General features: G+C 51.8%; 211 protein-coding genes, 2 tRNA genes and 33 pseudogenes (2 of these 246 running past the window's edge). 139 read left to right on the top strand and 107 right to left on the bottom strand.

Going from position 1 to position 230,221, the window contains the following annotated elements; translation table 11 throughout:
• Positions 1-470 carry the 3' portion of a bifunctional hydroxymethylpyrimidine kinase/phosphomethylpyrimidine kinase gene (thiD, locus tag SYMBAF_RS10945; RefSeq protein WP_040266684.1) on the top strand. 331 nt of this gene lie to the left of the window's left edge, so 470 of the gene's 801 nt are visible here — the last part of the coding sequence; its start codon lies off the left edge, out of view; it ends in the stop codon at positions 468-470.
• 706 nt (positions 471-1,176) lie between these two features.
• Here the strand turns inward: thiD and fbaB are convergent.
• The 3 genes and pseudogenes from fbaB to trhP all read right to left on the bottom strand — a co-directional run bounded on the left by fbaB (position 1,177) and on the right by trhP (position 5,147).
• The gene (gene fbaB / locus SYMBAF_RS10940; protein ID WP_040266515.1) at positions 1,177-2,226 is read right to left on the bottom strand and encodes a class I fructose-bisphosphate aldolase; all 1,050 of its coding nucleotides are present in this window, start codon (positions 2,224-2,226) and stop codon (positions 1,177-1,179) included.
• 223 nt (positions 2,227-2,449) lie between these two features.
• A pseudogene (gene yegS / locus SYMBAF_RS10935) lies at positions 2,450-3,222 on the bottom strand (lipid kinase YegS).
• A 572-nt stretch (positions 3,223-3,794) separates the two neighbouring features.
• Positions 3,795-5,147: a prephenate-dependent tRNA uridine(34) hydroxylase TrhP gene (gene trhP, locus SYMBAF_RS10930; protein WP_040266512.1), complete on the bottom strand. Its 1,353-nt coding sequence runs from the start codon at positions 5,145-5,147 to the stop codon at positions 3,795-3,797.
• 381 nt (positions 5,148-5,528) lie between these two features.
• Here trhP and SYMBAF_RS10925 point away from each other — a divergent pair.
• A protein-coding gene (locus SYMBAF_RS10925) for an IS3 family transposase (protein ID WP_152609001.1) occupies positions 5,529-6,697 on the top strand; the annotation gives its coding sequence in 2 pieces (ribosomal slippage) (positions 5,529-5,778 and positions 5,778-6,697; 1,170 coding nt in all).
• 9 nt (positions 6,698-6,706) lie between these two features.
• Here the strand turns inward: SYMBAF_RS10925 and SYMBAF_RS10920 are convergent.
• From SYMBAF_RS10920 to purM, 13 genes and pseudogenes are all read right to left on the bottom strand, one after another.
• A pseudogene (locus SYMBAF_RS10920) lies at positions 6,707-6,892 on the bottom strand (YegP family protein); the annotation flags it as partial.
• Between the two features lie 683 nt (positions 6,893-7,575).
• Positions 7,576-10,656 carry a multidrug efflux RND transporter permease subunit MdtC gene (gene mdtC, locus SYMBAF_RS10915; protein ID WP_040266510.1) on the bottom strand — a complete coding sequence of 1,027 codons (3,081 nt, stop codon included), beginning with the start codon at positions 10,654-10,656 and terminating at the stop codon, positions 7,576-7,578.
• On the bottom strand, positions 10,653-13,772 hold the full coding sequence (locus SYMBAF_RS10910; protein WP_040266508.1) for an MdtB/MuxB family multidrug efflux RND transporter permease subunit: 3,120 nt from the start codon (positions 13,770-13,772) through the stop codon (positions 10,653-10,655). Before SYMBAF_RS10910 ends, mdtC begins: the two co-directional genes overlap by 4 nt.
• Entirely contained in the window at positions 13,772-14,983 is a 1,212-nt protein-coding gene (locus tag SYMBAF_RS10905; RefSeq protein WP_040266507.1) for an MdtA/MuxA family multidrug efflux RND transporter periplasmic adaptor subunit, read from the bottom strand. Before SYMBAF_RS10905 ends, SYMBAF_RS10910 begins: the two co-directional genes overlap by 1 nt.
• Before the next feature lie 383 nt (positions 14,984-15,366).
• Entirely contained in the window at positions 15,367-16,800 is a 1,434-nt protein-coding gene (gene mgtE / locus SYMBAF_RS10900) for a magnesium transporter (protein ID WP_040266505.1), read from the bottom strand.
• Positions 16,801-16,883: 83 nt separating this feature from the next.
• Positions 16,884-17,063: a DUF2633 family protein gene (locus tag SYMBAF_RS10895; protein WP_040266504.1), complete on the bottom strand. Its 180-nt coding sequence runs from the start codon at positions 17,061-17,063 to the stop codon at positions 16,884-16,886.
• 140 nt (positions 17,064-17,203) lie between these two features.
• Positions 17,204-17,329: a hypothetical protein gene (locus SYMBAF_RS18105; RefSeq protein WP_267130287.1), complete on the bottom strand. Its 126-nt coding sequence runs from the start codon at positions 17,327-17,329 to the stop codon at positions 17,204-17,206.
• Between the two features lie 17 nt (positions 17,330-17,346).
• Positions 17,347-17,532, bottom strand: a complete 186-nt coding sequence (locus tag SYMBAF_RS10890; protein WP_040266503.1) for a DUF2633 family protein — start codon at positions 17,530-17,532, stop codon at positions 17,347-17,349.
• Positions 17,533-17,808: 276 nt separating this feature from the next.
• Positions 17,809-19,338, bottom strand: coding sequence for an exopolyphosphatase (gene ppx, locus SYMBAF_RS10885; protein WP_040266502.1), 1,530 nt, complete (start codon positions 19,336-19,338; stop codon positions 17,809-17,811).
• A 10-nt stretch (positions 19,339-19,348) separates the two neighbouring features.
• Entirely contained in the window at positions 19,349-21,412 is a 2,064-nt protein-coding gene (gene ppk1 / locus SYMBAF_RS10880; RefSeq protein ID WP_040266500.1) for a polyphosphate kinase 1, read from the bottom strand.
• Between the two features lie 202 nt (positions 21,413-21,614).
• Positions 21,615-22,166: a spermidine N1-acetyltransferase gene (speG, locus tag SYMBAF_RS10875; protein ID WP_040266499.1), complete on the bottom strand. Its 552-nt coding sequence runs from the start codon at positions 22,164-22,166 to the stop codon at positions 21,615-21,617.
• Positions 22,167-22,257: 91 nt separating this feature from the next.
• Positions 22,258-22,896 carry a phosphoribosylglycinamide formyltransferase gene (gene purN, locus SYMBAF_RS10870; RefSeq protein WP_040266497.1) on the bottom strand — a complete coding sequence of 213 codons (639 nt, stop codon included), beginning with the start codon at positions 22,894-22,896 and terminating at the stop codon, positions 22,258-22,260.
• Positions 22,893-23,933: a phosphoribosylformylglycinamidine cyclo-ligase gene (gene purM, locus SYMBAF_RS10865; RefSeq protein ID WP_040266495.1), complete on the bottom strand. Its 1,041-nt coding sequence runs from the start codon at positions 23,931-23,933 to the stop codon at positions 22,893-22,895. The genes purN and purM overlap by 4 nt, the downstream gene beginning before the upstream one ends.
• Positions 23,934-24,187: 254 nt before the next feature.
• Here purM and upp point away from each other — a divergent pair, with 254 nt between their 5' ends.
• The gene (gene upp / locus SYMBAF_RS10860) at positions 24,188-24,814 is read left to right on the top strand and encodes a uracil phosphoribosyltransferase (RefSeq protein WP_040266494.1); all 627 of its coding nucleotides are present in this window, start codon (positions 24,188-24,190) and stop codon (positions 24,812-24,814) included.
• Between the two features lie 147 nt (positions 24,815-24,961).
• On the opposite strand, the pseudogene SYMBAF_RS18705 reads toward upp, so the two are convergent.
• The 5 genes and pseudogenes from SYMBAF_RS18705 to SYMBAF_RS10835 all read right to left on the bottom strand — a co-directional run.
• Positions 24,962-25,123, bottom strand: a pseudogene (locus SYMBAF_RS18705) (IS1 family transposase); the annotation flags it as partial.
• A gap of 544 nt (positions 25,124-25,667) precedes the next feature.
• Positions 25,668-27,356 carry an aspartate:alanine antiporter gene (locus SYMBAF_RS10850; protein WP_040266493.1) on the bottom strand — a complete coding sequence of 563 codons (1,689 nt, stop codon included), beginning with the start codon at positions 27,354-27,356 and terminating at the stop codon, positions 25,668-25,670.
• A gap of 626 nt (positions 27,357-27,982) precedes the next feature.
• Positions 27,983-28,924 (bottom strand): annotated as a pseudogene (locus tag SYMBAF_RS10845) (IS4 family transposase).
• 198 nt (positions 28,925-29,122) lie between these two features.
• Positions 29,123-30,103: a phage integrase gene (locus SYMBAF_RS10840; protein WP_040266681.1), complete on the bottom strand. Its 981-nt coding sequence runs from the start codon at positions 30,101-30,103 to the stop codon at positions 29,123-29,125.
• Between the two features lie 66 nt (positions 30,104-30,169).
• Complete coding sequence (locus SYMBAF_RS10835; RefSeq protein WP_040266491.1) at positions 30,170-30,463, bottom strand: helix-turn-helix domain-containing protein; 294 nt, start codon at positions 30,461-30,463, stop codon at positions 30,170-30,172.
• Positions 30,464-30,599: 136 nt separating this feature from the next.
• On the opposite strand from SYMBAF_RS10835, the gene SYMBAF_RS10830 reads away from it, so the two are divergent.
• The 5 genes from SYMBAF_RS10830 (at position 30,600) to SYMBAF_RS10810 (ending at position 32,023) form a co-directional block, all read left to right on the top strand.
• Positions 30,600-30,881: a Cox family DNA-binding protein gene (locus SYMBAF_RS10830; RefSeq protein ID WP_004956616.1), complete on the top strand. Its 282-nt coding sequence runs from the start codon at positions 30,600-30,602 to the stop codon at positions 30,879-30,881.
• Positions 30,882-30,883: 2 nt separating this feature from the next.
• Complete coding sequence (locus SYMBAF_RS10825) at positions 30,884-31,144, top strand: DUF4761 family protein (RefSeq protein ID WP_052447685.1); 261 nt, start codon at positions 30,884-30,886, stop codon at positions 31,142-31,144.
• Positions 31,134-31,307, top strand: a complete 174-nt coding sequence (locus SYMBAF_RS10820) for a hypothetical protein (RefSeq protein WP_162835911.1) — start codon at positions 31,134-31,136, stop codon at positions 31,305-31,307. The genes SYMBAF_RS10825 and SYMBAF_RS10820 overlap by 11 nt, the downstream gene beginning before the upstream one ends.
• Before the next feature lie 12 nt (positions 31,308-31,319).
• On the top strand, positions 31,320-31,547 hold the full coding sequence (locus SYMBAF_RS10815; RefSeq protein WP_040266489.1) for a phage filamentation protein Fil family protein: 228 nt from the start codon (positions 31,320-31,322) through the stop codon (positions 31,545-31,547).
• 110 nt (positions 31,548-31,657) lie between these two features.
• Positions 31,658-32,023 carry a hypothetical protein gene (locus SYMBAF_RS10810; protein ID WP_040266488.1) on the top strand — a complete coding sequence of 122 codons (366 nt, stop codon included), beginning with the start codon at positions 31,658-31,660 and terminating at the stop codon, positions 32,021-32,023.
• Here SYMBAF_RS10810 and SYMBAF_RS10805 read toward each other — a convergent pair whose 3' ends face one another.
• Positions 32,024-32,200 (bottom strand): hypothetical protein, encoded by a 177-nt coding sequence (locus SYMBAF_RS10805; protein WP_160289784.1) that lies wholly within the window; start codon positions 32,198-32,200, stop codon positions 32,024-32,026.
• A 172-nt stretch (positions 32,201-32,372) separates the two neighbouring features.
• Here SYMBAF_RS10805 and SYMBAF_RS10800 point away from each other — a divergent pair, with 172 nt between their 5' ends.
• The 7 genes from SYMBAF_RS10800 to SYMBAF_RS10770 all read left to right on the top strand — a co-directional run bounded on the left by SYMBAF_RS10800 (position 32,373) and on the right by SYMBAF_RS10770 (position 39,059).
• On the top strand, positions 32,373-32,765 hold the full coding sequence (locus SYMBAF_RS10800) for a hypothetical protein (RefSeq protein WP_040266486.1): 393 nt from the start codon (positions 32,373-32,375) through the stop codon (positions 32,763-32,765).
• Positions 32,766-32,834: 69 nt separating this feature from the next.
• The gene (locus tag SYMBAF_RS10795; RefSeq protein ID WP_052447845.1) at positions 32,835-33,725 is read left to right on the top strand and encodes a DNA adenine methylase; all 891 of its coding nucleotides are present in this window, start codon (positions 32,835-32,837) and stop codon (positions 33,723-33,725) included.
• Between the two features lie 2 nt (positions 33,726-33,727).
• A complete protein-coding gene (locus tag SYMBAF_RS10790) occupies positions 33,728-34,750 on the top strand; it encodes a DNA cytosine methyltransferase (RefSeq protein ID WP_173424353.1) in 1,023 nt (340 codons plus the stop codon).
• Positions 34,747-37,137, top strand: coding sequence for a replication endonuclease (locus SYMBAF_RS10785; protein ID WP_040266482.1), 2,391 nt, complete (start codon positions 34,747-34,749; stop codon positions 37,135-37,137). The genes SYMBAF_RS10790 and SYMBAF_RS10785 overlap by 4 nt, the downstream gene beginning before the upstream one ends.
• Before the next feature lie 153 nt (positions 37,138-37,290).
• Positions 37,291-37,986, top strand: coding sequence for a DNA adenine methylase (locus tag SYMBAF_RS10780; RefSeq protein WP_040266480.1), 696 nt, complete (start codon positions 37,291-37,293; stop codon positions 37,984-37,986).
• A gap of 89 nt (positions 37,987-38,075) precedes the next feature.
• Complete coding sequence (locus tag SYMBAF_RS10775; RefSeq protein WP_040266478.1) at positions 38,076-38,669, top strand: hypothetical protein; 594 nt, start codon at positions 38,076-38,078, stop codon at positions 38,667-38,669.
• A 9-nt stretch (positions 38,670-38,678) separates the two neighbouring features.
• A complete protein-coding gene (locus SYMBAF_RS10770; protein ID WP_082027024.1) occupies positions 38,679-39,059 on the top strand; it encodes a type II toxin-antitoxin system YafO family toxin in 381 nt (126 codons plus the stop codon).
• A 485-nt stretch (positions 39,060-39,544) separates the two neighbouring features.
• Here SYMBAF_RS10770 and SYMBAF_RS10765 read toward each other — a convergent pair whose 3' ends face one another.
• On the bottom strand, positions 39,545-40,603 hold the full coding sequence (locus tag SYMBAF_RS10765) for a phage portal protein (RefSeq protein WP_040266476.1): 1,059 nt from the start codon (positions 40,601-40,603) through the stop codon (positions 39,545-39,547).
• The gene (locus tag SYMBAF_RS10760; protein WP_185899904.1) at positions 40,603-42,333 is read right to left on the bottom strand and encodes a terminase large subunit domain-containing protein; all 1,731 of its coding nucleotides are present in this window, start codon (positions 42,331-42,333) and stop codon (positions 40,603-40,605) included. Before SYMBAF_RS10760 ends, SYMBAF_RS10765 begins: the two co-directional genes overlap by 1 nt.
• Positions 42,334-42,492: 159 nt before the next feature.
• Here SYMBAF_RS10760 and SYMBAF_RS10755 point away from each other — a divergent pair, with 159 nt between their 5' ends.
• From SYMBAF_RS10755 to SYMBAF_RS10675, 17 genes are all read left to right on the top strand, one after another.
• A complete protein-coding gene (locus tag SYMBAF_RS10755) occupies positions 42,493-43,329 on the top strand; it encodes a GPO family capsid scaffolding protein (RefSeq protein ID WP_040264570.1) in 837 nt (278 codons plus the stop codon).
• A 23-nt stretch (positions 43,330-43,352) separates the two neighbouring features.
• Positions 43,353-44,402, top strand: a complete 1,050-nt coding sequence (locus SYMBAF_RS10750) for a phage major capsid protein, P2 family (RefSeq protein ID WP_040264571.1) — start codon at positions 43,353-43,355, stop codon at positions 44,400-44,402.
• 45 nt (positions 44,403-44,447) lie between these two features.
• Positions 44,448-45,305, top strand: a complete 858-nt coding sequence (gene gpM, locus SYMBAF_RS10745; protein ID WP_185899903.1) for a phage terminase small subunit — start codon at positions 44,448-44,450, stop codon at positions 45,303-45,305.
• Between the two features lie 98 nt (positions 45,306-45,403).
• On the top strand, positions 45,404-45,928 hold the full coding sequence (locus tag SYMBAF_RS10740; protein ID WP_160744430.1) for a head completion/stabilization protein: 525 nt from the start codon (positions 45,404-45,406) through the stop codon (positions 45,926-45,928).
• Entirely contained in the window at positions 45,928-46,128 is a 201-nt protein-coding gene (locus SYMBAF_RS10735; protein WP_160744429.1) for a tail protein X, read from the top strand. Before SYMBAF_RS10740 ends, SYMBAF_RS10735 begins: the two co-directional genes overlap by 1 nt.
• The gene (locus tag SYMBAF_RS10730) at positions 46,119-46,421 is read left to right on the top strand and encodes a hypothetical protein (RefSeq protein ID WP_040264575.1); all 303 of its coding nucleotides are present in this window, start codon (positions 46,119-46,121) and stop codon (positions 46,419-46,421) included. Before SYMBAF_RS10735 ends, SYMBAF_RS10730 begins: the two co-directional genes overlap by 10 nt.
• Positions 46,405-46,950 carry a lysozyme gene (locus SYMBAF_RS10725; RefSeq protein WP_185899902.1) on the top strand — a complete coding sequence of 182 codons (546 nt, stop codon included), beginning with the start codon at positions 46,405-46,407 and terminating at the stop codon, positions 46,948-46,950. Before SYMBAF_RS10730 ends, SYMBAF_RS10725 begins: the two co-directional genes overlap by 17 nt.
• Positions 46,947-47,384, top strand: a complete 438-nt coding sequence (locus tag SYMBAF_RS10720) for a DUF2570 domain-containing protein (RefSeq protein ID WP_185899901.1) — start codon at positions 46,947-46,949, stop codon at positions 47,382-47,384. The genes SYMBAF_RS10725 and SYMBAF_RS10720 overlap by 4 nt, the downstream gene beginning before the upstream one ends.
• The gene (gene lysC / locus SYMBAF_RS10715; protein WP_185899900.1) at positions 47,281-47,493 is read left to right on the top strand and encodes an Rz1-like lysis system protein LysC; all 213 of its coding nucleotides are present in this window, start codon (positions 47,281-47,283) and stop codon (positions 47,491-47,493) included. Before SYMBAF_RS10720 ends, lysC begins: the two co-directional genes overlap by 104 nt.
• Positions 47,494-47,594: 101 nt before the next feature.
• Entirely contained in the window at positions 47,595-48,065 is a 471-nt protein-coding gene (locus SYMBAF_RS10710) for a phage tail protein (protein WP_185899899.1), read from the top strand.
• Positions 48,058-48,696: a phage virion morphogenesis protein gene (locus SYMBAF_RS10705; RefSeq protein WP_040264579.1), complete on the top strand. Its 639-nt coding sequence runs from the start codon at positions 48,058-48,060 to the stop codon at positions 48,694-48,696. Before SYMBAF_RS10710 ends, SYMBAF_RS10705 begins: the two co-directional genes overlap by 8 nt.
• Positions 48,693-49,268 (top strand): phage baseplate assembly protein V, encoded by a 576-nt coding sequence (locus SYMBAF_RS10700; RefSeq protein WP_040264580.1) that lies wholly within the window; start codon positions 48,693-48,695, stop codon positions 49,266-49,268. Before SYMBAF_RS10705 ends, SYMBAF_RS10700 begins: the two co-directional genes overlap by 4 nt.
• Positions 49,265-49,633 (top strand): GPW/gp25 family protein, encoded by a 369-nt coding sequence (locus SYMBAF_RS10695; protein ID WP_040264581.1) that lies wholly within the window; start codon positions 49,265-49,267, stop codon positions 49,631-49,633. Before SYMBAF_RS10700 ends, SYMBAF_RS10695 begins: the two co-directional genes overlap by 4 nt.
• A complete protein-coding gene (locus SYMBAF_RS10690) occupies positions 49,620-50,516 on the top strand; it encodes a baseplate assembly protein (RefSeq protein ID WP_040264582.1) in 897 nt (298 codons plus the stop codon). The genes SYMBAF_RS10695 and SYMBAF_RS10690 overlap by 14 nt, the downstream gene beginning before the upstream one ends.
• Positions 50,509-51,123 (top strand): phage tail protein I, encoded by a 615-nt coding sequence (locus SYMBAF_RS10685; protein WP_185899898.1) that lies wholly within the window; start codon positions 50,509-50,511, stop codon positions 51,121-51,123. Before SYMBAF_RS10690 ends, SYMBAF_RS10685 begins: the two co-directional genes overlap by 8 nt.
• The gene (locus SYMBAF_RS10680) at positions 51,113-52,345 is read left to right on the top strand and encodes a phage tail protein (RefSeq protein WP_040264584.1); all 1,233 of its coding nucleotides are present in this window, start codon (positions 51,113-51,115) and stop codon (positions 52,343-52,345) included. Before SYMBAF_RS10685 ends, SYMBAF_RS10680 begins: the two co-directional genes overlap by 11 nt.
• Entirely contained in the window at positions 52,345-52,737 is a 393-nt protein-coding gene (locus SYMBAF_RS10675) for a tail fiber assembly protein (protein WP_040264585.1), read from the top strand. The genes SYMBAF_RS10680 and SYMBAF_RS10675 overlap by 1 nt, the downstream gene beginning before the upstream one ends.
• Positions 52,738-52,891: 154 nt before the next feature.
• Here SYMBAF_RS10675 and SYMBAF_RS10670 read toward each other — a convergent pair whose 3' ends face one another.
• The 6 genes and pseudogenes from SYMBAF_RS10670 to SYMBAF_RS10645 form a co-directional block, all read right to left on the bottom strand.
• Positions 52,892-53,380 carry a phage tail protein gene (locus tag SYMBAF_RS10670; protein ID WP_040264586.1) on the bottom strand — a complete coding sequence of 163 codons (489 nt, stop codon included), beginning with the start codon at positions 53,378-53,380 and terminating at the stop codon, positions 52,892-52,894.
• 14 nt (positions 53,381-53,394) lie between these two features.
• Complete coding sequence (locus tag SYMBAF_RS10665) at positions 53,395-56,361, bottom strand: phage tail tape measure protein (RefSeq protein WP_040264633.1); 2,967 nt, start codon at positions 56,359-56,361, stop codon at positions 53,395-53,397.
• Positions 56,348-56,503 carry a GpE family phage tail protein gene (locus SYMBAF_RS10660; RefSeq protein WP_032424037.1) on the bottom strand — a complete coding sequence of 52 codons (156 nt, stop codon included), beginning with the start codon at positions 56,501-56,503 and terminating at the stop codon, positions 56,348-56,350. The genes SYMBAF_RS10665 and SYMBAF_RS10660 overlap by 14 nt, the downstream gene beginning before the upstream one ends.
• Positions 56,504-56,508: 5 nt before the next feature.
• A complete protein-coding gene (locus SYMBAF_RS10655) occupies positions 56,509-56,802 on the bottom strand; it encodes a phage tail assembly protein (protein ID WP_185899935.1) in 294 nt (97 codons plus the stop codon).
• 72 nt (positions 56,803-56,874) lie between these two features.
• Positions 56,875-57,389, bottom strand: a pseudogene (locus tag SYMBAF_RS10650) (phage major tail tube protein).
• A complete protein-coding gene (locus SYMBAF_RS10645; RefSeq protein WP_040264092.1) occupies positions 57,390-58,571 on the bottom strand; it encodes a phage tail sheath subtilisin-like domain-containing protein in 1,182 nt (393 codons plus the stop codon).
• Between the two features lie 152 nt (positions 58,572-58,723).
• On the opposite strand from SYMBAF_RS10645, the gene SYMBAF_RS10640 reads away from it, so the two are divergent.
• On the top strand, positions 58,724-59,860 hold the full coding sequence (locus tag SYMBAF_RS10640; RefSeq protein ID WP_040264588.1) for a phage late control D family protein: 1,137 nt from the start codon (positions 58,724-58,726) through the stop codon (positions 59,858-59,860).
• A 39-nt stretch (positions 59,861-59,899) separates the two neighbouring features.
• Complete coding sequence (locus tag SYMBAF_RS10635) at positions 59,900-60,148, top strand: ogr/Delta-like zinc finger family protein (RefSeq protein ID WP_064767481.1); 249 nt, start codon at positions 59,900-59,902, stop codon at positions 60,146-60,148.
• Between the two features lie 255 nt (positions 60,149-60,403).
• Here SYMBAF_RS10635 and SYMBAF_RS10630 read toward each other — a convergent pair whose 3' ends face one another.
• Entirely contained in the window at positions 60,404-60,667 is a 264-nt protein-coding gene (locus SYMBAF_RS10630) for a GrxA family glutaredoxin (RefSeq protein ID WP_040264589.1), read from the bottom strand.
• 600 nt (positions 60,668-61,267) lie between these two features.
• Here SYMBAF_RS10630 and SYMBAF_RS10625 point away from each other — a divergent pair.
• Entirely contained in the window at positions 61,268-61,747 is a 480-nt protein-coding gene (locus tag SYMBAF_RS10625; RefSeq protein WP_040264590.1) for a type III secretion system chaperone family protein, read from the top strand.
• A gap of 107 nt (positions 61,748-61,854) precedes the next feature.
• Here the strand turns inward: SYMBAF_RS10625 and SYMBAF_RS10620 are convergent.
• The 7 genes and pseudogenes from SYMBAF_RS10620 to SYMBAF_RS10590 form a co-directional block, all read right to left on the bottom strand.
• Positions 61,855-62,376: pseudogene (locus tag SYMBAF_RS10620) on the bottom strand (transporter substrate-binding domain-containing protein); the annotation flags it as partial.
• Between the two features lie 80 nt (positions 62,377-62,456).
• Positions 62,457-63,125 carry an arginine ABC transporter permease ArtM gene (gene artM / locus SYMBAF_RS10615; RefSeq protein ID WP_040265285.1) on the bottom strand — a complete coding sequence of 223 codons (669 nt, stop codon included), beginning with the start codon at positions 63,123-63,125 and terminating at the stop codon, positions 62,457-62,459.
• Complete coding sequence (gene artQ, locus SYMBAF_RS10610; RefSeq protein WP_040265287.1) at positions 63,125-63,841, bottom strand: arginine ABC transporter permease ArtQ; 717 nt, start codon at positions 63,839-63,841, stop codon at positions 63,125-63,127. The genes artM and artQ overlap by 1 nt, the downstream gene beginning before the upstream one ends.
• 9 nt (positions 63,842-63,850) lie before the next feature.
• On the bottom strand, positions 63,851-64,582 hold the full coding sequence (gene artJ, locus SYMBAF_RS10605) for an arginine ABC transporter substrate-binding protein (protein WP_040265289.1): 732 nt from the start codon (positions 64,580-64,582) through the stop codon (positions 63,851-63,853).
• Positions 64,583-64,614: 32 nt separating this feature from the next.
• Positions 64,615-65,343, bottom strand: coding sequence for an arginine ABC transporter ATP-binding protein ArtP (gene artP / locus SYMBAF_RS10600; RefSeq protein ID WP_040265292.1), 729 nt, complete (start codon positions 65,341-65,343; stop codon positions 64,615-64,617).
• A gap of 281 nt (positions 65,344-65,624) precedes the next feature.
• Entirely contained in the window at positions 65,625-66,173 is a 549-nt protein-coding gene (locus SYMBAF_RS10595; RefSeq protein ID WP_040265294.1) for a lipoprotein, read from the bottom strand.
• Between the two features lie 439 nt (positions 66,174-66,612).
• Positions 66,613-66,939 (bottom strand): phage protein Gp27 family protein, encoded by a 327-nt coding sequence (locus SYMBAF_RS10590; RefSeq protein WP_040265296.1) that lies wholly within the window; start codon positions 66,937-66,939, stop codon positions 66,613-66,615.
• Positions 66,940-67,795: 856 nt separating this feature from the next.
• Between SYMBAF_RS10590 and SYMBAF_RS10585 the strand changes: the two genes are divergently transcribed.
• The 4 genes and pseudogenes from SYMBAF_RS10585 to SYMBAF_RS10570 all read left to right on the top strand — a co-directional run bounded on the left by SYMBAF_RS10585 (position 67,796) and on the right by SYMBAF_RS10570 (position 71,382).
• Positions 67,796-67,939: a hypothetical protein gene (locus tag SYMBAF_RS10585; protein WP_160289798.1), complete on the top strand. Its 144-nt coding sequence runs from the start codon at positions 67,796-67,798 to the stop codon at positions 67,937-67,939.
• Positions 67,940-67,948: 9 nt separating this feature from the next.
• The gene (locus SYMBAF_RS17785) at positions 67,949-68,275 is read left to right on the top strand and encodes a Mor transcription activator family protein (protein WP_226020193.1); all 327 of its coding nucleotides are present in this window, start codon (positions 67,949-67,951) and stop codon (positions 68,273-68,275) included.
• On the top strand, positions 68,272-68,865 hold the full coding sequence (locus SYMBAF_RS10575) for a hypothetical protein (protein WP_040265298.1): 594 nt from the start codon (positions 68,272-68,274) through the stop codon (positions 68,863-68,865). Before SYMBAF_RS17785 ends, SYMBAF_RS10575 begins: the two co-directional genes overlap by 4 nt.
• Before the next feature lie 33 nt (positions 68,866-68,898).
• Positions 68,899-71,382 (top strand): annotated as a pseudogene (locus SYMBAF_RS10570) (phage tail tape measure protein).
• A 24-nt stretch (positions 71,383-71,406) separates the two neighbouring features.
• On the opposite strand, the gene SYMBAF_RS10565 reads toward SYMBAF_RS10570, so the two are convergent.
• From SYMBAF_RS10565 to SYMBAF_RS10555, 3 genes are all read right to left on the bottom strand, one after another.
• Positions 71,407-71,658, bottom strand: coding sequence for a hypothetical protein (locus SYMBAF_RS10565; protein WP_152609120.1), 252 nt, complete (start codon positions 71,656-71,658; stop codon positions 71,407-71,409).
• Positions 71,659-71,867: 209 nt separating this feature from the next.
• On the bottom strand, positions 71,868-72,764 hold the full coding sequence (locus tag SYMBAF_RS10560; RefSeq protein ID WP_040265301.1) for a LysO family transporter: 897 nt from the start codon (positions 72,762-72,764) through the stop codon (positions 71,868-71,870).
• Positions 72,765-73,092: 328 nt separating this feature from the next.
• Positions 73,093-74,064 (bottom strand): VirK/YbjX family protein, encoded by a 972-nt coding sequence (locus tag SYMBAF_RS10555; RefSeq protein ID WP_040265303.1) that lies wholly within the window; start codon positions 74,062-74,064, stop codon positions 73,093-73,095.
• 430 nt (positions 74,065-74,494) lie between these two features.
• Here SYMBAF_RS10555 and macA point away from each other — a divergent pair, with 430 nt between their 5' ends.
• Both macA and macB read left to right on the top strand, forming a co-directional pair.
• A complete protein-coding gene (gene macA, locus SYMBAF_RS10550) occupies positions 74,495-75,607 on the top strand; it encodes a macrolide transporter subunit MacA (protein WP_040265304.1) in 1,113 nt (370 codons plus the stop codon).
• Positions 75,607-77,553, top strand: a complete 1,947-nt coding sequence (gene macB, locus SYMBAF_RS10545; protein ID WP_040265310.1) for a macrolide ABC transporter ATP-binding protein/permease MacB — start codon at positions 75,607-75,609, stop codon at positions 77,551-77,553. Before macA ends, macB begins: the two co-directional genes overlap by 1 nt.
• Positions 77,554-77,629: 76 nt before the next feature.
• Here the strand turns inward: macB and cspD are convergent, their stop codons facing one another.
• Positions 77,630-77,851, bottom strand: coding sequence for a cold shock-like protein CspD (cspD, locus tag SYMBAF_RS10540; protein WP_006708781.1), 222 nt, complete (start codon positions 77,849-77,851; stop codon positions 77,630-77,632).
• A gap of 321 nt (positions 77,852-78,172) precedes the next feature.
• On the opposite strand from cspD, the gene clpS reads away from it, so the two are divergent.
• Together clpS and clpA are read left to right on the top strand one after the other, a co-directional pair.
• Positions 78,173-78,493, top strand: a complete 321-nt coding sequence (gene clpS / locus SYMBAF_RS10535; RefSeq protein ID WP_040265312.1) for an ATP-dependent Clp protease adapter ClpS — start codon at positions 78,173-78,175, stop codon at positions 78,491-78,493.
• A gap of 27 nt (positions 78,494-78,520) precedes the next feature.
• The gene (gene clpA / locus SYMBAF_RS10530; RefSeq protein WP_040265314.1) at positions 78,521-80,800 is read left to right on the top strand and encodes an ATP-dependent Clp protease ATP-binding subunit ClpA; all 2,280 of its coding nucleotides are present in this window, start codon (positions 78,521-78,523) and stop codon (positions 80,798-80,800) included.
• Between the two features lie 203 nt (positions 80,801-81,003).
• Here clpA and infA read toward each other — a convergent pair whose 3' ends face one another.
• The 6 genes from infA to trxB all read right to left on the bottom strand — a co-directional run bounded on the left by infA (position 81,004) and on the right by trxB (position 86,912).
• Positions 81,004-81,222: a translation initiation factor IF-1 gene (gene infA, locus SYMBAF_RS10525; protein WP_002211347.1), complete on the bottom strand. Its 219-nt coding sequence runs from the start codon at positions 81,220-81,222 to the stop codon at positions 81,004-81,006.
• A 132-nt stretch (positions 81,223-81,354) separates the two neighbouring features.
• Complete coding sequence (gene aat / locus SYMBAF_RS10520; RefSeq protein WP_040265318.1) at positions 81,355-82,053, bottom strand: leucyl/phenylalanyl-tRNA--protein transferase; 699 nt, start codon at positions 82,051-82,053, stop codon at positions 81,355-81,357.
• 17 nt (positions 82,054-82,070) lie between these two features.
• Positions 82,071-83,816 (bottom strand): heme ABC transporter ATP-binding protein/permease CydC, encoded by a 1,746-nt coding sequence (cydC, locus tag SYMBAF_RS10515; RefSeq protein ID WP_040265320.1) that lies wholly within the window; start codon positions 83,814-83,816, stop codon positions 82,071-82,073.
• A 2-nt stretch (positions 83,817-83,818) separates the two neighbouring features.
• Complete coding sequence (gene cydD / locus SYMBAF_RS10510) at positions 83,819-85,585, bottom strand: heme ABC transporter permease/ATP-binding protein CydD (protein WP_040265322.1); 1,767 nt, start codon at positions 85,583-85,585, stop codon at positions 83,819-83,821.
• On the bottom strand, positions 85,585-85,779 hold the full coding sequence (locus tag SYMBAF_RS10505) for a hypothetical protein (protein ID WP_146226712.1): 195 nt from the start codon (positions 85,777-85,779) through the stop codon (positions 85,585-85,587). Before SYMBAF_RS10505 ends, cydD begins: the two co-directional genes overlap by 1 nt.
• 161 nt (positions 85,780-85,940) lie before the next feature.
• Entirely contained in the window at positions 85,941-86,912 is a 972-nt protein-coding gene (gene trxB / locus SYMBAF_RS10500; RefSeq protein ID WP_040265324.1) for a thioredoxin-disulfide reductase, read from the bottom strand.
• 555 nt (positions 86,913-87,467) lie between these two features.
• Between trxB and lrp the strand changes: the two genes are divergently transcribed.
• The 6 genes and pseudogenes from lrp to serS all read left to right on the top strand — a co-directional run bounded on the left by lrp (position 87,468) and on the right by serS (position 95,022).
• Positions 87,468-87,962 carry a leucine-responsive transcriptional regulator Lrp gene (lrp, locus tag SYMBAF_RS10495; protein WP_040265326.1) on the top strand — a complete coding sequence of 165 codons (495 nt, stop codon included), beginning with the start codon at positions 87,468-87,470 and terminating at the stop codon, positions 87,960-87,962.
• Between the two features lie 71 nt (positions 87,963-88,033).
• Positions 88,034-88,639, top strand: a pseudogene (locus SYMBAF_RS18465) (DNA translocase FtsK 4TM domain-containing protein); the annotation flags it as partial.
• Between the two features lie 621 nt (positions 88,640-89,260).
• Positions 89,261-91,276: pseudogene (locus SYMBAF_RS18460) on the top strand (DNA translocase FtsK); the annotation flags it as partial.
• Positions 91,277-91,462: 186 nt separating this feature from the next.
• Positions 91,463-92,074 carry an outer membrane lipoprotein periplasmic chaperone LolA gene (gene lolA / locus SYMBAF_RS10485; RefSeq protein WP_006708772.1) on the top strand — a complete coding sequence of 204 codons (612 nt, stop codon included), beginning with the start codon at positions 91,463-91,465 and terminating at the stop codon, positions 92,072-92,074.
• 7 nt (positions 92,075-92,081) lie between these two features.
• Positions 92,082-93,425: a replication-associated recombination protein A gene (locus tag SYMBAF_RS10480; protein WP_040265329.1), complete on the top strand. Its 1,344-nt coding sequence runs from the start codon at positions 92,082-92,084 to the stop codon at positions 93,423-93,425.
• Between the two features lie 304 nt (positions 93,426-93,729).
• A complete protein-coding gene (serS, locus tag SYMBAF_RS10475; protein ID WP_040265331.1) occupies positions 93,730-95,022 on the top strand; it encodes a serine--tRNA ligase in 1,293 nt (430 codons plus the stop codon).
• Between the two features lie 376 nt (positions 95,023-95,398).
• Here serS and SYMBAF_RS17780 read toward each other — a convergent pair whose 3' ends face one another.
• The 4 genes and pseudogenes from SYMBAF_RS17780 to SYMBAF_RS10455 form a co-directional block, all read right to left on the bottom strand.
• A complete protein-coding gene (locus SYMBAF_RS17780; protein WP_171840336.1) occupies positions 95,399-95,569 on the bottom strand; it encodes a hypothetical protein in 171 nt (56 codons plus the stop codon).
• Positions 95,570-95,823: 254 nt separating this feature from the next.
• Positions 95,824-96,069, bottom strand: a pseudogene (locus tag SYMBAF_RS10465) (IS1-like element transposase); the annotation flags it as partial.
• A gap of 385 nt (positions 96,070-96,454) precedes the next feature.
• Positions 96,455-97,624, bottom strand: coding sequence for an MFS transporter (locus SYMBAF_RS10460; RefSeq protein ID WP_052447770.1), 1,170 nt, complete (start codon positions 97,622-97,624; stop codon positions 96,455-96,457).
• Positions 97,609-98,694, bottom strand: a complete 1,086-nt coding sequence (locus SYMBAF_RS10455) for a HesA/MoeB/ThiF family protein (RefSeq protein ID WP_052447771.1) — start codon at positions 98,692-98,694, stop codon at positions 97,609-97,611. The genes SYMBAF_RS10460 and SYMBAF_RS10455 overlap by 16 nt, the downstream gene beginning before the upstream one ends.
• A gap of 936 nt (positions 98,695-99,630) precedes the next feature.
• Here SYMBAF_RS10455 and SYMBAF_RS10450 point away from each other — a divergent pair.
• Both SYMBAF_RS10450 and SYMBAF_RS10445 read left to right on the top strand, forming a co-directional pair.
• Positions 99,631-100,701, top strand: a complete 1,071-nt coding sequence (locus SYMBAF_RS10450) for an integrase catalytic domain-containing protein (protein ID WP_052447772.1) — start codon at positions 99,631-99,633, stop codon at positions 100,699-100,701.
• 131 nt (positions 100,702-100,832) lie between these two features.
• A complete protein-coding gene (locus SYMBAF_RS10445; protein WP_152609121.1) occupies positions 100,833-101,120 on the top strand; it encodes a hypothetical protein in 288 nt (95 codons plus the stop codon).
• Positions 101,121-101,168: 48 nt separating this feature from the next.
• Here the strand turns inward: SYMBAF_RS10445 and SYMBAF_RS10440 are convergent.
• A pseudogene (locus SYMBAF_RS10440) lies at positions 101,169-101,363 on the bottom strand (DDE-type integrase/transposase/recombinase); the annotation flags it as partial.
• 285 nt (positions 101,364-101,648) lie between these two features.
• On the opposite strand from SYMBAF_RS10440, the pseudogene SYMBAF_RS10435 reads away from it, so the two are divergent.
• The 7 genes and pseudogenes from SYMBAF_RS10435 (at position 101,649) to SYMBAF_RS10405 (ending at position 109,254) form a co-directional block, all read left to right on the top strand.
• Positions 101,649-102,463 (top strand): annotated as a pseudogene (locus SYMBAF_RS10435) (Gfo/Idh/MocA family oxidoreductase).
• A gap of 34 nt (positions 102,464-102,497) precedes the next feature.
• Positions 102,498-103,427: a substrate-binding domain-containing protein gene (locus tag SYMBAF_RS10430; RefSeq protein ID WP_040265333.1), complete on the top strand. Its 930-nt coding sequence runs from the start codon at positions 102,498-102,500 to the stop codon at positions 103,425-103,427.
• A gap of 47 nt (positions 103,428-103,474) precedes the next feature.
• Positions 103,475-105,019, top strand: coding sequence for a sugar ABC transporter ATP-binding protein (locus tag SYMBAF_RS10425; protein ID WP_040265335.1), 1,545 nt, complete (start codon positions 103,475-103,477; stop codon positions 105,017-105,019).
• Positions 105,020-105,039: 20 nt separating this feature from the next.
• Entirely contained in the window at positions 105,040-106,059 is a 1,020-nt protein-coding gene (locus SYMBAF_RS10420; RefSeq protein ID WP_149590809.1) for an ABC transporter permease, read from the top strand.
• Between the two features lie 98 nt (positions 106,060-106,157).
• Positions 106,158-107,291, top strand: a complete 1,134-nt coding sequence (locus SYMBAF_RS10415) for a Gfo/Idh/MocA family protein (RefSeq protein ID WP_040265339.1) — start codon at positions 106,158-106,160, stop codon at positions 107,289-107,291.
• 9 nt (positions 107,292-107,300) lie between these two features.
• Positions 107,301-108,976: pseudogene (gene iolC, locus SYMBAF_RS10410) on the top strand (5-dehydro-2-deoxygluconokinase).
• A 140-nt stretch (positions 108,977-109,116) separates the two neighbouring features.
• Positions 109,117-109,254: a hypothetical protein gene (locus SYMBAF_RS10405; RefSeq protein ID WP_160289799.1), complete on the top strand. Its 138-nt coding sequence runs from the start codon at positions 109,117-109,119 to the stop codon at positions 109,252-109,254.
• A gap of 232 nt (positions 109,255-109,486) precedes the next feature.
• Here the strand turns inward: SYMBAF_RS10405 and ycaO are convergent.
• Positions 109,487-111,186, bottom strand: a pseudogene (ycaO, locus tag SYMBAF_RS10400) (30S ribosomal protein S12 methylthiotransferase accessory factor YcaO).
• Between the two features lie 435 nt (positions 111,187-111,621).
• On the opposite strand from ycaO, the gene serC reads away from it, so the two are divergent.
• From serC to SYMBAF_RS10345, 11 genes and pseudogenes are all read left to right on the top strand, one after another.
• The gene (serC, locus tag SYMBAF_RS10395; RefSeq protein WP_040265340.1) at positions 111,622-112,707 is read left to right on the top strand and encodes a 3-phosphoserine/phosphohydroxythreonine transaminase; all 1,086 of its coding nucleotides are present in this window, start codon (positions 111,622-111,624) and stop codon (positions 112,705-112,707) included.
• 228 nt (positions 112,708-112,935) lie between these two features.
• Positions 112,936-114,222, top strand: a complete 1,287-nt coding sequence (aroA, locus tag SYMBAF_RS10390) for a 3-phosphoshikimate 1-carboxyvinyltransferase (protein ID WP_040265343.1) — start codon at positions 112,936-112,938, stop codon at positions 114,220-114,222.
• Between the two features lie 273 nt (positions 114,223-114,495).
• Positions 114,496-115,185 (top strand): (d)CMP kinase, encoded by a 690-nt coding sequence (gene cmk / locus SYMBAF_RS10385; protein WP_040265345.1) that lies wholly within the window; start codon positions 114,496-114,498, stop codon positions 115,183-115,185.
• Between the two features lie 183 nt (positions 115,186-115,368).
• On the top strand, positions 115,369-117,045 hold the full coding sequence (gene rpsA / locus SYMBAF_RS10380; protein ID WP_040265347.1) for a 30S ribosomal protein S1: 1,677 nt from the start codon (positions 115,369-115,371) through the stop codon (positions 117,043-117,045).
• Positions 117,046-117,106: 61 nt separating this feature from the next.
• A complete protein-coding gene (gene ihfB, locus SYMBAF_RS10375) occupies positions 117,107-117,391 on the top strand; it encodes an integration host factor subunit beta (protein ID WP_040265349.1) in 285 nt (94 codons plus the stop codon).
• A 140-nt stretch (positions 117,392-117,531) separates the two neighbouring features.
• Positions 117,532-118,851: an IS4 family transposase gene (locus SYMBAF_RS10370; RefSeq protein ID WP_040265351.1), complete on the top strand. Its 1,320-nt coding sequence runs from the start codon at positions 117,532-117,534 to the stop codon at positions 118,849-118,851.
• Positions 118,852-119,085: 234 nt separating this feature from the next.
• A complete protein-coding gene (locus SYMBAF_RS10365; protein WP_040265352.1) occupies positions 119,086-121,377 on the top strand; it encodes a ComEC family protein in 2,292 nt (763 codons plus the stop codon).
• A gap of 35 nt (positions 121,378-121,412) precedes the next feature.
• On the top strand, positions 121,413-123,164 hold the full coding sequence (msbA, locus tag SYMBAF_RS10360) for a lipid A ABC transporter ATP-binding protein/permease MsbA (protein ID WP_040265353.1): 1,752 nt from the start codon (positions 121,413-121,415) through the stop codon (positions 123,162-123,164).
• Positions 123,161-124,141, top strand: coding sequence for a tetraacyldisaccharide 4'-kinase (lpxK, locus tag SYMBAF_RS10355; RefSeq protein WP_040265354.1), 981 nt, complete (start codon positions 123,161-123,163; stop codon positions 124,139-124,141). The genes msbA and lpxK overlap by 4 nt, the downstream gene beginning before the upstream one ends.
• Positions 124,142-124,216: 75 nt before the next feature.
• Positions 124,217-124,432 (top strand): annotated as a pseudogene (locus tag SYMBAF_RS18455) (IS1-like element transposase); the annotation flags it as partial.
• Positions 124,433-125,162: 730 nt separating this feature from the next.
• Positions 125,163-125,728 (top strand): annotated as a pseudogene (locus tag SYMBAF_RS10345) (integrase core domain-containing protein); the annotation flags it as partial.
• A 259-nt stretch (positions 125,729-125,987) separates the two neighbouring features.
• On the opposite strand, the gene SYMBAF_RS10340 reads toward SYMBAF_RS10345, so the two are convergent.
• Positions 125,988-126,062, bottom strand: a tRNA-Arg gene (locus SYMBAF_RS10340).
• 251 nt (positions 126,063-126,313) lie between these two features.
• On the opposite strand from SYMBAF_RS10340, the pseudogene SYMBAF_RS17775 reads away from it, so the two are divergent.
• The 3 genes and pseudogenes from SYMBAF_RS17775 to SYMBAF_RS10330 form a co-directional block, all read left to right on the top strand.
• Positions 126,314-126,467: pseudogene (locus tag SYMBAF_RS17775) on the top strand (ATP-binding cassette domain-containing protein); the annotation flags it as partial.
• A 246-nt stretch (positions 126,468-126,713) separates the two neighbouring features.
• The gene (gene mlaA, locus SYMBAF_RS10335) at positions 126,714-127,475 is read left to right on the top strand and encodes a phospholipid-binding lipoprotein MlaA (protein ID WP_040265355.1); all 762 of its coding nucleotides are present in this window, start codon (positions 126,714-126,716) and stop codon (positions 127,473-127,475) included.
• Positions 127,476-127,727: 252 nt separating this feature from the next.
• Positions 127,728-128,411 (top strand): annotated as a pseudogene (locus SYMBAF_RS10330) (IS5 family transposase); the annotation flags it as partial.
• Here the strand turns inward: SYMBAF_RS10330 and SYMBAF_RS18700 are convergent.
• The 3 genes and pseudogenes from SYMBAF_RS18700 to fabB form a co-directional block, all read right to left on the bottom strand.
• Complete coding sequence (locus tag SYMBAF_RS18700; RefSeq protein WP_162483245.1) at positions 128,332-128,496, bottom strand: hypothetical protein; 165 nt, start codon at positions 128,494-128,496, stop codon at positions 128,332-128,334. The pseudogene SYMBAF_RS10330 and the gene SYMBAF_RS18700 sit on opposite strands and share 80 nt — an antisense overlap.
• A 321-nt stretch (positions 128,497-128,817) precedes the next feature.
• Positions 128,818-129,013: pseudogene (locus SYMBAF_RS10320) on the bottom strand (hypothetical protein).
• A 96-nt stretch (positions 129,014-129,109) separates the two neighbouring features.
• Entirely contained in the window at positions 129,110-130,324 is a 1,215-nt protein-coding gene (gene fabB / locus SYMBAF_RS10315) for a beta-ketoacyl-ACP synthase I (RefSeq protein WP_006709532.1), read from the bottom strand.
• 178 nt (positions 130,325-130,502) lie between these two features.
• On the opposite strand from fabB, the gene mnmC reads away from it, so the two are divergent.
• Positions 130,503-132,524 (top strand): bifunctional tRNA (5-methylaminomethyl-2-thiouridine)(34)-methyltransferase MnmC2/FAD-dependent 5-carboxymethylaminomethyl-2-thiouridine(34) oxidoreductase MnmC1, encoded by a 2,022-nt coding sequence (mnmC, locus tag SYMBAF_RS10310; protein ID WP_040265356.1) that lies wholly within the window; start codon positions 130,503-130,505, stop codon positions 132,522-132,524.
• A gap of 41 nt (positions 132,525-132,565) precedes the next feature.
• On the opposite strand, the gene SYMBAF_RS10305 is transcribed toward mnmC, so the two are convergent.
• From SYMBAF_RS10305 to prmB, 6 genes are all read right to left on the bottom strand, one after another.
• Positions 132,566-132,847, bottom strand: a complete 282-nt coding sequence (locus tag SYMBAF_RS10305) for a YfcL family protein (protein ID WP_006709530.1) — start codon at positions 132,845-132,847, stop codon at positions 132,566-132,568.
• Between the two features lie 225 nt (positions 132,848-133,072).
• A complete protein-coding gene (locus SYMBAF_RS10300) occupies positions 133,073-133,630 on the bottom strand; it encodes an elongation factor P hydroxylase (RefSeq protein ID WP_040265357.1) in 558 nt (185 codons plus the stop codon).
• A gap of 55 nt (positions 133,631-133,685) precedes the next feature.
• A complete protein-coding gene (locus tag SYMBAF_RS10295) occupies positions 133,686-134,486 on the bottom strand; it encodes a sulfite exporter TauE/SafE family protein (RefSeq protein WP_040265358.1) in 801 nt (266 codons plus the stop codon).
• A 7-nt stretch (positions 134,487-134,493) separates the two neighbouring features.
• A complete protein-coding gene (mepA, locus tag SYMBAF_RS10290) occupies positions 134,494-135,315 on the bottom strand; it encodes a penicillin-insensitive murein endopeptidase (protein ID WP_040265359.1) in 822 nt (273 codons plus the stop codon).
• Between the two features lie 6 nt (positions 135,316-135,321).
• Positions 135,322-136,407, bottom strand: a complete 1,086-nt coding sequence (gene aroC, locus SYMBAF_RS10285; protein ID WP_040265360.1) for a chorismate synthase — start codon at positions 136,405-136,407, stop codon at positions 135,322-135,324.
• Positions 136,408-136,450: 43 nt separating this feature from the next.
• On the bottom strand, positions 136,451-137,383 hold the full coding sequence (gene prmB, locus SYMBAF_RS10280) for a 50S ribosomal protein L3 N(5)-glutamine methyltransferase (RefSeq protein ID WP_040265361.1): 933 nt from the start codon (positions 137,381-137,383) through the stop codon (positions 136,451-136,453).
• A gap of 187 nt (positions 137,384-137,570) precedes the next feature.
• On the opposite strand from prmB, the gene SYMBAF_RS10275 reads away from it, so the two are divergent.
• Together SYMBAF_RS10275 and smrB are read left to right on the top strand one after the other, a co-directional pair.
• A protein-coding gene (locus SYMBAF_RS10275; RefSeq protein ID WP_152609001.1) for an IS3 family transposase occupies positions 137,571-138,739 on the top strand; the annotation gives its coding sequence in 2 pieces (ribosomal slippage) (positions 137,571-137,820 and positions 137,820-138,739; 1,170 coding nt in all).
• A 77-nt stretch (positions 138,740-138,816) separates the two neighbouring features.
• A complete protein-coding gene (smrB, locus tag SYMBAF_RS10270) occupies positions 138,817-139,347 on the top strand; it encodes an endonuclease SmrB (RefSeq protein WP_040265362.1) in 531 nt (176 codons plus the stop codon).
• Positions 139,348-139,395: 48 nt separating this feature from the next.
• On the opposite strand, the gene sixA is transcribed toward smrB, so the two are convergent.
• The gene (gene sixA, locus SYMBAF_RS10265) at positions 139,396-139,872 is read right to left on the bottom strand and encodes a phosphohistidine phosphatase SixA (RefSeq protein ID WP_040265363.1); all 477 of its coding nucleotides are present in this window, start codon (positions 139,870-139,872) and stop codon (positions 139,396-139,398) included.
• A 1,009-nt stretch (positions 139,873-140,881) separates the two neighbouring features.
• Between sixA and fadL the strand changes: the two genes are divergently transcribed.
• Positions 140,882-142,240, top strand: coding sequence for a long-chain fatty acid transporter FadL (gene fadL, locus SYMBAF_RS10260; RefSeq protein ID WP_052447775.1), 1,359 nt, complete (start codon positions 140,882-140,884; stop codon positions 142,238-142,240).
• A gap of 65 nt (positions 142,241-142,305) precedes the next feature.
• A pseudogene (locus tag SYMBAF_RS10255) lies at positions 142,306-142,547 on the top strand (IS1-like element transposase); the annotation flags it as partial.
• Here SYMBAF_RS10255 and SYMBAF_RS10250 read toward each other — a convergent pair.
• A pseudogene (locus tag SYMBAF_RS10250) lies at positions 142,548-142,655 on the bottom strand (IS481 family transposase); the annotation flags it as partial.
• 92 nt (positions 142,656-142,747) lie between these two features.
• Positions 142,748-143,203, bottom strand: coding sequence for a type II toxin-antitoxin system HicB family antitoxin (locus SYMBAF_RS10245; protein ID WP_052447776.1), 456 nt, complete (start codon positions 143,201-143,203; stop codon positions 142,748-142,750).
• A gap of 85 nt (positions 143,204-143,288) precedes the next feature.
• Between SYMBAF_RS10245 and SYMBAF_RS10240 the strand changes: the two are divergent.
• Positions 143,289-144,491: pseudogene (locus SYMBAF_RS10240) on the top strand (IS256 family transposase).
• 34 nt (positions 144,492-144,525) lie between these two features.
• Here the strand turns inward: SYMBAF_RS10240 and SYMBAF_RS10235 are convergent.
• Positions 144,526-146,736, bottom strand: a complete 2,211-nt coding sequence (locus tag SYMBAF_RS10235) for an autotransporter outer membrane beta-barrel domain-containing protein (protein ID WP_052447777.1) — start codon at positions 146,734-146,736, stop codon at positions 144,526-144,528.
• A gap of 684 nt (positions 146,737-147,420) precedes the next feature.
• Here SYMBAF_RS10235 and SYMBAF_RS10230 point away from each other — a divergent pair.
• Positions 147,421-147,588, top strand: a pseudogene (locus SYMBAF_RS10230) (IS5/IS1182 family transposase); the annotation flags it as partial.
• 71 nt (positions 147,589-147,659) lie between these two features.
• Here the strand turns inward: SYMBAF_RS10230 and SYMBAF_RS10225 are convergent.
• The 4 genes and pseudogenes from SYMBAF_RS10225 to SYMBAF_RS10210 all read right to left on the bottom strand — a co-directional run.
• Positions 147,660-147,929 (bottom strand): annotated as a pseudogene (locus tag SYMBAF_RS10225) (integrase core domain-containing protein); the annotation flags it as partial.
• Between the two features lie 102 nt (positions 147,930-148,031).
• Entirely contained in the window at positions 148,032-149,480 is a 1,449-nt protein-coding gene (locus tag SYMBAF_RS10220; RefSeq protein ID WP_040265367.1) for an ATP-dependent nuclease, read from the bottom strand.
• A gap of 159 nt (positions 149,481-149,639) precedes the next feature.
• Complete coding sequence (locus SYMBAF_RS10215; protein ID WP_040265368.1) at positions 149,640-150,290, bottom strand: Eco29kI family restriction endonuclease; 651 nt, start codon at positions 150,288-150,290, stop codon at positions 149,640-149,642.
• Positions 150,287-151,495 (bottom strand): DNA cytosine methyltransferase, encoded by a 1,209-nt coding sequence (locus tag SYMBAF_RS10210; protein ID WP_040265456.1) that lies wholly within the window; start codon positions 151,493-151,495, stop codon positions 150,287-150,289. The genes SYMBAF_RS10215 and SYMBAF_RS10210 overlap by 4 nt, the downstream gene beginning before the upstream one ends.
• Positions 151,496-151,643: 148 nt before the next feature.
• Here SYMBAF_RS10210 and SYMBAF_RS10205 point away from each other — a divergent pair.
• A pseudogene (locus SYMBAF_RS10205) lies at positions 151,644-151,805 on the top strand (transposase); the annotation flags it as partial.
• A 142-nt stretch (positions 151,806-151,947) separates the two neighbouring features.
• Here SYMBAF_RS10205 and SYMBAF_RS10200 read toward each other — a convergent pair.
• The 4 genes and pseudogenes from SYMBAF_RS10200 to SYMBAF_RS10185 all read right to left on the bottom strand — a co-directional run bounded on the left by SYMBAF_RS10200 (position 151,948) and on the right by SYMBAF_RS10185 (position 155,585).
• Positions 151,948-153,203, bottom strand: a pseudogene (locus tag SYMBAF_RS10200) (integrase domain-containing protein).
• Positions 153,204-153,408: 205 nt separating this feature from the next.
• Positions 153,409-153,485: transfer RNA gene (locus SYMBAF_RS10195), tRNA-Pro, on the bottom strand.
• Between the two features lie 78 nt (positions 153,486-153,563).
• A complete protein-coding gene (gene yejM / locus SYMBAF_RS10190; protein WP_040265369.1) occupies positions 153,564-155,342 on the bottom strand; it encodes an LPS biosynthesis-modulating metalloenzyme YejM in 1,779 nt (592 codons plus the stop codon).
• Positions 155,343-155,351: 9 nt separating this feature from the next.
• Positions 155,352-155,585 carry a YejL family protein gene (locus SYMBAF_RS10185; protein WP_040265371.1) on the bottom strand — a complete coding sequence of 78 codons (234 nt, stop codon included), beginning with the start codon at positions 155,583-155,585 and terminating at the stop codon, positions 155,352-155,354.
• A gap of 465 nt (positions 155,586-156,050) precedes the next feature.
• On the opposite strand from SYMBAF_RS10185, the gene yejK reads away from it, so the two are divergent.
• Positions 156,051-157,061 (top strand): nucleoid-associated protein YejK, encoded by a 1,011-nt coding sequence (yejK, locus tag SYMBAF_RS10180; protein ID WP_040265372.1) that lies wholly within the window; start codon positions 156,051-156,053, stop codon positions 157,059-157,061.
• A gap of 85 nt (positions 157,062-157,146) precedes the next feature.
• Here yejK and rplY read toward each other — a convergent pair whose 3' ends face one another.
• On the bottom strand, positions 157,147-157,431 hold the full coding sequence (gene rplY, locus SYMBAF_RS10175; RefSeq protein ID WP_006708557.1) for a 50S ribosomal protein L25: 285 nt from the start codon (positions 157,429-157,431) through the stop codon (positions 157,147-157,149).
• 161 nt (positions 157,432-157,592) lie between these two features.
• Positions 157,593-159,350 (bottom strand): DNA repair helicase RadD, encoded by a 1,758-nt coding sequence (gene radD / locus SYMBAF_RS10170; protein WP_040265373.1) that lies wholly within the window; start codon positions 159,348-159,350, stop codon positions 157,593-157,595.
• A gap of 297 nt (positions 159,351-159,647) precedes the next feature.
• Here radD and rsuA point away from each other — a divergent pair, with 297 nt between their 5' ends.
• From rsuA to SYMBAF_RS10155, 3 genes are all read left to right on the top strand, one after another.
• Positions 159,648-160,367, top strand: a complete 720-nt coding sequence (gene rsuA, locus SYMBAF_RS10165) for a 16S rRNA pseudouridine(516) synthase RsuA (protein ID WP_040265374.1) — start codon at positions 159,648-159,650, stop codon at positions 160,365-160,367.
• A gap of 17 nt (positions 160,368-160,384) precedes the next feature.
• Positions 160,385-161,581, top strand: a complete 1,197-nt coding sequence (locus SYMBAF_RS10160) for a Bcr/CflA family multidrug efflux MFS transporter (RefSeq protein WP_040265375.1) — start codon at positions 160,385-160,387, stop codon at positions 161,579-161,581.
• 658 nt (positions 161,582-162,239) lie between these two features.
• Positions 162,240-162,584: a YejG family protein gene (locus tag SYMBAF_RS10155; protein WP_040265377.1), complete on the top strand. Its 345-nt coding sequence runs from the start codon at positions 162,240-162,242 to the stop codon at positions 162,582-162,584.
• 178 nt (positions 162,585-162,762) lie between these two features.
• On the opposite strand, the pseudogene SYMBAF_RS10150 reads toward SYMBAF_RS10155, so the two are convergent.
• Positions 162,763-163,404 (bottom strand): annotated as a pseudogene (locus SYMBAF_RS10150) (EAL domain-containing protein); the annotation flags it as partial.
• 78 nt (positions 163,405-163,482) lie between these two features.
• Here SYMBAF_RS10150 and SYMBAF_RS10145 point away from each other — a divergent pair.
• A protein-coding gene (locus tag SYMBAF_RS10145) for an IS3 family transposase (protein WP_152609001.1) occupies positions 163,483-164,651 on the top strand; the annotation gives its coding sequence in 2 pieces (ribosomal slippage) (positions 163,483-163,732 and positions 163,732-164,651; 1,170 coding nt in all).
• Here SYMBAF_RS10145 and SYMBAF_RS10140 read toward each other — a convergent pair.
• Positions 164,644-165,459: a CSS-motif domain-containing protein gene (locus tag SYMBAF_RS10140; protein ID WP_052447778.1), complete on the bottom strand. Its 816-nt coding sequence runs from the start codon at positions 165,457-165,459 to the stop codon at positions 164,644-164,646. The two genes, SYMBAF_RS10145 and SYMBAF_RS10140, sit on opposite strands and share 8 nt — an antisense overlap.
• A gap of 445 nt (positions 165,460-165,904) precedes the next feature.
• Between SYMBAF_RS10140 and SYMBAF_RS10135 the strand changes: the two genes are divergently transcribed.
• From SYMBAF_RS10135 to SYMBAF_RS18695, 3 genes are all read left to right on the top strand, one after another.
• Positions 165,905-166,198: a hypothetical protein gene (locus SYMBAF_RS10135; RefSeq protein WP_052447779.1), complete on the top strand. Its 294-nt coding sequence runs from the start codon at positions 165,905-165,907 to the stop codon at positions 166,196-166,198.
• A gap of 134 nt (positions 166,199-166,332) precedes the next feature.
• Complete coding sequence (locus tag SYMBAF_RS10130) at positions 166,333-166,479, top strand: hypothetical protein (protein ID WP_160289800.1); 147 nt, start codon at positions 166,333-166,335, stop codon at positions 166,477-166,479.
• Between the two features lie 38 nt (positions 166,480-166,517).
• Entirely contained in the window at positions 166,518-166,634 is a 117-nt protein-coding gene (locus SYMBAF_RS18695; RefSeq protein ID WP_272899519.1) for an ATP-binding protein, read from the top strand.
• Positions 166,635-166,728: 94 nt separating this feature from the next.
• Here SYMBAF_RS18695 and mepS read toward each other — a convergent pair whose 3' ends face one another.
• Together mepS and SYMBAF_RS17760 are read right to left on the bottom strand one after the other, a co-directional pair.
• Positions 166,729-167,304 (bottom strand): bifunctional murein DD-endopeptidase/murein LD-carboxypeptidase, encoded by a 576-nt coding sequence (gene mepS, locus SYMBAF_RS10125; RefSeq protein ID WP_040265379.1) that lies wholly within the window; start codon positions 167,302-167,304, stop codon positions 166,729-166,731.
• A gap of 814 nt (positions 167,305-168,118) precedes the next feature.
• Positions 168,119-168,489 (bottom strand): annotated as a pseudogene (locus tag SYMBAF_RS17760) (CobW family GTP-binding protein); the annotation flags it as partial.
• A 519-nt stretch (positions 168,490-169,008) separates the two neighbouring features.
• Here SYMBAF_RS17760 and SYMBAF_RS10110 point away from each other — a divergent pair.
• Positions 169,009-169,317: a type 1 fimbrial protein gene (locus tag SYMBAF_RS10110; protein WP_040265381.1), complete on the top strand. Its 309-nt coding sequence runs from the start codon at positions 169,009-169,011 to the stop codon at positions 169,315-169,317.
• Between the two features lie 186 nt (positions 169,318-169,503).
• Here SYMBAF_RS10110 and yeiP read toward each other — a convergent pair whose 3' ends face one another.
• The gene (gene yeiP / locus SYMBAF_RS10105) at positions 169,504-170,076 is read right to left on the bottom strand and encodes an elongation factor P-like protein YeiP (RefSeq protein ID WP_040265382.1); all 573 of its coding nucleotides are present in this window, start codon (positions 170,074-170,076) and stop codon (positions 169,504-169,506) included.
• Positions 170,077-170,219: 143 nt separating this feature from the next.
• Positions 170,220-171,464 carry a tryptophan permease gene (mtr, locus tag SYMBAF_RS10100; RefSeq protein ID WP_040265385.1) on the bottom strand — a complete coding sequence of 415 codons (1,245 nt, stop codon included), beginning with the start codon at positions 171,462-171,464 and terminating at the stop codon, positions 170,220-170,222.
• Positions 171,465-171,978: 514 nt separating this feature from the next.
• Between mtr and fruB the strand changes: the two genes are divergently transcribed.
• The 3 genes and pseudogenes from fruB to fruA all read left to right on the top strand — a co-directional run bounded on the left by fruB (position 171,979) and on the right by fruA (position 175,734).
• Positions 171,979-173,100 carry a fused PTS fructose transporter subunit IIA/HPr protein gene (gene fruB / locus SYMBAF_RS10095; protein ID WP_040265387.1) on the top strand — a complete coding sequence of 374 codons (1,122 nt, stop codon included), beginning with the start codon at positions 171,979-171,981 and terminating at the stop codon, positions 173,098-173,100.
• Entirely contained in the window at positions 173,097-174,053 is a 957-nt protein-coding gene (fruK, locus tag SYMBAF_RS10090) for a 1-phosphofructokinase (RefSeq protein ID WP_040265389.1), read from the top strand. The genes fruB and fruK overlap by 4 nt, the downstream gene beginning before the upstream one ends.
• Positions 174,050-175,734: pseudogene (gene fruA, locus SYMBAF_RS10085) on the top strand (PTS fructose transporter subunit IIBC). Before fruK ends, fruA begins: the two are co-directional and overlap by 4 nt.
• 126 nt (positions 175,735-175,860) lie before the next feature.
• Here the strand turns inward: fruA and nfo are convergent.
• Both nfo and SYMBAF_RS10075 read right to left on the bottom strand, forming a co-directional pair.
• Positions 175,861-176,700, bottom strand: a complete 840-nt coding sequence (nfo, locus tag SYMBAF_RS10080; protein ID WP_040265393.1) for a deoxyribonuclease IV — start codon at positions 176,698-176,700, stop codon at positions 175,861-175,863.
• Between the two features lie 71 nt (positions 176,701-176,771).
• Positions 176,772-177,824 carry a YeiH family putative sulfate export transporter gene (locus tag SYMBAF_RS10075; protein WP_040265395.1) on the bottom strand — a complete coding sequence of 351 codons (1,053 nt, stop codon included), beginning with the start codon at positions 177,822-177,824 and terminating at the stop codon, positions 176,772-176,774.
• Between the two features lie 295 nt (positions 177,825-178,119).
• On the opposite strand from SYMBAF_RS10075, the gene yieE reads away from it, so the two are divergent.
• The 3 genes from yieE to SYMBAF_RS10060 all read left to right on the top strand — a co-directional run bounded on the left by yieE (position 178,120) and on the right by SYMBAF_RS10060 (position 182,939).
• Positions 178,120-178,986, top strand: a complete 867-nt coding sequence (yieE, locus tag SYMBAF_RS10070; RefSeq protein WP_040265396.1) for a DNA-binding transcriptional regulator YeiE — start codon at positions 178,120-178,122, stop codon at positions 178,984-178,986.
• A gap of 394 nt (positions 178,987-179,380) precedes the next feature.
• Positions 179,381-180,859 (top strand): amino acid permease, encoded by a 1,479-nt coding sequence (locus tag SYMBAF_RS10065; RefSeq protein WP_040265398.1) that lies wholly within the window; start codon positions 179,381-179,383, stop codon positions 180,857-180,859.
• A gap of 712 nt (positions 180,860-181,571) precedes the next feature.
• Complete coding sequence (locus tag SYMBAF_RS10060) at positions 181,572-182,939, top strand: APC family permease (RefSeq protein ID WP_040265399.1); 1,368 nt, start codon at positions 181,572-181,574, stop codon at positions 182,937-182,939.
• Positions 182,940-183,004: 65 nt separating this feature from the next.
• Here SYMBAF_RS10060 and sbcB read toward each other — a convergent pair whose 3' ends face one another.
• Positions 183,005-184,435 carry an exodeoxyribonuclease I gene (gene sbcB / locus SYMBAF_RS10055; RefSeq protein ID WP_040265401.1) on the bottom strand — a complete coding sequence of 477 codons (1,431 nt, stop codon included), beginning with the start codon at positions 184,433-184,435 and terminating at the stop codon, positions 183,005-183,007.
• Between the two features lie 180 nt (positions 184,436-184,615).
• On the opposite strand from sbcB, the pseudogene SYMBAF_RS17755 reads away from it, so the two are divergent.
• Positions 184,616-184,837: pseudogene (locus SYMBAF_RS17755) on the top strand (Arm DNA-binding domain-containing protein); the annotation flags it as partial.
• 11 nt (positions 184,838-184,848) lie between these two features.
• Here the strand turns inward: SYMBAF_RS17755 and SYMBAF_RS10045 are convergent.
• Positions 184,849-186,017 (bottom strand): IS3 family transposase gene (locus tag SYMBAF_RS10045; protein ID WP_152609001.1). Its coding sequence is split into 2 segments (ribosomal slippage): positions 184,849-185,768 and positions 185,768-186,017, totalling 1,170 coding nucleotides; the frame shifts between segments, so codons are not numbered across the junction.
• Between the two features lie 51 nt (positions 186,018-186,068).
• On the opposite strand from SYMBAF_RS10045, the pseudogene SYMBAF_RS10040 reads away from it, so the two are divergent.
• Positions 186,069-187,055 (top strand): annotated as a pseudogene (locus SYMBAF_RS10040) (tyrosine-type recombinase/integrase); the annotation flags it as partial.
• Here SYMBAF_RS10040 and SYMBAF_RS10035 read toward each other — a convergent pair.
• From SYMBAF_RS10035 to SYMBAF_RS09970, 14 genes and pseudogenes are all read right to left on the bottom strand, one after another.
• Entirely contained in the window at positions 187,033-187,227 is a 195-nt protein-coding gene (locus tag SYMBAF_RS10035) for a helix-turn-helix transcriptional regulator (RefSeq protein ID WP_082026947.1), read from the bottom strand. The pseudogene SYMBAF_RS10040 and the gene SYMBAF_RS10035 sit on opposite strands and share 23 nt — an antisense overlap.
• Positions 187,228-187,321: 94 nt before the next feature.
• Positions 187,322-187,504, bottom strand: a complete 183-nt coding sequence (locus SYMBAF_RS10030) for a hypothetical protein (RefSeq protein WP_040265403.1) — start codon at positions 187,502-187,504, stop codon at positions 187,322-187,324.
• Between the two features lie 85 nt (positions 187,505-187,589).
• A pseudogene (locus SYMBAF_RS10025) lies at positions 187,590-187,748 on the bottom strand (ead/Ea22-like family protein); the annotation flags it as partial.
• Between the two features lie 258 nt (positions 187,749-188,006).
• Positions 188,007-188,201 (bottom strand): hypothetical protein, encoded by a 195-nt coding sequence (locus tag SYMBAF_RS10020; RefSeq protein ID WP_040264734.1) that lies wholly within the window; start codon positions 188,199-188,201, stop codon positions 188,007-188,009.
• Positions 188,202-188,407: 206 nt separating this feature from the next.
• On the bottom strand, positions 188,408-189,451 hold the full coding sequence (locus SYMBAF_RS10015) for a leucine-rich repeat domain-containing protein (protein WP_040265407.1): 1,044 nt from the start codon (positions 189,449-189,451) through the stop codon (positions 188,408-188,410).
• Between the two features lie 11 nt (positions 189,452-189,462).
• A complete protein-coding gene (locus SYMBAF_RS10010) occupies positions 189,463-189,732 on the bottom strand; it encodes a hypothetical protein (RefSeq protein WP_040265465.1) in 270 nt (89 codons plus the stop codon).
• A gap of 11 nt (positions 189,733-189,743) precedes the next feature.
• Positions 189,744-191,036 carry a YadA-like family protein gene (locus SYMBAF_RS10005; RefSeq protein ID WP_052447780.1) on the bottom strand — a complete coding sequence of 431 codons (1,293 nt, stop codon included), beginning with the start codon at positions 191,034-191,036 and terminating at the stop codon, positions 189,744-189,746.
• Positions 191,037-191,524: 488 nt separating this feature from the next.
• On the bottom strand, positions 191,525-192,148 hold the full coding sequence (locus tag SYMBAF_RS10000; RefSeq protein ID WP_040265409.1) for a lambda exonuclease family protein: 624 nt from the start codon (positions 192,146-192,148) through the stop codon (positions 191,525-191,527).
• Complete coding sequence (bet, locus tag SYMBAF_RS09995; protein WP_040265410.1) at positions 192,148-192,912, bottom strand: phage recombination protein Bet; 765 nt, start codon at positions 192,910-192,912, stop codon at positions 192,148-192,150. Before bet ends, SYMBAF_RS10000 begins: the two co-directional genes overlap by 1 nt.
• Positions 192,912-193,265: a hypothetical protein gene (locus tag SYMBAF_RS09990; RefSeq protein ID WP_040265412.1), complete on the bottom strand. Its 354-nt coding sequence runs from the start codon at positions 193,263-193,265 to the stop codon at positions 192,912-192,914. The genes bet and SYMBAF_RS09990 overlap by 1 nt, the downstream gene beginning before the upstream one ends.
• 132 nt (positions 193,266-193,397) lie before the next feature.
• A complete protein-coding gene (locus SYMBAF_RS09985) occupies positions 193,398-194,315 on the bottom strand; it encodes a hypothetical protein (RefSeq protein WP_040265413.1) in 918 nt (305 codons plus the stop codon).
• Positions 194,308-195,186, bottom strand: a complete 879-nt coding sequence (locus SYMBAF_RS09980; RefSeq protein ID WP_040265415.1) for a YdhT family protein — start codon at positions 195,184-195,186, stop codon at positions 194,308-194,310. The genes SYMBAF_RS09985 and SYMBAF_RS09980 overlap by 8 nt, the downstream gene beginning before the upstream one ends.
• Positions 195,187-195,635: 449 nt before the next feature.
• Entirely contained in the window at positions 195,636-195,791 is a 156-nt protein-coding gene (locus SYMBAF_RS09975) for a hypothetical protein (RefSeq protein WP_160289764.1), read from the bottom strand.
• 12 nt (positions 195,792-195,803) lie between these two features.
• On the bottom strand, positions 195,804-196,106 hold the full coding sequence (locus tag SYMBAF_RS09970) for a hypothetical protein (protein ID WP_040265416.1): 303 nt from the start codon (positions 196,104-196,106) through the stop codon (positions 195,804-195,806).
• Here SYMBAF_RS09970 and SYMBAF_RS09965 point away from each other — a divergent pair.
• A complete protein-coding gene (locus SYMBAF_RS09965) occupies positions 196,093-196,587 on the top strand; it encodes a hypothetical protein (RefSeq protein WP_173424342.1) in 495 nt (164 codons plus the stop codon). The genes SYMBAF_RS09970 and SYMBAF_RS09965 overlap by 14 nt on opposite strands.
• On the opposite strand, the gene SYMBAF_RS09960 is transcribed toward SYMBAF_RS09965, so the two are convergent.
• From SYMBAF_RS09960 to SYMBAF_RS09945, 4 genes are all read right to left on the bottom strand, one after another.
• Positions 196,526-196,939: a hypothetical protein gene (locus tag SYMBAF_RS09960; protein WP_040265418.1), complete on the bottom strand. Its 414-nt coding sequence runs from the start codon at positions 196,937-196,939 to the stop codon at positions 196,526-196,528. The two genes, SYMBAF_RS09965 and SYMBAF_RS09960, sit on opposite strands and share 62 nt — an antisense overlap.
• 628 nt (positions 196,940-197,567) lie before the next feature.
• Complete coding sequence (locus tag SYMBAF_RS09955) at positions 197,568-197,750, bottom strand: hypothetical protein (RefSeq protein WP_040265420.1); 183 nt, start codon at positions 197,748-197,750, stop codon at positions 197,568-197,570.
• A 113-nt stretch (positions 197,751-197,863) separates the two neighbouring features.
• Positions 197,864-198,409 (bottom strand): hypothetical protein, encoded by a 546-nt coding sequence (locus SYMBAF_RS09950; RefSeq protein ID WP_175576944.1) that lies wholly within the window; start codon positions 198,407-198,409, stop codon positions 197,864-197,866.
• A 123-nt stretch (positions 198,410-198,532) separates the two neighbouring features.
• Entirely contained in the window at positions 198,533-199,234 is a 702-nt protein-coding gene (locus tag SYMBAF_RS09945; RefSeq protein WP_040265421.1) for a S24 family peptidase, read from the bottom strand.
• A gap of 116 nt (positions 199,235-199,350) precedes the next feature.
• Between SYMBAF_RS09945 and SYMBAF_RS09940 the strand changes: the two genes are divergently transcribed.
• The 17 genes from SYMBAF_RS09940 to SYMBAF_RS09860 all read left to right on the top strand — a co-directional run bounded on the left by SYMBAF_RS09940 (position 199,351) and on the right by SYMBAF_RS09860 (position 209,287).
• Positions 199,351-199,584, top strand: coding sequence for a transcriptional regulator (locus SYMBAF_RS09940; protein ID WP_082026949.1), 234 nt, complete (start codon positions 199,351-199,353; stop codon positions 199,582-199,584).
• Between the two features lie 124 nt (positions 199,585-199,708).
• Positions 199,709-200,053, top strand: a complete 345-nt coding sequence (locus SYMBAF_RS09935; RefSeq protein WP_040265422.1) for a hypothetical protein — start codon at positions 199,709-199,711, stop codon at positions 200,051-200,053.
• Positions 200,054-200,071: 18 nt separating this feature from the next.
• Positions 200,072-200,605 carry a beta clamp domain-containing protein gene (locus SYMBAF_RS09930; RefSeq protein ID WP_040265424.1) on the top strand — a complete coding sequence of 178 codons (534 nt, stop codon included), beginning with the start codon at positions 200,072-200,074 and terminating at the stop codon, positions 200,603-200,605.
• Positions 200,606-200,759: 154 nt separating this feature from the next.
• On the top strand, positions 200,760-200,924 hold the full coding sequence (locus tag SYMBAF_RS09925) for a hypothetical protein (protein WP_160289801.1): 165 nt from the start codon (positions 200,760-200,762) through the stop codon (positions 200,922-200,924).
• Positions 200,911-201,807, top strand: a complete 897-nt coding sequence (locus tag SYMBAF_RS09920) for a hypothetical protein (RefSeq protein ID WP_040265426.1) — start codon at positions 200,911-200,913, stop codon at positions 201,805-201,807. The genes SYMBAF_RS09925 and SYMBAF_RS09920 overlap by 14 nt, the downstream gene beginning before the upstream one ends.
• Entirely contained in the window at positions 201,797-203,200 is a 1,404-nt protein-coding gene (locus SYMBAF_RS09915) for a DnaB-like helicase C-terminal domain-containing protein (RefSeq protein WP_082026954.1), read from the top strand. Before SYMBAF_RS09920 ends, SYMBAF_RS09915 begins: the two co-directional genes overlap by 11 nt.
• A gap of 135 nt (positions 203,201-203,335) precedes the next feature.
• Positions 203,336-203,788, top strand: a complete 453-nt coding sequence (locus SYMBAF_RS09910) for a YbcN family protein (protein ID WP_082026950.1) — start codon at positions 203,336-203,338, stop codon at positions 203,786-203,788.
• Positions 203,788-204,318 (top strand): phage N-6-adenine-methyltransferase, encoded by a 531-nt coding sequence (locus tag SYMBAF_RS09905; protein ID WP_040265427.1) that lies wholly within the window; start codon positions 203,788-203,790, stop codon positions 204,316-204,318. Before SYMBAF_RS09910 ends, SYMBAF_RS09905 begins: the two co-directional genes overlap by 1 nt.
• A gap of 251 nt (positions 204,319-204,569) precedes the next feature.
• Positions 204,570-205,043, top strand: a complete 474-nt coding sequence (locus SYMBAF_RS09900; RefSeq protein WP_040265430.1) for a hypothetical protein — start codon at positions 204,570-204,572, stop codon at positions 205,041-205,043.
• 202 nt (positions 205,044-205,245) lie between these two features.
• Entirely contained in the window at positions 205,246-205,758 is a 513-nt protein-coding gene (locus tag SYMBAF_RS09895; protein ID WP_040265432.1) for an antiterminator Q family protein, read from the top strand.
• Between the two features lie 356 nt (positions 205,759-206,114).
• Positions 206,115-206,459 (top strand): hypothetical protein, encoded by a 345-nt coding sequence (locus SYMBAF_RS09890; protein ID WP_040265433.1) that lies wholly within the window; start codon positions 206,115-206,117, stop codon positions 206,457-206,459.
• Complete coding sequence (locus SYMBAF_RS09885; RefSeq protein WP_040265434.1) at positions 206,456-206,785, top strand: phage holin, lambda family; 330 nt, start codon at positions 206,456-206,458, stop codon at positions 206,783-206,785. Before SYMBAF_RS09890 ends, SYMBAF_RS09885 begins: the two co-directional genes overlap by 4 nt.
• Positions 206,763-207,188, top strand: coding sequence for a lysozyme (locus SYMBAF_RS09880; protein WP_040265435.1), 426 nt, complete (start codon positions 206,763-206,765; stop codon positions 207,186-207,188). Before SYMBAF_RS09885 ends, SYMBAF_RS09880 begins: the two co-directional genes overlap by 23 nt.
• Entirely contained in the window at positions 207,185-207,649 is a 465-nt protein-coding gene (locus SYMBAF_RS09875) for a lysis protein (RefSeq protein ID WP_040265436.1), read from the top strand. Before SYMBAF_RS09880 ends, SYMBAF_RS09875 begins: the two co-directional genes overlap by 4 nt.
• A gap of 339 nt (positions 207,650-207,988) precedes the next feature.
• Positions 207,989-208,576 carry a Rha family transcriptional regulator gene (locus SYMBAF_RS09870; protein ID WP_040265438.1) on the top strand — a complete coding sequence of 196 codons (588 nt, stop codon included), beginning with the start codon at positions 207,989-207,991 and terminating at the stop codon, positions 208,574-208,576.
• Positions 208,573-208,728 carry a hypothetical protein gene (locus SYMBAF_RS09865; RefSeq protein WP_160289802.1) on the top strand — a complete coding sequence of 52 codons (156 nt, stop codon included), beginning with the start codon at positions 208,573-208,575 and terminating at the stop codon, positions 208,726-208,728. The genes SYMBAF_RS09870 and SYMBAF_RS09865 overlap by 4 nt, the downstream gene beginning before the upstream one ends.
• A gap of 220 nt (positions 208,729-208,948) precedes the next feature.
• On the top strand, positions 208,949-209,287 hold the full coding sequence (locus SYMBAF_RS09860) for a hypothetical protein (protein WP_040265440.1): 339 nt from the start codon (positions 208,949-208,951) through the stop codon (positions 209,285-209,287).
• 28 nt (positions 209,288-209,315) lie between these two features.
• Here SYMBAF_RS09860 and SYMBAF_RS09855 read toward each other — a convergent pair whose 3' ends face one another.
• The gene (locus SYMBAF_RS09855) at positions 209,316-210,635 is read right to left on the bottom strand and encodes an IS4 family transposase (RefSeq protein WP_040265441.1); all 1,320 of its coding nucleotides are present in this window, start codon (positions 210,633-210,635) and stop codon (positions 209,316-209,318) included.
• 116 nt (positions 210,636-210,751) lie between these two features.
• Here SYMBAF_RS09855 and SYMBAF_RS09850 point away from each other — a divergent pair, with 116 nt between their 5' ends.
• The 24 genes and pseudogenes from SYMBAF_RS09850 to SYMBAF_RS09735 form a co-directional block, all read left to right on the top strand.
• Positions 210,752-211,396: a hypothetical protein gene (locus SYMBAF_RS09850; RefSeq protein ID WP_040265443.1), complete on the top strand. Its 645-nt coding sequence runs from the start codon at positions 210,752-210,754 to the stop codon at positions 211,394-211,396.
• A 142-nt stretch (positions 211,397-211,538) separates the two neighbouring features.
• Entirely contained in the window at positions 211,539-212,138 is a 600-nt protein-coding gene (locus tag SYMBAF_RS09845) for a hypothetical protein (RefSeq protein ID WP_040265446.1), read from the top strand.
• Positions 212,110-214,095, top strand: a complete 1,986-nt coding sequence (locus tag SYMBAF_RS09840; protein ID WP_040262928.1) for a phage terminase large subunit family protein — start codon at positions 212,110-212,112, stop codon at positions 214,093-214,095. Before SYMBAF_RS09845 ends, SYMBAF_RS09840 begins: the two co-directional genes overlap by 29 nt.
• 8 nt (positions 214,096-214,103) lie before the next feature.
• Complete coding sequence (gpW, locus tag SYMBAF_RS09835) at positions 214,104-214,367, top strand: gpW family head-tail joining protein (RefSeq protein ID WP_040262926.1); 264 nt, start codon at positions 214,104-214,106, stop codon at positions 214,365-214,367.
• A complete protein-coding gene (locus SYMBAF_RS09830) occupies positions 214,367-216,013 on the top strand; it encodes a phage portal protein (protein ID WP_040262924.1) in 1,647 nt (548 codons plus the stop codon). The genes gpW and SYMBAF_RS09830 overlap by 1 nt, the downstream gene beginning before the upstream one ends.
• The gene (locus tag SYMBAF_RS09825; protein ID WP_040262922.1) at positions 216,010-216,870 is read left to right on the top strand and encodes a S49 family peptidase; all 861 of its coding nucleotides are present in this window, start codon (positions 216,010-216,012) and stop codon (positions 216,868-216,870) included. The genes SYMBAF_RS09830 and SYMBAF_RS09825 overlap by 4 nt, the downstream gene beginning before the upstream one ends.
• A gap of 3 nt (positions 216,871-216,873) precedes the next feature.
• Positions 216,874-217,335, top strand: a complete 462-nt coding sequence (locus SYMBAF_RS09820; RefSeq protein ID WP_185899897.1) for a hypothetical protein — start codon at positions 216,874-216,876, stop codon at positions 217,333-217,335.
• Positions 217,335-217,736: a head decoration protein gene (locus SYMBAF_RS09815; RefSeq protein WP_185899896.1), complete on the top strand. Its 402-nt coding sequence runs from the start codon at positions 217,335-217,337 to the stop codon at positions 217,734-217,736. Before SYMBAF_RS09820 ends, SYMBAF_RS09815 begins: the two co-directional genes overlap by 1 nt.
• 100 nt (positions 217,737-217,836) lie before the next feature.
• Complete coding sequence (locus SYMBAF_RS09810) at positions 217,837-218,886, top strand: major capsid protein (RefSeq protein ID WP_040265094.1); 1,050 nt, start codon at positions 217,837-217,839, stop codon at positions 218,884-218,886.
• Between the two features lies 1 nt (position 218,887).
• Positions 218,888-219,235, top strand: a complete 348-nt coding sequence (locus tag SYMBAF_RS09805; protein WP_185899895.1) for a hypothetical protein — start codon at positions 218,888-218,890, stop codon at positions 219,233-219,235.
• Positions 219,236-219,580 carry a head-tail joining protein gene (locus tag SYMBAF_RS09800; protein ID WP_185899894.1) on the top strand — a complete coding sequence of 115 codons (345 nt, stop codon included), beginning with the start codon at positions 219,236-219,238 and terminating at the stop codon, positions 219,578-219,580.
• The gene (locus tag SYMBAF_RS09795) at positions 219,577-220,119 is read left to right on the top strand and encodes a hypothetical protein (protein WP_040264831.1); all 543 of its coding nucleotides are present in this window, start codon (positions 219,577-219,579) and stop codon (positions 220,117-220,119) included. Before SYMBAF_RS09800 ends, SYMBAF_RS09795 begins: the two co-directional genes overlap by 4 nt.
• 4 nt (positions 220,120-220,123) lie before the next feature.
• The gene (locus tag SYMBAF_RS09790) at positions 220,124-220,318 is read left to right on the top strand and encodes a DUF2635 domain-containing protein (RefSeq protein ID WP_040264832.1); all 195 of its coding nucleotides are present in this window, start codon (positions 220,124-220,126) and stop codon (positions 220,316-220,318) included.
• Positions 220,315-221,820, top strand: a complete 1,506-nt coding sequence (locus SYMBAF_RS09785; RefSeq protein WP_185899893.1) for a phage tail sheath subtilisin-like domain-containing protein — start codon at positions 220,315-220,317, stop codon at positions 221,818-221,820. Before SYMBAF_RS09790 ends, SYMBAF_RS09785 begins: the two co-directional genes overlap by 4 nt.
• A 9-nt stretch (positions 221,821-221,829) precedes the next feature.
• Positions 221,830-222,198 (top strand): phage tail tube protein, encoded by a 369-nt coding sequence (locus tag SYMBAF_RS09780; protein WP_040264835.1) that lies wholly within the window; start codon positions 221,830-221,832, stop codon positions 222,196-222,198.
• A gap of 1 nt (position 222,199) precedes the next feature.
• Positions 222,200-222,490 carry a phage tail assembly protein gene (locus tag SYMBAF_RS09775; protein WP_160744833.1) on the top strand — a complete coding sequence of 97 codons (291 nt, stop codon included), beginning with the start codon at positions 222,200-222,202 and terminating at the stop codon, positions 222,488-222,490.
• A gap of 121 nt (positions 222,491-222,611) precedes the next feature.
• Positions 222,612-224,498, top strand: a complete 1,887-nt coding sequence (locus SYMBAF_RS09770) for a hypothetical protein (RefSeq protein ID WP_185899892.1) — start codon at positions 222,612-222,614, stop codon at positions 224,496-224,498.
• Positions 224,499-224,532: 34 nt separating this feature from the next.
• Complete coding sequence (locus SYMBAF_RS09765; RefSeq protein WP_237162858.1) at positions 224,533-225,942, top strand: DNA circularization protein; 1,410 nt, start codon at positions 224,533-224,535, stop codon at positions 225,940-225,942.
• Positions 225,932-226,983 (top strand): annotated as a pseudogene (locus SYMBAF_RS09760) (phage baseplate assembly protein). Before SYMBAF_RS09765 ends, SYMBAF_RS09760 begins: the two are co-directional and overlap by 11 nt.
• Positions 226,980-227,567: a phage baseplate assembly protein domain-containing protein gene (locus tag SYMBAF_RS09755; RefSeq protein WP_040264840.1), complete on the top strand. Its 588-nt coding sequence runs from the start codon at positions 226,980-226,982 to the stop codon at positions 227,565-227,567. The pseudogene SYMBAF_RS09760 and the gene SYMBAF_RS09755 overlap by 4 nt, the downstream one beginning before the upstream one ends.
• Positions 227,567-228,004 carry a phage GP46 family protein gene (locus SYMBAF_RS09750; protein ID WP_040264841.1) on the top strand — a complete coding sequence of 146 codons (438 nt, stop codon included), beginning with the start codon at positions 227,567-227,569 and terminating at the stop codon, positions 228,002-228,004. Before SYMBAF_RS09755 ends, SYMBAF_RS09750 begins: the two co-directional genes overlap by 1 nt.
• A 3-nt stretch (positions 228,005-228,007) precedes the next feature.
• On the top strand, positions 228,008-229,156 hold the full coding sequence (locus tag SYMBAF_RS09745; RefSeq protein ID WP_040264842.1) for a baseplate J/gp47 family protein: 1,149 nt from the start codon (positions 228,008-228,010) through the stop codon (positions 229,154-229,156).
• Positions 229,153-229,770, top strand: a complete 618-nt coding sequence (locus SYMBAF_RS09740; RefSeq protein WP_040264843.1) for a YmfQ family protein — start codon at positions 229,153-229,155, stop codon at positions 229,768-229,770. The genes SYMBAF_RS09745 and SYMBAF_RS09740 overlap by 4 nt, the downstream gene beginning before the upstream one ends.
• A 51-nt stretch (positions 229,771-229,821) precedes the next feature.
• Positions 229,822-230,221, top strand: partial view of a phage tail protein gene (locus tag SYMBAF_RS09735; protein ID WP_052447723.1) — the beginning only. 569 nt of this gene lie beyond the right edge of the window; the window shows 400 of its 969 coding nt (coding positions 1-400); it begins with the start codon at positions 229,822-229,824; its stop codon lies beyond the right edge, outside the window.

The following is a 230,221-nucleotide window of genomic DNA, read 5'->3' as shown; positions in this document are numbered from 1 at the left end:
AAAGCGGCGATCCGTTGTTGGCACCAGAGGCGGTGGCCTCGATCCGCCGTGAACTGATGCCGCTGGTCTCGTTAATCACGCCTAATCTGCCAGAGGCAGCAGCGTTGCTGGCCTGTAGCCCGGCGGAAAATGAACAGCAAATGCGCCAACAGGGGCGGGCGCTGATGGCGATGGGCTGCCAGGCAGTGTTGATGAAAGGGGGGCATCTGAACGAGGAAGAAAGCCCAGACTGGCTGTTTACCGCAGACAGAGAGCAGCGCTTTAGTGCACCGCGTGTCGCCACCAGCCATACGCATGGTACTGGCTGCACGCTATCGGCTGCGCTGGCTGCGTTGCGCCCACGTCATGAAGATTGGGCTACAACGGTGGTGGCGGCCAAGGATTATCTGCAACAGGCATTGCAGCAAGCGGATACGCTAGAGGTGGGGCGTGGTATCGGGCCGCTGCATCACTTCCACGCCTGGTGGTGAATTACCCTTTTGCCATCATTGTAGTCTGGTGAGATCCAGGCGTAGCGCTATCCGGATGCCATGAGAATTCACCAAGGGAAAAGGGCATGACAGGACAAACACACTTCACTACGCCGTTTCGGCGCACGGTTCAGCTTCAGCGCGGGCCGCTTTGCCGCAGCCGTTCACAGGCGCAGACAGCATTGCCATTCAGCCGAGCTAGCAGGTTTGCGCTTTGGTCAGTTCAATCTCCAACGTTTCGTGGGTGAAGGTGAGCAGGGCGTTGGTGTTACTCATCGCGCTTTCCTACCAAATAATATTAATGCCTTCCGACTGTAGCGCGGCAAGATAGCCGGAGTTGATGTTTTTATCGGTGATCAGCGTATCAACGGCGCTTAAATCGTACTGAGCAACTCGTTGCAGGTGGTGACGCCGACGTTGAGAACAACGCCGTCCGCAACGATAAGCAGCTTGTCGAAGCTGAATTGCTGAGAGGGCGTGAAGTTGCCTGGCCCAGCGGTGAACTGATATTCTTTTCGACGCTATAACGTTTGGTCGTGCGTTGTGCCCCATCCTTTCCAAAAAAGTAGTGATTAGCGACAGCCTGTCTTGTTTCGAGGGAATATTTGGGCTTTGCCATAAAAAACTGCACCTTACTAAGTTGGTGTCCAACTTTTGGGGGGGAGTCCACGAATCAGGCTTGGGTGGGGCAAGCCGCTTGCCTGGATCAGGCGATGGTCACCTTTTTGTCCAGATAGACATCTTGCACCGCGTTGATTAATGCCACGCCTTCTTTCATCGATTTCTTGAACGCCTTACGGCCAAGGATCAGCCCCATACCGCCAGCGCGTTTATTGATTACGGCGGTGCGCACCGATTCCTGCAGATCGTTTTCACCGGCGGCACCACCGGAGTTAATTAACCCGGCACGCCCCATATAGCAGTTGACCAGTTGGTAACGCACCAGATCGATCGGGTGATCGCGCGTCAGCTTGCTGTAAACCCGGTCATCGGTATAGCCGAATTTCACCGCACGGTAGCCGCCGTTGTTTTCCGCCATTTTTTGTTTGACGATGTCGGCACCGAGTGTAGCGGCGATATGGTTAGCCTGGCCAGTTAGGTCGGCACTGGAATGGTAGTCTACGCCGTCCTTGTTGAACGCCGGGTTACGCAGGTAGGCCCATAGTACGGTAACCAGGCCCAGCTCATGTGCGCGTTCGAAAGCGATCGAAATTTCCTCAATCTGGCGGCGCGACTGTTCAGAACCGAAGTAAATAGTCGCGCCGACCGCCACCGCGCCCATGTTGAATGCCTGCTCGACGCTGGCGTACAGAGTTTGATCATACTGGGTTGGGTAGCTTAGGGTCTCGTTGTGGTTCAGTTTGACCAGGAATGGGATCTTGTGGGCATAGCGTCGCGAAACTGAAGCTAACACGCCGTAGGTGGAAGCCACGCAGTTACAGCCGGCCTCAATTGCCAACTCAACAATATTTTTTGGATCAAAGTACAGCGGGTTGGCGGCGAATGACGCGCCAGCGGAGTGCTCAATGCCCTGATCGACCGGTAGAATCGACAGGTAGCCGGTGCCAGCTAGCCGACCGTGATTGAGTAGAGTTTGCATGGAGCGCAGTACGGCATTGGGGCGGTTATTGTCAATCATGATCCGGTCGACAAAGTCGGTACCCGGCAGGTACAGGTTTTCGGCGGGGATGGCGCTACAGCGGTATTGCAATAGATCTTCCGCTTCCGTTCCTAACATCTGTGCTATATCAGTCATGGCATATTCCTGATTGAGCTTTTCACACACTGCTAGCCCAGAGTCTCTAACTGGCAGCGCAATAAAAGCGGTGGGTGAAGCCGTTAAAGTGGTACGGAACACAGCCTACTAAACTTGCTGCGACTAGAAGAAACAATAGACGCGATTGAGAGGAAATGCCATTTGCATGAGCAAGCTAGGCTTTCGTTTCTGCACTGCCGCCATTCCTGGTGGTGCTTGTCAATTAGCCCAGTAGGGCGCAGTTGGACGGTAGGCGGCATTTGATGGCTTGCGGTAGCAACTCAATGTGAAAATGCTGGCCGCCAGCGGTTCACCATCGAGATTGAAGGTTATTTCATGCGGTACGCTGATCAGCGCATTTGGGTACAGTGGTTGGCCGCCACCGGCCTGTTTGCCATTGCCAATGCCGATAACTAGCGCTTCACCGGAGCAGTGGAAATCCGGCCCACGGATTTCGCAACGGTCAGCCTGCAACCGGTTCATGCGTAGCAGCCCGTGAATAAAGTAGGAGACGCCGCCCAATGCCGCTTTTAGTTTCTCCGGCGTCTCGGTGGTGATGTGGATGCCAAAGCCACCGGTAGCCATATTGATGAAATAGCGTTCATTATTGACTTTCGCCAAGTCGATTGGCACCGAGCAGCCCTTTATCGCCAACTGTAATGCGGGTTCCAGTGTCAGCAGAATATTGCAGGCCATGGCGAAATCATTGGCGGTGCCGAGCGGCAGGATGCCCAAGGCAGGACAACGCTGCACCTGCAATTGAGCCAGTGCGCTGGCCACTTCATTGATAGTGCCATCGCCGCCACCAGCCACTACAGTGCCGACGCCTAGCCGGGCGGCTTCCTCGACATAACGTGCGACGTCGCCGTGCTTCCAGGTGATGCGAACGTGCAAGGTCAGTTGTTCAGCGCGTAGCTGGTGTACGGTGAGACGCAGCGCTTCGTTGCTGGCCCTTTTTCCGTTGATGATAAGGAGTGCTGGTGCTGATTGAGGCATTCTTGATATCTCCCGGCCTGAAAACAGACAGTGATTAACGACAAACGACCCGCTGATTGTACGCCATCAGAACACGCCACTCATTCTGCCTGTTGCCTTTAAACGTAGCGGTTATTTTGTGCAATTGACATGGAACTTATCCCATCAGGCTATTTTATTTGCCATTTTGGCCTGGAGTAGTGCTCACCATCCTCACGTACGTTGCGGTTGTTGCGCGTGGTCGGTGTCCAGACGGGCAGCAATAATGTAGGCCTACTGGGATAGGCTCTTAATTTCATAGATTAATAGGATATAAAATCATAATTTCGCTATGTGATTTATTCATCGCCATAGCAGGACTCATATCTCTAAATAAAAGGTTGGTATCATTTAAATAAAAAACTAAGTGTACCGCTAAAGAAAAAGCCAGCCCAAGGGAGATTAGGCTGGCTAAGGAGGTGGGTTATAATATTGCTAACAAGTATTTTTGTTGTTCTTTAAGCGAACTGATGGTAACCAAACTGCGAACTCATTGATGTGATCAAAATCTAATATTTGCTAAAAATCGCCACAAAAAGATGGCGATTAAGATTTTACGCGTTATCGTTATTTTCTTTTGTTAAATTGCGGATTAACAAGGCGTAATTGAGATCGATATCCTGAGGGATCGGCAAATAAACGATATGACCATTGCCTGGCGCTACCGTAATCGGCTCGCCTTTTTTATTTTGTATACATTCTAGCGTGAACAGAACATTACCACTAGGCGTCATCATTTCCACGTTATCGCCGAGCATAAATTTGTTTTTCACCTCTACTTCGGCCCAGCCATCGCGCCGTAGGCCGGTAAACTCACCGACAAACTGCTGGCGCTTAGATAGCGAAGAACCGTAGTCATAATTCTGCTGGGCTTCATGCACATGGCGGCGCAGGAAACCTTCGGTATAGCCACGATGCGCTAACCCTTCCAGCGTAGTGAGCAAAGTGGGATCAAAGGGCTTGCCGAGTTTAGCGTCGTCGATGGCACGGCGGTACACCTGGGCGGTGCGGGCGCAGTAGTAGAAGGATTTGGTGCGCCCTTCGATCTTCAGCGAATGTACGCCGAGCTGCGTCAGGTGTGCTACATGTTGGATGGCGCGCAGATCTTTGGAGTTCATGATGTAAGTACCGTGCTCGTCTTCGAAGGCGCTCATGTATTCGCCTGGTTTCTGTGCCTCGGACAACATAAACACTTGGTCGGTGGGTGCACCGATGCCGAGCACTGGTTCGACGGTCTGTACTGGGAGCGGCTCATGCAAAGGCACAAGGTTGCCGATATCGTCCTCTTTGCCTTCTTGCGCCTGGTATTTCCAGCGGCAGGCATTGGTGCAAGTACCTTGGTTGGGATCGCGTTTGTTGATATAACCGGACAACAGGCAGCGGCCAGAGTAGGCCATGCACAGCGCGCCGTGCACGAATATCTCCAGTTCCATCTCTGGCACCTGAGCGCGGATTTCAGCGATCTCTTCCAACGACAGCTCACGCGACAGGATCACGCGCGTCAACCCCATCTGCTGCCAAAATTTCACTGTTGCCCAATTGACCGCATTGGCCTGCACGGACAGATGAATATCCATTTGCGGGAAGGCTTCGCGTACCATCATGATCAAACCGGGATCGGACATGATCAGCGCATCTGGGCGCATGTCGATCACTGGCTTCAGATCGTGCAGAAAGGTTTTGAGCTTGGCATTATGCGGGGCAATATTCACCACCACGTAAAATTTCTTGCCCAACGCATGGGCTTCGTTGATACCCTGCGCCAGGTTTTCATGGTTGAACTCGTTGTTGCGTACCCGTAGGCTATAGCGCGGCTGGCCAGCATAAACCGCATCGGCACCATAGGCAAAGGCGTAACGCATATTCTTCAGCGTTCCGGCCGGGGAGAGAAGTTCTGGTGTGAACATAATGTGTCTCGGTCTGATTTCAGCTCAGTATACTTCTGCCTTCGAGCCGCAATTTGATGGGCTGCCGCGTGAAAGCCAGTAGCTAAAGGTGCCCCAAATGGTGCAGTAAAAGCGGGGAATTATAGCGGTAGGACGGCAATAAATCAGTAGTTAAGCGGCTTTAACTATACCCTAAATAATTCGAATTGCAGGAAAGTGGCAACAGAGTGACAAATCGGTCGGGAACCGATTTGAACAGTGCTAGCGCTGGGCCGCAGGCTGAACCTTAGAGATGAGGTTGATCGATCTTTAGGTGCTGACACCCGTCAGTGTAGTGGCACACTGAATTTGGCCACCTGAACAGAGGTGATATGCTCACCTCAGGACATTACAGGTGCTTCAATGAAAAAAAGAAATTTCAGTGCAGAGTTCAAACGCGAATCCGCTCAACTGGTCGTTGACCAGAACTACACCGTGGCAGATGCAGCCAGTGCTATGGATGTCGGCCTTTCCACAATGACGCGATGGGTGAAGCAGTTGCGTGATGAGCGGCAGGGAAAAATACCTAAAGCCTCTCCCATTACTCCTGAACAAATTGAAATACGTGAGCTGAGGAAAAAAATACAACGTATTGAAATGGAAAACGAAATATTAAAAAAGGCTACCGCGCTCTTGATGTCAGACTCCCTGAACAGTTCTCGATAATCGGGAAACTCAGAGCGCATTATCCGGTGGTCACACTCTGCCACGTGTTCGGGGTTCATCGCAGCAGCTACAAATACTGGAAAAACCGTCCTGAAAAACCAGATGGCAGACGAGCTGTATTACGCAGCCAGGTACTGGAACTGCATAGCGTCAGCCATGGCTCTGCTGGCGCAAGGAGTATCGCAACTATGGCAACCATGAAGGGCTTCAGGATGGGACGATGGCTCGCCGGCAGGCTCATGAAAGAGCTGGGGCTGGTCAGTTGTCAACAGCCCACTCATCGGTATAAATGCGGTGGCCTTGAACACATCGCTATCCCGAATCACCTTGAGCGGCAGTTCGCAGTGACAGAGCCTAATCAGGTGTGGTGTGGCGATGTGACCTATATCTGGACAGGCAGGCGCTGGGCCTACCTCGCCGTTGTTCTCGACCTGTTCGCGAGAAAACCGGTGGGCTGGGCAATGTCGTTCTCACCGGACAGCAGGCTGACCATCAAAGCGCTGGAGATGGCGTGGGAGGCCCGGGGAAAACCAGCCGGAGTGATGTTCCACAGCGATCAGGGCAGCCATTACACAAGCAGACAGTTCCGGCAGTCACTGTGGAGGTATCGGATCAGACAGAGTATGAGTCGGCGTGGAAACTGCTGGGATAATAGCCCAATGGAGCGCTTCTTCAGGAGTCTGAAGAACGAATGGGTACCGGTGACGGGTTACATAAACTTCAGCGATGCAGCCCACGCAATAACGGACTATATCGTTGGGTATTACAGCGCGCTCAGGCCGCATGAATATAACGGTGGGTTACCACCAAACGAATCGGAAAACCGATACTGGAAAAACTCTAACGCGGTGGCCAGTTTTAGTTGACCACTACATACTGTGCTTCAGCTCAAATAGCGCTTCATGAGGTGAGTGAGTTTGCACTGAGGCGATGCCATTTTTCGCTGAAGCTTTGCTGACATACATCTCGCTAGTTAGAATGATTTCGCCATTACTGGCTTTTAGGTTGAAGTAATACTGTCCGTTCTTAGCTTTTTTCAGCTCATAATGACCGATTGCCATAGTTCTTTCCCGTTGCTTTCGATATGTACTGTAAGTGTAGCCAAAAATTTGAACATCAGCGGCTAAGGCCCATTTTAAATAGGCAGCCTCGCGCCGCCTATCGTTCATACTTCCAGACTAGGGTGCCACCGCGATAACCTGATGGCGCTGTCGTCATTTTTAACGTGGCAGCGCGTTCTGCTGCTCCCCGGTTAAATGTGCCGTTTCTGCGATAACACGCGATGAGTGAGTCAATATCAAGTAAGTTGATTAAAGCTCACTGGTGACTTCTTGACTAACTACAACTTTTCCATAACCAGATAGTGTCCCTTGTGGTATCAGCTCGGTCTTTACTTTACTGCCAGGGTATTTTCTTCTAATCCGCCACACTGTCTGAGATTCATTGTATACACCATCGAAACCAGGGATTCTTTTCCATTGCTTACATTGCCTTTGGGTGTGACGCCCAGACGAACCTCATAACCTCTATAACTGGCGTCGGATGCCCAGTGCGGATTTTTGGCTTCAGCGGCCTGAGGGGGCAATCCACTAGATGTTGCTTGCCTTATAATACCATTGGAACAGGGAGGCATCGCTACCTGCGCCCTGGCTATCAAAATCGTAGGTGCCCCTCAGCGTGCTACCGATGGGCACCTTGTCAGTCGGTGAAGTGGTGACATTACCCTGCTACCTGAACTGCCCCATTATTGAGGCAGTGGAGCCAGTGTTTTGCCACGGCGCAACTTCATCAGCAGCCGGTCAAAATAAAGATACACCACGGGTGTGGTGTACAGCGTCAGCAGTTGGCTCATCACCAGGCCACCAACGATGGTGATACCGAGCGGTTGACGCAGCTCTGCGCCGTCGCCACTGGTCACCACCAACGGCAGCGCCCCAAACAGCGTGGCTAGCGTGGTCATCATGATGGGCCGAAAACGCAGCAGGCTGGCCTGGAAAATCGCTTCCTGAGCGCTGAGGCCGCTGTTGCGCTGTGCGTCAAGAGCAAAGTCAACCATCATGATGGCATTTTTCTTCACGATGCCGATCAGCAGCATGATGCCGATTAGCGCGATCAGGCTGAATGAGGCACCGGACAGTTTTAGTGCCAGCAGCGCACCTATCCCGGCCAGGGGGAGAGTGGAGAGAATGGTCAGTGGGTGGATGTAGCTTTCATACAGTATGCTCAGCACGATATACACCGTGACTATCGCCGCAAGGATCAGGAACAACAGCGATTTTGAGGTGTCCTGAAACACCTGTGCGGTGCCAGCGAAGGTGCCGCGCACCGTGGGTGGCACGCCGAGCTGTGTCATGGTGCGTTCTACCGCTGTGGTGGCATCTGACAAACTGCCACCGGTGGGCAGGTTAAAGGAGAGAGTCGATGCTGCCGATAGTCCCTGGTGGTTAACTGACAATGGCGCATTGGTTGGCTGCCAGTGGGCAAAGTAGGAAAGCGGGATTGCCTTTCCTTCGCGGTTAATAATGAACATTTTATCCAGCGAGCGGGCATCCTGTGTGTAAGGTGGTGCAACTTCCATCACCACGCTGTATTGGTTGAGCGGTTGATAAATGGTCGAGATCTGGCGCTGGCCAAAGGCGTTGTTCAGCAGGTTATTGGCGTCGGAAACGGAAATGCCGAGCCGTGCCAGGGTATCGCGATCATAAATCAGATCCATTTCTGAGCCTTTGTCTTGCTGATCAGAGTTGATGTCCACCAACTCTGGCAATGCGGCCAGTGCGGTGCGGATTTTCGGTTCCCAGGTGCGTAAAGCGCTCAGATCATCCGACAGCAGAGTGTACTGATAGCTAGCGTTGGCTCGCCGTCCGCCCACATGGATATCCTGCATCGCCATCAGGAACAGGTTGGCACCTGGCTCTTTCGCCAGCTTGGCCCTGAGGCGAGCGATGATTTGTTGGGCATTTTCGTTACGCTCTGACTGCGGTTTCAACGAGATAAACATCGAACCGCTGTTGATGCGCGAGCCGCCGGTGAAGCCAATAACGTTTTCCACATCCGGGTCTTGACGCACTATGGTCATGAAGTCTTTCAGCTTCTGGTGCATCGCCTGAAACGAGATGCTCTGGTCGGCTTGGATAAAGCCTAGTAGCCGTCCGGTGTCCTGCTCTGGGAAGAAGGTTTTTGGCATGCTGATGTACAACCAAACATTCAGCGCTAGCGTGGCTATCAGTATCATTAGCACCCAGCGTGCATGATTGAGCACCCAGTTTAGCGAGTGTCCGTAGCCTTGTTGTAGTTTCAGCAGTAGCTTGGTGAAGCCGCGCGCCCGCTGCGGTGTACGCGGTGGGTGTTGGCGCAGCAAGTAGGCGCACATCATCGGCGTCAGCGTTAGCGAGATAATCAGCGATAATCCGATCGATACCGACAAGGTGACAGCGAATTCGCGGAACAGGCGGCCGACTAGCCCCTCCATCAGCATTAACGGGATAAACACCGCCACCAGCGAAGCGCTCATCGATAGCACAGTGAAGCCGACTTCCCGTACCCCCAGCAGTGCGGCGTTGATCGGCTTTATACCCGCTTCGACATGGCGCGAAATATTTTCCATCATTACGATGGCATCATCGACCACGAATCCGGTAGCGATGGTTAGCGCCATCAGCGACAGATTATTCAGGCTGAAGCCGCACAGGTACATGGCGGCAAAGGAGCCGATCAACGACATTGGCACCGCCACTGCTGGGATCAACGTGGCACGGCCAGAGCGTAGGAAAAGGAACACTACCAGGATCACCAACCCGATGGCGATGACCAACGATTGTTCCACCTCGGCCAGCGAGGCGCGGATGGTCGGTGAGCGATCCTGGGCGATATTCAGTTGGATCGATGCTGGGAGCCTCTCCCGTAGGCTGGGCAGCTCGGCGCGGATGCGATCGACGGTGGCGATGATATTGGCGTCCTGCGAGCGACTTACCACCAATAGGACAGCCGGTTGAGCATTGGTCATACCGGCATTGCGCACGTCTTGTACCGAATCAATCACCTCGGCGACGTCGCTTAGCCTGACGGCGGCACCGTGGTTATAATGTACGATCAGCGGTTTATAGGCTGCTGCGGTTTTGAGGTGATCGTTGCTCTGCAGTTGCCAGCGCTTGTCCGGGCTTTCTGCCGACCCCAATGGCATGCGCAGGTTGGCGTTGCTGATTGCCCGGCGCACGCTGTCCAGTGAGACGCCTTGATTGAACAGCGCGGAAGGGTTCAGTTCTACCCGCACCGCTGGCAAAGAGCTACCACCCACGCTAACATCGCCGACACCTGGGGTCTGGGCGATTTTTTGCGCCAGTCGGCTGGAGGCGAAATCATAAAGCTGCCCCTGGCTGTAGGTGTCAGAAGTCAGTGTCAGGATCATGATCGGAGCATCTGACGGGTTCATTTGCCAATAGCTGGGGCGGCTGGGCATGCCGGAAGGTAGCAGGCTTTGTGCGGCGTTGATCGCTGCCTGCACGTCACGGGCAGCACCGTTGATATCGCGGTTGAGATCGAACTGCAAAATCACTTGAGTATTGCCCAGCGAACTCATCGAGGTCATTTCGTTGACCCCAGCGATGCGGCCCAATGTGCGTTCCAGCGGCATAGCGACCGAGGTTGCCATGGTTTCAGGATCGGCACCCGGCAGCGAGGCGCTGATGAGTATCACTGGGAAATCGACCTGCGGCAGTGGCGCGATAGGCAGCAGGCTAAAGCCCAGCCCCCCGGCTAACGCAATGGCCAGTGCTAGCAGGGTGGTGGCCACAGGCCGGAAGATAAACAGTGAAAAGAATTTCACGATATCTCCTGGAAGGCTACTTTTTGGTTCGTGCGGCGCGCCAGTTTATCGAACAGCAGATAAATCACCGGGGTAGTGAACAGCGTCAGGATCTGGCTCATGATCAGGCCACCCACCATACAGATGCCCAGAGGACGGCGTAGCTCGGCACCAACGCCAGTGCTGAGCATCAGCGGCAATGCGCCGAGCAACGCGGCCAGCGTTGTCATCAGGATTGGCCGGAAACGCAGCAGGCAGGCTTGGTAGATAGCATCGTAAGGCTTCATTCCCTGTTGGCGTTCAGCGGCCAGGGCAAAGTCGATCATCATAATGGCGTTTTTCTTCACGATGCCGATCAACAGAATGATGCCGATGATGGCGATCACGTCCAATTCGCTGTCGGCCAGCATCAGTGCCAGCAGTGCACCGACCCCGGCGATCGGCAGTGTCGAAAGGATAGTGATCGGATGGATGTAGCTTTCATACAACACCCCCAGCACGATATACATCGCTACCACTGCCGCCAGGATCAGCCATAGTGTGTTGCTGAGTGCGGCCTGAAAGGCCAGCGTTGCCCCCTGAAATTGGGTGGTGATGTCCTTCGGCATCGCGAGATCCTTTTCCACTTGAGTGATGGCGTTGACCGCCGCTTCAAGTGAATAGCCGCCCGCAACGTTAAATGACACTGTGGTTGCCGGGAACTGGTTGAGGTGATTGATCGATAGCGGCCCGTTGCGCTGCTCGATTTTGGCGAGGGTATTTAGCGGCACTAGGGTGCCGTTGCTGCTGGTCAGGTGAATATCGTTCAGGGCAGCCAGCCCCGGCGTGGTCTGCACGTCATGCTCCAGCACCACGCGATACTGATTAGCCTGGGTGTAGATGGTGGAGATCAGGCGTTGCCCAAAGGCGTTGTACAGCGCGTTGTCCACGTTGCTCATCTGAATGCCGAGGCGCGAGGCGGTATCGCGATCGACATTGATATAGGCTTCCAGCCCCTGATCTTGCCAGTCGCTGCTGACATCCTGCAATGCTGGCGTTTGCTGCAACGCCTTGACCAATTGCGGTACCCAGTGGCTGAGCTGCTCCAGCGACATCGCTTGTAGGGTGAACTGGTATTGCGTCCGGTTGGCCTGGGTGTCGATGGTCAGATCTTGCACGGGTTGCAAATACAGCTTTAAGCCGGGTAGCCGGGCTACCTGTTGCTGCATACGCTGGATGATCGTCGGTAGGCTCCCACTGCGTTCGCTCAGCGGCTTGAGGTTGATTTGCAGGCGACCACTGTTGAGGGTGGTATTGGTGCCATCCACACCGATAAATGAGGTCAGGCTTTCCACCGCCGGATCTTGCAGCAACTGGGCGGCAACCTGCTGCTGGAGGATCGCCATTTTACTGAAGGACACTGACTGCGGTGCTTGCAACGTGCCTTGGATCAGGCCGTTATCCTGGATCGGGAAGAAGCCTTTCGGGATGAACAGATAGAGCAATACCGTGAGTGCCAGGGTGCTCAACGCCACGCCGAGCGTCAACCACGGGTGGTTGAGCACGTTTTTCAGCCATTTTCCGTATTGTGCAATCACCCGCTCAAAGAAACGTTCGGATGCGGCGGAAAATCGGTTCTGCTTGCGCAGCGATGTGTGGCTCAGCATGCGTGCGCACATCATGGGGGTCAGCGTTAATGAAACCACGGCAGAGATCAGGATCGCTACTGCCAGCGTTACGGCGAACTCGCGGAACAGCCGACCAATGATGTCACCCATAAACAGCAGCGGGATCAGTACTGCCACCAGTGAGAAGGTCAGCGAGATAATGGTAAAGCCGATTTCACCGGCTCCTTTCAGCGTGGCATCGAGCGGTTTTTCTCCTTTCTCGATATAGCGCGAGATATTCTCGATCACCACGATGGCGTCGTCTACCACAAAGCCAGTGGCGATGGTCAGCGCCATCAGCGTCAGATTGTTGATGGAAAAACCAAGGAAATACATGGCGGAGAAGGTGCCGAGCAGTGACAGCGGCACTACCACGCTGGGGATGAGCGTCGCCAGCACGTTGCGCAGGAAGAGGTAAATCACCATCACTACCAACGCGATCGACAGCAACAGTTCGAACTGCACATCGCTGACTGAGGCGCGAATAGGGGTGGTGCGGTCGATCAGTACCTTGACATCGACCGATTTGGGCAGGTTTTTGATAAGCTGCGGCAGTATTTTGCGAATGTCGTCGGCAGTGGCAATGACGTTGACACCCGGCTGGCGCTGAATATTGAGCACAATTGCTGGCTGTTGGTTGGCCCAGGCCGCCAATCGGAGATTTTCCGCGCCTTGTTCAACGCGGGCGATGTCCTCTAGCCGAATAGGCGCACCATTTTTATAAGCGACGATCAACTGACGATAATCGTCGATGGATCTCATCTGGTCGTTGGCGGACAGTGTGACCGAACGCGCTGGGCCGTCTAGGCTGCCCTTGGCGGAGTTAACGTTGGCACCGGTAATGGCGCTGCGCACCATTTCGCTATCCAGACCCTTGGCCGCCATGGCGGGTGCATTGAGCTTTACGCGTACTGCCGGGCGTTGGCCGCCGGAAATGGTCACCAGCCCAACGCCGGTGACTTGGGAAATTTTCTGCGCTACGCGGGTTTCCACCATGTCTTCCAGTTGGGTCATCGGTATGGCGGTTGAGGTGACAGCCAGCGTCAGGATCGGGGGATCGGCAGGATTAACTTTGCTGTAAATCGGCGGGTAGGGTAGATCGGTTGGCAGTAGCTTGGTGGCGGAGTTGATCGCCGCTTGCACTTCTTGCTCGGCGACATCCAGCGATAGCGCCAGTTGGAACTGTAAGGTGATTACCGCAGCGCCGCCGGAGCTTTGTGACAGCATTTGTTTTAGCCCGGACATCTGGCCAAACTGGCGCTCCAGCGGGGCGGTAATCGACGATGTTACCACATCAGGGCTGGCACCGGGGTACAGTGTCACCACTTGAATGGTCGGGTAGTCCACTTCTGGCAGAGCGGAAACCGGCAGCGAATGATAACCGATCATCCCCGCCAACAGGATCGCCACCATCAGCAGTGTGGTGGCGACCGGGCGCAGGATGAACAGACGCGAGGGGCCGCCGCCAGGATGCGGTGTTATCACTGACATCAGGATTTGACCGATTTGACGTGGAGAGCGGCCTCGCCGTTAGTTGTTGTGGTCTGTGGCGTTACCACCTCGACCTTCATGCCTTCCGTCAGTTGGTCGATGCCGTCGGTGACCACTCGCCGCCCGGCGTTCAACCCGCTGGTGATGACCAGGCTCTGATGGTCTTCAATGCCCACGGCTACCCGATGTTTGCTAACCTTGTTTTCTTCGTCCAAGATCCAGACAAAATTACCTGCGTTGCTCATCTGTACGGCGGCGCTCGGCACCACAATGGCGTTTTGCAGCGTGGCGATTTTCAAACGAGCATTCACAAACTGGTTAGGGAACAATGTATCGTTCTGGTTGTCGTATCGTGCTTTCAGCTTGAGGGTGCCAGTGGTGGTGTCAATCTGATTGTCGAGGCTAAGCAGGCTGCCCTGCGCCAGCAAGCTTTTGTTGCTGCGATCCCAGGCTTCGACACTCACCGGGCCGGTTTTTTGTGCGCTGATAATATCGCTGATAGTGCTTTCTGGCAGGGTGAAAACCACATCAATGGGGTGTGTTTGAGTGATCACCACAATGGCGGTGGTGCCGCTGGTGATGTCGTTGCCTTTATCGATCTGTTTCAAGCCTACGCGGCCAGAGATAGGCGCGATGATTTTGCTGTAGGTCAGTTGTAATTGGGCGCTGTCTACTGCCCCTTGATCGGCTTTGATCGCGCCTGCGCCTTGCTGCACTAATGAACGCTGGGCATCCCATTCTTGGCGCGAGATCAGATTGGTTTTCACCAACTGCTGGTAGCGCGCCAAATCGCGTCGCACATTGGCGAGCACGGCCTGATCTTTGGCCAATTGCCCTTGCGCTTGCTTCAACTGAACCTGAAATGGCCGGGGATCGATTTCCGCCAGCAGATCGCCGGCCTGCACCTGTTGCCCCTCGATAAAGTGCAATGCCATCAGTTGACCCGTGACCCGACTGGTCACGGTGACAGTGTTGGCAGCGGTGACGGTTCCCAGGCCGGTCAGATAGCGCGCAACAGTCTGCTGAGTCGCCATTGCTACTTGAACCGGAGACAAGCGCTCGCGCGCAGCGCCTCTAGCGGTGCTGGTCTGCTTGGCGGTGGCGGAACCTGTGGTGTTGAAATGATGCCAAATTGAAACAGCGGCGCTAGCCACGATGATGGCAACCAGCAGGCACAGTATCAGGGAATGACGTTGAAGTTTTACATTCATGGCGGTGAAATTTCTCTCCGAAGGGGCAGGGGGGGAACTCAACCGCAAAAATCACACTCCTTACAGGATACTCATTTGGGTCAGCGCAGGCAGCATGAAGAAAGACTTGATCTGACATTGAGCTTTGAAAGGTGAGCGTTACCGGTTTTGGTATGGGTACGTTTCTTGATATGAAGCATCAGGAAACGCGCCATGATTTATACTAACAACCCCAGTATCAAACACAAAGCGGGTTTACGGAATTTTGCAGAAGAACGCGTTGACATCCTCATTGCTCTAAAGATCAGGGCGTTACGGCACACCGGGTAAAGTAATAGGGGATCGAGCATCGTGGGAACCGCCGCCTGATGAATACCGCATTTCAGCAGGCGGCGAGTCCAAGATTACAGCAAAAACAACGTCGCCAGGCCAAGGAAGATGAAGAAACCACCGGTATCAGTCAGTGCGGTGATCATTACGCTGGAGCCGACCGCCGGATCGCGCCCCAGTTTGATCATGGTCATCGGGATCATCACCCCCATTAGCGCTGCCACCAGCAGGTTGAGGATCATCGCCAGTGTCATCACCCCGCCCATCGCTAGATCGCCATACAGCAGCCAAGTGATCACGCCCATGATCCCGCCCCATACAACACCGTTGATGAGCGCGACCCCCAGTTCCCTGAGCAGCAGGCGTGAAATGTTGCCGGCTTCGATTTGGTGCAGCGCCAGCGCACGGACGATCATGGTGATGGTTTGATTGCCGGTATTGCCACCGATGCCAGCGACGATCGGCATTAATGCCGCCAATGCCACCAGTTGAGATATGGTGTGTTCGAATAAGCCGATAACCCTTGAGGCAATAAACGCCGTGCATAGGTTGATCGCCAACCAGGTCCAGCGAGTTTTCACCGCCTTGCTGACTGGAGCGAACACATCTTCTTCCGGGCTTAAGCCCCCCAAACGGCGCAGATTGCTGTCACTTTCTTCGTTGACCGCATCGACGATTTCTTCAATGGTCAGGCGGCCCATCAACTTGCCTTTGGCGTCGATCACCGGGGCACTGATCAGATCATAACGTTCGAAAGCGCCGGCCGCTTCATCGGCTTTATCTTCTGGTTGAAAGCGGGTGGGATCGTGATCCATGACTTCGCGCACTGGCGTCTCTGGATCGTTGAGTAGCACTGCAGTGAGTGGTAATTCACCCAGCAGGGTGTTTTTACGATCGGTGACGAACAGTTTGTCGGTGGCGTCTGGAATGGTTTTGCGCATGCGTAGGAAGCGGTGCACCGCGCCGAGTGTGACATCCGGGCGCACTGTCACCAGTTCAAAATCCATCATCCAGCCAACGGTGTCTTTGCCGTAGTGGCTCATCTCTCGCACCTGAGCGCGCTGCTCTGGTTCCAGTGAGGTCAGCAACCGCCCCATCAGGTTACGCGGCAGGTATTGCGCCAGGTAGGCTTGTTCGTCGACGTCCAGTGCCTTGATCGCCTTGAGCAGGTCTTTATCGCTCATCTCTTCGATCAAGCTATCCCACACCGGTTCGGCCACTTCCACCAATGTTTGGCCGCGTTTACTGTTGCCCACCAGCCGCCATAGTGCCAGGCGTTCATCCTGCGGCAATGCTTCCAACAGGTCTGCCAGGTCGGCGGCGTGCATGTCGTCCAGCAGGCCGGAGATCTCCGCTGTTTGGTTCAGCAGTTCGTGCTGACTGAGGGCGGTTTCATCCCCCGGATGGCCGAGTATGCCGTCGACCAGATCCTTATTATTTAGTAGCAGCGAAATAATGTGCTGACGGTATTCAGCGACTTTTTTGACATTATGTGTAGCGGCAGACATGGTATTCCTTAACGGGTACTGGCTGAGGCTCTTTCAACGATAGAAGGTATTGTACAGGTGTCATTGGATGAAATGGATGAGTTTCAGGGCATGCTGTCCTGATTTTCTCGGCTGACTTTGCTGGTGTTCTGATAGGGGGCGAGTTTTTTTTCCGGATGATCAGGCACCACGACTAAGATGGCATACAGCAGGCGAGCAACCACAACGATAAAGATGATAAACAACACTATTTTCGTTATTTTTCCGGGGGTTATTTTACGCATATATCGCCTGTAGTACCGATTTTTCCATGCGACTTGATACTGAACATTGTAACCGGAATTTCAGGCGGTGGTGACAAAATTATTCATTTATTTCTGGTTGCTGTCGCTAGGCGATGTCCCCAGTTCCTCGGATCGCACCCCTAAAGCCGATACTCCGCGTTGTCGGGCTGGTACATCAGCTCTGTTCCCTGCGCCTCAATGACCGATGGGACTGCGATGGCTTCTTGACCAATGACGCCATACAGCCTAGGCTGAACATTGCGCATCCTACGTGCATTCTTCCTCAATCATCAGCTTCCAGTCCACGATGTCGCTCCAGTATGCCTTCTCGCGTCTGATTGGGGGCGAGTTTGCTTTCCGGATGATCAGGCACCACGACCAGGATGGCGTACAGCAGGCGAGCAACCACAATGATAAAGATGATAAACAACACTATTTTCGTTATTTTTCCAGGGGTTATTTTACGCATATATCGCCTACTGTGCCGATTTTCCATGTGACTTGATACTGAACATTGTAACCGGAATTTCAGGCGGTGATGACAAAATTATTCATTTATTTCTGGTTGCTGTCGCTAGGCGGTATCCGGCAATCGCCCCAGTTCCTCGGATCGCGCCCCTAGAGCCGTTACTCCACGTTGTCGGGTCGGTACATCGGCCCTGTTCCCTGCACCTCGATGACCGGCGGGGCTACGATGGCTTCTTGGCCATTGATGCCAAACAGCCTAGGCTGAATATTGCGCATCCTACGTGCATTCTTCCTCAATCATCAGCTTCCAGCCCACGATGTCGTTCCAATAAGCCTGCTCGCGTTCGAGGTCCAACTGCACCAGGTTATTTTGCGCCAAATACCCGCATGGGAAACATAGCGTCCAATGGTTGTCGTGGGTGCTAAGATGCAAGGTCTCCGGTGTGGAGGTTGATTGGCGCTGGTTGTTGAGCAGGATGCTCAGGCGCAGTAGTTGAATCAGTGGCAGGTAATGCTTTTTCTTGAACAGGTTCAGGCGCGGCAACTCTTCCAGCTTGATAGCTTTGCGGTGCAAGCGCACCAGTACTGCCAGCAGCAGTTGTTGTTCCTGGTTGAAGCCCGGCAGGTTGGAGTTCTGAAGGATGTAGGCCGAATGGCGTTGCATCCCGTTTTGGTTGATGCTGAGTCCCACTTCGTGCAGCATGGCGGCCCATTTCAGTAACGCTTCCAATTGCGGCTGTACCAGTTTGGTGTTTTGCACCATCCACTGTGAATATAATAGTTCGCTGGTTTCCAACACCCGCTTGGCTTGCTCACGGTCAATGTTGTAATGATCGGCCAGGCTTTTGGCGGTGCGACTGCGGATGTCCTGATGGCGGAAACGGCCTTCCATTTCATACAACACGCCTTCACGCAATGCACCACCGGAAAGGCGCAACTCTCCGATCGCCAGCGCGTCAAATACGCCGCACAGGATGGCCAGACCCGCTACGAATACCGGCTGGCGCTCTTCTGATAACCCCGGCAGGCTCAGCGAACTGAAATTTTTATAGGGCAGCACCTGCTCGGCGAGCATCTCCAGCCGCTCCAGGGTGATCAGGCCATCTTTCTTGCCCATCGCCACCAGCACTTCGTGAGTGGCCTTGATGGTACCCGAAGTGCCCAGCGCATGCTGCCAGCCCTGAATGCGGTACTGCCAGGCTAGGGACTCGAGCTTCTGCGCTGCCGCCAGACGTGCGCGGCGGAAGCTTTTTTTGCTGATCTCCCTGCCGGGGAAGAACATCTGGGCGAAGCTGACGCAGCCCATGCGGCGGCTTTCCGCTAACAGCGGTTCAAAGTCTTCACCGATTACCAGCTCGGTGGAACCGCCACCGATGTCGACCACCAGCTTACGGCCTTTTTCTGGCTGGGTATGCGCCACGCCCATAAAGATCAGACGCGCTTCTTCCTGACCGGCGATAATTTCGATCGGATAGGGGATGACTTTGGCAGCGCGCTTGAGGAACACTTCCGCATTTACCGCTTGGCGCAGGGCATGGGTACCGACGATGGTGACATTATCCGCCGGGAAACCCCGTAGCCGTTCAGCGAACAGTGCCAGGCAAGCCAGGCCGCGTGTTATCGCCTCTTCGTTGAGCACATTGTCGCTATCCAATCCTTCGGCGAGGAACACCCGCTGTTTTAAGCGGCTCAACACTTGTAAGGCACCGTTGACGACGCGGGCTATCACCATGTGAAAACTGTTCGAGCCGAGGTCGATGGCAGCGAATTCCTGTGGTTTGGTGGTTGCAGTGCTTTTTAGCGGCATAGTGGCTGGCCTATTGTCCTGGTTGTTCCAGAGCTTTTAAATATTCATAAATAGTGACCTGAGCGCGTATCTTCCGGCGATTACCGCGTGGCACGTACTGGTTGCTCAGTTTTTTATCTAGATAGCGGGCTTTGACTGTATCGCTGAACAGGATCTCTAGAATATCCAGAACGCGCTGTTTCAACGTTGGGTCAAGTAGCGATACCGCCACTTCGATGCGGTAATCTATGTTACGGGTCATCCAGTCGGCGGAGGACAGATAAACCTGTTTGTCACCTTTGTTGGTGAAAACGTAGACCCGATCGTGTTCCAGATAGCGGTCAACGATGCTGATTATCTGGATATTGTCACTGATCCCCGGCAAGTGGGGAATCAAAGAACACATGCCACGCACCAACAGGCGGATTTTCACCCCCGCAGCGGAGGCACTATATAACCTATCTACCAATCCCTTATCCACCAAATTATTGATTTTTAGCATGATCCCGGCTTGCTCTCCAGCCTGGGCATTGGCGATTTCGTTGTCGATCAGTTGATACAGTTTCAGCCGTGAGTTCTGTGGCGACACCATCAGGTGGTTGAAGGTGACTGGCCGGTACGGGTTCTCAATAAAGTTGAACACCCGGCGCACTTCTTTGGTGATGCGCGAGTCCGCAGTCAGCAACGAATAGTCGGTATAGCTACGTGCCGTCTTTTCATTAAAATTACCGGTGCCGATATGGGCATAACGCACGATTGCTTCGCCTTCACGGCGCGAAATCAAGAATAGTTTGGCATGTATTTTCAGCCCCGGTGCCGAGAAAATAACGTGTACGCCAGCTTCGGTCAGGCGCTTGGCCCAGTGGATATTGGCCGCTTCATCAAAGCGTGCTTGCAGCTCGACCACTACCGTGACCTTTTTGCCATTGTGCGCGGCGTGGATCATCGATTCGATGATGCGTGAGTCCTTTGCCACGCGGTAAATATTGATCTTTATCGCCAGTACGCTGGGATCGAACGATGCCTGAAGTAGCAGTTCCAGCACATGCTCGAAGGTGTGGTAGGGGTAATACAGCAGCACGTCTTTTTCGCGGATGGCATCAAAGCCGTTGCGGAAGCGGTCGAACCAGCTATGGCGTAGCCGTGGCAGTGGCTTGTTGACAAGGTTGGCTTTGCCGACATTCGGGAAGCTGATGAAGTCTTTGAAATTATGGTAGCGGCCACCGGCGATCACTGAATCGTAGTTGGAGATGCCAAGCTTGCCGCACAGCAACTCCACCATCGGGTTCGGCATATCACTTTGGTAGACAAAGCGTACTGGCTCGGCGGTGAGGCGTTGCTTCAAACTGGAAGACATCAGTTCTAATAGGCTGGTTTCCATCTCGGTGACCAGGTCGTATTCCGCATCGCGGGTCATTTTCATCGAGTAGGCGTTAAGTGCATCGTAGTCGAAGAAACCCTTGAAGATATCATCCAGGCAGTAGCGTAAAATGTTGTCCAGCAGGATCATCGGCTTGCGGCGGCGTGGCGCTTCTGGCGGCAGATTGACAAAGCGTGGCACTTTGTCGGATGGGATTTCCAGCAGCGCGTAGTCGATGCGTGTCCCCTGGATAATCTCTACCGCCAGATAGGTGTAATCGTCTTTTAGGAACTGTGCCAGATTGGTGTCGTGATTGATCAAGATTGGCGTGATGTGCTGGCGCAATTGCTGTTTGAAATACTGCCTTAGCCAGATTTGCTGGTTTTCCGAGATTTGGCGTTCGTTGATCAGGAAGATTTGGTTGCGTGCCATCTCCAGCAATAGATCGTTATACAGGCTGTCGAACTCCTGATCGGTTTCTAACACTTTGGCCTGAATTTTTTTTAGTAGGTGGCGGGAGTCGTCAGCGGAGCCTTGCTCTTCATTGATCAAGATGCGCCGCTTGAGGTCGGCAAAGCGGACTTTATAGAACTCGTCGAGGTTGTTGGAGTAAATGCCGAGAAAACGCATGCGCTCAATCAGGGGATTGCTTTTATCTGCGGCTTCCTGCAACACACGTTCATTAAAGGATAACCAGCTTAGTTCTTTTTCGATGTAGAGCTTTTCCTGACCCATTACTGCTCCCCCTTCAATTTAGAAAAGATCCGGGATGCAACACCCGGATACTGCTCTATTTGTCATTATCGCGAGAGATGGGCAGGAAAGTCCAACTATCCTGTGCGTGATGACACGTCAGCCGTATCAAGGAATGATAGTAGCAGGCGATATGGCCGATTATTCGAATTTAAATAACAAAAGACCGCTTTCGCAGTTTTTTTCATTTCACCAATGATTTATCGCTGAGGATCGTGAACTTCTCCAGGTACTGCGGCTGGAAGATACACATGCGCAATACGGTGCGGTATTCGCCACTGACAAAGAACTCATCGATCAGTTCGCCTTCTACGTTAAACCCCAATTTGCTGTAGATATGGATCGCCTTGGCGTTTTCCTTATCGACAATCAGGTACAGCTTGTACAGGTTGAGCACCGAGAAGCCGTAATCCATCGCCAGGCGGACGGCACTACTGGCGTAGCCTTTGCCTTGGTGCGCCGGATCTATGATGATCTGGAATTCTGCACGGCGGTGGATGTGATTGATCTCCACCAGTTCCACCAACCCGACTTTGCTGCTTTGGTGTTCGATGATAAAACGCCGTTCGCTCTGATCGTGGATGTGTTTGTTGTAGAGATCGGAAAGCTCCATAAAGGCTTCATAGGGTTCTTCAAACCAATAACGCATCACACTGGCGTTGTTGTCCATCTGGTGGACGAACGCCAAATCATCCCGTTCCAATGGGCGTAGCCTGACACTAGTAGTGCTGGACATCTGTGTTCCTCTTTAATCGCGAAATTGTACAAAGTATAACTTCAGGGAATGGCTTATGGCGAAAAAAATATGGGGGGGCAGGCTGCCGCGTTCAGTCAGCGGCATGCCCTGGTGCGGGTAGGTGCTCACCGTCCAGCCAGGCGGCGTTTTCACGCATCACCAGCCGACCAGTGACAAACCAATTCACCACCAATGGATAAAGGGTGTGTTCCTGCGCCTGTACCCGCGCGATCACATCATCTTCTTCGTCACCGGGGAAGATAGGCACCTTGGCCTGTAGGATCACCGGGCCGCCGTCGAGCTGTTCGGTCACGAAATGCACCGAGGTGCCGTGTTCGCTATCACCATTGTCTATGGCTTGACGGTGGGTATGCAGCCCAGGGTATTTTGGCAATAGGGAAGGGTGGATATTCAGCATGCGGCCAGCATAGCGCTGCACGAACGGCGGGTTGAGGATACGCATATAACCAGCCAGTACCACCAGATCAGGCTGATATTGGTCGATGGCGTCGGCCAAGGCTGCGTCGAACGCCGCGCGATCCTGGTAAGCGTTGGCGTCCAGCGCGTGAGCGGCAATACCTGCCGCTTTGGCGCGCTGAAGACCGTAAGCCTGCGCCTTATTGCTGAATACTGCCACGATCTTGGCACTGATCTGCCCCTGCTGGCAGGCATCAATGAGTGCCTGGAGATTGCTCCCTTGACCAGAAATCAACACCACGATCTTTTTCATCCGTTGATGACCACCTGTTGCTCGCTCGCCGATGCGGTCAGTTTACCGATCTTCCACGCATTTTCCCCTGTTGCATTTAGCAACGCGAGGGCGGCTTCCACCTCGGCTTCCGGCAGGGCAATAACCATGCCCACGCCGCAGTTGAAAGTACGATACATCTCATGGCGGCTGACGTTGCCGGCCTGCTGTAACCAATGGAATACTGCTGGCCATTGCCAACTGGCTTCGTCGATCACCGCTTGTATGCCTGCTGGCAGCACGCGCGGGATATTTTCCCAGAAACCGCCACCGGTCAGGTGGGCGATGGCGTGTACTTCGACTGTCTCGATCAGTTCCAGTACCGATTTCACGTAAATTTTGGTTGGGGCTAGCAGGTGATCCGCCAGCGTTTTGCCTGCCAGCAGGGTGGTAGCGGGGTCGGTGTTGTTGACCTCCAGGATTTTGCGCACCAATGAGTAGCCGTTGGAGTGCGGGCCGGAAGCGCCCAAGGCGATTAGGGCATCGCCGGACTGCACCAAGCTGCCGTCAATGATGTTGGATTTCTCGACCACACCTACGCAGAAGCCAGCCACATCATAGTCTGCACCGTGGTACATGCCCGGCATTTCAGCGGTTTCACCGCCCACCAACGCACAGCCAGATTGCTTGCAACCTTCGGCGATGCCCGTAACCACGCTGGCGGCGGTGTCCACGTCGAGTTTGCCGGTGGCGTAGTAATCGAGGAAGAACAGCGGCTCAGCGCCCTGAACCACCAGATCGTTCACGCACATGGCAACCAGATCGATGCCAATGGTGTCGTGGCGTTTCAGATCCATGGCCAGACGTAGCTTAGTACCTACACCATCAGTACCGGAAACCAGCACCGGTTCGCGGTATTTCTGTGGCAATGCACACAGGGCACCAAACCCGCCCAGGCCACCCATCACTTCCGGGCGACGGGTCTGTTTAACGACACCTTTGATGCGGTCTACCAATGTGTTGCCAGCATCGATATCGACACCTGCGTCTTTATAGCTGAGAGAGGTTTTATCGGTCACTGCGCGATCCCCACGGCGGTTTGCGGTTTAAAAACGGTGCTTCCGGTATTGGTGCCGGAATTAAGGCGCGGCAATTCTAACAGTGCGGGCAAACGTTTGCGAGTGGCTTGTGAGCTGGCTCTGCTTTTCATCCTTTATACTGCTATCCAAACTTCTGTTGATCACTGTTGGGCCAGGGTGAGTGGGTGTAGCCGTAAAAAGACGGTATAATTCGGCGATTTTTGGCCGTCAGCCGCCTTTATAGGAGAAAAATGATGAAGATCGTTGAGGTGAAACATCCGCTGGTAAAGCACAAAATTGGCCTGATGCGTGAGCATGACATCAGTACCAAACGCTTCCGTGAGTTGGCCGCTGAAGTGGGTAGCTTGCTAACCTATGAAGCGACCGCTGACCTGGAGACGGAGCGAGCCACCGTTGAAGGCTGGTGTGGGCCGGTTGAAGTGGATCAACTTAAAGGGAAAAAAATTACCATCGTACCCATTCTGCGCGCGGGTTTGGGCATGATTGAAGGAGTACTGGAACACCTCCCAAGTGCGCGTATCAGCGTAGTGGGTGTTTACCGCGATGAAGAAACCCTCAAACCCGTGCCTTACTTCCAAAAGCTGGCTTCTAACATTGAAGAGCGTATGGCACTGGTCGTTGACCCGATGCTGGCCACTGGCGGTTCGATGATCGCTACCCTCGATCTGCTGAAGAAAGCAGGCTGCAACAGTATCAAAGTACTGGTGCTGGTAGCGGTGCCGGAGGGTATCGCCGCGTTGGAGAAGGCGCATCCTGATGTTGAGCTGTACACCGCCCCTATCGATCAATACCTTGATGAGAAGGGCTACATTGTGCCGGGCTTGGGTGACGCGGGCGACAAGATATTTGGTACCAAATAAAATTCAGCCAGCTAAGAGCCTATCTCAATAGGCGTACATTGTTGCTGCCAGTTTGGATACCGACAGCGCGCAACAACCGGCGCGTATATGTAGTACGTGGGGATGGTGAGTACTGCCCAGGGCCAAAATGACAAATAAAATAGCTTGTCATGACTCCGAAGGGTTGTAGTGGTGTCTTTCAATATAGGCACCAATAACTTTTTCATGTATCTAAAATGAACGTGGATAACATATTGTTTTACGTGTCAGTCGCTTAATATGTTTGCGTAAATTAAGATTATGTCGCTCGATTCTCTGAGTAAACCCTTTGCGAAAAAAGGGGGGGGGGGCCTCGCTGGAGACCGGTTACAACAGGCCTCTGGTCACCCTGACGAATTCACTGGGAACTGAAAGCAGGCGTGGAAGGAAAGCTGAACCGCGATCTGAGCCTGTGGGGGAGTATAGCTCGGTAGGTGGGCAGAGAAGGCTACAACGTGGGCGTTAAATACCAGTTCTGATCCCTCTTGTCTCATCTCCTATGCGGGTAGGAAAAGGGCAGCATAAGGGGGAAGAGGGGGAGGTTTACTCTAAGGCGATTTAGAGCCTATCCCACTAGGCTATTTGAATTGACATTTTGGCCCTGGACAGTTCACTTTAGGCGGGTTTTATTGCCGGAGCGGGGAAGACGATAAACGTTAGAAAATAAAAAACCGATAATCTTGAACCTAAAAGGCGAGATTATCTGGCTCCACAAATTGGGAACATCAAAGAAAAGCAGTGGCACTCAATCAGACTGCCTCTGGCAACATAAGTTCTCAATGGTAACAAAAAAGCAAAAATATTTTTACCGCCTTTCCTGCTGCGCGCTGATCGGCTATCCGGGTATCTCCGGCCACAATACGACGATCAGCGAACCCGCCAGCGTTAATAGCACGTTAGCGATGGCGTAGGTGCCAGCATAGCCCAATGCAGGAATGTTACTACGCGCAGTATCGCTGATGATTTCCATTGCCGGTGCGCAGGTGCGAGCGCCCATGATCGCACCAAACAGCAGGGCGCGGTTCATACGCAGCACGTAGGCACCGAACAGGAAACAGAGCACCACTGGCACAAGGCTGACCAGCAACCCGGCGATCAGCATCTTACCGCCGATTGTACCCAGGCTGTGGCTGATGCCGGTACCCGCGCTCAGGCCCACGCTGGCCATAAAAATCATGAGGCCGAATTCTTTCACCATGTTTAATGCACCTTGCGGGATGTATCCAAAGGTCGGATGGTTGGCGCGTAGGAAGCCGAGCATGATACCGGATATCAGCAGGCCAGCGGCATTGCCAATACCGAACGAGAAATGGCTGAACTGAATGGTGATCTGGCCAATCAGTAAGCCGATGATAAAGAAGGCGCAGAATGCCAGCAGGTCGGTTACCTGGCTGTGGATTGAGATAAAACCGATCTTCTCCGCCACGTTCTTCACCCGGCGTGTGTCGCCGCTCACCTGTAATATATCGCCCTTATGGAGCACGATACTGTCATCAATAGGCATTTCAATCTGGCTGCGGATCACTCGGTTGAGGAAGCAGCCGTGGTCGGTTAGCTTGAGCTGACTCAAACGCTTGTTTACCGCGTTGCTATTTTTCACCACGATGGCTTCGGTGACGATGCGCATATCAAGCAAATCGCGGTCAAATACCTCCTTGCCGTTGCGGAAGTTGGGATCTAAGCGTGCGTGGGCGTCTGGGTAGCCAACCAGTGAGATCTCATCGCCCACTTGTAGCACTGCATCACCATCTGGATTGGCCAGAATGCCGTTGCGGCGAATGCGCTCAATGTAACAGCCAGTCTGGTGATAGATGCCCAATTTGCGCAGGTTCTTACCATCAGCCCAGGCTACCAACTCTGGTCCGACGCGGTAGGCACGGATCACCGGCAAATAGACTTTGTGTTGGCTATCGCTATCCAAGCCACGCTCGCGGGCGATCTGTTGGGCTGAAGTGGATAGATCCTGATGTTGTAGCTTTGGTAGGTAGCGTGCGCCGAAGATCAGGCTTACCAGACCGATCAGGTAAGTCAGGGCGTAGCCAAGGCTCAAATGATCCTGCGCCGTCAAAAGGGCTGAACTATTGACCATGGTGCTACGTAGTGTATCGCCAGCGCCCACCAGTACCGGCGTTGAAGTCATCGAACCGGCTAGCATGCCAGCAGTTAATCCGATGTTCCAGTGGAACATTTTGCCAAGTCCGATGGCGATTACCATTGCTGAACCGACCATCACCAGCGCCAACATCAGGTAATTTTTGCCATCGCGGAAGAAAATTGAGAAAAAGTTAGGCCCGGCTTCCACGCCCACGCAGAAAATAAATAACATAAAGCCGAGATTCAGCGCTTCGGTATTAATGGCGAAGTGTTGCTGGCCTAGCAGCAAAGAAACCACCAAAACACCAATGGAATTTCCGAGTTGAACGGAACCCAAGCGAACTTTACCGAGGCACAGCCCTAGTGCGAGTACCACGAACAGTAACAGGATATAGTTACCGTTCAGCAAACTAACGACGTTTATATTCACGGAGGATAACTTATTGTTTACCAGTAAATGATTGATATATATTCATCATACTTCAAACTGCCTGTGCGATGGCTTTCCTTGTTCACCCCAGTCACTTACTGGTGTTAAGTGCTTGAGGATTAATGAACCTTAGCCCTGAAGCTCAGCCTGCGGCCCTGCACAAACGCTGTTTAAATCGGTTCCCGACCGATTTGTCGCTGCGTTGCCACCTTGCTGCCACTTGAATTATTTAGGGTATAAGTGACGATAAAAAATAAAATTAGTCATAAAACCACATTATAAATAACTCACCTACGATGGGCGATTCGAATTACCGATCAACGGAATTTATTCTAGCCGTTCTGGGGGGGGACAGCCACTAAAAGCGGCTTTTCTATGCTTTCTTTTTATCGGAGGAGAAGTACATGGTGCCACCGGTTTGGTGATAGCACTGATTTTTAGTGATTTTAGTGGTCTGGCAAGGGAACGCTCCGCATGACAATTTATCAATATTGGTGGGGTTTTTCGTTGCTTGTTGTTATTCCATCATTATTGGGATCTGGCTGATGTTATCATCTACTGGTGTATCGCTAAGGGTACCAGTAAAAATGGCACCGTAAGTTTGAGGGATCCCCAGAAATCCCTCATCAATAGATCAGCACCCTACTTCGGTATGTTTTAGATAGATGAGGAGAGATCTCAACTTTATCCGCCTTACTAATAGCGGAGAGTGTCGTAAGACATTCTCCGCTAATGTCAGAGAGGAAATAACACGCCGATGCTTTGTGCTATTTGCCTGATGTCGTAGATGTAATCCTTTATTTTCAAGATGATATCCCATTAACCACAGCACTATTGTACTAAGCGTTGCCAACAGGTATAACACGGCAAGCCGTGGACCGGTTTTGCTTTGACTTGCCCGTAGTCCAAAATCAAATTGCTCACACCCCATAACCCAAATACTCTGTCGAAGGCTTAACGCTCAGGTCCTTCAATTGCCGCCATTGTTCATCGTTGTTTAATCTGAAATACACCGCTCCGCGAACTCTGCCAACAAAGTCCCATCTTAGCTCGCGAACCTGATGAAACCACGAACAACGAAAACCGGCATCTGTCGCTATCGTTACCCGGCTAACGGTAGGAATAGCAGCAGCCAAATCATTGATAAAAGCCTTTTGAGCCAGGGAGTCATTTTGTTTTTTAGAAGGCAAGATAGGGCTGATTAGAGGAATGGAACGCCCGTCACAAAGTAAACTTGCACACAGAACGTGATACTCCTGAGAGGGGTAGCCGCTCCAATCGACAGCAATAACACACCAGGGTAATTTGCGGGTGAATAGAGACGTAATATTACGAAAAATCAGGGGAATATCGCGGTGAAGTGCAGAAGTACCCCACAGTCGACCAACGCGTTTTATCTTATTTTTGACCTGGGCTGTTCCCGGCAAATAACGCCCAATATTGGTCAGGGTAAGAGAGGCTTCACAAGTTACAGCAACAGTAGCGTCGAGAAGGGCATTTTGTCGATATTGGTGAAAGGGGGCTAAAGCGCCCCGGAAAAACTTCTGGCATACTGAATAAACAGGCATAGAGGTGATCTCATTGAATTTGTTTGCGCAATCAGTAGATCATAAAACTCTATGCCTGTCTTCCCCCGCCATGATGGCGGGATTTTTTTTCAGGCACTTAGAAAAAATCCCTTTTAAATCAAGCTATCCTGTAACCGCTAGAAGCAGTTACAGGAAGCGTTTAGCATTGCAGGTGTAGACAAGATGTAGACAACATTGTCACACCGACAGACCACCACCAAGCGGGTTTAACGTCACTGCATATTGCAAGTAATCGGGGGCAAGGTGAGCATAAACCATCGTCTGTTGTATGTTGGCGTGCCCCAGAATTTGCTGTAGCGCGATTATGTTTCCCCCGTTCATCATGAACCAGCTTGCAAAGGTGTGCCTAAGCACATGTGTGGCCTGCCCGCGTGGCAGATCGGGTTTAACCTGTTTGAGCCGTTCGCAGAAGTTTTCATAATCAACTTTGAACAGCGGCCCGGTGTCGCTGGTTTTGATCTCACCCTCCAGTTCTTCCGATATCGGAACCGTCCGTTTTTTGCCGTTTTTGGTCTTAAGGAATGTGACACGCCCATGGTTTACTTGCTCACTACGCAATGTGATGCTTTCTCCCCAACGTGCGCCAGTACTAAGGCATAATAATGCTATGCGCCGATCATCGCCGGTCAGGGTATTCAGCAACCTGCTGATCTCCGATTTTGCGAGGTAAGTCATAGCAGGCGGTGTTTCTTTCAGTGGTTCCAGACCTTTGCAGGGATTTTCCTTCCTGAATTCATCCAGCTTGATCAGCGTGCTGAACATACCTGAAAAACGGTATACATCGCGGTTGATCGTTGCTGCGCTGATCCCATCTTCCAGACGTTGGCCTCTGTGTTGTGCAATGGTGCGTTTACTCAACCTGTTAACGGTTGGATCTCCCAATGCCCTAATCGTCTTATTCAGGTGCCGCTTTTCAATCTCACCATTTTCCTGAGTCTGCCCGTACAGCAGCCACCAGGTATCTAGCAATTCACTTAAGGTGCGGCGGTCTACGCTCGCGCCCAGCCATTCTTTTTTGTCGGCGTTGGCTAGAACATAGCGTTCAAAAAGCACAGCCTCTTGTTTCTTCTCAAATCGCCTGCGGATTCGTTTTCCATTACGCCCGCGGGGCCATACATCTACTTCATATTGACCACCTTCGAGCTTCTTAATCGACATACCGAAGCCCTCCAGTGAGGTTGTCATTGTGCGCGCCTCGATCCAGCGCAAAGAAAAAATAGAGTTTTAGCCAATCTTCCGGCCGGAATGGCGTGATTTTATTTTCTCTTGCCCATCAGGGGAGAGAGGCGGAGCAATTTGCCCGGCTTGTGGTGCTGTCTTACCTGTCATTAGCCACATCGTGTATTTCTCAAATAATGGGTGTTGCGTGAGCTTAGTTAGCGTGTTCCACCCGGGTTCGTTGTAGCCGCCTTCAAGTTTTTTTAGGGTACTAATCGGTATCTCCATGATTTTGCAGAACTGAGACTGGCTAAGTCCCTCAGCTGAGCGAATGGCTTTTAATTTTTCAGCTATAAGCATTGACGTGGTTCCGAGTTGTGATCTAGTATTTGCCCATCTGGTTCATAATTCGGAACCATCTGGGCGGGTTAGGTAACTGCTAATTTAAGCAGTTGTAAGACGAACCAAGCGCATGGCGCCAAGGGGATTATGACATATGACCGAAAAAGAGTTAGAGGGATTCATTGAGGTACGTCACGCCGTGGATGCTGTGCCTTACCCAAAATTTGCCGAGTTGATCGGTAAAAAAGCGGCCACAGTGAAAAGCATGATTGAAGACGGTAAGTTACCAATCATCCCGTGGAAGAACCCGGAAAGCTTGGGTGCCCGCGCAGAAAATTGGATCTATATTCCTGAGTTCAACCGAGCGATGCGTGATGCTTACTTTAATCGCCCTAAAGAACAACGTGACGCCTGGTTGTTGTGGATAGGGCTTTAATTATGAAAAAGCGCTATTCAAAGCACGGATCACATGCAGGTAGCATTCCTGGACTGGTTCAGGTCGGCAAAAACGTTTATGTGCATACGGCTGGATTCACTATCCGTAGGTCGCCAAGAAATTTTATTAAGAGAGATAGTTATTTAATTAACAAATGGGACGATAAAGGCGGTGTCGATAATTATTATGGCCGTGATTTTACCATAGCTGAAGCAATGCGAACAATTGAAAGGCTGAAGGGTGTAAAAAGTTATGAAAATTGAAATGATTGTCGGCATTTTTATTTTTGCTGTGCTGATTGTTAATTTAATTAAGTTTCTAATCAGGCAGCGGTGTGAAAAAGTAAGACAGCAGAAATTAAAAGCGTTCTCTAAATTTAAAGCCCGCCGTGAAGAAGTAGAACGCAAGGCACGCAGGCAACTGTAACAGGTATGCGATATGAAAAGTAACGATCCATCACTTGCCAGTCTGCTTAAACAAGGCTGTCAGGTTACGCACTACCGCAATACTCGCGGCTGGATAGAATACCCTGATGGGCGTTTCTTTAAGCCAGAGCCAAATAAGGTACGGTTCATTAAAGGTATGAGTAAGCCTTTTGTTTATACGAAGAAGATAAAAAAAGGTTTATTTAATACCTTGGCAGGTTTTTTTAAAAAGCTACTGTAGTCATTAAGTAACAGAAAATCTTTTTCTACCTGTCGTCACTTTGTTAAGTGATGGCGCATTCAGTCACCAATAGCCCGCGAGAAAGCAAACTTAAAATCACGGAGATAAAAATGAAAGAAGAATACGAAGCTAGAATTAATAAAGTACTTAAACTCTTCCATACAGATAACAAGTGCGGGACACGACCTGATGCTTACTCTCTTGATCTATTAAAACATAGCCTCAACCATTTATGCTTTCTCGCAGCGTGTTCTGATGAAGTGGATGCTGAAACAATTAACGAAATTCAGGGGGTTATTGTACGCGTACATGAAGGTGATATACCCCACCACTACAAGCAATCTGATATTGGTCAGCATTCTTCAGCCGATAAAAATAAGACTCTGTGTATAAAAAGCCCGGTAGCCATAAGCATTGAATTAACCCCAGAATTATGTAAAAGCCTCCTTAATGCTATCGGAGGCTGGAACAAGTGATTAACACTCCCAAGCGCCGCCAGTATGAGGGTATTTCTCATACGCGACATGATGAATCTTATTCGCCAGATCGCGAATAGTTTCCGATACCCCATTGTTATTAGCGGGTCTGGCGTCTACGGATTCCAGTGCTTCAATGACGGAACTCAGGAGTTTAATAATTTTTTCATCTTCCAACTTTTTATTTCCTTTTGTTGGTGGGTAGTTATGCCGCTTGCTTCTTGCTGGAAGGCGGCATAACGAAATTACCACAAAACCATGCGCCGGACATGGCTAAAACCCGGCACTTATCCGAGGCATTACTTGCGAGTAGTGCGCCTGATAAGTGGTAGTGATGGGGGATAGGATTATGAGTATCGGACAAGAAAAACCAGTATCCGGGCGTCAGATGTTCCTACAGCAGCGCGCGCATTTGCAGTCGAGCATTTCAGTTTCCCGTACCAATGACACGGCGAGGCGTTTCAACCGTCTGGGCGAGACTCAGAAAAAAGCGATCATCCTGCTGGCAAACGAAGCCGCGCAGCGGTTTAAAGATCTGCCGTCGCTGACTCATTCCCATCTCACCATGCCTTTCGAACAGTTCAGCTCTCAGGACAAAGTGAGCCTGATGTTGGGCATTAAGCGCCTTGCCGAGCTGGCTTCGGCGATGCCGTGGGAGTTTCCCGATCATGCTGCGCCGCGACTTGAAATTCAGGCGTTACGCGAACCACCACCACCCGCGCCGGATGGCGCAGTCAATTAACCACTGAATGATTAACCAGTAGTCAGGCGCATCATCGCGCCGGGCTTCCTGCACCAAGGGGAAAGCAAGATGATTCGATCACTACTCAAATGGCCCGGTGGCAAAAGCCGCGTGATGCCTGAATTACTGCCGCATTTACCAAAGGCTGGTTGCCTCGTTGAGCCTTTTGTTGGCGGCGCTTCCGTGTTCCTCAATACCGATTATCGCCGCTATATCCTTGCGGATATCAACCCAGACCTGATCCGCCTTTATCGTGAGGTCAAAAGCAACCCTGAGCTGGTTATTGATCTTGCGCGCCCGCTCTTTGCGACCGGCAATTCCAAAGAGGAATACTTACAGAACCGCCGCATTTTCAACGGCACAAAAGGTCTGCTGGATGTGGCTCGCGTGGCTCTGTTTCTCTACCTCAACCGCCACGGCTACAATGGTGTGGTACGTTACAACCAGAACGGCGGTTATAACGTGCCGTTTGGCCAGCACAAAACCGCGCCTTACTTCCCGGAAGCGGAGATCCGCCAGTTTGCTGAGAAGGCCAACGACACCAAAGCTATTTTTCTGTGCAGCTCGTTTCAAAATACCCTCAAAATGATGGTTGGAACGGATGAAGCGATCTACTGCGATCCGCCGTACCTGCCAGCCAGCGAAACCGCCAATTTCACCCAATACCACACCGAGCCATTCACCGAGAAGCACCACCGCCAGTTAGCGGCTGAGCTGCTGGAAGTGAACCGCAAATATGGCGCATCGGTTGTCATTTCCAACAGTGATACCGAAACCACCCGTGAGATTTACCACCGCTTCCGCCTGCATGAAATCGACGTGCAGCGCTCCGTAAGCACTGACGCCAGCAACCGCCAGAAGGCCAAAGAGGTGATCGCTACGCTGGGCATCGTTGAGGGATGCCAAGTAGGTGGTTGCGGGAACAGTGAGAGGTGCGGGCAGTGTACTGAGGAGGCATGACCGTGACGGCTTACTACAACGAGATCGATCCCTTTGCGGCCCAATGGCTGCGTAATTTGATTGACGCCGGGCACATCGCGCCGGGCGTTGTTGATACCCGTTCTATTGAGGAAGTAACCGCAAATGACCTTAAAGGATTCACGCAATGCCACTTCTTTGCCGGGATTGGTGTCTGGTCTTACGCTCTGCGCCGTGCCGGATGGCCCGATGATCGCCCCGTCTGGACAGGTTCATGCCCCTGCCAGCCTTTCAGCGCCTGCGGAAAGCGGCAGGGAAAAGACGATGAGCGCCATCTCTTCCCCACATGGTTTCGTCTTATATCGGAGTGCCGCCCTGACGTTATCTTTGGCGAACAGGTTGCGAGCAAAGACGGCCTCGGCTGGCTCGACGATGTACGCGATCACTTGGAAAGATCGGGGTATGCCTTCGCAGGCTTCGATCTCTGCGCTGCGGGCTTCGGTGCGCCGCACATCCGGCAACGCCTCTTCTGGGTGGCCGACGCCGAACGCGAGCAATGTCAAAAACGCTTATCAGGATCCCCAGAAGGTCATAGCGAGAATGCTGGCGGGGCGGCAATCGAACCTACAGGACTTTGCCTGTCTGGCGGGCTGGAAAACTCCGACAGCAACGGACGGGAAGGGCGGATATGTGGGCGGGAGGATGCGCAACGGAAAACTATCAACGGATCGGTTGGATGTGACAGCACAATTAGCGGGTTGGCCCACTCCAACAACCCTAGACAACAATCAGGTTGCGGGGATGGGGGCCGCGGCAAACCATCCATCGAGGGGAACAACTCTGGGCGGTGCGGCACGGCTGGCCTCTCCAATGCGACTAACGGTTTCTGGCGACATGCTGACTGGCTCTTTTGCCATGATGGAAAGTGGAGGCCAGTTAAACCCGGACTTAAGCCGCTGGTTAATGGGCTTGCCGGACGCGTGGGCCAGTTGCGCGCCTACGGTAATGCCATCGTTGCGCCGGTCGCCGAAGCGTTCATAGCCTCATATCTGGACAGTGTGCAATGACCACGGTAACCCGTGGCCGTTGCGCTCCTTCTTCGCCCCCACCTTTTCCGGGTAGCCCTGTTGATACTACCCGGTATGCTTACGCATGGAATAAGCCAGGCCAGGCAATTGGCCATGATCTGTCTCCTTCTTACCGTGGTTTCGATTACCTGACGCCGGACGGCACCCGCAAGCATATTGATATCGCCAATCTGTACGAAGAGAACGAAAAGCCGGAGCGAAGCAAGCTGTTGCGCCGCCGCATCGCTTCTCTTCCGCAGTATATCCGCCGCCACTTTGCCGCGAAGCTGGACGCGCTGGACGCGAAAGACCGCAAAGCGGCAGATCACTGGCTGATTAACACCTTTGAGCGCCATGTATTAACGCGTATTGATAGCGTGAATAGCGTTTACCAGCCTGATAGCGTGATGCCTGGCATCCTTCTGACAATCCGCGATCAGCTTTTCCGTATGCTCTGGGCAGGGAAGAAAGAGTTAAAAAGACTGGCTTATACGCTTTCCGATATCTTTACGAGCGAGTTTATACGCGAGTCCGATCACCAGCTTGCGCGCACTGGCGATCCTGAGTTCGCGGCGCTTTCTGGCTATGGCCGTATTGCGTCGCTGGCGGTGCATTTGAAAATGCCGATCCCCAGTTGGACAGCGTATTGCAATGAAGAACTGGAAGCGGAGGACGCGTTACGCGCGGTTCTTCGTCTTGAATCACCACAGTGGTGGTTAAACCGCCTGCGCCGTATCCATGCCCGTTGGCGTGAGCATTTGATGATTGCAGCGGGATACGTCCAGAAAAAATCCTCCCCATACAGTAGCACCCCGTGCCTTACGGAATGGTTGGCCCAGAAAAAGGCTAACCGTGAATACCTTAAGGCTATGGAGCTGGAAGACCAGGACACGGGCGAGCGCATTTCACTTATCGATAAAGTCGCCGGTAGTGTCGCCAATCCGGCCAACCGTCGCCGCGAACTCATGACGAGAATGCGCGGATTTGAGGATCTGGCGAAGTTGGAAGGGCTGGCCGGTGACTTTTACACACTGACAGCGCCTTCCCATTACCACTCCATGCAGCATAACGGGTGCCGCAATAATAAATACTGTGGCGCGTCGCCGCGCGAAACGCAGCAATATCTTTGCAAGGTCTGGGCGAGAACCCGTGCAGCGTGGAAGAGAAAAGGGATCCGCGTCTTTGGTTTCCGCGTGGTCGAACCGCACCACGATGCAACGCCACACTGGCATTTACTTCTTTTTATGCGCCCGGAATGCGTCGAGCAGGCGCGCGAAATCTTCCGTACCTATGCCCTGAAAGAAGACGGCCACGAACCGGGAGCGCAGGAAAATCGCTTTCAGGTTGTGCCAATCGATGAAGCCCACGGCAGCGCTACCGGATATATAGCGAAATACATTTCCAAGAATATCGACGGCTTCGCGCTGGATGGCGAGAAGGACGACGAAACCGGGGAAGACCTGAAAGAAATGTCACTCCGTGTTAGCGCGTGGGCGTCGCGCTGGTCTATTCGTCAGTTTCAGCAGATCGGCGGTGCGCCGGTCACGGTATACCGCGAACTTCGCCGCCTGGGCGATCGTGAACTGGTGTTACACCCTGAACTGGAAACCGCACGGCAGGCTGCTGATGCAGGAGAATGGGATAACTACGTGTTAGCCCAGGGAGGCCCGTTGGTTGAGCGCGATAATGTGCGTATCCGTCTGAACTATGAAACCACCGAAAACGGCAATGCCTACGGCGATGACGTCCAGAGAATTACCGGTATTTACTGCCCGATGACGGGCAGCGAATCGTTGATATTCACCCGCACCACTCAATACATAATTGTGCCAAAGCACCAGAGCGTTGACGGCGTGGTCGTTGACGTTGGTTTTTCAGGCGGCAGCGCCGCCCCTTGGAGTTCTGTCAATAACTGTACGCGGGATCCCGCGACAGGTGCTGACGGTGTTAAACATGCCGCCAGCGAAGATGCAGGACTGTCGGAAATGACTGTGCCAGCTGAGGGTGTGACGGTGAATTTTGATGCGCTTTCACGGCAGGAAAAGCGAGAACTGGCGCAGCGGCTTAGTGACGATGTGCGAAGTAAGCGTAAAAAGCGGCCACCGGAACGGGAAAACGGGGCCGGGCTATCCGTGAAAGAGCAGCAGATCAGTGAATTGCTGGCGCTGCGTGGGATTGACGCAAGCACTGGAATGGTCAGATCGATAATGGCCGGTGCGTCAGTGGCGTGCGGTGATCTTGTTATGACTGTGCAGGATGGGCGGCTGGTATCGCGCAACCGCGCCGCGTCCGGGCTGGATAAGCTGCCGTCGCAGGTGATGGCGGCGAAGAAAAAGACAAGTGACCTCGTGAACAGGATGAAGGCTGCGTTTTCGGGGCGGAAGTAGGGCGCTGGCCGGAACGGTCAGCTTTGACGGTGTGGTACCGGATTCCGTCAAATACCGTCATTTCCGACTGTGTTGGCCAAACATCGAGAACCGTCATTTTTAACAGTGCTGCAGGTGGTTAGGAATGACTGTGTTAACTGAGGACGAAAGAGAATGAGCTATCTGGGAAGTAAAGCGGCAAGCGGGGTTTATCAGAAGATTATTGCTGAAATGCCTCCGCATGATACCTACATTGAAACGCACCTGGGTAGTGGTGCAGTAATGTTTCACAAACCACTTGCAGCCAGGACGATAGGAATTGATGTCGATGAAAATGCTTTTAAATTAACGCGGGATCGCTGGTCAGAGATGGGGGAAACTCCGCCTCGGTTGCATCTATATCACGGTGATGCTGTAGGATTTCTGGAAAGAGAAGACTTTACTCAACATGGCCGAGTGCTTGTTTATTCCGATCCTCCCTATCTGCCAGAAACGCGCACCAGTCGCGCCCGCTACCGTCATGAATATACCGTAGTCGATCATGAACGCCTGTTAGCCTGCCTCATAAGCCTGCCAGAAAACGTCAGCGTGATTTTGTCTGGCTATCCGTCGCGGCTCTATGACGAAACGTTAGCGGGCTGGCGCAGTAAAGAATTTCAGGCCATGACGCGCGGCGGCGTGCGAACAGAAAAAATCTGGATGAACTACCCGGAAGGGCGCGCGTATTCCCACGCGTTTGCCGGGAAAGACTACAATGATCGGCATCGTATAAAGCGCAAAGTTGAGCGCTGGCGCGCGAAATATGCGGCTTTGCCGCCTGCTGAGCGTCTGGCGATTATGGTGGCGCTCAATGAGGTTGACGCGGACTAGTTCCGCCGCAAGGATAATCCGTTTCAGCGGGTGATTTTTTGCGCTATCATTCCGGCAGTGGTTCACGATTATTTGCAGGAAAGGCAATTATGAGCAGTAAAAAAAATAAAATATCATCTATGGCCGCAGCGCTGGCGGTGGCACTTGCCCCTGTTCCTGCCAGTAGCATTGTGCATCATGACGTATCAATCTCCCGGCATAGTACTTCGACGCTATCCCTCCAGGACGTAAAGGATTCTGTGGCATACCTTCCTATTGATGAGGCCACCAGTTATATGCTTAACCTGGCTGACAGGATGAAGACACACAGGGCAAACCTTCGCATCGAATGGGAAGAAAAGCAGATCCCTATTATTCTGAAAAATCACAAAAAAGAGACTCAGGAAGGGTTTGAAAGCCTTTTCCGTCATATTGCGGTCTGTGCAAGTTTTGTCGAGGCTGCAAGGGTTGCGCTGAAAAGCGTACCTGAAAGTAACGCGGAACTGAGAAAAGAGATTGTCGCTTTTGCTCGTTCCGCTGCGACGCTTCGCTATACGATTGAAGATATTTTATCCTTCATTGAAAGCACGCATGTGCCGAAGAAAACTTCAGATGCTGATCTGGGTGTTACCGCCGATCAGGTTCATGCACTTATCCGCAGTGAACATAAAAAGCTGGGCCTTGAAGATCCAACGTTCCATTAAGGCAGGGCCATGATTAAAGTCTCTGTCCACAACGATATAGAACTCCCCGCAGTTGCTCGTAAATATGCACATGCTTTGCAGTCATGGAAGAACGGCGGATCTTTACCCTCAGTCTTTGGCAACGAAGGGCAGTGGGAAGATAGCGGGCGTCTTCGTGATTCTTTTGTTTTTAAGATCCATATTCGTTTACCTGATGAAAAGTCGTGGCCTGCAAAACTACCTGCCGCCTCACGTAAATCAAACAGTTATCTTGTTTACTCCCGCCATTTCTTATATCCAGATAAGTATCAGCTAATCAGCATTATGACACCCAATGCGCATGAGTTAGCCCGTACATCCTATATGGCAGAAATTGAGCGCAGAGCAGAAGAGTTCCAATCTTCTTTTTGAGTTTTGCGACGACTATCTATCAATCCCTTACTAATCTGAAAAGCTGCCTTTGAAGGCGGCTTTTCTTTCTTCCTGGTCTTCTTTCTCTGTTGCACAATAGTGCACAAATTTGCACAATTTTTTTGATGCTGTTTATGCCCTTTCCGCCCTTTGGCGGCGAGGGCTGGCCCCGGATCGGCAAATGCACAAAAAACGAAGCGAATGTCGCGCGCAGGTGACGGGGGAACAGCCCACGCGACGGAGGGTCGGGAGAGGATGCCTTTAATTACCATTCTTCGGCCTTTTCCGCCTTCTCCGCGCGTTTTCTCGCTTCTGGATGTGTTCGGGGGGCGATTGCAAATAGCGCCTGCCAGAATGGCGCTCATGTGCTCTGAGTGAGAAGGGTTAAAGATCGTACTGAGTGCTGATCAGGTGGTGGCCGGTCATGCGGGGATTGAAAATTACTGAAGGAGAACCGCCGCAGGATGTGCAGCGGGTGGATCGGGTTACTCGTCTTTGAGTAGAGCGTAGGGGTTAAAGCGGATCACTTCCTGACCGAGCCAGTCATTGACGCCCTTCATGGCTTCCATCACGGGTAACATTTCGTTGATGGCGAAGACGCGCGCGGCCTTCTCAACATCACCGAGTGAGCCGTTGCCTTCCGGCATTGCGCCCATAAGCTGCGGCGGGATGCGGTGAGCGTCGCGCAAATCGTTGCGCGTTGCTGATTTGATGTTAAGAAACTCATCCTTTGCCGATATCTGGCTGAACGGCAACAGTTGCACGCCGTCTTTGCCGCCACCCGGCGCGTGGATCAGCACGTTTTTGAAGGAGCCTTTCCCTCTGGCCTGTGATAGCGTTTTTTGCACCACCTTTATGCTTTCCTGATCCACCTTCTCCGAACCGACATAGAGAATACATCCGGCATGGGAGCCGTTGTCGTAATAGAGTTTGCGGAACTTATCGGCGGAATGTGACAGGCTGGCGGACAGCAGCGCACCCATATATTCCGGCATACCGTAGATTTCCTGATGAATGTCCGGGTTCATGATGTGGCAGACCTGACCCGCCTTGAACTCGTATTCATCTTTCCACTGTCGGATAAACCAGTAGGTATCAAGGTCGCTCCCGCGTCGCGTGTTCAGAGCCGGAACATGCTGGAGTCTGAGCGGAGCGCCCAGGAGATTAGAGCGACGTTCAAGATAGGCATTTCCGAAGACAAACCAGTCCAGCGCAAACGCAGAGAAGGCCTGACGTGATAGTAAGGGGTGAGGAATATAGCATCCGGTCAGCACATTGCGTTTGAAGTAAAGCGCCGACTGATGCAGCGGGGATTGTGCGAACGCACGGGTTAACCCTTTACAGTCTATTGGCGTCTCGTAGTACCGGCCGTTATCGACGCAGCACATGCTATCCAGCAGATCATAGCCGTCTGTTACCGAATATGGCCCGTCAAACGTGAAGGCGCTGAGCGCCGGATCGCTTCTGAGCGCGTCAGAGATATCTGGCTGTCCGGCCCTGCCACTGCTGGCAGTGTGTTTGTTTTTGTAGGTGCGCTTCTTCATCAGAACTCCATAGCAAACCCGCCGCTGCCACTCTCCTGGCCCAGCGGTTCGTTAATAATGGCGAGCATATTCGCCCAGGCTAAATCCCCGTGGCTGACGCCGCGCGAGCGGTCAGTGTCATAGGTGATGAATCCGCCTGGCGTCTTTACCTTGCGAACAGAGTTAAAGGCGTTGATCAGGGCGCGCTCACTGCGGTCATATTCCCAGCGGCCGGCGCGGATCAACTGGAGCATTTTCAGCACCAGGGCGCGCTTTGACGTCATTGACATGGTGTAGGGCATCGCCATCGGGAAAAACTTCTTCACTATCTGGTAAACGGCCTCACCGTTACCGCCCGTCACGTCGATGCCGATATGCTGCACGTTGTATTTGAAGGTGAAGTTTTCGATAACTTTCGCCTGCTCTTCAAACTCAAGGCCGCGCACCTGTTCCGTTTCCACCGTGCGGAATTTACCCCCTGGTACCAGTGGCGGCACCACAACGCAAATCGCGCCGCTGTCACCGTTGCCGCTGCTGCCGTTGGCGTCATAACCTATCCATACCGGGCGATTACCCATCGGCCTGGACGCGAAAGGTTTCCAGTCCGGCCATTCGTCGTAGCCATCTGCGCCGCAGCCAATCAGGGCGTTAAGGTTGAAGGCTGACTCGCCATCGCGAACGAACTCGCACATGTAAAGGTTGCGGAATTCATCCTCACTGTTTTCGTCCCGTATCTCTTCAAGGTCGGTGTACTCCCAGCCGTGTTCGATAACGTCTTTTAGCGTGACAATCTGACGCCAGGTTTTATCCGGGCATAACAGCCCGCTGTTCAGCGTTTTCCAGCCCACATCAAACGCTTTGCGCTGTGCCTTCGGGCGTTTCTCATTCCAGCGATCACCCGTCCAGAACGGATAAGCCTCGTGGGTCTCACCTGACGGCGTGGAAAAATAAGTACGCGTCAGCCCTTTTAGCGTCGCCATCGCCCCCGCAACCTTTCGCAGGTTGGTGAAGTTGCTGACCCAGAAGAATTCGTCAAACCTCAGGTTGCCCGTATATGACTGCGCCGTTGCAGCGGATGTGCCGAGGAAATGCAGCTCTGCGCCGTTACTGAGTACGATTTTGTCGCCGCCCTTCAGTTCAATATCCACTTCTTCCGCCACCTTCTGAATGAACCCTCTGAACTGGTGAGCCTGACGGCGAGATGCAGACAGAAATATCTGGTTGCGCTGGTACGGGTATTTCACATCATCACGCAGCGCATCCAGCAACGCCTCGCGTGCAAAGTACCAGGTTGCACCAATCTGGCGGGACTTCAGTATCATGCGGTTTCGGAGGTGACGTTGCTCATACCAGCCGCGTTGATGCCACGAAAGGGAATCAAGTATTTTCTCCCGCAGCGCGACGATCTGTTCTTCGGTGAAGTGGTTTTTCAGCTTGCGCTTGCGCGGTTTTATACCCGCGCCAGCCCCTGCCGGTTGTCCGTCAGACAGCTTTTTCAGTTGCCGGGTCAGCAGGTCAATTTCCTTGAAGTCTCCCCCGGTTTTGTCTTTCTTGTCCGTAAGCTGGATGAGGCGGGCATCCATAGACTGGCTGACGCGCTGGACGGGGGGCGTTTCATCCCATTCATCGCGTTTCTTCCAGGCGTAAATTGTGTTCTGATTGATTCCCATAAGGCGTGCGATCTCCGCTGGCGGGTAGCCCTGCCAGTAAAGTTGTTTTGCCCTCTGACGTACAAAAGCGTCCTGTATCATCTGCCCTCCACCGTTTATGGAGTGAAGATTACCCCGCGCGCGATCCCGCTATCGCCCCCTTTATTGTCTGGCCTTCCTCTGACAACAAAACCTCGTTGAGACAGCAAGTTACGCTCTGCCATCATGGCCGTACAGAAACCACTCAACAGGATTATCGACATGGCTAGCGCAGCTAAACCAGCCCGTAAGAAATTCCGCGTTGCCGTCTCTGGTGCCACCGTTGACGGGCGTGAAATTCGCCCTGAGCACCTTCGTGATGCAGCAGCAAACTACAGTCCGGACGTGTACGGCGCACGCGTCAACGTGGAGCACTATCTTTCGCCGTTCCCCGGTAGTGATTTCGGCGCAATGGGTGATGTGACAGCACTGAGTGCTGAAGATATCAGCGAAGGCCCGCTCGCCGGTCGCACAGCTCTTTACGCCGAGATCGAACCTTCTGAACGTATGAAGAAGCTGACGGAAGAAGGTAAGAAAATTTACTCCAGCATTGAGCTGCACCCGCAGTTTGCTCTTAACGGCAAGGCTTATGTGATGGGACTAGCGATGACCGATTCCCCGGCAAGCCTCGGCACTGAGCGCCTGAAGTTTGCCGCGCAGCAGCGTCAGCAGGTTATGTCATTCAACAATCAGCAGGGTGAAGCCCCGCTGTTCACCGATGCCATTGAGGCAGAAATTATCGAACTGGCAGAGCAGCGCAGCGATGAAGGTAATCAGTGGTTCGGGCGCGTCATGGGGATCATCGGCAAAGGCCGTAAATCTGACGGTGAACAGTTCAACCAGGTGCGTGACGCCGTGGAGAACGTCGCTCAGTCCCATGCCGATCTGCTGGACAGCTTTAACGACCTGAGTCGCGCCCGTGAGCAGGACAGCCAGGCAATCCAGAAGCTGACCTCCGACCTTGCCGCGCTGACCAGCAAGCTGGGAAGCACAGACGCCAATTTCAGCCAGCGGGAACCCGCGAGCGGTGGCGCTAACGCGCAACTGGCTGATTACTGATATTCACAAAGAGAGCAGAGAACATGGATAACAATACCCGCCAGCTATTTGATCAGTACATCGCCCGGCAGGCACAGCTCAACGGCGTATCAACCGCAGCTGTTGCTGCAAAATTTGCCGTAGATCCGACACGTCAGCAGCGACTTGAGCAGGCCGCACAGCAGGATGATTCTTTCCTGAGCAAAATTAACGTGTTTGGCGTCAACCAGCAGATCGGTCAGAAAGTCCTGATCGGCAGCAAAGGCCCGATGGCTGGCGTAAACAACAGCGTCACCAGTCGCCGCAACCCAGGCTCAAATCATTCCATGGAGCCGTTCGACTACATGTGCCGCAAGGTCAACTATGACTACGGCATCAGCTATGAACAGCTTGATGCGTGGGCGCACATGCCGGAGTTCCAGCCGCTGATCAGCAAGGCAATGGCCCGCCAGATGTCGCTTGACCGCATCATGATTGGCTTTAACGGCGTTAAGTACAGCGACCCATCTGACCGTGCCGCTAACCCGCTATTGCAGGACTGTGGTATTGGCTGGCTTGAAAAAATCCGCCAGGAAGCGCCGCACCGCGTCATTTCCAATGTGACGATCACTTCGCGCGATGAAGATAACAAGGTTGTAGCAAAAGGCACCTACGGCAACATTGGCGCTGCGTTGTACGACGCCAAAAACAGCCTGATGGATGAATGGCACAAGCGTAACCCGGATAACGTGGTGATCCTGGCGGGTGACCTGCTGACGAGCAGCAATTTCTCGGCCATCAACGCATTAAGCCAGACCAACCCAAATACCGAAATGCTGGCCGGTCAGTTGATTGTCGCGCAGGAGCGCGTAGGCAACATGCCGACCTTTATCGCGCCTTACTTCCCGGTGAAAGGCGTGCTGATCACGCCGTTCAAAAACCTGTCGGTGTACTACCAGCGTGGCGGTCTGCGTCGGACGATCAAAGAAGAGCCGGAATACAACCGCATCGCAACGTATCAGTCTTCAAACGATGACTTCGTCATTGAAGACTACGGCAATGTTGCGTTCATTGACGGCATTCAGTTCGCCCAGGCCGAACCGGCAGGCGAGTGACAGAAGCGGCGGGGCATTGCCCCGTCATGACGGGGAGAAGTGACGATGTTAACACCGGCACAACGACATTTTCAGAAGGTCATGGCAGAACGCCGGGGCCAGGCGGATGAAGAATCCGATATCCAGCGCACCGCGCATGAGCAAATTCTGCATCGCCTGCGTATGGACTTGTCCCGCCTCAGCGGCGTGCAGTCCGAAGAAACTAAAGCCGAAATGAAAAAATCCATGCTGCCTGAATACGAGGGATGGATTGAAGGCACGCTCGACGGCGACAGCGGGCGGCAGGATGAAGTCATTACCAGGCTGATGGTCTGGGCGATTGACTGTCGTGATTATGCGCTTGTGATGAGGCTGGGGCGCTATGTGGTACGCCACGGACTGACGTTGCCGGATAACTTCAACCGCACGGCAGCAACATTCCTCACCGAAGAAATGAGCAAACCACTGTTAACGCTCGCGGCCGCTGATGCTGACGCTGATTTATCGTCCAGTATCTCCGTGCTTGACGAAGTGGCGGAGATTGTCGCGGACAGTGATATGCCGGATGTGGTGCGCGCCAAGTTGTGCAAGGCCCGTGCGCTCTCCCGACGTGGTGCAACTGATATCACGACCAAAGCCGAAGCGCTGGCGCTGTTCCGTGAGGCGCTTACGCGCAACCCTAATGCCGGGGTGAAAAAAGAGATTGCCACGCTGGCCCGTGAAGTTAAGAAGCTTTCTGCGGATGGCGGTACGGGTGAAGGCGACGCGGCCAGCACCGACAAAACTGGCGGTACTGCCGAGCCTGTTTCTGAACAGGCCACCACCGCCAGCGCAGCAGGTAAAGCGACGGCGCGTAAAACCACGACCAGGGCGGCAACAGGTAAAGCGACAAAGCGCAAACCTGCCAGCCAGAAAAAGAATTAACGACTTCGGCCCCGTCCGACAGGCGGCGCGGGTGGATATCTGCCCGTATACGGTCTTTTAACCACCCGCCCACCGCCTGATTTATGGGAGATATGTGCATGAGCAGCCTTGTGGCAAACAAGCGCGTGTTACCTGCCGACAGTGATACGCCTGATGTTAATGATGGTGATGCCACCGTCAGCGCCGGGGACTTTTGGCCGGTGATTAAGCTTGCCGATCTTCGTTTGGCCGCGCGTATCACTGGCGGTATCACCACGTCCAGGTTGATGCACGTCACCACTGAAGCGGTAGCCCATGTTACCGCTCAGTTGCTGGACTGGCGCACCGGCCAAGTAAAAGCAGGTTTTAACTCACTGGAAGATGTGCCCTCGGTTCTGCCGTCAGGTGAGACGGAAAAGCTGATGATCAACGGTGAAAACATGAAGGTGTACCGCTTCCATCGTGCGGTTTATTCGATTGCCAGGGCGCTGGTACTTGAAGGTTATCGCGACGTTGACACTACGGCGAAAGGCGACAAAGACGCCGCCGCGCTTGACCTGCAAAGGGATGATCTCTGGCGGGATGCCCGCTGGAGTATCGCCGATATTCGCGACACACCACGACTCTATGCAGAGCTTTGCTGATGAAAGTGAAGGCATTGCAGGGGGATACCGTGGATTTGCTTTGCTGGCGTCACTACGGCACCACGCAGGGCGTTACCGAAAAAGTGTTATCTGCCAATCCAGGACTGAGCCAGCAGGTTTTTCTTGATGCCGGTCAGGAGATTGAGCTGCCGGAAATCGCGCATAAAGCGATACAAGAGATGGTGCAGCTATGGGGTTAAGTTTTTTTCAACGCCTGAATGACTGGCTGACATTCACTATGTCAGCAATGGTCACGAGTATCGGCGTAATGACACTGAGCGAAAAGATTGCGCTGGCAGGTCTTCTCGTCGGGATGGTTTTTGGTGCCCGTGGATGGCTCTATCGCGCCCGCATCGAGCGGGGGCAAAAACGCCGCAACGAGCTGATTAATCAGATTCTGGAGCAGGCATCGCACAGGCAAATGAGTGAGTCAGAGCGCCGGGCGCTTGACCTTCTGCAACAGAATGAGCCGGAAGATGAAACAGCTTATTAAAAAGTGCTCCATTGCAGCCATTGTTGCGCTGGGTATCACGCTGAGTCCGGGCGCGTTACGCACAACGGCTGAAGGCCAGCAAAAGATTGCTGGCTGGGAAGACTGCCGGAACACACCGTATTACTGCACGGCTGGCGTGCTGACGGTCGGAATTGGTTCGACGGGGCGTGTTGAGAGGCGGGAGTACAGCGACAGCGAGACCGCCGGTCGCTGGATTAACGATATGCGGCACGCCGAAAACTGCATTAACCAGAATTTCGAAGGCGGGTATATGCCCCAGTCTGCCTTTGAGGCAATGGCGGACGCCGGTCTTAACGTGGGGTGCACTGGCCTGATGTGGTACACGGACAACCAGAAGCGAATACAGCGCACGACCATCTGGAAGAAGGCGCAGGCACATGAGTGGAAAGCGATGTGTAACCGGCTGACGGACTTTGTAAACAGTGGCGGTAAGCGCAGCCAGGGGCTAGTTAACCGGAGAACAGATTTTAAGGCATGGTGCCTGCGTGACATGGAAGCAGAGAAATGAAGATCACAGCCATTTTATGCGTGCTGCTGGCGCTGGCATCTGGTGGCCTGCTCTGGCAGACGCATCAACGCGGTAAAGACTCCGTTCGCAATGAAGTGTTTTCCCGCGAGGTGAAGAGTAATGGTGAGGTGCTGGGAGAGCTGCGGGCACTGACTGCTGACGCCCGCGAAGTCCTTGCACAGTTGCGGGCAACCGAACAGCAAAGAAATACCCAGGGAGAAATGCGACGTGAAAACATGCGCGATGCTATCAAAGACGATACGTGTGCCAATACTGTTGTGCCTGCTTCTGTCAGTAACAGCCTGCAACACCGTACCGCCGCAGCCACAAATGAAAATCGTGCACGAACCGGTACCGGAAAGCCTGACGGCAGCAACGCCAGCGCCGGAACTGACCGCTCCGGTAACGTGGGGCGCGATAGCTATCTGGAGTGATCGCCTGCGCGATGCGCTGGATACCTGCAATGCCGATAAGGCGGCGATAGCCGATCTCGATCTGCGCCGCCTGAAAAGACTGACTGACCACGCGAGGGCCTCACAATGACCTTATCCGACTACCTGAGCGCTCACCCCTACTGGACGCTTATTTATCTGCTGATCATTGCGGGCGCGATTGAACGTTTTGGGCGCTAAGAAGGTATCACCATGCTGAAAGCTGATTCACTACGCGAGACCCTGACCCGCGCTAACAAATGGTGCAGGGCCAATCCTGAAGCCTTCACCGTTTTTGTGGAAGAAGGGAACATCGAGACGACCGGCGAGACGCCTTCGTTTATGTATCGCTATACCCTGGTGTTGTTTGTGATGAACTTTGCCGGTGATATTGATGATTTCACGTTGCCGTTAATGGCATGGCTCTGGCACAACCAGCCCGATCTGCTGCTGAACCCGGAGAAGAACCGGGACATTAAATTTACAACCCTTATCAATAACGACGATACCGCCGATATTCTTTTTGAAATGCCAATACGTGAACGCGTCAGGGTCACTCTGGATGAAAACGGGATCCCCCGTGCTGAGCATTTGCCAGAACCTAAACCCCGCATCGTTTCTGACGGGGATGACTGGCGGGGCATCTTTGACGCTGTGACGTGGGAGGCTGACGCGCATGAGTAACGATCTCTTCCGTGAGCTGGATCAGGTCTTCAGCGACATACTGGCGGGCACCTCGCAGGCCGGACGTGTTCGCACGGCCTGCGCGATTGGTCAGGCACTGCGAAAGAGCCAGCAACAGCGCATCAAAGCGCAGCAAAACCCGAAAGGTTCGCCATATCCTGCCCGCCGTCGCCGGGTGCTGCGTTCTCAGCAGGGTATTGTATTTGTCTGGCAGGGTGAGATCCGTCGCCTCAAAAACTGGCACGGTGGCCGGGGCAAGTACGGGCGTACCCTTACCGGCTTTGACGAAGATCGCAATGATATCCGCACGTTTTACCGCAGTGATATTGAGCGCTATATCGAAATAAACACGCGTGCAGTGCGCCGAAACGCCACGAAAAAGACGCCGATGTTTCAGCGGTTACGCAGCTATCGCTTTCTCAAAATGCGCGCTGATGCAGGCGGCACATCCGTGGGTTATGACGGCGTGGCGGCACGCATTGCGCGTGTGCACCAGTACGGCCAGCGCGATCAGGTCGGGTCGGGTGCATTTGCTAAATATCCGGTGCGTGAGCTGCTGGGCTTTACCGCTGGCGATGAGCAGATGATTACGGAACAGGTGGTTAACAGCCTGGGGAGTGCCGCACGATGAGCGCTGAACTGATCCGCCTTCTGGAAAATATCCTTCGTGTCGGCGTCGTTATCGCCGTTGATGAAGAGAGCTGGCGCGTGCGTGTGCAAAGCGGCGAACTTCAGACCGACTGGCTGCGCTGGAACACCACGCGCGCCGGGGCATTCAGTATCTGGGTACCGCCTTCAGTGGGTGAACAGGTCTGGCTGGGCTGTATTGGCGGCAATCCTGAAACGGCGGTCATTATCGGCAGTATCTACAGCAACGATCACCCTGCGCCAGGCAGCAGCCTGAAAGAGATTGTGCTGACAGCGCCAGACGGTGCCTCTTTCCGCTATGACGCAGAAGCCAGCGCGCTGGAAGCGCAGGGCATGAAGACCGCACATATCAAAGCCTCTGCCAGCGTCAAGCTTGAAACGCCGGTGGTTGAATGCACCGATCATCTGAAAGTGAGGACGTTTGAACTGACGGAAGGCGGCACGATGAAGGGTGATGTAACTCATTCTGGCGGATCGCTTTCGTCTAACGGCAAGGTGCTGCACACGCATAAACACCCTGGCGACAGCGGCGGCACTACAGGGGCACCGCTATGACTGTTCGTTATACCGGCATGAATCCGGACGGCACGGGCCAGCTTACCGATACCGATCAGCTGTGGAATTCAGTACGCGACATACTGACCACGCCGCTGGCAAGCCGGGTGATGAGACGGGATTACGGCAGCATGATCCCCGATCTGCTGGATGAACCACAGAACGAAGTGGCGCGCCTGCAATGTATGAGTGCAGCAGTGATCGCCCTGACGATGTGGGAACCGCGTGTTGCCCTGAACGGCATCAATATCAGTTATTCAAAGGATGGCGCTGTCACCGCTGAACTGGTCGGCATTATCACCGAAACCATGCAGACGGCAGGCACTGCGCTGACGCTCAGGAGTGGCAGCAATGGCAACCGTTGATTTATCGCAGCTACCGCAACCGCAAATTATCGAAGTCCTGGACTTTGAAGTCATTCTTAGCGAGGTCAAAGCCGTGATGCTGGTGGCATTTCCGCAGGAGCAGCAGGCATCTGTTGCCGCCGCGCTGGAACTGGAATCCGAACCGCTGAATGTGATCGCCCAGGTGGTTGCCTACCGTGAAATGATGCTCAGGCAGCGTATTAATGACGGCGCGGCAGCGTGCATGTTGAGCCATGCCGTATCGTCCGATCTTGATAATCTCGCGGGCAACCTGAACACCGAACGTCTGATCATCACCCCGGAGACGGCAACCACTGACGCGGTAACGGAAAGCGATACCGCACTGCGTTTGCGCGCGCAGGCTGCATTTGAAGGGCTTAGCGTGGCGGGGCCAACTGGCGCATATGAATATTTTGCCAAAAGTGCCAGCGGCAAAGTGGCGGACGCCAAAGCAATAAGTCCGTCGCCTGCCGTGGTGGTGGTTTCGGTTTTGTCCACTGAAGGCGACGGTACCGCCAGTGCGCAACTGCTGGCGACGGTGGATAAGGCGCTGTCTGCTGACGACAAACGCCCCGTTGCCGATCGTCTGACCGTTCAGGCAGCGGAGATCGTGAATTATCAGATCAATGCGCTGCTGTATTTCTACCCTGGCCCGGAGTCTGAACCCATCCATACCGCCGCGCAGGACGCGCTTCAGTGCTGGCTTAATCAGCAGGGCAAGATTGGCCGTGACGTTGCCCGCTCAGCCATTATGGCGGCGCTGCATGTTCAGGGCGTGCAGAGGGTGGAGCTGCTGGAGCCTGCCAGCGATATTGTGATCGCCGATACGCAGGCGGCGCGGTGTGAGTCCTTCACGATAGAGACCGGGGGCACCGATGAATAACAACATGCTGCCGCCTTCGGCCAGCGGTTTCATGCGAAGTACTGAGAAGGTGACGGAACGGCTTACCGATATTCCTGTTGACCTGCGCAAGCTGTGGAACCCGGACGAATGCCCGGCTGATCTTCTGCCTTATCTTGCCTGGGCGTCGTCAGTTGACCGCTGGGATAAGAACTGGTCGGAACAGACCAAACGGCAGGTAATCAAAGCCTCCTGGCTGGTTCACCGTCAGAAGGGCACTATTTCCGCTTTGAAGTGTGTCGTTGAACCGTTCGGCTTTCTGCTGCGCGTGATCGAATGGTGGCAGAGCGACGAAGAGCCGGGAACCTTTAAGCTTGAAATCGGTATTCAGGAACAGGGTATTACGGAGGAAACCTATCTTGAGCTTGAGCGCCTTATTGACGATGCGAAGCCGAGAAGCCGCCATCTTACTGGCCTGTCTCTTTCGCTTCAGTCCCAGGGATATATCGAAGCCGGGGTGGGATGTTATATCGGCGATACGTTGACCGTTTATCCCTATTTTCCTGAAACCCTGTCCGTGGGCGGAAGTGACTACACCGGCGCGGCAGTCCATTTATTTGATACCGTGGAGATCGCAAGTGGCGACTAAATATTATGCCCTGTTAACCAATATCGGGGCGGCAAAACTGGCTAATGCCACGGCATTGGGTGCAAAGGTAGAAATCACCCATATGGCTGTGGGTGATGGTAACGGTGTGCTGCCGACACCGAACCCGGCGCAGATCGCACTGACGCATGAGGTACACCGTGCTCAGCTCAACATGCTGACCATCGACCCGGTAAACACCAACCAGATTATTGCTGAACAGGTGATACCGGAAGATGTGGGCGGATGGTGGATCCGTGAGATCGGATTGTTTGATAAAGACGGCGATATGATTGCGGTTGCCAACTGTGCAGAGACTTATAAACCGCAGTTGCAGGAAGGTAGCGGTCGCGTACAGGTCATTCGCGTGATCCTGATTGTGAGCAGTACCGAAGCGGTAACGCTGAGAATCGATCCGTCAGTGGTGCTGGCGACGCGTAAATATGTTGATGATGCCGTGATTGAGGTGAAGGCATACGCAGACAGCGTAATGAAAAAGCATACCGATGCTGGTAATCCGCACAGCCAGTACCTTCAAATCGAAAATGCCTTGTCTGAAATTAATGACGCTGGTCTGATTGTTGACGTTCTCAAAAACCTTGGTTTAACAGAAAAGTTTTCCGGGCGTTTTATTGGTCAGCAGATTTTCACCACCCCGGGGGCGATCAACTACAAACCTACGCCCGGGACGAAACGTATCAAAATTATCCTGACAGGCGGCGGGGGCAGAGGCTACGGCTATCTCGGATGGGGCAGCGGCTTAACAAGCCGTGGCGCAGGCGGCGGCGCGGGCGGCACGGTTATAGCCTGGCTGAATGTGGACGAAACTAAAACTTACCCCGGCGTGGTAGGTCGTGGCAGCGATGAAACCCTGTCCGCAACGAGCAGCACATTCAATGGCCTGCTGACGGCGGGCAACGGCGTGAATACTTCGTCGGGTGATGCGGGCGGCGCGGGCGGAACAGCTATCGGTGGAGATTTGAATATTCAGGGCGGTGACGGCAGCGATGCGCCAGGCCTTATCTCGACGAGCGCAAACCCTTATCGGGGCGGTTCTGGTGATGGCGGTGTAAGTTACTGGGGTGGCGGCAAGCGAAGCGGGGACGATAATTTATCCGGTAAAGGAAAAACCTTTGGGGCTGGAGGTGGCGGTAATACCCGAACCGATCCCTTTATTGGCAACTACGGTTCGGACGGCGTTATTTTTATTGAGGAATTCAGCTGATGAAAACGTATGCCCGTATTGAAGATCAGCGCGTTGCTGAAATAGTCTCACTGAATGTGAAGCCTGAAAAACTTTACCACCCGTCGCTGGTATGGGTGGATATCACCGCGCTGCCCGAACAGCCCGATATAAATTATCGCTACAGTGACGGCGTCTTTACTGCCCCGGTAACAGATGCTGAAAATGCGGCGCTGATTGCCAGCAGCAGGCTGGCAGCCGAAATGGATGGGGCAAACCGGGTTATCGCGCCGCTGCAGGATGCGGTTGATACCGTTATGGCGACGGAAGAAGAAACTGCCCGCCTGACTGAATGGAAAAAGTACCGCGTGTTGCTGAGCCGTATTGACGTGTCAGCTGCGCCGGATATCACCTGGCCGGATAAGCCAAAGTAAGTCTGCATTCCGGCACGCACCGCCAGTTTTAACCGTGCTGGCCATACGTATCGAGTACAGTCATTTTTAACGGTGCTGCAGCACTGTCAGTTATGGCGGTGTGTTCAGGAAGATGAAGCGGGCAAATGCCCGCTTTAGTTTTATGTGGATGCCGTCAGAACAGGCCAGACAGCGTACTACTGGCAGAGTTGTAGGCGGACGTGGCTTTATCCTTCAGCCCTGAAAGCAAATCACCAACGGACGAGGCTTGCAGGCGCTCGCGCAGGTCTTCATCACAGCGCTGGAAGCTGATCGAAAACTCTATTTTTTTTGCCTTCCCGTAACGGTCAAACTCTGTATGTGTGGCCTGTAGCCCGGTCAGCACATACATCCCGTAAATCTGCCCCGCACCACTGATTAAAGGCCAGGGACGCCCGGTGTATGCCTGCGTAGCAAGAACGGTGAGAGACACATCTCCACCCGTAATTTCAGGGTAAAGCACCCCGTCCAGGTTGATCTGCGTTTCTCCTGCACCGATGTACTGCCACTTTGCCGATCGGTTGATGCGGTCATTCTTCACATGCCGCCAGTTCAGTGAGTGTCGAAGCTGCTGGTAAGGCAGCGTCTTCAGTTCAAAAACGAACATCCCGTATACCATCATCATAATGTTGTCCTCCCTTAATCTCTGTCTTTGAAGGTGCCACGGCTGAGCCGTTCACGGCGGGCCAGTTCAGCGTTTACCGCGTCAGCGGCAATCCGGCCAATTTCGCGCGCGTCCTGCCGGTCAACGCCGTGCAGGTGAACATGGATTTCTCCCGTAAAACCGCCAGTGGCAACCGGTATATTGCTGGCGCTGCGGCTGACTGGCGGAAGTTCCGCTTGCCTGACGGGAAGCGATGCTGCCACTACTGCGGGGCGTGCACTCAACCGGCCTGCCGTAGTGGTGCTGGCAAGCTGCGACTCCTTCCATTCCCCACGAACGGCCAGCGCGCGCGGCAGGTTTTTAAACACGATATCGCCGGGGCCGATCTTCTTCGTGTTATCGGCTGTTGCTTTGGTGTTGCTGTCGATATTCTGCAACCGGCGCATCGTGCCGTTATCGCCGGTCAGCGGTGATGTGGGTTGTGGTGATCCGGGTGCCGGGGTTTTTACCTCAACTTTTTTGGGTACGATTTTAGCGAGATCCCCCTGAAGAAGGGCCACTTTGTCCTGAAGAACGGCCATGCGCTGCGCGTCTTCGATCTTCTTCCTGGCTTTTTCGGCCTCATCAGGCAGAACGCCGAGCTTTTCCAGGATCCAGGCTAATGTATCCAGCAGCATTTTAGCGGGTGCCAGGACAAGCTGGAGCGCACCGCCCAGAACGTTGCCGAACACCTCACCGGCGCTGGCGCATTTGTCCAGCGTTTCCTTGCTGGACTCCATCGGGGAAAGCAGAGATTTGAACCAGTTAAAGACCTGGCTGATACCGTTGCTCATTGCATCAAAGATGGGGCTGAACTGCGCGAAGGTCTCGCGTAATGGTGCGAGTCTTTCCATGATGCCGATGAATACGCCAGCAAAAAACGCCTTAAGAGGCTCCCAATACCGCCAGATAAGCACGCCGGCCGCAACAAATGCCGCCACTATCAGGCCAATCGGACTAAACAGCAGTGACAGCGCTGTACCCAGCACAGATACCGCAGCAGTGATCATGCTCCATAGGGCCGGTAAACCTGTAAGGCGAAGGGCGAGCATTCCGAGGTTTTTAGTCAGTGCTCCCAGCGCGGCACCAGGTGCAAGAAATACCCCCATAAGTACGCCACGCATAGCGGGTATGATGGTTGAAATTCCCCGCATTTTCCCTGCTAACGAGCCGAGAACTGGCACCCATCCGCGCACGCTTGCCATTGCCGGGCCGGAAGCCGTGCCGAGTGTTCGCAGCGCGGCAATCGTTCCGGTTATGCCTCTGCCCCCTGTCAGCAGGGTAAAACCTAACTGGAGTTTAGCCAGCGGCCCCATCAGCAGGCCGATCGCCAGCGATGTGCCGCCAATGGCGGCGGTCAGTACCAGAACGCTACCGCCGACAACCAGCAGGGATTGGGCGAGCTTCGGATTCTCTTTCGCCCACTGCGTCATATTCCCCACAACGTCACTCAGTCCATGAGTCAGGCCGCGAAGCTGATTGTTGACGAGATCGTTAATCTGAATGCGGAAGCCTTCCCAGGCGCTGTCCAGATTTTTGAGATCGCCATCAAGGTTATCCGCCATTATTTTGGCGGCTTTCTGTGCCTCACCTTTGGCGTTTTTCAGTTCACCCAGCAGCTTCTGAAGTTCGCCGCTCCCTGCCGACATAACCAGAGCCTGGAATGACTTTGACGCTTCTTCACCGGCAATATCCTTGAAGAATGAGAGCTTATCGGTATCCCCGTACTTGCTGATCTTTTTATAGAGATCGGTTAGAACCACTTCAGCAGGGCGCATTTTCCCCGTTGCGTCAGCGACTTCTACGCCCAATTCTTTAAGCGCGGTTTTTGCCCTGCCGGTTGGCGCGGCAAGGCGTGAAAATGTGGCCTGCAAACCTGTACCGGCGATACTCCCGCGCAGGCCTACGTTCGCCATTACGCCGATCATGGCTGTTGTCTGTTCAACACTGACGCCAAGATTGGAAAGACCTGTCCCGGCGTACTTCATTGCCTCACCGATATTTTGCAGATCGGTGTTGGTACGGGTGAACGCGCCAGTTAATACGTCGCTGACGCGATCCATTTCTTTGGGATCGAGGCGGAACTGAGACAGGATGTTTGAGCTAATATCGGCGCTTTCACCTAAATCCATACCACCGGCCAGCGCCATATTGAGTACGCCGGGCAATGCTGCCTGAATAGCCTGCGGCGTGAAACCGGCCATAGCGAGAAACGCCTGCCCGCTTGCTGCGTCAGTTGTGGTGAACTGCGTTTCAGCACCCAGCTTTTTGGCCTGGTCACGTAGTGCAGAGAAGTCGGCAGACTTTTTATCTATGCGGGTCAGCGCCTGCACGCGGGACATTTCCCGGTCAAAATTTACGGCAGGAGATAAAAAACGACCGGCAACATAGCCGCCAGCGGTAGCGCCAGCCAGCGCCATCGTACCCCCTCCGCGCAACTTGCCAGCTGTTTGCTGCATTCGGTCATAGCGCGCCCGTGCCTGCGTGACAGCGGCCAGTTGTCGCCGTTCACGTTCAAGCATCAGGTTGTACTGTTCAGTGCGCCGTATCGCACTTTGAATCGTCCTGTCACTGCCCACAAGTGAAACACCATGGCTGCGCAGAGCCTGGGAGGCAGCGCGTAGCTTGACCATTTCCTGAGTGCGTGCAGAGTTAAGACGTTCCAGCTTTGCAGCCAGCGCGGCCATATGTTCCCGTTGCTTGTCGGTGAGCTGCGTGCCTTCCCGCTGTGCTTTGTTCAGCCCTTCATAGGCCCGGCTGGCATCATCAATTTTACGGGAGGTCTTTTGCACGCTGTCACGCAGACGGTTGAACGTGCGGGACTGGCTGTCCAGATCTTTAATGCTGGACTGCGTTTTTTTGAGGGATTCAGACAAACCGCCCGCACTCTGGCGGGCGGCATTGACCGGACGGGTAAGCTTATCGATCGCACTGAATGCGACGCGGATATTAAGGCTTTTCACTGTCACTGGCTCCACTTCGGACAGCCGCCCGCTCACGCCAGGCTATGACTTCGCCCAGCTCCATCGTGAAGACTTCAGAGGGCGGCCAGTTAAAAACAACGGCGATATCTGCAACCAGATCGTCGATCAGGTCAAACCGCAGGAGTGTTACTGATTCTCCGTCTCCGCCTCGTTCGACGCTCCAGACCCCGCAGGCGTCAAAAAAGGGACAAGCGCTTCAGACAGGCTGACAAAATCGCGGGTATCCATTTCGTTGATTTCGGTCTGCTTGAGGCGTGGTGACGTGACGCGGGTCAGCAGTACCGCCACCGAATCCACATCCATATTCATCACGTTGACCAGCTTCAGCCCACGCAGTGAGCCAGCCTGTTTGATCTCATCCGTGATCGTTACCTGAGTAATTTTCTCATCGCCGCGAACAACGGGTTTTGCCAGCGTAATGGCGTTATCATTTTTTTTTGCTCATTGTTGAATGCTCCGGGCGGCACGGGTGTGCCGCCACTATCAGGTTAATCAGTTACCCATTCCCAGCGCAGACGTGATGCGCGTCAGGGTAGATATTTTTGCCGTCTTTCTTGTAGATGAAGTTCAGCAGATCAAACTCAAACAACGGCTTGTCATCAATGGTGAGCTTGTAATAGGTGTTCTTCATCGTGTTAGCTGACGGAGGTGTCTTCTCCCTGCTTGCTTTCGCCGCCGTCCATTTCGGTGATGCGGCCGCGCAGCTCGACCTCAACCAGCAGGCTTTCGCCATCGGTGTAATACTCACCGGCGAAGCGGAAGCGGGTCTCGTCGATATCGCCGCAGTAGTTCAGCAGAAGCGATTGAACCCCGCCAACCACCATCGTGGTATCCAGTGCGCCACTGTCCAGACCGAGATCTACCGCAGCGGAGCCAATCATCCCGCCGCCCTGAAAGTCTTCCGTCTTGCGCGTCAGCTTTGGCAGCGTCACGGAAGAGACTTTGCCAATGCAGTTGCTGCCGTTCACAAAGCAGGTGAACAGGCGCAGTTTATGAGGGACAGCCATTTATGCACCTCCCAGCGAAGAGAACGCAGGTTCAAAGTATTCATCAGTGAAGGTCTGGTACATCGTCAGATCTTCCATCGGTGGGATCGACGTGTATTTGTAGCGAATGCGCACCTGGCCCTGACGAAGGCCGGTTGTCGGGTTGTCGATGATATCGAACCAGCTTTCACCACCAATTAACCGCCCCTGCGTGACAAGCGAGCTGAGCTTGCCGTTGATACCACTCACAATGTCTTTGGCGTTGGTCGGGGTCAGCGGTGCATCAACAGCTTCGAATTGCGCTTCTGCAATACTGTCAGCCAGAATCTGCGCGGTACGGGTGAACACTTCAAAGATATAGTCTTTAGTGTCCGTGGTACGGTTGCCCCAGAACCGGAAGCCATTACGCTTAATAAGCGTTGTGACCTCCTTGTTGTTCAGTTCGTTGGCGTCGCTGTCTTCGGCCTGAAGTGACCAGAAAACATCACGCGAAATCCCCAGCACGTTATTAACTGCCACGTTTGAAAGTGACTTATGCCAGCCCTGATTGTTGTCAATCAGCGAGCGCAAGCCGCACGCATAAGCCGGGGCCGGGAACGCTTCATTTTTCCCGGACACCGGGTTGTAAGCGATAAAGTCAGGCCAGATAAGCATAAGTTCGCGATAGGCGAAGTTCGCACGATAGGCAATAGCTTCAGCCATCGTTTTGCACTCATGGCACCCGGCATAAACGAACGCCCGCAGGTTCTGCGCAATGCCACACAGAGCGGATGTCACTTCTTCCGTATCGTAGTGCGGCACGGCCAGAATGCGCGGGCGATAGCCAACCTTCTGTTCAGCCGTCAGGAAAGCGTACATGCCGGTATAGCTGCCGTCTTCTGCCGTGCCACCCATGATGAGCTGAGATTGCGTTTTACCGCCTTCCTCTTCCGTAGCCGCTGCCACGCGCACAACGATCACTTTCGGGCTGGTTTGGTCAGCGATGGCTTTAAGCGTTTTGTACAGGGAGCCGGTTTTACCCGCCTTACCCAGCATGTTGTTAACCCGTGTCACTAACACGGGGGTATTCAGGGGAAAGGCTTCCGCATCGGCATCATCCGCCACGGCGACAATCCCAATGACACTGGATTCAATGTCATTGATAGCCACCACAAGGTCGGTATTCTCCCGGATGCGGGCACCATGAAAGCGAGATCCCGCCATAGTTTCCACCATTACGTTATTGAGTTCGCAGTGATAATCCCCCATGTTTGACCACCACTCACGCTATTGCGGGTCTGGCCGGACAGCGACAACTAAAATCGGTTTGGTCTCTACCGCGCGCGTGGGATCCTTCGCCGGAAGAAGGGGGAAACATGGCACTTACAGACCTGACCAAACCACTTAACGACGCCGTAAGCAGTTATAACGATTCACTTACCGAGGCGGTGAAAAGTCCGGGATTCAGCATTACGATGGGCGGCAAGGTACTGACGCAGCTTGATGATCGGATCATGTCGTTGTCACTGACGGACAACAGGGGCTTTGATGCTGATCAGTTGTCAATATCCATTGATGATACTGATGGCAGGGTTGCACTGCCGCCGCGCGGCGCTGAGCTTGCCGTATCATTTGGCTGGCTGGGTGAGCCGCTGATTTATAAGGGGTTGTATACGGTTGATGAGGTATCCCACGAAGGCCCGGCAGATACCATTGGCATTACTGCCCGCAGTGCTGATTTTCGTGAAGAGTTCAACGTAAAGCGCGAAGTCTCATGGCATGACGTGACCGTTGAGCGCGTCGTGTCGGCCATTGCACATCGCTACGGACTGAAAGCGCAGATCAGTGAAATGCTCATGGATATTGAGATTGACCACGCCGACCAGACGCAGGAAAGCGATATGTCTTTCCTGACCCGCATGGCGGACATGCTGGGTGCAATTGCCACCGTCAAGAACGGTAGTCTGCTGTTTATCCTGCCGGGTGGCGGTGTGACCGCTGACGGTAGGGCGCTCCCCTCTGCCAGTATTGACCGCACAAGTGGCGACCGGCACCGCTTCCGTATCGCCGATCGGGATGCGTATACCGGCGTTCGGGCTTACTGGCTAGATCTGAATTTTGGCAAAAAGAAAAAGGTCAGCGTTAAGCGCCGCAAGCCTGCAAAGCCCAAAAAAGAGAAGAGCAGCTGCCGTGAGGGCGATTACATGGAGGGCGCGGACGGTAACGTCTATGTGCTGCGCAAAACTTACCAGAATGAAGAGGCGGCGAAACGTGCGGCAGCGGCAAAGTGGCAACAGCTTCAGCGTGGCGCAGCAGAGTTTTCGATCACCTTGGCGCGTGGCCGCGCTGAGCTTTATCCAGAAATGCACGTTACGGTTAGCGGTTTTAAGGATGAAATAGATAATCAGGACTGGATCATTGCGCGTGCTGAACACGTCATAGACGACAGCGGTTTTACCACCCGGCTGGAGCTGGAAGCAAAAATACCTGACTGGATAGCGGAAACTGAATAAAATGAAATGGAGTTCAACTCCCACAGGGGAGCCATCATTATGTTCAGATGTCCTTTTTGCGGGGCAATGGCCCGCACCCGTACCAGCCGTAAAATTACCGATATGACAATCCGGCAATATCACCAGTGCCAGAATCTGGAGTGTAGCCGGTCATTCACCACGCTAAATAGCGTGGAAAGGGAAGTAACAAAGCGTGCAGGCACAGCCCCGTTACCGCCCGATTTCATTCCTCGCGATGCCTTCCCAGCGTCCCACTATGGCAGAGACCAGCTTAATTTAGCTCTCTGACCACTACTAAAATGCCCCCCAATATCCAGTAAGTACGGGGGCACATTCAGGTAAAACGCTTTTCGCGGCCCTTTGAATGATGTTTTTTTTTGAGGTGCCGGGCGATGTGCCCGGCTTTTTTGTATCGAAGTGTAGTCAATATGTAGACAGAGTTTGAAATAAATCCATTTATTTCAGGTTATTATCGATTTGATTTCTTCACTATGCCTGTCTTTTTTCTGGAGATCCCTCAGCCCGTAAGTGCTTTTTGCTGTGTTATTGATACAGATCTAGGTTTTCTTTGGCGTAGGTTTCAAAATCTGTGCAACCGCCAATGTGTTTTTCATCCAGGAAGATCTGTGGCACAGTTTCAATCGGTTTGCCGACAGTTTTTTCCAGATCGGCTTTGGTGATGCCTTCCGCATGAATGTCAACGTAACGGAAGTTGAAATCGTCACGTTCTTCCGTCAATTTTTCCGCCAATTGTTTAGCACGGACACAATACGGGCAGCCCGGACGCCCGAAGATTACTGCAAACATACAACGCTCCTTAGGAACCTATTCCATTAGGCTATTTTATTTGCCATTTTGTGCTTGGGCAGTGCTCACTATCCTCATGTACTTCATGTACGTGCCAGTTATAGCGCACTGTCTGTATCCAAACTGGCTGCAACAATGTACGCCTATTGGGATAGGCTGTTGGTTTGATATTCAATTAATTATTCGCTATCGTAGCGACATTCTGACTGTCCAAATTAGCCCCTAGCCTGCGCACGACCTGCGTTAATGGCGCTCACTATGCCTGTTGAACCAGTGAAAAAAAAGCAGGAATGACCTGTTAATCCGATTTGTATCGTCGATAGCCTGCTGGGGCTGGTATCGCAGCAGGTCGCATGATCTTCCATGTCATGACGATGAGGTTACCAGCGGAAAAGGGGCCTAGGATGCATCAGTGTTGAACCAGCGCGGCAAGGCAGCGATCTATGGGGGGATGATATCGACGAAATGTCAGCGTTGTGCTCTTTTCTCGCCGATAATGATCCTTATTAACAAATTAGGCAGTATTGATCGTGGCGCATCGGCTGAATATTCCGTAAGCTATGCGCCTTTTCGCGTTTTGAATGTTGTGAGGCAGGTTATATGGATTCACTCATTGTTCCTGATTTGGCGCTGTTGCGGCGCTGGTTGGATCAATCAGGCATTTCTTTTTTTGAGTGCAATTCCTGCCAGGCGCTGCACTTGCCGCACATGCAAAACTTCGACGGTGTGTTCGATGCTAAAGTCGATCTGGTGGACAATGTGATCCTGTTCTCGGCGTTGGCTGAGGTCAAGCCGACTACGCTGATCCCGCTGGTGGCTAATCTAAGCCTGATCAACGCCAGTTCACTGACCGTCAAGGCGTTTGTCGATATTCAGGATGACAATCTGCCGAAGCTGATCGTTTGCCAGTCGCTGAGCATCGCTGTGGGAGTAACGTTGGAGCAGTTCACCCACTTTATGCAACAGGGTGAAGAGCAGATTTCAATGGTGATCCTCGAAGCGCGGGAGAACGATCTGCTGTATATCAGCGACGAAGAAGAAAGCTCCTCTGGGGTCGAGTGTCAGCCAGTACTACATTGACCCCTGCGGTACCCCGACCCGTTATTCCGGCCATTTATAGCAGTGGTCAGGCTGTGGGTGAGTCTTTGATCAAATTTGGTCAGTAGATAACGGATCTTGTTAATACCTTATTGCGGGAACCACATGTCGCTGATGGTTTTGTAGGTACGGTCGGCCTTGATGGCGTCCAGCGCGCTGTTCAGCTTAGCCTGCAATGCCTGATTATCCAGGCGAACTGCAATGCCCAACCCGGTACCGGAATATCGTGCATCGGTCACCTGTGCGCCGACTGGCGTTAGATCAGGATTGTTTTTCAGTCACTCATTGACCACGGCAGTATTGCCGAACACGCCATCAATGCGGCCATTTTTTAGCTCAAGGATGGCGTTATGATAGCTATTGAAGGAGACGATGTTAATCTCTGAGGGCGCGTCTTGTATGTACTTCTGGTGGGTAGTGCCGTTCTCCATGCTGAGCTTTTTGCTTGCCAGATCCGCCAGCGAGCTGGCGTAGTACGGTTGGGTGAAGGAAACCTGCTTGCTGCGTTCCGGTGTGATGTCCATCCCAGAGATCAGCGTGTCGTCTTTTTTTAACTTCAGCACAGCGATCAGGCCGTCGAACGCCTGATTGGTGAAAGTGCATTGGCCCTTGGCGATAACCATGCCGCTGAGTGAATTGATAGGCAATAAATGAAACGCCCCGTAATTAAGCGGGGCTATGAGGGGAACGCTTAGTGACGGCGTTCGAACATCAGCGCTCGGCGCTCAACCAAGCGCATCAGTAGCGTCAACAAGCCATTGACGCACAGGTAGACTAGGCCAGCGGCGGCAAATACCTTCACATCGTAGGTGCGGCCGTAAATCAATTGGCTGTAGCCCATCACTTCCATCAGCGTAATGGTGTAGGCCAAAGAAGTGCTTTTGAACACCAGCACAACTTCGTTAGAGTAGGATGATAGCGCGCGCTTGAAAGCGAACGGCAGCAGAATACGCAGCGTTTGTTGGCGCGACATGCCCAATGCCTCGCAGGACTGCCACTGACCGCTAGGGATCGCCCGCACCGCGCCGTAGAACAGTTGGCTGGTATAGGCCGCGCTGTTCAATGCCAGCGCGATCATCGCGCATAACCATGGCTGCGATAGCAGGTTCCACAGCCAAGGATATTCGCGCATCGCTGGGAACTGGCCTGGGCCATAGTAGATTAAGAAGATCTGTACCAGCAACGGCGTGCCGGTAAACAGCGTGATGTAGATTTTGACCAGTGGCGTCAGGAGTGGCGTTTTCAGCGTCAGGATCACTGTCAGCAGCAGCGATAGCACCAGCGCCACGATCAATGCGGCAAGGGTCAGCGTTAGGCTGCTGTGCAGACCTTTAATGATATCCGGCAAGTATTCAAGCATCAGGTTGCTCCCCGCTCAAAGCGCGTGGTGTGTAGCTCGATGCGTTTAATAATGTACTGGCTGAGCAGAGTGACCAACAGGTAGATAGCCGCCGCAATCATATACCAGGTAAAAGGCTCCTGGGTACGAACCGCAATACTCTTAGTCTGCAACATCAAATCGTTTACGCTGATTAAGGAAACCAGCGCGGTATCTTTCAACAGCACTAGCCACTGGTTGCCGAGGCCGGGCAGTGCATGACGCCACATCTGAGGCATGATCAAGCGGAAGAAGACTACTATCTTACTGATGCCCAACGCCTGGCCGGACTCCCACTGCCCCTGTGGTACCGCCTTGAGTGCACCACGTAGCGTCTGCGACGCGTAAGCGGAATAAAGCAGAGCCAAGGCGATCACACCGCACAGGAACGGGCTGATTTCGAGGTTATCGGTCGTCAGTTGGATCGGTAATTGGCACAGACCTAAATTGAGGGTGAAACCATCCGACAGTATCAACAGCAGCTGCGACGAACCAAAATAGATAAGCAGTACCACCAGAATTTCTGGCAGACCGCGCACCAAGGTCATCCAAACGGTACCAAACCCACTGACCAGCTTCCAGCGAGACGATTCCCAAACGGCAAACAGCATCGCCAGAATAAGCCCAAGGATCAGGGCAAAAATAGCAAGGCCGAGGGTCATGGCAGCGGCGTTTGCTAGAGGTTGAATGTCATTCATCGCGGCGGATTACTGCTGGAACCATTTTTTGTAGAGGGCTGCATAGGTACCATTCTGTTTGATCTTGTCCAGAGCGGCGTTGAACTTGCCTTGCAACTCGGTATTTTTCTGACCTAGCGCAATACCCAGGCCGGTGCCAAAATAGTCTTTATCAGTAACCTTATCGCCCACTGCTGCCAGCCCCGCATTCTGCTTCAGCCATTCGTTAACCACCGCCGTATCGCCGAATACCGCGTCCACACGGCCGTTTTTCAGATCCAGAATGGCATTCTGGTAGCTGTCATAGGGTACGGTGGTGATTTCTGGATGTTTGTCGGCCAGATATTTCTGGTGAGTGGTGCCATTTTGCACGCCGACTTTCTTGCCTTTCAGCGCTGCACCATCGGCCAAGCTGCCTTTCAAGGCGATAAATAGCGCCGAGTTGCTAAAGTACGGCTTGGTGAACAGCACCTGCTTTTCACGCTCTGGTGTAATGTCCACACCGGCCATTACTGCATCAAAGCGCCTGAACTTCAGGCCTGGGATCAGGCTATCGAAAGCTTGATTGGTGAAGGTACACTCGGCCTGCATTTCTTGACACAGTACTTTGGCTACATCAATGTCAAAACCCTGTATCTTGTTGCTGGCGTCAATAAATTCAAATGGAGGATAAGAGGCTTCGGTCGCGAAACGAATAGTTTCAACTGCGGAGGCGGAAACGCTGATGCCTGCCAGAACGGCGGCGATTAGGTACTTTTTCATCGCAAACTCCCCAAATACAGAAGATTAAATTGTTAGTGTGATAAATAATTGGCAAACTCGGTAGTCTGCGGCCGTGTAAAGTGGCTGTTGTCGCCCTGCTCCACCACGCGGCCATTTTCCATATACACCATATGGCTGGCGGTCTTACGCGCTACCTCCACCTCATGGGTGACGATAACCTGAGTGATGCCAGTATCGGCCAGTTCTTGGATGATGCTGACGATCTGGGCGGTGATCTCTGGATCTAACGCTGCAGTCGGCTCATCAAACAGCAGCACCTGCGGCTCCATCATCAGCGCTCTGGCGATCGCTACGCGTTGCTGTTGGCCACCGGATAAGTGAAGTGGGAAACGATCGGCGAAATCGGTCAGACGCAGACGCTGCAACAGCTTGTCGGCGCGTTCCATCGCCTTAGCCTTGGTCAGGCCCAGCACGCGGCAGGGTGCCTCGATCAAATTTTGCACCACCGTAAGGTGAGGCCATAGGTTGTATTGCTGGAATACCATGCCGACGTTCTGGCGTAGCACGCGGATGGATTTTTCACTTGGCACCTGCATAAAGTCAAACTGATTACCGGCGATCTGCAACTGACCCGAACGTGGCATTTCTAGCAGGTTCAATACTCGCAACAATGAGCTTTTCCCAGCACCACTTGGGCCAAGCAGTACCAACGTTTCTCCCGCTGAACAATTCAGCGTAATGTCAAACAGTGCCTGATGAGTGCCGTAATAACAGTTGATAGCGTTAAGTTGAATGCTCATGCATAAGAATCGAATAGAAATTGATGTCAAATGGTAACTTCAAAAGAATATTTATGCAATATCTATGCGTTAAAATTTATGGCGATGCAGCGAGCAATGAGAACCTATGGGGATAGGCTCTAAACCTAATGTAAGAATTGCGATTCAGGGACGGAGTGGACGTTGGTGGTGCCAGGTTGTATATTGAGCCGCGAAATTTCTTGAGTTGACTGAAATCTGACTGTCATCAAGACCATGGCATATTGCCGGCACCAAGCATGATGCCGGTATGCAGAGAGAGGCTACTGGTTTTCCAGTACCTGACGCAGACTGCCGCTAGTGGCATGTGCTGGCACGTTCAAATAGCGAATATCGTCCACCACCCAGCAGGTACCTTCACGCACCATCAGCACTTCATCTTGCCAGTTGACTGCGCTGCCGCCGTTGTTCTGGTAACTCAATGCTACGCGCAGCGGAACATTTTTCGCATCGGTATTAGGAATGGTAGACGCGCTGGCAACGGATGCGCTGCTCGGTCCTTGAACATTGCCGGAGAAGAGATCGCCGATTACCGCTTGCTTGCTGGGGTTTTGACTGACGCTGACCAGATCTTGATACAGCATTTTGCTCAGGTAAGGCTGTAACTGAGCCAGATGGCTAGTGTTCGGCAAAGTGGTGCTCGCGCCCTGTTGGATACGCAGGTGATAGAACTTTTGTGCAACTGTATCAGGGCCGCCTGCTACACAGCCGCCGCTGCGGGTACCTACATCGTTGAACGCTGGTTCAACGTGGGTGCAGGCACTCAGCAGCAGCGCCAAGGGAAAAATAGCCGCAATAATTTTTGTTTTCATCTTATTACCTTATCTAAAAGTCTCTACCATTAAGGCCGATAGCTTAGAGCCTATCCCCGTAGGCGTATATTGTTGTCGCCCATTTGCACACGGACAGTGCGCAACAACCGGCGCGTACAGGGAGTACGTGAGGAGGGTGAGCACTGCCCAAGCCCCAAATGGCAAATAAAATAGCCTAATGGGACAGGTTCTTACAGTATAAAAGCGTTAAGCGTTGTTTGGCCTTGTATCCGTACTGCGTACCCTTGCATCACTGAATATATAGTAGAGCGTATCGATCCTTCCACAGCAATTGATTAGACGTGAGATAAATACAGGGTTTCCCTTGAGATAATTATGGGAAAATCCGGGAAAAGGTTGGATGGCTTTGTAAAAGAGTTTCCGTATACGTAACGGGAGGGCAAGCCTCCCGCGCAGTCAATTATTTCTGGTCGTAAAGCTACCCCATCAAATTCTCAGCACATTTTGTTACTTCATCTGCTGGCAGCTTTTCGTCCGTTTTTAAACAGAGCGAGGCAATCTCCAGACAGCGAAGTTTCGTATCAACAATGTTAGCTGTTGCGCCGGGAGCATCGTTCCCTGCAATAAGTGACAGGCGGCGACGTTCAGCATAGCGATGCACTGATGATTTTGAAACCGGGTATCCCAACGAGTTTAACCACTCAGTAAGCTGAACGTAACCGCTGAATGAACTTTCGGTCAGCTTTTTATTCAGTTTCTTCTTGATAGAGTCGGGTAACTGATTAACCGTCTGAGGTCGTGCCATATTGAGATTTACCTTGCTTTGAATAGTCCGGTAAACATGATTAATCAGAACGGTGAAATTTGTTTCTAATGCGCTTTAATCATAACGACATGCCAAAATATCGCAGGAATTTAAGCCGTCAGTGCCACCTTAAATCCAGCCTTACCGCAACAGCTTGGGCGGTGACGCAGACTCAGAAATGTTAAAGGCCACCGGGGGTGAGCCGGTGGCCTTACTTACGTTTCCCGGTTGCTTACGGTAAGCAGGCCAGAATCAGCTCGATAAAGGCAACAATCGCCTTAAGAGCGATGACAGCGATTTGAAGAAATCCTTTCATCCGTTTGCTCCACTACAGGAGCGCGGCATCATCGTTAAAGCCCTTCCACTGCCTGGTTAACGGTGTTGCATTGTTAGTGGATGCGTGACGCGCTCAGGTTGAGGCACTGGAGCGGCACCACCCGTAATCCAGCCAGGGCTTGAACACGTTTCACATGCCTGCGTTGTGTCAGAACGCGACACCCACTAACGCCGTGATTATAAGGGCATCAGCAGTGTAATCAAAGAACTGGAGTAAATAACGGACAAAAAAAAGCCCAACTGGTGAGGTCAGGCTTTTTTCTTTGGGTGCTTAAGGTGATGAATCTCTGTTCAAGGTAATGAGCCTCAACCTGAGCGCGTCACGCATCCACTAACTGGGATAAGTGTACTAACTTGGAACAGATGATGCAAACTTCATTAGCTTATTTAAGCCTCAGCAGGCATCTGTGAGCCTCATACCATCCAGTGAAACGGATTTTAGTTCCGCACTTCGACGCAACTCTGCCCCATATAGATCGTAGAAAGAGACAGTCCCCTCAGCGGCGGTTGTAACTTATATATGCCAAAAAATTTTGACAATGCAGCTAAAGCTATTCGCCTTCTTAATGAGGTTGCAGCAACTATTGAAGGTGTACTGGGTGCATTCCCATTTCTATCTGTTCAGGCTAAGCAACTTTCCACTGAGATTACTGAACACCTGTGAAAGTTATTTATGGGAAATAATTTCTATATAACGAACAGGGCAACAAGAAATTTTCATGACAGAAATGCGCAAATACTTTCTGATTTTTATCAGGGAGTATCTCATCGCGAATTATCAAAAAAGTACGGTCATTCTGTTCAGTGGATTTATAAAATTATTGCCGATGAACGTAAGAAAGAAAAAGTCACACGTTTATTTCTCAGAGTTCGACGGCATAGCCGACAGCCAGAGGGCAGCACAGCACCTTTTAATCAAAAGTGTAAGCGAAGCCTGCAACGTCTCCTATTCCGAAGCACTCACCCTCACCACGCCTTTTATCTGGAGCTATTAAAATGAAACCTGTTATTTCCCTCACTGAAGCACTGAACGCCGTTAAAAATAACCTTGCCTCCCTGAATGAGCAGAAAGAAAAGCTCTCCCGCCGAATTGGTGAAATTAACGGCGAAATAACCGCATTACAGGATATGCCGTTATCGCTTAATGATTACTGTTCCTTTATTCCTGAATATATTGAACGATTCGGGCAGGAAGAATATCAGTCATTCAAGCGTGCTCTTTGCAACGGTTCCGGTAGTGAAGGGAACGTCGAACGCTGGGGAAATCTGGAAAATGAGAACGGTGATATTTCCGGTCTGTTCCGTCTGGTGGGGCTGGGGGGAAATGTCTCCCCGGCTGATACCGGGATGGCGGTAATGCGCAAGCTCTGCTTTTTCTTCCCCGATGTGGTCGCCACCCGACTGACCGAAGCGCTTAAGAAAGATAAAAGCGTGGCGTGGGGTAATGACAAACTTCCGTCACTGGCAGATCGCCGTAAGACCGTGGCGGCGCTGGTCAGTGAACGCGCCGGGCTTGAAAGCGAACTGGCAGCCATCAGCGAAGAGATAGCCGGGATCACCGGAATCAGCGGCCTGTCCCTGACCGAATGACGCCCACCGAACCACTCACTACCGGAATGAACCATGAGCAATAACTTTTCTGTTGGTGTGAGGATTGGCGGTATTGTCGGGAGTAGCTTCCGTTCCGCCGTCAGCGGTACACGGCGGGCGCTGGATTCTCTCGGCGACACATCACGCCGACTGACGGAGCAGCAAAGCAGCCTGTCACGCGCCATGCAGCGTTATGGTCAGGTAGGTTCTGGCGTGGCCTCACGCCTGAACAATGACCTGCAACGGGTAGGCAGAACGCTGGAGCAACTAAACCGCCAGCAGTCCCGCCTGTCAGCAGCGTCTGCCACAACCGATGCCCTGAGAGCTAACCGGATGGTGCTTTATGGACAGGGAATTGAGACGTGGGCACAGGCCAAAGCCGCTTACAGCCTCGTTTCCCCGGCGATCCAGCAGTCGGCTACGTTCGACGACAAGATGATTGATATGTCAATCACGGCGAGATATGACGATAAAACCCGCGCCAGTCTGGGTCAGCAAATTCGGGGCTGGTCGCTCAAGTACAACCAGTACCAGAGCGACTTACAGGACGCCGTAGGCTCGCTTATCAGTGACAATATCGACAGCCTGTCCGAAATTGGCAGCTTCATGCCCAATATAGCCCGCGCCGCCACTGCCACCCGCACCACCGGGACGGAATGGGCAAAGGTTGCCGCCGTCTGGAAAAACTCAATGGATGGCAGTGCTAAAGAGTTTGCCAAAGTACAGAACATCATGGCCTTTGCAGGCGACCAGGGGTCTTTTGAAATCCCTGACCAAGTGAAATGGATGCCATCTCTTGCCCCGATGATGCGCGGTATTGCCGAAGGTAAAGAGGCGATGGCGGAAATCGGAGCGAGTTTACAGATTGCCCGAATTAGTGCCGGGTCATCTGACGAGGCTGGCAACAACTTCCGTAACTTCCTCACCAAGATTTTTGCCCGCGACACGCAGAAACAGTTTGCCGATATCGGGATTGACCTTCAGGGTTCACTGATGGCTTATAAATCTGCTGGCGTCTCGCCCATTGAGGGCATGATAAGCGTCATGGGCAGGTATCTGGAGGCCAAAAGCCCGGAAGCGCTGGCTGGCTTCAAGAAAGCGATGAAAATCAAAGACGATAACTCCCGCGACCTTGCGCTACAGGAACTGGCGAAGAATTTCGGGCTGGGTGAGATGTTCGCTGATATGCAGGTCATGGCGTTTGTCCGTCCGATGCTCGCCAACATGGACAAGTACCGTGAAATCAGGGCTGGCGCACTTAAGGCAGCGGATAAAGACCTGCTGGCCTCGTCCTACACGGAGCGGCTTAAATCGCCGCTGGAAGCGACCAAAGCGCTGATGGTCAGCACCCGCGAACTGTCCATTACCCTCGGCAGTCAGCTATCACCCTCGTTTGTGTCCATGACACAGCAGCTGATTCCGGTGATTCATTCCACCGGGCAATGGATAGCACAGCACCCCGGCATTGTGCAGGGTGTGGCAAAAACCGTGGGCGCACTGCTGGGGCTGAAAATCGCCACTGTCGGCTTGAAACTCGGTCTTAACCTGCTGGTATCGCCGTTCGCCGGGTTGTGGAAAAACGCCGTACTGCTGCGCACTAACTGACTGTTACTCAAAACAGCCCTCAGCGACGGCGGCAAGCTGCGCTGGCTGGCGACCGGATTCAGTACCGTGGCGAAAGGAGCCGGAATGCTGGGTAAAGTGCTGGCGGGCGGTCTGTTCAGGGGCGTAATGGTCGTCGCAAAAGCGTTTCTCTGGTTTGGTCGGGCGCTGCTGATGAATCCCATAGGCATTGCGATAACCGTCATTGCCGGAGGCGCATACCTTATTTACCGCAACTGGGGCGTGATAAGCCGTTGGTTCTCACATAGATGGGAGGAAGTCAAAACGGCTTTTAACGGCGGGGTTCTCGGTGTCAGTAAGCTAATCCTCAACTGGTCGCCGCTGGGGCTGTTCTACAAGGCGTTTGCGGGAGTCATGAAGTGGTTTAACATCGACCTTCCCGGCCAGTTTACGGAGTTTGGCGGTCATCTGATTGACGGACTGGTGAACGGTATCAAAAACAAGTGGGAGTCGCTCAAGAATACCGTCACCGAAATGGGCGACAGCGTCGGCGGCTGGTTCAAGGAAAAGCTGGGGATACACTCGCCAAGCCGTGTATTTATGGGCTTCGGGTCGAATATTGCAGAAGGGGCGGCGATTGGTATTGGTCAGTCTGCATCGCTGGCGCTGAAAGCCTCCTCGCGGCTGGCTGAGATTATGGTGCCCGATGTACCAAAAGTACCCCCCGTGCTAGAACGCTATATGAGCGGCGACCTTACCTTACCCAGAGGCCGGGACTCTCATTCACCAGCAGGCGCAGGCGGCGGAATTAACGTCATTAACAATATCTATATTGATGGCAAGAACAAGTCACCAGCACCGGATGTGGCTAATGCGCTTAAGCTGTCCATTCCTGAGGTTGAAAGAGCACTTGAAGCTATACTTGCCCGTAAGCGTCGGGTTGCTTACGACTGATAATCTGTAATTCCTTTGCAGTATCTAAAAAGCCGCACCGTGTCCATTTATCTCACGGATTGCGGCTTTTTTATCGCGCGGTGGATCAAGCAATGCGCTCAGGATTTCCGGGCGGTAAACAAGTGACTTGCGGCTAGTTCCGCTCGTATAGTCAGTTGATACGCCGCCTTCTACGGTAAAAGTCAGATTAAATTCAAGGTTTAAACGCATTTTATGTTCGGCATTGAGGTTGGTCAGAGTGGAGCAAAGCACGTGGCATAAAGCTATACCCGTCATATTTCAAGTTGCCTAGGCGTTAGCTTTCCTCGCTCACCCCAGTCACTTAACGGTGTCAGCGCCTGGTGATTAATGAACCTCATCCCTGAGGTTCAGCCAGCGGCCCAGCGCATGTGCTGTTTAAATCGGTTCCCGACTGCGTTGTCGCTTTTCTGTCACTCGAATTATTTAGGGTATATCAAAATCATGTTCGACTCCTGTCGTACTTTTCAAGAGAACAAGACTATTAGTACGGGTGCCAGCAAGCTCAGCAGAAAGCCATGCACGATGGCGGGGGGAACCATTTCCAGACCGCCGCTGCGTCGCAGCATTGGCAGGGTAATGTCCATAGAGGTGGCGCCGCACAGGCCGAGAGCCGAACAGCTACTGTGGCGCACCAGCGTAGGGATCAACATAATCGCCACCAACTCGCGGGCTAGATCGTTGAAGAAAGCTACACTGCCCAACACTGGGCCGTAGGCATCGGTGATTAATATGCCGGATAGCGAGTACCAGCCGAAGCCGGAAGCCATCGCCAGCCCTACCTTCAGTGGTAGCTTCATCAGTTGCGCTGCTAGTGCGCCACCCGCCAGTGAGGCGAGGGTCACCACCCCTGCCACTATGGTGCCTCGGCGATTCAACAGGATCTGACGCAACGTCATGCCACTGCTGCGTAGTTGGATGCCAACCAACAGCAGCAGGATAATCAGCGCGTATTCACTGCCCTTACTGGCGAATGGCAGCCATTGCCACTGTGTCAGACCGAGCAGGAAACCGCTCAGCACCATGCCGCACAGCTTGAGCGGCTCCAGTGCCATATGCAGGCGCGAGGGCAGATTCTCCTGCTTATGCGTGTTATGCCACTGCATGTGGCGTTCCAGCAGTGCCAGTAGCAACAGGTTAGCGCCGAGGATACATAGTGAAAATACCGCCGTGTACTGGAGTATCAGCAGCAGGTTGCTGCTGATATCTGCTATAAACGCCAGGCTGATACCCATAAAAAACAGGATCACGTATATCATCAAGCTTAACAATCGATTAATGAGTTGTAGCTGTTGGCGGCGGTGTAAGGGGATGAGGTAACCGGCAATCAGCGGTAACAAAATCATCAGCAGTCCTGAATACATGGTGCAGCTTACGTCCTTTTTTGGGGGCGGGGATATCCGACGAGGAGCACAAGCTAACCAAAAGCAGGACTGGAGTAAAGTGGCAAATTCGATGTTGGATTGCTTAACCTGCAAGGGTTTTTTTGACCATGCTGCGGGTGGCGTTGGTGCTGACCAACGCCAATATGCCGATGTGTATGGTGATCCTGAAAGCGCCACTCCGTGCTTCGAGCCCCGATCTGGCGGTCGAGGTGGCAACGTAGGCTGGCGAATGGGATACAGATGTCAGTGTCGCTTAGTTGAAAAAACTGTTCTTGCGCGGGATTTAGCTGGCGAGTGCCCGCGCCGATTATGCTTCCACCAATGCCTGCTGAGTGCTGAAGTGCTTAGCCACCCCTTGCTCTAACTCATCCAGTAGTTGGTAACGGCGGCGGTATTCAGCGCGTTTCTTGCTGACGACTTCATCAATCGGTTTGCGGGCGATGCGTGCTGGCAGCAGGAAATAACCGTCATCGAGCGGTTTGCCGCCCATTGAGAGCCAAAATTGATCATAATCCGCGTGTAGCTGATCTTTCTTTTTACTATGATAACGCCAGTTCTGATAGATATGAGTGGCGTTGCCGACCGCCACAATCTGACAGATGCCCAGATGGTGCGCCAGCATGCAAATCCCTTCTAGTACCAAACGTTTCGGGAATAGCCCATGGCATTCTTTGGTGGTTTGCTGGATCTCAGCATGCGGCACTCCATGGTTTGCACCTTGCAGGCCACCGATAAACAGTGTTGGCTGTTGCTGGTAATGCATCAGCGCGAAAGTGATTTCCGCCAGCATAATGCCATTGGCGTTGCGCAGTAACAGGGTCGCTTCCCCTTCCTTATTAAGCTTGTCGAACGCTGCCAGCTCCAGCGTTATTGGTGCGCCGTTTTTGTCCTGCGCGCAGGACAGCACAAACGGCTGCTGGCTCAGGTGGCCTAGACGCATCTTCAGCGGCATGCGTTGGATGATCAGATCATAATGATCGCTGAGTGCGGACAGGCATGCGCTCTTGTTCATGTTCGCTGCCAGGTAGGGCCGATGCAGCTTGCACGGCAGATTCGGCTGTGCGCTCAGGATCTCGTCCAGCAACGGGTTGGAAGCCAGGATGCTGAGTAGCCCGCGGGTGGTGTGCCAGTTCAGTATTGATCGGCTGAGAAATTTCAGGCGAAATGAGGTTTTTTTCCAAGCCTTGCTCGGTATCTTTTCTCCCTTAATCAGTGCTGTCATCAGTTGCTGACCATTAAGCGGCTGGGTAGATACGGGGAGCGGGCTGTGCTGCGGCATGATGAAATCCTGGACTATGTCAAATAGCGCTATGTTATCAGATTTCACTAAACGGGAGTTCAATATTGAAGGGTAACCTAAGGTATTGCCACAAGCCGCGACGTGTTGAGCTAGGCTGTGTCCGGTGATTGAGCGTGGCGGCGTCGCAGACCCAAAAGCCCGTGGGGTGACGGCCTATGTCCAAGCCCGGCAACGCGGATTACGGCCTTTTGGTGGAGCCATTTGAACGCGCTCCTCGGTGACGAATCGGGTATTTGGCCCACCGCCCCTCACGGCCCGTGCCTTGCTGCGTATTCAAATGACTGCCAGCGTCGCTCATGGACAATGACCAGACAGCGCCTAAAGTTTAGTGATTTCGCACGCTGCATGATAATTTACTTCCGCCGTCCATAAGGCGGTTAATATCCACAAGAACAGGCAGGAACCCATTTTGACGTGCTTTAAAAGATATAGGCGCAGGACGATAATCTTGGTGATTATCACGGTCATAACCGCCGTGGCGTTCTGGCATTTTCGCCAACCGCCAATGACCGATTTTAATACGGTGAAGGTGGTTAAACGTGACCTGCAACAAAACGTGTTGGCAACTGGTCAACTTGATGCGGTGCGCAAGGTTGACGTTGGCGCGCAGGTCAGTGGGCAGTTGGAAAAACTGTATGTCGAGATCGGCGACAAGGTGAAGAAAGGGCAGTTGCTAGGGGTGATCGATTCGCAGCAAGCGCAAAACAGCATCCGAGAAGGTGAGGCAACGCTGCGTGAGTTGCGTGCTCAACTGCTACAAGCGCAGGCGGAACAGCAACTGGCAGCAGTAACCTTGCAGCGCAACCAGGCATTGGCCAAATTGCAAGTGGTTTCGCGCCAGGATCTGGATCAGGCGACAACACAGTTGGCGGTGAAAAAGGCGCAGGTAGGCACCATTAACGCGCAGATCGCCAGAAATCAGGCCAGCCTGAATACCGCCAAGATAAATCTGGCCTATACCCGCATTGAAGCGCCGATGGACGGTGACGTGGTGCAGATCACCACCTTGCAAGGCCAGACGGTGATCGCCGCGCAGCAGGCACCGAACATTCTGACTCTAGCGGATCTCAGCACCATGCTGGTCAAGGCGCAGGTGTCGGAAGCTGATGTCATCAACCTCAAGCCTGGTCAAAAGGTGTGGTTTACGGTACTAGGCGATCCTACTCGGCGCTATAACGGCGTGTTGAAAGATATCCAGCCGACACCGGAAAAAGTCAACAATGCCATCTTTTACTACGCGCGTTTCGAGGTGCCAAATCCAGCGGGAATGCTGCGTCTACAGATGACGGCACAAGTGCATATTCAATTGGCGGGCGTTAGACAGGCGCAGGTGATCCCGCTGACGGCGCTGGGCGATCAGATTGCCGATAACCGTTACCCTGTTTCGGTGCTGAAACAGGGTAAGGAGGAGAAACGCGAAGTGACTATCGGCTTGCGCAATGATATTGATGTACAGATCCTCAGCGGTTTACAGTTGGGAGAGGAAGTGATCGTCAGCCGTAGCGGTGTGGGGGATAGCTGATGACGGCGCTATTGCAACTGAACGGCATTCGACGCAGCTATCAGTCGGGCGATCAGACGGTGGATGTACTGAAAGATGTTAGCCTGAGCATTGAGTCAGGGGAAATGGTGGCCATCATTGGGGCCTCCGGCTCCGGAAAATCGACGTTGATGAACATTCTTGGCTGCTTGGACAAACCGAGCGCTGGTGTGTACCGGGTGGCCGGGCAAGATGTGGCGATGCTAAATGACGATGCATTGGCCCAGTTGCGCCGTGAGCATTTCGGTTTTATTTTCCAACGTTATCATCTGTTGCCGCACATGAGCGCGGCGCACAACGTCGAGGTGCCGGCGGTCTACGCAGGGTTGGGTAAAGCGGAACGGCGTGAGCGGGCAGAGGCGTTGCTGCGGCGATTGGGGCTTGGCGAACGCGTCAGTTATCGGCCAAGCCAGCTCTCTGGTGGTCAGCAACAGCGTGTCAGCATTGCCCGCGCATTGATGAATGGCGGCCAGGTGATCCTGGCGGATGAGCCGACTGGCGCGCTTGATAGTCATTCCGGCGACGAGGTGATGAACATTCTCAAACAACTGCGCGCGCAGGGGCATACGGTGGTTATCGTCACCCATGATCCGGCAGTGGCACAGCAGGCTGAACGGATCATTGAAATTCGTGATGGTGAGATCATTGCCGACTCACGTAATAATCAGAAGGGAAATCAGAAAGTTAAATCTTTTGGGCTGGACGCCATTGTGCCGTCTTGGCAGCAGATGGTCGGGCGCTTGCGCGAGGCGCTGGTCATGGCATGGCGGGCGATGACGGCTAACAAAATGCGCACCGCACTGACCATGCTTGGCATTATCATCGGTATTGCCTCGGTGGTATCAATCTTGGTGATCGGCGATGCGGCCAAACAGCGGGTACTGGCAGATATCAAATCCATCGGCACCAACACGATTGATATCTATCCCGGCAAGGACTTTGGTGACGACAATCCCACCTTTCGCCAGTCGCTGAAATATGAGGATCTTGACGCGTTGCGTGAGCAACCCTATGTCAGCGTGTTGTCGCCGACTATCGGCAGTAGTACGCGGCTACGGTTAGGCAATGTCGATGTGGCAGCCAATGTCAGTGGTGTTAACGAACAGTATTTCCGCGTGTATGGCATGACCTTCACCCAAGGGGCGGGTATCGATGTTATGCAGGTGCAGTCGCAGTCGCAGACGGTGGTAATCGACGCCAATACCCAGCGTCGTCTGTTCCCGCATCAAAAACAGGTGGTGGGGGAAGTGATTCTGGTGGGCAACATGCCAGCAACGGTAGTGGGTGTGGCCAAACAGAAACAGTCAATGTTTGGCAGCAGTAAGACGCTGAATATCTGGGTGCCTTACAGCACCATGGCCAACCGGCTGATGGGTAACACCTATTTTGATTCGATCACTGTACGCATCCGCGACGGTTACAGTAGCCATGAGGTAGAGCAGCAGTTAACGCGCTTGCTGACGTTGCGTCATGGCAAGAAAGACTTCTTCACCTATAACATGGATAGTTTTGTGCAAGCCGCAGAGAAAACCACCCGCACGCTGCAACTGTTCCTGACACTGGTGGCGGTGATTTCTTTGGTGGTAGGCGGTATTGGGGTGATGAACATCATGCTGGTGTCGGTTACTGAGCGCACGCGCGAGATCGGCATTCGCATGGCGGTAGGTGCTCGTTCTGGAGACGTGTTGCAGCAGTTTCTGATCGAGGCGATATTGGTTTGCTTAGTGGGTGGTGCGCTTGGGATCACGCTGTCGTTTGCCATTGGCCTGCTGGTACAACTGCTGTTACCAGGCTGGCAGATCAGCTTCCCGCCGACAGCGCTACTGAGTGCATTTGTCTGTTCAACCGGCATCGGCGTAGTGTTCGGCTATCTGCCAGCGCGCAACGCTGCGCGGCTGAATCCGATCGATGCTTTGGCGCGCGAATAGATGAATAAAAATGCCAGCCACACAGGGGCTGGCATTTTTACCGGGTGTCATTGCATAACAACTCTGTGGAGGGCGCTTAAGTCAGTACTTGGTTTTCCAGTGGCACAATAAGGCTTGCATGGTTCCCTTTTGGCCCTTGGTACACATCAAAACTGACCTGTTGGCCCGCCTTTAACGTTCTGTAACCATCCATCTTAATTGTTGAGTAATGAGCAAAAACATCTTCACCACCGCTTTCAGGACAAATAAACCCAAATCCCTTGGCGTTGTTAAACCATTTAACGGTACCCATCTCCATACTTTACATCCCTTGAACGCCATTATAAGTAAGATGAATAACTGAATCCGCCCTGGCAGAGACAGGTTTCAGGTGGTTAAAAGATCACCAGATAACACTCTAGAGTAAATGATCATTACGTCAAGGAGGCGGTGTTGGCCGGTGGGGAGAGGTTCACCAAAGTTTGAAGCAGATAACGTTATTAACATGTTTGGTAACAAATTTGTCAGCGATTTTTGTGCAGACTACAGTGCGGCGAAATAATGACAAAGATGATAAAATAGCGGCGATCTCCTACTTTGAATAACCAAACTCGCTCCCATATAACAAGGCAGAGCAGCGATGGGTAATAATAATGATTGGTTGAATTTTGAACATTTAACCGAAGAAAAACAAATCGATGCGCTAAAACCGCCATCTATGTATAAAGTTATACTTAACAACGATGATTACACGCCAATGGAATTTGTCATTGACGTTTTACAAAAGTTCTTTTTTTATGATATTGAACGCGCAACGCAACTGATGCTTAGGGTTCACTATCATGGCAAGGCGATTTGTGGTGTTTTTACTGCCGAGGTAGCGGAAACTAAAGTCATTCATGTGAATTGCTACGCAAGGGAAAACGAGTACCCGTTACTTTGTACGCTGGAAAAAGCCTGATTAAGGCGATTTATTGGGGATGTGCTTATGCTCAATCAAGAACTAGAACTTAGTCTCAACATGGCTTTCGCCAGGGCGCGTGAGCACAGACACGAGTTTATGACTGTGGAGCACCTGTTGTTGGCACTACTTAGCAACCCTGCCGCGCGGGAAGCGCTTGGGGCATGTACGGTGGATTTGGCCGCGTTGCGTCAGGAACTGGGAGCCTTCATTGAACAAACTACGCCGAAGCTGCCCGCTAGCGAAGAAGAGCGCGATACTCAGCCAACGCTCAGCTTCCAGCGCGTGTTGCAGCGTGCGGTTTTCCATGTGCAATCTTCCGGTCGCAGCGAAGTTTCCGGTGCCAACGTGCTGGTGGCGATTTTCAGCGAGCAGGAGTCGCAGGCGGCTTATCTGTTGCGCAAACATGATGTAAGCCGTCTTGATATCGTGAATTTCATTTCACATGGCATGCGCAAAGACGAGCCAGGCCAAGCACCCCATGCGGAAAATCCGGTGAATGAAGAGCAGCCTGGAGGGGAAGACCGTATGGAAAACTTCACCACCAACCTCAACCAGTTGGCTCGCGTGGGTGGTATTGATCCGCTGATTGGTCGTGACCCAGAACTGGAACGCACGATCCAGGTGTTATGCCGCCGCCGTAAAAACAATCCACTGTTGGTGGGTGAATCCGGCGTAGGCAAAACCGCTATCGCCGAAGGGCTGGCTTTGCGTATCGTGCAGGGCGATGTGCCGGAAGTGATGGAGGACTGTATACTGCACTCGCTGGACATCGGTTCGCTGCTGGCTGGCACTAAATACCGTGGTGACTTCGAGAAACGCTTCAAGGCGCTGCTAAAACAACTGGAACAGGATCAGAATAGTATCCTGTTTATCGACGAAATTCATGCCATCATCGGCGCTGGTGCGGCTTCCGGCGGTCAGGTGGATGCTGCAAACCTGATTAAGCCGCTGCTGTCCAGCGGCAAGATCCGGGTAGTCGGTTCGACTACCTATCAGGAGTTCAGCAATATTTTCGAAAAAGACCGTGCGCTGGCACGCCGCTTCCAGAAAATTGATATTACTGAGCCAACGCCAGAAGAGACTATTCAGATCATCAACGGGCTGAAAACCAAATATGAGGCGCACCACGATGTGCGTTACACTGCCAAGGCGATCCGCGCTGCGGTGGAACTGTCGGTGAAATACATCAATGATCGGTATTTGCCAGATAAGGCGATCGATGTGATCGACGAAGTGGGCGCTCGCAGCCGGTTGATGCCGGTCAGTAAACGCAAGAAAACCATTAACGTGGCGGACATCGAATCCGTGGTGGCGCGCATTGCACGTATTCCAGAAAAAACTGTGTCTGCCAGCGATCGCGATGTGCTGAGAAGCCTGAGTGACCGTCTGAAAATGTTGGTGTTCGGCCAAGATCAGGCGATAGAAGCCTTGACTGAAGCGATTAAAATGAGCCGCGCTGGCCTAGGCCACGATCGCCAGCCGGTGGGGTCGTTCCTGTTCGCTGGGCCGACTGGGGTCGGGAAAACCGAGGTGACGATGCAACTGGCCAAAGCGATGGACATCCAGCTACTGCGTTTTGATATGTCCGAATATATGGAGCGTCATACCGTCAGTCGCCTGATCGGCGCACCTCCGGGCTATGTCGGTTATGATCAAGGTGGCTTGCTAACCGATGCGGTACTCAAGCATCCGCACTCGGTAGTCCTGCTAGATGAAATCGAGAAGGCGCACCCAGACGTATTCAACTTGCTGCTGCAAGTGATGGATAATGGCACGCTGACCGATAACAACGGCCGCAAGGCAGACTTCCGCAATGTGATCTTGGTGATGACGACTAACGCCGGGGTACGCGAAACCGAACGCAAATCGATTGGTCTGGTGCAGCAGGACAATAGTACCGATGCGATGGAAGAGATCAAGAAAGTGTTTACACCGGAATTCCGCAATCGTCTGGACAACATCATCTGGTTTAACCATTTGTCTAGCGAGGTGATCCAACAGGTGGTTGACAAGTTCATCGTTGAACTGCAAGCACAGTTAGATGCGAAGGGCGTTTCGCTGGAAGTCAGCGATGAAGCGCGCGATTGGCTGTCTGTGAAAGGCTATGACCGTGCGATGGGCGCTCGCCCGATGGCACGTGTGATGCAAGAAAACCTGAAGAAACCGCTAGCCAACGAACTGCTGTTTGGCTCACTGGTGAACGGGGGGTCTGTGAAAGTCAAGCTGGATAAAGACAAAAAACAACTGACCTATCACTTCCTCAGCGCGTCGATGCGCAAGGCGGCTGAGGGGGCGATGCACTAGGAGCCTACTGGGATAGGTTCTTAGACTACGGGGCCGGTAAAGAAGAAGCGATGCTGCGGCATCGCTTTTTTATGGGTGAAAATTCGCAAATAAAATGAGTTAGCCCTCTCTTTTACCTGCGCCCCTAAAACGCGATGTTGAACATTGCTATGGGGTAGGGTGGCATCCTCAATGCTGCCAGTGCCTGGCGACCGATGCGCCGATCAACGGCTTCGGAAGACAATGCGCCCTTTGCTCAGGTCGTACGGGGTGAGCTCTACAGTAACTTTGTCGCCTGTCAGGATGCGGATATAGTTCTTACGCATTTTACCGGAGATATGTGCGGTTACTACGTGCCCGTTTTCCAATTCAACACGGAACATGGTGTTTGGCAACGTATCAAGTACGGTGCCTTGCATTTCAATATTGTCTTCTTTGGCCATCTAATCCTCTAGGTCTAACAACCTTAATTTTTAATCGGCAAGATAATGCCGAAAAACCTACATTATGTAAAGGCGTGTTGGTGGACATTGCACCGTTTCCGCAAATTAGCTTGTTGGAGAGGGCGGCGCAGCCTACTGTGGGGGTAGGACTTGCGATAGCCAGCATCCCGGCGCTAACGGCTTGCGCTGAAGGTCGCTGAGCTGTTGTAAAAATTGGTGTCGAGGGATTTCTCTTGCCCCAAGCTGAGCAGTGTGAGCGTTAAGCACCTGACAGTCAATCAATTCTCCGCCATAAGCAGCAAAATGCCGGCAAAAAGCCATCAGGGCACACTTGGAAGCATTGCTAACATGGCTGAACATCGACTCGCCGCAGAACAGCGCGCCCTGCGCCACACCGTACATACCGCCGACCAGTTGGCCTTGCTGCCAGACTTCCACCGAATGGGCGTAGCCGAGAAGATGCAATTGCAGATAGGCGTGCAGCATCTCAGGACCAATCCAGGTGCTTTCATGTGGCCGATGGGCGCAGGCAGCGATCACTGCGGCAAAGTCATGGTTGAGGGTGATGCAAAACGGGTTGCTGCGCAGAAAGCGTTTCAGGCTGCGGCTGAGATGACGCTCTGCTGGAAACAATATCGCCCGTGGATCGGGTGACCACCACAGAATCGCTTTCCCAGGCGAATACCAAGGGAAGATGCCGTGTTCATAGGCTTCCCGCAAGCGTGGCACCGTTAGGTCACCGCCAATTGCCAGCAGACCGTTAGGATCGCGCAGTGCGCTCTCAGGGGAGGGAAAGAGCAGTGACTGCGAGGATAGCTTAACAATGCGCATTAGGGTCTCAACGTCCTCTACAGCCCATTATACGGCGTTACGTTGATACGCCGGTGGAAACGAGTGTAATGCCCCTGTTGATCCATCAGGGCAGCAGGAGTGCCTTGTTCAACAACCTGACCGTTGTCGATCACGCAGATACGGTCAAACTGCTCCAGCCCATAGAGGCGGTGCGTCACCAGAATCAGTGTTTTGCCCTGACAGTGGTGGCGTAGCAGCGCCAGGATCTGCTGTTCAGTTTCGGCATCCAGCCCTTCGGTCGGTTCATCCAACAGCAGCAGCGGTGCCGAGTGCAGTAGTGCGCGGGCGATACCCAATCGGCGTTGTTCACCGCCGGAAAGCTGGCGGCCCCCATCACCCAGCCAGGCGTGCAATCCTTCACTCTCTAGCAGATTGGTCAGTCCGACCAGTTGGAGCACCTCACCCAGCCGTTCATCAGTGGCAGAAGGTGCGGCGAGGAGCAGGTTTTCCCGCAACGTATTACTGAAGATATGTACCCGCTGGCTGACCACGGCGGTCATCTGGCGTAGCGTAGCCTCATCATACGCCTGCAATGGCTGGCCGTTGAGCAGAATTTTTCCACCATCGACATCCCAGGCACGGGTCAACAGTTGCAACAACGTGGATTTTCCACAACCGGTGCGGCCAAGCAGCGCGATATGTTCTCCAGCCGCTACCTCCAGCGCTACGCCGCGCAGTACCGGCAGCAGCTGGCCGGGATAGGTGAAGGTCAACTGTTGTAGACTCAGCGCCACCTGGTCTTTGGCAGCCGGGCCGATAGCAGGAAAGGTGACTTCTGGCCGACGGTCTATGATTTGTTTGACCCGTATCGCTGAAGCGATGACCTGGCCGAGGTGCTGGAAGGCACCGGCCACCGGCATCATTACTTCAAACGCTGCCAACGCAGCGAAGGCAAACAGTGCGATCAGTGCACCGGGTTGGCTGTTGCCGCCAATGCCGGTGGCGGCCAGCCACAGTAGCAGCGTCACCGTCAGGCCGCTGGCGAGGATCATCAACGCCTGTGCGATACCGCCCAGCGAGGCTTGCTGCCATTGGTAACGCTGCCAATGATATTCGATGGCGTTCAGTCTGTTACGAAACTCATTGACGCCGCCGAAGATTCGCAGTTCGGCCTGGCCTTGTAGCCAAGCGGTCAGTTCGGTGCGGTACTGACCACGCAGATCGGTCAATTGACCACCTATCGGTTTGCCAGTGTGATAAAACGCCGGCGGTACCAGCAACAGCAGCAACAGCAAAATACCGCCCAGCGTCAGTGCCAGTGAAAGATCCAGCCAACTCAGGCCGTAGGTTACTACCAGGATCACCACTGCTGCGCTGGTCAACGGCGAGATCACGCGTAGATAAAGGTGATCCAGCGTATCGACGTCCGCCACCAGGCGGTTAAGCAGTTCGGCCTGACGGAAGCGAGCGATACCGCCCGGCGACAACGGCAAGATCTTGTTGAAGGTGAACACCCGCAGATGCGACAGCACGCGGAAGGTGGCATCGTGACTGACTACCCGCTCGGCATAGCGCCCAGCGGTACGGAAAATCGCCGCCCCGCGCACCCCGGCGGCCGGTAGCATGTAATTGAAAGTAAACAGCCCCGCCAGCCCGGCCAGCGCGGAGGCGGCCAGAAACCAGCCGGACAACGCCAGCAGTCCAATGCTAGCCAGCAGGGTAACGATCGCCAGCAGGATGCCCAGGCAGATCAGCAGGCTGTGGCGGCGATACAGCGCCAGGAACGGCAGCAAAATGCGCATGATTATAGATCTCCGCAACGATGGGCGTTCAGCTTGGCGAACAGCCCCGGCTGGGTGCTGAGCGTGGCGTAATCACCTTGCTGAACGATACGTCCGCTGTTCATCACCCAAATCTGGTCATAGTCTTTGGTATCTGCCAACTGATGGGTGACCAGCAGGGTGGTTTGCTGATGCGAAGCGGCGTTCAACGCCTGCATTACCCGCTGTTCGCTGTGGGCATCAAGGCTGGCGGCCGGCTCATCGAGTAACAGTAGCCTGCGCGGGCCGATCAACGCGCGGGCGACCGCGACACGTTGCGCCTGACCGACCGACAAACGAAGCGCGTTGTCGCCGACCTCAGTCTCCAGTCCCTGGGGCAAGAGAGGTAACAATTCGCTGACGTAGGACAGCTCTACCGCTTGCAGCAGTTGCGCTGCACTGGCTTGCGGATGCCCTAGCAGGATATTGGCGCGCAGCGTCTGCGCCGGCAAGTGTGGGTTTTGCCCAACCCAACTTACTTGCCGATGCCAGTCTTCGCAGGCCAGCTCGCGCAGTTCGATGCCGTTTACTGTCAGGGAACCACGATAGGGCAGGAAGCCAAGTAGCAGGTTCAGCAGCGAGCTTTTACCTGCGCCGCTCAACCCGACCAGTGCCACGCGTTGACCAGCATACAGGGTAAAGCTCAGTGGGCCGGCCAGCCGCACGCCGTTGGGTGACAAGATCTCCAGATCGAATGCCTGCAATGCCAGCGGCGTATCCGCCGCCAGTGTCTGCGTGCCGCCGCCCATCTGCTCACCCTCGGCACTGAGAAAGGTTTCCAACGCCTCCGCTGCGCCCACCGCTTGCGCTTTTGCGTGGTAGAAGGTACCGAGATCGCGTAGCGGTTGGAAGAACTCTGGTGCTAGCATCAACACAAAAAAACCAGAAAACAGCGTGACGCCAAGGCCGTAGCTACCGAAGTTAAGCTCGCCAAGGTAGGAGAAACCAAAATAAACCGCCAGCACGGCGATGGAGAGCGACGCGAAGAATTCCAGCACCGCTGATGACAGGAAGGCCAAGCGTAGCACCTCCATGGTGCGGCTACGGAAGTCTTCCGACGACTTGGCGATCTGCGCCGTTTCCGCAACTGCTCGGTTGAACAGGCGCAAGCTGTCCAGCCCACGCAGGCGGTCGAGGAAATTGCCGCTCAGCCGTGCCAACGCCACGAAATTGCGGCGGTTGGCATCAGCGGCACCCATACCGACTAACACCATAAACAGCGGGATCAGCGGTGCGGTGGTCAGCAGAATAGCACCGGCTGCCCAGTTGATTGGGAAGACAGTGATCAGGATCAGCAGCGGAATAAACACGGCCAGAGATATTTGCGGCAAATAACGGGAATAATAATCCTGCATGTCTTCAATCTGCTCGACAATGATACTGGCCCAACTGCCTGCTGGTTTATTCTGGATCCAGGCTGGGCCGAGCTGTTGCAACTTGTCCAGCACCTGCTGGCGTATGCGTTGGCGGATCACTTGGCCGCAGATGAAACCAACGCGCTCCCGCAGCCAGCTTAGCAGCGCACGCAGTGCGAAGGTGGTGGCTAGCCAGACAAAGGACGGGAGCAATTGTTCACGTGGGGTATGCGCGATGATCAGGGCATGCAGCAAGGCAGCCAACAGCCAGGTTTGTGCGACAATCAGAATGCCGCTTATCAGCCCCAACAGCATGGAAAGCCGCAGCCAACGCTGTGCCAACGAACCCTGGGTTTTAAGCCACTGGGTTAACTGCTGTTGTCTGGTTTTTTTCATCAGAATAGAGTCTGCACTGCTGGCACCTGTTTGTTACAAACAAGGTTATATGCTGTTAAAAAAGTGGTTGCCTCAACTTGAAGCGAACCAACAAAAGCTAATGTTACCCCGTCATCCAGCAGACCGAAAATAATAAAGTGGTCAAAATTCGCTGGATAAATAGCCTCAGCCACGCTGAGACGGCTTTTAGGCAAGAAATCCTGTTATCCAACGTCCGATGCGGCAAAATCCCGCTGCCGCTTGTCGCTTTTTCCGGCTTGGTGCCGTTAAACAGCGGGTTGGCAGCGGCGTGGATCTCATTGGAGGTAAATTCCCCCTTTGTCCTGCAAGCGTAGCCATTGAGATAAAGTCCGGGTTAGCGGACAACTGCGTCAGCTAAGCCATCCAAATAACGCTCTGCGTCCAAAGCCGCCATACAGCCAGTACCGGCTGAGGTGATCGCCTGGCGATAGATATGATCCATCACATCGCCTGCGGCAAACACGCCGGGAATGGAGGTTTGGGTCGCGTTGCCGTGGATGCCGGATTGCACCTTGATATAACCGTTTTCCAGCGCCAACTGACCACCAAAGATGCCGGTGTTCGGGCTATGGCCGATGGCGATAAACACGCCAGCCAACGCCAGCTTACGGGTTTCGTTTTCTATTTTGGTGCTGCGGATGCGTACACCGGTCACGCCCATCTCAGTGCCCAATACTTCATCCAACTTATGGTCAGTGTGCAGCACTATGTTGCCGCTGTTCACTTTCTCCATCAGGCGGTTGATTAGGATCTTCTCAGAGCGGAAGCTGTCTCGGCGGTGGATCAGGTGCACTTCAGAAGCGATATTGGACAGGTACAGCGCTTCCTCAACTGCGGTGTTGCCGCCACCGACTACGGCAACTTTCTGGTTACGGTAGAAGAAACCGTCGCAAGTGGCACAGGCGGAAACACCTTTGCCCTTGAAGGCTTCTTCAGAAGGCAGGCCGAGGTAGCGGGCAGAGGCCCCGGTAGCGATGATCAATGCATCACAGGTGTATTCACCGCTGTCGCCAAATAGGCGGAACGGGCGCTGCTGTAGATCGACGCGGGTGATGTGATCGAACAGGATCTCGGTGTGGAATTTTTCTGCGTGCTGACGCATACGCTCCATCAGGGCAGGGCCGGTCAGATCTTCAGCATCGCCTGGCCAGTTTTCCACTTCGCTGGTCGTCGTCAACTGACCACCTTGTTCCATACCGGTAATGAGTACCGGGTTTAGGTTGGCACGCGCTGCATAAACGGCGGCGGTGTAGCCAGCTGGGCCGGAACCCAGGATCATCAATTTACTATGTTTAGCCGTACCCATGAATGACCTCTTTTCCCACAATGGTGGATGGATGGCACCGATTGTAGGGAAAATGGTGCAGTAAAAAAAGCGTCAGTTGAGGTTGCAGACGCCAAGTATGGATAGTTACTGCCTGTGAATTCATTTTTGTCCAGATAATGATAAGCATCGCACACAGAAATTTAATTTATTGCATGGTTTTTGCAAGCCAGCGATTCATCACTAAAAATTGGGGGCTGACTTTTCGTGACGGTACGTTCTTCTGAATTTGCTTCTTTTGCTTTGACAATCCGCTACACATTTGCGAAAACATCACACGAAGAAGAAATTATCCCTGTAACGCCAGCAAATCGTACCTATTTTTGTTGTGCCATGGCGGCACCATTGCATGGTGGGAAGCGACGCGCAAGCGCTGACAGGTTTTTTCTCAACGTTAGCGCAGACTGTGTAGTGTGCAATAATAAAAGCAGCAAAACATATGCAGGTAACAGGTCTTCGCTTGAAACCCGCTCTAGACATATTGATGTTGGCTAAAGCGTTGCGAGCGCAAGGAAGAAAATAAGAGAGACAATAATAATGGCAGAGAATAAGAAACGCCCTGGCAAAGATCTTGATCGTATCGACCGCAATATCCTGAACGAGCTACAGAAGGATGGCCGTATTTCGAACGTGGAGCTTTCGAAGCGTGTGGGGTTATCTCCAACGCCCTGTTTAGAACGTGTGCGACGCCTTGAGCGCCAGAGTTTTATTCATGGCTACACCGCATTGCTTAATCCGCATTATCTGGATGCCTCCTTGCTGGTTTTCGTGGAAATCACGCTAAATCGTGGCGCGCCGGATGTGTTTGAGCAATTTAACTCAGCAGTGCAAAAGCTTGAAGAAATTCAGGAGTGTCATCTGGTTTCCGGTGATTTCGACTACCTGTTGAAAACCCGTGTGCCGGACATGTCGGCTTACCGCAAGCTACTGGGTGAAACACTGCTGCGTTTGCCGGGGGTTAACGACACCCGCACTTACGTGGTCATGGAAGAAGTTAAACAGAGCAACCGTCTGGTGATCAAAACACGTTAAGGTGCAAAACCTGATTAAATTGGTTACACTCCTGTTTATCCATACAGTTTCAGTGCCGGGGAAGCGCTTCGGTGCTGTTGCTATGCCAACTACAGGAACCTGGAGAGCCTTTTTTGAGCCAGGAATATACAGAAGATAAAGCAGTTACCTTGAAAAAACTCAGCAGTGGCCAGCGTTTGCTGGAGGCTGTGTTGATCGTAATAGCGGTTTTTGCCGTTTACCTTATGGTTGCGCTGCTCAGTTTTAATCCCTCTGACCCAAGCTGGTCGCAGACAGCGTGGCATGAACCTATTCGTAATTTTGGCGGTGGCATCGGTGCTTGGATGGCCGATATGCTGTTATTTATCTTTGGGGTGATCGCCTATGCGATACCGCCGATTATGCTGGTTCTGTGCTGGGTAGCCTATCGCCAGCAGCGTGGCAGCAGCGAGTATATCGACTATTTTGCGCTCTCATTGCGTCTGATCGGCACGCTGGCGATGGTGTTCACCTTCTGCGGCCTGGCCGCGCTGAATGTTGACGATCTTTATTACTTTGCATCCGGCGGTGTTATCGGTAGCTTACTCAGTAATGCCATGCTACCTCAATTTAGCGGTGTTGGTGCTACGCTGGTGCTACTTTGTATTTGGGCGGCAGGGGTGACGCTGTTCACCGGCTGGTCATGGCTGATGATCGCCGAGAAGATCGGCGGTGCGGTGCTGGGTGTTGCTACCTTTATGACCAACCGTTCGCGCCGCGAAGAACTCAATTACAGCGATGACAGTGGCTATGCCGTCGATGAGCCTAAACCCACAGTGCAAGGGGCGGCTACGCTAGATGACGATGTACTGTTATCCGCGCCTAAAGTCCTGGTGGAAACTGCCGAAGTGGCGGTGGCAGATTCTGGGGAGCCGCTGTTCAGCGGCATCTGCGCCAGCAATAACGAGGATGATGATAGTGAAGCTGCGCCGATTATTGTGCAGGCATCGCCGATGAGCGTTGAGCGGGCTTCGGTCAGCCAGCATCCGATGAACGTACTAGCGGAAAATACACTACCGCCGCTGTATTCAGTTGAGATCCCAGAGGAAACGCCAGCACCTAAGGTGGCTTGCACCGTTGATCCCTATCAGCACGCTGATGAACCACGATGTGACAACAATTTGCCGGAACCTGATGCAACGCTGCGGCGCGATCATTCGCCGTTTGATTTCTCCGCGCCATCACAGAGCAACGTCAGCAGTTCATTTGCTGATGCAGCGGACACGCTGTTTGGCAGCAAGAAATCTCAGGTAGCTGCGGGTGTCGCTAATACCTTTATGCCAGCCTTTGCCGCGACCAGCGATGGCAACCCGCAGGTCAAACAGGGCATAGGCCCTGAATTGCCCCGACCAAATCCGGTACGTATTCCCACCCGGCGCGCACTGGCGTCCTATGGTATCAAGCTGCCTTCGCAGCGCGCCGCCGAGCATAAACAGCGTCAGGGTGCGGTAGAGCCACCACAGCCTGACGCTGCTGACCGGCAACACGAAGACGGCCAGCAGCGCGCCGTGCTGCACCAGGCGTTCAGTGAACAGCAGCAGGCACGCTATGGGCAACATAAGCCTGCTGTGCAACCCCCTGCGGTAAGCCAAGTTGATACCTACAACGCTTTCAGTTTTTCCCCGATGGACGGTCTGGTGGACGATGATCCTAGCGAGCCACAGCTCAGTTTGTCACCCTCGTTGGAAGAGCGTACTGAACAGCAAAGTGATAGCCCTTGTGGTCAGTCTAAGCCTGCTGCATCACAACCTGAGATAGATAGCCTGATCCACCCGTTTCTGATGCGCAATGATATGCCGTTGCAGAAGCCGACTACCCCGCTGCCAACACTAGCTCTGCTGGCAGAAGCCCCGAAAGAGGTGGAACCGGTGGATTCCTTTGAGCTAGAACAAAAAGCACGTTTGGTGGAAGCTAGCCTGGCTGATTACCGGGTCAAAGCCGAGGTAGTGGATATTCTACCGGGGCCGGTGATCACCCGTTTCGAGCTAGATTTAGCACCGGGGGTCAAAGCCGCGCGTATTTCCAACCTATCGCGTGATCTGGCTCGTTCACTGTCAACCTCGGCGGTGCGCGTGGTTGAAGTGATCCCCGGCAGACCGTATGTAGGGCTGGAGTTGCCGAACACCAAACGTCAAACCGTGTATCTGCGAGAAGTACTGGATTGCCCAGCATTCCGCGACAATCCGTCGCCATTGTCTATCGTGCTGGGTAAAGATATCTCTGGCGAGCCGGTGGTAGCCGAACTGGGCAAAATGCCGCACCTGTTGGTGGCAGGTACTACGGGTTCAGGTAAATCAGTCGGGGTCAACGCGATGATCCTGAGCATCTTGTATAAGGCGACGCCGAAAGAGGTGCGCTTTATCATGATCGACCCAAAAATGCTGGAGCTGTCAGTCTACGAAGGTATACCGCATCTGTTGACCGACGTAGTGACCGATATGAAAGATGCCGCCAATGCATTGCGCTGGTGTGTGGCGGAGATGGAACGCCGTTACAAGCTGATGTCTGCATTGGGCGTGCGTAACCTGGCTGGCTACAACGAGCGCGTCGATCAGGCTGAAGCTATGGGCCGCCCGATCCCAGATCCATTCTGGAAACCGACAGATAGCATGGACATCACACCACCTGTGTTGGAGAAAGAGCCTTATATCGTGGTGATGGTTGACGAATTCGCCGATCTGATCATGACAGTCGGCAAAAAAGTCGAAGAACTCATTGCCCGTCTGGCACAGAAAGCGCGTGCGGCGGGTATCCACCTGGTGCTGGCGACCCAGCGTCCGTCGGTGGATGTGATCACCGGCCTGATCAAGGCTAATATCCCAACACGTATTGCTTTTACCGTATCCAGCAAGATTGATTCGCGTACTATCCTTGACCAAGGCGGTGCCGAATCGCTGTTAGGGATGGGGGATATGCTGTATCTGGCACCGAACTCCTCAATTCCGGTACGCGTGCATGGCGCATTTGTGCGTGATCAGGAAGTGCACGCCGTGGTTAAGGATTGGAAAGCGCGTGAGCGTCCCCAGTATAAAGAGGGGATACTCAGTGGCGGTGAAGAGGGTGAAGGGAGTGCAGGCGGCATGGAGGGCGATGACGATCTTGATCCGCTGTTTGATCAAGCGGTGGAGTTCGTGGTGGAAAAGCGCCGTGCCTCCATCTCCGGCGTTCAGCGCCAATTCCGCATTGGCTATAACCGCGCCGCGCGTATCATCGAACAGATGGAAGCGCAGGGTATTGTCAGCGAGCAGGGGCATAACGGCAACCGCGAGGTACTGGCACCACCACGGCAAGACTGACGCACGTCTAACCACTGTGATTCAATTATAAAGGGCCGCTAAGCGGCCCTTGTGCAAAGAAGTGTAACCCCTGGCTTTTGCTTGTAATAGGTGAAGTGGCTTCGGATAGGGTAACGGTGGTTAGGGGTAATTTGGCTCGCACGGCACCGCCTTGCGGTTAACGTATTTCATAAGGTATCTGGAATAATGAAAAAACTGTTAGTGGCCTGCTGTCTGCTTTCGGGATTTGCGTCCACCTCCGTGCTGGCTGACGCCACGCAGGATTTGCAAAATCGTCTGGCTAAAGTGAACAGCTTCCACGCCCACTTCTCTCAGACTGTCACCAGTAGTGATGGCGCTGCGGTTCAACAGGGCGCAGGCGAACTGTGGATAAAACGCCCGAACTTGTTTAATTGGCACATGACCTCGCCGGATGAGAGTGTGTTAATTTCCGATGGTCAGACCCTATGGTTCTATAACCCATTCGTTGAGCAGGTGACGGCGACCTGGCTGAAGAATGCCACCGGCAAGACACCGTTCATGCTGATCACCCGCAACAATGCCAATGATTGGAAACAATACCAGGTTAAGCAGAAAGGCGATGATTTTGAGCTGACGCCAAAATCCAGCAGCGGTAACCTGAAGCAGTTCGCCATTACTGTGACTCATAGCGGCACTATCCGCAGTTTCGCTGCGGTGGAGCAGGATGGGCAACGCAGTACCTATGTGCTGAAAAGCCAGCAGGACGTTTCTGCCGATGCCACCAAATTCACATTTATCCCGCCACAGGGGGTGACGCTGGACGACCAGCGTCAGTGAGGCACCAGTGAGTAATCTGTCGCTTGATTTTTTCCAAAATGAGTTCCAGCCGTTGGCCGCCCGCATGCGGCCGACCACGTTGGTGCAATATATTGGCCAGCAGCATCTGTTGGCCGCTGGCAAGCCGCTGCCACGCGCCATTGAAGCCGGGCAGTTGCACTCGATGATTTTGTGGGGCCCACCCGGCACCGGGAAAACAACGCTGGCAGAGTTAATCGGCCGTTATGGTCAGGCGGATGTCGAGCGCATTTCCGCTGTCACTTCCGGCATTAAAGAAATCCGCGAGGCGATCGAGCATGCACGGCAAAACCGTAGAGCTGGCCGCCGCACTATCCTGTTTGTTGATGAGGTACACCGGTTCAATAAAAGCCAGCAGGATGCTTTTCTGCCACATATCGAAGACGGCACCATCACCTTTATCGGTGCGACCACCGAAAACCCCTCATTTGAACTCAACTCGGCATTGTTGTCGCGCGCCCGCGTTTATCTGCTAAAGGCGTTGGCTGCTGGGGACATCAGCCAGGTACTGGATCAGGCGATGAACGACAGTAAGCGTGGCTTAGGTGGCCAGAATATCGAATTGCCGGAAGAGACGCGCCGTATGTTGTCGGAACTGGTGGGGGGTGACGCGCGCCGGGCGCTGAACAGCTTGGAAATGATGGCTGATATGGCGGAAATCGACACCAAAGGGATGAAAGTACTGACGCCCGAACTGCTGAAAGAGGTATTGGGTGAACGCAGTGCACGCTTCGACAATAAAGGGGATCGCTATTACGACCTGATCTCTGCATTACATAAATCGGTGCGCGGTTCGGCACCAGACGCCGCACTGTACTGGTATGCACGTATTATCACTGCTGGCGGTGACCCGCTGTACGTGGCGCGCCGTCTGCTGGCGATTGCCTCTGAAGATATCGGCAACGCCGATCCGCGCGGCATGCAGGTGGCGATCGCCGCCTGGGATTGTTTCACACGCGTGGGGCCTGCGGAAGGCGAACGCGCCATCGCACAGGCAATCGTCTACCTGGCCTGTGCGCCGAAGAGCAATGCGGTTTATACCGCCTTCAAAGCGGCGATGCGCGATGCCAGAGAACAGGCTGATTACGATGTGCCGGAACATCTGCGCAACGCGCCGACCAAGCTGATGAAAGCGATGGGGCTGGGGGCTGAGTACCGTTACGCCCACGACGAAGCCCACGCCTACGCTGCCGGTGAGAGCTATTTTCCGCCAGAAATGGTCAATACGCGTTACTATCAACCGACCTCTCGTGGGTTGGAAGGTAAAATTGGCGAGAAGCTGGCATGGCTGGCTGAACAGGATCAAAATAGCCAGACAAAACGCTACCGCTAGCGTTGCCGTTGCGGTAAGGTTAGCGGGTATCACTCTTCCTTGAGATGGCGATAGATCAGCCGTATATACCCTAAATAATTCGAGTTGCAGGAAGGCGCAAACGCTGTTCAAATCGGTCAGGAACCGATTTGAACAGCGTTTGCGCTGGCTGCAGGCTTAACCCCAAGGATGAGGTTTATTCATCCCCAGAAGCTTACACTGTTAAGTGACTGGAGTGAGAGTGGAAAGCTAGCGCACAGGCAACTTGAAGCGTAATGGGTATAAAACACAAACTTTCTTTCAATAACATAAGCACAGGATTAGCATGCTCGATCCCAATTTGCTGCGTAATGAGCGAGACGCAGTCGCCGCCAAACTGGTTCGCCGAGGCTTTAAACTCGATCTGGATCTGCTTCGTTCGCAGGAAGAACGCCGCAAAGTTCTACAGGTTAAAACTGAAGCGCTGCAAGCAGAGCGTAACTCCCGATCGAAATCCATCGGTACGGCCAAAGCGCGCGGAGAAGACATTGAACCGCTACGTGGCGAAGTGAATGAACTGGGTGAAAAGTTAGACGCCGCCAAGACTGAGTTGGATGCGTTGCAGCGTGAAATCCGCGATTACGCTTTAACGCTACCGAACCTGCCTGACGATTCTGTACCGTGTGGTAAAGATGATAGCGAAAACCAGGAAATCAGCCGCTGGGGCGAGCCGCGCCAGTATGATTTCGCCGTGCGCGACCACGTCGATCTAGGGGAAATGGCTGGGGGGCTGGATTTCGCCGCAGCAGTCAAGCTCACTGGATCGCGTTTTGTGGTGATGAAAGGGCAGATAGCCCGTATGCACCGTGCGCTATCGCAGTTCATGCTGGATCTGCATACTGAACAGCACGGCTATCTGGAAGCCTATGTCCCCTATCTGGTTAACCATACCACGCTGTATGGCACGGGTCAGCTACCGAAGTTTGGTGAAGATCTGTTCCACACCCAGTTGTTGGAAGAAGAGTCCGACAACAGCAATTATGCACTGATCCCAACCGCAGAAGTGCCATTGACCAACCTGGTACGCGACGAGATCCTGGAAGAAGGATCCCTGCCGTTAAAGATGACTGCGCATACGCCATGCTTCCGAGCTGAGGCCGGCTCTTATGGCCGCGATACCCGTGGGCTGATCCGTATGCACCAGTTTGATAAAGTTGAGATGGTGCAGATCGTGCGTCCTGAAGATTCGATGGCGGCGCTAGAAGCAATGACCGGCCATGCTGAGAAAGTGTTACAACTGCTGAACCTGCCGTATCGTAAAGTGTTACTGTGCACCGGTGATATGGGTTTTGGCGCATGCAAAACCTACGATCTGGAAGTGTGGTTGCCAGCGCAGAACACCTACCGCGAGATCTCGTCCTGCTCCAACATGTGGGATTTTCAGGCACGGCGCATGCAGGCGCGCTACCGCAGCAAAACCGAGAAGAAACCGCGTTTGGTGCATACGTTAAACGGCTCTGGCCTGGCGGTGGGCCGCACGCTGGTTGCGGTGTTGGAAAACTACCAACAGGCCGATGGCCGCATTCAGGTGCCCGAAGTGTTGCGTTCTTATATGGGGGGGGGGGAATTTATCGGCTGAAAAGCGCCTATAAATAATGCTATACCCTAAATAATTCGAGTGGCAGGAAGGCGGCAATGCTGTTCAAATCGGTCGGTAACCGATTTGAACAGTGCTTGCGCTGGGCCGCAGGCCGAACCTCAGGGATGAGGTTGATTAATCCCCAGGCGCTGATACCGTATTACCGCGATCGCTTAGGCGATCACTGAACTCGATAATAAAATGACACATCGCCAGCCGCACCGAGTCATCTGTCGGAAACACCTGCCTTTTTTGCTTGCCGTGCAAATTAGGCTGATCGTTGGCTGTTTGTTATGACTGCTGCGCTGGCGCTGATATTGCTGAAAAAATAAAACACTCGCCTATGCTGCTGGTTTTCGCATTGGGTCGCAATGGTTCAATACATCACTTTATGGCTGTAGCTCTCAAGGATGGCTTTGAGGTTATCCATCGTATCGGGCTTAGGTGGCTGTACGCCGTCTAATGTGTACTTTTCACCCATTACTTCCCATTTGTGCTTGCCCAGTTGGTGATAAGGCAGCAGTTCTATTTTCTCGATGTTGGTCATGTTTTGGGTAAACTCACCCAGCATATGCGCTGACTTGTCATCGTCTGACCAGCCCGGCACAATGACATAGCCAACCTATGAGTGCTGATTGCGCTTTGCCAGGTAGCGAGCGCATTCCAACATGCGCCAGTTAGAAACGCCAACCAAGGCTTTGGTGGATATCGTCGTTCGTCTGTTTCAGATCCAGCATCCACCAAATCGGTGGCATCCAGCAGTTCGTCGATCACCAGGTCATAGCGGCGGATAAAGTCGTTGGTGTCTAAACAGGTGTTGATACCGACTTTTGGCGTTCTTGCCGTATCCCGAATGCCTGCGCCGTTAAAGGCCATATCAACGATTAGCCCTTTAACCCCCGGTTTTCTGGCCTGATAAGTGTAGGTCAACTGGAATACAGAACAGCATTCACGACAAAGGAAACAGCTTTGGCCTTTAGGATTTTGACTATGGCGATAAACCAAAGCAGAATCACAACGGGGACAATAAACATTAACGCAAGCCAAGAGTAAACCTCACAAGGTTGCATTGTAGATCAAATTCAACCAATTGGAGTCATTACCCCCCCAGCGGTTGATGGCAGACAGGCTGATATTCATCGCCTTCGCGGCCTCTGAATAAGTGTAATTCTGGTCGAGGATCTCTACCAGGGGGCTGATGCTCAGTGGAACGAAAACTCACGTTTAGGCGAGAAAACTGTCTGAAAAATCGATTAACAGAAATACGTGTACACTATTTGCCATTTTACGATTTAAAAGATGCCATTTTATCCCTGTTTTTAACTGTCCTTAGTGTTCTGATTTATCGGACAAAAATCCTTTGCGTGTTAAACCGTTCCGTTGAGCGTCACGCCCCTTGACGTAATTTATTCACTGCTTAACACATTTCGCCTCATTCTCTGTTGTCTGTTGGAGTAATGATGTATTTGATGCAAAAAAACATGGTGAGGATGAGGATAAGATTAAAGTTCACACCAAGTTTATTAATGAGTATTGCAGAAATGGGCATTATAATAAACATGACTATCTTAGATAATACAGCGAGTGAAGATAGTAATGTGGACCTAATATCTCTTGGTGTATTTTCTACTAACTGAGAGAGACTTAGGCTGGCAAATGTAGACATAGTGAAGAAAATCGAACATAACGATGGTAAAGTTAAAATTGGATAATACATGCTGATAACAGAAAAAGATCCAGATAAAAGCAACGAGAAAGATAAAGTTATTTTTAGCACTAGTTTGTTTTTAGATCTCTCTATAGCAAGCCCTGCAAGAGATTGCGACATTAGAATTGCGAAAAATACAACGCCGAGTAATATCTTTTTATCAAGAAACTCTGAACTGTAGGTCATCATGACCTGCCAATATTGAATTAGTATTTGTAAGAACATAGAAAAAACAATGTTGATAAAAATAAAGTTTTTAGTATCAGACTTCTTACCAAAAACTGAAGTCATGATATTATTTAAAGTCTCTTTTAGAGTTGCGGAATTACCAGATTTATTGAGGTTGTCTTTTGGTAGGAAAAGAGAGGATATGAAAACTAAAAACATAAGTGCAGCAGAAATATACCAGACATTAATATTATTCTGTGAGTAAAGAACAGCCCCGACAAGAGAGAAAATTCCCATGAAGAAAAAATGATTTTTCTGATATCGTGAAAAAATTTTCTCAGCGATTTCATTTTTATCATTATTTTTAGAAACATCATAAAGATATGAATTAAAAGTTCCTGACATTAAGCCTAAAGATAAAGCATTGAAAAATTCAGCAACCAAAAAACCATAAAAGTGATCGCTTGCCCCTGTGAGATATAACCATATAGAAGCGCAAAAAGCACTAAGAGTAATGGAAAACTTTCTGCTGTATTTATCAGAAATGTGAGATAGTGGTATATCCACAAATACAATCACGGCAGCTTGGAATGATTTTATCCATCCAATTTCAGTCAGTGTCAACCCATGGTCGAGGAGATATACAACAGAAAATGCGCCGATAAGAATTCGGACGCACCCGAATGAGATCCCAACACCATTAACTAAACTTACCGATTTTGACATACTATACATTCTTCATTTATCGAGAAATCTTGTGTTTCTAACTTAAGCGTTAGATCGTGAAAACCAATTCTTTTATTAAGCGATGATATAGATTTTGAACCTGCAAGATAGCGTATGATGTCGCTCGTTGCCAATGCCGACGCCGTAGCATTTATTGGTGGAAAGGTAGCACTTTTGAAATCTTGGTTTAATTTTCTTAAACGATCTTCATTACTATTGAGATTTTTATCCTTACCTATTAGCCCAATGCGTAGGCTACCACATGCATAACAACCTGTTTCTCCTGGAATAACAAATGGACCCCAAATTGCTATATCGTTCATGTAGCCGACATTTATAAATGTCTTTTTGTTTTCAACACAAAAAATATTTACAAGATTTACTATACCTGATGAATCAGCAGAGACAATGATAATATCTGACTCTGGTATTTCTTTAAGATCATCTATGGTGTTAATATGAGTATCAAAAGTATGTATCCGACAGTGTGAGTTTCTTTCACGTAAACGCTTGGCAAGAACATCTACCTTTCGAGCGTCAATATCATTTTCATCAAAGAGTATTTGTCTGGTAAGATTGGATAGTTCAATATGATCGCCATCAACTAAATTGATTGTTCCAATGCCGTTAGTAGCTAGTGCGGCACCAATATGGTTGCCTATTCCACCACACCCGAGAATAGTTACTCTTGATTTTTTTAGGGATGTTTCCACATCTTCTGGAGAAAGCCCAATGCTTTGATAGTAGTATAGGGAACGGTTGTAACGACTTGTTGAAATTAAATCGGTATCTTTGATTATGAAATTATTATCGAGAAGGAATTGGAGTGTTCCAGGATTTGATGAATTTTCATCATATTCCCGAAGCTTTTGTAAAGTAGGACGTCTCCGGGCAAGCTCTGATAGATTGATAATGCATTGCCACATGAACTGCGATTCAATAACTGTCTGTTTAGAGCCTACGCCAATAAGTCGAGTGTCACCTAGCTCCTGAAAGATAACATATCTTCCTAGTGAATAAATATCATTCAAAGTAGTACCCTTATAAGTTAAATATAGGTTGGGTGGCATGATGGCCACCCTTATAGCTTAGTTATTTAATCCGCCAATCATGATGTTCTCCTTAATATTAATAATTTATTAAAATTTAGAAAAGTGACGTGAATGATAAAGGTCACTTAACAAGGAAGATAAAAACATGGAAAACTAATTGCGTCAACAAAAAAAATACTGCCTCACATTAAGATTAAGATGAATTAATTGAGGGTGTTTTTTTGGTGTGAAAAAACTTTGATTGCTATCTTAAAAAACTCTCTGATTTAAATGGCATTTAGACGAAATTATAAGAAGATTTTTGTAAGAAGTTCACAAAATCGTGTTGGGATCTAATTTTTGAAAATTTACATAGGTGATAGCTTATTTTTTAGTTTAATAGGATTCGATCCTAATCTTATTTTTTTATTAAACAATAAACGCAATGAGGTTTTTTTCTTAGGTATTACAGTTAGATATGTGAAGGTGATTTATGCATCAAAAATAATTCACGAATAGAAAAAAGAAAGGAAAAAATAATATCCATCCAGTTTTTTTCTATACTTATCAATCGCCTGTATTCCTTTGTGTGGTTTTTTAGCTTGTTTTTTATGCTGAATGTACTTCTAATAACTTCCTTAAGATTACTTAAATTTTTTCCTGCCCCCTTCGGCTCCTACCCCGTACAGGCAGCGTCGTCAGCCCCACTGCGTCAGCCGCCCGCACGGAGTCGTGATCTTATCCGCGTAATGTGGACACGCTCGCTATGCGAGCGTCTGGTATTCAAACTGTTCCGCGCTGAGTCCGCCACAGGCGCTGTGGCGGACTCAGCGATTGTAATATTACCCCGTCCGACGCATTGACTCAGCATTTTTGTTACCGAACACACACTGTTGCCTCATTGAAATTGTTACTTTGGTGAGGTGACAAATAACCAGCCAAAGGTGCACCTGTGAGCAATGCATTGTTTTGCCAATGGACACCCGTCTTCAGTTGCTACGGGCGCTGAAAACACGCTATCAAGCTGCCATTAAAGCCGAGAAAACCCGAATTCTCGAAGAGTTCATACTGGTCAGTGGGTATCATCGCAAGTCAGCAATCCGGCTACTGAATGGTACCGTCACCAATGGCAGCCAACAGCGGCGCTCAGCCCCGACTCGTTCTGTTTATGGTGCAGCCGTTCAGCAGGCTCTGTTGGTTCTTTGGGAGGCTTCAGACCGTTTATGCGGCAAGCGTCTCAAGGCTTTACTACCCCAGCTCATTCCGGCGATGGAAAAGCATGGTCATCTCTGTCTGGATCCGGCACTCCGCGAGCAGGTGTTGAAAGTCAGTGCATCGTCAATCGATCGCCTGTTGAAAGAGGCGCATACCATCGCCGGTAAAAAGCGTAACCGGGTGGTTAATTGCGTCAGTAAAAGTATCCCGGTCAGGATGTTCACTGAGCATGAACGCCATTCACCGGGGTTTATGGAGATGGATCTCGTGGCACACTGTGGTCGCCATCTCTCCGGTACCTTTTTGTGGACGCTATCGCTGACAGATATCGCCAGCGGATGGACAGAATGTGTGGCGCTGCCAGCACGTAATGCTGAGTTGATCATCCGGGCCGTTGATAAGGTTCAAAAGAGTCTGCCATTCCCGCCTCTCGGCCTTGATGTTGATAATGGTGCTGAATTTATCAACGAAGCCTTATTTGAATACTGTTCTGCCAGATGTATCGCGCTGACGTGTTCCCGCCCATACCGGAAAAACGATCAGGCCTGGATAGAGCAAAAAAATGGTTCTGTGGTCAGAAAGCTGGCGGGATACGGCCGTCTTGATGGTGAACATGCAGTAAAAGCGATGAACCAGATGTATATGGCTAACCGATTATTTATTACTTTTTTTCAACTATCGTTCAAACTGCCGGATGCACAACGCATTGGTGGGAAAGCGGCCCGCAGGCATGATGCCCCTAAAACACCCTACAATCGCCTGATCGAGCTTCATTCCTTGCGTTCTGAACTCCGGCACCATTTTGACGTATTCATGCTTTTGACCCACTGAAATTACTGGAAAATATTCGTCTTTATCAATATCAGTTAGCGTGAATAGCTGTTGGGGATCCGGTTGGGGACAAAAACAGCGACTTAACCGCGTTCTTACAGGGACTCTCTACAGCATGGCAGGAAGGTGCTGTGAATCCCCTTCATCATCCGGCACCATCGAAGCCCCGTCACTGGCGAACCCGGGTGGATCCCTTCGCGGATGTCTGGAATGAAATAGAGGTCTGGCTGAGAAATGAACCTCAGTTAGGCAGTACAGAATTACTGCTCAAACTTGATGACGAATACCCTGGTAAATTTACTGAAGGTCATCGTAGAACGCTGCAACGCAGGCTGCAGGAATGGCGGACCAAAGTGGTCAGAGAACTGGTCTATGGAACTCGTGCTGATGGTAAAATTTTATGTGAAGCACAAAAGTAACATTAATTGATGAGGCAACACGCTGGCCAAGGTAGTTGACGTCTAATCTGCGCTCATACTCCTGCGCAGATTATGTCGTTTCAGCAACACCTGATATTCCGCTGAGCAGTACTGACCACCACGGTTGGTATGGACAATGACATTTTCCGGACGTTTACGCCGCCAGAGTGCCATTTGCAGCACATCACTCGCACGTTGGGCTGTCATTCGCGATGACATTGACCACCCGATGACGGCACCGGAATGTTCATTTCATTTATCTCTTCATGGTTCTCCCTCTTGTGACGTGCGCGCTCTCACGCGCAGCTCCCTCATCTAGTACTGTTCCAATTTGCTAAATTTTGTGATTTTGGCATCAAAAAGAATCTTATAAATCATCAAAATGTTAACTAAATGGCAAAAAATGAATTTTTCATCTTGTATTGAAATGAAATAAATTCTTTATTTAAGGGGTTGTCATCCAACTGCACGCAGAGTTGGGGGAATCTGGCACATGACCCAACAATTGTGCCAATATCGGGAGCCGCTATGTTTAACATTGCTTTACTGGGAGCCGGCCGCATCGGCCAGATCCACGCCGCGAATATTGCCGCCCATCCATACTCCCCCCTCTGGGCGGTTGTCGATCCAAACGAAGAAAACGCCGCATGCATTGCCAGCAAATACCAGGCACGCCAACAGAGTATGAATGAAGCAATGACCGATCCTAACGTTTATGCGGTGATGATTGCCTCGGCGACAGAGACTCATGCCGACCTTATCGCACTCGCCGCAAAGCACGGCAAAGCTATCTTCTGCGAAAAGCCGGTGCCCCTCGATCTGGTCCGTGTGCGTGACTGCTTGAAAGTGGTGAAAGAGCATAATGTTTCACTCTTTATTGGTTTTAACCACCGTTTTGACCTGCAGTTCCGCAAAGTGAAAAATGAAGCGGTGCAGGGGAGCATCGGCAAACCGGAATCTTTGGTGATTATCTCCCGCGATCCGTCTCCGCCATTGGCTGAGTACGTGCGTGTTTCCGGCGGTATATTCCGTGATATGACGATCCACGACTTCGATATGGCGCGTTTCATTATGGGTGAAGAGCCAGTGTCAGTAGTATGCTCAGGGCAGCAACCTAAAATCAGGTTGAACACTTCAGCGCCAGCAGCTGTAACAGCGCGCTGCCTGAACACTTCTTCCTCCAGCGCTACAAAGATGCTTACGCCGCTGAATGGCAGCACTTTATTGCCGTCCTGTGCTGCGAGACCAAACCTGAGTGCAGCGGCGAAGATGGTGAACGCGCCCTGTACCTGGCCGACAAGGCGCTGGAGTCACTGAGTAGCCAGCGTGAAGTTGCTTTGTAACTTTCAATGACCCTACACACATTAAGAGAGAATCATGAAAAAGCTCATCTTCGCCACCCTCATTGCCCTGACTACGGCTCCGGCGCTGGCTGAAAACGAACAAATTGTTTTTAGCACTCCGAACCTGGCGATGCCGTTTGAAGTTCATATGCAGCGTACCGCCGTGAAAGCCGCCAAAGAGATGGGCGTCAGGCTGCAAGTACTCGATAGCCAGGGCAGTTCGCCGAAGCAGGTGGCAGACCTGGAAAACGCCATCACTGGCGGCGCTCTGGGGTTTATCGTTTCGCCGAATGACGTCAACGCTGTATCCAGCGCGGTAGGTGAAATTCAAGATGCCAAACTGCCGGTGGTCACCCTCGACCGTTCGGTTACCAGCGCGAAAAAGGTGCCGCACTTCGGCGCGAACAACTACAAAGGCGGCCTGGCGGTGGCTGACTTCGTGAAGTCAAAATTTCCTAACGGCGCGAGGATCATTCTGCTAACTGGCCAACCGGGTTCTTCCTCCAACATTGAACGCACTAAAGGGATCCACGACGGCCTGAAAGCCGGTGGTAATAAATATAAGATCGTCGCCGAACAGAGCGGCAACTGGATGCGCTCTGAAGGGATGCGCATTGTAGAAAGCGTGCTGCCTTCGCTGCCGAAAAAGCCACAGGTGATTTTGTCGGCAAACGACGATATGGCGCTGGGGGCTATCGAAGCGCTGCGGGGGCAAAGCCTAAAGCCGGGTGAAGTGATGGTGACCGGTTTTGATGCGGTGCCAGAAGCGCTGGCGCGAGTACGTGACGGCTGGCTGGCGGTGACTGCCGATCAGCGTCCTGGCTTCGCAGTAAAAACCTCGATGAGCCAGTTGGTTGCCAATATCCGTGAGAAGAAGGCGATCACTGGAGCCGACTACGCACCGACGATGATCACTAAAGATAACCTCGATCAAGCAGAGCGCATCGGCGAAGCCGGTCAATAAGCCTGACTATGCCCGCCTGTGGGCGGGCGCTACAGAGGTACAGTCTGATGTCGCAACCCTTACTGAAAGTGATCGACCTGGCGAAAAGTTTCTCCGGCGTGTGGGCGTTGAGCAGCGCCCAGCTCACCGTTGAGCAAGGAGAGATCCACGCTCTGCTGGGGGAGAACGGCGCGGGGAAATCTACGTTACTAAAAGCGCTGGCTGGAGCGCAGCCGCAAACACGTGGTGAAATCTGGTTTAACGGCGAAACGCTTGGCCAAGAGGATTCACCGGTAGAGCGCCAAAACAAAGGCATCATTACCATCTACCAGGAATTTAACCTGTTGCCGAATATGACGGTGGCAGAAAATATGTTTCTTGGCCGCGAGCCGTGCCGCCGCCTGATTGTTGACAGCAAAGCGGTAAACCAGAAAGCGCAGGTCATTTTGGACTATTTACAGCTTAACGTTGCGCCGACGACAACCGTAGCACGGCTTAGCGTGGCACAGCAGCAGATGGTGGAGATTGCCCGTGCGCTGACGCTTAACGCCAAACTAATCATCATGGATGAGCCTTCTGCTGCGCTCAGTGATAGTGAAGTAGAAAGCCTGCACCGCGTGGTACGCGAACTTAAAGGCCGCTGCGTCAGCATTATCTACGTTACCCACCGCTTGCACGAAGTATTCCAGCTGTGCGACCGCTTTACGGTGTTCCAGGATGGCCGCTATACCGGTTCCGGCAACGTTGCCGGGAGCAACGTCGAGCAGATTATTCGCCTGATGGTGGGGCGCGACGTAGTGTTTAACCGCCGCGATCCAAGCCTCACGCATCATGAAGATAAACCCGTTTGCCTGTCCGTGAAGGGGTTAAGCCGCGTGAAGCCGCCGCTCGATCCGTTTGGTATCGCGCTGGAAGACATTAGTTTTCATGTTCACACCGGGGAAATACTTGGCATTGCCGGCCTAGTGGGCGCGGGGCGTACCGAAGTGGCACGGTGCCTGTTCGGGGCGGATAAATTCACCACTGGCAGCTTTGAATTGGACGGTAAACCTTATCAGCCACAGAACCCAATGCATGCGCTGGATCAGGGCATCGCGCTGGTGCCGGAAGACCGTAAAAAAGAGGGGGTAGCGCTTGGATTGTCGATTCGCGACAACCTGACGCTTTCCAGTCTTTCATCGCTGCTGACGTGGCGCTATTTCATTAGCCCGCGTAAAGAGGACACGCTAATTGAGTTCTACCGTCAGGCGCTGCAAATCAAGATGGTTAACGCCGAGCAGGAGGTGCGTAAGCTCTCTGGCGGTAACCAGCAAAAGGTCATTCTGGCGCGTTGTATGGCGCTTAATCTGCGGATACTGATCGTTGATGAGCCTACGCGCGGCATTGACGTGGGAACCAAATCTGAAGTTCATCAGGTGCTGTTCGAAATGGCTAAACAGGGGGTTGCGGTGATCGTGATATCTTCGGATCTGCCGGAAATCCTTGCGCTGTCCGATCGGATCATCACACTCAGCGAAGGGCGCGTGACCGGTGTACTGCACGGCGATGATGCCAATGAAGAACGGCTGATGACCCTCATGGCCATTGACCATAACGCCTTAAGCGCCGCATAACGAGGGAGCCCATAAAGCAGATGATATCCAAAACCCATGGCCCGTCGCAGCATGCCTCGTGCTTCGATCCCATCACCTTTTTCGAACGCTTCGGGATTCTGATCTTTATGTTCTTATTGCTGATCTTTTTCCAGTCGCAGAACAGCAATTTCCTAACTGAGCGTAATATTTTCAACATTCTGACTGAGGTTTCTATCTATGGGATCATCGCAGTAGGTATGACGTTCGTCATCCTCACTGCCGGCATCGACCTTTCGGTTGGTTCGATACTTGCCGTCTGCGCGATGACTGCGGCTTATGTGATTAAGGGTGACAACTTCACCACCGTTGATCCTAATGCCTGGGGCGGCTTTAGCTGGCTATTAGGACTGGGGATCTGTCTGGCACTTGGAACGATTATTGGCTTCATTCATGGTCTGGGCGTCACTCGCCTGCGCCTGCCTCCTTTCATTGTCACCCTGGGCAGCATGACCATCTGGCGTGGTCTGACGCTGGTTATCAACGATGGTGCACCGATTGCCGGCTTTGATGCAGGCTACCGTTGGTGGGGGCGCGGTGAAATGCTAGGCATCTCGATTCCTATCTGGATCTTCGCCATTGTTGCCATCCTGGGCTATCTGGTGCTGCACAAAACTCGCTGGGGGCGCTTTATATATGCCATCGGAGGCAACCCTGAGGCGGCACGCCTCGCTGGGGTCAACGTCAAGCGCGTACTGGTTAGCGTATATGTGGTGATTGGCTGCCTTGCCGGGCTGGCGGGGTTTGTGCTCAGCGCTCGTCTGGGCAGTGCCGAAGCGGTGGCCGGGATCTCCTTTGAACTGCGGGTGATTGCCTCGGTGGTGATCGGCGGCACTTCGTTGATGGGCGGCTACGGGCGCATTAGCGGCACCATCATCGGCGCAATCATCATGGGTATCCTTATTAACGGGCTGGTGCTGATGAATGTATCGGCTTACTACCAGCAAATCATTACCGGGCTGATTATCGTGCTGGCGGTGGCGTTTGATACCTACGCTAAAAACCGTCGCGGGGCGCTTTGAGGTGAATTTCGCCCTCAGGTTAACAACTTTTTTCTCCCTCTCTCTCTTTGGGGAAGAGATATGGGGGGAGGATCAGTTTACGAATTCAGGAATAGCAGATGAAACAGGTCAGAATTGGTTTAATCGGCACTGGCTACATTGGCAAAGCTCACGCCATTGCCTACGCTCAGGCACCAACGGTATTTGATCTACAAGGTGAACTGGTATGCGAAATGGTGGCGGAGGTAACCCCAGAGCTTGCGGCAAAACGTGCCGCAGCCTTCCGCTTTAAACGCTCTACTGGCGATTGGCGCGAGCTGGTGGCCGATCCAAATATCGATGTAGTGGATATCTGTTCCCCGAACCATCTGCATAAAGAGATGGCGCTGGAGGCGATTCGCCACGGCAAGCACGTCTATTCGGAAAAACCGCTGGCGCTCAACGCCCGCGATGCAAGGTTGATGGTAGATGCGGCCGAGCTTGCTGGGGTAAAAACGCTGGTTGGCTTCAACTATATAAAGAACCCGACTGCGCAGTTGGCAAAACAGATCATCAAGCGCGGCGAGATCGGCGAAGTGATCCACTTTTACGGTACCCATAACGAAGACTATATGGCGGATCCTCTTGTGCCGATCCACTGGCACTGTTTCAAAGAGATGGCCGGTCTGGGCGCGCTAGGCGATCTGGCGGCGCACATCGTCAACATGGCGCAGTACTTGGTTGGTGATATTCGCGAGGTTTGTGGCGATCTGAAAATTGTGGTGCCGCAGCGCCCGGCTTCCGCTGGCAGTAGCGAAAATATTGCGGTAGAAAATGAGGATCAGGCCCATGCCATGGTGCGCTTTGAGGGCGGTGCGCATGGCATGATTGAAACCTCGCGTGTTGCCAGCGGCAGAAAAATGGGGCTGACGTGGGCGATCACTGGCACCAAAGGCGCAATGAGCTTTACTCAGGAGCGCATGGCGGAACTAAAGCTTTATCTGCAAAGCGATCCTGAAGAGCGCCAGGGATTCCGAACTCTGCTGGTTGGCCCGGCTCACCCTGATTACGGCTCGTTCTGCATGGGCGCAGGGCATGGGATCGGATTTAACGATCAAAAAACGGTGGAAGTGCGCGATCTGATCAACGGCATCGCCGCCGACGTGCCGCTGTGGCCAGATTTTGCAGAGGGCTGGAAAGTCTCGCGCATCCTCAATGCTATAGCCCTATCTCACCAACAGGGGCGATGGGTAAACGTATCTGACGTTGTCTGAGAACGAAGCATGAAACAAAAGCAGTTGGATCTGATTTGTATGGGGCGGATCGCGGTAGGTCTCTACAGCCAACAGATTGGCGCGCGGCTAGAGGATGCCAGCAGCTTTGCTCGTTATCTCGGCGGCTCTTCGGGAAACGTGGCCTACGGCACTTGCACGGCAGGGGCTGAAGTCCTCAAGGTTGGCGCACATTGGCGACGAACATATGGGGCGTTTTCTGCGTGAAGAGCTGAACCAGGTCGGCTGCGATACCAGTCATTTGATCACTGACAACGAGCGATTGACGGCGTTAGTACTGCTAGGCATTAAAGATCGTGATACTTTTCCGCTCATTTTTTACCGTGACAACTGCACGGATATGGCGATTACTGCCGACGATTTTAGCGAGGAATACATTGCTTCCTCGCACTGCCTCGCCATCACCGGTACCCATCTCTCTCACCCGCGCACCCGCGAAGCAGTACTGACCGTGCTGAAACATGTGCGCCAGGTAACGGAAGCCACGCTAGTCTGTAAGCGCAGCACACAGGGCTGTTCGGTATTCCCCAGGCTGATTCTGGACTCTATGGCGAGTGGCATTAACGTTAGCGGTGTGCGCGTTGAAGTGCTCAACGTGCTGGGTACGGGGGATGCGTTTATGTCCGGTTTTCTGCGCGGCTATCTCAATGACGAATGCTGGGAACGGGCTTGTCGCTACGCGAATGTCTGCGGAGCACTAGTGGTGTCGCGCCACGGCGATGCCCAGTAAAATAGAGCTGGATGATTATCTTTCGCGTGAACATCAGGTTCCGCGTCTAGATCTCGATATTCGCCTCAATCATCTTCACCGTGTGACAACCCGCCGCCGTCAGTGACCGGAACTCTGCGTGATGGCCTTCGACCACCGTAGCCAACTGGAAGAGATGGCAATAAAAAGCGCGGCTGATTTGCACCGCATACCGGTGCTGAAGCAGTTGATTTTGCAGGCCAGTCGCGAGGCAGCTCAGCGTGCCGGGCTGGAAAGCAAAGCCGGGTTGCTGTGCGATGGAACCTTCGGCCAGGACGCGCTCAACTCGATTACTGGCGAAGGCTGGCGGATCGGCCGCCCGATTGAACTGCCTGGCTCGCGCCCGCTGGAGATGGAGCACGGCAATATCGGCTCGCAGCTAATTAGTTGGCCGCAGGAACACATTGTTAAGTGCCTAGTGTTTTTTCATCCAGAAGACGCTCACGCTCTGCGCCTAGAGCAGGAGCGAAAGATTACTGAGATCTACCGTGCCTGCTGCCAGTCCGGCCTTGAGATGCTGCTGGAGGTAATTTTGCCGGCGGATATGCCGCGTAGCGACGACCTCTATCTGCGAGCCATTTCGCGTTTCTATAATCTGGGCATTTATCCCGACTGGTGGAAACTCCCGCCGCTGAGCAGCGAAGGTTGGGCAGCGTTGAGCGAACTGGTAGAAAAACGCGATCCCTATTGCCGTGGCGTGGTGATCCTTGGGTTCGATGCGCCGTTGGAAGTGCGGTGCGAAGGTTTTAACGCCGCAGCCAACTATTCGATAGTAAGGGGGGGCAGTAGGTCGCACGCTGTTCGATGAAGCGTCGCAGGCCTGGCTAAAACGCGACATCGACGATGCGCAGTTGGTGGCTCGCATCAGGACAACTATCTGCTGCTGATCGCCCTGTGGCGCGAGCGCAGGCAGCATTAATATTAAGGAGAGCATCATGACCGTGCATTTAGGCATTAACCCGCTGACCTGAACCCGCTGACCTGGACTGTAGTGGCACACTGAATTTGGTCACCTAAGTTGAGGTGTTATGCTCACCTCAAAATTTTAAAGGTGAACCAATGAACAAAGCATTTACTACTGAGTTTAAACTCGAAGCGGCAAAATGGGTCCTCGACCAGAATTACACTTACTTCAAAGGCCGCGAAGGCGATGAATATCAGCCTGCCTACCAGAGCAGAACGAACTCAGGAAGATGAGAAAGCGGATAGCAGGCGTACATTGTTGCAGCCAGTTTGCACAGGAACAGCGTGTAACAACCGGTGCGTAGGGAGTCCGTGATGAGGGTGAGCACTGCTCAGGTGCAAAATGGCAAATAAAATAAGGTGATAAGATTAACGCCGGTGGTCACTATGTACCGGCGTGAGTAAAGTGAGGTTACGCCTGCGCCCAGAGGCGGCGTTTGGCTTTCTGCAACTTTTCGTAGGCTGCCTATAGCGCCTGATGAGCCGGTAGCGCTTTCAAATCGCTGTCAACAGCGAACAACTCGTTGAAATGTGCCTCGCCGCTGATGGCCGCAGAAGCAGCATCGACCGCTTCCTGACCATACATTTTCACCAAAGCGTCATAGTACTGCACGGGGTTGCGTTCAGGCTCCTGCGCCAGCAGCAGCAAAGTCCGCAGGCAACGATAATAGTTGCAGCGCGCCTGGCTCCAGACGGAAGCGTTGAAGTCCTGCGTCCATTCAGTCCCGATTAGCGCTTGATCCCGATCGCCACCAGCCAACGCCAGCATCGACTTCAATTCTCCGATGCGCAGGGTGTACCAGGCATTGTCTTTACCGCTGGCAATACCCAGCAACTGGCGCACACGGGTGAAATCGTCCAGCCCTTCGTCGTCCAACTACTGGATCAGCGCCAGGTATTCCTCCGGCTCCCATTCGCTGCCCGGCAACGTCAGCATGGTATCGCGCAGGTGTGCACCCATGCTGTGGTTGGCCACCAGCAGGTCTTCTGCCGGGACATACCCGGCACAATGATGCGGCATGCGTAGACGGCCAAGTGTTGGTAGTCGGCAAAATAAACTTCAGCCCCTTCCTGATCGAAAATGCGCATCAGCGTGGCGAATTCTTCCTGAGTGCTGCCGCTAAAGCTCCAGTCAATAAATGGGTAATCCGCATCCTGTTTGAACATGTCCCAAGAGATCAGGCCGCTGGAATCGATAAAGTGAGTTTCCAGGTTAGTGTGTTCGGCGACTTCGTCATTATCAAACGTTGGGGCGGTGAACATGTCGAGAGCTTTTAAGCTGTGTCCTTGTAGCAACTCGGTCACCGTGCGTTCCAGTGCTACGCCGAAGTCGAGATGAACACCGAACGAGGCAAAGCAAGTGCCATTGGTTGGGTTGAACCGTACCACGCAGATCATCGGATAGTTTCCACCCAGCGAAGCGTCGTAAGACAAGATCGGGAAACTTTCTTCTTCCAGCTTGGCGATGGCTGCCAGCACACCTGGATAGCGTTGTAGCACCTCGGTAGGGATCGCCGGCAGGCTGATGGTTTCCGCGATAATACGGTTTTCCACATAGCGTTCGAACACCTCGGACAACGCCTGCACATGAGCCTCGGTAGTGGTGTTGCCGGCAGACATGCCATTGGAAATGTACAAGTTGCCGATGATGTTCATCAGGAGATAAACGGTTTGTTGGTCAGACTGGCGGATAAACGGCAGGGTGCAGATACCGCGATCACCATTGCCGGATTGCAAATCGATCAGATCGCTGGCGCTCAGCTCCTGCTCTGGATCGTAAAAGGCGTGCAAGCGCTCGTCAAGGATGCCCGCCGGTAGTGAGCCATCGGCGGGGATTGGGAACCATTTTTCATTGGGGTAATGCACGAAATCGCCCTCGGCGATCTGCTGGCCCAGATAAAAATCGGCGAAGAAATAGTTGGTGGGCAGGCGCTCGAAGTATTCGCCTAAAGCGGAAACCAGCACGGCTTTTTTGCTGGCACCTTTACCGTTAGTAAAGCACAGCGGGCAATCGCGATCACGGATGTGAACCGACCAGAGGTGTGGCATCGGGTTAAGCCACGAGGCTTCTTCGATATTAAAACGGAAATCGCTCAGCTTTTGTTGGAAACAGGTGATGGAGTCTTCCAGTGCGGCGTCTTTGCTAAGGATAAAAGTTTGCGTCAGGGTCTTCACTTTTTAAGCGCACTAAAACGCGTGATGATATGGGGTTTTACGCCTCAGCTCCATGTATTCCTGGGCTGTGTCCGGTTATTGAGCGTGGCGGCGTCGCAGTTCCAAAAGCCGGTAGTCAAGGCGCAGGGTGCCTAACAATGTGGAGTACCGGCTTTTGGGATGCGGCCCGAAGGGCTGGGCCATTTGGGCACTCCTAGTATGGCCCACCCACCGCCTTGCTGTGCGTTCCAATGACCGCCAGCGCCGCTTACGGGCATACATACAGCCTGTTATTGCGCACCGTGCTAGCTTGCGAGCGAAGAATAAGCATTGCAGCCGCGTAACCTGAGTGATAAAACCGCTGGGATAGTTAGCATGAGCGTTAACTTCGGGTGTATTTTGACAGGCCGCTTCTTGCGGCGAATAGAGTGAAAGTGGTGAGGGGAAATGACACAGGTTTATAATTTTAGCTCTGGCCCGGCAATGCTGCCGGTTGAAGTGTTGCGCCGCGCGGAGCAGGAACTGTGCAACTGGCACGGACTGGGTACTTCGGTAATGGAAATCAGCCACCGCAGTAAAGAATTTATCGCCGTTGCCCAGCAGTCCGAACAGGATCTGCGCGATCTGCTGAAAATTCCCTCTAATTACAAAGTGCTGTTCTGCCATGGGGGTGCTCGTGCACAGTTCGCCGCATTGCCGCAGAACCTGCTGGGGGATAAAACCACCGCTGACTACATCGACGGCGGCTATTGGGCGCATAGCGCAATCAACGAAGCACAGAAATATTGCACGCCGAACGTCATCGACGTGAAAACCCATGTTGGTAACCTGAGCGGTATCAAACCGATGAAAGAGTGGCCGCTCAGCGATGGCGCGGCTTATGTCCACTACTGCCCCAATGAAACCATCGACGGCGTGGCTATAGATGAAATACCGGACTTCGGTGACAAAGTGGTGATCGGCGATTACTCCTCGACCATTTTGTCTCGCCCGCTGGAGGTGCACCGTTTCGGTGTGATTTACGCCGGCGCGCAGAAAAATATCGGCCCTGCTGGCCTGACGCTGGTGATCGTACGTGAAGATCTACTGGGTAAGGCTCGCCGTGAAGTGCCGTCGATTCTCGATTACACCGTGCTGGCCGAGAACGATTCGATGTTCAACACCCCACCGACCTTTGCTTGGTATCTTTCCGGCCTGGTGTTCAAATGGCTGAAAGAGCAGGGTGGCCTGATGGAGATGCAAAAGCGCAATCAGGCCAAGGCTGAACTGCTGTACGCCACCATCGATAACTCCGATTTCTACCACAGCCAGGTGGCGCGCGCCAACCGTTCCTGGATGAACGTGCCGTTCCAGTTGGCAGATCCAGCGCTGGATAAGGTGTTCCTCAGCGAAGCGGAAGCCATCGGCTTGCAGGCGCTGAAAGGTCACCGGGTGGTTGGCGGCATGCGCGCTTCTATTTACAATGCCATGCCGCTGGCTGGTGTGCAGGCGTTAACCGACTTTATGAACGATTTTGAACGCCGCCACGGGTAAGAACCTATCCCATTAGGCTATTTTATTTACCATTTTAGACATGGGCAGGGTTCACCCTGCTCAAGGACTCCCTGTACGCTACGGTTGCTGTGCGCTGTCCCTGTGCATACTGGTTGTACTTACTGAGAGCGGTGGGCTACTTACCGCTATTGTCCTTGTGTAGTAAGGCGGCTCCAGCATTATTCTCGGAGCCGTTCCGTTTATCAGAATTTGGAGAGTTTTGTTTACATGGTGGATTCACTGACGTTACAACCGGTCGCTTTGGTCAATGGCACCGTCAACTTACCCGGTTCCAAGAGTGTATCCAACCGTGCCCTGCTGCTGGCGGCGCTGGCGGAGGGAACGACCCGGCTTACCAACCTGCTGGACAGCGACGATGTGCGGCATATGCTGAATGCATTGCGGGCATTGGGCGTAAACTATCGGCTTTCCGCTGATCGCACCGTCTGCCAAGTTGACGGTGCTGCCGGGCCGTTGGCGGCTGACCAGCCGTTGGAATTGTTCCTCGGCAATGCAGGCACTGCGATGCGGCCACTGGCAGCGGCGCTGTGTCTGAGTCATGGCGATGCGGTGTTGACGGGGGAACCGCGTATGAAAGAGCGTCCGATCGGCCACTTGGTGGACGCATTGCGCCAGGGCGGCGCGCAAATTGATTATCTGGAACAACCCGATTATCCGCCAGTGCGCCTGCGTGGCGGTTTCTTGGGAGGCGATATCACTGTCGATGGTAGCGTCTCCAGCCAGTTTTTGACCGCGTTACTGATGACTGCACCGCTGGCTCCGCAGGATACGCAGATCCATATCAAGGGTGAGTTGGTCTCCAAACCCTACATCGACATTACGCTGCACCTGATGCTCAGCTTCGGCGTTGAAGTTAGCCACGACCATTATCGGGTGTTCCACGTTCAGGGACGTCAAACTTACCGTTCACCGGGCGACTACCTGGTGGAGGGGGATGCTTCTTCAGCCTCTTACTTCCTGGCCGCAGCGGCGATTAAAGGGGGCACCGTGCGTGTGAGCGGTATCGGCCGCAAAAGTGTGCAGGGTGACACCCAGTTTGCCAACGTGTTAGAAAAAATGGGTGCGCGCATCACCTGGGGCGATGATTTTATCGAGTGTAGTTACGGTGAACTACGCGGCATCGACATGGATATGAATTCTATTCCAGATGCAGCGATGACCATTGCTACCACTGCACTGTTTGCCAAGGGGCCGACTACCTTGCGCAATGTCTATAACTGGCGAGTGAAGGAAACCGACCGTCTGGCGGCGATGGCCACCGAGTTGCGTAAAGTGGGCGCAGAGGTTGACGAAGGTAAGGACTCTATCCATGTGGTGCCGCCCGCTAAGCTGAAGTTCGCTGCTATCGACACTTATAACGATCATCGCATGGCGATGTGTTTTTCGCTGGTAGCGTTGTCGGATACACCGGTTACCATCCTTGACCCGCAATGCACCGCGAAAACCTTCCCAGACTATTTCGAACAGCTAGCGCGGATCAGCCGGTTGGCGTAACGATCAGAGCATTTCTTTCAAGGCTCCTTGGGTGGGAATTTATCGTATTTATTGCCGAATAATCGTTGTTTTTCTATGCTTTTTCGCGGTTATACGCTTATTTTCATACAACCAGACCGTTCCGAGGTAACAGTTCACCGCATGGCAGCGTATAATACGCCGCAGTATCTGCCCCCTATTGGGCAATCGGCAGGGGCGCTGGCAACCAGACCTTCATATTAATTTGAGGACTGGCTATGTTCCTGCGAGGTTTTCTACCTGAAGGAGAGAGAAATGACGGCTACAGCCCCGGTGATAACCGTTGATGGGCCAAGTGGCGCTGGCAAAGGCACGCTGTGTAAAGCCATAGCCGAATCCCTTGGTTGGCGTTTGCTTGATTCTGGCGCGATCTATCGTGTGCTGGCGATGGCGGCGTTACATCATCAGGTGGATATCACTTCTGAGGAAGCGTTGGTTCCGCTGGCCGCACATCTCGATGTTTGTTTTGTCGCTCAGGATGGCAAGCTGCTGGTGGTTTTGGAAGGTGAGGACGTCAGTAATGAAATCCGTACCGAAACCGTCGGCAACACCGCCTCGCGGGCGGCTAAGTTACCACGGGTGCGCGAGGCGTTGCTACGCCGCCAGCGCGCGTTTCGTGAGGAGCCTGGCCTGGTTGCCGATGGCCGCGATATGGGCACGGTGGTATTCCCGGATGCCCCGGTTAAAATTTTCCTTGATGCCAACGCTGAAGAGCGAGCGCAGCGCCGTAGGCTACAGTTGCAGGAAAGGGGCTTTAATGTTAACTTTGAATGTCTTTTAGCCGAGATACGGGAACGGGATGACCGTGACCGTAATCGGGCTATCGCGCCTCTGGTGCCTGCTTCCGATGCCTTTGTGCTGGATTCAACCAGCTTATCGATCGGGGAAGTCATCCAGCAAGCGTTGGGGTATGTACGGAAAGTCATGGCGTTACCGCAGCAATAAGTGTGGTGGCGCTGTTGGTTTTTTTACCCTATTTTTCATAGAAATACCGCAATGTATTGGGTAAAATTTACCCCTATAACCTAAACTCTGTCGGCATGGAGCCAATGGCGGGGTATGTGAAACAACCCCATTCGGCGGGATGCTGGATGGACGTTAAACTAAAGAATCCTGAAGATTAACAACATGACTGAATCTTTCGCTCAACTCTTTGAAGAATCGCTGAAAACAATCGAAACCCGTCCAGGTTCCATCGTTCGTGGCACTGTCGTTGCTATCGATAAAGATGTCGTACTGGTTGACGCTGGTCTGAAGTCTGAGTCTGCCATCCCGGCTGAGCAATTCAAAAACGTACAGGGCGAGCTGGAAATCCAGGTTGGTGACGAAGTTGACGTTGCGCTGGACGCTGTTGAAGATGGCTTCGGTGAAACCCTGCTTTCCCGTGAGAAAGCTAAGCGTCACGAAGCATGGATCACGCTGGAAAAAGCTTATGAAGACGCTGAAACTGTCGTCGGTGTTATCAACGGCAAAGTTAAGGGTGGCTTCACCGTCGAGTTGAACGGCATTCGTGCGTTCCTGCCAGGTTCCCTGGTTGACGTGCGTCCAGTACGCGACACGTTGCACCTGGAAGGCAAAGAGCTTGAGTTTAAAGTCATCAAGCTGGATCAGAAGCGTAACAACGTTGTGGTTTCTCGTCGTGCGGTTATTGAATCTGAGAACAGTGCAGAGCGCGATCAACTGCTGGAAAACTTGCAAGAAGGCATGGAAGTTAAAGGTATCGTTAAGAACCTCACTGACTACGGTGCATTCGTTGATCTGGGCGGCGTAGATGGCCTGCTGCACATCACTGATATGGCTTGGAAACGCGTTAAGCACCCAAGTGAAATCGTCAATGTGGGTGATGAAGTCACCGTTAAAGTGCTGAAGTTTGACCGCGAGCGTACTCGTGTTTCCCTGGGCCTGAAACAACTGGGCGAAGATCCATGGGTGGCTATCGCGAAACGTTACCCTGAAAGCACCAAACTCACAGGTCGTGTTACCAACCTGACTGATTACGGCTGCTTCGTAGAAATCGAAGAAGGTGTTGAAGGTTTGGTACACGTTTCTGAAATGGATTGGACCAACAAAAACATCCACCCATCCAAAGTTGTTAACGTGGGCGATGTAGTGGAAGTGATGGTTCTGGACATTGATGAAGAACGTCGTCGCATTTCTCTGGGCTTGAAGCAGTGCAAATCTAACCCATGGCAGCAGTTCGCAGAAACTCACAACAAGGGTGATCGTGTTGAAGGTAAAATCAAGTCTATTACTGACTTTGGTATCTTCATCGGCCTGGATGGTGGCATCGACGGCCTGGTTCACCTGTCTGACATTTCTTGGAATGTTGCGGGCGAAGAAGCAGTTCGTGATTACAAGAAAGGTGACGAAATCGCCGCAGTTGTTCTGCAAGTTGATGCAGAGCGCGAGCGTATCTCTTTGGGCGTGAAGCAACTGGCTGAAGATCCCTTCAATAACTACCTGTCTATTAATAAGAAAGGGACTATTGTTACGGGTAAAGTCACCGCAGTTGACGCTAAAGGTGCTACAGTTGAATTAGCAGGTGGTGTAGAAGGTTACCTGCGTGTATCTGAAGCCTCTCGCGACCGCATTGAAGATGCAACTTTGGTTCTGAACGTTGGTGATGAAGTTGAAGCCAAGTTCACCGGCGTTGACCGTAAGAACCGCGTAGTAAGCCTGTCTGTACGTGCTAAGGACGAAGCTGACGAGAAAGATGCCATCGCAACTGTTAACCACAAACAGGAAGAAGGCAACAACTTCTCTAACGCAATGGCTGAAGCTTTCAAAGCGGCTAAAGGCGAGTAATGACGGGGGGCGGTTTCTGGCCGCCCGATACGGTAGTTTAGCTGCAAATCTTGGAGGAATTATGACCAAGTCTGAACTTATCGAAAGACTTGCTAGTCAGCAATCTCATATCCCTGCGAAGACCGTTGAGGATGCAGTGAAAGAGATGCTTGAACATATGGCTGTAACATTGGCTGATGGTGAACGCATTGAGATCCGTGGATTTGGCAGTTTTTCTCTTCACTACCGTGCCCCGCGTGTGGGTCGCAACCCAAAAACGGGTGATAAAGTGGAGCTGGATGGTAAGTACGTTCCTCACTTTAAGCCTGGTAAAGAGTTACGTGATCGCGCCAATATCTACGGCTAATCGCTGAACTTTCCATAAGTTTTTGCTGGTAAAAAAATAAAACGGTGCCTCAGGGCATAATGCCGATCAGTTAAGGATCACTTGAACGATCCTACCTCTGTGTGAAAATCCGTAATCTCCCTGAGATTACGGATTTTTTTATGTTACTGAGTCAGGCGCTTGATGCCGTTCTTAAATTCTCTCCTAAAGAGTTTGCTGCACTGTCTGATTTGCTCTCACCTGAGCTTATCGATGAGTGCCTGGCTGATACCGGGGTCGTGACGCTTCGCAAGCGCCGTCTCCCCATGGAGATGATGGTCTGGGCTGTCGCCGGTATGTCCTTGTTCCGCTCATTTTCCATGAATCAGTTGGTTTCACATCTCGATATTATGCTGCCGGGTAAGCGTCCTTTTGTCGCACCCAACGCCGTGGTACAAGCCCGTCAGCGGCTCGGGGAAGATGTGGTTAGACTGGTTTTCGAGAAAACACGCCAACTCTGGTTCGAGAAAACACCGTTATCCCACTGGAACGGTCTGACATTGATGGCTGTAGACAGCACTCTGTGGAGAACACCGGACACGCCGGAAAATGATGCTGCTTTTGGACGAACAGCTAATGAGTATGCCCAGTCCGACTGGCCACAGCTGCGTATGGTCTGTCAGATGGAAGTGACCAGTCATCTGTTATCCGGTGTGAGCTTTGGCAGCGTGTCAGAAACCAGCGAAGTTGACCTTGCCGCTCAATTGGCCGGGCAGACGCAGGACCACTCACTGACGATACTGGATAAAGGCTTCTATGCACTCGGGTTGCTTCACCACTGGTGGTCATCAGGAACAGAAAAACACTGGATGATCCCACTGCGCAAAGGCGCGCAGTATCAGGTGCGCGAGAAGCTGGGTGCAGGACATGAACTGGTCGAACTCAGCTTACCCCCTCAGGCCCGTAAGAAATGGAAAGATGCGCCTCAAACACTGACGGCGAGGTTGATAAGTAAAGAAATCAACGGAAAAACAATACAGATCCTGACGTCAATGTGCGATCCGTTACGTTACCCTAAAGCTGATATCGTTGACCTGTACGGGCAGCGTTGGGAAATCGAGCATGGCTTCAGAGAAATGAAACAGCATCTGTTGCAAAATGAACTGACGCTGAGAAGCAGAAAGCCAGAGCTAATAAGACAGGAACTCTGGGGTGTAGTGCTGGCTTATAACCTGCTGAGGTTCATGATGGCACAGATGGCTTACAGCCTGAAAAACGTGGAGCCTTACCAGATAGGGTTTAAACAGGCTGCACTGTATCTAACAGCGCAACTGAGCATACTGCCAGCGGTGGCTCCGGGAAAGGTGCCGAAAGTGATGAATGAAATCCTGGCGATGGCTGAAAGCTTCGTCCTGCCAGCCCGACGGCAAAGACATTATCCAAGAGCGGTAAAAAAGAAGCCGCAACGTTACCCGTTGCGGCGTCCTCAAAAGCTTAACTGACAAGCATTATGCCTCAGGGCACCGTTTTATTTGCTTGCTGTTTAGTCATTTTCTGCTCCTCCCACCTGACTTCTTCTTGCGTGCCATGCCTTGGTTCAACATCAATGAATGAAACCTGAATCGCTAATCTGCGGCGTTTATCGCGAGTCATCGCAAGGACGCTGGCACTTGCCGAATGAAAGGTGAACAATCCCGCCTGCTAGCTGTAATACGCGGCTGCGCATTGTTTGTTTAATGGGAGAAAGGCCGATCAAAATCTCGTTGGATCTGGCGGTTATTGCCATTGTCTGTGGCATTTTGCCCTTGCTGGTACTGCCACAATTGCCTGATATGTTGACAACATGGCTGGTTGTTTTGCCTTTCAGCCTGATGCTGCGTGTCCGCCGGGTCGCTTGTCAATTTATCGGTTGGGGATCGTTGGGATTTCTGTGGGCGGTTTTCAATGCTGGAAATATGCTGGGGCAAGCTGAACGGTTGAGCCGTGGCCCTGAGGTGGCGGCAGTGGTACAGGTTATCGGCGTTACTCTGCTACCTGCGGCCAGCAAACAAACGCGGATGCGAATAGAACAAGTTAACGGACGTTGGCTCACCCCATCCATCGCCTTCACCACGACTTGGCAGCCGGATGAACAACGATTGTGCGCTGGACAGCGTTGGCAGCTTCGGCTGCGCCTGAGGCCGGTGCATGGCAAGTTGAACCAAGGTGGGTTTGACAGCCAACGTTGGTCGATGGCACAACGTCAGCCACTGACTGGTCAAGTCAAGCATGCCAGCCTGCTTGACGGTAACTGCAATTGGCGGCAACGCATTATCAGCCATGCAGAGAACAACATGGCTGACTTGCGCTACAAATCGGTACTGCTGGCTTTGGCCTTTGGTGAACGAGGCTCGCTGGAACCCACGTTGCGCACTTTGATGCTAAAAACTGGCATTGCGCACCTGATGGCCATTTCAGGCTTGCATGTGACTATGGCGGCTATCCTAATTTGGGCGGTATTGCGGGCGGCTCAGTGGCTATTGCCTGCCCACCTGATTGGCTACCGTTTCCCTCTTATAGCCAGTTGGCTCGGTACGTTGGTGTATGTTTGGCTGGCTGGCGCACAGCCTCCGGCGGTACGCACCGCACTGGCATTGACACTGTGGATGCTGCTGCGTCTACGTGGTGTTCACTGCGTTTCTTGGCAGGTGTGGCTATGGTGTGTAGGGTTAATTCTGCTATGCGATCCGTTGGCGGTACTGTCGGACAGTTTCTGGCTATCGGTATTGGCGGTCGCTTGCCTGATTTTCTGGTTCGAATGGGTGCCGTTAAGCGCGCGTTTCCGCTCCGCTTGGTATTGGGTACCAGTGCGTTGGCTGCATATCCAGTTTGGCATCACGTTATTGCTGGTGCCGATGCAAGCAGCGTTGTTTCTTGGCCTGACGTTAACCTCAATGCCGGCCAACTTGTGGGCTGTGCCAGTGGTTTCGCTAGTGACGGTGCCGTTGATTCTACTGGCGGTGATCTGCGGTGCTTTGCCAGCATTGGGCAGTGGGCTATGGGGCCTGGCCGATCTGACACTGATGTGGGTCTTTACTCCACTGCAATATATGCAGCGCGGCTGGATCGATCTAGGCGCTGCCTCACTGTTGGCTAGCGTTGCGGGCTGGCTACTGGTGATTTGCTGGCGTTTTCACTGGTGGTGGCGTTATGCGTCGGGATGGCTCACGGTAGCGATCTGTTGCGTGCTATGGCGCGAAAAAGAACCCGCATACCGTTGGCGGGTAGATATGCTGGACGTAGGCCATGGCCTGGCGGTAGTGATCGAGCGAAATGGCAAAGGGGTACTGTTTGATACAGGTGATCGCTGGGCAACAGGTAGTGCTGCCGAACGCCATATTTTGCCTATGCTAAATTGGCGGGGTATCGAACTGGAACATATTATCATCAGCCATGATCATCTTGATCATATCGGCGGGCTGGAAGATGTGCAGCAGGCGTTTCCACGGGCGAGGGTACGCAGCCCGATACTTCATTCAGGCCATTTACCTTGCGTAGCCGGTGAAAGCTGGCAGTGGCAATCGCTGCAATTTGAGGTGTTGTGGCCACCGAAAGCGCTGAAAAGACCGGTCAATGATGACTCCTGTGTGATCCGCGTGGATGGCGGCCAATTTAGCTTATTACTGACTGGCGACGTGGAAAAGAAAGCGGAGGCACAGTTGCTCAGGTTACAGCGCGATAAGCTGGCGGTTACCGTACTGCAAGTTCCGCACCACGGCAGTAAAACCTCTTCAACGCCGCCTTTTTTGCGTGCGGTTGCCCCTGAAGCAGCGTTGGCTTCGGCATCTCGTTACCACAAATGGCGATTACCTGCGGTGAAGGTTGTCGCCAGATATCTGGAAAATGGCATCATATGGCGCGATACTTCCTACTCAGGCCAGGTATCGGTACTTTTTTTCGACAACGATTGGCAAATTAAAGGCTTTCGAGAACAATTAATGCCCCGTTGGTACCACCAGCGGTTTGGCGTAGAGGGTGATAATGAGTAAAATAAGCCGCTATTTCTTCCGATGCTGGTATTTGCATGATGAATGATAATGATCTCTCCACCTGGCAGACTTTCCGTCGCCTCTGGCCGATGATCACGCCTTTTAGGGCCGGCTTGATTCTGGCTGGTGTAGCATTAATTATCAACGCGGGCAGCGACGCCTTTATGCTGTCTTTGCTTAAACCTTTATTGGATGACGGTTTTGGAAAAACCGAGAATAGTATCCTACAGTGGATGCCGATGGCCATTATTGGTTTGATGGTGGTGCGCGGTACAACCAGCTTTATTTCCAGCTATTGCATTTCCTGGGTTTCCGGCATGGTGGTGATGCATATGCGTCGCCGTCTATTTGGCCACATGATGAGAATGCCGGTTTCTTTCTTTGATCAACAGTCCACTGGCACGTTGTTGTCGCGTATTACCTACGATTCAGAGCAGGTAGCATCATCCTCTTCCAGCGCGCTGGTGACTGTGGTGCGTGAAAGCGCATCGATTATTGCACTGTTCTGCATGATGTTTTATTACAGTTGGCAGCTTTCGGTGATCCTGATCGTGCTGTCACCTATCGTGTCAATTGCGATCCGCATCGTGTCCAAGCGGTTCCGTAATATCAGCAAAAACATGCAAAATACTATGGGGCAAGTGACCACCAGTGCCGAGCAAATGCTGAAGGGGCATAAAGAGGTACTGATTTTTGGCGGGCAACAGGTCGAAACCGATCGCTTCAACTCGGTTAGCAATCGCATGCGCCAACAGGGTATGAAGTTGGTATCCGCTTCCTCCATCTCCGACCCTATCATCCAACTGATCGCCTCTTTAGCCTTGGCCTTTGTACTGTATGCCGCCAGCTTCCCGAGTGTGATGGAAACGCTTACCGCTGGTACTATTACCGTGGTGTTCTCTTCCATGATCGCCTTGATGCGTCCGCTGAAATCGCTAACTAACGTTAACGCCCAGTTCCAGCGCGGTATGGCGGCCTGCCAGACCTTGTTCTCAATTTTGGATATGGAGCAGGAGAAAGATACCGGCACTTGCCAAGTGGCGCGTGCGAAAGGCGATATCGAATTCCGTAACGTGACCTTCTATTACCCAGGTAGAGAAATCCCGGCGCTGCGTAATATCAACCTGAGCATTTCGGAAGGTAAAACTGTGGCATTGGTAGGCCGATCCGGTTCTGGCAAGTCGACAATTGCCAACTTATTGACCCGTTTCTACGATATTCAGGAAGGTGAGATCCTGATGGATGGGCATGATCTGCGTGAATATACGTTGGCTTCTCTACGTGATCAGGTCGCGCTGGTTTCTCAAAACGTTCATCTGTTCAACGACACCATCGCTAATAATATTGCTTACGCACATGAAGCACGCTATAGCCGCGAAGAAATCGAGAAAGCGGCGCGTATGGCCTATGCGATGGACTTTATCGATAAGATGGAGAATGGGTTGGATACGGTAATCGGCGAGAACGGCGTAACGCTGTCCGGTGGTCAACGCCAGCGCATCGCCATCGCGCGTGCACTGCTGCGTGATTGCCCGATCTTGATCCTGGATGAGGCAACTTCAGCACTGGATACGGAGTCTGAACGCGCTATTCAGGCGGCGTTGGACGAATTGCAGAAAGATCGCACTTCGTTGGTGATCGCCCACCGTTTGTCAACGATTGAAAAGGCGGATGAAATTCTGGTGATCGAGGAAGGTCGCATTGTTGAACGTGGTGAACATGTTGCATTACTCGACGGGCAAGGTGTCTATGCGCAATTGTATCGTTTGCAATTTGGTCAAGAATGATTGACCGCATCTGGTCAGGTAGCTCTCTGCTTTATCTGATATTGCTGCCGTTGTCTTGGTTGTATGGCCTAGTCAGTACGCTGATCCGCCTTAGTTATCGTTGCGGCCTGCGTAAAAGCTGGCGCGCACCGGTTCCGGTGGTGATAGTGGGCAACCTCACCGCTGGTGGTAATGGCAAAACGCCGATAGTGATCTGGTTGGTGGAGCAATTGCAGCAACGAGGTTACCGGGTTGGTGTAGTGTCACGCGGTTACGGCGGCAAATCTGCGGTTTATCCGTTGGTGCTTAGTCAGAACACCTCCCCCCGTGAGGCAGGTGATGAGCCTGTGCTGATTTATCAGCGTACCGGCGCACCGGTGGCTATTGCACCTAAACGATCTGATGCGATTCAGGCATTACTACAGCAGCATCAGCTTGATGTGGTGATCACTGACGATGGCTTACAGCATTATGCGTTGCAGCGTGACTTCGAACTGGTCGTGATCGACGGCGTACGTCGCTTTGGTAACGGTTGGTGGCTACCGGCAGGGCCGATGCGTGAACGCGCAGCGCGTCTCAATAGCGTGGACGCGTGCGTTGCCAACGGCGGTGTGGCGCAGGAGGGGGAAATCACTATGCGCCTGCGCGCGCGTGAGGCGGTGAATATGCTCAGTGGCGAGCGCTGTCCAGTGGCTGAATTAACACATGTGGTGGCGGTGGCGGGTATCGGCCATCCACCGCGTTTTTTCGCCATGTTGGAAAAGCTGGGAACCGATGTCGAACAAGAAGTGGCATTTGCCGATCATCAGAAGTACCAGTTGGCGTCACTGTCGGCGCTGACGCCAGTAGGGCAAACGCTGTTGATGACGGAAAAGGATGCGGTAAAATGCCATGCTTTTGCACAGCCCAATTGGTGGTATCTGCCAGTTGATGCGGTATTGCCATCTGTCGAGGCGGAACAATTGTTGAAAAAAATTGAAAACCTGCTGAGTAATTGACATCCCTGGTGATGTCTCTAATTGGCTGAATTTGCTGTACAATACCGGTTTTTAGGTTCCTCATGCCCTGCGTTAATGGTTCATTGTCCCCGTTGTGCTTCTGCTCTGGTTCGCCGTGGTAGTCAGAACCCTCAATGCCAGAAGCGTTTCCCCAGCTCACCTACACTTATCAGGCCAGGAAGCCCGGTGTTAAAGAGCCAATCGTTGATATGGCCTTCAACGGCGCTGGGGTTCGCGATACAGCAACGACGCTTAAAAATCGGTATCAACAGGGTTATCCGCACTTTAAAAAGCTCGCGTCGAAGCGAATAGTACCCGCATCAAAAGAGTGGCTCGCAAAACTCTCTGCTTCTCACGCTCTATTGCGTTGCAGGAAAAAATCATCGGTTCCTTCATTGATAAACACAGGTTCGACTAATTAGATGCATCACCTTATCTTCCTATTAATACCCGTTTGAAACCATCTGTAATGGTCAACTAACATCGGGCACTGATTTAGGCACATTATTGTAATCGACGTTCATATTCATCCGGCGGTATATTTCCCAGCCGATAATGCCGACACTTCAGATTATAAAAATTGTCGATATAATCGATAACGTCTGCAATACCCTGACTTCGAGTTTCATAACGACGAGAGTTAACTCTTCAGCTTTCAAGCTGCGGAAAAGCCTCTCCGTAACAGCATTATCCAGGCCGTTAAGCTCATGCTGCTTGTCACATCAAGTTCCTGCTGGCAGGGCTGGAACTGAGCGCTGGTATACTGCGCATCTTGATCGCTATGGAGCACTACTGAGCCTGTTGGCCGTCTTTTATTGACCGCCAGCCGTAGTGTGTGGATAGTCATGGCGCTGTCCGGTTGGTCTGAGAAGGCTCAACTCACTATTTTTCTTGAACGTGAATCCATGACGATAACCAAATTTAACCAGCCCTGAGCTGTGCGAAGATAAGTGATATCACCTGACCACCCGGTATTTAATGTCTATGGATAAAACTGTCGATTCAACAGATTAGCCGCTACTACAGGTTGGCAATAGAACGTTTGCCGCTACTGCGTCCGGCTGCTCCTAACCTAACCTGGTCGATGGATTTCGTTATGGATGCGTTAGTAACGGGTCGCGCCGTATAAAGTGCCTGACCTACGGGGATGATTTCACGCAGGAGTGCCTGATGGCCACCGTAACCTTCAGTATTTCGGGGCTTCAGGTAGTGCGCATTCTGGACAATATTGTGCTGTTTCGTGACTATCCGGTGACGATAAGAACAGATCAGGGGCCTGAATTTACCTGCCGGGTAATACTAGACCAGTAGGCTGATGAGCATGGTGTGGAGTTGCGATTGAACCAGCCAGGTAAGCCGACACAGAACGGGTTTATCGAGAGCTTTAACGGACGTTTTAGCAATGAATGCCTTAATGAACATGGGTTCAGTGATGTCAGTCACGCGCGGGGAATAATCAATGAATGGCGTAAGGAACACAGCGAGTGCCGACCGCACTCAGCGCTGAATTATTTGACGCCGTATGAATTTGCAACTAGATGGCGGAACCGAGAAATCGGGAGTAAACAAACTGACATTGCTAACTGAACGTTATATCTAATCCTGGGGCAAGTCTGTGAGTTTCACAGGTTTATCGGTAGGTTTTGTCTTCTTTACCTTTGCCTCAGTGAGTGCCATTGCATACATCTTCCTGTGTTGGTACAAACCAAATCGAACTTACCATACCCACTTTTATACCAACAAGTAAGCGTGGCGGTGGGTGGAATTTGGTAAACGAAATGGGTTGGTTAACTCATTAATTTTGTGTGATAAAGCTGGTGTTTGTAGACGTTGATAGACAGCAAAATGGTGTCCCCGACTGGAATCGAACCAGTAATTAGCCCTTAGGAGGGGCTTGTTATATCCGTTTAACTACGGGGACTCTACGGAACGGTAGCCTAAGCTGCAGAGTATTATACCTTTTCTTACCCTCAGAATAAGTACTTACCAGTGCGTTTGCTTATTTACTCACCAAGTGCTCGTCTATTTATTCGCTAGGCTGGCTGTGAACACGGTTTTTTTCCTAGGTATCAGGCACATTGTCGTCTATTGCTGCTTTGGAGCATCTGCGGTGGGCTGCATGCGGCTTATGCTAGGGGATTCGCTATCCCAAAGAGACATGAGTACCTTTAGATGTGGCAAGTCAAAGGTTTGAGTGGCGTGCGTGATGAACGCTCCCTGTTTAGTAAGCTAAACTTTTCGGTGCATCCTGGCGAAATTCATTCAGGTGGCAGGGTCAAACGGCGCAGTTAAGGCCAGTCTGCTGCGTATTTTGGCTGGTTTGGCGGGCAGGCGTTGCTGAGGGATGCAATACGCGACAAAAGAGGCCTCAACCGGGAAAACCTACGATCAGGCGCAGCATTGCGCAAGCAAAAACACAGGCTTGCGAATAAACTGTTAAACTTGGTGCCAATAGACGCTGCTGCTGGAGGCAGCTCAGCTGTTACAGAACCTCAGCAGTAAAGAGCAGGTTAGCGTTCAAATAAACAAGCAGGTACCCTGAAAAAAACGAACGTGTTTTATGGAGAAAAATATGAACTTTCGCCTGACTGGGCTGGCTTTTGCAACGGTATTATTGGTGGGCTGCGCCAGTGCGCCAGATAATGAATCACCGGGGCGACCCGATCCTCTGGAAGGGTTCAACCGGACGATGTTTAACTTTAACTACAACGTTTTGGATCCCTATGTACTGCGCCCGGTGGCGGTAGCTTGGCGTGACTATCTGCCAATGCCGGCGCGTAACGGACTGAGCAACTTCACCTCCAACCTGGAAGAGCCAGCCAGCATGGTTAATGCATTCCTAAAGGGGGATCCGTACCGTGGGATGATCCATTTTAACCGTTTCTTCCTGAATACCCTGTTGGGAATGGGGGGCCTGATCGACGTGGCTGGCATGGCCAACCCGACACTGGTGCGAGAAGAATCGAACCGTTTTGGCAGTACCTTGGGACATTATAATGTTGGCTATGGCCCATACGTGATGCTACCGGGCTACGGCAGTTTCACCCTGCGTGAAGATGGCGGCGACTGGGCGGATACGTTCTACCCGATGCTAAGTTACTTGACCTTCTGGTTGTCGGCGGGCAAATGGGTGGTTGAAGGCATTGAAACTCGTGCCCAGTTGCTGGATTCTGATGGCCTGCTCCGCAACTCTTCCGACCCATACATGATGGTGCGTGAAGCCTACCTCCAACGTCATGACTTTATCGCCAACGGCGGTTCGCTAAAGCTGGATGAAAACCCGAATGCCAAAGCGATCCAGGGCGATTTAGACGAAATCGATTCGGCACAGTAGGCCCCACGATGAAAAACCGCCCGCAAGTTAAGAACCTTTCTCATTAGGTAATTTTATTTGCCATTTTGGCCCTGGGCAGTGCTCTCCATCCTCACGTACTCCATGTACGCTGTGGTTGTTGCGTGCTGTCCGTTGCTGTATGGATAAAGGCTATCCAGTCGAGAAAAAAAGAGTCTGAAGGCATTAAGACTAGGCTGTGTCCCTTAATCACTTAAGCTATAGTAACTGTCTGTTTCCACAACATATAAAACTATGGCTTGCTACGATCTTCCCGATAAAGCATGGACAATTATCCAGCCCTTACTGCTTGCTATATCTCCACAGCCTGGCCGACCATGGGCAGAACATCGTTAAATCATCAACGGAATGTTCTAGATACTGTGTTCAGGAGAACCATAGCGCGATTTACTTGAGTGATATGGCCCATGTAAAACCTTTTATAACGGCTTTATGGAGTTATTAACATTATTTTCAACAGGTTACTTTCATACCTTGATGCTCATGGCCTTGTTGACTGGTTTGCCACCGCTCTGGATGGCAGTAATATCTGGGCTCTCAGATGCTGTCGGGGCTTAAAAAACCCGATATCACTGGAGATAACAGCCTGGGTCGCGCGCGCGGTGGTTATGGCACCAAAATCCATATGGCAATAGACGGTAGCGGTATCCCGTTAAATATCAAGCTGAGTCTCGGACAGGCCCACGAATGTCAGTTTGCGTTACGCCATCTGGAGGGTATTGGCGTGCAGCGTGGGAAGGGGCAGCATGAAACGTTGTAGACGTGCGGTGTTGGCTGATAATGCTTACTTTGGGCAATACACAGCGTAACGGGCTGAAACGCAGAGGGATAAAAACGGCTATCCCCCGAAAATCAAACGTAAAAATGGTTTCGGATGGACGTTCAAAACTCGATCATAATGCTTACCGCCACCGCCACCGCCATGGAAGGTGATGGAATCCCGGTTGATGAGTGCTTTATTGTAGGTGCTCCAGTGGGTGATTCTGAACTTCTGCTTTGCCACGGGACTGCCTGTATTGTCAGGGGGACGCGTGATCTGATCCTAGGTGAGGGCATAAGTTCGATTTATTCAACAAAGCCGAAAAACGGCTGAGGCGTAACATTTCTTCCGCTTTTCAAGGTTAAGAACCTATCCCATTAGGTTCTAAGTAAGAAGAGGAGATTTATAATTGGGTCAGAAACAGCAAATTTAAAGTACCCCAGTCTGATTATTCTAAGTAGACTGGGGCACTGCCACTTATAATCGAGCCGTCCAATTTTTGGGGTGCAGTTCGGTGCGATACACGATGACCGGGCTTATACACGCGGAACAGATAATGACCAGTTATTTGGTCAGGGCAATAATACCGAGAGTCAGGCCAGTAACCTCCGCTGTGCCGCAGCGATAGCAGCTGCGGTTTCCCAGTTATCCTGCATAGAGCCTTTCATACAGGTATTGGTGCTCACCATACATAGCCCAGCACGCAGGGTGAATCGGTAGCTCATCCGGCCAGCACGACCGACAGTAACCTAATCGCAATTAACTTTTTATTCTTATTACCTCAATGTTTGATCACCTTGAAACACTGTGCCTGGCACTATTTACTGCTACCAGGCTATGCGGTACACCACCAGGATCACTGCGGTAACTTGCGCATGACTAGCGTAGCGTTGGTACCACCGAAGCCAAAGCTATTGGACATCACAGTGGTTAACTGGCGCTGGGTCGGCTGGGTTACGATGTTTATGCCCACCGCATGCGCGTCCAGGTTCTCAATGTTGATGCTGGGCGCGATAAAACCGTGCTCAACCATCAGCAGGCAGTAAATTGCTTCCTGAACACCAGCAGCGCCCAGAGAATGACCCGTCATCGCCTTGGTGGAAGAGATTGCCGGGATGTTGTCGCCAAACACTTCACGGATTGCTCCCAGTTCTTTCACATCGCCAACAGGCGTGGAGGTGCCGTGCACGTTCATATAGTCGATGGGGGTGTCAATACCCTGCAAGGCCATCTTCATACAACGTACCGCGCCTTCGCCTGATGGCGCTACCATGTCGGCTCCGTCTGAGGTCGCACCGTAACCGATGATTTCCGCATAGATATGCGCACCGCGCGCCAGCGCGTGTTCCAGCTCTTCAACCACTACCATACCGCCACCGCCAGCGATAATGAAACCATCGCGCGCTGCGTCATAGGTGCGGGAGGCTTTTTCTGGGGTATCATTGTAGTTGGTGGACAATGCGCCCATTGCATCAAACTCACAGGCCATTTCCCAGCACAATTCTTCGCCGCCGCCTGCAAAGACGATATCCTGCTTGCCCAGTTGGATCAATTCAACCGCGTGGCCGATGCAATGTGCAGAGGTGGCGCAGGCCGAGCTGATAGAATAGTTGACGCCACGGATTTTGAACGGGGTTGCCAGGCAGGCGGAAACGCCAGAGGCCATGGCCTTGGTCACCATGTATGGGCCAACGCCGCGCAAACCTTTAGCGCGCATGCCATCGGAGCCAGCAACCTGGTTGCGTGGCGAACCACCGCCAGAACCGACCACCAGACCAGTACGATCGTTAGATACTTGATCCGCAGTCAAGCCAGCATCCTTGATAGCTTCTTCCATGGAAAGATAAGCATAAACAGATGCGTCGCTCATAAAACGCATTACTTTACGATCGATCAAACCGGTGGTGTCCAGTTTAACATTGCCCCATACGTGACTACGCATGCCGGAATCTTTCAGTTCCTGGGAGAAAGTGATCCCAGATCGACCTTCCTGTAGGCTCTCCCGAACCTCCTGCTGGTTATTACCAATGCTGGAGACGATTCCCAAGCCAGTAATCACTACACGTTTCATTTAATACCTCTTCCACACTTATTATATTTACCTAAGGGATTTTGCATCGCACTTTAGCGTACAGTTGTACGCCGAACAAGTCCGATCAGCGTTTTTCAATTTTATTTTTCTCGAATTTGCGCCACCGTGCCAGTGCCGTTAGAATTCGCGTCATCCCTTGAGTTACGAGCAATTTACCGTGAGCCATGCCGCCATCCAAACCGCAATGCTAATTTGGAACGAACAAGGTACACCTGTTTCGAAACAGTTCAATGACGTCTATTTTTCCAATCAAAATGGGCTGGAAGAAACCCGTTATGTGTTTCTTAACGGCAATCGGCTACCGCAGCGCTTTGCCAATCACCCGCGCCCGTTGTTTATCGTGGCGGAAACCGGCTTTGGCACAGGGCTTAACTTTTTAGCCCTGTGTCAGGCTTTCGCCGATTTTCGTCAGGCGTTGCCGGATGCCCGGCTTCAGCGCCTGCACTTTATCAGCTTTGAAAAATTCCCATTGCGGCAGGCCGATCTGGCAGCAGCGCACGGGTGCTGGCCGCAACTCGCCCCTTATGCCGAAGAGCTACGCGCCCAATGGCCTCTGCCCCTGCCAGGTTGCCACCGTCTGCTGTTGTCCGCCGGGCGTATTACGCTCGATCTTTGGTTCGGTGACATCAACACGCTGCTAGCGCATGTCGATGCCAGTATTGACAACCAGGTCGATGCCTGGTTCCTCGACGGTTTTGCGCCGTCCAAAAATCCCGATATGTGGACTGATCAACTGTTCAGCGCCATGGCTCGCTTTGCCCGCCCTGAAGGCAGCTTCGCCACTTTTACCGCTGCTGGTTTTGTGCGACGTGGGTTGCAGCAGGCCGGTTTTCGGGTGAGCCGTTGCAAAGGCTTCGGTCAGAAACGCGAAATGCTGGCCGGTGAGCTGCCAGCCGAGACCCCCAACGCGCAGCCTACAGTGCCTTGGTTTCATCGGCCAGCATCGGATAATACCGATGATATCGCCATTATCGGTGGCGGCATCGCCAGCGCGCTGAGCGCGCTGGCCTTGCTGCGGCGCGATGCCAAGGTCACACTGTACTGCGCGGATGCGCAGCCAGCTGAAGGGGCTTCCGGCAATCGTCAAGGGGCACTTTACCCCCTGTTGAATGGTCGCAACGATGCATTGGAGAATTTCTTCAGTGCTGCCTTCACCTTCGCCCGCCGTCAATACGCGGCCTTGCTGCATCAAGGCGTTAGCTTCGATCATCAGTGGTGCGGCGTCAGCCAACTGGCCTATGATGCCAAGAGTGCTGCCAAGATAGCCAACATGCTGGCAGTTGAGCGGCCAGCGGCCCTGGCGATGGCGGTCGATCGCGCGGCACTCAGTGAGTTGTGCGGTATCGATAGTAGCTTTGGCGGCATCACCTATCCGCTGGGCGGCTGGCTGTGCCCGGCTGAGTTGACCCGCAACGCGCTACAACTGGCGCAGCGGCAAGGGCTGATTTGCCACTATCAGCATTGCGCTAATGCCCTGTTTCGTGAAGAAATAGGCTGGCGCATCGGCTTCGCCAACGGCGAAAACCAGCGGCATGCTACGGTGATCCTGGCCAATGGCCACCAACTCACCGCGCTGGCACCCGGCGAGGCGTTACCGCTGTATGCGGTGCGCGGCCAGGTTTCGCATATCCCCACCTCGGCGGCGCTTAGCCAGTTAAAACAGGTGCTGTGCTATGACGGCTATCTGACCCCGGTCAACGTTACTCATCAGGAGCATTGCATCGGTGCAAGCTACCAGCGCGGCGCTACCACTACCGCATACCGTGAAGACGAGCAGCAGGAAAATCGCACACGTTTGCTGCGCTGCCTGCCAGAGCAGGTTTGGCCGCAACAGGTAGACGTCAGCGGTGGGCAAGCGCGCTGTAGCATACGCAGCGCCACCCGCGATCATCTGCCGATGATCGGTGCCATGCCGGATTATCAGGCCACGCTGGCGCAGTATCAGGATTTGCAACAGCAACGTCAGCGCGGTGCCGCCATCGCCAATGCGCCGGTGTATCGGAATCTGTTTGTGCTCGGTGGGCTGGGATCGCGCGGGCTGTGTTCGGCGCCGCTAGCGGCGGAAATTTTGGCAGCGCAACTGTTTGGCGAACCGTTGCCGAGTGATGCGCAGATGCTGGCAGCGCTGAATCCTAATCGGATGTGGATAAGAAAACTGCTGAAAGGACGTGCTGTGTAACAAGGTGTTTGGGGCGCGCTCAGCAGTTCCCCGATATCTTCTCAGGTGGGAGGCAATGCGGCCTGGTACAGATTTTCCCACATGCTGCGCACCAGCATCTGATCCGGCGGCGATAGCTCACCGGCAGTAATCGCCTTATTCAGGCTGCTCTCAACCCGTGTTTTCAGTGCTTCGGCAGTGTGCTCACCCTGATCTTCTACCTCGGCCACCGCCAGCGTCAGATGACCCCGCAGGTAGCCACCGGCAAACAATTCATCATCGCTGGCATACTCTACCTGGTCATCAATCAGCGCCAAAATACGTGCTTCGAATTCTACGATCATCACCTTTCCTCTAATACCCTTTATCTTTCAAACTGTAGCGTGGTTGGTTGTGCTCAGTGGCTCGGCTCATCCATGTTCGGGGCTGCTGCGAGCAGCGTTCAAATCAGTCCCCGGCAGATTTGTCACCCCAGTCACTGACCTGAATAGGCATCTGGGGATTGGTTTGCCTGCCGCCTAGTGACAGCTTGAAAGCTATTGGGGATATATTTTCAATTAAACATAGAGTCAGTTGAGATTTTCTGGATAGGGAAAATGCTCTGCCACCAACGGTGGCGTATTGTAAAACGCTTGCAATGCCTGAATAAAGCGCGCGGCTCTTGTAGGTATTTCCTGCTCCAGCAATCGTAACACCCTGTCACGCACCTTGCGCTGGAACGCGATGCGGTCAGGGTCGCAATCACCGTTTAGGTTGTCGCAACTAACGTTAAATGGGAAGCCTGCCGCTACGCAGAACATCCACTCCAGTGCTTGTGGCTTGATCTCTACCGCTTCAAACTCGCTCTGCGTTTGCGCGTCACGCCCATCCGGGCAGTACCAATAGCCGAAATCCACCAATTTACGGCGTTCCTCACCGGCGATACACCAGTGCGAGATCTCATGTAAGCCGCTGGCGTAGAAGCCGTGGGCGAATACGATGCGGTGATATGACCATTGGCTATCGGCAGGTAGGTAAATAGGTTCATCGTTGCCCTTGACCAGCCGAGTGTTGTATTCCTCGCTGAAGCACTGGTTGAAGATTGCGATTAACTGCGCGTATTGGTGGGTCACCTGTGTGTCTAACATCAATAAAAACTCTATAACCCTAAAAATAAAGTGGTAATCCCGTTCTTGTTACCTGCTATAGGTGCTGCGTTAGCCACTGCTGGATTTCTGCGCCGTGGTTGTCGTATAGCAGCTTGCCACTCATCACCAGCGAGACAATGACGATCATCGGCCGGATCAGTGTTTGCCCACGGGTCATCACCATGTGCGCCCCCAAACGTGCCCCCAGCACCTGGCCCACCAGCATCACCAAGCCAATGCTCCATACCACTTTGCCGCCGATGATAAACAGTGCCAGTCCGCCAACGTTTGAGGTGAAGTTCAGCACCTTGGCATGCGCGGTGGATTTGGCAAGGTTAAAACCGCACAGTATCACATAGGCTAGCGCATAAAAGGAGCCAGCACCGGGGCCAAAGAAACCGTCGTAAAAACCGACACCCCCCCCAGCCAGCAGTCCAAACGGCAAAGCCCCCAGACGACGCTGACGGCCTTCTTCACCTAACCGTGGCATGAGCAAAAAATACAGACCGATGCCGATCACCAGCAACGGTAGCGTCTGCCGCAACAGATCGGCGCGCATATACTGCACCAGAATCGCCCCGATGCTCGAGCCTATCAAGGTCAGCAGGATGGTCAGCTTCTGGTCGTTGAGATTTACCGCGCGACGGCGGATAAAATACAGGCTGGCGGAGAAAGACCCGCCTACCGATTGTAACTTGTTGGTCGCCAGCGCTTGCGCTGGGGGTACCCCCACTGCCATCAGAGCCGGTACCGTCAGTAACCCACCGCCGCCAGCGATGGAATCAATAAAACCTGCCAACAACGCTACTGCGAACAAAATCCCAAGCATCTCGCGGCCAACAATTAAGCAGTCCATTTATTTATTACTCCGCTGCGAAATGATTACTCAGCAATGCTTGACAGCTAGGTGGTAACGGCGGCGGCAAGCCCTGCTTGGCGCTCGGCTGATGCGGCACAAACCAGCTAGCCAGTTCGCTACCGCAGCCATCGCCCGGCGGTGGCATATCCTGATCTTCGCACTCCAGGCTGTTGGCCGGGCAACGCAAGCGTACATGCATGTGCGCACGGTGACCGAACCATGGCCGCACCTTATGCAACCAGTTACGGTCAGCGCCAGCGTCTAGGCACAGACGCTGTTTGATCGCCGGGTTGACGAAGATGCGCGTTACTGTGGCGTCCTGGGCTGCCAATTTGATCAAGGAGCCAATTTGCGGTTGCCACTGGCCTGCCACCACCTGTTTGCCATTGCTGGAAACCAGATCCAGCGGTTGCGGTTGCAACAACTGTTGCGCACTCCAGCGCTGAGGTGGCAGTTGTAGCCATATATCAACATCCAGCCCCGACTGATGGCTGGTATGACCGCTGTTGAAACGCCCGCCGGCTGGCATCGCCATATCGCCGATCAATACCATACCCAACGCTTTCTGGTGAGCTTTGTGGCTGAGACGCTGAATAAATGCCAGCAGATCTGGGTGACCGAAATAGCGGCGCTGGTCGATGCGCATCACTTGATAATCCGTTGAGTTTAGCGGCAGTGGCTGGGCACCGATAATGCAGCCATTGGCAAAGCTGCCCACCGCCTGCGGCGCGCCAGCCACCGGGTGCTCGATCTTCTGCCACGGCGTCAACGCCATGGCAGAACCTGATGCCATCAGGGCAGCGAGAGTCAACATCCAGTTTTTCATGGTCTATTACCAGCGTGGGATCTCGGAAACCACATCACCGTTCTGCGCGCGTTGGCGCAGCAGGTGATCCATCAACACAATCGCCATCATCGCTTCGGCGATCGGCACTGCACGAATACCCACACAGGGGTCATGACGGCCACGGGTGACCATCTCCACCGCCTCGCCCTGGCGATTAATGGTGCGCCCCGGCACCCTAATGCTAGGAGTGGGTTTCAATGCCAGATGGGCGATCACCGGCTGGCCGCTGCTGATACCGCCGAGGATGCCGCCCGCGTGATTGCTCTGGAAGCCCTCCGGGGTGATTTCGTCGCGGTTTTCGCTGCCGCGTTTGGTCACCACGGCAAAACCATCGCCGATTTCCACGCCTTTTACCGCATTGATGCTCATCAGCGCGTGCGCCAGGTCAGCATCTAGGCGGTCAAATACCGGCTCGCCCAAGCCAACTGGCACATTTTCAGCGATCACGCTGATTTTAGCGCCGATTGAGTCGCCTTCTTTCTTCAAAATGCGCATCAGTTCATCAAGCTGCCCCAGCTTTTCCGGGGCAGGGCAGAAAAACGGATTCCGTTCGACTTGTTCCCAGTCTTGCAATTCGCAGGTCACATCGCCGATCTGCGCCAGATAGCCGCGCACTCGCACGCCGAATGCTTGCCGCAGGTATTTCTTGGCTATCGCCCCAGCCGCCACGCGCATTGCAGTTTCACGCGCCGAAGAACGGCCACCACCGCGATAGTCGCGTAGGCCGTATTTCTGTTCGTAGGTGTAGTCGGCATGCCCCGGACGGAACACGTCCTTGATGGCACTGTAATCTTGGGAGCGTTGATCAGTATTCTCGATCATCAGCCCAATACTGGTGCCGGTGGTCACTCCCTCAAAGAGACCGGAGAGGATGCGTACCTGATCCGGTTCACGGCGCTGGGTAGTATACCGAGAAGTCCCCGGACGCCGACGATCCAGATCGTGTTGTAAATCGGCCTCAGTGAGCGGGATACCGGGCGGCACGCCATCGACGATACAGCCCAACGCTACCCCGTGAGATTCACCAAAGGTGGTGACGCGGAAGATCTGCCCAATAGTGTTTCCTGCCATCACGGCTCCTTACCGGTAGTCATTATCGTTACAGGCATTCTACTTAGCTGTGGTAGATGCTGAAGTGCGCCTTGCAATCAATCAGTTGTTGTTTAGTCAGCATGAATACGCCATCGCCGCCGTTTTTGAACGCCAGCCAGGTAAACGGAATATCTGGATACTGTTCCATCAGGTGTACCATGCTGTTGCCTACTTCACAAATCAGCACACCATCGTCGCTCAGATAATCCGGCGCACAGGCCAAGATGCGGCGCACTAACTTCAGGCCATCGTCGCCCGCCGCTAGACCCAGTTTTGGCTCAAAGCGGAACTCTTGCGGCAGATCGGACATATCTTGCGCATCGACATACGGTGGGTTGGTGACGATCAGATCATACTGGATCGCGGGAACATCGCGAAACAGATCGGAACGGATAGGGATCACCTGATGTTCGACACCATGAGCCTGAATATTGCGTTCGGTAACTGCCAGAACCTCGTTGGAGATGTCCACGGCGTCCACTTCTGCTTCCGGGAAAGCATTGCCGCAGGCGATGGCAATGCAGCCACTGCCAGTACACATGTCAAGAATGCGCTGTGGCAGATGTGGGAGCAGGGCATTGAAACGATCGTTGATCAGCTCGCCAATCGGTGAACGCGGCACCAGCACACGCTCATCCACATAGAACTCCATGCCACAGAACCAGGCTTTATTAGTGAGGTATGCGACCGGGATGCGCTCATTGACGCGGCGGATCACGCGTTCCACGATGCGATGGCGTTCGCTAGAAGTCAAACGGGCAGTATGCATGTCCTCTGGAATATCCAGCGGCAGGAACAGGCTTGGCAGCACCAATTGCACCGCTTCATCCCATGGATTATCGGTTCCGTGACCATAGTAGATATTGGCGGCATTGAAACGGCTCACCGCCCAGCGCAGCATATCCTGAATGGTGTGCAGCTCGTTCACGGCTTCATCGACGAAAATTTTGTCCAATTTGCCCTCCGGCAGGCACTACAATGCATGATTTAGTTACATAGTTTGCCATGAAGCCCATGACAAATCACGCTAACCCCTTATGCTTTTCACTCTAGCCTGGGTTTGTAGTGGCTGTAGTGGCACACTGAATTTGGCCACCTGAACAGAGGTGATATGCTCACCTCAGGACATTACAGGTGCTTCAATGAAAAAAAGAAATTTCAGTGCAGAGTTCAAACGCGAATCCGCTCAACTGGTCGTTGACCAGAACTACACCGTGGCAGATGCAGCCAGTGCTATGGATGTCGGCCTTTCCACAATGACGCGATGGGTGAAGCAGTTGCGTGATGAGCGGCAGGGAAAAATACCTAAAGCCTCTCCCATTACTCCTGAACAAATTGAAATACGTGAGCTGAGGAAAAAAATACAACGTATTGAAATGGAAAACGAAATATTAAAAAAGGCTACCGCGCTCTTGATGTCAGACTCCCTGAACAGTTCTCGATAATCGGGAAACTCAGAGCGCATTATCCGGTGGTCACACTCTGCCACGTGTTCGGGGTTCATCGCAGCAGCTACAAATACTGGAAAAACCGTCCTGAAAAACCAGATGGCAGACGAGCTGTATTACGCAGCCAGGTACTGGAACTGCATAGCGTCAGCCATGGCTCTGCTGGCGCAAGGAGTATCGCAACTATGGCAACCATGAAGGGCTTCAGGATGGGACGATGGCTCGCCGGCAGGCTCATGAAAGAGCTGGGGCTGGTCAGTTGTCAACAGCCCACTCATCGGTATAAATGCGGTGGCCTTGAACACATCGCTATCCCGAATCACCTTGAGCGGCAGTTCGCAGTGACAGAGCCTAATCAGGTGTGGTGTGGCGATGTGACCTATATCTGGACAGGCAGGCGCTGGGCCTACCTCGCCGTTGTTCTCGACCTGTTCGCGAGAAAACCGGTGGGCTGGGCAATGTCGTTCTCACCGGACAGCAGGCTGACCATCAAAGCGCTGGAGATGGCGTGGGAGGCCCGGGGAAAACCAGCCGGAGTGATGTTCCACAGCGATCAGGGCAGCCATTACACAAGCAGACAGTTCCGGCAGTCACTGTGGAGGTATCGGATCAGACAGAGTATGAGTCGGCGTGGAAACTGCTGGGATAATAGCCCAATGGAGCGCTTCTTCAGGAGTCTGAAGAACGAATGGGTACCGGTGACGGGTTACATAAACTTCAGCGATGCAGCCCACGCAATAACGGACTATATCGTTGGGTATTACAGCGCGCTCAGGCCGCATGAATATAACGGTGGGTTACCACCAAACGAATCGGAAAACCGATACTGGAAAAACTCTAACGCGGTGGCCAGTTTTAGTTGACCACTACAGTTTTGCTTCGACAGTATTCATTCACGAGGTAAAATAAAAGAATAAATAATTTCCGGTGAATAATGAGAATGAAGAATCAGCTCCCTTTGAGCAAAGATGAACGGGAACTCTTCAGAGAGTCGGTTGCGGACGCGAAAAAACTGCCACAGGATGCTGTCGCCCACTGTCGGCCCAAGCCAAAGTTTAAACAGATCGCGCCGTCGCGGCTGCTGCAAGAGCAGGTTAACGCTAGCTATTACTTCTCAGATGAATATCAGCCGTTACTGGAAGAGGAAGGCCCACCGCGCTATGTCCGCCCCGGCAGCAACCCGTTCGAACTGAGAAAGCTGCGCCGGGGCGACTATTCACCGGATCTGTTTCTCGATCTGCACGGCCTAACTCAGAGGCAGGCCAAACAGGAGTTGGGGGCGCTGATCGCCGCCTGCAAACGTGAGCATGTACACTGTGCCTGTGTGATGCATGGTCATGGCAAACACATTCTCAAACAGCAAACGCCGCTGTGGTTGGCGCAGCACCCCGATGTGCTGGCGTTCCACCAGGCACCGAAGGCATGGGGCGGCAATGCGGCCATTCTGCTGCTGGTCGAACTGGCGGAGTAAGGGGGCAGAAACGACGAAGGGCGATGTCAAACATCGCCCTTCGGTCATTCAGACTTTGGCTATTACCTGCGATGGACTCACTTGCCATTCAAATTTGCCGTGACCATTACCCGCCAGTTCGACATTGGCGATGGAGGACGTGACGAACATCGGCGGGCTTTCCCCCGGACACAGCTCGGCCACCAGATATCCAACCAACGGTAAATGGGAGACGATCAGCACACATTTCACCCCCTGCATCGCCAGCGCCTGCAAGTAGCCGCCGACGTGTTTAGTGTTACCGCTCGGCGTCAACTCAGGAAGTACTTCTTCCTCCGGCAGCGTCATGGCCTCTCGCACCATTGCCAGTGTCTGTTTGGCCCGCAGATAGGGGCTGACCAGCACCCGTTCAATATCCACAGACTTAGTATTCAGCCAAGCTGCCATCAGGCGAGACTCATCGCGCCCACAAAGGGTAAGTGGCCTTACCGCATCGCTGGCCGCATCCAGTACCGCCTCTCCGTGACGCATAATAAAAACTTGCATATTGCACCGCTGTTGTTGACAAAATAACGCTATACAGAAACGTCTTACATGCTATAACGCGCTGCCTCTATCGCGACCGGGCATTCTGCCTGAAAGTTCAGGTAAAGAAAATGCTGTTTTTTACATCAACCGCGCTCGTGCGCGGACAAAGTTGCTCGCATAACAATCAATTCAATGGGTTAAATTTCAACCTGCCCCTGATAAAATTTATTTAATGGGGGGTGATTATCCCTCCTCTTTGTACAGTATGTGAGATTGTTAAGAAGTGATAATGTTCACAGCATAAGCCTGACCGGGCATCATTAGCAGTGCTTACTTATTTAAATGATTACATTTGGCAGATCGCCAGAGATCAACATTGCGTGCAAGCACCACTGCGGTGAAACCCTCGCCAATGTTTAAAACAGAGATTAACGTAGGCCAAGCTGGAAAATCAATGTTCCCGCCTGGCAGGCGAAGATAAAATCGTCTGCCAGTTACACGCTGCCGTCAATCGGTTTAATGCGACTGTTAATATTCGTAAGGAGTAGCCTGCACCGCTCAGGCCATTTCGCTCAATACGGCCAACATTTTCTCCGCATCCTGCTGATGAGTAAATACTTGGCTATAAGATATGCTGTGCAATCGGTGTTATCCAATACCGTACCGATACTATGTACTTTCTGGCATCACACCAAAAAATTCCGAGGCTATTTTACTCCGCAGCGAAACAGAATTACTAGTACTGAATTTTTATAGGTGTTTTAAGTGATGGAAATCATAAATAACACTTAAACCATGCTAATGGAAAGTAATTATCCCCCCCTAAATTGATTAAAAAATCAATTTTTTATCATAAGTATAGGTGTATTTAAAAATAAAATTTAAATACTACTACCCGATTATACCTATAATTTATCTACTGGTCAGATTTGTCCGAATGATAATACCCCATACAATGCTATTCTCTTTGTTACCTCACATAACACAATTTAAATAATAAACACATAATCATAATGAGGTGTTGGTCATGAGACAAAAAAACCATTTACTCAATTCAGTTATTGCAATTGCAGTGGCAGTTATTTCTTCACAGACATTGGCCGCTGGATTCCAACTAAATGAGTTTTCAGCCACCGGTTTAGGGCGTGCGTATTCGGGTGAAGGCGCAATAGCGGATACTGCAGCTTCCGCAAGCCGTAATCCTGCTACCCTGATGCGGTACACTCGCCCAGAGTTTTCCCTCGGGGCGATATTTATCGATCCACAGGTAGATATTTCAGGCAAATCACCCTCAGGTGCCAGCCTCGACGCCAATAACATCGCGCCATCCGCCTGGGTGCCAAACCTGCATTATGTCCACCCGATTAACCAGCAGTTTGCCCTGGGAGGCTCAGTCACCAGTAACTATGGCCTGGCTACCAAATACAATGATGGTTATATGGCCGGTTCCGTAGGCGGCAAAACCGATCTGAAAACCCTGAATGTGAACCTGAGTGGTGCCTACCGTCTGAATCAACACTTCAGTTTTGGCTTAGGCTGCAACGCTGTGTATGCCAAAGCGAAAATCGATCGCTATGCTGGCGATTTGCCGAAGTTGTTTGCCAGTTCAGGTCAATTGCCACCGCAGTTGCTCGACCCGGTCTCACGACTCCCGGCAAATACCCAAATCTCTCATCTTGAAGGTGACAAATGGGGCTATGGCTGGAACGTTGGCATCCTGTATGAAAGGGATGAAAACAACCGTTACAGCTTTACCTACCGTTCCGTAGTGAAAATCAAGTTTGATGGTAACTACAAAAGCGACCTACCGACCCAGTACAACCCATTCCTCGGCGCGGTAGGCTTGCCACTCGGCACCAGCAATAACACCATTCCAGCGCATTTGCCCCTGAACCTGCCTGAGATAGGTGAACTGTCCGGTTACAACAAGGTAGCACCACAGTGGGCTGTTCATTATAACCTGACCTACACTCGTTGGAGCCAGTTCCAAGAGTTAAAGGCCACAAACAACGAACAGGTGTTGTTAAAGAAGAACGAAGACTTCCGCGATGCCTATCGCACCGCACTGGGCGTGACTTACTTTTACGACGATAACTGGATCTTCCGTACTGGTATCGCCTTTGATGTCAGCCCAGTACCTGTACAGTACCGCTCCATCTCGATCCCGGATCAGAACCGCCTGTGGCTGAGCACCGGTGTTTCCTACGCATTCAACAAGGACGCTTCAGTTGATGTGGGGGTTTCCTACATGCACGGCCAGAAAATCAGCATCAAAGAAGGGCCATACACTTTCGACTCTATGGGCAAGGCTTGGCTGTACGGTGCCAGCTTCAACTGTAAATACACCTGTTTTGGTCATTTACTCAACATGTTGACCGTGTTGTAAAATTGCTTTTTTACAGAGAGCATCGGATGGCTAAAGTTGACGTAAAATGCCCGTTTTGTGGATAGATCAAATTGGCTAAAAAGCATGGACTGGGTAAGGCTAAACATCCACGCTATTGCTGTCAGCTATGCTGACGAACCTTTCGATTGATTATGTTTACCGCGCCTGCCTGCCCGGAATGAAAGAGCAAATTGTTGACTTTGCGATGAACAATATCGGTAGTTGGGATACCGCACGGGCGCTACATGTCAGCATTAATGCTGTTGTGAGTACGTTAAAAAACGCGCACCAGGGTTGTGTAACCACTACGTAATGTAGGGCGCGAGATACCACAACGGCGACAAACAAGCCCCGCGTCACCAGAATTTACATAGAGTTTTACCCGCAGCAATCGCTGTTGAATTTCACTGTTCATCGTGAGGCATTATAGTGAAACGATGTCTATGAATCACACATGTGACCTAAGCTTTCGAATCGTGAGAATGGAGTATTGACTTTATTTTCCATCTATATGCATATCCTTTTTGACAGAGGTTGACCTAACCGAGCCACCGCCCTTACAGGGCTTAACGATTTCACTCTATCAGTTGCAACCCGCGAGAGGAAGCCGGAGCGGCTGCTGTACTCAGGGTGAGCGGCGACAAACTGGTCGATACGACGAATCAGCAAAGAAGGAAGTGTCACGTTAATTTTCTCCGCTTTGCCCATAAGCCGGGTGATATCCACATCGACGAGCGCCCAGACGTCGGCATAATCTGGATCAGACCGCCAGTTTTCAACGCTGGTTTCTTCCGGTACCGCCTCACCATCGTCAACCAACAATTCAATATGTGCCTCGATGGCTTCGCACGCACTCTCGATCGCATCCTGGTAGTTGTCGCCACCAGAGAAGCAGCCAGGAATATCGGGTACGCGAACGCCGAAGAATGAATTGCCTTTGTCAATAGCAACTGGATACAACATATAAACCTCAGAGGGAGACTGTAATTTAAATTGTGTATCTGCCTGTTTTTGATATGTTCACTCCAGTAACGGAGACGGGTAAATTATGGACAAAAAGAAACTTAAAGCCCTCGCGGCTGAACTGGCTAAAGGCCTTAAAACCGACGCAGATCTCAATGCGTTTTCCCGCATGCTGACGAAGTTAACCGTCGAAACGGCGCTAAACTGACCGACCACCTCGGGCACGAGAAAAATGCCCCAAAATCCGGCTCGAATACCCGTAATGGCTATTCCTCTAAAACGCTGCTGTGCGACGATGGCGAAATCGAACTGAACACGCCACGTGACCGTGAAAACACCTTCGAGCCGCAGTGGATAAAGAAAAACCAGACGCGTATCACGCAGATGGACAGCCAGATTTTGTCCCTGTACGCCAAAGGTATGACAACCCGCGAAATCGTCGCTACGTTCAAAGAAATGTACGACGCAGACGTGTCTCCCACGCTGATATCTAAGGTCACCGATGCGGTTAAAGAGCAGGTTACAGAGTGGCAAAACCGGCCTCTGGATGCACTGTATCCCATTGTTTACCTTGACTGTATTGTTGTAAAAGTGCGTCACGGCGGCAGCGTGATTAACAAAGCCGTATTCCTCGCGCTGGGCATTAATACTGAAGGCCAGAAAGAACTGTTGGGCATGTGGCTGGCAGAAAACGAAGGGGCTAAGTTCTGGCTCAGCGTGCTGACAGAGCTGAAGAACCGGGGCAATCAGGATATCCTGATTGCCTGCGTAGACGGTCTGAAGGGCTTCCCGGATGCGATAAACAGCGTCTATCCGCAGACGCATATCCAGCTGTGCATCATCCATAGGGTGCGCAACAGCCTGAAATACGTGGCGTGGAAAGACTACAAAGCCATCACAGGCGGGCTGAAAACGGTTTACCAGGCACCGACTGAAGCGGCTGCGCTGATGGCACTGGATAAGTTCGCGGAGGCCTGGGACGACAGATACCCGCAAATCAGCAAAAGCTGGCGTGCACACTGGGAAAATCTCAATACGTTCTTCGGCTATCCAGCCGATATCCGCAAAGCCATCTACACGACCAACGCTATCGAGTCGCTGAACAGCGTGATCCGTGCAGCCATCAAGAAGCGCAAAGTTGTTCCCGACAGACGACTCGGTGCGAAAAGTGATTTATCTGGCGATCAAGGATGCATCAAAAAAATGGAGTATGCCGATCAAGAACTGGCGGCTGGCAATGAGTCGTTTTATTATCGAGTTCGGTGACCGCCTGAGCGATCACCTTTAATACAGTGGCAGTTACACAGAATTAACTGACAGGGTCAAAACTGATACCTCAAGCCCAAGGTACCTTCAGTATCATTGTAGCCTTTACCACTCAGTTGTTGGGTCACACTTGCCCATACACTCAAGTTGCGGTTTAGTTTTCCTTCTACACCCGCTTTCATCTCAAGCGTATTGTGTCCGCCATTCACACCAACCTGCTCATCGTTCATCCGCACCCCGTCATTTTTACTGTTATAAACCCAGTTTGCTTCAATGAAAGGCCGGAAATTCGCCTTATCGTTGTCTTTTAGGCTTCTGTTATCCAGATACGCCCGCAGGCCCAGCCTCGTTAGCACGTTGTCTGAGCCGGTACCCTGGACATCTGTACCGTTCTGCTCGGTGTGGTCATTCGCCTTGACGCCCGCCCAGATAACCTGCGCATGCGGCTGCAACCAGATGCTGTTTTCTCTTTCCTTTTGGGTCAAAAAGGTAGCCAGATGCTGGCTGTAGCCGATCTCAAGTGAGGCGCTCAGACCGCGACTTTTGTAAGTCTCCGGTGATAAATCCTCCCCTTTCACCTCATTGTTGAACCAGCCATGCTGTAGCCAACTGTCTATGAACAAACCGGATTTGTCAGACCAGTTCTGATACCAGGTCCCGTAAAGCCCAGTACTGTAACCACTCACACTGTTCTTTGCGCCATGATCGGTAAGGTGGTTGTGCGTGCTACCATGTTGGACGGCATAGCCACCCATGACGCCCAGCACGGCCTTACCGCCCTTCCCTGACTCCCACGTCAAAACGTCGCCACCGATCTGCATGACATAGCGTTTGGCTGTTGTCGTATTCTGTCCATCAGACAGTTCGGTCTTATTTCGTCCACCTTCGTTACGTATCCACATTGAGGTTGTGTGGATCCCCGCAGATCTGTCGTGCAGTGAGACATTAAAGAGTGAGCGGGATGCCTTCAAGTTATCCGTATAGGCACCTGTTTCCGGACGTACCATTAGCGCTGGTTCCGCATCCTCCGGTAAATCTGGCGTTAACGGCACGACAACAGTGGGTTCGTTCGGAACAGTGGGATTGGGCTGTGGGATGGCGCTAGTCAGATACCAGCCCTTGTCGTCAGCCGGGTCGGCCAGGCTGCCTTTATGCAAACTATAGTCATAGGCGCCGGCCACTACGCGGTTGCCCAGGATGAAAATACCATCGGATTTGCCCCCTACGGATACCACTTGAATACCTCTCAGCGTCTGTGCCCCTGAACCATTCTCATTGAAAATGTTTAGGATACTGCTGCCCGTAGTGTCACCGGTGATGACCAGTTTGTCGGTCAGGGAGTCATCATCGGCCAGCACGCTGCCTAACGAGATGACGCTACCTTCAGTCCCAGTATAGTTTCCATTGATGGTGAGAGTATTACCGGCACTATAGCTGGTAGGGTTAAGTACAATTTTCCCGCTATTCACCATATCCCCGGAAAGAGTTGCACTCAGGTATTGCTGGTCACCCATTATCAGGGTGCCACTATTGGTTAGATTACCGCTCAGGATACTGTCGCTGTTCATCACCAGGGTGCCCGCGTTACTGAAAGCATCGTCCTGCGTAGCCAGCGCATGCCAATCGGCCTCTTGCGATACGATGAGTTTGCTGCCTGATGCCACAGCAATATTCTCTGCGTATACCGAACCATCCGCTGTGTATGACGCTGATTCAGTGTTATCACCCACGGCCACCTTACTGCCATGACCAACACTGACATCCTTATCACCATTCCAGGAAATAACCCCACCAACTTTTGCACTGTCACCCGCGAAAATCAGCTTGGCACTACCAAGCGCAACATTACCGGTAATGGTGCCATAGTTGATGATACCGCCAGTCATTGTTCCTGTATTGGTCAGGCTATCCAACCGTCCTTGGTTTACCACCGCGTATTGACCACCGGATAGCGTGCCATTATTCGTCAAACTCCTAATATATCCGTCGCTCAGATTGATGATAGCGGCCGTTTTACCTTCTATCATACCGGTAGCAGCGTTTGAGATTATATTGAGTGTTCCAGAGTTCCAAATCTCAGCGACAGCCCCCTTGGCGCTGCCTTCATTTTGCAGGGTACCACTTATCGTGCCTTCGTTATACAACATAGCGGCATCGCCGGAAAAATGGCCCATCTGGTTATAAAAGTCGGCTAAGCCACCGGTATTGCTAATGTGGTAGAACACCGCGCCATGTGACACCAGATTCTGTGGCGGACCTGCTTGCATCGTACAGGCAGTACAAGAAGTGGTTGTATAACTTTTGTAGCTCGACTCGAGACGAGTGATTATATTGAAACCTGAATTACCATTTAGGTTCACAGCAGGTTCACCTGTATTGCTAGTTGTTATAAACGGCAAGCCGTACCCACTTCTTACAGTAATAAGGAACTTTATATCCTCCTTATTTTTAGTGTCTTTCGGAGTAATGTCTGCCACCCCTCGTTCTATGTAGTAATGAGCACTTGCAGGTGCAGGTAATTTTGGTGGGGGATAATAATTCACGAAAAAACTCCCAAATAAAATATGATGTTAGTTATATATCATAGATATTAATAGTATATAAATGATAGTATATAAATGATATTAATAGTATATAAATTAGCCCTATAAATTCCCCTAAGTCTGGAATTTCTGCTGCTCATTGGAGTAATGGGAGCGAAGATAAAATATGACGATTAACTTGTCAATCAGTCGGTTAACAGTTGCGTCTTAATATGGGGTAATGGGAGCGAAATTTGACATTTTGACAGTCTATTTTGTTAGATGAATGAATTACATCATTAATCCCGCGTAGCACCTCACCACTTAACTAATTGATATTTATTATATTTTTCTTTGACTTTCTTATTGAGGCTGTTGCTTTTTTTATTTAACATGATAGCTCACTATAACTAATTCAAAGTAAAAGTTAACCGTCGCTCAATAGCGGAAACGGCCATGTACCGGGTAAAACATCTGTTCGGAGGCTCACTGACGCTGCGAGACTACGACGGTCAGGTAGCAGAGGCTTTGGCCATGGTGCGTGCCCTGAACAAGATGACGAAGGCAGGTATGCCAGAAAGCGTTCGTATTGCCTGAAAATCCGACCAGCTACAGGGACGCTCGCCCGGGATCTGATTTATTCAATAAAGCCGCCTTATATGGGAAATTTAGCCCATGACAATCTTGATACTGGCACCACAGGCCGCTGCGTATCTTTCAAGTAATGTTTCCATTGGCGTCCGACCACAGCACATTTTCCCCTGATGGGTTCGCTCATTATTATAGTGAGCCAGCCATTCATCAAGATCCGATTGTAATGTGTCGAGTTCGCCATACAGCTTTTTGCGGAACGCCACCTGATAAAATTCCTGCAATATCGTCCTGTGGAACCGCTCGCAGATGCCGTTCGTCTGCGGTGACATCGCTTCAAAACCGGTAACTCTCAACCTTTCAAGGTCATGTGTCAGATCAAGTCGCGACTAATACATTTAATACGGTGGCAGTTACACAGAATTAGGGACAGGCTCGCGATATTTAAATCAGAGGAGGCGTATCATTTCTGAAATAGATTGCTCCAATTCACTTTTATTATATAGGTTGGTACGCATAGTTTCATTTTCAGGATGGTGTATATGGTTTCGTATAAATGTTTGCAATGTTACGTCATTAGGTTGCTGCGCCACACCTTTCTTTTCTCTGACCCATTTTTTTGATTGGTTTAAACCTTGAGAAACGAGCCATTGCTCAAATTTATTTTCAAAAAATTTCTCACTTTTATCTTGTAATGCCCCATATAATTCATTGTGTAAATCAACCGTCGCTAAATTATAGGCTTTATAACTTATCTCACCCCACGATGGACTCCATGCAAACAGAGGAGAAGTATCAGCCCTTTCGATATAAGACTTATTGTTGTCTTTCTTGAAGATAAAAAGGCCAACATTTTTTAAATGTGGGGATGAAAGCAAAAAAGGAGAGTGTGTGGTTACAAATATCTGTTTGCTCTTGGAAATAATCATCAAGGCATCTAAGAGCTTTTGTTGCCCTGATGGATGTAAACAAATCTCGGGTTCGTCGATAAATAAATAAAATGGCTTACTGATCCCAGCACCATGAGCATTACAGGCAATCTCAGCATACACTTGGAGTAAAGATAAAGCCAAAGCTCTTTGCATACCATGTCCCTTTTCACCCATAGGGACATTAACACCATCATCAACCATTATAGATATAGTCTTAAAGAAATTTTCGACCTGTAGTTCTTCAAATAGAAATGATATATCTGCATGACCAAATTGCTCAGAGAATATCTGTTTAACTTGTTGTTCAACAGTTGATAACTTTCTTCTCAACTGTGAATCAGGATTATTGAAAACATCCTGAAACATAGCACTAAACTCTTTATACTCCTCTGTGTCCACATGTCCAAGTGCAATTTCCTTCAAGAGAGAGCCACATATTGTTGTTGAACCAAATTTTGCTTCGTTATTTGGATTTGTATCAGCCCAGATAAAATTGTTATCATAAAATTTTTTGAACGGGGCATCGATCCCGCTTGGGTTAGTAAAATCCGTTCCATTCCAGAATAGTATTCTCTTCTCCCCTACCTCACTACTACTTCTTTTTACTCTGAAACACTGAATCCCATTATCGTCATATATATGACTATTGAAGGATGCAACTTTATTCCCTTGAACATGAGCAGCAATAATTTCTGACAAGTTACCTGTAAATATAATTTCCGCCGAAAGGTGCTCTGGGATATCATCAGGGACAGATTTACTAAGGAGATCTTCTATATTTTTCTTTGTTCCATCCTTGATGAAATCCATTATTTCAAATATAGTTGATTTCCCGGAGTTATTTTCACCAACAAAGATATTTAGGCCGCTACCTTCGGTATTTCCATCTGGTATATTAAATTGAAGGCTATTATTCTCACCATGATACCCTTTAAAATTTTCTATTTTTAGACTTTTAATAAACATTGCTGACGTCCTTTATGTAGCTGTGTGAAACTACATAGTATTATTTTTAGCCAGCGTTGCAAGACATTGATTTTATCTGAAATTAAAAACAATAAATTCAGGTGGTTACCTTAACATACAGACAGACACGCACGAGGGTGCCATCCCCCGTGCTACAACTTAATCACCCTCTGCTTCGATGAACTTCTGGGCTAAACAGGGCGGTAAGTTTTGCAAGTATTGCCTCGCATCCCTAATCAATTCATCAACTGTCTCATCACGCTCACGCAGATTTTGTGCCCATCCTCTCCCTGGGTGCATAAAATCCCAGCGGGGACGCAAACCAGTATAGCGATGTTTACCAGGATCATGATTACCGAAGCCGTCAATAGAAGAATTCCAAATAGGTTTAAAGCGAGAGATGACCAGCGACTCTCCCAAGGGAATCGAAATGTCATCAACAACCAAAAATCGACAATAAAAATCTTCAATCGAGAGATTTTCGGCTGCTCGAACACTTTCGGCATGTTCTTTAAGGCGTCTAAATAGAACGTTGCCAACCTTATCAGGGTTAGTAAGCCCCATTCTTGCTCCTGCTGGGACAGCTTTTCCTACGTAGATAGGCAATCGAAATTGTCCATCACGATTCAGTTCTGCCAGCTGTGCATAAGCAGGATGATCGCCAGTGTAATAAATCGCGTAAATCCCTGCTCCAAGAAATGAGGTTAGCTCTTCCAGAGGATGAGCATCTTTGCTCAATAAGGCTTCCGCAACGCTGGCACCTAAATTATGTTTATCAAGTGGATTAAATGGTATGACCTTACCTGTCATGCAGAAACCCTTTTATTATTACCACCCTGCTTGAGGATGTTCCCGATTTCAGAGATCAGCAGCTTTTCCGCTACACTGCTGGCAATGCAATACGCCAGATGAACCGGCACTGCGTTACCCAACTGCCTCATAGTTTCAGTCCAGCTACCATGAAAACGATAACTATCTGGAAACGTTTGAATTCTGGCACTTTCGCGAACAGTAAAATAACGTACAGAACCATCATCTCGCACGAGCATATTCTCCCCACCAGGAACGCCATGATCTCCGGCTTTCAGTGTTTTAGCAGGCAGATCTAATGGGCTTCCTGTATGACCGGGGTAAGTTCGCGCTCCATCTTGTAATGTATGGTTACGAATCTTTTTAGCTGCCTTTGTCTTTGGATCTGGTAAATCCGCGATAGCATCCCTTACAGTTTTCCAAGGTAGGGTATCAGGCGGATTCTTACGCAGTTTAGCAGCCCTGTTAACCATCTTGCTCGGGATCTCAGGCATTTTTAAACCATGTCGTTTCCAGTAGTCACCAGTAACCCACTGATCATAAACAAGAGCATCATAGCTATGAGTCGGTTTAGGGAAAGACCACTCAATTTCAAGATCATCGCGGAAGCCAACAATGAAGACACGCTCACGCTTCTGTGGAATGCCATAGTCTGCGGCATTAACCAGCGTAGCCAGAACGTTATACGTCAGCCCCTTCCCCTTGTTCCTTCCACTGGTTTTTTCTTCCTGCAAGCGTTTCAAATGCTCGCTCCAGTCCTCTCCATTTCTCGGCGCGACCTGAGGAAACTCAAGCTGCAACTGGATGTACTGGAAATAGCTCGCAAAGGTTGACCGGGTCAGTCCTTTCACATTCTCGACGATGAAAGCCTTAGGACGAATTTGTCTGATCGCTTCTGCTGTCGCTGGAAACATATCTCGCGTATCAGAATTAGCCTTGTGCTTACCACCAATGGAAAACGGCTGACAAGGTGGCCCCCCGGCAAGAAGATCAATACCTTTTGGAATCTGAGACCAGTCAAACGACCTTACATCACCTTCAAACAGATCCCAGTCGCACAATAACGGAAAACCATGTTTTTTGTTTTCTCGGACGGTGTCACAGGCCCATTTGTCCCATTCAACAACGGCAAGATGCTCAAAACCAGCGATCTCACATCCCATAGCCAAACCGCCAGCTCCGGCAAATAGCTCTACAGATTTCATTATTTTCTCCGCCTCATGGCTTATGTCCTGCATCTTAACAATTTAATCCGTTCATCGGAACCAGCAGGCGAGGCCCAATACCGTTTGATCTTACCCACCAATAGTGGACAGGCGACTAAGTGAGTAAACTCTTAACCAGGAGACTTACATGACTAAACTACCTACAACCAGCAAAAAGCCCCGCAAACAACACTCGCCAGAGTTCCGTCTGGAGGCCCTTAAACTCGCTGATCGCATCGGTATTGCTGCTACTGCCCGTGAATTAAGCCTTTACGAATCTCAGCTTTATACATGGCGTAGCAGGCATCAGTAACGCCAGTTTTTACAAGTGGCGCTCAAAGTTGGGTGGAATGGATGCCGCACTTATGAGCAGGCTGTATTTGAAATGCAAAATGTTCACTATCTTGTTCATAACTGTGAGAAAGCTCAATTATGAGAGCAATTATAGATTTTTAAACGACATATCCTTCTGTTGAGGTTAATTTGCCAACAACACTGATTGATGAGTTTACATAGGATGCCGCTTCTACATACTCACCCCACCAGTTCATCATCTCTCTACGTTGTTCGAGATACTGTGATCTGTTGTAGGCTCTCCTGACTTCGTTAGTATCGATATGAGCTAAAGCAGCCTCGATAACGTCAGGAGGAAATCCTTTCTCGTTGAGAATTGTTGAAGCAATAGATCTCATGCCATGAGCCACCAGCAGATCTTTGAAGCCCATACGTTTCAACGCATGTTCGCTGTCTGACTATTCATCGGTTCAAGTGGATTACGGTAGCCAGGGAAAACATAATCTCTGTGCTTACTGATGGGCTTCATCACTTCCAGAATAGCCAAAGCTTGCTCAGAAAGCGGAACGATGTGCTCACGCTTCATCTTCATGCGGCCTGCGGGAATACGCCATTCCTTTGCCTCAAAGTCGATCTCATCCCAGCGAGTCGTTGACGCTTCGGCTGGTCGGATCATCGTAAGCAATTGCCATTCGATAAGACAGCGGGTTTGACGTCCAATACTGGCAAATGCCAGAGTTTTCATCAAAAGGGGGAGTTGCTCTGGTGGTAGGGCAGGGCGGTGCTTTAGCTTCGGTTTATGGAATGTTCGTCTGATTCGTGCAGCGGGATTTACAGATACCAGCCCAGAATTGAGGGCGTAATCCATAACTTCATTGATACGCTGGCTTAGACGTTTAACCGTTTCGAGTCTTCCGGCAGCGTGTGTTGGCTCTAACGCTCCGATGAACTGCTGAGCCGTGATATTAGCAATGGGCATAGAGCCAATATGTGGGAACACATACTTACTCATAGATCGCCAGATATCGTTTAACGTATGAGTTGCCAGCCCCGCTGATTCTTTGGTTTTGAACCATTCGGCAGCGATTTTTTGAAAAGTGTTCTCAGTGGCATTTTTTTGCCGCAACTGTTCGGTTCTTTTATGCTCCTGCGGATCAATATCTTTGCTCAATAGAAGACGGGCATCTTCACGAAGTTGACGAGCTTCAGAGAGAGATACAGCAGGGTAGGAACCAAGGCTGATCATCGCCCGTTTCCGGGTGAAAGGTTTGTAATAGCGGAAACGCCATAGTTTTGACCCACCGGGGTTAACCAGTAGCTCTAAGCCGTCCCCGTCATACAGAATACTGGCACGTTCAGTCGCTTTGGCATTTTTGACTTCGGTGTTGTTAAGGGGCTTTGTCTGACGTGCCATATTATTCTCCAATCACTGGTTAGGCATATGACTCAGACGACACGATGGATTGTATGCCTAAAGATACGCCTAAAAATGTTGGATTTCACTGTATCAGTGTGGACTTAGCTAGACAAAAAAAAACAGCATGCCTGTGCAACCTACTGTTTATTCTGTTTTTTATAGTCTTGTCTGGACTTCAACAGACAAAACGTTGGGGATAATTTGGTCGGCATGAGAGGATTCGAACCTCCGACCCCCGACACCCCATGACGGTGCGCTACCAAGCTGCGCTACATGCCGACGCTGCGGAAGATAATACTACCTATTCTCAATGCTAATGCAAACACTTAGTTGTCCGATTGCTTATGTTCTAAGCAGTTAGTTGGCAATAAAGCGTTTTACATCGGTTAGCACCTGCAATAGCAGGGTAAGCTGCGGTTTCTCGTCTTTTATCTCTTGGTCATCTTTATCGTAGGCACGGTAAATGCCATTGTTGTCCAGCATCAACGTTTGCGTTGGCGTGGTGATCACCAGTCGGTTGCTGTCGCCGGTGGCGATCCAGTTGTTGTGGCGCTGGGCGGTAAACAGGTCTTCACCCTGCGAGTAATCCTTTGGCGCAGTTTTCACATGCAGCAGGCGTTGCATCAGCGTGCGCATCACATCGTTATGTCCGGTCAACTTACGGATGGTTTGCGCTGGCGTACCCGGCCAATGAACCACCAGCGGTACATGCAACTGAGGTTGGCTAAAGCCGCTACCCCATGGCTCTTTGCCAGCATCGTTGAATTCAATGCCGTGCTCGGCGGTGATCACCACCACGGTTTTATTCAGCAGGCCACGTTGCTTCAATATACCCAGCACCTGAGCGATCTGTGTGTCCACATCCTGCACTCCGTTGCGGTAACGCTGAATAATATCGGTCGATGCTGGCGTTCTCCCACTGACTGCTAGCGCGGTACCGCTGAAATTGAGATAGGAGAACCATGGTTCTTCTTTACTGCCCTGATCCACTAACCAGCGTTGCCATTGCTGCGTGGTGATTTCATCGCTTTGCTTGGTGGGCGCGGGCAGGGAGAAGTCGGTCAGCAGGGCCTGGCGATACAGGTGGGCGGTAAAGCCGTCGGATGAGAACAAGCCGAACCTATACCCTTGTTCACCGAGTGCATTCACTAGCGCTGAGGGTTTGCGCGAGGCAAGAATGTTGTCTAAATAGGTTGACGAAATACCGTAGAACAAGCCGAACAAACCGGTATTGGCATAATTGCCTGAGCTGTAATGATTGTTGAAGCGGACATTTTCCTGCGCAAAATGAGCCAGGGCAGGCATATGCTGTGCCATATCCTGAGGGCGCAGACTGTCCACCACAATCATCAGTAAGTTATAACCGCTGCCTTTATCGCTGTAGCTGAGATCGCTAAGCGGATATTCTACTGCTACGGCTTCAGGATTGCCTTGCTGCATCAGACGGCGATCATATTCCTGTTGATCGAGCAGGCCGTGCTTTTCAAGGAATTTACGCGCAGTCATCGGGTAAGACAGCGGCAGGTTGGCGCGTTGCATAGTGATCGGGCGATAGAAGTTAGCATCAGCCCAGATGTAAATCAGATGCGAAGTGAGAAAAGCGCAGATAAACAGCACCGCCAGCGGCTTGCCGAAATGCTGGCGGTTCAGGCTGCGTAGCTTCTGCCAACTCCAGGTGCCGAACAGCATCTCCACCAGAAAGATGATTGGCACGCAGATAAACATCAGTTGCCAGTCGCGCGCCAGTTCGCTTTGGTCTGGGTTGACCACCAGTGCCCACACTACCGGGTTGAGGTGCAGGTGGAAATGGGAGAACACTTCACTATCGACCAACAGCAGTGTCAGCCCTGTGGTAGCTAGCGCGGCGGAAATAAAGCGCAACAGCCGTTGCGACATCACCACGAAGGTGAGCGGGAAAATCACCAGCAGATAACCGGCGAACACGACAAAGCTAAAGTGCCCCAATAGACTGATCAGAGCATATATCCGGCCTAGCAGCGAAGACGGCCAGTCAGTGAGAAACGGGTAACGGCTCCCCACCCCAAGGACAAGTAGGATATTAAATAAGGCGAACCAGTGCCCCCAGCTAATCATCTGGGAGACTTTTTCACGATAATGCTGGCGGTTTGTCACCATAAATAGGTCTTAATGCGTTTTGTCTTCATCTTCACGAATAGAAGCTTGCAGGGCTTCAGCAAATGATCTTGCCAGGGTTTTCCGCTGTGCGGGTGCAACGCTGGTGTTGATCAGATTAGTCACCATGTTGCCCAGTACCATCAGAGAAAGATCGGTGGGGGTACGGTGTTCTTCCAGAACATTGATCAACTCAGAGAGCAGTTGTTCAACGCGTTCGTCACTGTAACGAGATGATTGTGGCATAAAATTGTGCTTAGTAACCTGATAAAGTTGCACATCTTACCGTATGGGGTCGTGATTTTCCGCTCTTTTATCGATCCCCTTTTTCTTTCAAATCGCATCGATAACTGTGGCGTTGCTTTAGAGCCTATCTCAAATGGTAAATAAAATAGCCTAATGGGATTGGTTGCTAGGCAGTGTCTCGGCATTACAGTTGAACGCTGCTGGTGGTCATTTGAGCGCGCCGCATGGTACAGGTCGTGAGGTTTGGTGGGCTAAATTAAGCGGTTCGTCATCTAGGTGGGCGTTCAAATGGCCCTCGCCCTGCGAGCCGCCCCCAAAATCCCGTACTCCGCGTTGTTGGGTGCACTGCCCTACCGGCCTTTGGATCAGCGCCGCTGCCACGCTCCATGACCGGACACAGCCTAGTATTGCAGAGCGAGGGCTTTCAGTGTTTGAATACGCGGCTAAAGAACAGGAGGATTTACCATGAGTCTGGATATCGACCAGATCGCTCTGCATCAGTTGGTTAAACGCGACGAGCAAACGTTGGATGTGGTGCTACGCGATTCCCTGCTTCCTGCCAATGCGGCGGTGGAAGAGATGATGGCGGAACTGCATCGCGTTTACAGCGCCAAGAACAAAGCCTATGGTCTGTTCAACGAAGGCAGCGAACTGGCGCAAGCGCTGCATATATGCCGTAAGGATGACAAAGACTTTCTGGCTTTCAGCCGTGCAGCCACTGGGCGTTTGCGTGATGAGTTGGCCAAGTACCCGTTCGCTGAAGGCGGTGTAGTGCTGTTTGGTCAATACCGCTATCTGGCGGTGGAATATTTGCTTATTGCGGTGTTGAACAGCCGTAATAGCACACGCGTCAATGAAACGTTGGATATCAACACCACCCATTATCTGGACATCAACCACGCCGATATTGTAGCGCGCATCGATCTGACCGAGTGGGAAACCAATCCACAATCAACCCGTTATTTGACCTTTCTGAAAGGGCGGGTAGGGCGTAAAGTTTCCGATTTCTTTATGGACTTCCTGGCGGCAGCCGAAGGGCTGGACACCAAAGCGCAAAACCGAGGGCTGCTACAAGCGGTTGACGATTATTGCGCGGACGCACAATTGGATAAAAACGAGCGGCAAGCGGTGCGCCAGCAGGTGTACAGCTACTGTAATCAACAACTACACGTTGGTGAAGAGATCGAGTTACAGGTGTTGTCGCAGGAAATTGCGTCGGCTGGTGAAAAGGATTTCATGCAGTTTTCCAGCGAACAGGGCTATCATCTTGAAGACAGTTTCCCTGCGGATCGCGGTACGTTGCGCCAGTTGACCAAGTTTGCCGGTAGCGGCGGTGGTATTAGCCTAACTTTTGATGCGATGCTGTTGGGTGAGCGAATTTTCTGGGATGCAGCTACTGATACGCTGACCATTAAAGGCACCCCGCCAAACCTGCGCGATCAGTTGCAACGCCGTCTGAGCGGTAATAGTAAGTGACCTTGCACAATGGTAGACAAATAAAAAACGCCGATATTTCGGCGTTTTTTACTTCGGTGTTCCGAAAAGCTCGGATACGTTGCGATTATACGCGAACGAAGTCGATGTGAGTCAGTTTTGGCTTGAACGGGTGACGCTGTATAGCCTGAACCTTAACGTTGGTCTCTTTACCGTCGATAACCAGAGTAATGGTTTTGCTATAGAATTCTGGCTTAACTGCCATATTCTTTACATAATCTTGCCCCAGCTCAATAGAGACTGGCGCTTCTTCGCCACCATAAACGATAGCCGGGAACTTATTTGCTGCACGCAGGCGGCGGCTCGCACCCTTACCCTGCTCTTTACGTACTTGCGCATTGATAGTGAACATTTTTTTTCTCTTAAAAGAAAATTTACCCTGCTACAGGCGACCCAGTAGCAAGTTCGATAACCTGCCTCTACACCGGGCGAACCCAGGCAAAGCGCGGGGAATTCTAACGGAATGCCCCCCGCAGGGCAATGAAAATCTGTCCAAGGCGCTAGCCGCCGTGGTTAATATAGCTCGTTGGCACGCCGGAAGCGTCCTTGATAATCGAACACTTTTTCCCGCACTTGCCAGAACTGACCACGCTTACGCGCCACCACAAAGTCTGGATGGCGCAGCAACTGTTGCTGCGCTAGCACATCGGCGGCGGTTTTCCATCGGAAGGGTACACCCGGTGCACGCTGATGTGGGCGCAGAAACAGCATGTCGAATGCTTTACACTGTGCTGGTGTCTGTATGCGAAAACGTTCGCTGGTGCTGGTGCCGTCTTCATCATAGTAGGTGGCCTTCAACCATTCGCCTTTATCGTCGTGGCCGCTTTGCAGCGTCATGCCGCCGCAACGCAGTATCAGGGCATCTTTCAACTTCAGCGCAGCCTTTAGCATATCGTCGGGATCGACCAATATCTGCTGGCATTGATGGCAACGGCGGGCGGCAATGTCGTTTTCTGCATCGCAGTGCGGGCAACGCTTAAAACGGAAACGGTAGTCGCACTGTTGGCGATGGCCATCGTTATCCTCCAGCCAGCCTTGGCAGCGGCGGCCATAGTGTTCGATGATGTCGCCGTTCTCAGCACATTTTCCCCAGAACAGATTGGCAAAACCGCAGCCAGGGCAGAATACCTGCACCGGTTGGCTGTCGCTGTGCGGCTTACTGACACCTACCTCCGGGGTGAATAGATCGTGGTGATTACCCGCGTAATCGAGGATCAGGCAGTCCACTTTTCCGGGGGCCAGCCGAAGTCCACGGCCAACGATCTGCTGATACAAGCTGACGGATTCGGTGGGGCGTAAAATGGCGATCATATCGACGTGTGGCGCGTCGAAGCCAGTGGTCAGCACTGCCACATTGACCAGATACCGCAATTGCTGCTGTTTGAAAGCTGTGATCAATGCATCCCGCTCGACGCTGGGGGTTGCGGCACTGACCAGCGCGGCTTCCCCAGTGGGCAAAAGGCCATGGATCTCACGTGCGTGCTCAATGGTAGCGGCGAAAATCATCACCCCTTTGCGTGTTGCGGCATATTCTACGATCTGGCTAATAATGTGCGGTGTTATACGGTTTTGCCGTTTCAGTTCGCGATTCAGGTCTGCCTCACTGAACAGCCCGCTGCTGCTGACCCTCAGACGGCTGAAATCATATTGCACAATCGGCATGTCCAGCCGTTCTGGCGGCACCAGAAAGCCATGCTTAATCATATAGCGTAGTGGCAGTTCATAGATGCAATCGCGGAACAGGCTGTGGTCATCGCTGCGGGTAAAGCCGTGATAATGATACTGATAGATCCACCCCTTACCTAGCCGATAAGGGGTGGCAGTCAATCCCAATAGCCGCAACTGCGGGTTAGATTTTTGCAAATGCTGAATGATCTGCGGGTATTGGCTGTCGTCGTCGTCGCTGATACGGTGGCATTCGTCAATAATCAGCAGGGAAAAGGTGCCGTCAAACAGCATCAGGTTGCGTGCCACCGACTGCACGCTGCCGAACACCACTTTGCTTGCGCTGTCTTTTTGTCGTAGCCCGGCGGCGAAGATATCCGCTTTTAGCCCGTAGGCGCAGTATTTGGCATGGTTTTGTGCCACCAACTCCTTGACGTGAGCCAGCACCAGCACCCGGCCACGCGCGCGTTTTGCCAGTTCGGCGATCACCAAGCTTTTGCCTGCACCAGTCGGCAATACAATCAGCGCTGGCTCAGCATGTTGTCGGAAATGTTTGATGGTGGCGTCGACCGCTTCCAATTGGTACGGGCGTAGGGTAAATGCCATAAGTTAACGCCATGGGTTAAGGGGGGCTAAAAACATGTTTGCAACATTTGATCCCACTGAGACAGTGACATTTTACTCCCTTGGTGACCAAAAAACCTCTATCATTATGCCCTCTGAATGCGCACGAGGCGAGAAGCATGGAAATTACCCCTGTCAGAGGGCGGTTTCCGCCGTTATACTCGTTTTGCAGCCATCGCTGTTTCCCCACGCGATTTCCCCTTCGAACCTGCTATTGCGCCGATGCGGTGGTAGGGTGTCGTATTTTGGCAAATTACAACGACAGGCAAAATAGATTCAATGCGACTGGACAAGTTTTTATCTCAGCAGTTAGGTATTAGCCGTGCCTTGGTAGCGCGTGAACTTCGGGCTAGACGTATCACCGTAGACGGCGAAGTAGTGAAGAACGGGGCGGTCAAGTTGGCGGTTGAGCAGGAAGTAAAGTTCGACGGCGATCTGCTGGCGCAGCAGAATGGCCCGCGTTATTTTATGCTCAATAAGCCGCAGGGCTACGTCTGTTCCACCGATGATCCCGATCATCCCACGGTGTTGTACTTTCTCGATGAACCGGTGGCTTACAAGTTGCATGCCGCCGGCCGGTTGGATATCGACACTACCGGCTTGGTGCTGATGACCGACGATGGTCAGTGGTCACATCGCGTCACCTCGCCGAAACACCACTGCGAAAAAACCTACTTGGTGACTCTGGAACATTCGCTGGCGGCAAATACTGCGCAGCGCTTCGCCGCTGGTGTGCAACTGCATAACGAAAAGAGCCTGACTCGGCCCGCTCAATTGGAGAAGATCAACGATCGTCAGGTGAGGTTGACCATCAGCGAAGGGCGCTACCATCAAGTGAAGCGCATGTTCGCAGCAATCGGCAATCGGGTGATCGCACTGCACCGCGAGCGCATTGGCACCATTGTGATGGATAAGGATCTGGCATCGGGCGCATACCGCCCGCTCACCGCAGAGGAAATCGCCAGCGTGGGTGCACCACACCTACGGGATTGCGGATAACTAAGGAGTCGTTAAACGTGCAACATAACCGGACGTCTCACCTCGGTTTGATTTTTATTCTGGGTCTGCTTTCCATGCTGATGCCGTTGGCTATCGACATGTATCTGCCCAGCATGCCAGTGATCGCCGCCCAGTTTGGCGTTGAATCAGGCCGCGTGCAGATGACGCTCAGCGCCTATATGCTCGGCTTCGCCTTTGGGCAATTATTCTATGGGCCGATGTCGGACAGCATTGGCCGCAAGCCGATGATCCTATGGGGAACGCTGATCTTCGCCATTGCAGGCTGCGCCTGTGCTATGGCGCAGTCGATCGATCTGTTGATCGGGCTGCGTTTACTGCATGGCCTGGCTGCCGCCTCTGCCAGTGTGGTGATCAACGCCCTGATGCGCGATATGTTCACTAAAGACGAGTTCTCGCGCATGATGTCGTTCGTGATTTTGGTGATGACTATTGCGCCGCTGCTGGCACCGATAATCGGCGGCGCGCTGCTACTATGGTTCAACTGGCCCGCTATTTTCTGGGCTATGGGTGCCGCCGCGCTGATCGGCTCGTTGCTGGTGGCGCTGTTTATCAAGGAAACGTTGCCGAAAGAACGGCGGCAGAAATTCCACCTGCGAACCACGCTGGGCAACTTCGCCTCACTGTTCCACCATAAGCGGGTGCTGAGCTATATGCTGGCTAGTGCTTTCTCGTTCGCTGGCATGTTCTCGTTCCTCAGCGCCGGGCCTTTTGTTTATATCGAACTAAATCACGTTTCGCCGCAACACTTTGGCTACTACTACGCGCTGAACATCGTCTTCCTGTTCCTTACTACCCTGCTCAATAGCTACAATGTGCGGCGGGTAGGGGCTATCAGTATGTTTCGTTTGGGATTGTTGATACAGTTGGCGATGGGGCTGTGGCTATTGGCGATCAGTGCCGTTGGCTTGGGCTTTTGGGCGCTGGTGATTGGTGTGGCGGTTTACCTGGGTTGTATTGCGATGATTACCTCCAACGCCATGGCGGTGATCCTGGATGGTTTCCCGCATATGGCTGGTACTGCTTCCTCACTGGCTGGCACGTTACGTTCTAGCATCGGTGCGTTGGTGGGTGCGGTGCTGGCAATGGTGCCGGGTCACAGTACCTGGTCGATGGTTTCCTCTATGGCACTGTGCAGCATTGTGGCGATGCTGTTATACCTGTACGCCAGCCAGCCGCGCAACTGCGACGCTTGATCCCCCTTTTGAGCCCCAGGGCGCTAAGCCCTGGCTTCTCAAAACAGTGCACCTGCCAGTTTGACGCTCCACGGGTAATAAATATCTTGTTAACTATTTATTAATAATTATGATGTTTCGCGGCATGGTTATCATCGATTATAACTTTTTACAGATAAATAATTAGTTTTAATATAATTAAATAATAATATTTTTACGTGATTTGTGTGATGAAAATGTTTTTTAAATGTAAAAATATGCAAAATAAAAAGTAATTTTATTGCAATAAAAAAGTTGAGATTGTTATGTGAAAAGGTTACATATAACGCGGAAATACTGGCTTAGTGGCAAAATGTTGTGAGACGACCCCCACGAACAGCACACGCACATCAGCATGACAAGGAATAAGAATCTATCCCACTAGGCTATTTTATTTGTCATTTTGGCCCTGGGTAGTGCTCACTATTCTCACGGACTCCAGGTACGCGTCGGTTGTTGTGTGTTGTCTGTGTTCAAACTGGCTGCAACAATATACGCTTACTGGGGTAGGCTCTATGTGGTGAAATCTTTACATTAAAATAACATTTAGTGCTGCAAAGTCGGTTGGTAGTGGCTCTAACTGAGTAACCTGACCCTGTCAGGTAAAATGTGTTTTATCTTCTCAAACAAGGGATTTCGTGTGGTGAGTATTCAACTTTCGGTAGTACATCGCTTGCCGCAAAGTTATCGTTGGCTACCAGGTTTTATCGGCATTAAGGTTGAACCGATTCCTCTTAGCGGAATAGACGAAGATAACTGCCTGATAGGCTTGAAACTGCTCAGCCATGAAGGGACTGATGCTTGGCGTGTCATGCGGCAGCTCAATGCTTCTCTACAGGAGATTCAAATCGATTGTGCTATCGTTGAGTGTGAAGGCGAACCTTGCCTGTTTGTGCAACACAGCGACGAAAGCGCTGCCATGTGTCGTCTGAAAAACGTAGGTGCAGCGATCGCTGAGCAGCTCAGAGCACACTATCCTTTTTGACCCCGTCTAATTTGCCGAGTATAGGTACACTCAGGTGGCTATTTTGTCGTAGGCAACAATGCCCTAGCGCCTCACCGCCATGTTATACATTGGATGCTTCATCTATTCGTTGTCGCCGAATCCGCAGCGTCGGTTTTTTATTTTCTGTGCGGCCACAGTGGGCAAAGAAGTGTAAAGTTCAGGTCTGCTGTGCCTGATAATCAAACACTTGGTTGGCATTGCAGTAGGCGATGAAGTCATCGATGCTTAGCGGCTTGCTGAAGTAGTACCCTTGCACAAAGTTAACATCGCGCTCCTGTAGGAAGCGCATCTGTACGGCGGTTTCCACCCCCTCTGCCACGGTGAGGATTTTCAGCTTTTTGGCCAGTGAAATCACAGCGTCCAGCACCGGTGCGCTTACCGTATCTTGGCCGATCGAGTTGACGAAGCCCCGGTCTATCTTCAGGTAATCCATATTGAAGCGTTTGAGGTATATCAGCACGCTGTGGCCAGTGCCAAAATCATCAATAGCGATCTCAATGCCTTGTTCGTGTAGCCAATCGAATTCCGCTAGCGCATTTTTCTCCTCCACCATGCCGCGTTCGGTGATCTCAAACATCAACCTAAAGTAGTTGCACGGCAATTGAGCCAGCAATTCATACACGTCTTGGTGGAATGAAGGTGTGCTGAGATGGGCAGGGGAAATGTTCAGACCGATTTTGGCCCCCTGTGGTAATACCGTGGCTAACTGCGGCGCATCCTTGGCGATCAGACGGAACAGGTGGCGGGTTAACGGTACGATAAGTCCGCTTCTTTCCGCATCGAGGATGAACACATCAGGGTGTAGTGTAGTGGCACACTGAATTTGGCCACCTGAACAGAGGTGATATGCTCACCTCAGGACATTACAGGTGCTTCAATGAAAAAAAGAAATTTCAGTGCAGAGTTCAAACGCGAATCCGCTCAACTGGTCGTTGACCAGAACTACACCGTGGCAGATGCAGCCAGTGCTATGGATGTCGGCCTTTCCACAATGACGCGATGGGTGAAGCAGTTGCGTGATGAGCGGCAGGGAAAAATACCTAAAGCCTCTCCCATTACTCCTGAACAAATTGAAATACGTGAGCTGAGGAAAAAAATACAACGTATTGAAATGGAAAACGAAATATTAAAAAAGGCTACCGCGCTCTTGATGTCAGACTCCCTGAACAGTTCTCGATAATCGGGAAACTCAGAGCGCATTATCCGGTGGTCACACTCTGCCACGTGTTCGGGGTTCATCGCAGCAGCTACAAATACTGGAAAAACCGTCCTGAAAAACCAGATGGCAGACGAGCTGTATTACGCAGCCAGGTACTGGAACTGCATAGCGTCAGCCATGGCTCTGCTGGCGCAAGGAGTATCGCAACTATGGCAACCATGAAGGGCTTCAGGATGGGACGATGGCTCGCCGGCAGGCTCATGAAAGAGCTGGGGCTGGTCAGTTGTCAACAGCCCACTCATCGGTATAAATGCGGTGGCCTTGAACACATCGCTATCCCGAATCACCTTGAGCGGCAGTTCGCAGTGACAGAGCCTAATCAGGTGTGGTGTGGCGATGTGACCTATATCTGGACAGGCAGGCGCTGGGCCTACCTCGCCGTTGTTCTCGACCTGTTCGCGAGAAAACCGGTGGGCTGGGCAATGTCGTTCTCACCGGACAGCAGGCTGACCATCAAAGCGCTGGAGATGGCGTGGGAGGCCCGGGGAAAACCAGCCGGAGTGATGTTCCACAGCGATCAGGGCAGCCATTACACAAGCAGACAGTTCCGGCAGTCACTGTGGAGGTATCGGATCAGACAGAGTATGAGTCGGCGTGGAAACTGCTGGGATAATAGCCCAATGGAGCGCTTCTTCAGGAGTCTGAAGAACGAATGGGTACCGGTGACGGGTTACATAAACTTCAGCGATGCAGCCCACGCAATAACGGACTATATCGTTGGGTATTACAGCGCGCTCAGGCCGCATGAATATAACGGTGGGTTACCACCAAACGAATCGGAAAACCGATACTGGAAAAACTCTAACGCGGTGGCCAGTTTTAGTTGACCACTACACTTTGACGTAACAGCAACGTGTAGTAGCAGAGTACCCCTATCATCAGTGATAACACCAGGCTACCCAACAGCGTCAGACGAATGTCTTCGGGTGTCAGTTTCTCGTTGTAGAACATGATGCTTAACGGTAGTCCGTTAATGTTCAGGCGGTCAGCCTCTTGATGAGGCAGTTGATTTACTGGCATTAGGTTCGGGGTGAAAGTGGTCAGCGCGCTATCGCCCATCACGATGGCGATGTCAGGTGTTTGTGCATAGCGAGGGGTAATCAACAAAGGTACCAAGTCAATATCCAATGTGGCCAGGATACCGGTATCCAGTCTGTCGGGCTGACGCAGCCAAACGGCAACTGTCGGCTTACCCGGCATAGTAGGGGTGTCCTGTTGCAGCTTAAAATCTAAATGCTGGTTCCAGTTGATTTCTGGATAGAGGATTTTCAGCGGCAGCATCAGGTCACCGTTGGCAGAAGAACAATAGGCATAACCGTTTTTAACTAGCAAAAAGGTACGAACGCCGGAGGTGAATGCTGCTTGATAAGTGATATCCGCTTGGCTGGATAGGCAGGGTTTGGCGGTGAGTGGCAACATTTGCTGCATAGTTGTCACCAGATGATTGATATAGCTGAGGGTAGTTTTCAGCGTGTGTTCTTTCACCGTTCGCTGATATTGCACGCGCTGACGGGTAATAAGAGACAAGGTAACGGTGGTAAATAGAACAAAAAACAGCAGAGCAGCAATATTACTTTTAACCAGGATGCGTTGCTTGTGCGACATGCTGTGAGTCAATACCCCTTTCAAGCCCATAAATCGGCTCCTTAAGTATGGTGTAACCATTTGTTTTTATTATAGCGATATTTTTAGTGTTATTCAGCGTTATGCAAGCACCACAAGCTGATAATAGGTTACCAATCAGGCGCTAGTCAGGCTAGCAAATGTGAACACAGTGGTGGACACTTGTTGAAAACACGGGGCAGGGTCGGCATCTTATTGTTTGTTTGGTAGTTAGGATAATCAGGTTTTGTGCTGTCAGCTTGCGTATTCAGGCCCATCGTGAACAGTTATTTTGGCGGAAAGTGAACGCTGATTCTGGTTTTGAGTGAACGCATTTTCCGGCGGAAAATACCACGATTTTGCACCATGACCAGAATCGGTGTTCATCTGACCGGAATTTTTGTTCACCTCACCAGAATAATTCTTAACGAATTGATTTTAATGACATATTAATCCCTTTTATTCTGAGGGGAGTGATATGCCAAACAAGAGAATCGCAATGCGTAAAATCCATGAAATTTTAAGGTTGCGTTTTGCGGTCGGGCTACCCTTCCTCCAGATAAGCCAGTGTGCCGATGTTAGCTGTGGTGCCATCCAGAAAATGCTCAAACGCCTTGAGGCCTCCTGGCTCTCCTGGCCGCTACCTGAGAGGATGCCAGGGCCCCGGCTTGCCAGCCTGCTGTATCCGGAGTCTGACAGCCGTCCCGGCTCGCTGGAGGATCCTGACTGGGCCGTTATCCATATTGAGTTGCGTAAGAAAGGAGTCACCTGACATTTGCTGTGGGAGGAATATTGCCAGCGGATGTCTGTCCGGGTTTACAGCTACTCGCTGCTCTGCTGCCGCTATCAGGCCTGGTGCCTGTCGCAGAAGCGCTCCATGTGCCAGCAGCATCTCGCCGGTGAAAAATGCTTTATCGGCTACTGTGGCCCCCAGTGCCGGTTATCTCGACGGAAACTGGCGAGTATCGCCAGGCGCAGATCTTCGAAGCTGTGCTGGGTGCGTCAAATTACACCTGGGCCGAAGCCACTGATACGGGGGGAACGCCGCAGTAATGATCAGCCAGTTGCCAACGGATGATTAATATGGCTGTGTGGGTGATAATACGCTGGCCGACGCCATCCTGGAGCGCCTGATGCATAACTCTCACCGGCTAGAGATGAAAGGTGAGTCAATGAGAAAAAGTCTGGCGCCGGTTGACACAAAATGAACAGCGGGGGTAATAAAGAAACGTTAGGACGTGTTAGGAAATAACGCGTTCACTTTCCTCTGGAATGACCGTTCATCTTCGCCGGAATACGCAGTCAGCTACGGGTGAGAACCCGGCGGGCTTGATGAAAACGTTTGTTCCAATAATTATCAGTGAGCGTCGAGATCATTACGCCGTTACTGCTTGAGGCATGCACAAACTGATCATTACCCAAATAGATGCCGACGTGGTGCCCAGTAGAACCGGCGCGGAACAGCACCAGATCGCCTGGACGCAGTTTGGTGCGCTGAATTTTCTTGCCAACGTCTGCCTGTCCATAGGTCGAACGCGGTAGTTCCATGCCAAACTGTTCGCGGAAGGTGCGCTGTACAAACGCCGAGCAATCTATGCCGCGTTTGGTCTCACCACCTAAACGGTAGCGAACGCCTTTCCAGTCTACATACTGATCCATAATTTTTGATTTAACATCAACATTACGAACCATGGCTTCAAATTCACTCTGAGAGGCTTGCAAAAAAAGGCTGTCCTGATCGTTTACTGCATGCATCGCGGTTTGTACGTTAGTCAAGTTCGACGTGTGAATGGTGCTACATGCGCAAAGCATTACCGCTGTGGCTGTTGCAGGAAATTGCCACAACAAATATCTCAGAAAAGATTGAGATTTAACCATCGGTATTGTTTTCCTTTGAAGTCCTTAATGACGAAAGTTGCAATACTAAACGAAACTCATCAACGTTTGCTCAGTTACCGCTGAAACGTGCGGATAGGCATATTTCAGCGGATTTAATTTAATGCTGAGTTTAAGTAGACCAGCACAAGCATAGCTGAGATTAGCGGAACAAGTCGTGTATTGCGAGCTTTGCCCCTTTTTTATATAAGGTTGTGAGGTAATTTAATGTAAATATTCATATAAAAAATGCTGAATGCCCGTTTTACTGGCTTGATGTGAATCAGGTAACGGAAGGTCAGCCTGCTGACGGGGAAATAAACGTTTGGCGGGGGGGCATTCTGATAACCTACGGCTATGACCAGTCGAATCCTGCTTCAAATAGCAAGCAGTGCAGCTAAAATAACCACATGTATAGCATATGAATAGCATCGAATGCGTGATTGTTGGTGATGGCGGCTAGTTACAGAAATGCCGGATTGGTCGCCAAATGACGGTTAGGTAAGAAGAAAATTGCCGAGTTAAGGGTAAAGCAGTAAACAAGGTTAGTTGGCAGTAACCAGCACAGTAACCGCCTGATACCTAGTAATTGTAGCAACATGATGAAAGGTAAGCTGCGTGTGATGCGTCATAACATAATCTGTCAGCAGTATAAAACTAAGCGATGAAAAACTCAGCGGTTTTCAACTGACTATACGGCAGAGCCTGAAATTGAGGGGTACAGACATTAACTTAATCAAATTTTAAACAATCCAGATTGCAGAGCGTTCCAGTCGGCATTTTCGCAATGGATCAGCTCAATCCGGCTGCTGAGCGGTGCCACCTGGCGGGTTTCTATGCAGTGATTGGCCTGTAAATCGATCCAGCTAGCGTAACTGTCTTGGGTGAGCAACGCGAGGATCTGCTTCGGATGGCCTAGCTCGGTGGGTTCGATCAGTAAGCGGTCGGGTTTGGCTTGCAACAGCATATTTAGCCCGAGCTGCATGGGTAGGCCATTTACACAACACATGCAGCCACCGGGGATCTCCTCCAGCACTGCGCTGCTGTCTGCTAGCAGCGCGCCGTTGATGCCAGCTCATTCACCAATACCGCCCAACGTTGATGCTCAGGTTTTTGTGCCAGTAAATGGCGCAGGGTGGTGGTTTTACCGCTACCGAAGAAGCCGATAATCAGACTGGTTCTAGTCATCGATTCCCCCTGATTGTAAAAGTTTACCTGATCAATAATAAATGTGCAGCCTTGTACTAGTCTGTGTCCGGCTATTGCCCACGAACGCTGCTGGGGGCATTTGAACGGGGCGTGAAAATAAGTGGTTCGTTACTTAAATGGCCCCAGCCCTTCGGACAGCGCCCCAAAAGCCCGTCAGGCTTGAACATAGGCGCTTGCCCCCATCGCCATAGATTACGGGCTTTTGGGCCTGCGATGCCGCTACGATCAATCACCAAACACAGCCTGATGTCTGCTGATTGAGTAAGTGCTGGTGTGCCAGCCAGGTCTAGAATGTGCTTTCCAACCGGCTATGTCTACCTATGAAAGCGAGAGGATCCTTAGCTAAAACCCGATGCTAGCCATAGGTAAAGTTCGCCAGTATCTTGCTTTTACTTTTCCCTATTCCCTGATTAACCTATATATAGAGTCCCTTTCTTTACGATTATTCCTATCTAGATCCTTTATGGTTGAAGAGCCATAACGATAAAAGAGGTGGCCATGAATATCTTCCAATTGCTTGTGATCGTAGGAATGTTGTTTTCATGGACGGCAGTAAGTCAGGCAGGAGTTATCGGCGGGGTTATTCGCTTTGTCGGTTCTATCGTAGAAAGTCCGTGCACGGTAAATATTGCTGATTCCAAAGCGAATACGCAATGCTACCGCAACGGTAAGCACTATCAGGCCCAGCAAACCTTGAAAAATTTTGGGGCTACACGTAATGAGCTTCCGCTAAATCTTGGCACCACCGAGACGAAGTGGTTGGATAAAAAGAAAAAACTAGCGGTGATGTCGGTCATTTATCGTTGATTTTGTCCAGCCGTGTCGATGTGTTGTGCAGGCATGGCAACTTTCGATGCCAATTGTAATGAACACAGTTTTCACCGCCTAATACGCGCAATGATAGATGAACGCTGTTGTGGTCGGGGGAGTGTAAGCATCTCGGTGTATGAAAAATCAAGATCCATCGGGGGGGAGAGTGGTCAGCAAGATAGGTTACTCAGCCCGGCTCATATAGCGGCGTTCAGCAATATGGATGCGGATCTTGTCGCCAGCGCTGAGATATTCCGGCACCTGGATGGTTAGGCCAGTCGCCATGGTGGCTGGCTTGTTGCGGGCGCTGGCGGAAGCACCTTTAATGCCTGGCGCGGTTTCGACAATTTCCATATCCACGCTTTGCGGCAACTCCAACGCCAGTATCTGGCCTTCTAGCATCAGTACCTGCATGCCTGGTAGGCCAGCCTGTGGGATGAATAGCAGTTCGTCTTCGATCTGATCTTTCCTGAAGATGTACGGGGTGTAATCCTCGTCATCCATAAACACGTATTCTTCACCATCGATATAAGAGAAGTTCACCTTGTGGCGTGACAGACTGATGGTGTCTAAAATGTCATCGCCTTTGAAGCGTTCTTCCACTTTCAGCCCGGTGCGCACATCGGAAAAACGCATTTTGTATAAGGTACTGGCACCGCGTGCGCTGGGGCTTTGCACATCGATATCTTTCACCAGCAACAGTTTACCGTGGTAGTTGATCGCCATGCCGCGCTTAATTTCGTTAGCTCTTGCCATATAAAGTCATCCGCGATAATGAGTATTTGAGAGGTTGCGACACGTTACTCGCGTGACCGATTTCAAGCAAGAGTCCGGCGTAAACAGTGCGAGAAAAAGGGAAAATGGGGCGGGTGGGTGTGCTGTTCCCCATCAGGCGCTATTTATTTGAATACCGGCAGCAGGTCGAGCAACGATAGTACATGGGCGGCAGCATTGATCAGTCCGAACAAGATGATGAACAGGATCATGGCGTTGCCGCCCGGTGCGCGATAGCTGGCCTGTGGGAAGCGGCGGCGGCTGGCACGCGCCATCAGCGCCGGCACGATCACTGCCCAGAGGGTGGCCGCCAGCCCGGCAAAACCGATGGCGTACAGGAAACCGTTGGGGAATAGCAGCGCGGCCAATGTCGGTGGCACAAAGGTCACCAGCACGGTTTTGGTGCGCCCGGCTGCGTCGTCGCTTAATGTAAAGAAGTCCGCCAGATAATCGAATAAGCCTAGCGACACTCCCAGAAATGAACTGGCCAGCGCCATATAAGAGAAGGTGTTCAGCAACTGGCTGACAGCCAAGCTGCTGGACACATTGCTCATCTGCTTGAGCAGGCTAGCGATGTTGCCGCCTTGGGCAATGATCTGTTTAAAAGCGTCACGCACGATATTGCCTTGAATCACATACTGCCACAGGATGTAGATCGCCAGCGCCAGCAGAGTACCGAACACCAGGCTGCGTACTACGGCACCGCTGTCCTTGCGGTAATACTTCACCAGCCCAGGAATGTTGCCGTGATAGCCAAACGAGGTCAGCAGATACGGCAGTGTCGCCAGCGCGTAAGGCAGATAGCTGGCGTTATCGTCGCTGCGGTTGAATAGCACCGCTGGCTGTACGTGAGTGAACATGTCGCTCACCGACATGATAAAGGTAAGCACCATCCCGCCGATCAGAATGGTGCTCAGTCGATCGACCGCCTGGGTGGATAGCCAGACAATAAACGCTGCCAAGAGGGCGAATAACAGCCCAGCAGTGGTCTGGCTGATGCTGACGATGCCTTCCAGTGTATGCTCGATAATCGAGCCGCCAGCGGAGATATAGGCATAGGTGAGGATATAAAGCACAAACGCAATCGAGATGCCGTTGATGGCATTCCAGCCCTTGCCCAGCAGATCTTTCACACTGGTGTGGAAGTTGACACCACTCGGATAGTGCATCATGGCCTCGAGGATCATCAGTCCAGAAATCAGCATGCAAGCCCAGGTATAAACCAGCAGTGCCACAGATCCGCTGAACCAGACGCCGGAAGTCACGATCGGGAGGGAGAACATGCCGGCACCCACGGCGGTGCCAGAAATGATCATCGTGCCTCCGAGTATGGAAGGACGGGGCAGCTTCTGAAGGGAGTCCGTGGACATTTTTGCTCCTGATAGGATAAACTTTCTTGTACTAGTGTAATGGTACAGTCGCGTATGACGTATGTAAAGAAGGAGGGAACAGGTTTGTTTCGCGCATCTTAATTGTGGTGCGAGCCAGTGTTCTATCGCTATTGAGTGCACATTTATAGTACGGGATATAAAAATTAGGGAGAAAGCTGGATTATGCTGGTGGCGGAGGTATCAGATCGCCGCATCCTGACGAGCAAACAGAGATCGCCTTGCGTGGATATCTGGCCGACTCCGATTGATATTTTTTTCGTCAGCACCGTTTCAGCACCGTCTATCATTTTGCCTTCGGTACAGTGACTCTTTGGCAAAAGTGTGCGTAAGCTCAAAAATCTAGGGCGGAAAAATGAAGAAAAGTTGCTTCTAATTTGTAGTGCTTACACACTGTTTGAAACGTTTCGGTGTTATCGCCCGCCATATTCTCGCAGATAACAATTTTTTTTCGCAATAAAACTGAAACGATTCAATTCAGCAAGAGAGGAAAGTCATGTTCCAGTTGTCACAACAAGACATTCACTTGGGCGTTGCCGCCGCCGACAAACAGAGTGCTATCCGCCAGGTGGCTGCCGCGCTTACCGAGGCCGGTTGCGTCAGCGCTGCTTACGTGGATGGCATGTTGCAACGTGAGTTGCAAACCTCCACCTATTTGGGTAACGGAATCGCTATACCGCACGGCACCACTGACACCCGCGATTTGGTGTTGAACACTGGTGTCCAAGTGTTCCAGTTCCCACAGGGTATCGAGTGGGGGTCAGACCAGACGGCTTATGTTGTGATCGGTATCGCCGCTCGTTCCGACGAGCACTTGGCGCTGTTGCGTCAACTGACCCATGTGTTGAGCGATGACAGCGTCGCTCAACAGTTAGCGAAAACGGCTTCGGCAGATGAATTGCGTAGCCTACTGATGGGGGAGAAACAGGCGGCTGAATTTCGGTTCGACATTTCCCTGATTACGCTTGATGTTGCCGCCGACAGCTTGATGACGTTGCAGGCGCTGAATGCAGGACGTTTGCAGAAGATCGGTGCAGTCAACGCCCAGTTTGTCAGCGAAGTGATCACCCGTAATCCACTGAATTTAGGGCAGGGGATTTGGTTGAGCGATAGCAGCGAGGGCACTCTGTTCAGTGCGGCCACTGTTAGCCGCCCGGTGCAGATATTCGATGAACACGGCGAGAAAGTGGCGCTGCTGCTGACGCTATCTGTGGCCGACACGCAATCGCTAGTGGTGTTGAATTACCTCAGTGACTTGCTGCTGGCTAATAAAGCTGAACAACTGCTGAACGCTGATGCTGCTACTGTGCTGTCCTTACTGGCGGGAAAGAGCACCACGCTGAGCGCCGAATACGTGATCCGCAACGAGCATGGCTTGCATGCCCGGCCAGGTACCGCACTGGTTAACGTGATCAAGCAGTTTAATAGCGAAATTACCGTCACCAATTTGGACGGCAGCGGCAAGCCGGCCAACGGCCGTAGCCTGATAAAGGTGGTGGCGCTGGGGGTGAAGAAAGGGCATCACCTGCGTTTTACCGCCAATGGAGCGGATGCCCAAGCTGCACTACAGGCGATCGGCACAGCAATTACTGAAGGACTGGGCGAGGGCATAGCATGAGCAGAAAAGTAGCAACGATTACCTTAAACCCAGCTTACGATCTGGTGGGCTTATGCCCGGAGATCGAACGCGGGGAAGTTAATCGGGTAAAAACCGCTGGTCTGCATGCCGCCGGTAAAGGCATTAACGTTGCCAAAGTACTGAGGGATTTAGGTATCGACGTTACCGTCGGTGGTTTCTTAGGTAAAGACAACCAAGATGGCTTCCAGTTGCTGTTTAGCGATTTGGGCATTGCCAATCGTTTCCAGGTAGTGCCGGGTCGCACTCGCATCAACGTCAAGTTGACCGAGAAAAATGGTGAAGTCACTGATTTCAATTTCTCCGGTTTTGAGGTAACGCCACAGGGCTGGGAGCGTTTTGTAAATGACTCCCTGAGTTGGCTGGGCCAGTTTGATATGGTGGCGGTCAGCGGCAGCCTGCCCGCCGGTGTCGATCCCGATGCTTTTACCGATTGGATGATCCGCCTGCGTGCGCAGTGTCCATGCATCATTTTCGACAGCAGCCGCGAGGCGCTGGTCGCTGGGCTGAAAGCTGCGCCATGGCTGGTCAAGCCGAATCGCCGTGAGCTAGAGATCTGGGCGGGGCGCCCACTGCCAGTATTGGAAGATGTGGTGGCCGCCGCGCAAGCGTTGCGGGAACAAGGTATTGCTCATGTGGTTATCTCTCTTGGTGCTGAGGGGGCGTTGTGGGTCAACGCCTCCGGTGCCTGGATCGCCAAGCCACCGCCTTGTGAGGTGGTCAGTACCGTGGGTGCTGGCGATTCGATGGTCGGTGGCCTGATTTACGGCCTGCTGATGCGACAATCCAGCGAACATACTTTGCGCCTAGCCACGGCTGTGGCCGCATTGGCAGTGAGTCAGAGCAACGTTGGCGTGACTGATCGCCCACAGTTGGCTGCGGTAATGGCGCGTGTCGATCTAAAACCTTTCAATCAAAAGCAGGAGGAAGAATGAAAACGCTGCTGATGATAGACAGCTCGTTGGGGCAGGCGCGCAGCCACCTGGCGAAACGCATGCTCGAAGCCACCTTGGCCAAAACTGGCCTGATGCTGGCTGCATCGCTGGCTGATGCCGAACTGGTGGTGGTGGTGGGGCAATCTGCGTTGGCTGACGCCACGCTGAACGGCAAATTGGTTTATGTGGGTGAACTTGAACAGGCCGTGGGTGAACCGCAAGCCCTCTTGGAACAGGCTAAAACCGCAGCCAAAGTTTACCAGGCACCCACCGTTGCAGTGGCACCGGTAAAGGCTGCCGGTCAAAAACGCATTGTGGCGATCACCGCTTGTCCGACTGGCGTGGCACACACCTTTATGGCGGCGGAAGCCATTGAAAACGAGGCGAAGAAGCGTGGCTGGTGGGTGAAAGTGGAAACTCGCGGTTCCGTAGGTGCTGGCAGTGTCATCACGTCGGAAGAAGTCGCGGCGGCTGATCTGGTGATCGTAGCGGCTGACATTGAAGTGGATCTTGGCAAGTTTGCTGGTAAGCCGGTGTACCGTACCTCTACTGGGTTGGCGCTGAAGAAAACGGCGCAGGAGCTGGATAAGGCGCTAGTAGAAGCTGAAGTGCTCCAGCCGCAAACGCAAAAAAGCGGCGGCGTAACTAAAAAGAGAGAGGGTAATGGCCCTTACCGCCATCTGCTGACCGGCGTGTCTTATATGCTACCGATGGTGGTAGCGGGGGGTTGTGCATCGCGTTGTCGTTCATGTTCGGCATCAAGGCGTTTGAAGTCAAAGGTACGCTGGCGGCGGCGCTGATGCAAATTGGTAGCGGAGCGGCCTTTGCGCTAATGGTGCCAGTGTTGGCCGGTTTTATCGCCTTTTCCATCGCTGATCGCCCTGGCCTGACGCCTGGCTTGATCGGCGGAATGTTGGCTGTGAGTACCGGTGCAGGTTTCCTCGGTGGTATCATTGCTGGTTTTCTGGCGGGCTATATCGCCAAAGCGATCAGCAGCAAGCTGCACCTACCGCAGAACATGGAGGCGCTGAAGCCAATATTGATCATTCCGCTGTTGGCCAGTGTGATTTGCGGCCTGATCATGATTTATGTGGTCGGTACACCAGTAGCCAAAATCATGGAAGTCCTGACTTACTGGCTACAGTCGCTGGGTACGGCCAATGCCGTGCTGCTGGGGTCGATCCTCGGCGCAATGATGTGCTCTGACATGGGCGGTCCGGTAAACAAGGCCGCCTACGCCTTCGGTGTGGCGCTGCTAAGCTCGTCGGTGTATGCGCCTATGGCGGCAGTTATGGCCGCCGGCATGGTGCCGCCGTTGGCGATGGGGTTGGCAACGCTGCTGGCGCGCGGCAAGTTCGACAAGTCCGAGCAGGAAGGCGGTAAAGCAGCGTTGGTGCTGGGTCTGTGCTTTATCTCTGAAGGGGCTATTCCGTTCGCCGCCCGCGATCCGATGCGCGTATTGCCCTGTTGCATCATGGGTGGGGCGCTGACTGGCGGATTGTCAATGGTGTTCGGTGCTAAGTTGATGGCACCGCACGGTGGTTTGTTTGTACTGCTAATCCCCGGTGCCATCGCCCCAGTGCTGTTGTATCTGGTCGCCATCGCTGCAGGTACACTGTTGGCGGGTGTGGCTTATGCCTGGCTGAAACGTGCTGAAGTGCCAGTTGCCACTGTGGCTTAGGCATTGAGATCACCAAAACGCGCAGCCATGAGCTGCGCGTTTTGTCTGGTTTTCGCCGGGGACACCAGATTGGTGGCCTTACTTGTCACCGTCCGCCGTTAAGCAAAGGGTATGCCTCGGCCTGGTTCATTGCTGTGCCTTTAGCCAAGCAATTTCTTGCGCCCAGATGTCTGGATCCACTGTTTCTAGGATCAACGGAATGTTGTCGAAACGTGGATCACGCATGATGTAGCTGAACACCGTTTTGCCGATGTTGCCTGCACCCAGGCTATGGTGGCGGTCAACGTGGCTGTTGAACCCGCTTTTGGCGTCGTTCAAATGCATACCGCGCAGATAGTTGAAACCGACGATGTCGCCGAACTGTTGAAAGGTCTGTTCGCAGTTCTCTTCGGTACGCAGATCATAACCGGCGGCAAAAGCGTGGCAGGTGTCGATGCAAACACCAACCCGACTCTTGTCTTCAACGCCATTGATGATCGCCGCCAGATGTTCGAATTTGAACCCCAAATTGCTGCCTTGGCCGGCAGTGTTTTCGATCACCGCCGTTACGCTTTGGGTTTTATCCAGCACGATGTTAATTGATTCGGCGATGCGTGCCAGACATTTGTCTGCATCGATCTGTAGTAAGTGGCTGCCCGGATGGAAATTGAGCAGTGTCAACCCCAATTGTTGGCAGCGCTGCATTTCATCGAGAAAGGCGTCGCGCGATTTTTCCAGCGCTTCAGTCACCGGGTGACCCAAATTGATCAGATAGCTGTCGTGCGGCAGGATCTGCCCAGAACCGTAGCCGTACTGGGCGCAGGCGTTTTTGAACTGATCAATCACCTTGGTAGGCAGCGGAGCGGCCCGCCATTGACGTTGGTTTTTGGTGAACAGAGCAAATGCGGTCGCCTCTAATTCGTGCGCGCGGATAACCGCTTGATCCACCCCGCCTGACGCGCTGACATGTGCACCGACAAACTTCATTTTTATTCTCCTGTGCTATCGGTGCCATTATGGCATTGATAACAGCCTGATTGAATGGCCGTAAAGAGGGATTAATGCGGATGCTGTACCAGTTGGTTAATCGCAGCACCGCCGACCAGCAGCCAGATAAACAGCAGGGTAGCGAGCAAAATCGGTTTGATCCCAGCCTGATGTACTGCGCTGATGTGGGTGGTCAGCCCCAGCGCCGACATGGCCATCGCCAACACCCATGTGTCGATGGTAATCAGGTGCTGCACCAGTGCGACAGAGATCAACTGGCAGGAGTTCAGCCCAGCAACGGCGATAAACAGCACGGCAAACCATGGAATAGTGATGGCGGATCTGTCTGCCTGATTTGCATTACTGCCACGGCGGATATAGCCGGAAAGCAACAGCAGAAACGGCGCGAGCATCATCACGCGGATCATTTTGGTGATCACCGCCGCATTCTCGGCATCCGGCCCGATGGCGTGCCCGGTGGCTACCACCTGCGCCACTTCGTGAAGGGTTGAACCTATGTAGATGCCGAAGGTTTCCTGGGTGAAGGATAGCCACTGCATATGTGCATTCAATTGATACAGCCATGGGTAAGCGAAAATTGCCAGCGTGCCGAATACCACTACGGTAGACACTGCCACGGCCACTTTACTGGCCTCGGCTTTTAGCAGAGGCTCGGTAGCCAGCACTGCCGCAGCGCCGCAGATGCTGCTACCGGCCCCGATTAACATGGTGGTCTGGCTGTCAATACCGAATTTTTTGCCTAGCCAGCAGGCCAACAGAAAGGTGGTGGTCAGCATTAGCGCGTCAATACTGATGCCAGTAGCGCCGACATCGGCGATCTGCTGAAAGGTCAGCCGGAAGCCGTAAAGAATGATCCCTAACCGCAGCAGGTATTGCTTGACCAACTGGACTCCACTGTGGCAACTGGGTTGCAGCCAAGGATAGAGTGTGTTGCCGACCAGAATACCGAATAGGATCGCCAGCGTCAGCGCCCCCAGCCCCAATCCCGCCAACCAAGGAATACTGCTAGCCCAGATGGCCAACGCGGTCAGTGCGCTGATCAGCAGCAGGCCAGACAAGGGGGAACGCCGTTTTGACCAGGCATGTAGGGTCTCAGTCGCCATGGAAATCAGTCCTCTATCAAATTGTTTACTTACTAAAATACGTTTACGCTAAATAAAATAAAAATAGATTAAATATCTATAACCTATCTTAATAACTGGTATTGATGGCCTAATGGCCGATATTAAGATGTGGCACGCCGGCAAGCCGCCCTGCGAGTCTCTTTTTTGTGAGCTAGCTTCATTTTGGATGTAGTAAACGTGGTAATATTATAGAAGACAATCTTTGTGTTATTACAAATTTTTCAATAATTTCAGTGGCTTTACTAATCGGTCACGTTGCAACACCGAGACGGCTATGCATATCACCCTGCGTCAACTTGCAGTTTTCACTGAAGTGCTAAAAAGCGGTTCGACCACGCAGGCTTCAGTGGTGCTGTCTTTGTCACAATCGGCGGTCAGTGCGGCATTAGCGGATTTAGAAGGACAGTTGGGCGTAAAGGTGTTCGATCGCGTTGGCAAGCGGCTGGTGATTAACGAGCACGGCCGTCTGCTGTATCCTAAAGCGTTGGCGATGCTGGAGCAGGTGGGGGAAATTGAGCAGCTATTTTGCCATGGTGCTGCGGCGTTGCGTATCGCTGCCAGCAGCACCATCGGTAATTATATCCTGCCGGAGATGATTGGCCGTTACTGGAAGGGTTTCCTAGATAGCCAGTTAGAGCTGAATGTTAGCAATAGCCAGGATGTGATCGCCGCAGTAGCAGATTTGCGCGTTGATCTGGGGCTGATAGAGGGGCCTTACCACACGCGGGAACTGGTGACTCAGCCTTGGCTGGAGGATGAACTGGTGGTGTTCGCCGCGCCGGATGACCCGTTGACGCAACTGCCGCTAACACTGGAGGCGCTGGCTAATGCGCCTTGGATCTTACGCGAGCCTGGCTCAGGTACCCGCGAGGTGCTGGAGCAACTGCTGCTGGTACATATGCCACAATTCCAACTGGTCATGGAGCTTAGCAACTCGGAGGCAATTAAGCATGCGGTGCGTCATGGCATCGGCATCAGCTGCCTGTCTCGACGGGTGGTGGACGAACAGTTGATTAGTGGTGCATTGGTTGAGTTGAAGGTGCCATTGCCGCCGCTGATACGCACTTTGTACCTGATCCATCACCGACAGAAACACATCTCCAATGCCCTTGAGCGTTTTCTCAGCTATTGCACGCTGTAACCTTTTATTCTGTGTCGGCGTATTTAGCCTGTGCCAGGCCATTGTCCATGAGCGCCGCTAGTGGTCATTTGAACGCGCAGCAAGGCGCGGGGCGTGAGGTTTGGTGTGCTAAATTAGTGGTTCGTCAGGTAGGTACGCCTAGCCCTTCGGAGCGTGCCCCAAAAGCCCTTACCCCGTGTTGTCGGGCTTCGATATAGGGCCACCCTCCGCTTTGATTATGGGCTTTTGCGCCTGCGACGCTGGCACGTTCAATCACGGGACACAGCCTGGTAGGGCGGCTGCTAATAATCACTGCTGAGTTATGAAGCTATCTTATATCAGTGCTATGTTGCTAGTTCGTCAGTGGGTATTTGTTACAATCTGCCCTCATTTTTGACGAGCAGAAAGGGTAAGCATGGCCCAGCAGGATATAAAAACAATGGGGCATCAAGTTCCCAGATTACGTCGTGAGCTAAAAGCCCGGCATTTAACCATGATCGCCATTGGTGGTTCTATCGGCACCGGCCTGTTTGTTGCCTCAGGTGCTACCGTTTCTCAGGCTGGCCCTGGCGGGGCGCTGCTGTCCTATGCCTTGATCGGCTTGATGGTGTACTTCCTGATGACCAGCCTTGGCGAACTGGCGGCATTTATGCCGGTGTCAGGTTCATTCGCCACCTATGGTGCCAAATATGTTGAAGAAGGCTTTGGTTTTGCGCTGGGTTGGAACTACTGGTACAACTGGGCAGTCACCATTGCTGTTGATTTGGTGGCATCGCAGTTGGTGATGACCTATTGGTTTCCCGCTACTCCAGGTTGGATCTGGAGTGCGTTATTCCTCGGCCTAATGTTCCTGCTGAACTACATATCGGTCAAAGGTTTCGGCGAGGCAGAATACTGGTTCTCACTGATTAAAGTGACCACCGTTATCATCTTTATTGGCATCGGCATGCTAATGATCTTCGGCATTCTGAAAGGCGGCGAACATAGCGGCTGGCAGAACTGGACGCTAGGTGAGGCCCCCTTTGCTGGCGGTTTCTCGGCGATGATAGGTGTAGCGATGATCGTCGGCTTCTCGTTCCAGGGTACCGAGTTGATCGGCATCGCCGCTGGCGAATCGGAAAATCCAAGCAAAAATATCCCACGTGCGGTGCGCCAGGTGTTCTGGCGTATCCTGTTGTTCTACATCTTTGCCATTTTGATCATTAGCCTGATCATTCCTTATACCGATCCAAGCTTGTTGCGCAACGATGTGAAAGATATCAGTGTCAGTCCGTTTACCCTGGTATTCCAACATGCTGGTCTACTGTCGGCGGCAGCAGTGATGAATGCAGTGATCCTGACTGCGGTGCTGTCCGCCGGGAATTCTGGCATGTACGCCTCAACCCGCATGCTGTTTACCTTGGCGGTGGAAGGCAAGGCACCCCGCATCTTCTCTAAACTGTCTCAGGGTGGCGTGCCACGTAACGCGCTCTACGCTACCACGGTGGTGGCTGGTCTGTGTTTTCTAAGCTCGATGTTCGGTAATCAGTCGGTTTATCTGTGGCTGCTGAATACTTCGGGCATGACCGGCTTTATTGCCTGGCTGGGCATCGCCATCAGCCACTATCGGTTCCGTCGGGGCTATATGCTGCAAGGGCGTGATTTAAACGAGCTGCCTTATCGTTCCGGATTTTTCCCGCTTGGCCCGATTTTTGCCTTTGTGCTGTGTCTGATCATCACACTGGGACAAAATTACCAGGCGTTCCTGGAAGACAAGATCGACTGGTATGGTGTGACTGCAACCTATATTGGTATCCCCCTGTTCCTGATTATCTGGTTTGGCTACAAGCTGACGCACGGCACCCGTATCGTGAAATACCGTGAAATGACCTTTCCGAAAATGGACGTTAAATAGAAACGTGGCGCAAGACCGCCGCACTATAGCGGGGGTAGGTAGTAGTGCTAGTGTTTGAGACGTTAACGTAGTAGGTGGACTTCTCATTGCAGCCTTATCAATAAGACCTCATGCCGTAGGGCCTCAAAACCTGTCGAACGCAGGTGGCGCGGGTTTATGGCTGTTTCCACTGTGGATCATAAGTGGTTTTCCTGCGGTTTGTCATACCCTGACGGTTTCGTTGGCCACCTTTATCCATTAGCGGATTTTCCGCCCCATCACCAAAAGAATTTGTAGTAAGAAGAAAACATTTTGCGCTTGTCATCCGGGGGCATTTTGGTGCAAAATACATTCTGAATGCAGATAGCCGACGTTTTAACGCGTCGGTTATTTTTTTGCACTGCGTTTTACAAACTGTTCGTTTCATACACTAAGCGAGGCCGGACAAGTGTTCCGGATAGATAAATAGTTTTGCGCGCGACCAAACAACATTCTTAGTGGTCGTGACTCATGAGGATAAGAACGATGGGGCAATTATTCACTTTAGCATTGGTGCCCGCCAGTTTCCGCTGTGGGCGCAGCGATTATGGCGCAGTCAAGACTTCTTTGACGTGCTATCCGGCTTCTACCCCTTCTCTTTTTGAATTAAGTCGCTCGTTGCGAAGCTTCCCTGCAACCTTAAGTCTTAGCGTGTCTAATCCCCGTAAGGCAGAAGGTAAAGGGGGGCTGTGCAATGTCCAATAACCTCATTAATACCGCTCCAGCGCAACGCACTCAACTGCGTAAAGCCCTGACTTTAGTGCCGGTCGTGATGATGGGCTTGGCTTATCTGCAACCAATGACCATCTTTGACACCTTCGGCATCGTATCTGGCCTGACAGACGGACACGTTGCGACCGCATATGTTTTCGCGTTGCTGGCGATTTTGTTCACCGCCTTGAGCTATGGAAAACTGGTGAGAAAATTCCCTTCAGCCGGTTCCGCCTATACCTACGCACAGAAAACCATCAGCCCGCATGTCGGTTTTATGGTGGGATGGTCATCGTTGCTGGACTACCTGTTCATGCCGATGATCAACATTCTGCTGGCTAAAATTTATCTGGAAGCCATTTTTCCAGGTGCGCCATCGTGGATCTTCGTGGCTGCATTGGTCGGCTTGATGACCTTTTTCAACCTGCGTGGCATTAAGCTGGTGGCTAACTTGAACACCATCATTGTGGTGGTGCAGGTGGCGATCATGATTGTATTCCTCGGCCTGGTGATTAACGGCGTTTATCACGGCGAAGGTGCTGGTACTTTACTCAGTAGCCGTCCGTTTTGGTCGGAAAATGCTCATGTGGTGCCGATGATCACCGGTGCGACCATTCTGTGCTTTTCGTTCCTAGGTTTTGACGGCATCAGTTCGTTGTCGGAAGAAACCAAAGACGCGGAGAGAGTGATCCCGAAAGCTATTTTCCTGACAGCGTTAATTGGTGGTTTGATTTTCATCGTGGTGTCTTACTTTGTGCAGTTGTACTTCCCGGATATTTCGCGCTTTAAAGATCCTGATGCCTCGCAGCCTGAAATCATGCTGTATGTGGCGGGCAAATTCTTCCAATCGGTGATCCTGGTGATCTCCAGTGTGACCGTATTGGCTTCCGGCATGGCGGCGCACGCTGGCGTATCGCGTCTGATGTACGTCATGGGCCGTGACGGCGTGTTCCCAACCCGCTTCTTTGGCTATGTGCATCCGAAATGGCGTACCCCGGCGTTTAACGTGTTGTTGGTTGGTGTCATCGCACTGTCGGCGGTATCCTTTGATCTGGTCACCGCCACCGCACTGATTAACTTTGGTGCACTGGTGGCTTTTACCTTCGTCAACCTGTCGGTGATTGTGCAGTTCTACATCCGTGACAAGCTGAATCGCACGCTAAAGGATACCTTCAACTATCTGATCCTACCGGTGATGGGAGCGCTGACCGTGGGAACACTCTGGATTAATCTGGAAGCCAGCTCAATGACGCTGGGGTTGGTGTGGGCTGTGGTAGGGTTGATCTACCTGACCATTGTGACTCGCGGCTTCTGCCTGTCAGTACCGCAGGCAAACGAAGAGATTGCATAACGAACGCTGAAGGGTTCAGTGCAACATTGAACCCTTTACAACAATAAAAGCCGCGTTTGCGCTGGTTAACTCGCCAACTCGCGGCCATAGTCAAACAGTGCATGTAGCAGCGCGATTTTCTCTTTATCACTCGCGTACTGGTTATACAGTGCTTCCAGTTGCAGTAGGTATTTTTGCACCCGTTCCACGCTCAGCACTTCTTGGCGGTATTGTAGCCAGCGTTGTTGTTCGGCGTTGTTAAGCGTATTGGGGTAGTTGCGTGCGCGGAAGCGGAACAGCAGCTCTTTCATACGGCTATCGCTGAAGGCCAGATCCAGCGCTGGCAGATCCTGCGGCTTAGTTTGTTGAATTATCTTCATCGCCGCCTTGTCGGCATCACTGAAAAAGCCATCGTAAAGCCGAGCATCAACATCGTCGGAGCCCTTGTAAGGTTCGGCTTCAGCAAACAGCGCTACCACTTTTTCCCGCACTTGCGGATATTGGCGCAGCAGTTGCAGGTTTTGCCGGCAGGTTCGGCGATCAATGCCCAATCGTTCTGCGTTCTCCGGCAGCAGCGTTCTGGCCGGTGCCAGCACAGGGCACTTGTTAATGTGCACCAGCTTGAGCGGTATCGGCGGCTGGTCAACCGTCAGCGCGTCGCGGCGAGTATACAGCCGTTCGCGCAACTGATCGGCGTTTAGCGTTAGCAGTGGCGTCAGGTCACCAGCCAGATCGCACATGATCACCGCGTTCTTGTTGACTGGGTGCCAGGCCAGCGGCGCGACCCAACTGGTATTGCCACGCGCTGCGCCGAACATGCCGGAAACGTGCACCAAGGGTGTCACTTCAGCGATATCGATCAGGGTATTCAGCTTGTGTTTATTACGGTATTGCAGCAAAAAATCGAACAGGCGTGGCTGTGCTTGTTTCACCTGCTTGGCCATGGCGATGGTGGCGTAAACGTCCGACATGGCATCGTGAGCCTGAGTATGTTCGACACCATTGGCGCGGGTAAGATGTTCCAGGCGGAAGCTGGGGAACCCGTCTTCGTTTTCCGGCCAAACGATGCCGTCTGGGCGTAGTGCATAGCAAGCGCGCATCACGTCCAGCAAATCCCAGCGAGAGTTGCCGTTTTGCCAACTATAGGCATAAGGATCGTAGAAACTGCGGTAGAAAATATTGCGGCTGACTTCGTCATCGAAACGGATATTGTTGTATCCCAGAATGCAAGTACCGGGCATGCTGAAAGCCTGATGGATTTGCCGGGCGAACTCGGCCTCATTGACACCTTTGGCACGTGCCTGCTGTGGCGTGATGCCAGTGATCATTACCGCTTCAGGCTCTGGCAGGTAGTCATCGGCTGGGGCGCAGTAAATCACCAGTGGCTCTTCGATGATATTGAAATCCATATCGGTACGCACGCCGGCAAATTGCGCCGGGCGATCCATTGATGGGCTTTTGCCGAAGGTTTCGTAATCGTGGAAGTAAAAAGTATTCTGTCTACGGTTATCTATCACTGTTTATTATTGCCTGGGTTTGTGATCTAACATGCCCTTTTAAAAGGGCTTTTACGTATTTTTACTGCCTGTTCTGTCCATAATTGTAATCTACAGTATTTTCTTGTTTACCTTTGTCCATGTGCTATCGTGTACAGTTTTGGTACATAACATCAATTTTACTGCGTACAAAAAATTATTATGGCACTTAGCGATTTAAAACTGCGTTCACTACATGGTAAACCATATATGGGAAGTCCTGAGGTATCTGATGCGGATGGCCTAAGTGCCCGCATCTCTCCTAAGGGCGTGATCAACTTCCAGTTTCGATATAGATGGAATGGAAAGGCTCAGCGTTTAGGGATAGGTAGATACCCTGCGGTTACGCTGAAAGACGCTCGTTCAATAACTTCTGAGCTGCGAATTTGTAGTGGTCAACTAAAACTGGCCACCGCGTTAGAGTTTTTCCAGTATCGGTTTTCCGATTCGTTTGGTGGTAACCCACCGTTATATTCATGCGGCCTGAGCGCGCTGTAATACCCAACGATATAGTCCGTTATTGCGTGGGCTGCATCGCTGAAGTTTATGTAACCCGTCACCGGTACCCATTCGTTCTTCAGACTCCTGAAGAAGCGCTCCATTGGGCTATTATCCCAGCAGTTTCCACGCCGACTCATACTCTGTCTGATCCGATACCTCCACAGTGACTGCCGGAACTGTCTGCTTGTGTAATGGCTGCCCTGATCGCTGTGGAACATCACTCCGGCTGGTTTTCCCCGGGCCTCCCACGCCATCTCCAGCGCTTTGATGGTCAGCCTGCTGTCCGGTGAGAACGACATTGCCCAGCCCACCGGTTTTCTCGCGAACAGGTCGAGAACAACGGCGAGGTAGGCCCAGCGCCTGCCTGTCCAGATATAGGTCACATCGCCACACCACACCTGATTAGGCTCTGTCACTGCGAACTGCCGCTCAAGGTGATTCGGGATAGCGATGTGTTCAAGGCCACCGCATTTATACCGATGAGTGGGCTGTTGACAACTGACCAGCCCCAGCTCTTTCATGAGCCTGCCGGCGAGCCATCGTCCCATCCTGAAGCCCTTCATGGTTGCCATAGTTGCGATACTCCTTGCGCCAGCAGAGCCATGGCTGACGCTATGCAGTTCCAGTACCTGGCTGCGTAATACAGCTCGTCTGCCATCTGGTTTTTCAGGACGGTTTTTCCAGTATTTGTAGCTGCTGCGATGAACCCCGAACACGTGGCAGAGTGTGACCACCGGATAATGCGCTCTGAGTTTCCCGATTATCGAGAACTGTTCAGGGAGTCTGACATCAAGAGCGCGGTAGCCTTTTTTAATATTTCGTTTTCCATTTCAATACGTTGTATTTTTTTCCTCAGCTCACGTATTTCAATTTGTTCAGGAGTAATGGGAGAGGCTTTAGGTATTTTTCCCTGCCGCTCATCACGCAACTGCTTCACCCATCGCGTCATTGTGGAAAGGCCGACATCCATAGCACTGGCTGCATCTGCCACGGTGTAGTTCTGGTCAACGACCAGTTGAGCGGATTCGCGTTTGAACTCTGCACTGAAATTTCTTTTTTTCATTGAAGCACCTGTAATGTCCTGAGGTGAGCATATCACCTCTGTTCAGGTGGCCAAATTCAGTGTGCCACTACAATTCTTTATGATCGTGGAATAGAACCGCGCCAGTTTTTCGAGAATAGCAGCGCTACCAATAGTATGGTTACGGTAAAGGATTGCTTGGAATATTGGAAGAAAAATTACGTTGATGTGTCATTGCGCGAAAATTCGAGGGAACTTTATAAATCGACGGTCATAAAACGCCTAAGTGACGTTTTTGAAGGACGTCCAGTGGCTGATATTACGGTCAAGCAGTGGGTCGATTTGTTCACTCAAGAAGAAAGGAAGAACAGCAGGAGAGCTAGGCAACTTCTTGTTCAATTGCGATCTGCCATGGGTTGGTGCATTCGCCGACATTTTATCCCTGATTGCGCAGTGATGAGGGTTGAGCCTCGCGACGTGGGGAGCCGATCAGAAACCGGGGATAGAACTCTCACTTACTACGAACTTTCAGACATATGGGTTGCGATAGAGCGGAGTCGTGCCTCAACGTCAAATAAACTATTACACCAGATGCTAATGCTGTGGGGGGCGCGGCTGTCAGAACTGAGACTATCCGAGCGTCACGAGTTCGATATGAGAGAAATGGTCTGGACAGTACCAAAAGAGCATAGCAAAACTGGAAGGGAAATCAGACGCCCTATCTTTGCTCATATTGAACCTTTGTTGGAAAAGGCGATGCTAACTTATGATAAGGTTCTTTTTCCTGGAAATTTAATCACTGAGCCTTTAACGATCGCCGCCGCAAACAGGTACATAAAACGTATTCGAGAAGGGCTGGAGCTAGGATATTGGCGTGCACATGATTTTCGTAGATCTTTAGTGACACGCCTTTCAGAGGCAGGCGTAGCCCCACATATTACGGAAAGAATGCTGGGGCATGAATTGGGGGGGGTGATGGCGGTATACAATAAGCACGACTGGATAGAAGGGCAGAAAGAAGGATATGAGATACATGCTGAAAAGCTGTTCTGGCACGTTAAGAAAAAGCTTTCTGGTTGATGCCGCCATTTAGAATCCACTGATTAACAGCGCTTTCTAAATAAGCTTTAGGGTGAGTACGTACAGGCTTGGGGAAATAGTACTTTTTCTGGTAAGAGTACATTGTTTGTCGTGATGAAATACCAAGTTTCATCATGACTTCCTTTTCAGGTATCAGATTGATATCTTTCATACTACCTCGAAAAATAAAGTTAATTATTCTGTTATGTTTTACCCACGCAACTACCCCTACAGCCAGTAGCCATCCTGATAAGTTGCGTGTTGATTTAGGGGGAGGGGTTATTTGTAATGCGGGTGATAGCATCATCAACAATGTGAAACACCTTGTCTTGTTCTTCAGTGGTCAAATCTCGACCAAGACTGAATTCCATCGAATCGACCACGGAAAATGCATACCCTTCAATCGAGCTACGCATAGCCCCGGTAATGTCTGACATTAAAATTTTCATTACTTTTATCCTTCTAAATATGCATTTATAAAGACTTTTGCCGCGTCCGCGTTGAGGGCGTTGCCGTAGGGTTGCTTTCATCGTGGCGATTTGCGACCACATCCACAGCGGCCCTAAAACCAAACCAGTTACTCCATTCTGGTCGCTCGCCTGTAGCGGCTTCAAACATGTCAGACAGTGCATCCTCTGCGTGGTCACGTTCCTCAATCAATTTTATCTCGCTCGCTTCTAGCTCGGCGATACGTGATAGTAGTGTTGAGACGTACTCTTGCGGGTAAAGCGGGATTGTTGGATTATTGTCCATCGCTATTGCTCCAGTCGTTATCCCATACTGCATAGGCGTGGTCTTCGTCGACTTCTACAGCGCCAGTACTACCACATTGGGGGCAAGTGATTTTGTCTCCATCGTATAACCAGGGATCACTACCGTCCTCTGTCTCTACCTTGAGTATGTCGTTGTCACATAGTGGACATATGCCAACCCATGAAATATTCAGATTCTTCATTGGACTACCGCCATTTTTCCATATTTAACGGTTTCACCAGCATTCAGACCGGCATCAATCAAAAATGACAATGCAATAAAAATGTCATCTTTATTTTTGCAGTGGCACGAATTAACAAAGTTTTCGATGGTGCTTTGTGCCAATGCTTTTATTTCTTTCTCACTTAAATGTGGCTGGTTATGCTTCTTCATGATGTTACTTCCTTCCCCTATCACAATTCCAAAAGGACTTAACTTCTTCCTCGCTATTCCCCGTAAAAGTAATATTTCCCCTTATTAAATCGCAGTAGTGATTGAGCGTGTATGAATGTATTCCAGCGTTGCACCTATTCGGGCTAACATATGTCTCGCCGGATTTACAAAATGGGCAGGGATTTAATTCAATCATCTTGTTATCCTCATTTACCGAGCTTTTCGGTCAGTTCGGCCACACATTCCCGCGCCGCCTGCCTATAGTCGTCTGCGGCCTTGCCGGTATACTTGACGTCTACAGCCCGCTCAAAAGCATCAAGGGTGTCGAAAAAGCAGCCAGCAGCGATGCGGATCTCTTTGCCTGTCCACGCTGCAAAGACGGTGCGGCCTGAGCGTCCACACCCTTTGCGATATGCGATGTTGCTTATACGCTCTGGGTCGAGATAGAGCGACCGGCAGGTAAACTTTTCCGGTAGTGTGGTGATGGGGGTGTCGCGCAGGTCGAGCCAGCCACCGACGCTCAGATTGTCCGGCAGCACAGTGATACCGGTGCCGCCCAGGTAGAGGTCGCCGCCCACAGTTAGTCCTTCCGGTAGCGCGGTGATGCTGGTGTCGCTCAGGTCGAGCGAGCCACAGACGCTCAGATTGTCCGGCAGCGCGGTGATGCGGGTGCCGCTCAGGTCGAGCGAGTCACCGACGCTCAGATTGTCCGGCAGCGCGGTGATGCGGGTGCCGCTCAGGTCGAGTTCGCCGCCGACGCTCAGATTGTCCGGTAGTGTAGTGATACCGGTGTCGCTCAGGTTGAGCCAGCCGCCCACAGTCAGGCCATCCGGCAGTGCGGGGATGGGGGTGCCGCGCAGGTCGAGCGAGTCACCGACGCTCAGATTGTCCGGCAGCGCGGTGATGCGGGTGCCGCTCAGGTCGAGTTCGCCGCCGACGCTCAGATTGTCCGGTAGTGTAGTGATACCGGTGTCGCTCAGGTTGAGCCAGCCGCCCACAGTCAGGCCATCCGGCAGTGCGGGGATGGGGGTGCCGCGCAGGTCGAGCCAGCCACCGACGCTCAGATTGTCCGGCAGTGTAGTGATACCGGTGTCGCTCAGGTCGAGCCAGCCGCCCACAGTCAGGCCATCCGGCAGTGCGGGGATGGGGGTGCCGCGCAGGTCGAGGTAGCCGCCCACAGTGATATGCCCGTTGTCTGATACGGTATGCTGGATGCCTTTCTCAGTAAGGTGACTAATCAAATCAAACATTTTTATTATCCTTACTCGCCTTTAAGCTTGCGATACTCTATTTCTGTGTTTATACCAATAGGCCAAACGCCTTCTTTCTCCTCAATGAGAGAGCGAACAAGATGTGCGGCATGGATGATAAAGGGTCTGATTAGTCCCAAATCGTGGATGCGATCATCTGACTTCATCTTTTCTCCTGACATTGCCTTTGATATATGAGCGCTAACCAATCCCTCTAAAAGCTGACGAATTTCAATTTCGTCAAAGCCACCGGGATATTTTGCTTTTGATTCATCAGACATGTTTTTCTCCTCTACCATCCACCGCCGACACCGACTGCCAGAGCGGCGTTGTGTGATGAGTCCAATGACACATTGAGGCGGATAGTCGTGTTGGGTGAAGTTTTGTACTGGATACCCCCTGCGAGGGCATTAGCGGACTGGTAATTTCCTACCGCGACGCCGTAGGAAAAGCGGTTGCTGGCCACATAGGGGATCGAGGCTATCGCCGCTACACCCGCAATCCCGGCGTGCAGTCGCTTCTCCGCCCGCTCGATACGCGTGTTTAGCTGGCTGAACTTGTTGTCGGTGTAATACCTGGCTTCATTGGCCCGCGTATCGGTGTAGGTCTGCGATTGGCGCAGCGTGTCAGCGGTGTCGATATTCAGGGTATCAACCCGCCAGTTGGTATAGTCGTTTGCTGATTTCAGCGTCGCGGCGTCCCCGTCTCTCCGTGCCAGGGACTCGTTGGCAATGGCTTCATTGCGGGCCGTCTGCTCCACCTTTAACAGGGCATCGGTACGCGCATTGGTGGCTGTCTCACGCTCGTCCGTGTGTGACCTGGCAGCACGCAGCGTATCGGCATTCCCTGTATCGCTGTGAGCATTAGCCACGGCCAGCGTGTTGGCATTGGACACCTGCACCTGCCCCACATTGGCGGCATCGGTTTTTGACGTCCCTGCCTTGACGCCGCTAATAAAGCGCTCACCTACATTGACCTCATCAAACCTTGCGGTGAGGGAGCCGGTTCCCAGCGCAACCCCGCCGTTTGTAGCATATGCACCGTAGCCCAGCGCCACCCCGCCGTAGCCTGCGGTCGCACGGGTGCCGACTGCCACCGAGCCTTGCCCCTGTGGACCAGAACTCAGGGCGGCTGACTCAGCCCCAACGGCCACGCCGAAGCTGGCTTTTTCAGTCGTGGCCCCCTGGCCAACGGAGACCGCGTTATAGCCGCCTTTGGCACCATTCCCCACGGCGACACCCAGCGCCTTGCTGGCGTCACCGCCCACTACAACACTCTGTTCATCGGCGACCCCGCCCTCACCCAGGATGATGGCCCCGGCGTTCGCCTGGTTCTTGTCCCCGATGATAATCCGGGGATGATTTTCTGAGGTGTTGTACTGTTTGGTTTCGTTCTGCTGCCCAATCACCACAGAATTATCCTGTGGCACCGTGTTCTGGTTCCCGATAACGGTGCTTTTGCTGCTCGGCACGTTATTCGCCTCGCCGCCGTCAAGGTTAATAGAGCCGTCAGCGGAAAACGCGGAAGCTGTCATGACAGCACAGACAAATCCCGCTAAGATAGTTAGCGTTGTTTTCAAATTCATTGATATATTTCCTGTATGGATTTGGTTTTGAAAATGACAGGCGTGAGGTGGTGCAGCACTTCACGCCACTTTATTTCTCAGTCTCAAACGCTTGGTGTTAATTGCCGGAATGGAGCGCCCGGTTTTTTCTGCAATCTCCTCATTGCTAAATTTTCCCGATGTTATTAGCGATATTTCCTCATCATTCCAATGGGGTGGATTTATCCTGACGCCTATATATCTCGCTTTTAGGCATACGGCCCTAGGTGACCGCTCAAGTTTTTCGGCAATAATATGGACGGGCATAGTGCCAGCCACTTCGCGCAAGAATTGGATCTCGTAAGGTTTCCACATATTAGGCATTTTCCCGATTAAATTAGTCAGATATGTCAACAAAAAGACAAGGATTGTTCTATTATCTTCTGTAAAATAATCACTGTTATTTTATTAGTAGTGAGGGCTTTCCAATCTTTATTTTTGCTCCGGGTACAAGATCCCCCTTTTTGCATTTATGCTGCCTCACTGGCGTAGTGCTTAATGATTTCAAGCTCTTTCTCCAATTCACCTAAAAAGGCTTTTATTTCCGATTCAATTTCGATAACCAACTCATCGTCACGAATAATGCGCTTCTGGAAGTAGGCCAAATCAGGGGGAAGTCGGTCGTCGTAACTGATGAAATCGCACCATTTCCTGTCGGTACACATCATCTGTGCGTGCATCTGGAGGAGATACTGACGCTTGGGTTTGCCGGACTTGATGGTTTCAAGGTGCGTCCACGTATTAGGGCATTTAATTTCTATGAGTCCATCATCATTCACCAGCCCATCCGGGCTTGCGCCAAATCCTTCGATAACAGGGTGGGGTATAAAGCCCACTTCAGAGACCTCAGCATCGAATTGGTTAAGCACATACATTTCACGGGCAACTGGCTCTAACTCATTTCCACGCCGCATGGCGCTGTTGGAATATCCTTCTTCCCGTGTCCCAGTCAGACGCTGGCAGATAAGTTCTGCCATGTAATTCTGGCGGCTGGCACTGTACCCAGATTTAGTACGCGCCATGACATCAGCCAGACGGCTGGCCGTGACCTTTCCGCAGCGAGCGGCAAACCATTCAGGTGATTTCTGTTCCATTACTCTGCCTCCGTAAATTCGGCTTCCTCAGCACTTTCACTTTTCAAGCTCAATTCGTAGAGGCGTTTTTTCTCGATAACGCCAATGATCTGACGCTCTTCATTACCCAGTCCAAGCCAGAAGGCTTTGAAGGATTCAGCACCAGATTTAGCGGCATCTTCGCCTTTGCTGATAAGTTCCGGGCGGCGGGAATCGCTTTCCCTGCCGACATTCACCTCAGCGGTTGTTCCCTCAATCACGCGCTCGGCTTCGTCCTTGTCGTAGATCCCGGCAAAGCCGAAGGCCAGACGTGCGCACTGGATCATTGCCTTGTGGCGCAGCATCCGTTTCGGGTGGGACTGCCACGGCCCTTTAACCTCATAGCCACTTTTAGACTTAAAGGCTTCGCGTTTACATTCATCCATCCACTCGGTGACGCTGATCGGGTGATTGCGATCTTTCCGGTAAATTTTGCATGTGCAGGATTCTATATCCTGTTCGAATTCCATCCCGTCGAACTGGTCGTGCCCGTTAATGATCCGTGCCCACCCGTCAACGCCAACCACCGGGACAATGCCATTCTGTTTATCCGGGAAGGCGTAGATTTCCTTCGTGAATGGATTTAGCCCGTACTGATTGGCAACGATGAGTAATGCGGTAAACTGGGCATCGGTAGCTTCGCCAGAAAAGGCGGTTGCCTTTAACACGCCAACCAGATCATCACCGGCATCCATGCCGAGGCGTTCAGCCAGCTTTCCGGCCATATTTGATAATGCGGTACTCATCACGCCACCTCGTCAAAGTTATCAGGGGTTTCATTTTCAGCGTGTGATAATTCCATCACGCGCTCTACGATCACCAGGCGTTGAACAATGTCATAAAGGAAATCTTCGAATTTATTTGTCATCCAGTCCGAATTTATAAGCATGAAAATCAACTTCTGGTCTGTATGAGGGAATAATGCCGAGGCAGCGCATCGTAGGGTGGTGATCTTGAGTCCGCGCATTTCTATCGCGGTGCGATCACCTATCAGGTTCTGCTCATCCTGCGATTTATCGAGCATCGCTTCGTACTTTTCCAACTCTGCATCCATGATTTGTTGAAACCTGTATTCTGACATTTTGCTGTAATCAATCATGCGTACGCCTCCACGCCGGGTTTAGCGCCAGCGATGAGATATTGTCTAATTTTGTCTAGTAGTGTTTTAGCGACGCCAATAGCGCCGCCGATAGCATTTGCCATTGACGTTACTCCTGAGTTTTAGGAATTGTTAATAGTTGATGTAAATTGCTGGTACGTTGCCAAGTGCAATAGTACGAATGCAAAGCTTGGCGTAATTTTCTGGAATGCCTGCTTTAATCAACGCGCCCAATGCAGTTTGGTTTACTGTTTTTCGGTGCTCGACATCAGCGGCGCGTTTTGCGGCTTCGTCTGCAATGCGCTTTTCCTCGGCCAGTCTTGCCGCTGCTTTTTGGTCTGCTTCTGCTTTTGCCCGCTGTTTTTCTGCTTCGATGGCTTCCTGCTTGTCACGCTCTGCGCGTTCTAGCGCTGCTTTTGCTTCAGCCTCGCGTTTTGCTGCTGCTGCAATTTCAGCCTCTGCTTGTCGCCTGGCCTGAATCGCTGCCTGGTGCTTTAATTCCTCTTCGTGAGCAATGCGCTTTCGCTCCGCTTCGGCTTTGGCTTCTGCTATTTCTCGGTCACGCTTTTCATTCATGAGCAAAGCTATTTCGTGGTCTGACTCGATGCGCTTGGCCAGTGCTTTGTCGAAAGCCTCGTTCATCTCCAGCGCTTCGGTGTGCCACGCCTGCATCTGCTGTACGGCCTTAATGCGGGCCTGTTCGGCTTCCCACTCAGTTACTGGCTTGCGGATTTCGACGGCCAATTCATCCAGCGCCTCACGTACTTTACGGCGACTGGCATCGACCAGGGCGGGCCGCTTTTTCATCTCAGCAACGAGGTTTTTACCTGCATCGTCAATCATCACTTTCGTGCTTCTGACATTTGCGGCCATGCTGATATAAACTTTACGCCCCTTGGCGGTGTTGATATCACCAACAACCGCTGATGCTTTGTCACGTATATTTTCAATGAGGCCATCAATAAAGGCGTCGTCGATAAATGCAAGCTCAAGTTCAGCCGGTACGCTGGGTAGGTTAGCTAGCGCAACCTCCGATTTTTCATCATTCATAAGTCAATCCTTTATCAGAAATCTCAACGAACTCACCTTCTGAATTCACCTCGTAAGGTGTGTTAGCTTTAATCCCGTTCTCACCAACATACGCAATGGCAAACCGTGTACGAGATCCATCGAAATATGGAATAGCAGCACAACTGCTTTCGCCTAGGACAATCCGATGAACTGATCCAGATGCTGCGACAATAGAATTTTTCCCAGTAGCAGCGATTTGGGCGCAGTCGCCAGAGCTACCGATTCGGGCGTCGTCGCCAGAGCTACCGATTCGGGCGTAGTGGCCAGAGATACCGATTCGGGCGTCGTCGCCAGAGCTACCGATTAGGGCGCGGTAGCCAGAGCTACCGATTCGGGCGTCGTCGCCAGAGCTACCGATTAGGGCGTCGTCGCCAGAGCTACCGATTTGGGCGTCGTCGCCAGAGCTACCGATTAGGGCGCAGTCGCCAGAGCTACCGATTTGGGCGTCGTCGCCAGAGCTACCGATTTGGGCGTCGTCGCCAGAGCTACCGATTTGGGCGTCGTCGCCAGAGCTACCGATTAGGGCGCAGTCGCCAGAGCTACCGATTTGGGCGTCGTCGCCAGAGCTACCGATTCGGGCGTCGTCGCCAGTGTTGCTTTCAGCTTCACTGGTGAGGTTAGCGACCATCTTGTCGGTGGCTGCTATTTCGGATTTTATGAACTCAGCATTGTAAATGTGGGTATCATACATTTTTTCAACAAGCCATCTGGCATCATCAAAGCGGCTATCGTTAATTAATGCTTGATGCACCTCAGAATATGAACCGCCCTGTGGGAATTTATCCAAAAAGTAGCGATATCCGTCAGTACAAGCATTCCATGCTTTAAGCTGCTCTTTAGTAATTTGCATGGAATACCTCAACGATAAATAGTGAGCGGAAAGTGGGCTTTAGGGTTATTCTCTAGCACTGCGCGCTTACGCAACCAGCGCAGGAGGCGAACGGTGTTATTTACGGGCGCTGTAGCTAACGGCGCAGTTCTAACTTTTTCTGTCTGTTGCATCGGGTTGAATCCTCCGTTTCATATCGGGGAGCGCACTGATCTGGTTGTTAGTGCGCTTTCGGGTATAAAAAAGCCCATCGCGAGGGATGGGCAAAGACTGCACACAGCAATTATGGGGAGGGGACAGGTCAAACTTCGGCGTTGAGTTCGTCTCGAATATCGCCAGCGGCCATCATCAGATCCCAATCGTTATCTCGCAGCGCGTCTTCCGCAACGCGCCAGGATATCTTGTACATCCTCATAAGGTACTGAATGAGTTCTGTTTTGTTCATGGGGAATTTTTTTGCCTCGTAATGCTCAACTATCATGCTTATACATTTCCAAGAATGCCTGTGCTATAAAATCAGCACGTTCAAGACTGTTATCCCTGTCGTATAAATTCATCGCAATAATCTGACTGAGTGTTTCCGCTGCAACAACCTGCACTCCCTCAGGGAGATCGAATAAGTTCATAGCTACCTCGTATTAAATTAAACTGGTTTGATATGATTTCTGCACCGCGTGGATCTTATTGCCGAGTGGGTTTGTGTCTCTGTACCAAATTCGGTGGTTGCGGCGTTCTTGCTGCTCTGCTGCTTTGATAATCTGCGTCTGAAATTCCTTCGAAGATTTATGTTCAAGCGCTGGTGATGTGAGCTTATCCCAAGCTTTACTTAGTTTTTTTGCAAACGCTGCATTCTCCCTGTGTTTAGCAATTAATTGGCCACGTTGTCGATAGCGGCGGTTTTTACTATTATCCTTCGCAGGTTTAACAATGATTACTGTCATAACTACCTCCAGTAAGTGGCTTTGGTGGTGTGGTGAGCTAGCTGTTGCCCTGGTGTTGGCTGTTTCTTATATCCAGCCCACCACACCCCAAAACCACTTGGTTCTGGTCTCCTACACTGGCAGGAGAATTCCCGTTATTTTTAAAGAGCGGTTAAAACAGAGCAGACTTGTTAATCCGCTTTGGTTTAATGCCTGGTTTACTTCTCCACCTCAGGCGGCAGTGGTATCTTGGAAGCTCTCACACAACCAAGAAGGAAATATTTGCATGTCATTCAAAGATATTGTTGAAAGTCACACGATTGATTTAAAAACGCTTCTAGATCAGCTAGAGGGCTATCCCTCAGATATTCGGGTCTCCTTCAGCGGCCTTGACTTCAAACGCGTGAAGCAACGAGGCCAGAACATGCTCCAGATTGAATTCAATCAGTCGGTTTATCGCACGGACGAAGATCTCCTGGTGGTTCAAGACCATTCACGATAGCCGTTGCATACACTGCTGCTTTTGCTGGTGTCACTGGGGCATAACTTTCGAGCGTTACGCCATCACCGAAGCGCTCGAAACAAATTTGGTCTTCATAAACCACCACGATCCACTTCGATAACGGGTCGTTGCCTTTGTAAATTTCAGTCGCTGACGTTGCGAATAAAAACTGGAGTGCGTTTTCGGCCTGCCTCTTAACTCCTACCCACATTTCGTAAACGTTTTTCTCAGAGAGTCTGTAAGGAACTTCAGAAATGGACTTCCTAGTGATTTTGCCGTTCTGATCCTTATCTAGTTCAAGAGCTAACTTCACATCGTTAACATCTGCTTCTGCTTTAAATTGCTGATCCATTTCCTATCCCCTGTGTGTTGTCTCCAGTTATGGTCTGCTCCAACCGCCGTAATGTTCGTAAGCCTCAGGCTGGCTACTTAAGCTCAGGCAATCAGCGGGTAACTCGTCGTATTTCCTGCTGGGATATTGCCGCTGCTGGTTGCTGCTGTGTCGTCTCGATGGGGTAACTTTATCTAAATGATAAATAATTGGCAATATCAAAATGATAAATTATTTGCGTTTTTTTTTATCATTTTGATTTTTAGATGAATTTATTTTCAAAAAAACCATACCACCACAGCTTTTGCCTATGATTTCGGCGCAAAATTCAGCTTGGGGTAGGCTGTGAGTCGGGGAACTTTAGGGTCAGAGTGGGGCAGGGTGCGCGGGAGTGCTGAACGGCAGGCATAAAAAAACCGGCCGGAGCCGGAGAGAGATATAAAGCAACACACAAACAGGGTTTATCCCACCATTAAGGTAATTGTAGTACAAATTATAGGGTAAAAAAAACCGGCCAAAGCCGGGAAGAAAGCGAATGTAGAGGTAACTGGGCTTTTCCTGCCCAGCCGTAAAGTGTAGTACAAAATCGAGGGTACAAAAAACCCGGCTCGGTGGCCGGGTTAGATCTTATGGCTAATTAAACTGGTTACTACGCTGCTTTCTTGCTTTCTTTGCGCATTCCATGGCACTCTTTGCTGCCGTCGATATGAACATCGCCGAGCATTTTAGGAGTTGCAGCCATAAGTTCTTCCATAGCAACTCCCATGCGTGCAAAGGTGTCTGAAGTGCTGAAAGACACTTTGGAACCGATGCTAGTACGTGGGTGTTTCATATGCTCTCCAAGGCCTATTATTAGGCTGTGATATTCTCTAACCACTACCACCAGTATAGCAGTAGTGAAAATTTTTGTTAGCCCTCTATACAAAAGAGTTTAACATTCTACTACTAAAATCCGGATTGTCCATCAAGGATTGAAGTGTAACTGAGAATAGATTTCCTTATCTGGTCTCTTGATGCAGTCATCAACACTGTGTCACCCTTGAAACCAAACCCCTGGTATAAAGCTATAACTTGCACGTTCACTGGTTCTATCACATTTATAACTTGGCAATCAACTGCGGTACAGAACATGTATGCGGCTATCAATGTGATAACAATCATCCTTCCATGCAAAGGGTGATCTGCATTGTTACGAACAAAGCTTTCAACAAAACAGATGTCAAAGCTATTTATATCAATATTATAGACACTTAAAGCCGCTCCTGCTGGGAGTGGATTTGTTTCGCCTACTAATTTTACGCAAAACTCAAACTTGTTTTGGTTATTTCCGTACCCATTAAATGCGAAGTCCCAGTTAAGCTCAGCATATGCTGTCATCATTGCTTGAAAGTCAGCATTCGTGATGGGACCTACGGCTAAAGGAATATCTTTTTGTTCCAACAGCATCTGAAGGTTATTCAGGGTGGCACTAGTAATCTGTTCTAGATTCACAGAAATTCCATTGTTGGATGGTTGCTAATTTTAAAGTTGATTTTCAATATATCACAATAGGTTACGTTGAGCCCCCCTCCGAACGCACCCCGGCCACTGGGAGGTTAGGAGGATTTAGCCACTTTAATGATTTTCTGTATCATCATGATCAACATAGCGAGTAGCTTTCACTATTGCTGATACATAGTGCATATTCTCAACTTCTCTAGGGTTAAGCGTAATTGGTTTATGCTCATTGTTTATGCTGGAAAATTGATAACATCCATCGCGTGTTTTTGTCATGATTTTAATCATGTTGTGACCTTCAATCGTCCTCACAAACACTTCATCTCCAGATTGAACATGGGTGTTAGGCTCAATCACTACAAACTCTCCAGATTGAATACGAGGATACATGCTATCCCCCTTAACTTTTAGTCCGTAGGCTTCCTCGTCAGAACTGTAAATTTGTAGCCAGCCATCCCGAACCTCAACCATGTCGATCATGCCATCAACTCCCAATATGGCTTCACCTATAACTGACACTTTACCTGATCGTAATTTCCCTGCAAATTCAAGTTCTTTGTTATCTTTTGTACTGGTTTTTTGACTTGTATCTTGCAGCGTATCCATCCAACCAACAGGCAGGTTAAGAGATGTCTCAATCTTCCTTGCTAAATTGTTACCGATGTTCCGGTAAGATTTTACTCCCATAAGATGACTAAGCTGAGCTGGGGCAATCCCGCAGCGCTCAGCGAACCCAGCCCGTGTAGAGTTTGGGTTTTCATCAAGATAAGTTTTCATCAAAGCAGCAAGATTTTCTCGCCGGATATTCTTATTTTCCATAAAGCCATTTTTGCACCATTTATCGGTGTGATAAATACGCAAATTGATAAAGGTATTGTAATTTATTTATCATAACGATAAACTCCCGTCTGAAGTTGACAAGAGGACAGAATAAGATGAGTAACGATTTACTCCGATGGAGAAAGGAAGCCAGTTCTGATGAATGGTCAAAGCTGGCATCTCTTGCCAAAACATCAGTTGGATACCTAGATCAAATTGCATATGGTTTCCGCCGTGCTTCACCAAGCAAAGCTAAGCAGATTCAGGCAGCGACTGAAAATTTTGAATCCATCAAACCAGTGACAAAAGAAAACCTTGTATTTGCTGATATAAGATCTTCAGCAGCCTAACAACAAAGCTCTTTAACACCTTTGGTCAGCTCCGCCAGTGTGGGGCATTACTTAAGTGGCAACCCCACGGCTGTCGCACGTCTATTTTTTATCTAAATTCAAATCAACACGGAAATTATCAAGCATGGAACATGCAAAAACACGCAAATCACTGTCATTTATTGGCCGTCACCTGCTGGCTACAGCACATCAGGCATTGAGCACCACACGGCAAACGGTTGTAGCGAAGATGCTCAACGTGGCTGACTCAACGGTTCTGCGCCGTACAGAAAAATTCCCTGAAATTATGGAAACTCTCGCCGCCTGCGGTGTAGAGGATTTTGTCATGCGTGGAGAGAAGAAGTTACCGCTGGATCAGTACAGGTATCTGATGAAGGTAGCGATGGAGTTTGCGAAGTATCAACTTGAAATCACAGAAGAAAGGCCGACTGCTGTAACAGTCGGCTCTCAAGTAACAATGTCTTATTAATCCGTCAAGGAGAATAACATGATTTTAAAGCTGAGCAAAAGGGCGCTACTTGCCGCAATGATTTTTCAGGCAAAGACTGACCCCCGTTATTATTTGTGCGGGATCTGCTTTGCGCCAAATGGCAGGCTCTACGCTACTGACGGCTACCGCGCTTTCATTGGTGAGCATCAGTCTGAAGATTTAGGCGAAAATATTATCGTTAAGATTAAAGGCCCACGGTTTACCAAATTTGATAGGGCTGAAATAGATACCGAAATGGGCGTTCTCACTTACTTAGATGGGATCGGTGAGTGTGTTTCTCTGGCTCCAGTCAGTGTTGTTGACGGGCAGTACCCCGATATTGGAGGAGTAATTCCAAAAGAGAATTCCCCGGTAGACGCGATAGGTTTCAACGCTGGCTACCTGGCTGATATTGAGAAAGCCGCAAAACTCTACAACCCAAAGTGGCCGGGAATAGTTATCAAACCCAGCGGCCAGACAACATCTTCAATTGTTGAGCTTAGTGACACGTTCGAAAAAGCGAGTGTTGTCATCATGCCAATGCGTTTGTAAACACATCAGAAGTTATCAACTTGAAATCACAAATGAAAACGAGGCGTATCAATTAGCCTGACCGTGCCTTTTCTGGAAAGAAAAAACGCTCGGTAGTAGCCGAGCGTCAGAGTTAAAACTAGATGAGGTTTCAATACAACAAACGGGGTAAATAATGGCACGAAAAAGAAGAAATATCAAGCAGGAAGAGGCACGGCGTTACTCCTACCCTCCTGATGGGTTGGTCTCTATCGCAGCGAGCAATCCTGACTATGGGAAGAAGTTTGCTGAAATTTTCCGTTTACAGCAGCAGTGGGTGAAGAATCATGGGCGTAGTTAAATTATCCGACTACAGGTCGCAGGAGAACCAGGCAGATAAACCGGAGTACACCGGTAAGGGGTTTGCCTTGATACACCGGCAATTCATGGACAGCAAGCTGTACAGGGACTCTCAAGCAGTACATTTATGGTTACATTTGATATTGAAAGCCAACTATTCGCCAGCCGTTGTCAGCACTGATATTGGCGAAATGACGGTTGGACGCGGGCAAATGATCACTGGGCGACCCAAACTGGTTGCTGAGACCTTCATCCCTGACAACAAGGTAAAGAGTTTACTCCGCAGTTTTGAGTCGAAAGGCATGTTGAAAATTGAGGCGATTGGCAGGAAATTTAGCCTGATAACCGTCCTGAAATACGACGATTTTCAGCCTCAAAATTGTCCAACGGATGTCCAACGATTGTCCAACGCCAATACCAGTAATAATGCGGCTCTCGGCGATGATTGTCCAACGGATGTCCAACGATTGTCCATAAACAATAATATATATAATAACTCATTAGCTAAAGCTAATGAGAGTGCATTAGCCAACGAAAAACTGCCTAGAAAAAAAACCTCAGTTTCCTGTCGGGATGTTATCGACGCCTACCACGAAATTCTGCCTGAAGCCAAATCGGTCAGAGCGCTGACTGAGAAACGACGCAGTTCGATCCAGACCTTCTGGCGGAAAGCGGGTGTGGTCACGCGCCAACTGGATGGCCATGGCTTTTCGATGGAGGACTGGCGTAAGTACCTGACGTACATCCGTGACAATTGCCGGTGGATGTTTGAGGAGCGCCCCAACCCACAGCGCGGCACTGTATGGCACAAGAAGGGGATCGACTACCTGCTGAACGACAACGTGTATCTCAAGGTGAGGGAGGGCGATCATGATGATCGGTGATTACCGCCTGCCGCCTAGAAGCATCGAGTCTGAACAGTCGGTGTTGGGGGCGATCCTGCTTGATGCACAGAGCGACAGGGTGCAAACCGTGTTTTCGATTCTCAGTGCTGAGATGTTCCACTGCCAACCGCATGTGATTATTTACCGCACTGTGCGGGACATGAACACCCGGAGTCAGGCTATCGACCTGATCACCGTCAGCGAAAGACTCGAGTCTACAGGGGAATTGGATTGCGTTGGTGGCTTTGCGTATCTGGCTGAACTGTCGAAGAATACGCCATCCGTTGCCAACGTTATCGCGTATGCCAATCGTGTGAAGGACTTCGCTATCGAGCGTTTCGCTATCGAGCAGGCGAACAAGATGCTGGAGGTGTTTTATACGCCGTCAACGCTGAGCACCGCCGAGAAACTCGACACGATGCAGGCGCTGGCGATGCACACCGCTGAAAAATCCCGAACGGGATCGATACGTGGCGCGGTGCCATTTGCTGAGGCATTCGATTCATGGATGAACATGGTTGAAAAGCGCTTATGCAACGATCCGGCCGCTGTCGGTATTTCAACAGGTATCCCCTCACTGGATAACCTGCTGGCACCCAAAGGATTGGTCAAGGGATCACTGTTCGTTGTTGGTGCGCGGCCAAAAATGGGCAAGACCACGCTTTACATGAAACTGGCCTTGCATTGTGCGCTGACGGAGAACAAGCCGGCGATAGCATTCAGCCTTGAAATGCCCCAGGAGCAGTTGGTAGAGCGCTCACTGTCTCAGGCATCCGGGGTAAGTTCATCTCATTTTTACCTTGATGGCTATGAAGACAATCGCTTTGCCCTGGCATCGGCAAAGGGGTTGGAGATAGCGCAGACCGGTAATCTCTACATCGACGATACGCCGGGGCTGTCACTGGCTCACATCGTGGCAGAAAGCCGCAGGATTTACCGTGAGCGTGGCGCTATAGGGATGATACTTGTTGACTATCTAACGCTCATGAAAGCCGAGAGGGCAGAGAGAAACGATCTGGCCTATGGGCTGATAACCAAGGGGCTTAAGCATCTGGCCAAGGAGTTGAACTGCGTTGTTGTGCTGCTGACACAACTTAACCGTGAGCTTGAGAGACGCGCCAACAAGCGTCCAATTCCAAGCGACAGCCGCGATACCGGACAAATCGAACAGGACTGTGATTATTGGCTGGGGATCTACCGGGCGGGAGCGTATGACGAGCACGCAAATCAGCGAGACACCGAACTGCTGCTAAGACTGAATCGACACGGCCAAAGCGGCGTTGTTTTTGTAGAGCAGCGTCACGGTGTGCTTTACGACTGCGATCAGCACCATGCAAGGGCGAGAATGGCAGAGGCTGAGCGCCGATCATCGAAACAGAGCGGGGGTTTTTGACCATCCCCGCAAAGGAGATAACCAGTGACAGAATTAGACCAATTACTCATCCTGATATTCGTGGTGTCAGTGATGATTGCTGACAGGCAGCGGTGGCCATGAATAGGCATTAAGTGGTGACAATAAACCCGGAGGATTATATCCGTGCAGGACTTTTGTTTACACAAAAGCACCCTCGGCCAATTCACTCACTACCTCTTCGAACTCATCTCCAGCGGTAAACGCTACCGAGTAAAAATATCCGAATGGCGCGACAAGCGCAGTCTTCCCCAAAACTCACTCCAGCACATGTGGTACGCAGAGCTAAGCGCTTATCTCATCAAGCGTGGCAAGTCCTTCGCGTCGCCAGAATGGGTGAAGGATGCGATGAAACACACCTATCTCGGATATGAAGAGCGGGAAATGGTCGATGTGGTGACCGGTGAAAAGACGGTCATGCTTTCTCTTCGGCACACGGCCGATCTCGATACTGGCGAAATGCATTTCTACCTGACCCGGGTGGAAGGGTGGGCGCTAAACATCGGGTGTCGGCTGACGGTGCCGGCCGACAGTGAATACAACCAGCTTAAAAATAAACAGGTGGCGTAATGCACAAATCTAACACACCGCCAGCAGATCGCGACTACTGGCAAACTCCACAATGGCTTTTTAACGCACTGGATAGTGAATTTGGGTTTTGGCTAGACGCGGCGGCCAGTGCTGAAAACGCGCTCTGTGCACACTACTTAACCGAAACTATCGATGCGCTAACCCATCACTGGAGTAGCAACGGGGCAATTTGGTGCAATCCCCCCTATAGCGATATCACCCCCTGGGTAGCAAAAGCAGCAGAGCAGTGCGCAAGGCAGCATCAACCCGTTGTCATGCTCGTTCCCTGTGACCCCTCCACCGGCTGGTTTAGCAAGGCGCTGGAAAGCGTTGATGAAGTAAGGCTTATCACGGACGGGAGGATCAGCTTTGTAAACCCCGCTACGGGCAAAAAGGGTAATGGCAACAGCAAAGGGTCAATGCTGTTGATATGGCGACCCTATGTAAGACCTAGGCAACAGTTCACCACAGTGCCAAGGAGTTTGTTACTCGCGCTGTCGGGAGCAGTAAACAGGAGGGACGCAGCATGACCTACTCAATCGAGCTAATAGGCTCTCTCATCACCATTGCAATCTGCGTGATCGCGCTTTGGGTGGAAATATGATCGAATTTATCCTTGGCACTTTTATTCTTGGCTCCCTCGCCGTAATTGTCATCTTACTGTCGTACCGCCTGGGGTGGGAAAGTGCACATCTTGAAGTGGCGAGAGAGTGCGAACGGTTAGGGAAGTTTTACGTTGGTAATAAAACATTCCAATGCATATTAATCAGGGGAAACGATAATGGCGCTCAAGCGAGATAAATTTGATGCCGTTTTCTCAGCATTGGTTCGAGAAAGAACCAACTGGCAATGCGACTACTGCGGTAAAATATTCGACTCAACCGATCCCCAGGAACGACAAAAACTCCACTGCTCACACTTCAAATCCCGGCGACATAAATCCACTCGATACCACCCCTACAACGCCTTTGCACACTGCGTCAGTTGTCACCGAAAACTCGAAGAAGATCCCTGCGAATTTACCGCTCATGCGGAGATTACCTATGGGGAAATGACCATCGAGCGAGTAGCGCGTCTAGCGGGCGTTCCTGTGCGTTTAAAGCCCTGGCAGATGGATGAGCTATATCAGCACATGAAAAATGAGCTAAAGCGCATCAGGGAACTTAGATCGCAGGGTTATATCTTCAGGGCTGAGTTCACATTACCGGATTGGTATCAGGAGGGGATTTCTTATCGGATGGGGGAAGCAGCCTAATGTTTACCGACTTGGCGGCAGCGATAGAAGAAGCTCGCTTTCTTCGCGCTGAAACCGGGCGTCATCACTGCATAACTCAGCGCCCTGGTGGGGTTATGTATGTTCGCCAAGAGCGCAATCCTCGGCGTGAGATTGGCCTGAGAAAGTTATACACGACACGGCAAGACCGGTTCGGCACCGTTAACACTGATGGGGTGGGAGCATGAGTATTCGAGAGTTGAAACTCACAAAAGAACAACACGACTGGGTAAACGGTTGGCTGGAACTTTGGGGTGCCTGGGTCTACTCAGGGCGTCTGGACAAGCGGCAAAGCAGCGTTATAGCTCAGTACATGGCAACAGTCACACCGCCACAATACCCCAATCGGCCGATGTGCAATGACGATGATGGAATGCTAATTTCTCAGGTCGTTGATTCCGTTATGTGCATTGACACAAAGGCTATGTGCATTTTGCTAAGCTACTACGCTCATGGATCATCCAAGCGTGCCATCGCATCGTATTATCACAATGCTGCAAGACCACGCAAAATCGACAGAGGGCGATATGGAGAGGGATGGCGCAAGCCGTCATATGGTACTTGTCGAAATGAGATAGAGGATATTCTGACTGCCAGCATTTGGATGATTTACCATCCTCTCCGAAGAGCATTCATTGATCGTAAATCAATCGCTAAAGTTCAACATTTGTCAAAAAAAACCGTTGACATCTTTTAGCCATTTAGCCACAATATATGGGTAAGCTGCCGTAATTGTTCTTATAAATGTACGGCGGCTTTTTTGATTACATTAGATGAGCGCTTTCGCGGTGAGACGGACAGTTTCGTTGTACGAACTTTTGCGGTTGAGCGGAAAGCGCTTTTCGATGTGGTGATAGTTATCTGGGCCGCATAAGACTTACAGCCTCGCCATCGTGCGGGGCTTTTTGCATTCAGTGGAACAGTTAAACCGCTGGCGGCGTGCATCGGTAGGTGTCCACTGGAAAAAGATAAAACTCGCGTCATTTTCAGGGCTGCGCTAATGCGTGGCCTTTTTTGTACCTGATATTCAAGAAATTAACCCGGTGAACGTCAATGAAAGTATTAAAAATTATCGGCGCATCTGTTATCGATGGTGCGCCATTGATGCTGCTGATGATAGCGCTCATCTGGGTCTTTTCTCTGGGATCAACTCAGGTAAAAGATACCGACTACCGCATCAGTCAGGCGGCATACGCCTATCCCCGCGAGATAATCAGCTACGGGCTGACGTTCGTGAATACCGATGATGAGGTCATGACCACGATCCAGAAGTGGAAGGATGATCGCTGGGGGGCGCAGATTGGTGCATTAAGGGTACTCTGCGCTAACGATTTTGATTACGTCAAGTCACTCGGCGGGCCGGGTACGGGGCAACGGATATGCAGGCTCATAAAATGAATCCAAATCAGTCTGATTTCTGGCTTGAACTGTTCAATCAGTACAGCCAGCAGGGTATAGCGGCTGCGTTGGCGTTTGTCATGGCATGGCTGCGGTCAAGATACAACGGCAACCGTTTTTACAGGACGCTCGTTGATTCGGCCATGTGTGCTCTGCTGGGTTGGTTCGCCAGAGACTTGCTGTCGTTAATCGGTGCTGACCCTAAGTACGCTTACTTGGGTAGCGTGGCTATCGGCTATCTGGGGACAGAGTATTTTGGCGGTTTGCTTAAAAATATCGTGGGAAGCAAAACGGGGGTGAGTAATGAAAACGAGTCAAGCCGGTAAAGATCTTATCAGGCAGTATGAAGGTCTGAAGCTGACGGCATACAAATGCAGCGCGGGTAAGGACACTATCGGCTACGGCCACACTCATGGTGTAAAGCCCGGTGACCGTATTACTAAAGCCCAGGCAGATGCTTTTTTGGATGAAGATTTGGCTGTATTCGAGTTGACAGTCAACACGGCGATTAAGCGCCCAATGAACCCGCATCAGTTTGATGCAATGGTTGCGCTGGCATTCAACATTGGCGGTGCTGCGTTCGCTGGCTCTACGCTGGTGAAGAAATTCAACACAGGCGATATACAGGGCGCGGCCAAAGAGTTTCCCCGCTGGTGTCACAGTGGCCGCATTGTAGTGCCTGGTCTGGTCAAGCGACGGGCGGCAGAGCGTGAGATGTTTTTGCGATGATCCCCTTCAACTGGAAAGTGAGCCTTGCTGCGCTATCAGGGTGGATAATCGTCATTCTGTCTATAGCCACTTGGCATTACCGCGACAACTATCGCCAAGCACTGAGTAAGCAGCAAGAAGTGGAGAAATTAGCGGAGTCCAGGCTAGACACAATCAACGCCATCCAGCGCCAGCAAAAAGAAGTCGCAGCCCTCGACGCTAAATACACCCAGGAGCTTACCGATGCCAGACTTGAGAATGATCGTCTTCGTGCTGATGTCGCCGCTGGTCGTCGCCAGTTGCGCATCAAAGGCACCTGTAGTGTGTCCAAAACCGCCACCGGTGCCGGCATGGGCAATGGAAGCGCCATCGAGGTCAGTAGAGAAGCTGGATCAACTGTTCTCGATATCCGTTCAGGAATGATTAGCGATCAGCGGAAACTAAAATTTTTGCAGGCGTATTTGAAAGGACAGTGCCAGTAGTGGAATCAGAGGGAAAAAAGCCCCAAATGACAAAGGGGCAAGTCTAACAACACCAGGGAAAACTTTCGCTACATAACTTACTGGATACTGAACTATCAATGTTGTGATCTAGATCAGATTTTTACCAAAAAACCCCTGTCATAACGACAACCCCCCAGCCTAGACACAGACCGGGGCTTTTTTATGCAGTAAATCTCTGTGCAACGCAATGCACATCTAAACACATCGAATCCGATCCCTTTGAAATGAGCCTTTGAGGAAGTCAGTTAGTGCTGGCGAGCCTTCGATGGGCTGATTTCCATTGCGGCAAAGGTTCATTTCAAAGAAAGGTAATACGCCATGAAAAAAACAGTGACTGTCATTTCACATGAAGCGCCAACTATGAGCAGCCTGGAAATGGTCGAATACATTAATGCTGATCGGAGATCAAAATCCGAAGCGTCAGGAATGAAATTCCCATGCAAGAAATACAGCAAGCTACGTCACGATAGCCTCATGCTAAAAGTTCCAAAAGTTTTGGGTGAAAATCAATCTCCAAAATTTTATGGAGATTACACAGACGAGAAAGGGCGTACTTACCCCTGCTACTACTTCCCAAAACGGGAAGCTTGTCTCATGGCGATGAGTTACAGCTATGAGCTTCAAGCTAGAGTGTTCGATCACATGACGAAGTTAGAAGGGAACAGTGGAATAAACCTTCTTGATTTCTCAGGCTTGACAGAGATGGCCATTAGCGAGATGCAAAATCGTGTAGCTGCGGCAGAAAAGTATTCATTCGAGGAGCACGGCCAAGCGGGAAGTGCACTGATGATGCGCCGGAAAAGAGAGAAGAAGGCCATCAAGAAAGCCGAGCAGTTAGTTAAGGAGCTTATCCAGTTCAAGCTATCTGACCTTGGGAATTTCCCTTCTGGAGATATTAGAGCATGACAAAAAACGAAAAGAAGCAGTTGGAAACTGTCTCTCAATACCTCAATGACAGCCATCAATTATTAACCTGTGGCAGAACACAGGCGGGAGTGAACAACGTCGAAAAGGCGAGGGTGCTACTTGCAATGCAAGACGCGAAACGCCGAGGGTAATTGTCGCCTAATAGCCGAATCGGGTGACGATAAGTTTCTTGGTGGGCGCGAAATTAATAGCATCAGGCCATCGCAATTTGCTCGCCTTGAATCAACAAGGTTGTTTATCAAAGAGTTAGCTAAATGTGATTTGAGCACACATTTAAAAACTGCGCGCGAATGCTTTATTTACAAACTGTGTGTAGATACACTTAGTATCCGATTACAAAAGGAACTCACCATGATTTACTCAAACGTAAAAACTTACTACATATCGGGTGGTAACAACACACGGCTTGTTCGTTATGACGTAATTAAAATAGATAGTGACATTAAAATAGATAGTGACATTAAAATAGATAGTGACGTTTTTTTAGTTAAAGTCATTGAAGAACAAAACAAGGGGAATGCAGGGCCTAAAACTCTTGCTCTTTTGGAGGAGTTTGAGATTACTCGCGACGAATACAAAAAGCGTTATTGTAACAGTGGTTTTCAAACAGTAATCAGGGTTGATATGCGCCCAACTTTCGAAGATACGATATTGCAAGATCTTCAAGAGCACAGAAATAAACTTGATTGAAATATAGCCGCCCATTGGGTAATGCTTGTCAGTTAAGCTTTTGAGGACGCCGCAACGGGTAACGTTGCGGCTTCTTTTTTACCGCTCTTGGATAATGTCTTTGCCGTCTGGCTGGCAGGACGAAGCTTTCAGCCATCGCCAGGATTTCATTCATCACTTTCGGCACCTTTCCCGGAGCCACCGCTGGCAGTATGCTCAGTTGCGCTGTTAGATACAGTGCAGCCTGTTTAAACCCTATCTGGTAAGGCTCCACGTTTTTCAGGCTGTAAGCCATCTGTGCCATCATGAACCTCAGCAGGTTATAAGCCAGCACTACACCCCAGAGTTCCTGTCTTATTAGCTCTGGCTTTCTGCTTCTCAGCGTCAGTTCATTTTGCAACAGATGCTGTTTCATTTCTCTGAAGCCATGCTCGATTTCCCAACGCTGCCCGTAAAGGTCAACGATATCAGCTTTAGGGTAACGTAACGGATCGCACATTGACGTCAGGATCTGTATTGTTTTTCCGTTGATTTCTTTACTTATCAACCTCGCCGTCAGTGTTTGAGGCGCATCTTTCCATTTCTTACGGGCCTGAGGGGTTAAGCTGAGTTCGACCAGTTCATGTCCTGCACCCAGCTTCTCGCGCACCTGATACTGCGCGCCTTTGCGCAGTGGGATCATCCAGTGTTTTTCTGTTCCTGATGACCACCAGTGGTGAAGCAACCCGAGTGCATAGAAGCCTTTATCCAGTATCGTCAGTGAGTGGTCCTGCGTCTGCCCGGCCAATTGAGCGGCAAGGTCAACTTCGCTGGTTTCTGACACGCTGCCAAAGCTCACACCGGATAACAGATGACTGGTCACTTCCATCTGACAGACCATACGCAGCTGTGGCCAGTCGGACTGGGCATACTCATTAGCTGTTCGTCCAAAAGCAGCATCATTTTCCGGCGTGTCCGGTGTTCTCCACAGAGTGCCGTCTACAGCCATCAATGTCAGACCGTTCCAGTGGGATAACGGTGTTTTCTCGAACCAGAGTTGGCGTGTTTTCTCGAAAACCAGTCTAACCACATCTTCCCCGAGCCGCTGACGGGCTTGTACCACGGCGCTGGGTGCGACAAAAGGACGCTTACCCGGCAGCATAATATCGAGATGTGAAACCAACTGATTCATGGAAAATGAGCGGAACAAGGACATACCGGCGACAGCCCAGACCATCATCTCCATGGGGAGACGGCGCTTGCGAAGCGTCACGACCCCGGTATCAGCCAGGCACTCATCGATAAGCTCAGGTGAGAGCAAATCAGACAGTGCAGCAAACTCTTTAGGAGAGAATTTAAGAACGGCATCAAGCGCCTGACTCAGTAACATAAAAAAATCCGTAATCTCAGGGAGATTACGGATTTTCACACAGAGGTAGGATCGTTCAAGTGATCCTTAACTGATCGGCATTACGCCCATTGGGCGGTTTTTTTATGGGGGTGAGAATGGCTGGTTTAAAAGAGCTGTCAGCTCAACTCCAGAGCGTACGGAAGCAAATCCCGTTTGCCACCGCGCAGGCACTAACCCGCGTAGCCCGAAAGATTGCGGACGCGGAGAGAACTGCTTTTAAGCGTCACCTGGAGAACCCAACACCGTTTACTGTCAATGCGGTCAGATCGTATGGTGCTAGAAAAAGCAATCTAAAGGCCAAGGTGTTTGTTATGGATACTGCGGCCAGTTATCTGGAGCCGTTTGAATTTGGTGGTCAGCATAAGCTGAACAGCCAGGCGCTGCTTAACCCTAAAAACATCAAACTGAATAAATACGGCAACTTGCCGCGTAATAAACTCTCGCAACTCAAGGCCAAGCCTAATACGTTCGTCGGTGAGATAAAGGGTGTCAATGGTGTATGGCAGCGCAAGAAAGCTTTAAAAGTCAAGAAGGGTAAAAAACGGCGGAAGCGTTCAGCAAATGGTACTCGCCGTGAGAGGGTTAAACAGAGGCCACCAAAATTACTGATTCGGTTCGGTGACGCACTGCCCGTTAAGCCAACGTTGGGTTACTTTGATCGAGCACAGGTGATGGCTAATGCTCTGATGCCTACAGAGTTAAGCAGAGCAATGGCTGAAGCCATGGTGACGGCAAAATAACCACATCCAATACAGAAATACCCCCCTCAGAAAAAATGGGTCCTTCCTAAGTGATTGATATTACAGGGGCATTGCGCGCCCCGATATTTCACTAGCTATCAACTTTTGAAATTTGGGTAACAGGTAACACCTGAGGTAACAGATGAACCAGTCAGATTTTGCCAAACTTCACGGCGTCAGCCGAAAGACGGTAACGAGCTGGAAGGCCCGTGGTTGGCTGGTTCTGGCCGGAGATGAAATCGATGTTGAAGCGTCTAACGCCAACATTGAGCGCTTCCGAAAAACTGTTACCCGCCCGGAAAAAAAAGCGGCAGGTAACAGACAGGGTAACAAAACAGGTAACAGATCCTCGGGTAACAAGTCAGGTAACAAAAACGATAAGGCGCTGCCCGAGTCTGCGACGAAAACCGTCGAGCGGATGATCGCCGAGCACGGCGTCACCATGTCGCTCGATGAAGCCCGCCAGATGAAAGAAAACTTCCTCGCGTTGCTTACCCAGCTTGATTACGACATTAAATCCGGGCAGGTGTTGCCCTATAAAGACATGATCGAGGCGGTAGGTCATGAATACGCCCGCATGCGCACCCGTCTCATTGCGATTGCTCCTGAACATGGCCCCCGGTTGCGGGGGCTGGCTTCCACCACTAACGACGCGGAGTTTGTCCAGGCACTGCAAGAGGTGGTGTATGAGGCGCTGGAGGAATTAAGCATTGATGCAGATAACCCTAGGAGAGAGGTCTGACAACACAGCCTGGCGTAATTTTACCCGTGATCTGCGCCAGCGACGCGCTGATGTTCGGCCACCTGAGCCGCTATCACTGAGCGAATGGGCTAACAAATACGCAGTATTGTCGAAAGAGACCAGCGCCCAAACCGGCCGCTTTCGTTCCTTCGCCTATCAGGATGGCATCATGGATGCCATTACCGATCCTTCTGTTACACAGGTTTCGGTAATGAAGTCGGCACGTGTCGGGTATACCAAAATCCTTGACCATGTCGTTGGCTATTATCTGGCGCATGACCCGTCGCCGATCCTGATCGTTCAGCCGCGTGTCGAGGATGCCGAGGATTACAGTAAGACCGAGATCGCGCCGATGCTGCGTGATACTCCCGTGTTGGCGGAGATCTGCGGTGACCCTAAGGCCAAGGACAGTAATCAAACTATCCTCAAGAAGACGTTTGCCAACGGTGCCAACCTGACGCTGGTGGGGGCAAATAGCCCAGGGGGATTCCGCCGTATCACCTGCCGCATCATTCTGTTTGATGAGGTGGATGGCTACCCTGCTGGCGGTGCCGGTGTGGAGGGCGATCAGATTGCACTGGGTATCAAACGCTCAGAGACATTCTGGAACCGCAAGATAGCGTTGGGATCAACGCCAACGGTGAAGGGGACCAGCCGTATCGAAAAGGCATATGAGGAGAGCGATCAGCGTCGCTATTACGTGCCATGCCCGCATTGCGGTGAATATCAGGTATTGGAATGGGGAGGCCCGGATACCCCTTACGGCATCAAATGGGACAAGGATGAGCAGGGTGAGGGCATACCTGAAACGGCTTATTACGTTTGCCGCCACAATGGTTGCGTGATCCACCATAACGAAAAATCCTCAATGGTAAAGCGGGGTGAATGGCGGGCAAGCAAACCGTTTAAGGGTCATGCTGGCTTCCACATCTGGGCGGGGTACAGCCTGTTCCCCAATGCCGCATGGAAATACCTGGTTGCCGAATGGCTGCGGGTTAAAAATGATCCACTCATGCGTCAGACGTTTATTAACCTTGTGCTGGGCGAACCCTACGAAGATCGGGGTGAAAAAGCACTAAGCGAAAAACGTTTGCTAGAACGTTGTGAGGTCTGGTCTGCCGAAGTGCCTGATGGCGTGGCCGTGCTGACAGCCGGTATTGATACCCAGGATGGGCGCTTTGAAATTGAAGTCACTGGCTGGGGGCGTAATGAAGAAAGCTGGTCGATAGCGTTCGATGTCATTGAGGGCGATCTGGAAACAGATGAACCGTGGAAGAGACTAGATATCTATCTGAAGCAAATCTGGCGGCGTGCTGATGGACGAGGTTTTACCATCATGGCGGCTTGCATGGACTCCGGTGGCCACCACACGCAGAAAGTGTACGAGTTTGCTAAAGAACGTCTTGGCCGCCGTATCTGGGCTATTAAAGGTGAATCGGCACGAGGTGGCAAACGCTCTCCGGTATGGCCGACAAAGAAACCAACCAATCGTAGTAAATCCAGTTTCAAACCGATCATCATTGGCGTCAATGCGGCAAAAGACACTATCCGTGGCCGGTTGCATATCGATCCACCCGAGTTGCCAGGTGAGCCATCAGCCAGCTATATGCACTTTCCTGATTCCCGTGATCTGAACTATTTCAGCCAGCTATTAGCCGAGCGTTCAGTGCTAAAAGTGTCTGGTGGCCAGCGTTACCGCGTGTGGGAACAACTGCCCGGACGCGCTAACGAAGCGCTGGATTGTCGGGTGTATAGCTACGCGGCGCTGTGCGGACTGTTTTACATGGGGCTGAAGCTTAATTCTCTGGCTGACAGCATTGTACTTAACCCGGATCGCCTGTTACCTGCTCCGGTTGAGTCGGTAGAAAAGCCTAATCTGCGTTTACCCGGTGGTGTTACCGAGGAACCCGCAGAGAAGCCTAAACGCAAGCGCCTGTCACAACTTTTGCCATCGTAAGGACTTCTATGTTTAACCGCAATACCAGCCTGCTGGCCGGAGCGATGACGCGTGAACAATTGCAGGATGCGCTGACTAAGGCGCAGCAGGCGTATATCGATCTGGCCTCGGGATCACGCGGTGTGTCGTTCTCATATACCCAAGGAGACGGCACCCGGTCAGTTTCTTTTCAACAGGCATCAATGGCTGACCTGATGGCGCTGATCCAGCTTCTCCAGGCTCAGTTAGGGATTAATATCAGGCCGCGCCGTCCAATGAGGTTCAGATTCTGATGAATGATGTCAAGATACTTGGCCCCAACGGGCAACCGTTGCCGCCATCCCGTTCAAAGGCGTCCATGCTGGTAGGCGGAAGTCGGGTGCCGTACGACGCCGCTGACTCATTCAGTGACCAGTTGGCAAACTGGCAACCGGCGCTATGGTCGCCCGACAATGAGATCAATATTTACCGCGATCGAATTGTCTCCCGTGTCAGGGATTTGGCCCGCAATGATGGGTGGGCCAGTGGCAGCATTACCCGGGTGTTGGATAACGCCATTGGCGCTAACTTTCGCCCCATCCTGAAACCTGATTACCGCATGCTGGCGTTGATGACGGGTAACAGTGCATTTGACTCCACTTGGGCGGATGAATACGGCAAAGTGATCGAGGCACACTGGCGGTCATGGGCGCAGGATGACCCCGGCCGTTTTTGTGACGTTGAGCGAAAACAAACGGTGTCGCAAATGCTGAGGCTGGGCTTCCGTCACAAACTGATTGATGGTGATGCGCTGGCAGTTCTGCAATATCGGCCTGATCGGCTTGGACGTGGGCGAGGCCGTTACGCCACGACAGTGCAAATTGTTGACCCAGATCGACTGAGCAACCCGCAACAAAACTTCGATATGCCGAACATTCGTGGCGGTGTCGAAATTGATGGTGATGGTGCGCCAGTAGCCTATCACATACGAGAAGCGCATATCGGCGACTGGTGGAGCGGAGCCAAAACGATGACCTGGCAGCGTATCCCGAGGGAAACCGATTGGGGCCGACCGCATGTGGTGCATGATTATGACCATGAGCGTGGTGCCCAGCATCGTGGGAACGGGATATTAACGCCGGTGGTACAGCGCCTGAAAATGCTCATCAAGTACGATCAGACAGAGTTGGAAGCGGCGATATTGAATGCGGTCTTCGGTGCCTACATTACCTCGCCGTACGATCCGCAGATGGTTGAAGCAGCGATGGGGGAAACCTTCGACGATACCAGTATTGGCGCTTACCAAGATGGTCGTGTTGATTTCCATAGAGATCGTCGCATATCTCTGCAAAACGGCGCACGAATGCCAATCTTGTATCCCGGTGAGGATGTCAAAGCCGTCAATGCGGCACGCCCGCACAGCAATTTTGAAGTATTCGAAAGTGCAGCATTACGTAATATCGCCGCTGCAACGGGGCTTTCTACCCAGCAGGTAACACAAGACTGGTCTGATGTTAACTACAGCTCTGCACGTTCGGCGATGTTGGAAGCATGGAAAACGTTGACCCGCCGGCGTGATGATTTTTCTGTCGGGTTTGCACAACCTATCTTGTCTGCGTTTATCGAAGAAATCCACGACACGGAAGATTTACCGCTGCCGAACGGCGCTCCGCACTTTCTGGATGCCAGGGCGGCTTATTGTCGTGCGCGCTGGATGGGGCCAGGTCGAGGCTGGGTAGATCCGGTTGCAGAGAAGAAAGGGGCCATACTCGGTATGGATGCCGGACTTTCAACGCTTGAAATGGAAGCCGCAGAAAACGCCGGTGAAGACTGGGAGGAAATGCTGGATCAGCGTGCCAGAGAAATCGCGGCATTTGAAGAGCGCGGATTAACGCCACCTAGCTGGGCGCAAGCTGATGTATTTGCACCTGAAACAATTAAAGATCCGGAGGCAGAGTGAATTTACCGCATCTGGCGCAGCGGCTATTTAACACGCCGCTGGCGCTGCACCCGCAAAAGGCCGAAGTCGTTATGGCCGCAATGATGGACCGTTTCGGGATCACTCGTATCAACACCTTGGCCTCTGACTGGTTAGGGGACGATGATAGTTTTATCCGTAAAGCTAAAAAACAAGATAACGGTTATGACGTGGTAGATAGCGTCGCCATTATTCCTGTTCAGGGAACATTAGTTCAAAAGCTAGGTTCACTGCGCCCCTACAGCGGCATGACCGGGTATGACGGCATCCGCCAATCATTCCTGACTGCGTTGAACGATCCGGCGGTGAGCGGCATCTGTCTGGATATCGACTCCCCAGGGGGAGAGGTTGCAGGGTGTTTTGACCTTGTTGATGAGATTTATCACGCTCGCGGCTCTAAACCGATACACGCGATCCTGTCAGAAAATGCCTATTCCGCAGCCTACGCTATTGCCAGCGCCGCAGATTGCATCCACGTTCCGCGCACAGGGGGGGTGGGATCGATAGGTGTCATCGTTATTCACTGTGACTGGTCACAGCGGATCAAAGATGATGGGCTGGCGGTCACCATCATCACTTACGGTGACCGCAAAGCTGAAAGCAATCCTTACGTCAAACTGACTGATCAGGCTCGCGCTGCGATACAGGATGATGTGGATACGATGGGTAGACTTTTTGTCAGCACGGTAGCCCGCAATCGGGGCATCACTGAAGAAACTATCCGCAATACCCAGGCTGCCTGTTTTCTGGCGGCTGATGGCGTCAGGTTGGGACTGGCAGATGATGTCATGACCCCTGATGCCGCGTTCCGAAAATTATTGAATGAAGCAGGAGCTTAACGTATGTCTTACTCAAAGTTTGCCCACCTGATGGGTCTTAAGAAAAAATCCTCCGAAGATGAGGAGGACGACAAAGAAAAAGGTAAAAAGGCGAAATCTCGTCGGGCGGAAGAAGACGATGATGATGCCGACGCGGAAGAAGACGAAAACCGCGATGTGAAAAAAGGTCGCCGTGCTGAGCGTAAACGCTGTGCCGCCATCTTTGGTAGTAAGCATGCCGCTGGCCGCCCGGATATGGCGGCGCATCTGGCGTTTAATACCCGCATGAGCGCGAGTGAAGCCATTGGCACGCTGGCAACGATGGGGGCTGTTGCTCCGGCGAAAACAGCGCGTGTTTCGCTGGATTCGCGTATGCAATCTGAACAGGTACGCCTTGGCCCGGATGGCAGCAAGCCCGCCACGGGGAAAAATGCGCTGGTAAGTAAGATGACCGGCCTCTATGACTCTGCACGAGGTAATAAGTAATGGACCAGTTTGGACAAAATCAATTTGCACCTGGCATGAAAAGTTCGCTGTTCGTTCCCGATCAGCTGGTTTCTGGCCCGTTACAACTGGTCACTGACTCTGTCACGATCGGTGTTTCAGGGGCGCTTAAACGAGGGACGGTACTCGGCATGATCACCGCGACCGGCGCGTATATCCCGAGCAAAAAAGACGCGACTGACGGCAGTGAAAAGCCGTCCGCCATTTTGGTCGATAACGTAGACACCACGACCACAGCACAAACTGGCGGTGTGTATCTGATGGGCGAGTTTAATCAGCACCGTCTGATCTTCGATAAGACCTGGACTATCGCTGAACTTAAGGCGCAATTCCGCCCGCTGGCCATCTTCCTGCGCGATAGCATCCAGTCGCCGGTATCCTGATCTAACCCTTTTGAAACGTAACCGATGCCAGTTCTTTGGCAGGGTTGCACACATCTAAAGTATGGCCGGTGGTCGCACCGGCATCATAAAGAGACTGAATATGGAAAACATTTTTGATACCAGCGTGCTGGTGCAGGTCGTCCCTAATCTTAAAACCTGCCAAAACTGGCTTTTGGATCGCTTCTTTCCGAATGTGGTGACCTATGAGACGCAAGAAGTGGCCATTGACGTGGATGTTGGTCTGCGTCGTATGGCCCCGTTTGTTTCCCCGTTGGTGGAGGGGAAACTGGTTGAACAGCGTAAATACCAGACTAATGTCTTCAAGCCCGCTTACATCAAAGACAAACGCGCCCCCGATCTGCGTAAGCCTATCAGCCGCCAGATTGGTGAACGTATCGGGGGAGAATTTACCGCCGCAGAGCGCGAAATGTTGAACCTCCAGTTTGAGATGGCTGACCAAATCGACATGATCAATCGCCGCCTGGAATGGATGGCGGCGAGTGCTCTGACTAAAGGTAAGGTCACTGTTGCAGGTGAGGGCTATGAAACCAAGGTGGTTGATTTTGGACGTTCAGCAGATTTAACCATTACGCTGAGTGGTTCAGACCGATGGCCTCTTAGCATTGCCTCTGGTGCTACCAACACTCAACCGTCTGATGATATTGAAGCCTGGCAGACGACATTCCTTAAAAACTCTGGGGCAGTGCCTACAGATTTGGTGTTCACCAACAAGTCATGGCGTGCATTTCGTCTTGATACCACGATCAAGGACAATGCCATCACCTTTCCGGCATTAAGCCCTTTTGGCAACCAGATTAACATTGGTGCTCAAATTAAGAAGGGAGCGGTTTATAAAGGCCGTTGGGGCAACTTTGATTTGTGGCTGTACAACGACTGGGCTATTGATCCCGTTACAGGCATTGAAGAGCCTCTGATCGCCGATGGCGCGGTAGTCATGAGTTGCGCCGATCTAATGGGAACGCGTGCCTTCGGCGTTATTTTGGATCCAGCGTTCAACTATGGTCCTTTGGCATTTGCGCCTAAAACCTGGGTGAAAGAAGATCCGGCACAACGTTTGCTTATGATGCAATCAGCGCCCTTGGTCATTCCAAGCCGGGTTAATGCTTCACTTTGTGCAACGGTGGTGTGATATGGCCAAGAAACCGCAAAAAGAAGAACTGGGCGGCTTGCCGCCCGAGTTACAGGTGGGTGACCAGGAAAGCCCGGAAACGTTGAAGGTTGATGATCAGGCTTACGATAATTCGGATGACGATGAGGACGGTGAAAAGCTGCCGGACGGCATGGTTCCAGTGGTTGTCACCAAAGGCAACACCGTGCGGCACGATGGATGTGACTATCCAGAAAACCGGGTGTTTACGTTGCCGGTAGCGGATGCGCAGCGGTTGATAGGTCTGGGTGTGGTTGCTGATGTTGAACAACTCCGCAAGCTGGCGTTGCTTCGCAGTGCGCCGGCCGTAACTGTGCAATCGGGGGAGTAAATGGGTATCAACTGGGATCAGCATTTGCTTGCACCGTTACATGGCGTTTTTGGTGACCCGGTTGACTACCGGCCTGCCAGCGGTGCGCCGTACACCGTCAGCGGCATTTTTGATCGTGCTTATACGCAAGAGGTCGAGCCGCTGGACGATGGCAGCACTATCAACACCACCAAACCGGTGTTGGGTGTTCGTGATAGCCAGTTTAAGGCACTGCCGAAACAGGGGGATCGGGTGTTCGTCGGTATCGTCGGTGGGGTACCGGTTAATACGCTGTTTGCCGTTTCAGACGTTCAGCCGGATAGCCATGGTGGAACGAAGCTTATTCTCAATAAGGTGAAATCATGAACCCCAGAGGGATAAGGCTACTGGTCATTGAAGCGCTGAAGAATAAAACCGATGCAGGCGATCGGGTTTTTTCGCCGCGCGACTGGCCGACAACCGCTGACATGTACCCGGTTATCCTGGTGCAAACGCCGATCGACGTTAAGAGTTCACTGGGCCGTAATGTTCCCCAGTTCAACACTGTGACCACGGTTCGCCTCACAGGCCGCCTCCAGGAGTTGGACGATGAGGCGGAAGACAATGGGGCAGAGAAGGCAGAAGAGGCGCTGGAAGAATTGCGCGAGCAGATAGAGCGCGCGGTAATCAACAGCTATGAACTGACTCGCAAGATTCAGCAGTTTCAGCAGGTGCGATCCACCATTGATGTCGATGCTGGCGGCGAAGGGCATACAGCCCAGTTGTTGATGGAATTGGACATTGAATATTATCAGGGGCCTGAAGAGTTTTCTGAAATCAGTACTGAGACCCTTGAAGGGGTAGACGTGCTGTTTTCCATACCTGATGGTACCCCCGAACCCCACGTTAAAATCGATCTGGAGTAACCCTATGTTTGTTAAACCCGCACCGGGGCGTGTTGTGCGCGATCCGGTCAAGGGCACCTTTTTGCCTGGATCCGGCGAACAGGTGCCTGATGATATTTTTTGGGGCCGCCGCCTGAAGGATGGCGATGTTGAGAAATTCGACCCGAACGCGACAGCAAAACCAGCGGCAGGGAAGAAAAGCCAGGAGAATGAGCAATGACCGTCCCATTTAATCGCCTTCCGCCAAACCAGCGCGCGCCATTTTTTTATGCCGAGTTTGATAACTCAATGGCCAATTCAGCCACAACCGTTCAGCGCACGTTGCTGATCGGACAAATGCTGGCAACAGCGACGGCAACGCCAGGCATCCCGCAGAAAGTCTCGTCTGATTCGTTGGTCGCCGGTATCTGTGGCAATGGCTCAATGTTGCACAACATGATGACTGTATATCTGACCAATGACCCCGCTGCCGATATTTGGATATTACCCCTATCAGACGGTGCCAGTGGTATCGTGCCAGCATCGGGAAAGTTACAGGTATTGACTGCTGCCACTGCGACCGGTGTCCTGTCTATCTATATAGCTGGCATGCGTGTCCAACTGACCGTTGTCAGCACAGATGACAAGGGGGCGGTGGCTACGGCTATCGCGGCGGCAATCAACGGGCAAAGCACGTTACCGGTCATTGCTGATGTGGATAGCAAGTCGAGTGATACGGTTAACCTGACGGCAAAAAATAAAGGTTGGCACGGAAACAGCATCGATATACGCCTCAATTATCAGGGCGCGGCGGGTGGAGAAGACACGCCGCAAGGCATGACGTTTAAAATCACACCTATGGCGGGGGGTACCGGTTCGCCGGATCTGAAGGCAGCGCTGGGAAACCTACAGGATCGGGCTTTTGATTTTATCGTTAATCCGTATACAGACACCACATCACTAAACGTGATGAAAGAGTTTCTTTCCGATTCCTCCGGTCGCTGGTCCTACGCTCAGCAGCTTTATGGACATTCCTTCGGTGCTCTGACGGGTACTTATGGCTCTCTGTCGACCGTAGGGGAGTCACGAAATAATCAACATGAGACTTTGCTGGGTATCAACGGATCACCGACGCCTGCCTACCTTTGGGCTGCCGCGTTAACGGGGGCCATTGCACTAAGCTTGCGTAATGATCCGGGTCGACCCACGCAGACGCTGACTATCAGTGGTGTGTTGGCACCGCCATTGGAAGATCGTTTCACCCTAACAGAGCGCAACAACCTACTGTATAGCGGTATCTCCACGTATACAGTGGCAGATGATGGGTCAGTGCAGGTGGAAAAAACCATCACCACCTATCAGAAGAACAAATATGGCGATGCAGATGACAGCTATCTGAACATTGAAACGATTTTCCTGCTCATGTTTGTGACACGTTTCCTCCGCGCGCAGATCACCTCAAAGTTTGGTCGCATGAAGTTGGCCAATGATGGCACCCGGTTTGCACCTGGTGCCCCCATTGTGACACCAAATGTGATCCGCGCCGAGTTGATCGCCCAGTATCGCACGCTGGAATATAACGGCTATGTGCAGGATGCAGCGGCATTTGCAAAAACATTGTTGGTGGAGCGCAACAGCAGCAATACCAAGCGTATTGATGTGCTTTGGACGGGTACGCTGATCGACCAACTGGAAATTTTCGCACTACTCAATCAATGGCGACGCGCGCAAACCGCAGCCTAAGGGGGATTTATGGGAGACACAACTAACCGCCTGGCCGGTACTGCGTACGTCACCATCGACGGTGTAAGGGTCATGGTCGTCGGCCAGTTCAAATACAGCCCTGGCAAATGGGAACGCTCTACGTTGACAGGGATGGATGGTGTCCACGGCTACAAAGAGAAGCCGCGAGCGCCGTTTATTTCCTACCAGGCACGTGACAGCGGCGGAACGTCGATCGCTAAAATCAACGATGCCACCAACGTCACGGTGGTCGTTGAGCTGGCCAACGGTAAAACAGTGATCGGCGAAAACATGTGGTCCGTGAATACGCAGGATGTTGATGGCGAAGAAGCGGTGTTTGATGTTCGCTGGGAAGGCGGATCGGTGACGGAGTATTGATATGGCTACGCTCGATAAGAAAAAAACGATTGTACTCAGCAAGGCGCTGACAATGGGCGATGTGCGTTACGAGCATCTGGACCTGAAAGAGCCAGTCCTGGCCGAGGTGGAGCAGTTTTATGACATTCAGCGAGCCAAGAATAGCATGGCCGCCATGAAGCTGCTGATCGCCTTGAATACGGGGGTGACTGAAAAAGCGCTGGGCAGCATGGCATTTACCGATTACCGGCAATGCGAGGACTACCTGATGTCTTTTTTAACCTTCGATCCCTCGCCGGATGGCAGCAGCTAGCCGCTGAGGTGACGAAGTATTACGGGTGGGGACCCTATGATGCATGGTCCCTGACCCGTACCCGGTTGGACTTCTGGGTCAATCAGGCCAATCGAATAGAAAAAATGAAGGCGGGTAAATAATGGCGAATTCATTCGATTTCGAGCTGACAGCAAGTGATCAGGCATCTGCGTCTATTCAGCGTATTGAAGAGGCGGTAAAGAACCTCAACCCATTGCTGAAAAAAACGCGCGATGGTCTTGCACTTGGCGGACAGGAGTCAAGAGACAAGTTAGATAGTCTGGGCAGTCAGTTTGATGTATTAGCCAGACATGCCCGCAGCGGCGTCCAGTTTATTGGTGATCTGGTGCCGCCGCTGAAAATGGTTGGGGGCTTAACGCTGGGGTTGGGCGGGGCTGCGGTCGCTATCAATGCCGTCAAAAACAACCTCACCAATTTCGCCAACGCGGGATACCGCATCGACACCATCGCAAAAAATATCAGCATGACCACTGATGCCTTTCAGGAGCTGACGGGTGCCATGATTGAAAACGGTAGTGAGCGTGAGGCGGCAGAGAGTTCGATTGGTAATTTGTTCGAAAAAGCGAACGATGCGGCATGGGGGCGTAATAAAGAATTTCTTGCGCTTCTTAAAACGAACGATATCGATATTAGCCTGACAAAGGAAGGTCTGGCAGATGTTGGAAAATTAATTAAAGACCTAAACCGGGAAATGCAAAGCCTATCCCCTGCTAGACAGGCTATTTTTGCCAACAAGCTGGGTCTCTCACCGGAGTTACTCAGCTATTTGCGTAATACCACCAGTGAAGTACAGCGTCTGAAAGACCTGGCTCGGCGTGATGGCCTCATATTTAGTGACAAGGATCTGCAAAACGCCTTGGCGTTTAAACAGCAGATGAATCAGATCAGCGCAGCCTTTGATGGGATGCAGATGAAGGTGCAAGCGTGGTTGGGGCAGTCGGAGTTCATGGCGGCGTCAGTAGACCAAATCAAGCAGGTCGTTACCCATGGCCTCGACAATGTCACGCTAGGCTCGATCCTGACGTTCAATAGCGGTGGGAAACAGGCAGACCTTTTACGCCAGGCACAAGGTGACGATCAATTCAAAGACACGCTGTCATGGAAAGAGAAACTTGATTTAAATCTTGGCTATGCATCGGAAGATCTAATCAAAAAGCTCGACGGGTACTACAAGCCGGTGTGGCGTGCTGATCGGTTGAAAGGGGATTTGGAGAAAGCGACTGGGCCGCAGGCTGGTAATCAGACGGGTAATAATATCGGCACGGGGCCGGGGCCTTATGGCCAACCGGGTAATAATGCTCTGGGGTTGCGGAACAATAACCCGGGTAACTTACGAGCGGCACCCAATGCCACGGGAAAAAATGGGGGCTTCTCTACCTTTGCATCCTCTTATGACGGACTTGCAGCCTTGTCACGTCAACTCCAGCTTTATGGAGACCGTGGGAACAATACGCTGAATGGGATTATTCACACTTATGCGCCCAGGTCGGAAAATAAAACTCAGTCATATATTGATGCTGTTTCAAAGCAAACTGGTTTTAATCCAAGTGATCGCATCAATCTTCATTCACCGGAAGTACTGGAGAAGCTAATTCCCGCCATCATCAAGCATGAAAATGGTGTTCAGCCGTACACACGGGACGAGATTTCGAAAGGGATCAATGATTCTGTGAATGATGTGCGGTGGAGCGGCCTGCGTGACCAGAACAATTTGTTCGATCAGCGTCAATCTGGCGCGTTTGATTACGAAAGTAAAGTAGATGAAGATGGAGGGAAGAGGACGCCTATACATTCCACGTCATTATTTCCCCCTACAGCGACAGATGACGCTTCTCTTGGCCGTTTGACTGAGGCTATGTCTAAGGCATTCGACGATAACAAATTCCAACTGGAAATTACACTGGTCAATCCCCAGACCGGTGAGCGCCGCAAGGTTCAAACTGAAAGCGGCGGCCGCGTGGCCTTGTCGATGCAATCACTGAGTTAACCGCTTCGACGGTTTTTTTGTCTCTGGAGAATTTATGGCTCTGATCACTGATGCGATCTCATCGCTGCTAGGTGGCGGCGACAACTGGGATTGGTTTGAGCATATTCACCCGGCATCCTTTCGCGGCGTTCCCTTCGCGGTAGTCAGCGCCGAAAGCGTGTTTGGACGTCGCCAGGCCGTGCATGAGTACCCCTATCGTAACACTGCCTGGGTCGAGGATTTGGGGCGCGGTACCCGAAAACTGACCATTCGCGGTTTTATTGTGCACAACAGTCTGGCTTATGACGCCCCTGACGTGATCACCCAGCGTAACTCGTTGGTCGCTGCTTGTGAAGCTGAGGGGGCCGGCACGCTGATTCATCCGACTCTGGGGGAACTCACGGTCAGCGTTCCTGATGGCGGCCTGCGGGTGCTGGAAAGTGTGGATAACGGGCGATCGTTCGAATTCACGCTCACCCTCATTGAGTCCGGCCTGAAGGTTTTCGCCATTACTGGCAACACACAGGCTGCTTCGCTGGTTCAAACCCAATGGCTACGCACCGGGTTGATGGCAACGACCAGATTTATCGCCACGGTGAAAGGCGAGATCAGGAGCGTCACCCAAACCATCAAGACGCTGCGAAACACGGCCGCGTTTTGGGGGAATAGCGTGAAAGACACGGCTAACGAAGTGACGAACCTCAGCAACGTCTTGAAGTCCACCTTCGGCTGCGCCCGCTATGGCCGGTATAACAAAGGATTTGTGGGGGGCGGTGTTTCTGGCTCTACCGGGACGGTAAACCGTACCGCAGATACTAAAAACCAGCCCGGACTGGTCATGCGGAAAATGGCGGAAGCGGTGACCGGGCGATCTGATCTCCTGGCTAAAACAGCCACCCTTGAGGGCGTGAATTCAGTTGATGCGTTCCCTGGCAATGCGAAAACTATCATTGATGTGGTTATGACCTTCACAGGCAGCGTGGAAGAGAAAATCCGTATGCTTGAAACCTTGGCTTCATACCGAAACGCGACGTTTTACGCGACTGATTCGGAAAATGCCATTGCCCAAAGTGCCACCATCTTGCTCTGCGTTTTATCCGCCGGTGCACTGGCTGTGGTGGCTGTGGAGTATGAACCCTCAAGCTATGACGACGCCATTTTGATGCTAAACCGTGTCTGCGACACGTTGGATGACGTGTTGTTAATGGTGGCCGATGCCGGGGATGATGATGACTATCTCAATTTGCTGGAAACCCGCAACGCTCTCGTCAACGCATACGGTCAGAAAGGTGCTGAGCTGAGTTCGCTGACGCAAGTTGGCCTGTCTGCCTCAATGCCTGCGTTAACGCTTGCTAATCGTCTTTACCAGAACGCGCGCGCGGGGATGAGTTGGTGCAGTCAGTTCAGCCTCGCCACCCGGCATTCATGCCTACCAAATTCAGAGCACTTAGGAAATGAAAGATGAACTGATTTTGACATCCGGCGGCAAACAAATTTCCGGCTGGGATTCTGTCCGCGTTACGCGCAGCATAGAGCGTTTACCCTCTGATTTTACTCTTCTTTAATGGACTACTACCCGGTAATGACGATAAGCAATTAGTGCTCCCGGGTGACAGTTGCACCGTGCATTTGGGGGATGATCTGGTTATGACCGGGTACATTGACCGCTGGAACCCAGTTATAGGTAAGATGCGCCACGAGGTGCAGGCAACGGGGCGAAGCAAATGTCAGGACTTGTGGATTGCTCAGCAGAATGGCCAAACAACGTAATTAGCCAGGCCACTGCGTTACAAATCGCTCAAAGACTGGCTGAACCTTACGGAATTAGTGTCACCAGCGATGTGAAGGATTTGATGACCGTTCCCCAATTTACGTTAAATTGGGGAGAATCATCACAGGAAGTGATTGACAGGATCACCGTTGGGCTGCTCTGCTGTACTACGACAAACCCGATGGCAGCCTTTATCTGACCCGCGTCGGAACGGTGAAAGCGGCCAGCGGTGTGGCACAAGGTGAAAACATCGAGACGGCATCTTTCATGGCATCAATGGACGAACGGTACTCGGATTATATCGGGGTATCGATGTCGATGACGCCAGTGATGGGGGGATATTCCTCGGTAACCCTGGCGCGAGCCAAAGATCCGGAAGTGGCCAAATTACGTTATCGAAACCGGGTTGTCATCGTGGAAAGCACCATGAACTCGCATGGTCAGGCGCAAAATTGCATCGATTGGGAAATGAACCGCCGCTATGGACGCTCACGCAGTTTGCAGGTGGAGATTGATAGCTGGCGAGACAAGGCAGGAAAGCTCTGGGAGCCGAATACGCTACTCCCCATTAACATTCCTGTATTTGGCCTCAATAACCAGCTTTGGCTATTGGCCGAAGTAACGTTTATCCGTGATGCGCGAGGCACCCGCGCCAAGCTTGTGCTGATGCCGTGTGAAGCGTTTGCCGTGCAGCCGTACCAATTTTACAGACAGGTACAGGAGCTTAACCCATGAGTGAGGGCATATTGAGGCAACTTGGCCGCCGAGTGGCCATGATGATCGGTATTGGCAAGATCACGGGTTACAGCGATGCTGGAAGTATCCAACAACTGCAATACCAGACACCATTGGAAGTCAGAGGAGCAACGCCACGAATGGCGGAGTTTGGCTTTTCATCTGGCCTACCGGTTGGCACTGATGTTGTTCTGGCCTATTTGGGCGGAGACCGCTCCAGCGCTGTGATTGTGGCCAGCAACAATCAGCAATATCGGCAATCCGGGCTTAAAGCGGGTGAAACGGTTATTTATGACCAATGGGGTATGTTTATCAAACTCACTGAAAACGGCATGGAAGTTGAAGCCAACGGCCAGCCGGTGACTGTTCGTCATGCGACGACTGTCACGGTCACGGCATCAGAGAAAATCAGGCTGGATACACCGCTTCTGGAGGTCACAGGTGACGTGGTCGACAACTGCGACAGTAATGGGGCCTCGCTGAAAACCCTACGTGAAGCCCACAATGGGCATGACCACGTTTTAAAAGACGTGCAAAGTGGCAGCGACGATATAACCAGCGATAAACCGGGGAGGATTGTCTGATGAGCGACATCAGTTCCTTTTGGGATATTGAACGGTTAGTGGCTGACTGGCGTGAAGGCAAGGGTGACCTCATCAACGGCAACGACCTTCAGACTGCAATCATTATCAGCCTGTTCACCGATCGGGTTGCCCGTGATGACGATGCCATTGAGGGAGACGATCGGCGAGGATGGTGGGGGGATTTAGGAGAAGAGCACAATATTGGCTCGCGGCTGTGGTTGTTACGGCGTAAAAAGCTGGATCAGCCTGTCGCCCAGAAAGCTGAAGACTATGCCCGTGAGGCGTTGCAGTGGCTGATCATTGACGGCGTGGTGTCGTCAGTGATGGTTGCAACTCAGATCGTTTACCCGCACCAACTTAATATGGTTATCAGCTATCAGAAACCGGGGAGTCGTGACGATACGGATATGCGTTTTTTTTGGGTTTGGGAGCAATAAGCAATGCCATTTAATCGACCTACACTGACCGAACTGCGTGAAAAGAGCCGCACGCAGCTTAAATCGGAATTGAGACAAACCGGCGCACTGCTACGCTACTCCAACATGCGTGTACTGGCTGATGCCGATGCTGGTCTGGCTCATTTGCATTACGGCTACCTTGATTACATTGCGCAGCAGGCCACGCCTTTTAATGCCACTGATGAATGGCTGGCGGGATGGGCTGCCCTGAAAAGTGTTTATCAGATAGCCGCCAATCCGGCTTCAACCCCCGCCTATCAATTCACCGGCATCGCAAACTCCACCCTAGGGAAAGGGGCGGTGCTGCGTCGGGGGGATGGGTATTGTTACCGCCTCGTCGAGGATGTGACTATAGGCGAAAACGGCAAGGGTATTGGCAAGTTGACCGCGATCCTCCCTGATATCATTGACGCGCCAACAGGTGGTGGTATTGACGGTAATGCGGATGCGGGCACGGCCCTGACGCTAGATATTTCATTGCCAGGTATTGACGCCAGCGGCGTAATGGTCGACCCCGCTACCGGAGGGGCAGATATTGAAACGCAAGAGAGTCTACGCGCTCGCATGCTGCTGGCGTATCAAACCCCTCCGCAAGGCGGCAGCGATAAAGACTATGAACAATGGGCGCGTGCAGTGCCTGGTATTACCCGGTGCTGGACAAAGCGGCGGCTGATGGGGGCTGGCACGGTTGGGGTGTACATCATGTGTGATGGCAACGATGAAACCAATCATGGTTTTCCTGTAGGGACTGACGGTCTATCCCAGCGGGATGAGTGGGGGGTTCAGAAAGCGACAGGGGATCAAGGCAGGGTAGCCGATTACATTTATCCGCGCGCCCCGGTGACTGCTTTGGTTTACGTCTGTTCGCCCGTCGCGAAGACGGTGGATTTTAAGATTAGTGGCATCTCTCATGCTGGCAGCGATATTACGGCGGCTATTGCCGCAGCCATAGATAGCGTGTTTTTCCATGAGGGGGCGCCAATTGGTAACGGGAAGATATTTCTTTCCGACCTGAACAGGGCGATCGGTGATATCTCAGGAACGGCCGGATTTATTCTGGTCACCCCATCGGCCAATATTGATCTTGGGGTTGGGGAACTGCCCGTGCGTGGCGAGGTGAAGTACACATGAGCCAATATACTGCTGATGACTACCAAAGAGCGCTGTATGCCCTATTACCCACCGGTTTGGCGTGGCCACGCGATGCTGGAGGCGTACAGGCTGCTGTAATCCGTGCGCTGGCTGCTGGCTACCAACGCAGCGATAGCGACGCAATAGGGTTGTTGGTGGGTGCCTTTCCTGAAACGGCCACGATCATGCTTACTGAGTGGGAAAAAACAGTAGGGCTACCTGATGACTGCTCGATCGGGGAGGTGGACAGCATTGCAAAACGTCAGGCTGCTGTCGTGGCAAAGTTGATAAGCACCGGCGGCCAGTCAACGGACTATTTTATCCGAATAGCCAATACCCTGGGTTACGATATCACTATCACCCAATACCGTCAGGCTCGCGCGGGAATGTCAGTGTGTGGTGATGCGATAAATGGGGAAGACTGGCCTTTTAACTGGCTGGTTACCGCCCCGGAAACCACCATCACTTATGCGCGAGCAGGACGTACCTATTGCGGAGACCCACTGCGTTCCTGGGGTAACAAACAGCTTGAGTGCCAGATAAAGGCATTATCCCCGTCACACACTGTTGTGAAATTTGGCTACCGGGCCACTATCGAGACTTCATCGCTTTAATTTTTCTTTGTTACTTAATTACCCATAATCGTTTAAATGCGAGGACTACTTATGCAAAAAATCGGTGATATCACCACTACAGCCGATCCACAGGGCGAGTTCACAGACGGCAATGTTGCTCAGGGAGTGAGTCCCACTATTCTTCCCGCAGCCTGGTTTACAACAGTTCAGCGTGAATTAATCGCCGTTTTGACAGACGCAGGATTAAAACCTGACAAATCAGATGATTCACAGGTTAGCAAAGCGATTCAGAAAATGCTTAGTGAGGGCATTGATAAGGCGGTTGTTCCTGCATCGCTAACAAAAGCAGGGATCACCAAACTTAGCAATGAGACCAACAGCGACGATGAGACCACGGCGGCAACGCCAAAATCAGTGACGGACGCGTTAACGGGCGCAAAAGGGGTAAATCTTGGGGATGTCATGACGGTGGGGGCGAGATACCCGGCGA

The organism is Serratia symbiotica (assembly GCF_000821185.2).
GTDB lineage: Bacteria > Pseudomonadota > Gammaproteobacteria > Enterobacterales > Enterobacteriaceae > Serratia > Serratia symbiotica.
This window is presented reverse-complemented; position numbering and strand designations above follow the sequence as displayed.

Excerpts from the sequence above, each read along its gene's own strand:
- rpsA (WP_040265347.1), top strand. The coding sequence starts at position 115,369 with ATGACTGAATCTTTCGCTCAACTCTTTGAAGAATCGCTGAAAACAATC.
- SYMBAF_RS09750 (WP_040264841.1), top strand. The coding sequence starts at position 227,567 with ATGAGCGACATCAGTTCCTTTTGGGATATTGAACGGTTAGTGGCTGAC.
- SYMBAF_RS09880 (WP_040265435.1), top strand. The coding sequence starts at position 206,763 with ATGAAAACGAGTCAAGCCGGTAAAGATCTTATCAGGCAGTATGAAGGT.
- cydC (WP_040265320.1), bottom strand. The coding sequence starts at position 83,816 with ATGCGCATTTTGCTGCCGTTCCTGGCGCTGTATCGCCGCCACAGCCTG.
- SYMBAF_RS10910 (WP_040266508.1), bottom strand. The coding sequence starts at position 13,772 with ATGTCAGTGATAACACCGCATCCTGGCGGCGGCCCCTCGCGTCTGTTC.
- SYMBAF_RS09965 (WP_173424342.1), top strand. The coding sequence starts at position 196,093 with ATGATTACTGTCATAACTACCTCCAGTAAGTGGCTTTGGTGGTGTGGT.
- mepS (WP_040265379.1), bottom strand. The coding sequence starts at position 167,304 with ATGGTTAAATCTCAATCTTTTCTGAGATATTTGTTGTGGCAATTTCCT.
- lysC (WP_185899900.1), top strand. The coding sequence starts at position 47,281 with ATGAAAATCGTGCACGAACCGGTACCGGAAAGCCTGACGGCAGCAACG.
- artJ (WP_040265289.1), bottom strand. The coding sequence starts at position 64,582 with ATGAAAAAGTACCTAATCGCCGCCGTTCTGGCAGGCATCAGCGTTTCC.
- SYMBAF_RS09820 (WP_185899897.1), top strand. The coding sequence starts at position 216,874 with ATGTCTTACTCAAAGTTTGCCCACCTGATGGGTCTTAAGAAAAAATCC.
- purN (WP_040266497.1), bottom strand. The coding sequence starts at position 22,896 with ATGAAAAAGATCGTGGTGTTGATTTCTGGTCAAGGGAGCAATCTCCAG.
- SYMBAF_RS09955 (WP_040265420.1), bottom strand. The coding sequence starts at position 197,750 with ATGAAACACCCACGTACTAGCATCGGTTCCAAAGTGTCTTTCAGCACT.
- SYMBAF_RS10185 (WP_040265371.1), bottom strand. The coding sequence starts at position 155,585 with ATGCCACAATCATCTCGTTACAGTGACGAACGCGTTGAACAACTGCTC.
- SYMBAF_RS09840 (WP_040262928.1), top strand. The coding sequence starts at position 212,110 with ATGCAGATAACCCTAGGAGAGAGGTCTGACAACACAGCCTGGCGTAAT.
- nfo (WP_040265393.1), bottom strand. The coding sequence starts at position 176,700 with ATGAAGTTTGTCGGTGCACATGTCAGCGCGTCAGGCGGGGTGGATCAA.
- SYMBAF_RS10060 (WP_040265399.1), top strand. The coding sequence starts at position 181,572 with ATGTCCAATAACCTCATTAATACCGCTCCAGCGCAACGCACTCAACTG.
- upp (WP_040266494.1), top strand. The coding sequence starts at position 24,188 with ATGAAGATCGTTGAGGTGAAACATCCGCTGGTAAAGCACAAAATTGGC.
- lrp (WP_040265326.1), top strand. The coding sequence starts at position 87,468 with ATGGCAGAGAATAAGAAACGCCCTGGCAAAGATCTTGATCGTATCGAC.
- SYMBAF_RS17780 (WP_171840336.1), bottom strand. The coding sequence starts at position 95,569 with ATGACCAACATCGAGAAAATAGAACTGCTGCCTTATCACCAACTGGGC.
- SYMBAF_RS09935 (WP_040265422.1), top strand. The coding sequence starts at position 199,709 with ATGGAACATGCAAAAACACGCAAATCACTGTCATTTATTGGCCGTCAC.
- cspD (WP_006708781.1), bottom strand. The coding sequence starts at position 77,851 with ATGGAGATGGGTACCGTTAAATGGTTTAACAACGCCAAGGGATTTGGG.
- SYMBAF_RS10830 (WP_004956616.1), top strand. The coding sequence starts at position 30,600 with ATGACCGAAAAAGAGTTAGAGGGATTCATTGAGGTACGTCACGCCGTG.
- SYMBAF_RS10370 (WP_040265351.1), top strand. The coding sequence starts at position 117,532 with ATGTTACTGAGTCAGGCGCTTGATGCCGTTCTTAAATTCTCTCCTAAA.
- SYMBAF_RS10890 (WP_040266503.1), bottom strand. The coding sequence starts at position 17,532 with ATGCGTAAAATAACCCCTGGAAAAATAACGAAAATAGTGTTGTTTATC.
- SYMBAF_RS10560 (WP_040265301.1), bottom strand. The coding sequence starts at position 72,764 with ATGTATTCAGGACTGCTGATGATTTTGTTACCGCTGATTGCCGGTTAC.
- SYMBAF_RS10685 (WP_185899898.1), top strand. The coding sequence starts at position 50,509 with ATGAATAACAACATGCTGCCGCCTTCGGCCAGCGGTTTCATGCGAAGT.
- SYMBAF_RS10780 (WP_040266480.1), top strand. The coding sequence starts at position 37,291 with ATGAGCTATCTGGGAAGTAAAGCGGCAAGCGGGGTTTATCAGAAGATT.
- yeiP (WP_040265382.1), bottom strand. The coding sequence starts at position 170,076 with ATGGCAAGAGCTAACGAAATTAAGCGCGGCATGGCGATCAACTACCAC.
- SYMBAF_RS09915 (WP_082026954.1), top strand. The coding sequence starts at position 201,797 with ATGATCGGTGATTACCGCCTGCCGCCTAGAAGCATCGAGTCTGAACAG.
- SYMBAF_RS10625 (WP_040264590.1), top strand. The coding sequence starts at position 61,268 with ATGGATTCACTCATTGTTCCTGATTTGGCGCTGTTGCGGCGCTGGTTG.
- SYMBAF_RS09845 (WP_040265446.1), top strand. The coding sequence starts at position 211,539 with ATGAACCAGTCAGATTTTGCCAAACTTCACGGCGTCAGCCGAAAGACG.
- SYMBAF_RS10010 (WP_040265465.1), bottom strand. The coding sequence starts at position 189,732 with ATGTCTGATGAATCAAAAGCAAAATATCCCGGTGGCTTTGACGAAATT.
- SYMBAF_RS09970 (WP_040265416.1), bottom strand. The coding sequence starts at position 196,106 with ATGACAGTAATCATTGTTAAACCTGCGAAGGATAATAGTAAAAACCGC.
- SYMBAF_RS09780 (WP_040264835.1), top strand. The coding sequence starts at position 221,830 with ATGGGAGACACAACTAACCGCCTGGCCGGTACTGCGTACGTCACCATC.
- SYMBAF_RS09770 (WP_185899892.1), top strand. The coding sequence starts at position 222,612 with ATGGCGAATTCATTCGATTTCGAGCTGACAGCAAGTGATCAGGCATCT.
- cydD (WP_040265322.1), bottom strand. The coding sequence starts at position 85,585 with ATGAAAAAAACCAGACAACAGCAGTTAACCCAGTGGCTTAAAACCCAG.
- SYMBAF_RS10220 (WP_040265367.1), bottom strand. The coding sequence starts at position 149,480 with ATGTTTATTAAAAGTCTAAAAATAGAAAATTTTAAAGGGTATCATGGT.
- SYMBAF_RS09765 (WP_237162858.1), top strand. The coding sequence starts at position 224,533 with ATGGCTCTGATCACTGATGCGATCTCATCGCTGCTAGGTGGCGGCGAC.
- SYMBAF_RS10455 (WP_052447771.1), bottom strand. The coding sequence starts at position 98,694 with ATGCCACCCAACCTATATTTAACTTATAAGGGTACTACTTTGAATGAT.
- SYMBAF_RS09860 (WP_040265440.1), top strand. The coding sequence starts at position 208,949 with ATGATTTACTCAAACGTAAAAACTTACTACATATCGGGTGGTAACAAC.
- SYMBAF_RS09870 (WP_040265438.1), top strand. The coding sequence starts at position 207,989 with ATGAAAAAAACAGTGACTGTCATTTCACATGAAGCGCCAACTATGAGC.
- SYMBAF_RS10905 (WP_040266507.1), bottom strand. The coding sequence starts at position 14,983 with ATGAATGTAAAACTTCAACGTCATTCCCTGATACTGTGCCTGCTGGTT.
- SYMBAF_RS10065 (WP_040265398.1), top strand. The coding sequence starts at position 179,381 with ATGGCCCAGCAGGATATAAAAACAATGGGGCATCAAGTTCCCAGATTA.
- mtr (WP_040265385.1), bottom strand. The coding sequence starts at position 171,464 with ATGTCCACGGACTCCCTTCAGAAGCTGCCCCGTCCTTCCATACTCGGA.
- infA (WP_002211347.1), bottom strand. The coding sequence starts at position 81,222 with ATGGCCAAAGAAGACAATATTGAAATGCAAGGCACCGTACTTGATACG.
- SYMBAF_RS09800 (WP_185899894.1), top strand. The coding sequence starts at position 219,236 with ATGGGTATCAACTGGGATCAGCATTTGCTTGCACCGTTACATGGCGTT.
- SYMBAF_RS10215 (WP_040265368.1), bottom strand. The coding sequence starts at position 150,290 with ATGACAGGTAAGGTCATACCATTTAATCCACTTGATAAACATAATTTA.
- SYMBAF_RS10800 (WP_040266486.1), top strand. The coding sequence starts at position 32,373 with ATGAGTATCGGACAAGAAAAACCAGTATCCGGGCGTCAGATGTTCCTA.
- yejM (WP_040265369.1), bottom strand. The coding sequence starts at position 155,342 with ATGGTGACAAACCGCCAGCATTATCGTGAAAAAGTCTCCCAGATGATT.
- SYMBAF_RS09785 (WP_185899893.1), top strand. The coding sequence starts at position 220,315 with ATGACCGTCCCATTTAATCGCCTTCCGCCAAACCAGCGCGCGCCATTT.
- SYMBAF_RS10405 (WP_160289799.1), top strand. The coding sequence starts at position 109,117 with ATGAACAAAGCATTTACTACTGAGTTTAAACTCGAAGCGGCAAAATGG.
- SYMBAF_RS10420 (WP_149590809.1), top strand. The coding sequence starts at position 105,040 with ATGATATCCAAAACCCATGGCCCGTCGCAGCATGCCTCGTGCTTCGAT.
- SYMBAF_RS10675 (WP_040264585.1), top strand. The coding sequence starts at position 52,345 with ATGAAAACGTATGCCCGTATTGAAGATCAGCGCGTTGCTGAAATAGTC.
- SYMBAF_RS10210 (WP_040265456.1), bottom strand. The coding sequence starts at position 151,495 with ATGAAATCTGTAGAGCTATTTGCCGGAGCTGGCGGTTTGGCTATGGGA.
- cmk (WP_040265345.1), top strand. The coding sequence starts at position 114,496 with ATGACGGCTACAGCCCCGGTGATAACCGTTGATGGGCCAAGTGGCGCT.
- SYMBAF_RS10815 (WP_040266489.1), top strand. The coding sequence starts at position 31,320 with ATGAAAAGTAACGATCCATCACTTGCCAGTCTGCTTAAACAAGGCTGT.
- SYMBAF_RS10835 (WP_040266491.1), bottom strand. The coding sequence starts at position 30,463 with ATGCTTATAGCTGAAAAATTAAAAGCCATTCGCTCAGCTGAGGGACTT.
- SYMBAF_RS10005 (WP_052447780.1), bottom strand. The coding sequence starts at position 191,036 with ATGAATTTGAAAACAACGCTAACTATCTTAGCGGGATTTGTCTGTGCT.
- msbA (WP_040265353.1), top strand. The coding sequence starts at position 121,413 with ATGATGAATGATAATGATCTCTCCACCTGGCAGACTTTCCGTCGCCTC.
- SYMBAF_RS10135 (WP_052447779.1), top strand. The coding sequence starts at position 165,905 with ATGCCAAACAAGAGAATCGCAATGCGTAAAATCCATGAAATTTTAAGG.
- SYMBAF_RS10645 (WP_040264092.1), bottom strand. The coding sequence starts at position 58,571 with ATGGCGGGATCTCGCTTTCATGGTGCCCGCATCCGGGAGAATACCGAC.
- SYMBAF_RS10765 (WP_040266476.1), bottom strand. The coding sequence starts at position 40,603 with ATGAAGAAGCGCACCTACAAAAACAAACACACTGCCAGCAGTGGCAGG.
- SYMBAF_RS10035 (WP_082026947.1), bottom strand. The coding sequence starts at position 187,227 with ATGAAAGATATCAATCTGATACCTGAAAAGGAAGTCATGATGAAACTT.
- SYMBAF_RS10770 (WP_082027024.1), top strand. The coding sequence starts at position 38,679 with ATGATTAAAGTCTCTGTCCACAACGATATAGAACTCCCCGCAGTTGCT.
- SYMBAF_RS10735 (WP_160744429.1), top strand. The coding sequence starts at position 45,928 with ATGAAAGTGAAGGCATTGCAGGGGGATACCGTGGATTTGCTTTGCTGG.
- SYMBAF_RS10590 (WP_040265296.1), bottom strand. The coding sequence starts at position 66,939 with ATGGCACGACCTCAGACGGTTAATCAGTTACCCGACTCTATCAAGAAG.
- SYMBAF_RS09900 (WP_040265430.1), top strand. The coding sequence starts at position 204,570 with ATGGCGCTCAAGCGAGATAAATTTGATGCCGTTTTCTCAGCATTGGTT.
- SYMBAF_RS10575 (WP_040265298.1), top strand. The coding sequence starts at position 68,272 with ATGAAACCTGTTATTTCCCTCACTGAAGCACTGAACGCCGTTAAAAAT.
- SYMBAF_RS09990 (WP_040265412.1), bottom strand. The coding sequence starts at position 193,265 with ATGATTGATTACAGCAAAATGTCAGAATACAGGTTTCAACAAATCATG.
- sixA (WP_040265363.1), bottom strand. The coding sequence starts at position 139,872 with ATGCAAGTTTTTATTATGCGTCACGGAGAGGCGGTACTGGATGCGGCC.
- SYMBAF_RS10820 (WP_162835911.1), top strand. The coding sequence starts at position 31,134 with ATGAAAATTGAAATGATTGTCGGCATTTTTATTTTTGCTGTGCTGATT.
- SYMBAF_RS10295 (WP_040265358.1), bottom strand. The coding sequence starts at position 134,486 with ATGGACTGCTTAATTGTTGGCCGCGAGATGCTTGGGATTTTGTTCGCA.
- aat (WP_040265318.1), bottom strand. The coding sequence starts at position 82,053 with ATGCGCATTGTTAAGCTATCCTCGCAGTCACTGCTCTTTCCCTCCCCT.
- SYMBAF_RS10450 (WP_052447772.1), top strand. The coding sequence starts at position 99,631 with ATGGACACCCGTCTTCAGTTGCTACGGGCGCTGAAAACACGCTATCAA.
- yejK (WP_040265372.1), top strand. The coding sequence starts at position 156,051 with ATGAGTCTGGATATCGACCAGATCGCTCTGCATCAGTTGGTTAAACGC.
- SYMBAF_RS10030 (WP_040265403.1), bottom strand. The coding sequence starts at position 187,504 with ATGAAAATTTTAATGTCAGACATTACCGGGGCTATGCGTAGCTCGATT.
- SYMBAF_RS10305 (WP_006709530.1), bottom strand. The coding sequence starts at position 132,847 with ATGATCGTAGAATTCGAAGCACGTATTTTGGCGCTGATTGATGACCAG.
- SYMBAF_RS09885 (WP_040265434.1), top strand. The coding sequence starts at position 206,456 with ATGAATCCAAATCAGTCTGATTTCTGGCTTGAACTGTTCAATCAGTAC.
- ihfB (WP_040265349.1), top strand. The coding sequence starts at position 117,107 with ATGACCAAGTCTGAACTTATCGAAAGACTTGCTAGTCAGCAATCTCAT.
- rplY (WP_006708557.1), bottom strand. The coding sequence starts at position 157,431 with ATGTTCACTATCAATGCGCAAGTACGTAAAGAGCAGGGTAAGGGTGCG.
- SYMBAF_RS09810 (WP_040265094.1), top strand. The coding sequence starts at position 217,837 with ATGGAAAACATTTTTGATACCAGCGTGCTGGTGCAGGTCGTCCCTAAT.
- radD (WP_040265373.1), bottom strand. The coding sequence starts at position 159,350 with ATGGCATTTACCCTACGCCCGTACCAATTGGAAGCGGTCGACGCCACC.
- SYMBAF_RS10425 (WP_040265335.1), top strand. The coding sequence starts at position 103,475 with ATGTCGCAACCCTTACTGAAAGTGATCGACCTGGCGAAAAGTTTCTCC.
- clpA (WP_040265314.1), top strand. The coding sequence starts at position 78,521 with ATGCTCAATCAAGAACTAGAACTTAGTCTCAACATGGCTTTCGCCAGG.
- SYMBAF_RS10415 (WP_040265339.1), top strand. The coding sequence starts at position 106,158 with ATGAAACAGGTCAGAATTGGTTTAATCGGCACTGGCTACATTGGCAAA.
- SYMBAF_RS10630 (WP_040264589.1), bottom strand. The coding sequence starts at position 60,667 with ATGTTTGCAGTAATCTTCGGGCGTCCGGGCTGCCCGTATTGTGTCCGT.
- fbaB (WP_040266515.1), bottom strand. The coding sequence starts at position 2,226 with ATGACTGATATAGCACAGATGTTAGGAACGGAAGCGGAAGATCTATTG.
- SYMBAF_RS09905 (WP_040265427.1), top strand. The coding sequence starts at position 203,788 with ATGCACAAATCTAACACACCGCCAGCAGATCGCGACTACTGGCAAACT.
- mgtE (WP_040266505.1), bottom strand. The coding sequence starts at position 16,800 with ATGTCTGCCGCTACACATAATGTCAAAAAAGTCGCTGAATACCGTCAG.
- SYMBAF_RS10245 (WP_052447776.1), bottom strand. The coding sequence starts at position 143,203 with ATGTTGTATCCAGTTGCTATTGACAAAGGCAATTCATTCTTCGGCGTT.
- SYMBAF_RS10595 (WP_040265294.1), bottom strand. The coding sequence starts at position 66,173 with ATGAAAACAAAAATTATTGCGGCTATTTTTCCCTTGGCGCTGCTGCTG.
- SYMBAF_RS18105 (WP_267130287.1), bottom strand. The coding sequence starts at position 17,329 with ATGCGCAATGTTCAGCCTAGGCTGTATGGCGTCATTGGTCAAGAAGCC.
- SYMBAF_RS09875 (WP_040265436.1), top strand. The coding sequence starts at position 207,185 with ATGATCCCCTTCAACTGGAAAGTGAGCCTTGCTGCGCTATCAGGGTGG.
- SYMBAF_RS09865 (WP_160289802.1), top strand. The coding sequence starts at position 208,573 with ATGACAAAAAACGAAAAGAAGCAGTTGGAAACTGTCTCTCAATACCTC.
- SYMBAF_RS10640 (WP_040264588.1), top strand. The coding sequence starts at position 58,724 with ATGGCACTTACAGACCTGACCAAACCACTTAACGACGCCGTAAGCAGT.
- rsuA (WP_040265374.1), top strand. The coding sequence starts at position 159,648 with ATGCGACTGGACAAGTTTTTATCTCAGCAGTTAGGTATTAGCCGTGCC.
- SYMBAF_RS10695 (WP_040264581.1), top strand. The coding sequence starts at position 49,265 with ATGACTGTTCGTTATACCGGCATGAATCCGGACGGCACGGGCCAGCTT.
- ppk1 (WP_040266500.1), bottom strand. The coding sequence starts at position 21,412 with ATGGGTCAGGAAAAGCTCTACATCGAAAAAGAACTAAGCTGGTTATCC.
- SYMBAF_RS10795 (WP_052447845.1), top strand. The coding sequence starts at position 32,835 with ATGATTCGATCACTACTCAAATGGCCCGGTGGCAAAAGCCGCGTGATG.
- SYMBAF_RS10710 (WP_185899899.1), top strand. The coding sequence starts at position 47,595 with ATGCTGAAAGCTGATTCACTACGCGAGACCCTGACCCGCGCTAACAAA.
- SYMBAF_RS09850 (WP_040265443.1), top strand. The coding sequence starts at position 210,752 with ATGGCTGGTTTAAAAGAGCTGTCAGCTCAACTCCAGAGCGTACGGAAG.
- aroA (WP_040265343.1), top strand. The coding sequence starts at position 112,936 with ATGGTGGATTCACTGACGTTACAACCGGTCGCTTTGGTCAATGGCACC.
- SYMBAF_RS10895 (WP_040266504.1), bottom strand. The coding sequence starts at position 17,063 with ATGCGTAAAATAACCCCCGGAAAAATAACGAAAATAGTGTTGTTTATC.
- SYMBAF_RS10130 (WP_160289800.1), top strand. The coding sequence starts at position 166,333 with ATGCTTTATCGGCTACTGTGGCCCCCAGTGCCGGTTATCTCGACGGAA.
- SYMBAF_RS10365 (WP_040265352.1), top strand. The coding sequence starts at position 119,086 with ATGGGAGAAAGGCCGATCAAAATCTCGTTGGATCTGGCGGTTATTGCC.
- SYMBAF_RS10000 (WP_040265409.1), bottom strand. The coding sequence starts at position 192,148 with ATGGAACAGAAATCACCTGAATGGTTTGCCGCTCGCTGCGGAAAGGTC.
- trxB (WP_040265324.1), bottom strand. The coding sequence starts at position 86,912 with ATGGGTACGGCTAAACATAGTAAATTGATGATCCTGGGTTCCGGCCCA.
- SYMBAF_RS09830 (WP_040262924.1), top strand. The coding sequence starts at position 214,367 with ATGAATGATGTCAAGATACTTGGCCCCAACGGGCAACCGTTGCCGCCA.
- SYMBAF_RS10840 (WP_040266681.1), bottom strand. The coding sequence starts at position 30,103 with ATGTCGATTAAGAAGCTCGAAGGTGGTCAATATGAAGTAGATGTATGG.
- bet (WP_040265410.1), bottom strand. The coding sequence starts at position 192,912 with ATGAGTACCGCATTATCAAATATGGCCGGAAAGCTGGCTGAACGCCTC.
- SYMBAF_RS10755 (WP_040264570.1), top strand. The coding sequence starts at position 42,493 with ATGGCTAGCGCAGCTAAACCAGCCCGTAAGAAATTCCGCGTTGCCGTC.
- fruB (WP_040265387.1), top strand. The coding sequence starts at position 171,979 with ATGTTCCAGTTGTCACAACAAGACATTCACTTGGGCGTTGCCGCCGCC.
- SYMBAF_RS17785 (WP_226020193.1), top strand. The coding sequence starts at position 67,949 with ATGGGAAATAATTTCTATATAACGAACAGGGCAACAAGAAATTTTCAT.
- SYMBAF_RS10725 (WP_185899902.1), top strand. The coding sequence starts at position 46,405 with ATGAAACAGCTTATTAAAAAGTGCTCCATTGCAGCCATTGTTGCGCTG.
- SYMBAF_RS10700 (WP_040264580.1), top strand. The coding sequence starts at position 48,693 with ATGAGCGCTGAACTGATCCGCCTTCTGGAAAATATCCTTCGTGTCGGC.
- trhP (WP_040266512.1), bottom strand. The coding sequence starts at position 5,147 with ATGTTCACACCAGAACTTCTCTCCCCGGCCGGAACGCTGAAGAATATG.
- SYMBAF_RS09895 (WP_040265432.1), top strand. The coding sequence starts at position 205,246 with ATGAGTATTCGAGAGTTGAAACTCACAAAAGAACAACACGACTGGGTA.
- SYMBAF_RS09815 (WP_185899896.1), top strand. The coding sequence starts at position 217,335 with ATGGACCAGTTTGGACAAAATCAATTTGCACCTGGCATGAAAAGTTCG.
- SYMBAF_RS10705 (WP_040264579.1), top strand. The coding sequence starts at position 48,058 with ATGAGTAACGATCTCTTCCGTGAGCTGGATCAGGTCTTCAGCGACATA.
- fabB (WP_006709532.1), bottom strand. The coding sequence starts at position 130,324 with ATGAAACGTGTAGTGATTACTGGCTTGGGAATCGTCTCCAGCATTGGT.
- SYMBAF_RS09930 (WP_040265424.1), top strand. The coding sequence starts at position 200,072 with ATGATTTTAAAGCTGAGCAAAAGGGCGCTACTTGCCGCAATGATTTTT.
- SYMBAF_RS10075 (WP_040265395.1), bottom strand. The coding sequence starts at position 177,824 with ATGGCGACTGAGACCCTACATGCCTGGTCAAAACGGCGTTCCCCCTTG.
- artQ (WP_040265287.1), bottom strand. The coding sequence starts at position 63,841 with ATGAATGACATTCAACCTCTAGCAAACGCCGCTGCCATGACCCTCGGC.
- SYMBAF_RS10300 (WP_040265357.1), bottom strand. The coding sequence starts at position 133,630 with ATGTTAGACACACAGGTGACCCACCAATACGCGCAGTTAATCGCAATC.
- SYMBAF_RS10750 (WP_040264571.1), top strand. The coding sequence starts at position 43,353 with ATGGATAACAATACCCGCCAGCTATTTGATCAGTACATCGCCCGGCAG.
- SYMBAF_RS09945 (WP_040265421.1), bottom strand. The coding sequence starts at position 199,234 with ATGGAAAATAAGAATATCCGGCGAGAAAATCTTGCTGCTTTGATGAAA.
- SYMBAF_RS10140 (WP_052447778.1), bottom strand. The coding sequence starts at position 165,459 with ATGGGCTTGAAAGGGGTATTGACTCACAGCATGTCGCACAAGCAACGC.
- SYMBAF_RS10555 (WP_040265303.1), bottom strand. The coding sequence starts at position 74,064 with ATGCCGCAGCACAGCCCGCTCCCCGTATCTACCCAGCCGCTTAATGGT.
- SYMBAF_RS09755 (WP_040264840.1), top strand. The coding sequence starts at position 226,980 with ATGAGTGAGGGCATATTGAGGCAACTTGGCCGCCGAGTGGCCATGATG.
- SYMBAF_RS09980 (WP_040265415.1), bottom strand. The coding sequence starts at position 195,186 with ATGCAAATTACTAAAGAGCAGCTTAAAGCATGGAATGCTTGTACTGAC.
- SYMBAF_RS09775 (WP_160744833.1), top strand. The coding sequence starts at position 222,200 with ATGGCTACGCTCGATAAGAAAAAAACGATTGTACTCAGCAAGGCGCTG.
- aroC (WP_040265360.1), bottom strand. The coding sequence starts at position 136,407 with ATGGCAGGAAACACTATTGGGCAGATCTTCCGCGTCACCACCTTTGGT.
- lpxK (WP_040265354.1), top strand. The coding sequence starts at position 123,161 with ATGATTGACCGCATCTGGTCAGGTAGCTCTCTGCTTTATCTGATATTG.
- smrB (WP_040265362.1), top strand. The coding sequence starts at position 138,817 with ATGAAGAATCAGCTCCCTTTGAGCAAAGATGAACGGGAACTCTTCAGA.
- SYMBAF_RS09890 (WP_040265433.1), top strand. The coding sequence starts at position 206,115 with ATGAAAGTATTAAAAATTATCGGCGCATCTGTTATCGATGGTGCGCCA.
- serC (WP_040265340.1), top strand. The coding sequence starts at position 111,622 with ATGACACAGGTTTATAATTTTAGCTCTGGCCCGGCAATGCTGCCGGTT.
- SYMBAF_RS09805 (WP_185899895.1), top strand. The coding sequence starts at position 218,888 with ATGGCCAAGAAACCGCAAAAAGAAGAACTGGGCGGCTTGCCGCCCGAG.
- SYMBAF_RS10670 (WP_040264586.1), bottom strand. The coding sequence starts at position 53,380 with ATGATGATGGTATACGGGATGTTCGTTTTTGAACTGAAGACGCTGCCT.
- SYMBAF_RS10810 (WP_040266488.1), top strand. The coding sequence starts at position 31,658 with ATGAAAGAAGAATACGAAGCTAGAATTAATAAAGTACTTAAACTCTTC.
- SYMBAF_RS10635 (WP_064767481.1), top strand. The coding sequence starts at position 59,900 with ATGTTCAGATGTCCTTTTTGCGGGGCAATGGCCCGCACCCGTACCAGC.
- SYMBAF_RS10235 (WP_052447777.1), bottom strand. The coding sequence starts at position 146,736 with ATGCAAGCAGGTCCGCCACAGAATCTGGTGTCACATGGCGCGGTGTTC.
- speG (WP_040266499.1), bottom strand. The coding sequence starts at position 22,166 with ATGTCCAGCACTACTAGTGTCAGGCTACGCCCATTGGAACGGGATGAT.
- mepA (WP_040265359.1), bottom strand. The coding sequence starts at position 135,315 with ATGAAAAACTGGATGTTGACTCTCGCTGCCCTGATGGCATCAGGTTCT.
- clpS (WP_040265312.1), top strand. The coding sequence starts at position 78,173 with ATGGGTAATAATAATGATTGGTTGAATTTTGAACATTTAACCGAAGAA.
- SYMBAF_RS10825 (WP_052447685.1), top strand. The coding sequence starts at position 30,884 with ATGAAAAAGCGCTATTCAAAGCACGGATCACATGCAGGTAGCATTCCT.
- SYMBAF_RS10720 (WP_185899901.1), top strand. The coding sequence starts at position 46,947 with ATGAAGATCACAGCCATTTTATGCGTGCTGCTGGCGCTGGCATCTGGT.
- SYMBAF_RS10020 (WP_040264734.1), bottom strand. The coding sequence starts at position 188,201 with ATGAAGAAGCATAACCAGCCACATTTAAGTGAGAAAGAAATAAAAGCA.
- fadL (WP_052447775.1), top strand. The coding sequence starts at position 140,882 with ATGAGACAAAAAAACCATTTACTCAATTCAGTTATTGCAATTGCAGTG.
- SYMBAF_RS09960 (WP_040265418.1), bottom strand. The coding sequence starts at position 196,939 with ATGGATCAGCAATTTAAAGCAGAAGCAGATGTTAACGATGTGAAGTTA.
- yieE (WP_040265396.1), top strand. The coding sequence starts at position 178,120 with ATGCATATCACCCTGCGTCAACTTGCAGTTTTCACTGAAGTGCTAAAA.
- SYMBAF_RS10730 (WP_040264575.1), top strand. The coding sequence starts at position 46,119 with ATGGGGTTAAGTTTTTTTCAACGCCTGAATGACTGGCTGACATTCACT.
- SYMBAF_RS09920 (WP_040265426.1), top strand. The coding sequence starts at position 200,911 with ATGGGCGTAGTTAAATTATCCGACTACAGGTCGCAGGAGAACCAGGCA.
- SYMBAF_RS10775 (WP_040266478.1), top strand. The coding sequence starts at position 38,076 with ATGAGCAGTAAAAAAAATAAAATATCATCTATGGCCGCAGCGCTGGCG.
- serS (WP_040265331.1), top strand. The coding sequence starts at position 93,730 with ATGCTCGATCCCAATTTGCTGCGTAATGAGCGAGACGCAGTCGCCGCC.
- mlaA (WP_040265355.1), top strand. The coding sequence starts at position 126,714 with ATGAACTTTCGCCTGACTGGGCTGGCTTTTGCAACGGTATTATTGGTG.
- fruK (WP_040265389.1), top strand. The coding sequence starts at position 173,097 with ATGAGCAGAAAAGTAGCAACGATTACCTTAAACCCAGCTTACGATCTG.
- SYMBAF_RS10760 (WP_185899904.1), bottom strand. The coding sequence starts at position 42,333 with ATGATACAGGACGCTTTTGTACGTCAGAGGGCAAAACAACTTTACTGG.
- gpW (WP_040262926.1), top strand. The coding sequence starts at position 214,104 with ATGTTTAACCGCAATACCAGCCTGCTGGCCGGAGCGATGACGCGTGAA.
- SYMBAF_RS09985 (WP_040265413.1), bottom strand. The coding sequence starts at position 194,315 with ATGAATGATGAAAAATCGGAGGTTGCGCTAGCTAACCTACCCAGCGTA.
- lolA (WP_006708772.1), top strand. The coding sequence starts at position 91,463 with ATGAAAAAACTGTTAGTGGCCTGCTGTCTGCTTTCGGGATTTGCGTCC.
- SYMBAF_RS09855 (WP_040265441.1), bottom strand. The coding sequence starts at position 210,635 with ATGTTACTGAGTCAGGCGCTTGATGCCGTTCTTAAATTCTCTCCTAAA.
- gpM (WP_185899903.1), top strand. The coding sequence starts at position 44,448 with ATGTTAACACCGGCACAACGACATTTTCAGAAGGTCATGGCAGAACGC.
- SYMBAF_RS09975 (WP_160289764.1), bottom strand. The coding sequence starts at position 195,791 with ATGAACTTATTCGATCTCCCTGAGGGAGTGCAGGTTGTTGCAGCGGAA.
- SYMBAF_RS10740 (WP_160744430.1), top strand. The coding sequence starts at position 45,404 with ATGAGCAGCCTTGTGGCAAACAAGCGCGTGTTACCTGCCGACAGTGAT.
- SYMBAF_RS10460 (WP_052447770.1), bottom strand. The coding sequence starts at position 97,624 with ATGTCAAAATCGGTAAGTTTAGTTAATGGTGTTGGGATCTCATTCGGG.
- SYMBAF_RS09745 (WP_040264842.1), top strand. The coding sequence starts at position 228,008 with ATGCCATTTAATCGACCTACACTGACCGAACTGCGTGAAAAGAGCCGC.
- macB (WP_040265310.1), top strand. The coding sequence starts at position 75,607 with ATGACGGCGCTATTGCAACTGAACGGCATTCGACGCAGCTATCAGTCG.
- SYMBAF_RS09925 (WP_160289801.1), top strand. The coding sequence starts at position 200,760 with ATGGCACGAAAAAGAAGAAATATCAAGCAGGAAGAGGCACGGCGTTAC.
- SYMBAF_RS10785 (WP_040266482.1), top strand. The coding sequence starts at position 34,747 with ATGACCACGGTAACCCGTGGCCGTTGCGCTCCTTCTTCGCCCCCACCT.
- SYMBAF_RS09740 (WP_040264843.1), top strand. The coding sequence starts at position 229,153 with ATGAGCCAATATACTGCTGATGACTACCAAAGAGCGCTGTATGCCCTA.
- SYMBAF_RS10430 (WP_040265333.1), top strand. The coding sequence starts at position 102,498 with ATGAAAAAGCTCATCTTCGCCACCCTCATTGCCCTGACTACGGCTCCG.
- SYMBAF_RS10690 (WP_040264582.1), top strand. The coding sequence starts at position 49,620 with ATGGCAACCGTTGATTTATCGCAGCTACCGCAACCGCAAATTATCGAA.
- SYMBAF_RS09790 (WP_040264832.1), top strand. The coding sequence starts at position 220,124 with ATGTTTGTTAAACCCGCACCGGGGCGTGTTGTGCGCGATCCGGTCAAG.
- SYMBAF_RS10015 (WP_040265407.1), bottom strand. The coding sequence starts at position 189,451 with ATGTTTGATTTGATTAGTCACCTTACTGAGAAAGGCATCCAGCATACC.
- artM (WP_040265285.1), bottom strand. The coding sequence starts at position 63,125 with ATGCTTGAATACTTGCCGGATATCATTAAAGGTCTGCACAGCAGCCTA.
- SYMBAF_RS10110 (WP_040265381.1), top strand. The coding sequence starts at position 169,009 with ATGAATATCTTCCAATTGCTTGTGATCGTAGGAATGTTGTTTTCATGG.
- SYMBAF_RS10565 (WP_152609120.1), bottom strand. The coding sequence starts at position 71,658 with ATGACGGGTATAGCTTTATGCCACGTGCTTTGCTCCACTCTGACCAAC.
- SYMBAF_RS09940 (WP_082026949.1), top strand. The coding sequence starts at position 199,351 with ATGAGTAACGATTTACTCCGATGGAGAAAGGAAGCCAGTTCTGATGAA.
- ppx (WP_040266502.1), bottom strand. The coding sequence starts at position 19,338 with ATGCCGCTAAAAAGCACTGCAACCACCAAACCACAGGAATTCGCTGCC.
- SYMBAF_RS10585 (WP_160289798.1), top strand. The coding sequence starts at position 67,796 with ATGCCAAAAAATTTTGACAATGCAGCTAAAGCTATTCGCCTTCTTAAT.
- artP (WP_040265292.1), bottom strand. The coding sequence starts at position 65,343 with ATGAGCATTCAACTTAACGCTATCAACTGTTATTACGGCACTCATCAG.
- SYMBAF_RS09795 (WP_040264831.1), top strand. The coding sequence starts at position 219,577 with ATGAACCCCAGAGGGATAAGGCTACTGGTCATTGAAGCGCTGAAGAAT.